This is a genomic window from Pseudomonas sp. Pseusp9 (assembly GCF_059491265.1).
The window spans coordinates 2,059,872-2,286,485 of sequence record NZ_CP168500.1 but is presented as its reverse complement, the minus strand read 5'-3'; the positions used below and the strand labels follow the sequence as shown (position 1 = coordinate 2,286,485).

Below are 226,614 nucleotides of genomic sequence, written 5' to 3'. Positions count from 1 at the left end.
GACTGAAGAGCCGGTGCGGCACTGAGTGATCTGCGGCGGTCATGAGGCCGCCTTCGCGAGCAGGCTCGCTCCCACAAGGATTCTCGTCGAACACAGATTATGTGTTCACTGAAGATCTACTGTAGGAGCGAGCCTGCTCGCGATGAGGCCATCACATCCAACACTGATGGTGCCTGACACACCGCCATCGCGAGCAGGCTCGCTCCTACAGTTTGATCTCAGCCAGGCACAAATCCTGTGTTCACTGAAGATCACTGTGGGAGCGAGCCTGCTCGCGAAGGGGCCAGCACATCCAGCATCAATTGTGGCTATAGCGCTTGCGATAAGCACCCGGCGACACGCCGAAGCGCGATTTGAAGGCTGACGAGAAGTAGCTCGAATCCGAGAAGCCCCAGGCATAACACAGCGCCGATAGCTTCAGTTCGACATCGGCGCGGCGCAGGTTTTCGGCGCAGAAGTCCAGGCGTCGGTGCTTGATGTATTGCGCCACCACCAGGCCGCGCTTGGAGAACATCCGGTACAGGCCGCGCACGGAAATCCCCACTTCACGGGCAATCAGCTCAGGGCACAGTTCTTCGTCGCTCAGGTGCGCGTCGATGAAGGCGATGATTTTGCGAAATTGCCGCTCGTGCGGGTCCGCGCCACTGTCGCGGGCGCTGATGCCCGGTAGCAACAGGCTGGCCAGGGCATCGAGCACAGCTTCGCTCTCCTGCATGTCCAGCCCTTCCTGCTGGCGGGTGCCCTGCACCAGCTTGTTGGCCATCGCGGCCAAGGGGCTGCTGGCCGCGATGCGCGTGGCGCAATTGACGGCATTGAAGTGCGAACCACGCTCGACCACCTGGCGCGGAAGAATCAACGATAGCTGGCGGCAATCGTCGTTGTAGATCATGTCGCTCGGACGGCTGGCGTCGATCAGCGCGATGTCGCCACAACCCAGTAGCGCACGGTTGTCGCCCTGCTCCAGTTGCGAGCTGCCACGCATCTGGAACACTGCGTAATAGTGGCCGTCGCTGCTGGTGCTGACGTCCTTGCTGGTGCGGTACAAATGCACGTGCGCCATGTCGACCACACTGAGGTTGATCGCACCGCTGCGAAACTCCGCCAGTTCGCCATAGAAATCGGTGTCCAGCGCCCGGGCATCGAAACGCCCACAGGCCTGGTTCACCTGGCTCAACCAGCTTTCGAACGCCTCGTTGCGCACCGTCGATGCTGTAATCATGTCCGCAAAGCCTCACGTTTTTTGTTGTTATTTTTCGACCGCTTCATCGAGCGGTTCGTCAAAACCGTTGTTTCTGTAGCCATCGCCTCCCTCGATGGCCGCCGGGCGCCCATTCAACAGGCTCCGGCGCAGGCTTTCCAGCCTTCCTGGTCTTAAAGGTCCAATACCAGACGAGCGGAAAGTGCCCGTGATACACAAGCGCAGATCTGCTTGTTGGACGCCTTTTCCTTGTTCGACAGGCAGTTGTCACGGTGCTCCGGCACGCCGTCCAGGACCTCGACGATGCAGGTGCCGCAAATGCCTTCGCGGCACTCGGTGTCGATGTCGCAACCGTGGGCCTGCAGTACGTCGACCAGGCTGGTGTTGGCCGGCACCTGCAGTACCACGCCGGAACTGGCCAGCTCCACTTCGAATGTGCCGGTCGGCGCGCTGTTGGCGGCGGGGTCGGCCGCGAAGTGCTCCAGGTGAATGGCATCATCCGGGCGACTGCGCGAAGCCACTTCCACCACTTTGTTCATGAACGGCGCCGGGCCGCAGGTGTAGACGTGGGCGGCGCTGCCGGCACGCGCCAGGCATTCACTCAACGCGCCATCCAGATCCGCCGGCTCCACGCCGTAGTGAAATTCCACATGTTCGGCGAAGTTCGTCGCCAACAGCTCGGTAAACGCAGCGTACTGCGCCGAACGGGCGAAATAATGCAGGCGATATGGCTGGCCGCTTTCAGCCAATCTGTAGGCCATGCTCAGCAGCGGCGTGACACCGATACCGGCCGCGAACAGCACGTGTTCGCCGGCGCTTTCATCGAGGCGGAACAGGTTGCGCGGGGCGCCCATCTCCAGTTCCATGCCCTCTTCAACCTGCTCGTGCAACGCCAGCGAACCACCGCGCGACTGCGCTTCTTTCTTTACCGCCACCAGATACGCACGGCGATCCTGGGGCGGGCTGCACAGCGAATACTGGCGGGTGACCCCGGTCGGCCCGGTAAGGTCGACGTGGGCACCCGGCTCATAGGTGTCGAGCGGCTGGCCGTCACTGCGCACGAGGCGAAAGGAACGGATATCCAGCGCTTCGTCGACGATCCTTTCGATCTTCACCTTCATCATTGCATCACCTGAATATTTTTTTGTTTAACGGTACGGCTTGGGCCGATCCCCTGTAGGAGCGAGCTTGCTCGCGATGAACCCGAGAACAACACGGGGTGTCAGGTTTCCCGCGTTATCGTTGACGACCATCGCGAGCGAGCTCGCTCCTACAGGGGGGGTGTTTTTCTGCTGCTCAGCGCATGAACAGGCCGCCGTTGATGTCCCAGCACGCGCCCGTTACGGAGGCGGCGTTGTCGGCAATCAACAGCAACACGCTGTCAGCGATGTACGACGGATCGCCGAGGGTGCCGGCCGGGATCATTTTCAGGATCTGTTCCAGACGCTCCGGCGCCACGGTTTCGCGCACCACCGGCAAGTCCAGCGGGCCCGGCGAGATGCTGTTGACCGTCACGCCTTGCGGCGCCAGTTCACGGGCAAAGACCTTGGTCAGGGTCGCCACGCCGCCTTTGGCCGCGGCGTAGTGTGCGCCGGTGGCGGTGCCACCGTTCTGCCCGGCCAGGGACGCGATGTTGACGATGCGCCCGAAGCCGCGCTCGGCAAAGTGCGCGCCGAATACCTGACAGGCCACGAAAGTGCCGCGCAGGTTGATCGCCATCGACTCATCGAACTCTTCCGGCGTGATGTCCATCAGCGCCGCGACCTTCGACACACCGGCGTTGTTCACCAGAATATCGGTGCCGCCCCAGTGCGCGGCGAGCAGGTCGCGGGCACGCTGGAAATCGGCCTTGCTGCGCACATCCAGCTCGATGGCGACGGCAGTAGAGCCACTGCCATCCAGCTCGGTGGCGAGCTGCCGCACGCCATCGAGGCGCACGTCGGCCAGACCGACGCGATAACCGGCCGCGTGCAGACGGCGGGCGATGCACTCGCCCAGTCCGCGCGAGGCACCCGTTACGAGGGCTACTCGACTCATGATGTTGCCCTCACAAAAGGAAGCCGAGCGCGCTCAGGCTGTCGGTGGAGTTGATCAGGCGCACCACTTTTCGCTCCAGTGACGGCACGCCGTCGGTGAAGCGGATACGGTGGTTCAGGTCGGCCACGAACGGCGTATGCACGCCGCGCTTGTAGGCGTACAGCAACTGCGCCGAGTTGACCTCAACGATGTCGCCGGCCGCTTCCACCAGACGGAAACGCGAGATCGTGCGGATGGTTTTCGCCGCGTCCACTGCCGACGGCGAGAAGCCGGCGCTCAAGCGTTCGATGCGCAAGGCACGCATGCGCGCATCGTCATAGGCGTAGTTGAGGGTGGCCTCGAAATCTTCGGTGTCCGGGTCGATCGGCACGATGTACTTGCCGCTTTCGCTCCACAGGGTCGCCCATTCGGCGTAGTTCTTGTGGTCGAGCAGTTCGGCTTCGCGCCAGATGAATTCGATGGCCTGGGCCAAGGGGCCGGTAAAACCGTTCAGGGTGTCGTGATTGCTCATTGGCTCATCATCCTTTTCCACATGTCGTAGGCACCGCGCATGCCGCCTTCGTCGGTGGCGTGGCTGACCTTGTCGCCGTTTTCAGCGGTGATTTCGCGGTTCAGGCCGCGGTTGACCAGGATTGGCGCATCGACGCCGGCATACGAGCCGCGCTGCACGCGATCCCAGGCTTCGGCGTCGTCAGGGCTGCCAAAACCGAACGGGCCCTGGAAGTGTTCGTGGATGCGCATGCGTTCGCGGTTGGCGATTTCCGGGCCGCCGTCCATGCCCAGGGCAACGTGGCGGATCTCGGTTTCGGTGACCGACACCGGACGCAGCACGCGGAAGAACGACATCGACATGGCCACGTTGGGGAACAGGTTCAGGTTGAACCCGGCGCCGTGCAGCGAACGCACGATGCGACGTACCTGATCGGCCGGCATGGTTGTCGACAGCTCTTCGGTGACGTGAGCGAAGCGCTCCTGCAACTGTTCGGTGCCGTCGTCGTGATCGAGGTCGACGTGCTCGGGCACCATCACCATCACGCTGTGGCCGTTGCCCAGCGAGTGGGTCACGGCTTGCTCGTCGGTCATGAACGAGAGCATTTCCGAGGTTTCTTCATCCACCGACGACATGAACGATTTGTGCACGATCGGAAAGTGGTAACCGTCGGTGGTGTTTTCCAGCTGGATCTTCCAGTTGCCCTTGAAGCTGAACTTGTGTTCGCCCTGGGTCTTGATCGGGTAGCCGGCGCCCTGTTTCATGAACAGGTCCATCCAGTGCTTGGCGCCGCCGAGGAAGTCTTCCAGCGGTTCGATCTCGTCGTTGTAGCTGGCGAAGACCATGCCGGCGTAGCTTTCGACGCGCAGGCTGGTCAGCGGCAATTCGGATTTCTCCAGAATGCCTTCGTAGCCATCCGGGTACGGCAGCGCCCGCAGCTTGCCGTCCAGGCCGTAGGACCAGCTGTGATACGGGCAGGTGAAACCGGTGGCGTTGCCCTTGTGCTTCTCGCACACGGTGGCGCCACGGTGCCGGCAACGGTTCTCCAGCACGTTGATGTTGTTCTTCTTGTCGCGCACGACGATCACCGGCCGACGGCCAATGGTGGCGGTCTTGAAGTCGCCGCTGTTGCGCACTTCGCTTTCGTGGGCAACCCACACCCAGGTGCGGTAGAAGATCTTTTCCAGCTCGGCTTCGAACAGCGCCGGATCGTTGTACAGCGAGACGTCGACGCGGTCGCTCTGGACCAGGTCTTCGGGGCTTTTCGACGTTGCGATCAGCCGGTATTCATGAGTGCTCATGCGGTTCTCCTCATGGCTTATTTTTATGATTTCGTTGTAGAGACCGACCCTTAACGGGCCATGCTCTGTTGCAGCTGCGCACCGAAGGCGCAGACCACCTCGTCCTGTCCTTTACGGCCGACGATTTGCAGGCCGACTTTCAGCCCGCCGCAATCGATTTCCACCGGCACCGTCAGCGCCGGATGGCCGCTCAAATTGAAGGGCCGTACCAGCGGCGTCATGCCGGCCACGGCCTTGCCTGCGCTGCGGGCTTCCACCAGCGTCGGTGGCAGGCTCGGCATCGTCGGCAACAGCAGCACTTCAAAGTGCTCCAGCGCGGCATCCACCTGTTGGCTGAAGCGTGTGCGGACCTGTTCGGCTTGCGCCAATTCGGCAGCACTGGTGCGGCTGGCGGCCAACAGGCGCAGCTCGACGTCCGCACCGATCAGGCCCTGGCCGGTGAGGTGGCCGAACGCGGCCCAGTTTTCAAAGTTGATCACCGTCAAGCCGGCGGTAAACGCCGCTTCGAACTCACTCAACTGCACGCTGCTGCGGCGCCAGCCGGCACGGTCGACGGCAGCGCCGAGGCACGCTTGCAAATGCGCATCGCAGGCAACGTCGAGAAAGCCGACCGAGGCGTTGCTCGACGGCAAGCCCCGAGTCTGGAAACCGGGGCAAATCACTTGCATCGCAGCGATCAGGTCATTCATGTCGGCCGCAAATGGCCCCACGCAATCGAGGCTGGATTCGGCCGGATGTGCACCCACTCGGCTGACGCGACCATAGGTCGGCTTCAACCCGGCAATGCCGCAGCAGGCGGCTGGCACCCGAACGGAACCACCGGTGTCAGAACCGATGGCGATGTCCGCCAGCCCCGCCGCGACGGCAGCGGCCGAACCGCTGGACGATCCGCCAGGCACCCGATCCGGCGCCTGCGGGTTGATCGGTGTGCCGGTCCAGTCGTTGATGCCGGTGACGCCAAACGCCAGCTCGTGCATGTTGGTCTTGCCGACGATTTGCCACCCCGCCGCGAGGATCGCATCGACCACCTCAGCGTTGCGCAGGGCTGGCAAAGCACGGGCAAAGGCCCGGCTGCCGGACTGGGTGGCATGGCCGGCGATGTCGATGGAATCCTTGATGGCAACGCGTTTGCCATTGCCGCCGAGGAGGAATTCGCTGATGAAGGTACTCATGCACCCAGCTCCTGCTTTGATAAATGAGAGCTGAACAAGCGTTGCGTGCGGAAATGCGCGATCAGCCACACACCGTCGACACAACGGAAATCGATGTTCAGGCGGGTGCCGAACAGTTCGTTGCGGCCATCGGCATAGGTCGAGATCTGCTGCATGATCCACTGCCCCTGCGCAGCCTTGCCGTCGACCAGGATCGACTCGCTGGTGAGGTAGTGCAGGTTCAACTTGAAGTGATCGGATGGCGGCAGGTAACCACCGACAAACGTCGCCACCGCCGCACGTCCATGATGCTGACCGAAGGTCTGCGCGGTCTGGGTGCCGAGGCCTTCCCAGATCGCATCCTCGGTGAACAACTGCGCCAACTGGCTCAGATGAATCGGCGCCCGTGGCACATCGCACAGGTCCATGTAGCACGCCATCAAGCGACGCACTGCACTTTCCCCTTCGAGCGTCGCCAGACGCTGCAGCAAGGCCTCGTCCATGGCTTACACCTTGGCTGCGTCTGGGATGGTCAACGGGCGACCGATGCGCGCTTCAACCTTGGCGTAGCGCCACAGGCTGTATTCGCCGACCGGCGTGGTGCGGAACAGATTGCAGGCGTCGATCACCGACTGGTGGCAGTCGACGTCGGCCATGATGTACACGGTCCAGGGCGAGGTAGTGGACGGGCCGACCATCAGGCGGTCGTCGTCCATGGCGCCGAGCACAGTGATGCCGGGCATCGCGCCGAGGGAGCCCATCATCTGGCTGAAGCCTTTCCAGACGCTCAGGCCTTCGCCGGTGGGCAGGTCGAAAAAGTTCTGGGTGATGCCGATGCAGAAGACGACGCGCAATGGTTCTTGAGTGGTTTGCGACATGGAGCTGGTTCCTTGAAAAGTTGAAGGGAATTCAGATGTAGCCCGGGAACGGCGGCACGCCGAGGAACACCGAGCCGGCGCCGTCGTACAGGCCTTCGCTGAGGAAGGCGTGCTGGGTCACCACCATCGAGTCGCGCAAGTAGCGTTGCAGCGGATGACGCAGGTAAATGGCGGTGGTCCCGGCCAGGCTGTAGGCGCTCTGCACCACCTCTGCTCCGGCCTGGGACACGTGAATCGCGGACAGGCGCAACAGGCTGGTCTGCTCCGGCGTGACCGGATTGCCGGCCAGGATCGAGTTCCATACCTGTTCGGTGGCGTTGTAGAAGAACCCGCGAGCGGCGGCGAGCTTGGCTTCGGCCTTGGCGATTTCGATGCGCACGTAGGCGCGGTCGGCCATTTTCGGCGCGCCGGTGATGCCACCGCCGCCAGCCATGCGGCTGACTTCATCGAGGGCGGCGCGGGCCAGACCGAGGTTGACCACGGCCAGCACTTGCGCGGCGTAGGCAATCGACGGGTAGCGGAACAGCGGCTCATTGATGGTCGCCGCCCCACCCCTGATGAACGTCCAGTTCTCATCGATGTGCTTGTCGGTGACGCGCAGGTCATGGCTGCCGGTGCCCTTGAGGCCAACCACCTCCCAGTTCTCGACGATCTCGACCTGATCCGGGCGGAATACTGCGGTGCGAGGCTTGCCACCCGCCGCGCCGATGCCGACACCGAGCAAGTCGGCGCCTTTGCAGCCGCTGGCGAATTTCCAGGTGCCGTTGACCTGCCAGCCGCCTTCGACCGCTTCGGCAGGCTGCAATGGGAACAACCCGCCAGCGAACACCAGGTCAGGGCTCTCGGCGTAGATTTCAGCCAGGGTTTGCGGCGGCAAAGCAGCGAGATAGACACCGGCGCTGCCGAAACTGGCAACCCAGCCCGCCGAGCCGTCGGCTTCGGAGATGCGCTCGATCATTTGCAGGAACAACGCCGGCGCCAGGGCGTCGCCGCCAAAGCATTTCGGCGTGGCGGCACGATAGATGCCCACCTGCTTGAAGCGCTCGATCATGTCTCGAGGCACGTGGGAGCCGGCGTCGAATTCTTCGCGGCGTTGACGAACCTCATCCAGCACCTGCTGAAATAGCTCGCTCTCGACCATTGGCACGACCGAGCCGGACACAGGGTCTTGTTGCGCGACAGCTGAACGCAGCATGGGCTAGTTCTCCGTTTTGATTATTGTTAGTGGGGCTACACCGCTACCGACCTCTGTAGGAGCGAGCTTGCTCGCGATGGTCGTCAACGATGACGCTGGAAACCTGGCACCCCGTGGCGCTCTCAGGTTCATCGCGAGCAAGCTCGCTCCTACAGGGAATCGGTGTCGTTGCCCTTGCATTGAGGTCCAGTGTAAAAACCGCGTCCGGGCACCACTATTGGGGCGTGCAGCCCCCGCGCTAAAGAAAACCCCTAGACCCACGCCGGTTACCTCTGAGCGCATCCTTCTGTGCGAGCAGGTATAAAACGCCATACTGCAATCTCTGCCGCCAAGGGCCGTGCGATGTACTTGCCAAAACCGAACGACTTCCATGCGCTGATCGAAGCCATGCCGCTGTGCATCATTCTTCATGACGCGCACACCAAGGAAATTCTCTGGGCCAACGCCGCTGCCCTGGCAGCGCTGGGCTTTACCCTGGAGGAACTGACGCCGCTCAAGGCCCCGGACATGACCCGCGATGCGCCGAAATACCGGCGTTCCGTGGGCTTGCGCTGGCTCGAAGGCGCCGCGCGCACCGGACAACGGGCCATCGAGTGGTGCTATCGCTCCAAGCAAGGGGTAGAGATACTTTCCGAGGCGGTGGCGACCCTGGTGCACCTGGACGGTCGCGATGTGTTGATGGTGCAGTTCCGCGACATTTCCAAAGAGGACAAGGTCAAGCGCGACCTCAAGCGTTTCGAGAGCCGGCTCAAGGCCTTCATGCAGGACCTGGCCGAAGGTGTGGCGGTGCTCGGCCCCGAGGGCGATATCGGTTTTATCAGCGATTCCGGCGCGCACCTGCTCGACAGCGAAGTGCAGCAACTGATGGGCCAGAACTTCCTGGCCTGGTGCGACGACGCTTCGCGTCAGCGCCTGTTGCAACGGTTCGCCCAGGAGACGCCGGAGCACGCGCCGTTCAGCGTGCACTACAAGGTGCAGCGCCGGGACGGCGAATGGCGCTGGCATGACGCAACCTGCCGCTACATCGAGATTGAAGACGATCTGGTCGGCCATCTGCTGCTGTTCCGCGACGTGACCGAGCAGGTGCAGGCCGAAGAGGCGCGGCGGGTCAGCGAGCAGAAGCTCGAATACCTGGCGCGCTACAACGCCATGGGCGAAATGGCCGTGGCCATCGCCCACGAACTGAGCCAGCCCCTGGCCGCCACCCGCAACTTCATCGAGGGCACGGTGATTCGCCTGGGCAACGCCGGCGACACCGATCAAGGCGTTGCCTGGGGTTTGCAGAACGCGGTGCGGCAAATCGAGCACGCGTCGGTGATCATCAAGAGCGTGCGCGACTACGTGGTCAAGCTGGAGCAGTCCGAAGAGCTGGTCGACCTCAATGAGCTGCTGCGCGAAACCCGCTACTTCATCAGCCTGCGGGCCGATCCGAGCCTGGTGCGCGTGGAAGTCGTCACCGCGCCCGAACCGCTGCTGGTCAGTTGCGAGAAAGTCCTGATCGGCCAGGTGATCCTCAACCTGGCCTTCAACGCGATTGAAGAAATGGCCGACCTGCCGACCGAACGCCGCTTGCTGCGCATCCATGCCAGCCGCGACAACGATATGGCATTGGTGCGCATTGAAGACTGCGGCCGTGGCATCCAGGCCCAGGCGCAGGAGAAGCTGTTCGACGGTTTCTTCTCGTCCAAGGTCAGCGGCAACGGCATCGGCCTGGCGCTGTGCAAGAACATCATCGGCCGCCACCGTGGCGATATCTGGGCGCAGAACCTCGAGCCGTGCGGCGCGGTGTTCACCTTCTCCCTTCCCCTCGCAACTTCCCCCACCTCCCTGTAGGAGCGAGCACGCTCGCGATGGTCGTTAACGATAACGCGTAAAACCGGATGTCCAGCGGCGCACCTGGTTTTTTCGCGAGCGTGCTCGCTCCTGCATAAAACGTTTTCTGACACTGGCACAGACACACAAACACTTGGCAGGCAGCGCAATTCTCCCAATCGCGGGGCACGGCAGAATCAAAGGGTAAAAATCTGCCAAAGCACCCGCGATCCGCGTTACCAACAATTCAGGAAGTTCCCCTTATGCGAACAAACAGGATCTCCGTACAGTCAGCGCTTGGCCTGAGCCTGCTTGTACTCGGTTTGAACAGCGCCCGCGCGGATTTGCCCGCCGGTACGATTGGCCAGACCGTTCTGGCGTTTCCCCCGGAAGCCCACCGGGCGTTCGTGATCGACGTCGAGTTCGACAGCTTCGTGGCAGGCCGCGTGACCGTGGTCGACCCGGACCAGAAGCGCATCCTCGGCATGGTGCCGACCGGTTTTGCCGCGCCGTCGACCCTCAGTCACGACAAGAAAACCATTTACAGTGCGGACATCTGGTATTCCCGTGGCACCCGTGGCACCCGCACCGACGTGCTCACCGCCTGGGACAGCTCGACCCTGTCGCCATCCTGGGAAGTGCTGATTCCAAACAAGCGCGCCGAGTCGCTGACCCAGCGTTACTCGCTCAAGCCGAGCGGCGACGACAAGTTCGTCTACGTCTACAACTTCACCCCGTCGACGTCGGTGACCGTGGTCGACACCCAGGCTAAAGCGGTTGCCACGGAAATCGCGATTCCCGGTTGCGTGCTCGACTACCCGATCGGCAACCGCCGCTTCGCCTCGCTGTGCGGCGACGGCAGCCTGCAGGTGGTGACCCTCAACGATCAGGGCCAGGAAACCGCGCGCAGCCGCACGCCGTTCTTTGATCCGAACGCGGAAAAACTGGTAGAGCGCGCCGTCAACGTCGGCGACACCTACTACTTCACCACCACCACCGGCACCGTACGCGGTGTGGATTTCAGCGGCGATGCGCCGAAGATCCTGCCGAGCTGGTCGCTGATCACCGACGAAGAGAAGAAGGCGGGTTGGGCGCCGGGCGGCTGGCAGCTGCTGGCGGTCGCGCCGAAGCTCAACCGCTTGTACGTGCTGATGCATGACGCCCACGAGCCGTTGAAGTGGGAAGACCCGAGCACCCTGATCTGGGCCTTCGATCTCAAGACGCAGAAGAAAGTCGCCACCCTGGAAGCCCCGGCCCCGATCTGGAGCATGCAGGCCACCGGTGACGACAAGCCGCTGCTGCTCGGCGCCGATGTGGAAGGTGGCCTGCAGATCTTCGATCTGAAGACCAACAAGCTCACCGGCAGCATGCCGAAAGTCGCGAAGACCGCGACTCAGGTCCTGAGCTACTAAGAGGTTCGGCCATGCACACAGATCCGATCTTCATCATTGCCAGCGCCATCGCCATCGCGGTGTTGCTGGCCAGCGCCGCGACCCACAAGTTGCGCGCGCCAGCCCGCTTCGCCCGGCAACTGGCGGACTATCAACTGCTGCCCCAAGCGCTGGTGCGCCCGACGGCACGGTTGGTGCCCGCGCTGGAACTGGCCATTGCGTTCGCCTTGCTGGTGCCGGTCAGCCGTGGTTATGCCGCGCTGAGCGCTGCCAGCCTGTTGGCGCTGTACGCCGCCGCCATCGGTATCAACCTGTGGCGCGGTCGTGCGGACATCGACTGCGGTTGCGCAGGCCCCGACCAGGCACAACCGCTGCGCCCGGTCCTGCTGCTGCGCAACAGTGCGCTGGTGGCACTGGCGCTGGTGGCCAGCATCGCGCCGCTGGCTCGCGACCTCAACCTGTTCGATGGCTTCGTGACCCTGGCCGCTGCCGCCGTCGCGCTGCTCATCTACGCCGCGGCCGATGGCCTGCTGGCGAACTCCCCTCTTCTGCTCAAATTGATTGGTAGGTAATCAAAATGGAAGGCTTGATAGTTTCCAACGTTCTGCTCTGGATATTGCTGGTGGCCGTGGCGTTCGTCGTCATGGGCCTGGTTCGTCAGATTGGCGTGCTGCACGGCCGTCTGGCCCCGGCTGGCGCGCTGATGGTCGACAAAGGTGTGTCCGTCAACGAAGCCGCCCCGCAAATCACCGCCGCCGACCGTAACGGTCGCCCGGTGAACTTCGGCTATGCCGGTGAGAAATCGCAACTGCTGTTCTTCCTCTCGCCGACCTGCCCGATCTGCAAATCGCTGTTGCCGGCAATCAAATCCATCGCCAAGGAACAGGCCAACACCCTCGATGTGGTGTTCGTCAGCGATGGCGACATGGACGCCCAGCAAGCGCTGATCCGTGAACACAAACTGGAAGACGCCACCTATGTGGTCGGCCCGGAAGTGGGCATGACCTACCAGATCGGCAAGCTGCCGTATGCCGCGCTGATCGACAAGGCCGGCACCCTGCGCGCCAAGGGCCTGGTCAACTCCCGCGAGCACCTGGACAGCCTGTTCGAAGTCGAGCACCTCAAGCACGCCACGCTGCAGCAGTACCTCAATGCTCAGCCCCACGATCACAACCATGACCACAGCCACGGCCATAGCCACTGATAAGGCAGGGAGACCTTCATGAAACTGCTGGATCTGTTGTTCGAGCGCTCCTCGCGCCGTGTTGCCGACACTACCTCGCGCCGCAAACTGCTGGCACGCATGGGCTCGTTGATCGTTGCCGGTGCCGCTCTGCCCGTACTGCTGCCGCTGGACCGCACCAGCAAGGCGCTGGCCGCCACTGACCCGAAAGCCGGCGACCCTGGCGATCCGAACAGCTGCGACTACTGGCGCTACTGCTCCATCGACGGTTTTCTGTGCAGCTGCTGCGGCGGTTCGGTGACCTCCTGCCCACCGGGCACCGAAGCCTCGCAAGTGACCTGGATCGGCACCTGCCGCAACCCGGCCGATGGCAAGGACTACATCATTTCGTACAACGACTGCTGCGGTAAGCAGAGTTGCGCGCAATGCGCCTGCACCCGTAACGACAGTGAAGAGCCGGCCTACCGCCCGTTCAACAACAACGATGTGAACTGGTGCCTGGCCGCCAAATCGCACATCTACCACTGCACCGTTTCGGTGATCCGCGGCGTCGCCGTATAAACGCGCACTTTCCGCCGGTTGCTCGTGCAATCGGCGGTTTTTTTTCTGTGGCTGCTGTTCTTTTTTTACTGCTTTGAATGTGTACCTGTAGGAGCGAGCTTGCTCGCGATGGACGTCAACGATAACGCGGGCTATCTGGTTTAACGCGTCGCCCTTGAGTTCTTCGCGAGCGAGCTCGCTCCTACAACAGGTGCCAAACCGGTCATCAGCGGAGGTTGGATTTATGCGTAGGTTGATATTGCTCGGTCTCGTCTGTGCCCTGAGCGCCCCGCTCGCTTTCGCCCGGGCCATTCCCGACCCGAACCAGCATCACGCGCCGGGCAATGAATCGCCGCAAACCCCGATTGCCCAGGCCGGGTATGGCGTCGGCGTGAACTATCAATTGCAATGCGCCGGTTGCCACTTGGGTGACGGAACGGGTTCCGCCGCCAACGACACGCCACGGATGAAAGGCTTTGTCGGCAACTTCCTGAAAGTCCCCGGTGGTCGCGAATTCCTCGTACGGGTGCCGGGCATGTCGCAGTCGGCATTGAACAACGCGCAACTGGCGGATTTGCTCAATTGGCTGATGCGCAAAGACGGCATGGCGGGCGACAGCCTGCCGGCCGACTATCAGCCGTATACCGCCGAGGAAGTCACGGAGTTGCGCGCCAAAACCATGCTCAACCTGCCCGGCACCCGCAGCGAGTTGATCAAGGCCATGCGTGCCCAGGGCATCGCGATCGATGACGGGATGAATTATTGACACGGGGTGTCCAGGACAAGCCTTCAACCGCCCCGACGATGGACTCACCGACGGCAAATAAGTAACGTAACCGGTATTGCTTTCAAACCAGAACACCGGACAACGCCATGCCCGCCCCCGAACCCACCCTCCTCGACAGCTGGCACCACAACGCCCAGGCCTGGATCGACGCCATCCGCACGGGCAGCATCGAAAGCCGCCTCAAGGTCACCGACCAGGCGATCCTGCTGGCGGTGCTGGGTCGCCAGCCCGAGCGTGTGCTCGACCTGGGTTGCGGCGAAGGCTGGTTGTTGCGTGCATTGACTGAACGGGGCATCGATGCGGTCGGTGTGGATGGCGATGAGACGCTGGTGGAGGCGGCGCGAGCGGCGGGCACTGCATCGGTACATGTGGCGAGTTATGAAGCGCTGGCAGAGGCGCAAGTCGACATCGGCCGCGACTACAACCTGATCTGTGCCAACTTCGCCCTGCTGCATCAGGACATCATCCCCCTGCTCGCCGCCATGAACAGCCTGCTCGCCCCTGGCGGCGCGCTGGTGATCCAGACGCTGCACCCGTGGACAGCGGCGGCGGGCGACTATCAGGATGGTTGGCGGGAAGAGACTTTCGCCGGGTTCAAGGGACAGTGGCAACCCATGCCATGGTATTACCGCACCTTGTCCAGTTGGCTGAATGCTCTGGACATGGCGGGTTTTACCCTGGCCGGCTTGCAGGAACCACAGCACCCGCAAAGCCCCGTGCCGCAGTCGTTGTTGCTGGTGGCCGAGCCTCGGCTGTAGGAGCGGGCACAGTGGCGCACACAAATGCTCGCCACACCGCCAATCAAAGGTGGGAGCGAGCCTGCTCGCGAAGGCGTCGGCACAGCCAACATTATCGGTGACTGGCCTACCGCTTTCGCGAGCAGGCTCGCTCCCACAAGGAGTAACGCGTCAGGCCCATTCTTTGCGCAATTGACGCGCCGCATTGACCATGTGCACCAGCGCCGCTTCAGTCTCCGCCCAGCCACGGGTTTTCAGGCCGCAGTCCGGGTTGACCCACAGGCGGTCGGCGGGAATGCGTTTGGCCGCCTTGCGTAGCAGGTTGGCCATTTCCGAGGAGTCCGGCACCCGTGGCGAATGGATGTCGTACACGCCCGGGCCGATTTCGTTGGGGTAGGCGAAGGCTTCGAACGCATCCAGCAGCTCCATGTCCGAGCGTGAGGTTTCGATGGTGATCACGTCGGCATCCATGGCGGCGATGGACTCGATCACATCATTGAACTCGCTGTAGCACATGTGGGTGTGGATCTGGGTTTGGTCACGCACCCCCGAGGCGCACAGGCGGAATGCTTCGGTGGCCCAGTCCAGGTAGTGCTGCCACTGCGCCTGGCGCAACGGCAGTCCCTCGCGGAACGCAGCTTCGTCGATCTGCACGATCTTGATGCCGGCGGCTTCCAGGTCCACCACTTCGTCGCGAATGGCCAGGGCCAGTTGGCGGGCCTGCACTTCGCGGCTCACGTCTTCGCGCGGGAACGACCACATGAGCATGGTCACGGGACCGGTCAGCATGCCCTTCATCACTTTGTCGGTGAGGCCTTGGGCGTAGCGGATCCACTCCACGGTCATGGCCTTCGGACGGCTCAGGTCGCCGAAGATCACCGCCGGTTTCACGCAGCGCGAACCGTAGCTCTGGACCCAGCCGAAACGGGTGAACACGTAGCCGTCGAGTTGCTCGGCGAAGTATTCGACCATGTCGTTGCGCTCGGCCTCACCGTGCACCAGCACGTCCAGGCCCAGGTGTTCCTGCACTTGCACGGCATGACGGATCTCGCTGTGCATCGCTTCGGTGTATTGGGCCTCGGTCAGCTTGCCTTGCCTGAACGACTGGCGAGCCAGGCGGATCGACGCGGTTTGCGGGAACGAACCGATGGTGGTGGTCGGGAACAGTGGCAGGTTCAGGCCGGCGCGCTGTTTCTCGATACGCCGGGAAAATGGCGAGTGCCGCTGGCTGTCACGGGCGGTGATGGCGGCAACCCGCGCCTGCACGGCGGGCTTGTGAATGCGTGGCGATGCCGCACGGCTGGCCTGCACGGCACGGCTTTGAGTCAGCGCCTCAAGCACCTTCGGCGCTTCCGGCTCGTTGATTGCCTGGGCCAGCAGCGCGACTTCTTCACACTTCTGCACGGCGAACGCCAGCCAGCTTTTCAGTTCGCTATCGAGCTGATCCTCACGCCCCAGGTCGACCGGGCTGTGCAGCAGCGAGCAGGATGGCGCGACCCACAGGCGATCACCCAGACGCTCGTTGGCGTACTGCAAGGTGGCCAAAGCGTTTTCCAGGTCGCAGCGCCAGACGTTGCGGCCGTTGACCACGCCCAGCGACAGCACTTTGTAGGCTGGCAGGCGATCGAGGATGGTCGGGAACTGCTCGGGGGCACGCACCAGATCGATGTGCAGGCCGTCCACCGGCAAGTTGGCGGCCAGGCCCAGGTTCTCTTCCAGACCGCCGAAATAAGTGGCGACCAGCTTCTTCAGCGGATCGCGCTGAATCAGGTTGTAGGCACGCTCGAAGGCGTTTTTCCACGCTTGCGGCAGGTCGAGAGCGAGGATCGGCTCGTCGATTTGCACCCATTCAACGCCTTGTGCCGCCAGGCGCTGGAAGATCTGGCCATACAGCGGCAGCAGGCGATCGAGCAGTTCGAGCTTGTCGAACTCGGCGCCCTTGGCCTTGCCCAGCCACAGGTAAGTCAGCGGGCCGAGGATGACGGGCTTGACGTTGTGACCCAGTGCGCGGGCTTCTTCGACTTCCTCGAACAGTTGCTCCCAACCGAGCTGAAACTGCTGATCGGCGCTGAATTCCGGGACGAGGTAGTGATAATTGGTGTCGAACCACTTGGTCATTTCCTCGGCGTGCGCGCCGCCACAGCAGCTGTCGCTGACGCCGCGAGCCATGCCGAACAGGGTTTGCAGGCTGGCCTTGCCGTCGTGCGGGCGGAAACGCTCCGGGATCACACCGAACATCAGCGAGTGGGTCAGGACCTGGTCGTACCAGGCGAAGTCGCCAACCGGCAATAACTCGATCCCGGCCTTTTTCTGCAAGTCCCAGTGGGTCCGGCGCAGGTCGCGGCCAACGGCACGCAGACCGGCTTCGTCCAGCTCGCCCTGCCAGAATGCCTCTTGGGCTTTCTTCAGTTCACGGTCGCGGCCAATGCGCGGAAATCCAAGGGAATGGGCCAATGCCATGACGAAAAACTCCATGTGGTTGATGGCGCTATTGTCGGCATTCGGGCCTTAGTGAGACAAACTCATTTAAATCGTGATGATCACGAGATTATTTCATGGAGGTAGGCGCAAGCCTTCGCGTCGAACGTCTCGCAAACAAGCACTACTGCTCGTAGTAGTAGAGCTTGTTGATGATCACCCAGCGACCGTCCACCTTCAGCAACGACAGGTAATCGGTAAAGCTTATCCCGGCGAAATCATCGATGACCTTGACCACGGCGGCATCGCCGGTGACATCAAGGTTGATCACCTGCCAAAACGGCTGCGTACCGGCGGGCGCGGGGATTTCGGCCTTGATGGCAACGACAAATTCATCCAGCGATGCCCATTCAAGCACCTTCTGGAAGTGACCGATGATGCGACAGTCCGGATGAAAGGCCTGTCGCAGCAACGCTTCATTGGCAAAGACCATGCCTTCCACGTAATGGCGCACCACCTGGATGATCTGTTCGGTATCTATCGATTGAGTGATCATGATTGAACCTCTGGTTTTCATGTCCGCGCACCGCAGGTGCAGGTTGACCGACAGTCCCCCAAGGCTGATCAAGCTGAAAGTCTAGGTACCGCCAGTTCAATTGCGCGGTTTTACGACCGGAGGCACTGCAAATCCGCAAAGGCGTGAGCGAACTGTGGCGTGTGCGTAAGCCGAGCGTCGATGGCATCATCACCCGCTACATAGGTTTCGATGCCGAAGGCGAGCAAGTCACCCTGTTGTTCGGGGTGCGCAAGCCGGGCATCCCCGAGCGTGACGACTGGTGTGCCCTCACTGAAACCGCCACCCCTCCGATCGACCAAGGAATAGTCCAGATGCGTATCAAAACACTGTCGGCCTGTGCCACGGCGCTCTACCCGGACACCAAAGCACAGACCGTCGAGATCAGCCAATGACGGCCATTTTCCGGCCGCGTCCGACCTTGATCTTTTTGCTGCTGTTGCTGGTGCTGGTGTTCTGGTTGTCCCTGGCCCTGGGGCCGGTCAGCCTGCCGCTGAGCGATACCTTGCTGGCCGGGATGCGCCTGCTCGGGTTGCCACTTGATGGTGGCGACACGCAGCAGGCGCAGTTGATCCTCGGGCAGATTCGCCTGCCGCGCAGCCTGCTCGGCATCGCCGTGGGTTCGGTACTGGCGTTGTCCGGCGTGGCGATGCAGGGATTGTTCCGCAACCCCCTGGCAGACCCGGGTCTGGTCGGTGTCTCCGGTGGCGCGGCGCTCGGTGCCGCCCTGGCCATCGTCGGCGGCAGCCTGCTCGGTGGCATGCCTCCGGCCATCGAACCGTATCTGCTGTCGGTCAGCGCCTTCGCCGGTGGCCTGATCGTCACGGCGGTGGTGTATCGCTTCGGCCGCCGGGACGGGCAAACCGACGTGGCCACCATGCTGTTGGCGGGTGTGGCGATGACGGCCATGGCCGGGGCCGGCGTGGGGCTGTTCACCTACCTGGCCGATGACGCCACCTTGCGCACCCTGACGTTCTGGAACCTGGGCAGCCTCAACGGTGCCAGCTACCCACGCTTGTGGCCGTTGCTGATCGTCACCGTGGGCGTTGCGTTGTGGTTGCCGCGTCGGGCGGCGGCACTCAATGCCATGCTGTTGGGCGAGTCGGAGGCCCGTCACCTGGGCTTCGACATCGAGCGGATCAAGCTTGAGCTGGTGCTGTGCACGGCGCTCGGCGTCGGCGCGGCCGTCGCGGCGGCCGGCCTGATCGGCTTCATCGGCCTGGTGGTGCCGCACCTGATGCGCCTGCTGGTCGGCCCGGATCACCGGGTGTTGCTGCCCGCGTCGTTGCTGGCCGGTGCGAGCCTGCTGTTGCTGGCCGACCTGGCCGCGCGCCTGCTGTTGGCGCCGGCTGAATTGCCCATCGGCATCGTGACGGCACTGATCGGCGCTCCGTTCTTTCTTTATCTGCTGGTACGAGGGCGTTCCTGATGCTGCGGGCAAACAACTTGCTGGTGCGCCGTGGCAACCGCACGGTACTGGCCAACATCGATATCCAATTGCGCCCCGGTGAGGTGCTTGGCGTGCTGGGCCCCAATGGCGCCGGCAAAAGCACCCTGCTCACCGCTTTATGCGGCGAACTGGCGGCCAGCGAAGGCACGGTCCACCTCGACGAGCGCCAACTCGCCGACTGGCCGGGTCAGGAACGGGCCAGACGCCTGGCCGTGCTGCCGCAAAGCTCAAGCCTGAACTTTGCGTTCTCGGTCAATGAAGTCGTCGGCATGGGTCGCCTGCCGCACGCCAGCGGCCGCGTGCGCGATGCCGAAATCGTCGCCGAGGCGCTCAAGGCGGCCGATGCGCTTCACTTGGCCGGACGCAGCTATCTGGCCTTGTCCGGCGGTGAACGCCAGCGCGTGCATCTGGCGCGGGTGCTCGCGCAACTCTGGCCGGGGGCCGAAGGGCAAACGCTGTTGCTCGATGAACCGACGTCGATGCTCGATCCGCTGCACCAGCACACCATTTTGCAAGCCGTGCGCGACTTCGCCGAGCGCGGGGCGGCGGTACTGGTGATCCTGCACGACCTCAATCTGGCCGCACGTTACTGCGATCAACTACTGTTGTTGCAACAAGGCCTGCCCCACGCCTACGGGCCCCCGGCAGACGTGTTGACTGCCGAGGCACTGGCGACGGTGTATGGGCTGGAAGTGCTGATTCACCGGCATCCGGAACGCGGCCACCCGTTGATCATCGCGCGCTGATACCGCCCCTGTCATCGAGGGGGCACCTGTCCAATAAGGAAAACCGATGCGCTTTCTGTTGCTCTGTGCATTCAGCCTGTTGGCTGCCTGCCAAACCGCCCATCCGGTCACACCGCTCCCGGCGCCCATTGCCCCGCAAGGCCGTGACCACGTTGACTTCGGGGTCATTCGCGAGCTGGCGACCGGTCGCACCTTGACGCCCGGGGAACTGGTCGAACGCCTGGCCGTTGCGCCGCGCGTCCTGGTCGGCGAACAGCACGACAACCCGGACCATCACGCCCTGCAATTGTGGCTGCTGCGTGAGCTGGCGGCGCAACGCCCGCAGGGCAGCCTGCTGATGGAAATGCTCAACCCCGCTCAACAGGCCAGGGTCGATGCCGCGCAAGCCGCGACCCGCGCCGGCCAGCCACCGACCGACGCGTTCGAGGCGCTGGGCTGGCAGGCCAATTGGGACTGGAGTGTCTATGGCGCCCTCGTCACCTACGCGCTGCGACAACCCTATCCGCTGCTGGCGGCGAACCTGGACCGCGTGCAGATCATGCAGATCTACCAACAGCGCCCGGTACTCACCGGTGAAGCGTCCACCACCCGACAGGTGCAGGCGACCCTGCTGGACGACATCCGCCAATCCCATTGCGGCCTGTTGCCCGAAGCACAGATGCCGGCCATGCTCGCCGTGCAGCAACAGCGTGACCGGCACATGGCCGAACGCCTGATGGCCGCGCCGACGCCAGCGTTGCTGCTGGCCGGTGCCTTCCACGTGCGCAAGGATCTGGGGGTGCCACTGCACCTGAAAGACCTCGGTGCCGGTGCAGGGAATGCGGTGCTGATCCTGGCCGAAGCGGGCAAGACCGTGACCGGCCAGAGCGCGGATTATGTCTGGTACACCGCCGCGCAACCGGAACAGGATCTCTGCGCGCAACTGCGGCGCTAAGCTCGCCCCATGGGGGACGCTGGTCCTGCCCCCATGCTCCGGCGCGACACTATGTCACGCCCCAGCGTCGGTCCAATGGTCGTATCCCCCCCTTCGGCACCGGCACAGTTTGTTAACATCCCCGGGATTTTTTCGTCTGTACAGTCATCACGCTGTCATTTCAGCCTGTTCAACGGGATGCTTTCCTTCATGAGTACTTTGTATACCCGCCGAACCGTCCTGCAAGGCATGGGCCTGTTGAGCCTGGGCCTGCTAGCCGGTTGCGACGACAGCAGCAAGCTGTCGTTCAAGTACGGCAAAGACCTCAGCGACAAGATCATGGGGCGTAACTTCAAGCTCAAGAACGCCGAGGGCGAAACCCGGATGCTGGGCAGCTATCGCGGCCTGATGCCGATGGTGTTCTTCGGTTTCACCCAGTGCCCGGCCGTATGCCCCACCACCCTGGCCCGTGCGGCGCAGGCCAAGAAATTGATGGGGCGCGATGGCGAGAGGCTGCAGGTGATCTTCATCACCCTGGACCCTGAGCGCGACACGCCAGAGATGCTCGACAAGTACGTCAAGGCTTTCGACCCGAGTTTCGAAGCGCTGTACGGCACCCTCGAAGAAACCGCCGCCACCGCCAAGGAATTCGGCGTGTTCTTTGAAAAAGTCCCGAGCGGCGATACCTATACCCTCTCCCATACCGCGACCAGTTACGTCTTCGACTCCCGGGGCACTCTGCGCCTGGGACTGTCCACGTCCCTGACGGCCAAAGAGTGCGCAGAGGACCTGCTCACCGTGATGGAGGTTTGCTGAAATGAATGCCCCGCAGGTAAAAAACCGATTCGCGCAACGTTGCAAGCAACTGGCGCTGGGCTTGTCCCTGGTCGGCCTGGCCTTTCAGGTGTCGGCACAAACCCGGGTCGAAGACGCCTGGGTCCGTGCCACCGTAGCCGGCCAGCCGTCGAGTGGCGCCTTCATGACCGTCACCGCGAGCGGCGACAGCAAGTTGCTGAGCGTGCAAACGCCGGTTGCCAAACTTGTGCAGATTCATGAAATGAGCATGAAAGACGACGTGATGAAAATGCAGCAGGTTCAGTCTGTCGCACTGCCGGCCGGTGAAGCGGTGAGCTTCGATCCTCACGGCTACCACATCATGCTCATGAACCTGACGGCCCAGATCAAGGAAGGCGACAAGGTGCCGCTGACCCTGACCGTTGAAAGCGCCAAGGGCGAGAAAGAGACGATTGAGGTTGAAGCCGTTGCCAAGGCGATCGGCACCATGGATCACGGCACGATGATGCATGATCACAGCAAGATGAATTGATCGCTCCATCAGCTAAAACACAGAACCTTTAGGAACGAGCCTGCTCCGGGCGGCGTTCCGACGAAAAACGCCGGGACACCGCGGGGATTCAGACAGCCGGCGTCATCGTTGACGCCCATCGCGAGCAGGCTCGCTCCTACAGGGGCGAGTCCATACATAAGGGCGAAACCCTAAGCCGTCGTTACCGAAGCAATGGATATGTACACACACCCTACAAGCCGAGACGAAACTGCTTGGGTGTAATCCCGAACTGCTTGCGAAACGCCCGAATAAAATTACTCGGCTGCCGATACCCCAACCGCTCGGCAATCCGTTCAATGGGCTGATCTCCCGCGGTCAACCAGTGCCGCGCCAGCTCCAGACTGTCACTGCGCGAGTGTTGCACCGCAGCGACCTGCCAGTGCCGCAACATGCTCTGATGCAAAAAACCATTGGCGCCCAAAAGAGGTTGGTCAAGACTGCCCGCCGAGAGAATCAGGCAAGGATGTGCACCGGTTTGCACCTCGATACCGACGCTGCGCAACCACTGCCCGGCCGCCTGTTGGGGAGTCAGGCGGACGCCGGCAAACACCTCGGCCGGCGCCTTCCCCAAACGTCGGGCAATGTTGCGCACCAAGGTCAGGGTCGCTGCATCCAGAGCAAAAAAATGCGCCTGCTGTTCAGCACTGCGCAAGTGCAGGCAGGCCCCACCCTCACCCTCCTCCAGTTGCGCCACCACATAGTTGGTCACCCGTGGCAGGAAATCAGTGAAACACTTCAGGCTCGCGCGCAAGGTGGCGGCGGAGTCCAGCAGGATGTTCAACCCCCGCAACGTGGTGGTCGCCATGCCATTGACCAGCTCGCAACCAAACGACTCCCCCGCTCCCGCACGCTCACACTCATTCCACAGGCGCTCGACCAGGTGCGCGGGCACATGCAGGTCCTGCCCTTCGATCAATGACAGGCAAATGCCGGCCCGTTGCAGCAGTTGGTCCTGACACAGGCCGGACTGCCGCGCATGGCTGAGGATAGTGCGGGTGAAAGCGCTGGAAATGAACGGTTGGCTGGTCATGGCACGCTACGGCGAGAAGACAGGCGTGTACTTATGCCAGTCTCTGTGCTATCGATCCAATGCATTAAAAGTATCCACAGAATGCAGAGCACGCATGATGGATTTACGACAACTGCGCCACCTTGTCGCCCTGGCCGATTACCGCAACTTCGGCCGCGCTGCCGAGGCGATCAACCTCAGTCAACCGGCCTTCAGTCGCAGCATCCAGACCCTGGAGCGCGACCTCGACTGTACGCTGGTGGATCGCAGCAGCCGTGAATTGCGCCTGACTGGCCAGGGTGAACTGGTGCTGCAACATGCCCGGCGCCTGCTCGCCGGCAGCCAGGCCTTGCACAACGAACTGACGCAATACAACGGCCTGACCGGCGGTGAGTTGCGCTTCGGCTGCGGCCCGTATCCGGCCCAGTTGCTGGTGCCCGAGGCGCTGGCGGAGTTCATCCAGGCTCACCCGGCGATCCGCATCAGTTTCCACCAGGGCGACTGGGAACAACTGGCAGTCTGGCTTCGTGAACAGCAGATCGAATTCCTCGTGGCCGACGCGCGGTACTTCACCGGCGACCCGCAATACCAGGTACAGCTGTTGCGACCCCGGCGCGGGCGGTTCTTTTGCCGTAGCGGTCATCCCCTGGTGCAGCAGCAGAACCCGTCCCTGCGCGCCCTGCTCGACTACGCGGTGGTCGGCACGCGAATACCGCCGATGATCCGCAAGATCCTCGCCGACGCGCAAGGCGAGGCGGACTTCAACCCGAGCGTCGAGTGCGCGCAATTCGATGCCATCCGCCGCGTGGTGATGCGCTCCGACGCGGTGGGCATCGCCACCATGGAGGCTTTGGCCGAACTGGTCGACCAGGGCCTGATCCGGCTACTGGAATTTGCCGATGTGCCCGCGGAAGATCCCGGCCTGCAATTGCACTACGGTATCGTCAGCCGCGCCGGCCACTCCCTGACCCCGGCGGCGCTGGCGATGGTCGATGCGGTGCTGACGGTCGACCGGCGCTTGCTGGCGTCGAACCAGGTGCATCTTAAACACACACGCCGCCCCCTGTAGGAGCGAGCCGGCTCGCGATGGAGTGTCATACACCACGGTGTCGACTGATACACCATCGCGAGCAGGCTCGCTCCTACAAGGTCTGGCGTTGCATTCGGATCAAGCGCGCCGGGCGAACGCCTGCAATGCCCGGGGTTCACCGAGAGCCCGCAACAGGCAATGCATTGCCTCCTCGCGGCTGCGCTCGAAGCGATAGCGGGACTCGATGTACAGCGCCAGTTTCAATTCCACGGGTTCGTCCAGGGGTAGCGGCACATGTTGCAGGCCCAGCACACTGGCGACCCGGCTTGGCAGGCTGATGCCGAATGGCTGGCGGTCGGCGATCAGCTTCGCAGCCAGGGTGCTTTGGGTGCTCATCGCCACGTTGCGCCGCAGGCCTTTCAAACCCAGCTGCAAGTCCACCGGGCTGAGCCCGTCGCGGCGACTCGACACCTGAATCTGCGGCTGCTGCAGATATTCCTGCAGGGTGCGCGGTGGTTCCTTGAGCGCAGCGCCATAGGCGAACACGTAATGGTCAGCGGGCAATGCCTGCTTGTGCAGGCCGGCAAGCCCGGCCAGAGGCTGGTCGAGGTCGATCAGGATATCCAGCTTGCCGCTGGCCAGGTCCTGCAAGGCGTCACGGCGCCGGGGCTGGAAATAGCGCACCTGCCAATCGGCGTGGGGCGATTCGAGCAAGGCCTCGAGCAGTACCGGTTGCAGGCAATCCAGACAACTGATGCGCAGCAGCGCATTGTTCTGCCGCGCGGCGGGAATCATGCGCAAGCCATCGCGCAACGACTCGAGCGCGGCACGCACGTAGTCGGCCAGGCGATGGGCGATCAGTGTCGGCGTCACCCCCAGGCGACTCTTGATGAACAGCGGATCGCCGCACAATTCGCGCAAGCGACGCAATGCATTGCTCATGGCCGGTTGCGACAGGCACATGACCTCGGCGGCACGGGTGACGCTGCGCTGCTGGTAGATCGCATCGAAGGCGAGCAACAGATTCAAATCGAGCTGGCGTAAATCAAGCATGGTCTTGCTCCGGCAAATCGCTTAACGTCGGGCAGCCTAACCAGTGTTCCGGAACAAGCTGTGAGCCCTGCATGACAAAAAGCGATCAGCCACTGCACCATCAATCAGCACCCAATGCGTTCTACGCGCCGACCCTGCTGCCGGCCATCGAAGAGTTGCTGGCCCGCGGTGTGGACCGGGACAGCATCGAAGGCCTGTTTCGTCGCAGCCTGTTCGAGTTGCGCACGCCATTCATGCGCATTCCGCTGTTCATGTCGCGGCGCTTCTGGGCGTTTGCCCTGGAACAGACCGGAGACCCGCTGATCGGCCTGACGGCCGGTCGGCGTTTCGTTTCCACCGCCACCAATGGCCTGACGTACCTGTTCGACGTGGCAGACTCACTGGACAGTGCCTGCCAGTATTTCGTGCGCTTCTTTCCGTTTTTCAACGGGCACTTCCAGGCGCAGATCGTGCGCGGTGAAAACAGCGTCGAATTGCGTCTGCTCGATCGCGGCAGCGTAAAAACCAGTGCGGCAACCACCGATTACATCCTCATCAGCCTGTGCAGCATGTTGCGGCGCAAATTTCTTGCCAGCGGCCTGGAGCGTGATCCGATTCTGGGCGTCGGGCTGACCGGTGCTTGCACGGCCCAGCCGCAGGAACATGAACAAGCCTTTCGCACATCGGTGCAATGGGAACAGGCGCAACACTCGATCCACCTCGATCCACTGCTGTTCGTCATCCCGTTGACGCCGGGCAATCATGAGCTGGAACACACGCTGGTCGAGCTGCTGGAGCAGACCCGACGCAACAGCGAACCGACCTTGCTGGAGCAAGTCTGCGACCATTTGATCACTGACATCGCCGAGGCCAGCTGGCAGCAATTCTGTAGCACCCAGCATTTGCTCGAACGCACCGCCGCCCGACGCTTGAAGGCATTGGGCTGGAGTTTTTCCGAGTTACTCGACGAATACCGCCGCTACCGGGCCGAGGATTTATTACAGGGAACAGGCCTGGAGCTGGTGGAGATTTCCGACCGTCTGGGCTACAGCGATGTGCAAAGTTTCAACCGTGCATGCCAGCGGTGGCTGGGATGTGCGCCGGGCGCCTGGCGAACCCGGCAAGGTCAATGAAAAACCACGCTCGTGCGCCACGGGTGCTTCTGGTTTTTTGCGTCCCCCCGTTTTCCAGCTACAAATGTTGTGTGGGTTGAGTATCCAGAACGCTGACAGCGGTCGTCACGGGACGGACGTCGATGGATGGCTTCGGGTTCAGGAAGGCTCAGGCGCATGGCTCAAGGCCGACTTGCTGCCCGGTGGCTTCGTTGGCGTCGACATCTTCTTTGCCATCCCGGAGTTCCTGATCACTCTTCAAAGCACTTGCGCCTACGGAAAACCTCAAGGAGGGTGAACATGCCTCGGCAAGTGATCGTCAACGCTGACGACTTCGGCCTCAGTGCCTGCGAAAACGCGGTGATCCTTGGCGCGTTCCAGGCCGGACTCATCAGCTCCGCTACCGCCATGGCCAACATGCCGGCATTCGAAGCGGCCTGCGCCATGGCCCGGCATCCGTTACTCGATGGCCGCATCGGCCTGCACTTCAACCTGACCTACGGCCGTCCGTTGAGCCAGAGCATCGTGCAATGCCCGACGTTTTGCGACGGTGCCGGCGTGTTCGTCCTCAACCTGCCCCGCACCCGCCTCTGGCTCGGGCGCCGGGATCGCCACGCCGTACTCGAAGAACTCGAAGCCCAGTGGCAGCGCTGCCTGGACAACGGCGTGCGCCCCAGTCATCTGGACTCCCATCAACACGTGCACAACATCTGGCCGATCGGCGAGATTGTCGCGCGCTTCGCCGCCCGCCAGGGGGTGCCGGTGCGTCTGGCGCGCAACCTGGGACAAAACCTCAGCCTGCCAAAGCGCGTGTTCAAGGACCTGCTCAACCGGCGCTTGAGCAACCTGGCCGGCGCCACCGCCGACTACGTGTGCACCCCGGTGGATCTACGCAACGCCGAGCCGCCACCCGACGGACTGCTGGAAATCGTCGCCCACCTGAACCAGCTCGGCGCCGACTTCGGCGATGCCTACCTGGAACCGGGAGAGTCCTTGAGCGTGTTGCTGGAGCAGCGTTTGCCGGGTGTGCCGCGAGTGGCCTATACCGCTGCGGGCGACGCCGCACCTCGCCGTGCGCAGGCCGTTCTGGAGTAATCCGCAATCCCTGTGGGAGATTCTATGTTGCAGGGGAACCCTGTTGCTTTAAATTTGGCTGGTATTCGCTCTGATTTTTCATGAGGGCTCTTGCCCCTTTCGTTCGGTGCCTCGCCAAGGCTCGGCATGCCCTCGCTCCGGTCCTGCTCCGTGGGCCTCTCGATGGGGCAAGAAGATCAAAAGCAAAAGCGAGGCGGCCTCCGGGCCGACCTGATCTAGCGTGACCGCGTCCCCCTGTAGGAGCGAGCCTGCTCGCGAAAAACGCCGGGACACCGCGGGCATTCAGGCAGCCCGCGTTATCGTTGACGTCCATCGCGAGCAAGCTCGCTCCTACAGGGGCGAGCGTTTTTTTTTGAGGCGCTTGTCAAAAAAAGTGAGTCGCCGCAAGGGCGAAAACCTAAGTGGCCGTTACCCAAAAACCGGATATGTACTCAGTCAGGCCGCCTTCGCGATCAGGCTCGCAATGCAGTTCAGGCAGACACCACTTCAACCACCGGCATTTGCCAGCGTTGATCGACCACCCGCTGCCCGGGTCCATACAGGCGCAGCACCAGGGTGAACGCCCCGCTTGCCGGCGTCGGCAACCAGTTGCTCTGCTCAGGCGGAGCCGCATTCTGCAGAACCAACGTCAGACCACCATCGGCATCTGCTTGCAAACGATCCCGGCTGCTCAGGCAGTAGCGATTGATCGGATTGGCCACCAACTGCCGGTCCGGCAAGTCATACAACGTCAGCGACCAGAACTCGCTGGCCGGCGGCAACTGGCCCGGTGCGAAACGCAGGCGATAGCTTCGCCCGCCCTGCAAGGGTTGCGCCTGATTATCCAGGCGAGTACCGGTGTAGAAGGCCTCTTCGACACTGTTGCCGTAGATGCCGACATTCGCCGCGACAGCGCGGTTGAGGTAATTGCCGTTCAGCGCTTCGCGAGTGCCGAACAAGCCGAGGGTGGTACGTACCTGACTCACCGCGGTTTGCAGTTGCGCCTGGGCGTCTTCAATCCCGGCGAGCAATGCCTGGTGCGTTGCTTGCGGCAACGTTGCCGGGTCGAAACCCTGACCGGGCACGATGCCGATCCGTGCAAAGCGTGCGCGCAAGATTTGCTCGGACGGTTGCGTCGGACACAGGCTGAGAATCTGGTTCAGCACCGCGATAAACTCCAGCCCCAATCCGGTCTTGCTGTCCCAGGGTCGCCAGTCAATCGCCGACGCAGCCACGGGCGGTGCACTGCCCGTGTATTGATGCAGCGAACGTAAACCGTATTGCTGCTGCAAGGCTCGCACCGCCGGCAGGTCCTCGGCGTTTTTCAGGCCCGTCCTCCCAAGCACCATGACGATTTCGGTTTCGCTGCGCAGCACGGCCTTGACGCCGTCCGGTGTCGGGCCTTGCCAGTCGGGCCCGGCGATCAGGTAATTCCCCGCATCGCGACCGGTGCTGAGCACGCCGACATAAGCAAAGTTGTGGGTGTACTGGTCGACCAGTTGAAGCGCGTAATAGCGGTCGTCAGGCACAGCCGGCACACTCAACACCTGTGGCTCGCTGCGCAAGTCAAGCCACGCCCAGGAGTACGGCGTGTCGTTGTTCGGCGTGACGATGTCGCGGTTGCTCGGGGTGAACAACTCGCCGTAGTGGCGAAAGCGGTTGAAGCCGCCGACGTACTCCGGCGCAGTCGGGTTGAGTACCTGCTTTTCCATGGTCTGGTAATGCATGAGCATCGGATAGGCATAGATCCATGCCTCCCGGGCAATGGCCCGGAGGTCTTCGGGCTCGACGGCCAACAACCAGCCTGGAAACAACAGACCGCCTCCCAGGATCCCCATGCTGCCCAGCACCCGGCGGCGACTGAAAATCAGGTTCATGATTCGATCCTCGCAATCGTCGGCATCGTATTGTAGACCAGGGCTGCGATTGCCCAGGGCCAGAGCGGATATCCAGCAGCGCACGGTAGATCTCCTTGGCAGATATAAAAATGTCATTCACCACCGTCCAATGGGGTGGTTTGGCGAATGCTTACTTGGCCCAGCGTCGCAGGTCCGATGGGGTGTAGTCGTCGGTCCTGGCGGCGAAGCCCACGCGCATCGGCTCGGTTTCTTCGTTGGCCAGGCCGCCGGCGTAGTAGCGTCCGGAGATCAGGTCGTACGAAGTCTCCAGCACGTTGTAGGTGAAGCCGTGGTCGTACTGTTGAATCGCGTGCAGTTCACCGCTGCGCCACAGTTCTCCGCGGCTGTCGTACTGGTCCGACTGGGCGATCTGCCAACTGTCTTCATCGACATAGAACCGGCGCTTGGCATAGATGTGCCGGGCACCCGGCTTGAGCGTCGCCTCGACCACCCACACGCGGTGCTTCTCGTAGCGGGCCAGGTCCTGATTGATGTGGTTGGGCTTGATCACAGCGTCGTACTTGAGGTCGTGGCTGCCGATCCGGTAGCTGTTGTAGGGGATGAACAGCTCTTGCTTGCCCAGCAGTTTCCAGTCGAAACGGTCCGGCGCGCCGTTGTAACCGTCGATGTTGTCGGCGGTGATCAGGCCATTGCTGTAACGGGCGCTGTTGTCGTAGGCGATCATCGGCGCACGACGCACACGACGTTGCCCCGGCAGGTATTGCCACGCCGAACGCGGCTCGGCGACCTGATCGATCGGCTCATGCACCAGCACGGCCTCGCCGGACAGGCGCGCCGGTTCCAGCACCCGGCTCTTGAACATGAACAGGATGTTCGAGCCCGGTTCCAGTCCGCTCACGGTGTCGGCAAAGTTGATCAGCGACTGGTTGCGCACATAACTGGTGGCGCCGTTTTCGCGCACCAGCGCCGAACTGCTGATGCGCTCATAGCTGCCGCCACGGTAACGGGTCATGTGGTTCCACATCACTTCCAGGCCTTCGGTGGGCAGTGGAAACGGAATGCCCCTGGCGTAGTCATGCAGACCGTTGCCGCCATCGGCCATGCTGGTTTTCGCTACGTTGTCGCGGCTCGCCGCCAGCACATCCTTGGGCAGGTTGGCGCTGCGATGGGTCGGATAGATGTTCATCTTGTAGGTGTCGGGAAAGCGTTTGAACATCGCCACTTGCCCGGGGCTGAGAAACTTCTGGTACTGCGTCAGGTTCTGCGCGGTAACAGTGAACAACGGTTTCTCGGCAGCATAGGGGTCGCTGTAGCCGCCCTTGCTGTCGACGGTGCCGGCGTTGCTCCCCAGGCCACCGGTCCAGGCCGGAATGCTGCCATCGGCATTGGCTGCCATTTCCGAGCCCATGGGGGTCAGGGTCTTGCCCAGAGCCGTGGAATCAGTACCTTTGGCCTGAGCCAGGCCGACGGTGCAGGCCAGGGCCAGCACGCACAATTGCATACGCATAACGGTTCTCCTTAGAAGTCTGCCTTGAAGCTGACGGATGCGAAATCGCGGTCGTCGAGGGTGCTGTAGTCGTTGGAACCGAAGAACGCGTTGTAGGCCAGTTCCACGCTGTAATCGTTCATGTAGACGCCCGTCAGGCTCACGCCCAGCGCTTGCTGGCCTTCCTGGAACGGCCCTTGCGGATCGTAGGAATAACCCGAGACGTCATGCCGCCAATTGACGGCCGGAATCAGGTTGATGCCGGGCAAAACATCGCTGTATTCGAGGCTGGCGCGCAGGCGATAACCCCACGACCAATCGGTGGCAAAGCCCTTGTCGGTGCAGTATTGGTTGGTCACCCCCGAAGCCACCGTGTTGCACTGCGTGCCATTGCGCGGAGCGCTGCGGCCGAACGCGGCGTTACGGCCCAGTCGTTCGTCGCCGAGATCGTCGATGTGCACCACACCGGCCTCACCGAACAGGCTCAGGCGCGTGGCGCCCAGCACGTTGTCGATGGCCTGGGTGGCCGAACCGGTGAGTTGCCACACACCCTTGCGCTCCCACGCATCGAACCGGCTGCCATCGGTGGTGTTGAAGCCGGGCGGCAACTGCACCCAGGAACTGCCCCCCGGCCCGGAAATCACGGCGATGTTGACGTCGGGTGCGTTGATCGCGATCGGCATGTTCGGCCGGTAGCTCAGCTCACCGGCCAGAGAAATCCCGGTGACAGGTTCGACGCCGTTGAGACTGATGCCGTACAGGTGAATGTTTTCCGGGAAGGCCGCCGCATAGCTCGGCGCCTGGACGCCACCGGGAAAGGTGCCGGGCAAGGCGGTGTTCCGGGCATTGAGGGTGAAATACGGCAGCCGCGAGTGATAGTTGATGTAGTAGACCGCCGCTTCGGCATCGTTGAGTGCCGGGATCATCTGGCGCAAGGCGAAACCGAACTGGCCGTTGTCGGACGGCGATTCGTTGCCCCGGGACGTGGCGAACAGACCCGCGGCCTGCATCTGTTGATCGGTCTGCACCTGGCTCAGGTACAGCGGCCCGCAACCTGGCTGGATCACATCGCTGCTGGCGAAGAAAGTGCCACAACCGTCGAGGACACTGGGGCGCCAGTTGTACTGATAGAAACCCTCGAGGTTGGTGCTGTCGGTCAGGCCGAAGCTGAAGGAGACCATCTCCACCGGCAACTGGCCTTCCTTGATCTCCACGCCGGGACGGTTGAACGCCGAGATGTCCAGCGGGTTGATCACGTTGATGCCGTTCTGGATCAGCAGCGCTTCGCCCCAGGACAACACCTGGTTACCGACCTTCACGCTCAGCGGATGCCCGGCCACCTGGAAGTCTTTCCAGACATAGGCATCGAGCACCTGGAAGCCCTTGAACTTCGACAAATCGTCCCAGCCCGAATCGTCGAAATCCTTGAAGCGGCCATTGCCGGTTTCATAGGCATGGTCGTACCAGTATTTGAAACGAATGAACGCCCCCTGGCCCTGGCCGTCGAGACTGAAATCGGTGAGGCCCTTGAAGAGCTGCGAAATGGGATCGCCCCTCTCGAAGTTCAGTCGGTTGTCGTCGGCGCTGACGCTGCTGCCATTGGCGTTCACGCCCTGTGCCTGCAAGGCGTTGGCGCGGGTCATCAGGCTTTTGTCGGGATTTTGCGTCGACCAGCTGCTGCCCAGGCTCAGGCTGGTCTTGGTCGACAGGCTCCAGTCTTCGTTGAGGTCAAATGTGGTGGCGCAGGCCGGCCCCGTGAGTGCAGCAAGAATCGCCAGTGCAAGGGGATGCGGGCGAGTGTGGCCAAACCGGTGAAGTCGTGGGCGGACTCCGGCTGTGGCCGAGCGTTTTTTTATCATTATTGGGCTCCGGTCAGATTTGCTCAGCCCGGACACGGTGCCCAACTATTGGCCACGACACGCAAGCGATGGCCGACAAAAAATAATCATCGACGGGATCTGCCCCTGACGTTCGGTACCTCGCCAAGGCTCGGCATTCCCTCGAGGGGGCAAGCAGATCAAAAGCCAAAGCGAGGCGGCCTGCTGGCCGGCCTGATCGCGATTGAACGCGTTCCTCTGTAGGAGCGAGCTTGCTCGCGAAAAACGCCGAGACACCGCGGGGATTCAGACAGCCCGCGTTATCGTTGACGACCATCGCGAGCAAGCTCGCTCCTACAGAAGAGCAGAGCAAAAGCAGATCGGCGTACACAGACGCTTTTCACCACACCACAGGCCGAGCGTTAGCTCGCCTGTCGCTCTTGATCTCGATCCACCCGCCCCCTCGGCAGGCTGAGCGGAGGTGTTCATCCGGGGGAATGGCGCGCAGCGCCGTTCGACGCAGCCGAACTCATTGCATGCAGGTCGCGTGCAGCCGACCGGAGGGCAATGCCCCCGGATGGACACCGGAGCGAAGGAACCCCGAGCCCTGGCGAGGGGCCGTACGTAAGGGCGAAACCCTAAGCCGCCGTTACCTAAGCAATGGATATGTACACAGTCAACAAAGACAGGCTGACTGTCAGGTCTTGGCGACAACCCATGTCGTTCGCCAAGACCTGTTCATGTCAGCTCAAACCAGCTTGAGCACGACGTTGATATTGTTGCGCGTGGCTTTCGAGTACGGGCAGTACTGGTGCCCGGTGTCGACGATTTTCTGCGCGGTTTCGCGATCCAGCCCTGGCAGGCTGACATTGAGCCGCGCCTGGAGCAGGTAGCCGCCTTCATTGGTGCCCAGGTCGACTTCGGCATCGACGGCCACATCCTTGGGCAGCGCCACTTTCATTTCCCTGGCCGCCACTTGCATCGCGCCGATAAAACAGGCCGACCAGCCGGCAGAGAACAGTTGCTCCGGATTGGTTCCGCCACCACCCGCGCCCGGGGACGACAGCTTCACATCGAGGATCCCGTCGGAGCTGCGGGAGGCGCCGTCACGCCCGCCGGTGGTGTGGGTTTTGGCGGTGTACAACACTTTATCGATCTGGTTCATGGTGACCTCCTGATTGAGTTGTAAGAAACCGGTTTTTACGCCCCATCCGGTCGTCGGGATGGTCAATCAATATAGACGTCACAGGCCCACAGCGTGGTCGATCCGACCGACGCCCGCCTCTGCTTTTTTATTTACGCGCCAACTTGTACCTGACGCAGTCTTCATAAAAGCTCTGCCGTACGGCCGTTGGCTTCAATCTCGACGGACTGTCATAAGTTTGTTCTGTAATGCCAAGTGCCATCATGCGCATCCATGTCTTGGCAAACTTGTAGGCCTGTATTTTCTGGCGCGCGGCATACAAGGAAACGCCTGAAAGCTTGAGCTCCTGTGCCCTTGCAGCAGTGCCCGCGCCCCAACTGCACATGTACTGATCTTTGCCAGCCAGTTCTTTTGCTTGAGCCGAATTAGCTACACCCGCAATAAATAGCGGAATTAACGCGATCCATATCTTGCGCATCTTGACCTATCTAACCATCTGATAACCAAGTAATTTTGAAGAGAACTTGGAAATTTGGGGGCCAGCATCGTGCCTTTTCTGCAAATAAATGAAAAAAGCGGGATGGGGGTCGCCAATTTCTTGCGAGTTTTCAAACCTTTGCTATAGCTAAGGTTCTCAATCGCCAACTAAGTGAGGCAACGGAATGTCAGTCGCAAAGAAAATGAGTGTGGGGCAACTGACAATGTTGACCGCCGTCAACATGTTGGGCTCAGGCATTGTGCTGCTACCGACGAAACTCGCGGAAGTCGGTGCAATTTCGATTCTCTCCTGGCTGGTGACGGCCACCGGCTCCCTCGCTCTGGCCTACGCCTTTGCGCGATGCGGGATGCTCAGCCGCAAGACCGGCGGCATGGGCGGCTATGCCGAGTACACCTTCGGTAAAGCGGGCAACTACATCACCAACTACACCTACGGCCTCTCACTGTTGATTGCCAACGTGGCGATCAGTATTACTGCGGTTGGTTATATCCAGGTTTTGTTCGGGATAAAACTTGATTCCCTGCAAGTAGGCCTGGCGACTATCGCCTTGTTATGGATCACCACCTTCGCCAACTTTGGCGGCGCCAGCATTACCGGCCGGATCGGCGCGGTGACGGTCTGGGGTGTGATCGCACCGGTGGTGCTGGTATCCACGGTTGGCTGGTTCTGGTTTGACAGCAGCGTCTACGCCGCCGGCTGGAACCCACACGACAAGAGCTGGTTCGAAGCGGCAGGCGCCTCGGTGGCGATCACCCTGTGGGCCTTCCTCGGCCTGGAATCGGCTTGCGCCAACACCGACGCCGTGGAAAACCCCGAGCGCAACGTACCGATTGCCGTGCTGGGCGGCACCCTGGGTGCGGCGGTGATCTACATCGTCTCCACCAACGTCATCTTCGGTATCGTCGGCAACGAAGAACTGGTCGCGTCCACCGCACCGTTCGGCCTGGTGTTCGCCAAGATGTTCACCCCGATAGTCGGGGATATCGTGATGGCGGCAATGGTGCTCGCCTGCATCGGTTCGCTGCTGGGTTGGCAGTTCACCATCGCCCAGGTGTACAAAAGCTCGGCAGACACCGGTTACTTCCTGTCGATCTTCGCCAAGGCCAACAAGGCGGGAACGCCAATCGTCGGCATGATGGTATTGCTCACCGCGCAGACCGCGCTGGCCCTGCTCACCATCAGTCCCGACCTGAGCAAGCAGTTCGACACCCTCGTCAACCTCGCAGTGGTCACCAACCTGGTGCCTTACATCCTGTCCATGGCCGCGCTGATGACCATGCAGAAGGTCTCCAACGTACCGGAAGGCAAGGCGCTGGCCACCAACGTCATCGCCCTGATCGCCGCAGCCTACAGCTACCTGGCGCTGTACAGCTCCGGTGAGCAGGCGCTGATGCTGGGCGGCGTGGCCACCATCTTCGGCTACACCCTGTTCGGCTTCGTCAACAACCGCCTGATCCGCCTCGAAGCACTCAACAACAGCGTACCGACGCAAACCGTCAGCGCGCAGCACCTCACTGCCGAGCCAGTGCCGGTGAACAATCTGACTAACGCCAATCTGGAGGTTCAATCATGACGGAATATAAACACTCGCTGGGAATGCTGGCACTACTGGTCAGCAGTCCGCCGGACAAGCGAACAGTGTTTGGCCGTGCCCTGGATCAACTGGTCCACGACGTAGAGGGACGTGGCGTCAGTGTCCTGGCCTCGGAAAGCCTCAGTGATGCCGCCTCGATCCTGCGTTCGGACCCTGCCGTTCAATGCGTGCTCATCCGATGGGAAATGGACGCGAGCGAAGGCCACGCCGACTGCATCAAGCTGCTGGTCAAACTGCGCGAGCGCAACACACGCGTGCCGGTGTTCCTGATCAGTGACCGCACCACCGCCTCGAGCATTCCTTTGCTGGTGATGCAGCACGCCGACGACTTCATCTGGCTGCCCGAGGACACTTCGCGCTTCCTCAGCGGGCGCATCCTGGCCGCTATCGAACGTTACCGTCAGGCCGCCCTGCCGCCGATGTTCGGCGCGCTGGTGAAGTTTGCCCGCACCTATGAATACTCCTGGCACACCCCGGGCCATGCCGGTGGTACGGCGTTTCTCAAGAGCACTGCCGGGCGTGCCTTCTACGAGTTCTTCGGCGAGAACCTGCTGCGTTCCGACCTGTCGATCTCGGTCGGCGAACTGGGTTCGCTGCTCGATCACAGCGGCCCCATCGGCCAGGGTGAACGTTATGCCGCCAAGGTCTTCGGCGCGCACCGCACGTACTACGTGACCAACGGTTCGTCGATGTCCAACCGCGTCATCCTCATGGCCAGCGTCACGCGCAACCAGATCGCCCTGTGCGACCGCAATTGCCACAAGTCCGCCGAGCATGCGATGACCCTGTCCGGGGCGATTCCGACCTACCTGGTGCCGACCCGCAACCGCTACGGCATCATCGGCCCGATCCTGCCGCAGACACTGAGCGCAGAAGGCGTGAAAGCCGCCATCGCCGACAACCCTCTGGTCAAGCAAGGCATCGACCCGACGCCGGTGCACGCCATTGTCACCAACTCCACCTACGACGGCCTGACCTACAACGTCACCCGCGTTGAAGAGCTGCTGGGTGAAAGCGTTGACCGCCTGCACTTCGACGAAGCCTGGTACGGTTATGCGCGCTTCAACCCGCTGTACAGCGGACGCCATGCCATGCACGGCGACCCGGGCGATCACGACAAGTCCAAGCCGACCGTGTTCGCCACCCAGTCGACCCACAAGTTGCTGGCCGCCCTGTCCCAGGCCTCGATGATCCACGTGCGCGACGGCCGTAACCCGATCGAACATGCGCGTTTCAACGAGTCGTACATGATGCACGCCTCGACTTCGCCCAACTACGCAATCATGGCGTCCTGCGATGTCAGCTCGGCAATGATGGAGGCACCGAGCGGGCAGATCCTCACCAGCGAATCGATCGAAGAAGCCATCAGCTTCCGCCAGGTGCTCTCGCGCATGCACAACGAGATGCTGAGCAAGGACAACTGGTTCTTCACCTGCTGGCAGCCACCTAGCATACAGGTGGGCGCAGCGACCGTGCCGTTCCATGAGGTCGACCCGGTACAGCTTAAAACCGACCCGAACTGCTGGGTCCTGCACCCGAACGCGGTATGGCACGGTTTCGGTGACATCGAAGATGGTTACTGCATGCTCGACCCGATCAAGGTCTCGGTGCTCAGCCCGGGCATGGGCGACGACGGCACCCTGCTCGACTCCGGCATCCCCGCTTGCGTGGTCACGGCGTACCTGGGCCGCCAGGGGATCGTGGTCGAGAAAACCACCGACTTCACCATCCTGTTCCTGTTCTCGATCGGCATCACCAAAGGCAAGTGGGGCACGCTGCTCAACGCCCTGCTCGACTTCAAGCGCGACTACGACGACAACGCCGAGCTCGAACTGTGCCTGCCCGACCTGTACAACGCCCACCAGCAACGTTATGCCGGCATGGGCCTGAAGGATCTGGCCAACGAAATCTTCGCCGCCATGAAGAAACACAAGACCACCGCCAACATGTCCCAGGCCTTCGGCACCCTGCCAAAAGCCGAGTTCAGCCCGGTGGAGGCCTACGAAAAACTGGTGCGCAACGAAATCGAACTGGTCACCCTCAACGAAGCGGCTGGACGCCTTGCCGCCACCGGTATCGTGCCGTATCCACCAGGCATCCCGCTGCTCATGCCAGGTGAGAACGCAGGGCCTGCGGACGGTCCGTTGCTGGCGTATCTCAAGGCACTGGAAGCGTTCGACACATCCTTCCCTGGCTTCACCCATGACACCCACGGGATCGAAGTCGAAGACGGTGTTTACCGGATGCTGGTACTGAAGTGATGTAAGCCGGTTCGCCTTGACCCTTGTGGGAGCGAGCCTGCTCGCGAAAGCGATTTTGCAGCCAACATCGATGTTGGCTGACACGACGCCTTCGCGAGCAGGCTCGCTCCCACATTGCTTTGCATGCACCTCAAAATCCCTATGGGCAAATTCGATCATGGCGCTCTATGATTGAATCACATGAACGCCTCCACTCCGATTCGCCAACCCTGCCCGCCCGGTGCCTGCGACTGCGGGCGTGACCCGTTGCTGGAAACACCGGGGGCGGACCTGCGCATTCTGTTTCTGACCCGCAACGAAGAAAAACGCCTGATCGAACGCCTGGAGAACCTGCAGAGCCTGAGCGATCTCGAGCACGTGCAACGGCGCATGTTCGAACAGTTGGGGATCCGCGTGGACATCGCCCCCGGCTTCAATGAAGTGCGCACCATGCGCGGCATCGGTATCCAGATTGGCGAACTGCCGGGGCTGTGCCGCAAGACCCGCGCCAACATCCCCGCAGCCATTCGCCGTGCCATGGAAAAGCGCCCGGAGATTGCCTACGAGCTGCTCAATGCCAACGACCTGTTGCGTGACGCCTGATGAAACCCTTTCTCGAATTCCCTTGCACCGACGAGATTCTCACCTCGTTCGCCCTGGCCATCGGTGCCGACCTGCAGGGTTACCGCAATCACATTTACCGGGTACTGAATTTCCACTGTGCCCTCAGCGGTGCCGAAAACCTGCCCCCGCAAGCCGTACAGATCGCGGCGGCGTTTCACGACCTGGGTATCTGGACCGATGACACCCTTGACTACCTGCCGCCCTCCATTGCCCTGGCCTCCGAGTACCTCGACAGCCGACAACGACCGGAACTGAAGGATGAAGTCTGTGCATTGATACTTGAGCATCACAAGGTGCGCCGGTATCACGGCGCTTGTGCCGACAGCGTCGAATTCTTCCGCCAGGCCGATCTGGTGGATGTGTCCCTGGGCCTGGTCCGCTTCGGTTTGCCCCGAAGCTTCATCAAGACCGTACAGTCGACCTTTCCCGACCATGGTTTTCACTCGATGCTGATAAAGCGTTCAGCCCGGCAATTCATCCGCTCGCCGCTGCGGCCGCTGCCCATGTTTCGCTGGTGAAACAGCCAACCGTTACTCCCCTTGAACAGGCACCTGAACAGGATCAGCGGTCGTACATGAATCGCAAGGCACTGCTATGCCTTCCATGGGAGATTCTGCCGCAAGCCAGCCAGGACGCAACTGCAAACCCAAGCGCGGCCACGGCCCCGGCGCCAGCCAGGTGCGCGCATGAAAACCGGTGCCAATCCGTAACAGGAGGTGGCCGATGTTATTCATCGTCAGTTGGACAATCAGCCCGGACAACCGTGATGCCGCAATCGCACGTTTTCTCAAGACCGGTGGTGCGCCGCCCGCAGGCGTCACCATGCACGGACGCTGGCACGCCGTAGGAAGTTCGGCCGGCTTCGGCATTGCCGAGGCGAGCGACCTGGTGCCGATTCAAAAATGGGTGCTGGAGTGGAACGACTTGATGAGCATGGACGTACACGCCGCATTGACCGATGAGCAAATCGCACCATTGCTGGCCGCCACTGCCGATCGGTAATGGCGATCGGGGTAGCGAGTTCCGCTTGCTGCCCCGATTTGGCGGGTGTCTTTGACAGAGCACTCTTTCGGTTAAATGCACCTGAATCAATGCTTTCTGACTACTCATTACTGGATATTTCTCATTTCAAACCTACGCTCAAGGTTCAATTGGACGGCAATGATCACGGGGAAAATCCGTCGAGCCGGCATGAAATCTTCTACTTTGGAGAGAGTGCCCTGGATGCGATCCGTATCGATGACTTCAAGCACCGCTTCATCGACCAGCCTGGAGGCTGGCCGGGTGTCAGGTAAACAGCCGAATCCAGGGTGGCCGGCGCAAGTCCCCGGCATTCGAAATGGACATTTGTCGAGGTAGATACGTGCCAACCAAAACACCTGCCCTGCCTGCTTGCGCGCTACTCGCCCTGTGCTGTCAACAGGCCTGGGCCGGCGGCATCATGCTGTACGAAATCGGCACCGATAACGCCGGCCTCGCCAATGCCGGCGCCGCCGCCCGCGCCCAGGGCCCCTCGACCATCGCCAGCAACCCGGCGGGCATGAGCTACCTGCCCGGCACGCAAATCACCGCCGGCTTGCAGGTCCTGTACGGCGATTTGAGTTTCGACCGCGACTCCGGCACCAACGTTTCGGGCAGCGGCAGCGGCAATGCCCTCGATCCGATTCCCGGTGGCAGCTTCTTCATCAGCCATGAACTGGACGAGCACTGGAGCGTCGGCTTCGGCCAGTACGGCGACTTCGGGCTGGCGGTCAATTACGACAACGACTGGTCAGGCCGCTATTTCGCGCAGAACTCCAGCCTGCTCGGCTTGTCGCTGGTACCGAGCGTGGCTTATCGCTTCAACGAGCAGTGGTCGGTCGGCCTGGGCATCAAGGCCATGTACGGCATGTTGAAGGCAGACACGGCTATCGACCGCTCCCCTTTCGGCTTCACCGACCGCTCTGACGGCCAATTCAAGTACCGGGACAACACCTGGGGTTATGGCGCCAACGTCGGCGTGATCTTCGCCCCGCAACCCGGCACACGCATCGGCCTGACCTATACCAGCCAGGTCGACCTGGACTTCAAGGACCGGCTGGACGTCAAGGGCGACGGCCGCCTGCTCGAGCGCGTCAACAACACCGATACCGAACTCGACATGAAGGTGCCGCAAACCGTCACCCTGAGCCTGTTCCAGCAACTGGACCGGCAATGGGCCTTGCTCGCCTCGGCCAACTGGCAGGATTGGTCCGAGTTCGGCGACATCGCCGTAGAGGTCGACACCACAGCGTTTGGAGCGCAATCGAAAACCGTCGACGCCGGCTTCAAGGACACCTGGCATCTTTCCCTTGGCGCGCAATACCAGGCCACCGAGAAGTGGTTGTGGAACTTCGGCGTGGCCTACGACAGCAGCGCGGTCTCGGACAGCAATCGCAGCGTGGTCGTGCCGATGAACGAATCCTGGCGCATTGCGACAGGAGCCACCTATGCTCTGAACAAGGACACCGATGTCAACGTCAGTTGGGCCATGGTCTGGCTCGGCGACATGCCGGTGGACCAGGTCAAATCCGTATCGGGCAATCGGGTTTCCGGTCAATTCGACAATGCCTGGATTCAAGCCTTGGCCGGGAACATGACCTGGCGATTCTGATGCACTGCAAACTAAGAACGACGATTTCATCCAAGGAGTAAACACCACTATGAATCTATCCCGAAAACTGCTGGTCGGCGCTGCGCTGGCAAGTCTGCTGCTAGGCGGTTGCACCTCGAAAGTGACTGAGAAGACGCAATACTCGGGCTTCCTGTCCAACTACAACAACCTGCAGGAAGTCCAGACGCCGAGCGGTGGAACCGCGATGCGCTGGGTCAGCCCTTCGTGGAACCCGAACGCTTATGACACCGTGGTGTTCAATAAGCTGGAACTGTACCCGGCTCCCAAACCCAATGAGCGGGTCAACCAGCAGACCCTGGCCGACATCCAGAACTACATGACCAGCAGAGCCAAGGCCACGCTGGGTCAGAAGTACCGTGTAGTGTCTGACTCCTCGGCTGCACCGGCGGGCTCCCGGTCCCTGATCATGCGTGCGGCGATCACCGGGGTGAGCGCCGAAAACGAAGGCATGAAGTGGTATGAAGTGGTCCCCATCGCGGCCGTAGTCGGGGCAACGCAGGCAGCCACCGGTCACCGCGACCAGGAAACCATCCTGTTCATCGAAGCCGAGTTCATCGACGCGAAGAGCAACCAGACCGTGGCCAAAGTGGTACGCAAGGTATTTGGCACCGCCCTGGAGAACGAGAGCCAGAAGGTTACCGCCAAGGACTTCAAGGCGGCGATCGACAAAATGGGTGCCGACTTCCAGACGTTCCTCAAGTAACAGGCTCTGCTGGCGAGGGAGCAAGTTCCCTCGCCATATGGCGTCCGCCGCGAGCTATTTTTCCTCCCCCCTCCGATGCATCTCGGCAGTGATTGCCTCTTCGCGAGCAGGCTCGCTCCCACACTGGATCTTCTGTGGGAGCGAGCCTGCTCGCGAAGCTCTGCTTATGATGGATACACCCCGTCAGGCAGTCCCCCTGGCCTGCTGCTCCAGGTGCATTTGCAACTGCGGGTCGATCTGCAACGCCGCGGCCAGTTCATCCAGATAGTTGCGCTCGGCGTCCTGCTGATCGTCCACCAGCATCACACTGGCCAGGTACATCTCCGAAGCCATGGCATGGTCGGTGGCCGACTGCGCCACTTCACTGGCGTCCAGTGGCTTGGCGACCTCATCGTCCAGCCATTGCTGCAATTGCGGATCGTCGGTATGACGCCCGATTTCAGTGCTGATCATCTGCTTCTCGGCGTCATCGATCCGACCATCGGCCTTGGCCGCGGCAATCAATGCCCGCAGGATCGCATGGCTGTGCTCCTCGGCTTCCGGGCCGGCCAGCAAGTCCACGGTCCGTGGTGCTTCCTGTGGTGCCGACGCCTGACTTTGCTGCCAGGCCTGGTACGCCTGGAACGCCATCATGCCGAGGGACGCCAGCGCCGCGTAATTGGCACCGCCAGCGGAGCGGCTTTGCGGCGCACCGCCCATCGGCGAACCGCCGCCAAGCAAGCCGCCGAGCAAACCGCCCAACCCTGCGCCACCGCTACCCGCACCGGTGCCACCGCCCATCAATCCGCCGAGCAATCCACCCAGGTCGCCGAGCCCACCCTGGGCCGAGGCGCCACCGCCGCCCTGTTGTGCCATCGAACCCTGGCCGGCGCGCAATAACTGTTCGAGCAGATCGCTGGTGTTCATGACGCTTGTCCTCTTTGCAGGGGTTTTATCCAGTCAGGCAACGATAGACCTCGCAGGCGAATGTGCCAGCACCGTTGGGCCGACATGCCCGTGCTTGCGAGGATTTGTCCGGGGTGTTTTTTTGCGGCGCAGCTAAGATTCATAGGTGGTGAACCTTATTCCTCAATACCCGGTCGATACCTGCAACCCGACCCGCTTTGCCACCGCCCCCGTTCGCGGGGTGACAACTGGCTTGCTTCATTCACTGGAGAACGCCCCCATGATCTCAACCCTGCACATCGCCAGACTCAAAGCATGGGGCGCCCATGGTTTCACTGCCACTGGCGTAGTCACCGCCTTCCTCGCCACCCTGTCGCTGCTGGATAACCAGCCGACCCATTGCCTGCTGTGGCTGGGCGTTGCCCTGATCGTCGACGGACTGGACGGTGCGCTGGCGCGCAAGGTCAATGTGCAGTCGGTGTTGCCCAGCTTCGATGGCTCGATCCTCGACCTGGTGATCGATTACCTGACGTATGTGTTCATCCCGGCACTGTTCATCTATCGCTACATCCCGTTGCCGGACTACACCTTACTGCTGAGTGTGTCGGTGATTCTGGTGTCGTCGCTGTTCTGCTTCTGCAACGTCAACATGAAGAGCAAGGACAACTACTTCCAGGGGTTCCCCGCCGCCTGGAACGTGGTTGCCCTGTGCCTGTACATCATCGCCCCGTCGCCGTGGATCACCTTCATTACAGTCATTGGCCTGGCACTGCTGACCGTGACCCGGATGAAATTCCTGCACCCGTTCCGGGTGCGCCGGTTCATGCCGATCAACATTGCGGTGACGGCCATCTGGCTGCTGTGCAGTTTGTCGCTGGTGCTCAACCATCCGGTGATCAACCCGTTGGTGATGGGCCTGTGGCTGTTGATGTCGGCGTACTTCCTGGGCATCTGCTTCTGGCGCACCGCGCTGGAGTGGCTCGACGAATCGCGGCTCAAGTAGCCATGCCGGTCCATATCGTTCAACTCGGATCACCCCGCCGTCCCGACGAAGGATTGCGCCTGGGCACGGTACGCCGCCCTCCCCGTGGCGTTCCGAAAGCCGAATTCGCCCGTCGGGATTTTTATGATGTGTGGCAGCCGCTGTTGTCGCCCAGTGCGCAGTTGGTGGCCGAGGCCAAGGTTGCGCAGGATGCCAAGGCCTGGGAGGTGTTCAGACGCAAGTTCAAGGCCGAGATGAGCGAGCCTGCCGCCAGTCAGATGCTCGACCTGCTGGCCGCGCTGTCCCACCGGACTTCACTGGCCGTGGGCTGTTATTGCGAGGATGAAGCGCATTGTCATCGGTCGGTGTTGCGCGAGTTGCTGGAGGCGCGTGGTGCCGAAGTGATCTAGATGTCATGGCCACCACACAATCCCTGTGGGAGCGAGCCTGCTCGCGAAAGCGCACTTCCAGTCAGCCATAATGCGGCTGACACACCGTTTTCGCGAGCAGGCTCGCTCCCACAAGGGGTTTTGCATTGATATCGCTTAGCGCCGCGTAATCACCACCTCCAGGTATTCACTCGGCACCACCAGCGACCTGTCACCCGCCCGGTTCATCCGGTTGATCAGCTCGGTCAGGTCCGCTTCCAGCGCCTTGGCGCCGTCCGCGGGCAGCGCGGCGAAAGCCTTGTGCATCGGCCCGTACCAGTCGCGGAAGGTGTCGATGAAATGCGCCGCCGAGCGATAGCGGAAATTGAACGTGCGGCGCGTCACCTGGAGCAGAAACTCGCGCTCGTCAAAATGCTCGTGCAACCAGGCTTCGGTGCCCCAGCGCGAGGGTGGACTCGCGCCCGACGGGGGTGGCAGGTGCTGGCCCAGGGTCTTGAACATCTGGCCGACGAAGCCTTCCGGCGTCCAGTTGGCCAGGCCGATCCGCCCACCCGGGCGACAGACTCGCGCCAGCTCCGCGGCGGCCTTGGGCTGGTCCGGCGTGAACATCACGCCAAAGGTCGACAGCACGGCGTCGTAACTCGCATCGGCAAACGGCAAGGCTTCGGCATCGGCGACCTGGAAGGCGACGTTCAGGCGTTCTGCCCGGGCCCGCTCTTCGCCGCGTTCGAGCAAGGCCGCGACATAGTCGGTGGACGTCACCTGACAGCCACGGCGCGCCGCGGCAAGGGTCGCGTTGCCATTGCCGGCGGCAACGTCGAGCACGCGCTCATCGCACAACAGGTCGCAGGCTTCGGCCAGTTGCTCGCCGACAATTTGCAGGGTGGTGCCGATCACGGCGTAGTCGCCGCTGGCCCAGGAGGCCATCTGGCGGTTTTTCAAGGCAGTCAGATCAATGGGTGTACTCATGAAGACAGTCTCTGGTTTGAAACACGAATCGGGCCTGACCGCGGCTACTCCGCCGTCGTCGGATCGATGATGTTCATGACCTGGGAAATGCGGTTGGCGGGAAAACCGCTGATTCTGGCGTGCTCCTGGATCTGCGCCTCGCTCGGCGAGATATACACGCAGTAGAGCTTGTCACCGGTGACATAACTCTGCAGCCACTGCACCTCTGGCAACTCACGCAACGCCCGACAGGACTTTTGCGAAGCGGCTTTCAAGTCCCTTTCCGACAGAGCTCCGGCGCCCTGGATCTCGCGTTCAATGACGAACTTCGGCATGGCAACCTCTCTTTTCTTGTTGTGGGTGGCAGGGCCGGTACAGACCCTGTGAACCCACTATCGTCCTGACGGGCGCTAACGTCCTGCCCGATCGTCGCCCAAGCCTGCCCGATCGTCCGGAGATTCCACGTTGCACGCCGAGGCGTTCACAATCAGAAATCCTTGCACGGGAAAGCCCAATGGACGCCCTGTCACAGACCCTGCGTGTCGTGCACCTGGTCGGCGCGATCTTCATCAACGCCCGGTTCACCGCGCCCTGGTGCTATCAGTCGCCCAGTGCCGACACGGCGGCGCCGTTTCTGGAGCCCGATGCGGAACGGGTGGTGATCTTTCACCTGATCACCGAGGGCGAGTGCTACGTGGAACTGGGTGATGACCCGCCGCTGCTGCTGAGCGCGGGCGACGTGGTGATCTTCCCCCAGGGCGATGCCCATCGCATGTGCTCCCGACCGGGATTGCCTCCGGCCATGGGTGCGCGACTGGATGCGGTGCTGGCGCGCCGGCCCCGGCAGTTGAGTTATGGCGGCGGTGGCGCAGTCACCCGCCTGGTGTGCGGTTACCTGGCGTGCGACACGCGGCTGGCGGGCATGTTGCTCAAGGGCTTGCCGGCCGTGGTGCGGGTCAATGTGCGCGGTTCGAGTGCCGGTGTCTGGCTGGAGTCCTCCGTGCGTTATGCCCTCGCCGAAGCCCGCTCACCCCGCCCCGGCGGCGAAGGGGTATTGGCCAAACTCGCCGAAGTGCTGTTCATCGAAGTGCTGCGCCTGTACATGAACGAACAGGGCGAAGGCCGCACCGGCTGGCTGGCCGGCGTACGCGACCGCATCGTCGGCGCCGCCCTCAACGCCTTGCACAAAAAACCCTGCCACGCCTGGACGCTGGACGAACTGGCGCGCACCGCCAGCACTTCAAGATCGGTGTTGGCCGAACGCTTCCAGCAACTGGTGGGAATGTCACCGATACAGTACCTGACGCAATGGCGCATGTTGCTCGCCGCCAACCTGTTACGCAGCAGCAACAGTTCATTGACGCGGATCGCCGAAGAAGTCGGCTACCAGACCGATACTGCCTTCAGCCGGGCCTTCCGTCGCGAATTTGGTGCACCGCCGGCGGCGTGGCGGCGCGGTCAGGAGAAAAAAAACATGGCCCACGAGGCAAGACCTGTGAGCCATTGATCGAGCGGATCAAGCCGCTGGCGCGCTGGCCTTGGCCTCCTCCAGCAACTGCTGAATCATTTTTTCCTGAGTGTCGTAGCTGCCTTCACCGAAGTGGGTGTAACGCACCTGCCCTTTGGCATCGATCAGGTAGTGCGCCGGCCAGTACTGGTTGTCGAAGTTGCGCCAGATCGCGTAGTTGTTGTCGATCGCCACCGGGTAGGTGATGCCGTACTCCTTCACCTTGGCCTTGACGTTGTCGATGATGCGTTCAAAGCCGTATTCGGGCGTGTGCACACCGATCACCACCAGGCCGTCCTTTTCATATTTCTTCGCCCAGTCCTTCACGTACGGCAGGGTGTGCCTGCAGTTGATGCAGTCGAAGGTCCAGAAGTCCACCAGCACCACTTTGCCTTTCAAGGCTTCGTTGGTCAGTGCGGGCGAGTTGAGCCAGTCCACTGCGCCGGACAGCGACGGCATCGCGCCCTGGCCGTTGTCCATTGTGCTGTCGGCCTTGACCTTGCTGACCAGGTAATCGACGACTTTCGGCACGGTTTCCAGCACGCCTTTCTCGACACTGCTGACACCTTCGGATGAGGTGTTGGCCAGCAGCACGTCATTGGCCCCCGTTGCGATCACCGCCGCACCGGCCAGCACCGCCACCCCGGCGCCGCGACGTAACCAGCCGGTGACCGGAATCGACGGCTTCAAGCGGTTGACCAGGCCGCGACCGGCAAAGATCAAGGTACCCAGCGACAGCGCACTGCCCGCGCCATAGGCCACCAACAACAGACTGGTGCCGGCGTTAGCGCCCTGCAGCATGGCGCTGGTCAGAATCACCCCGAGGATCGGCCCGGCGCAGGGTGCCCAGAGCAGCCCGGTGGCGACACCGATCATGATCGAAGCCAGCGGCCCGGACATCTTGCGCGCGTCCGGGTCGATGCGATTGCCCAGCAACACGAAGGGACGGGCCAGCCAGTCACCGATCCGGGCGGAGATCAGCGACAGGGCGAACAGCACCATCACTGCCAGCGCTACGTGGCGGCCGGTGTTGCTGGCCTGAATCACCCACTCACTGCTGACCACGGCCAGGCTGGAGACCAGGGCAAAGGTCAGGACCATGCCGCCGAGGGTGAGCAGGATCGAGGAGCGTGTGCGGTTGGCTCCGGCGAACAGGAAAGGCACGACCGGCAGGATGCACGGGCTGAGGACGGTCAATATGCCGCCCAGGAAAGCGATGAGTAACATGGGATCACCTGATAAACATTAGTGGGCGACACACAGTCACTGTGGGAGCGAGCCTGCTCGCGATTGCGTCGGGTCAGACGACACATCGTTGACCGAACAATTGCTTTCGCGAGCAGGCTCGCTCCCACAGTGGATCGAAGGTGTTGTCAAAACAGTGCTCGACCTCAAGCCGTCTGCTCATCCAGCAACTGCCCCTGAGGCGTGCGGCTGGCGCCGTTCTCGGCAAGCATCTGCCCTTGCGGCGTACGGCTGGAACCGTCTTGTGCGAGGAAGCCCTGGGTGCCCTTCTCTGCTACCGGCGTGAGCTGGAAGCAGGTATTGCTGGCGCAGGCGCTTTGCTCGACAGCGGCGTTGGCGTGGGCTGCCGCACCGGCGACGGTAAAGACGATGGCGGTCAGGTAGCGGGAAATGTTGTTCATGATGTCCTTCCTGTTTCAAATGGATTAAAGGGTGGTTGAGCGCAACACTCAGTTTTGCGAGTTGCAGTTGTCGGCGAATTTGCGGTAATCCAGCACCTGGGTTTTCGATTGGGAGTCGAGGTACGTCAGCCGCGCATTCACCACGCCGCAGGAAGGAGCCGTGTCCTCGGTCAACGCCACCACTTTCCTGATGTCAAGCTGGGTACCGTAGGTGTAGGTTTTGGGAGCGACATCGGCTTCGGCACGGGCCGACAAGGTGCAGATGTTCAGCGCGGCAAACAGGCAGGCGGCGTAGATGGCTTTGGTGTTCATGGCGGATTCCTCAAGGTTTCAACAGGTCTATCGTTGGTTGATCCGAGGCGCTCTGGTTTGCCTCGATGGAACCTATTAAAAGCCTGCGAGGTATCTCGTCTGTGTCGGGAATCGGCGAGAATCAATCGGTACGTATCAGAACGGTGCCTGGATACAAAGCAATACAAAACCGCCGGAAACCGGCTTTTTTTGCCTTCGTGTGTATCCGCAGGCAAGCCGGATACACTGCAATACAAAGGGCGGCAGGCGAGCCCGCCGAGGCTCGATAGACTGTGTGGCAATCCCCATTCATCAGAGGTTTGGCCCAATGGATCACGTTGATCACATCCTCATCGTTGACGATGACCGCGAAATCCGCGAGCTGGTAGGCAACTACCTGAAGAAGAACGGCCTGCGCACCACGGTCGTGGCGGATGGACGGCAGATGCGCGCCTTTCTGGAAACCACCCCGGTGGACCTGATCGTGCTGGACATCATGATGCCGGGGGACGATGGCCTGCTGCTGTGCCGCGAATTGCGCGCCGGCAAACACAAGGCCACGCCGGTGCTGATGCTCACCGCCCGCAACGATGAAACCGACCGCATCCTCGGCCTGGAAATGGGCGCCGACGACTACCTGGTCAAGCCGTTCGCGGCCCGTGAACTGCTGGCGCGGATCAACGCGGTGCTGCGGCGTACCCGCATGCTGCCGCCGAACCTGGTGGTGACCGAAGCCAGCCGCCTGCTGGCCTTCGGCCGCTGGCGCCTGGACACCTCGGCGCGTCACCTGCTCGATGCAGACGGCACCATGGTCGCCTTGAGCGGTGCCGAGTATCGATTGCTGCGGGTGTTTCTCGATCACCCGCAACGGGTGCTCAACCGCGATCAATTGCTCAACCTGACCCAGGGCCGCGATGCCGACCTGTTCGACCGCTCCATCGACCTGCTGGTCAGTCGCCTGCGCCAGCGCCTGCTGGACGACGCCCGCGAACCGGCCTACATCAAGACCGTGCGCAGTGAAGGCTATGTGTTTTCCCTGCCGGTGGAAATCCTGGGCGATCAATCATGACGCAGGCGTTGCATTGGCCGCGCACCCTGGCGTCGCGGCTGTCGCTGATTTTCCTGATCGGCCTGATCCTCGCCCAGGCGTTGTCCTTCGGTGCGCAGTATTACGAGCGCTACGAATCCTCGAAAAACACCATGCTCGGCAATCTGGAAACCGACGTTTCCACGTCCATTGCCATCCTCGACCGCTTGCCCGCCAATGAACGGGCCGGCTGGCTGCAGCAACTGGAACGACGCAATTACCGTTACCTGCTCAATGAGGGGTCGCCAGGCACGCCCATACGTACCGACATGCCCGATGCGCCCATCGCCATCGCCTCGATCAAGGACGCCATCGGTCACGATTACCCGATGACCTTTACCGACATCCCCGGGCCGGCCAAACATTTTCAAGTGCACCTGAACCTGGCCGATGGCAGCCCGCTGACCATCGACGTCCGCCCGGCGATGGTGCCGTTGTCGCCCTGGCTGCCCATCGTGCTGCTCGGGCAACTGGCGCTGATGCTTGCCTGCTCCTGGCTGGCGGTGAGAATCGCCATCCGCCCCCTCACCCGCCTCGCCGACGCTGTCGAAAACCTCGACCCCAATGCCCACCCCGTGCTCCTGGACGAAAAAGGCCCAAGCGAAGTCGCCCACGCCGCCAGGGCCTTCAACGCGATGCAGGCACGCATCGCGGCGTACCTGAAGGAACGCATGCAATTGCTCGCGGCGATTTCCCACGACCTGCAAACCCCGATCACCCGCATGAAACTGCGCGCCGAATTCATGGACGATTCCAGCGAAAAAGACAAACTCTGGAGCGACCTGGGCGAGATGGAACACCTGGTACGCGAAGGCGTGGCCTACGCCCGCAGCATCCACGGCGCCACCGAAGAAAGCCGCCGCACCGACCTCGACTCGTTCCTCGACAGCCTGGTGTTCGACTACCAGGACATGGGCAAGGACGTTCAACTAACAGGCAAGAGCGCAGCCGTCATCGACACCCGCCCCCACGCCTTGCGCCGGGTGCTGGTCAACCTGACGGACAACGCATTGAAGTTTGCCGGCGCCGCCGAATTGCAGGTGGAAAAACAGGCTGATGGCAACCTGTCGATCAAGATCCTCGACCGCGGCCCCGGGATCGCCGAGGAAGAACTCAAGCAAGTGATGGAGCCGTTCTACCGCGTGGAAAGCTCGCGCAACCGCAGCACCGGCGGCACCGGGTTGGGGCTGGCGATTGCCCAGCAATTGGCAATCGCGATTGGCGGGACGTTGACCTTGAGCAATCGTGAAGGCGGCGGGTTGTGTGCGCAGCTGAGATTGCCGGTCTAACCGTAAGGAAATGGTCGGTTGTCAGGCCGCCTTCGCGAGCAGGCTCGCCACCACAAGGGGTTGTGGTACATGCGCAACTCCCCAGGCAGCAAAGCCCCCCAATCACAACTCCCCCACCCCCTCGACGATGATGACCTCTGCCAGGGCCACGCCTTCGCGGTACCCCCTCGCCTCCTGATACAACGCCGAGTGGTAGCAAGCCACCGCCTGTTCATAGGAATCAAACTCGATCACCACACTGCGTTGCGGTGTCGATCGACCTTCCATCGCCTCGCTGCGCCCGCCCCGCGCCAGAATCCGACCGCCATACAAGGCAAACGCCTTCGGCGCCCGCTGCGTGTATTGGCTGTATTGAGCGGGATCGGTGATGTCCACATGAGCAATCCAGTACGCCTTCATAGTGACCTCTCGGTTAGTTTTGTATTATGGTATACCATAATTCATTCCAGCCAACACTGAGTGTCCATCATGGCCTTCAACAGCATCGAAGAAATCATCGAAGATTACCGCCTCGGCAAAATGGTCCTGCTGGTCGACGATGAAGACCGGGAAAACGAAGGCGACCTGTTGCTGGCCGCTGACTGCTGCACACCCGAGGCGATCAGCTTCATGGCCCGTGAAGCCCGCGGCCTGATCTGCCTGACCCTGACCGACGAACATTGCAAGCGCCTGGGCCTGGAGCAGATGGTGCCAAGCAATGGCAGTGTGTTCAGCACTGCATTCACCGTGTCCATCGAGGCCGCCGTCGGTGTGACCACCGGTATCTCCGCCGCCGATCGTGCCTGCACCATAGCCGCTGCCGTCGCCGCCAACGCCGGCCCTGCCGACATCGTGCAACCTGGCCATATCTTCCCTTTGCGCGCCCGTGAAGGCGGCGTGCTGACCCGCGCCGGGCATACCGAGGCCGGTTGCGACCTGGCCCGCCTCGCCGGCTTTACGCCGGCTTCGGTGATCGTCGAAGTGATGAACGACGACGGCACCATGGCCCGCCGCCCCGACCTGGAAGTGTTTGCGCGCAAGCACGGGATCCGGATCGGCACCATCGCCGACCTGATCCACTACCGCCTCAGCACCGAACACACCATCGTGCGCATCGGTGAACGCGATCTACCCACCGTGCACGGCACCTTTCGTCTGATCACCTTTGAAGATCGCATCGAAGGCGGTGTCCACATGGCCATGGTCATGGGCGATCTGCGTCGTGATGAGCCGACGCTGGTGCGCGTGCATGTGATCGACCCGTTGCGCGACCTGGTCGGTGCCGAATACAGCGGGCCGAGCAACTGGACCTTGTGGGCAGCCTTGCAGCGTGTCGCCAGCGAAGGCCACGGCGTGGTGGTGGTGCTGGCCAATCACGAATCCTCGCAAGCGTTGCTCGAACGCGTGCCGCAATTGACCCAATCGCCCCGGCAGTTCAGCCGTTCGCAGTCGCGGATCTACTCGGAGGTGGGCACCGGTGCACAGATCCTGCAAAACCTTGGCGTGGGCAAGCTGCGCCACCTCGGGCCGCCGCTGAAATATGCGGGCTTGACCGGGTATGACCTGGAGGTGATCGAGAGCATTCCATTCACCGAATGACTCTTGGTTTAGCGCATTTCCCTGTGGGAGCGAGCCTGCTCGCGAAGAGGCCGGTACATCCAACATCTCCGTTGACTGTTACACCGCCTTCGCGAGCAGGCTCGCTCCCACAAGGGGTTGCACCACTGGGCAATCTTCGGAACCACTGAAAAACCGTTTTGGCTGATAGCCGGTACGGCAAAATGCTTGCACAAAGTTTGGAATACCATAATATGATATTCCATAGACCGGACAGTCGAAGCTGACTTGACGGACCTACTGCTCCCGATAGGCGGGCACTCGAAAGCCCCGCTCATAAACACAACAATGAGGGCGTGAAAATGGTGTTGAACAAACGTGCGACCGCGGTTCTTTTTGCGGGACTGCTGAGTGTGACCAGCCAGGCATTGCTGGCGGCTGAAAGCGTCAACTTCGTGAGTTGGGGCGGCAGCACCCAGGATGCGCAAAAGCAGGCCTGGGCCGATCCGTTCAGCAAGGCCAGCGGCATCACCGTCGTGCAGGATGGCCCGACCGACTACGGCAAACTCAAGGCCATGGTCGAAAGTGGCAACGTGCAGTGGGACGTGGTTGACGTCGAAGCTGACTTCGCCCTGCGCGCCGCCTCCGAAGGCTTGCTCGAACCCCTCGATTTCAAAGTCATCGAACGTGACAGGATCGACCCGCGCTTTGTCTCCGATCACGGCGTCGGCTCGTTCTTCTTCTCCTTCGTCCTCGGCTACAACGAAGGCAAGCTCGGCGCCAGCAAACCTCAGAACTGGTCCGCCCTGTTCGACACCAAGACCTACCCCGGCAAACGCGCCCTGTACAAATGGCCAAGCCCTGGCGTGCTCGAACTGGCGCTGCTGGCCGATGGCGTGCCGGCCGACAAGCTCTACCCGCTGGACCTGGACCGTGCGTTCAAAAAACTCGATTCCATCAAGAAAGACATCGTCTGGTGGGGCGGCGGCGCGCAGTCGCAGCAACTGCTGGCCTCCGGTGAAGCGAGCATGGGCCAGTTCTGGAACGGCCGGATTCACGCCCTGCAGGAAGACGGCGCCCCGGTCGGCGTAAGCTGGCAGCAGAACCTGGTCATGGCCGACATTCTGGTCATTCCCAAGGGTTCGAAAAACAAGGACGCGGCGATGAAGTTCCTGGCCAACGCCAGCAGTGCCAAGGGCCAGGCGGACTTCTCCAACCTGACCGCCTACGCCCCGGTCAACGTCGACAGCGTGGCGCGCCTGGACTCGGTGCTGGCCCCTAACCTGCCGACCGCTTACGCAAAGGATCAGATCACTCTTGATTTCGCGTACTGGGCCAAGAACGGTCCGGCCATCGCGACACGGTGGAACGAATGGCTGGTCAAATGAAAATGACGGCAACCGCGCCTCATCCATCCACGGCCACCGGGAGCGCCACTGGCGCTGCCGGTTCGGCATCCGGCCAGAGCGTTGCCAGGCAACCCACGCCGTCGCTGAAACAGCGTTGGCGTGGCGCCGGTAACCTGGTCCCGGCGCTGCTGTTTCTCGGCCTGTTCTTTCTCGCGCCGCTGATCGGCCTGCTGTTGCGCGGCGTGCTGGAACCGGTGCCGGGCCTGGGCAACTACGAGCAACTGTTCGCCAACTCGGCCTATGCGCGGGTCCTGCTCAACACCTTCTCGGTGGCCGGCCTGGTGACGTTGTTCAGCCTGTTGCTGGGCTTCCCGCTGGCGTGGGCGATCACCCTGGTGCCACGCGGCTGGGGTCGCTGGATCCTGAACATCGTGCTGCTGTCGATGTGGACCAGCCTGCTTGCCCGCACCTACTCCTGGCTGGTGTTGCTGCAAGCCTCGGGGGTGATCAACAAGGCGCTGATGGCCCTGGGCATCATCGATCAACCGCTGGAGATGGTGCACAACCTCACCGGCGTGGTGATCGGCATGAGCTACATCATGATCCCGTTCATCGTGCTGCCGTTGCAGGCGACCATGCAGGCCATCGACCCGATGATCCTGCAGGCCGGTTCCATCTGCGGCGCCAGCCCCTGGACCAACTTCTTCCGGGTGTTCCTGCCGCTGTGCCGGCCGGGGCTGTTCTCCGGCGGCCTGATGGTGTTCGTGATGTCCCTCGGTTATTACGTGACCCCGGCCCTGCTGGGCGGCGCGCAGAACATGATGCTCCCCGAGTTCATCATTCAGCAGGTGCAGTCGTTCCTCAACTGGGGCCTGGCCAGCGCCGGCGCCGCGTTGCTGATCGTGATCACGCTGGTGCTGTTCTACTTCTACCTGAAGCTTCAGCCGGAATCCCCGGTTGGCGCCAGCAACGCGAGGTAAGCCGTCATGCTCCTGACTCCCAATGCCATGAGCCGGCGCATGCGCTTCGGCCTGTACGCCACCACCGGGCTGATCGGTCTGTTCCTGCTGCTGCCGATCGTGTTCATCGTGCTGCTGTCGTTCGGCTCGTCACAATGGCTGGTGTTCCCGCCACCGGGCTGGACGCTGAAATGGTACGGCCAGTTCTTCTCCAATGCCGACTGGATGAACGCGGCGATGGCCAGCCTCAAAGTCGCGGTGCTGACCACGTTCTTCGCCGTCGCCCTGGGCCTGCCAACTGCGTTCGCCCTGGTTCGCGGCCGTTTCCCCGGCCGGGAAATGCTCTACGGTCTGTTCACCCTGCCGATGATCGTGCCCCTGGTGATCATCGCCGTGGCGGTGTACGCGCTGTTCCTGAAACTCGGCTACACCGGGACAATGTTCGCCTTCGTGGTCAGCCACGTCATCGTCGCGTTGCCGTTCACCATCATCTCGATCATCAACTCGCTGAAGCTGTTCGATCAGTCGATCGAGGATGCGGCAGTGATCTGCGGCGCCTCGCGGCTGCAAGCGGTGTTCAGGGTGACCTTCCCGGCGATCCGTCCGGGCATGGTGGCCGGCGCCCTCTTCGCCTTCCTCGTCTCGTGGGATGAAGTGGTGCTGAGCGTGATGATGGCCAGCCCGACCCTGCAAACCCTTCCCGTGAAAATGTGGACCACCCTGCGCCAGGACCTGACGCCCGTGATCGCCGTCGCCTCGACGCTGCTGATCGGCCTCTCGGTCTTGGTCATGGTGATCGCCGCCGCTCTGCGCCGGCGCAACGAAATCAGCGCCTGAGCGCCCAGGAGTACGACATGAGTGCAGTGATCAAAGATTCCGCGCAGCAAAATGACAAGCCCCTGGTCAGCCTGCGTAACCTGAACAAGCACTACGGCGACTTTGCCGCCGTGGACAACATCTCGCTGGACATCAAGGACGGTGAATTCCTCACCTTCCTCGGCTCCAGCGGCTCGGGCAAAAGCACGACCTTGTCGATGCTGGCCGGCTTCGAAACCCCGAGCAGCGGCGAGATCCTGGTCAGCGGCCAGTCGCTGGTCAACGTGCCGCCGCACAAGCGCGACATTGGCATGGTGTTCCAGCGCTATTCGCTGTTCCCGCATCTGTCGGTGCGCGACAACATCGCCTTCCCGCTGGCAATCCGCAAACTCGCCGCCGCCGAACGTGACAAGCGCGTCGACGCGATGCTCAAACTGGTGCAGCTGGAGCCATTCGCCCATCGCCGCCCTTCGCAACTGTCCGGCGGCCAGCAGCAACGGGTCGCCATTGCCCGGGCGCTGGTCTATGAGCCACGCATCCTGCTGATGGACGAACCACTGGGTGCGCTGGACAAAAAACTGCGCGAAGACTTGCAGGATGAACTGCGTCAGCTGCATCGGCGTCTGGGCATCACCATCGTCTACGTGACCCACGATCAGGAAGAAGCCATGCGCCTGTCCCAGCGCATCGCGATTTTCAGCCACGGCAAGATCGTCGGTCTGGGCAGCGGCTACGACCTCTACCAGAACCCGCCGAACGCCTTTGTCGCATCGTTTCTTGGCAACTCGAACTTCCTCAAGCTCAAGGCCCAGGGAAATGCCGTGGCGACTTTTGAAGGCCAGGCGTTGTCGATCCGGCTCACTGCCGGCCTGCATACCGATCAGAACGTGCTGCTGATGGTGCGTCCGGAAAAAGCCCTGGCCCTGAGCAATGACCAGGCGATTGCCGAACCGCTGGCCGCCGGCTGGAACGAAGTCTCGGCCAAAGTCGTGGAAGTGTTGTTTCTCGGCGAAAGCCAGACCTGCAGCGTGATCACCGCTGGCGGCACCTCGATGACCGTCAAGGCACTGTCCGCTGCCGGCATGCCGCTCAAGTCCGGTGACCCGGTGCGGGTGCGCTGGGCCACGGCGGACGCCTGCGTGTACACCGAATGGGCCGAAAATGACCTGAACAAGGCCGCCGGCGCTCACTGATCCATTGGCCTGCGCGTAGGGGCCACTATAATGAGTCACCCTCGGGCCACCACAACGTCGGGTTGTGGTGGCCTTTTTTCTGTCGCCTGTAAGATAAATTGGACAACGGATTCCTAAAATCCCGGTTTAATGCTAAATAGTGCTCAGTATTTTTAACACCCGACCCTGTCGTGCCACACAGTGCAACGAGAATAACGATATGAATGTCCATTTCGAGAAAAGTGAAGTGTTTGGGACCCTCCACCTGCAAATGGCGGTGGCAGCATGATCGAAGTCACCGAAGTTTCCATTGCCGAACTGCGCGCCGCGCTCGAATCCGGCCAGACCACCTCGGTTGAGCTGGTCCAGGCTTATCTGGCGCGAATCGACGCCTATGACGGCCCTGAAACCGCCACGGCACTGAACGCCGTTGTCGTGCGCAACCCCGAGGCCCTCGCCGAAGCACAGGCTGCCGACGCCCGTCGCGCCAAGGGCCAGTTGTTGGGCCCGCTGGACGGCATCCCTTACACCGCCAAGGACAGCTATCTGGTCAAGGGCCTCACCGCGGCTTCCGGCAGCCCGGCCTTCAAGGACCTGGTCGCTTATCGCGATGCGTTCACCGTCGAGCGCCTGCGTGCCGGCGGGGCGATCTGCCTGGGCAAGACCAACATGCCGCCGATGGCCAACGGCGGGATGCAGCGCGGCGTCTACGGCCGCGCCGAGAGCCCGTACAACGCCGACTACCTCACCGCCCCGTTCGCCTCCGGCTCGTCTAACGGTGCCGGCACGGCCACCGCCGCCAGTTTCTCGGCCTTCGGCCTGGCGGAAGAAACCTGGTCGAGCGGCCGTGGACCGGCCTCGAACAATGGGTTGTGCGCCTACACCCCTTCGCGTGGGGTGATCTCGGTACGCGGCAACTGGCCGTTGACCCCGACCATGGACGTGGTCGTGCCGTTTGCCCGGACCATGGCCGACCTGCTCGAAGTGCTCGACGTGGTGGTGGCCGATGACCCGGACACCCGTGGCGACCTGTGGCGCCTGCAGCCTTGGGTGCCCATTCCGAAATCGTCCGAGGTACGCCCGCAATCCTATGCCGCGCTGGCGGCGAACAGCGAAGCGCTCAAAGGCAAGAAGTTCGGCATTCCGCGCATGTACATCAACGCCGACCCTGAAGCGGGCACCTCCGAAGCCCCGGGCATCGGCGGGCCGACCGGCCAGCGCATCAACACCCGTCCGTCGGTGATCGGGCTCTGGGAACAGGCGCGCAAGGCCCTCGAAGCCGCGGGTGCCGAAGTGCTCGAAGTGGACTTCCCGCTGGTTTCCAATTGCGAGGGTGATCGTCCTGGCGCGCCGACCGTGTTCAATCGCGGCATCGTCTCCAAGGAATTCCTGCACCACGAACTGTGGGACCTGACTGCCTGGGCCTTCGATGATTTCCTGCAAGCGAACGGCGATCCCAAACTGAATCGCCTTGTCGATGTCGACGGCCCGCAGATTTTCCCTCACGACCCGGGCACCCTGCCCAACCGCGAAGGCGACCTCGCCGCCGGCATGGACGAGTACGTGCGCATGGCCGAACGCGGCATCACCCCGTGGGACCAGATCAGCACGGTGCCGGACGGCCTGCGCGGGCTGGAAAAGACCCGCAAGATCGATCTGGAAGACTGGATGGATCGCCTGGGCCTCGACGCGGTGCTGTTCCCGACGGTCGCCGATGTGGGCCCGGCGAATGCCGATGTCGATCCGCAATCGGCGGATATCGCCTGGAGCAACGGCGTGTGGGTCGCCAACGGCAACCTCGCCATCCGTCACCTCGGCGTGCCAACGGTCACCGTGCCGATGGGTGTGATGCCAGACATCGGCATGCCGGTCGGTCTGACCTTTGCCGGTCGCGCCTATGACGACTCCAATTTGCTGCACCTAGCGTCGGCGTTCGAGTCGACCGGCAACAAACGCATGATCCCGCCGCGTACCCCGCCATTGGTCGCTGACAAGCGCTGACCCGTAAAACCATGGCGGCTCAATCGAGCCGCCATGGCTGGCGACTCAGGGATCAACCTGGGCCATCAGCTCTGGAATCGACTCCGGCCGATTGGCATAACGCTGCGCCAGCACCGCACAGACCATCAACTGAATCTGGTGGAACAACATCAACGGCAGGATCAGCACGCCAATGGTGCTGCCGGCAAACAACACCTGCGCCATCGGCACACCGGTTGCCAGGCTTTTCTTCGAGCCGCAGAACAGAATGGTGATGCGGTCTTCCTGATTGAAACCGAATGCCTTGCCCAGTACGGTCGAGGCCACCAGTACCAGCCCCAGCACCACGCAGCACGCCACCACCAGCCCGAGCAGATCCAGCAACGGAATCTGATGCCAGAGGCCCTCGATCACCGCCTCGCTGAAGGCGCCGTAGACCACCAGCAGGATCGAGCCCTGATCGACGAACTTCAACCAGCTCTTGTTGCGCGCCACCCAGCTGCCGATCCAGCGCCGCGCGATTTGCCCGACAATGAACGGCAGCAGCAACTGCACGCTGATCTTGAGGATGGCGTCGAGGGTCGAGGAGCCTTCGCCGTGCACATTCAGCAGCAGGGTCACCAGCAACGGCGTGAGAAAAATCCCGAACAGGCTGGACGCCGCCGCGCTGCAAATCGCCGCCGGGATGTTGCCCCGCGCCAGTGAAGTAAAGGCAATCGCCGACTGCACCGTGGCGGGCAGCGCACACAGGTAAAGCATGCCCATGTACAGGTCATTGCCAATCAGCGGCGACAGCAGCGGCTTGAGCGCCAGGCCGAGCAACGGAAACAGAACGAAGGTCAGGCTGAACACCAGCAAATGCAGGCGCCAGTGCCCGGCACCGGCAATGATCGACTCGCGGGACAGCTTGGCGCCATGCAGGAAAAACAACAGCGCGATGGCGATGTTGGTCAACCAGCCGAAACCGACCGCGACCTGGCCGCTGGCGGGCAACAGGCTGGCAAGCGTCACCACGCCGATCAGGGTCAGGGTGAAGTTGTCGGGTAACAAACGGGGGCGAGTCATGGGCTTGATCATCCGGGGGTTGCCAGTACGTGAAAGCGACTCTAACGTGCTTGGGAATTACCGACTAACGCCGATGAGCCAGCAGATGCCGCCTAAAGGACATGACAAAAGTATCCGGCGCAGCATTCCCGGGCTGTCCAGCCTGCCACGGCCACTCTACGGCCGTACCGAATCGCTGCCCAATCGCGCACTGACCCGGCGTCACAGCCACCCGTGGGTGCAGCTTTCCTATGCGATTCAGGGTGTGCTCGAAATACAGACCGGCGCCGGGCGTTTCGTCGCCCCGCCAGAGCGTGCGGTGTGGATTCCGGCGGGCATGCCGCACCGGGTGTTCAGTTCGCCGCGCACGGAAATGCGCAGCCTGTACATCGACTGCAGCGTCTCGACGTGGGCGCCGCCGGGCTGTCATGTGTTGGGGGTCAGCGATCTGTTGCGCGAGCTGATCCGTGCCTTCAGCCAGATTCCCGTGGAATACGATCAGAACGGTCCGCACGGTCGGTTGGCCCAGGTGATTCTGGATCAGTTGGCCGAGGCGCCGCAGATCGACTTGATGCTGCCGCTGCCTCAGGACAGCCGATTGCGCCAGATCGCTCAAAGCCTGGAGTCGCACCCCGAGCAACAGACCACACTCAGTCACTGGAGCGACAAGTTCGGTGTCACCGAGAAAACCCTCAGTCGCCTGTTCCTGCGCGACACCGGCCTGACCTTTCGCGCCTGGCGACAGCGCTTGCGCCTGCTCGGCGCCCTGACGCCACTGGAACAGGGCGAACGAGTGACCGACGTGGCACTGGCCTGTGGCTACGACTCGACGTCGGCCTTCATCGCCGCCTTCCGCCAGCAGTTCGGCGAAACACCGGGTGAGTTCTTCCGCTAAGCCCTGCACGAACAATCTGTAGGAGCGAGCTCGCTCGCGAAGAGGCCATCACATTCAACATCGCTGCTGCCTGTCCGCCATCGCGAGCAAGTTCGCTCCTACAAATGATTTGTGGTGTTTGGTTGAAGACGGTCAGACCAACCGAAGTCGAGGACCACTGGCCGGCACGGCATCGTCCCCCAACCGCCCCCGCACGAATTCCTGAGCCTTGTACGTCAACTGGTCCAGGTGCCGGTCGCGCTGTTTTTCCGCGTCGGTCATTGCCCGCTTGCCATGCTTTTGCAGCAAGTAGGTATGAATCTGCCGTACTTCCAGCGAGCTGTAGATCGCCGCCACATCCAGCAGCGCCATCAAGCCATCGGTGGCGTGGTCGCGGGTGTTCATCAACACCTGGGTCGCGCGCACGCCCACCACCTGAAAGCCCATCGCCTCGAAATACGGCACCTTGGCCACCGCGCAGGTCAGCTCGGCATGGGGATAGCGGCCGACCATTTCCCGCAGCATCCGCCGGGCCACGCCCTGGCGCCGATACTCGGCCTGCACCGCCATGTATGCCACGCCACATGCCTCGGGGTCGTCCTGCACCGGCAGGTACAGCAAAAAGCCGATCACCTTTTCCGGATCATCTTCGTCAGTGGCAACGATCAACTCCACGGCAATGCCTTTTTCACCGTTCAACGCCTGCAGATACAGGTGCACCTCATAGCCGATCGCGTACTGATAAAGGTTGTACAGCAGGTTGCTTGGCGCGATTGCGACCATGCTGATGTCGGTCAGGTTGTCGACCACCATCTGCAGGATCTGGCTATTGATGTGCTCTGGGCACGGAGTCTTGAAGTGGCTGATCAGGGGCATTGCGGTGACAGGCTCCGGGAGGCGAGGGCCGCCTATGATAGCGCGCCTGACACCTGCGCAGTGGGGGTAACGGGGGGTGAAGGCCCCCAACATTGAGGATTCCCACCCACTGCGGCGCGATAACCACCACAACCATCAATCTTTTGATACAAAACGACTTTCCTACCCCTCGGATCTCCTCGCGATTGGCGCAGCTCTTGCACGGAGCGAATTGCGAACGCCAGCCTCACCGGCGCGCCCCCCGAGGAAAACCGTATGAAGAGAATACCTGATCTCAAGTCGCTCGGCCCTTTCAGGAAACCGGGCATCGCCGCTGTGATGCTGATCAATATCAGCCTCGGCAACGCCAACGCCGTACCACTGGACGATGTCAGCCAGCCACCACCGACTGACCCCTCGGCGTATTCCAACCCGCCGGCCGACCCCACGGCCGCGCTGAATGCCATACGGGCCATGCCACCCGCCTTCCAGGGCTCCCTCGCCCTGCCCAATGGCGCCTTTGGCACCCGCAACACCACGACAGCGACCGACAACGTGCTGCCGCCAGCCCTGCAGACATCCTTCAAAATCCCCACCAATGGCAAGCCCAGCCCATTGTTCGGGGCGCAGCCGTACACCCAGCAACTGCTGCTGTTCGAAGAATTCGGCACGGAGAAACTCGACCCGACACTGCCGGCACCGCCCATGACCTTCCCGGTTCCGCTCGCCGGCCCGGCGCCCACGCAGGACCCGAACAACATCGCCCGCAGCGGCCCTTCGCCCTCGGCGCTGGAAGCCTTCATGCGCCAGCCGGGGCTGTACCCGTTTCCGTCGCAATATTCCAACGTGCTGGACCGCAACCCGTGGAAAGCGCAGGTCGAAGCCTTCCTCAACCGCCATCCGGTGGGCTCGCCGGCCGAAGGTCGGCCGCCAGGAAAAGGCTGGTCGCACCAGCGCTGGAACGAGTTCTACCCACAGGTCGCCTTCAAGACCGTGCAAGCGGGCGCCCAGCTCAACAGCGGCATGCGTGACCACCGCCAGTTGCACAACTACGCCGTCGGTGAGTTCGGGCCTGGCGGGCTCTACAACCAGACCTCGGACACCCCGGCCATATTGGGCACCACCAAGGGCATAAATACCCGGTTTCACCCCAACATGCCGGTCCAGAACCACAAGGCGCTCTGGACCTTCGACGGCACCTTTCCGCCAAAACTGCTGATGGTGCGCTACGGCCAACCGACGCTGATGCGTCACTACAACGCCCTGCCGATCGATCCGTCGGCCAACATGGGGTTTGGCCTGCACACCCTCACCACCCACGAACACAACGGCCACACCCCGGCCGAAAGCGACGGCTTTGCCAATGCGTTTTTCTTTCCGGGACAGTACTACGACTATCGCTGGCCAATACAACTGGCCGGTTATGACACCATCAACACCAACGCCCAGGATTCGCGCGCGGCGTTCCCCTGCGCCCCGGGCGAAACCCTGTATGTCAACGATGCCACTCCAGGCCTGAAGACGTGCAACAACGGCAGCATCAAGATTCGTGGCGACTGGCGTGAAACCATGAGCACCCACTGGTTCCATGACCACATGCTCGATTTCACCGCACAGAACGTCTACAAGGGCAACGCGGTGATGATGAACTACTACAGCGCCCTGGATCGCGGTAACGAAGCCTTCGAAGACGGCGTCAACCTGCGCCTGCCCAGCGGTTCGGCCCTGCCCTGGGGCAACCGTGACTATGACGTCAACCTGATGGTGGCCGACAAGGCCTGGGACGCCAATGGCCAGCTGTGGTTCAACCCGTTCAACACCGACGGTTTCCTCGGCGACCAGGTCCTGGTCAACTGGCAGTACCAGCCACGCCTGAATGTGCGCGCACGCAGCTATCGCTTCCGCATCCTCAACGGTTCGGTGTCGCGCTACTTCAGGATCGCGCTGGTGCGTGAAGTCGCCGGCAGCGGTGGCGAATACCCCGGCCCGGCAGGTTCCGGCGTGTCTTATACCCGTGTGCCGTTCCACATGATCGGCAATGACGGCAACCTCATGGAACATGCCGTGCCGTTCGACGGCAGCATGGACCTGGACGGTGACGGCGACATGCAGAACCACAACGCCATCCTGCCCACCATGGGCATCGCCGAGCGTTACGACATCATCGTCAACTTCGCGAAAAACGGGATCAGCGTCGGCGACAAGCTGTACTTCGTCAACCTGATGGAGCACCAGAACGGCAAGGGGCCGGAGGCTACACTGCTGAGCCTGGCCGATGTCCTGTCCGGGAAGTACAAAGCGGTGCTCAAGCAGGGCAGCAAAGGGCTGGAATGGGACAACGGCGATCCGGGGGTAGGCAAGTTCCTGCAGCTGGTGGTCAAGCCTTATGCCGGCCAGGACGTGAGCATGAACCCCGCCGACTACGAACCCGCCAAACCGGGCAAAGCGGCCGGCAAGACCATGCTCCCGCTGACGATCAACCGCGACGATCCGGTGGTGCAGGCCAAGCTCAAGGTGGCACGGCATCGCGAGTTCATCTTCGGCCGCTCCGACGGCACCGACGAAGCCCCCTGGACCATCAAGACCGACGGTGGTTTGGGCTTCCAGATGGACCCTCGGATCATCAGCGCCGCGCCACAACTGGCCAATGGCCCGACCGATGCCGGGTTCTCCGGCGACGGCACCATGGAAGTGTGGAAAATCAAGAGCGGTGGCAACGGCTGGAACCACCCTGTGCACGTGCACTTCGAAGAAGGCATCATCCTCCACCGTAACGGCAAGGCACCACCGGAATGGGAGAAATGGGCACGCAAGGACGTCTATCGCATTGGCGAGGGCATCGACAGTTCGGTGGATGTGGAAATGGCGATTCGCTTCCGCGAATTCGCCGGGACCTACATGGAGCACTGCCACAACACCCAGCACGAGGATACGTCCATGCTGCTGCGCTGGGATATCGAGCACCCCGGCCAGTTCCAGTTGATGCCAACGCCCCTGCCTGGCTGGGACGGCGTCAACTACGTCAACTCCGCCGCGCTGCCAACCTTCCGCACTGGCGATACCCGCAACAACGACGGCGATAACAAGAATCCGATCGCCAACCCCGACAGCGCCATCAGCAACAACGGCCAACCAGTGCCCATCAACGTCCTGGCCAACGACTCCGACCCTGACGGCAACGTGCCGCTTAAAGTGGTGGGTCTGGAACAGCCGGACTCCGGCAAGGGCACGGTCAGCACCGATGGTCTGCACGTGACCTACACACCACCGGCCACGGTCCCCGCGCCGTTCACCGCGACCTTTACCTATAAGGCCGCCGATGCCAAGGGTGCGGAGTCGGCACCGACGACGGTGTCCGTGGCGGTCTCGGCAGGGGTCGTCGAGAACCTGATCGTCACCAGCGCTACCGTCACCGCCCGCAGCAACAGCCGCTGGTACTGGGTCGTGTCCGGCACCACCTCGCGTGGCACGGGCAATGCCATCACGGCGACTGCCACGACCACCTCAGGTCCGGTGAGCCTTGGTGCCGCCACCCTGACGCCGACGGCGGCAGGCGCGCGCTGGCAGATCGCAGTGACGACCACCGGCAGCGGTCCGTCGCCTGGCGCGACAGTGACCGTGCAATCGGCCTTCGGTAAAACCGTGACGGTGCCGATCCACTAGAGGCGCACTGGAGCGTAATGATCGACGCCCGACCCATGCAATGTGGATCGGGCGTTCTTCTTTTGTATTGACTGTTACACCGCGATGACGGTGCTTCGGTAAATCAGCCCGCCGCCAGTCACCGCTGCGGCGCTACCATCCGAAAACGGATATTGATTTCGTTGGACACCACACTGTCCGCCCACTCGCCCTCGCCCATCTTGAATTCGTCACGCTTGAGCACCAGTTCGCCATCGAAGATGCCAATGGAGCTCTCCGATTTCAGCAACACCGGCACACTCACCTCCCGCGTGAGCCCGCGCAGGGACAGTTTGCCGGTGATGGTGTAGCGGTTATTACCGAGGGCCTTGATGGACGTCGATTCGAACGTCGCCACCGGATAAGCCTGCGTGTCGAACCACGCCGGCTTCTGCAACTCGGTGTTGGCGTCGCTGCTGCCGGCGTCGATGCTGTTCAGATCGATGGTCAGCATGGCGTGGGCTGCGCCAGGGTTTTCAGTGTCGAAGTCGAGATTGGCCTCGAACTTGCCGAAGGTGCCGTAGGCTCTCGAACCCATCTGCTCATAGGTGAAACTCAAGGTGCTGGCCCTGGCGTTCACCTTGTTGTACTCCACGGCTTCAGCGAACGGCACCAGGCCGAAAACAATCGTGCCGGCCAGAGCGACGCAACGCGCGGATCGAAGGTTCATGGCACTCTCCGGGAGGTCTCCCGTCCTGAGTCGGTCTGCCGCACACGGAGGCAGGCACCAGAAGGAATAAAGCAAACAACTGCCGTTTATTCCACCTCACGCGTTGATTTGCAACCACCTGTCGATGCTCGTCAGCGCTACCCGCACTCTTCGCGTTGCCACGCCCGCTGCAACAGCTCGATCACCTCGGCATCCGAGGTCTGGGAAAAATCCATGTACCAATGCCCGATCGAAGTGAACCACTCGGGCATCAGCGGGCAGACCAGCTCATCCACCTCGCTGCGCAATACCTCCACCGTGTCGATCGGCGCCACCGGCACCGCCACCACGATCCGCGATGGCGCCTGCACCCGCAGCGCCTGGATCGCTGCCCTCATCGAAGCGCCGGTGGCCAGGCCGTCGTCGATCAGGATCACCACCTGATCCTTGAGCTGCACCGGCGGCCGCGTGCCGCGGTAGACCTTCTCGCGGCGCAGCAACTCGCGGGTTTCCCGCTCTACCACGGCGTCGAACGCGGCGCGATCAATCGGGTGCACCCGCAGCGCCTGTTCATTGACAATCCGGATACCGCCGCTGGCAATCGCGCCCATGGCGTACTCCGGGTGGGACGGTACGCCGAGCTTGCGCACGAGCATCAGGTCCAGGCGAACCTTCAGCGCCGTAGCCACTTCATAGGCCACCGGTACACCGCCACGGGGCAAGGCCAGAACGATGACATCGGCCCGGTGGGCGTAAGGCAGCAGCGGCTCAATCAAACGCCGCCCGGCTGCCGGCCGGTCTTGCAGGATGGAATGGGACAAGGGGCTCATGTAAAAACCTCCCCAGGCGAACACGCCTGCGTACTTCAGCCAAACCTGCCTTTTGTAGCCACAGGTTTCGGTGCATAGCATTATCCGCCCCCTTCGTCCCGCCTACACCAACCGCTCGATCTTCTGATGCTGCCACACCAGTTTGTAATACAGCGTCTGCAACACCAGCATCCCCAGGTACGCCACCGGAAACGCCATCCACACCCCTTGCAGCCCGAACTTCGCATCCAGCAGATACGCCGCCGGCAACTGCACACCCACCACGCACACAATGGAAATCGCCACCGGCACCATCACCGTGCCGCTGGCACGCATGATGCCGCCGATGATCGCCTGAAAGCCGAACACCAACAGGCTCCAGAGCATGATGTGCAACAGATGCTGGGCCATGGTCCGCGTCGCCTCCTCAGTGAGGAACGACGCCAGCAACCAATGCGACAGCAAATACCCGAGCACCACCAGGCCACCGGTCAGGCACACATTGATCATCAACCCCGTGCGCAAGATCGGCCCGATGCGCTCGATGCGCCCGGCCCCGATCGCCTGCGCCCCGAGAATCGATGCGGTAATCGCAATCGACAGCGCCGGGAACTGCACGTAATTGACGATCTGCGTCACCGCGCCGTAGGCCGCCGTCGCCTGGGAACCGTGCTGGTTCACCAGTGCCAGAATCACCAGTTCCGACAGTGACAGCACCACCATCTGCAAGCCGGTGGGCAACCCGATGCGCAGCACCTTGCCGAGAATCGCCATGTCCAGCTTCATCGCCGCAAAGAACTCCCGGTCCGGTGCCAGCGGATGGCCCTTGCCAATCAAGCGCCACGCCAGCAACCCCATCGCCACCAGGTTACCCACCAGCCCGGCAACCGCTGCACTCTGAATCCCCATCGGCGCAAAACCCAACCACCCGCGAATCAACGCCGGCGTCAACGCCAGCCCGACAATCGTCGACACCACCAGCGCCAATAACGGTGACAAGGTATCGCTCACCCCACGCAACAATTGCGTGAACAACACAAACACCAACAGCGACGGCATGATCCACAACATCACATGGGCATACGCCACCGCATCGTCCAGTACATCCGCCGGCGTCCCCAACCCCACCAACGCCGACCGCGCAAACACACTCCCCACCACCGCCGCCACCAACCCGATCAACACCCCCAACAACAACGTCGCCCCGGCAATCGCCTTCACCAGATGCGTCTCCCGCGCACCCCACGCCTGCCCGATCAACACACCAGCGCCCGCACCGAGGCCGATGACCAGGGCAATGAAGAAAAACACGATGGGGAACATCCCCGACACTGCCGCCAGGGCCTGGGTGCCGAGCATCTGGCCGATGTAGACGCTGTTGACCGTGCCGGACATGGATTGCAGGAAGTTCGACAGGACCATCGGGGCGAGAAACAGCAGGTAGGTTTGCCAGAGGGGGAGTTGGGGGGGTGCGGTTTGCATGAGCGAAGATCCATCTCGACGGCAGGAGCGGTGATTGAGGATAGCGTGGGTGGCTGAGACCAAGGAGCAGTGAACATCTCAGGTCTGTGCTTGTATTTCCAGCGACGTGATGTGAAAGGTCTGAAGTTTCATCGTCACGGGTCCTACATAAAGCTCGGAATGCCTCACCTTCCCCTGCTGATCTCGTGCGGCTTATAGTCGGCGCCGTCGCCCTAAATGGCGATTCGGGTTTGGCGACCTGACAACAGAGAATGACCGACTGACGGCCTTGAGCCCATCTAACAGAGATCATTCAAAATGAATCGATACATGCCCCTCACCGGAATCGACCTGGTTCCGGCTTCCCTGCTCATTGATACCGAAGCGCCACTCGATGTTCTGCAAGCAATGGCGGATTACCGGATTCGGACGGTTACGCAGGTGTTGGAGAATATTGCCTTACGGGCCGAGATTGGTTGCGACACGGTGGTGCTTTCCGACTTTTCTAAACTACTGGCCATTCCGTTGAGGGATGGTTGTGATTTGATGGATGTGATTGGTCGGCGATTGCGGGCACAGGCGGCGGAGTGAATGAACGGGCGCTGAAGGCGCCCGTTTTTTTGTCTTGCGAGAAAAGCGTTTTTTCTCTGTCTCATCCTGAGTAAGGTTTACACCTGTTTCAGGACTAGACAGTTGCAAAAAATTCGTCTGCTTTCGGCCAGAAGCGGACGCTTAGAGGGGACTGCAATGCAGGTGGGTGGTGCCTTGTCCTGTGGAAGCACTGCTCGACGTTCAAAGCGGCGAGTAGAGGACAGGTAGACATGCATATGCTTGTAACCCCCTTTCGGCAGCATGGCGTGGCACTTACTCCACAGGAACGCAGGCACTATCCTGCAATCAGGGGAAATGTGATGGTGAACGCTGAGAACAGCAGCGAGCTCAGCCGCAGCGCCAATGTTGCCCGCGTCGAAGTAGGAATGCCCAAAGACCCTGACCCTCTCCCCCGGTTGCTTGACGCCACACTGGCGGGAATGGCTGTCACAGGGTTTGTGTTGAGCGGCATTGAATACGTTGACGGTTGCGCTTACGCGCAATCCTGGTGGTGTCGGCTGGCTTAGACCAAGTACAGAACGAACCTTGAAAAAAGACGATGCCAATCAATGAAGTCATTCGGCTATTATCCTTGTACTGATAATCAGGGAACGAGAACAAAAAATGCCACCAGCCTGGATCACCGCCCGCATAAACGACAAAGACAGGAAATTTAATAATAGTGATGCCGTTCGCGAATATATTAATAGTGAAATTAATAACTGGAAGTGGCTACAAGAAGTCCAAGGCAGCAACCAAAGCTATACCGCAGAAATCTACAACACCTTTGTCTTTTCCAAACTAAGACCACTGCTCGACCGATTCGAAGAGAGCCACCCAAGCTATAACGATTTTACTATAGGTAGTGAAAACGCACCATACATACAAAGCACAAGTAAAGAAGGCTTGTTAATCCAGAAAGCCCGCAATAGCTACGGCAGCATTGCAGCCGCGCTCTTGTTTTTATACATATCCGAAAACAACAGAAAATTAATCTCGTCAAGCAACAACATCCGAGCATTTACCGAAATACCAGGACTATCATACGAAAAAGCCGTAGCAATTCAAATCGCAGTTTCGAACGAGGACACATCAGGATTAATTAAAAGCTCAAAATCGCAAGCTCTAGAGAAGATTCTTGAAAAGTTCACTGAAGATGCCGATACATCCACCAACAACATAAACGAACAACAAGCTGAGATTGAAGAACACATTAAAGGCGTGAAAAACAATATCAATCACGACGCAATAAAAATTCAAAGATCATTCAAGCGAAGAAATAAAGTTTACAGAAGCTACGCAAGCAAGTTCAAAGAAGAGGCACAGCAGTCCCTTGAGGAGGCAAAGCAGCGTCTTGCGTCTGCGAAAGCCGCGTACGATGACCAGATAGACCTAGATGCTTCAGTCCAGTATTGGATTGACCGTAGAAACACTCATTCGAAATTCAAAGTGCTTTGGTTTTTTGCCATCGTCACATGCATGGCCATGACGTTTACATCGCTGCTTTCTTATTACAGTTATGGTGGTGCTGCCGGGCTTTCGAAATACATGCACACACAAGCCGAGCTCGCGCCAAATCAAACCGAAAAGCTGAATGCCGATTCAACGACAAACATAGATCAAAAAGCCACACCCAAAATCATTCTTGGCCACACTGGCTCCGAACTTTCCCTAGCAATAGCAGAACTCGCTGGTGCAGCATTACTTATTACGCTGTTCGGCGTTCTGATAAAAATTACGCTGCGTCAATTCAACACCCATTCGCACATGGCCCTTGATGCCGCCGAACGGATCACTTTCACAAAGACTTATCTGGCCTTGCTAAATGAAGGAAAGCTTAAAGCAGATGAAGATAGGCGTTTGATTTTGGAGAGCCTATTTAGATCATCCCAACCCGGGAGCTTCGCTGAAATCCCATTCTCTAGCCCTATCGAACTAGTACTAAAAACGTTAACTGACAAAAAGATCTCACCCTAAATAATTCAATGCGCGGAAGTAAAAAAACAGCCCGCTTATAGCGGGTTGTTGTTATTCATCATCTGATGGCCAATCAAACCGCAATACCTCAGGGATATGCGTGCGGGTATCACGCTTTGTGTTCTTACACCGGTCGCCACCTACACGGCAGCAATCGGTCGATTTCACTCACCTGCTGCATTGGCAGGCGAGGGAGAACATCCTTTAGATAGCCACCGGCAGCTATGGGTCGATTGCTGCCTGTCACGAGGGGCTGCAAGCGACCCAGAGCCACCCTTCGTGGAAGACAGAAAACGGCCAGAAGCAGACACTCGAGTAGGATGAAATCCTCCGACCACTACTAGGTGGCTGACTCTGTGCGCAGTAGATCAACCAGCTTTTTTTATGACTTCGGAAACAGCCATGCTGTCGCCGAAGTTAGCGTGGATTTTAACTTGCAGCCGGGAAAAAGACTCCATGAATTATCTGGCAGTACAAATACATAGGCGCAACGATCCCTGTAACTACCAGCGACCACCCCAAAGCAGTGGCTAATCCGTGTAGCTCCATAGTGCTCCAGCTCTTGGCCTGCAAAATAAAGGAGTCAAGTGCGAATAGCATTGCCCAAATCAGGACGCAACCAGCAAGTGGAAAAGTCATCAGGGAATACATCCGCGACGAGCCTTCAGCAATACCCAACACAAATGCAGCGCCAAGCATGAAAGCAAACGTAGTCATGCTCATGGAACGCCCGGCTCTGGCTGGTGAGCGCAGCAGCCTGACCCAGTTTCCGTTTGGGTTAGGGTGCAACACCAGGGCTAAGCCTGCGGGGAATAAAGAGGCAGCCAGCAGCATACCCATACTTTTAATCGCAATTCCTTCCCCATGCGTATTCACGAAAAAGTCATTTACTTTCTCGTCGCTCGAATACTGAATTGCTAGGCAAAGAGGTATAGCCCACAGGCAGAAAAATGGTACGGAAAGCCAATCCTCCATAGTCCGCTGCCAAAATGCCGTCCATCCAGTCAAGCTGAACTCAGGGCGGCTTACAGCCTTTTCTGCCCCTTCTGCTTCCACCCCTTTCCTCCTCCAAAAGCAATTCCGCTTCATCAACCCTACAAGCACTTTAATATTGCCTCTGACCGTTGTTTATTTGAAAAATATATTTTTAGTCGCACTCTTAAATATTCTTTTAGCTTCAGTTCTGGTGCGACATGCATATCCAGTGCGGTAGTAGCGACAGACTTTCCATGTAGTACATTAGCCAGCACGCATACATGCTTTACGAGTGATGGCAAGCAGGCACCAGTTTCCCGTGTACGAGATCATGGCGTAAGCGCGGCCCGCTTTTGACGTTGAACAGCAGATTGATGGTGTAGATCAGATCAGCACCAAAAATCGACTCCAAACGCTCCCGGTACCTCAGCATTTAGTGTTCTGTTAGGTTCCAGCCATTGCTATCTAGGTCATCGTTCCAGTTGCTACCTACAAGCATGTGGAACGCCTCCAGCAGCTTCTCTTCGCTATCCTCGTAGCGTTGTATATCTTCATCGCGTACCAGACCGTAAATCTCTGGCTCCTTTCCAAGGGGATGGATGACAAGAAGTAGGCCCGCAACCCCTTTAGTATCTGGGTGAGTTAGAACACCCTCTCGGTCGAGGACACCTTCGACTCCGGGTTTGCCTTCAAATTCCGGCAGCCCATGAATGAGTTGCCCCATCGTTCCGAAGCCAGTTGTCCAGAGTACCCCGGTACGAACAGACCAGTTTTCTGGATAGCCAGAAGCCACCGGCCGAAGTTCCATATTGCCTGTGAAGTGACTGCTAATAAGCATCAGATTCAGCACCATGAACGTTGGTGCTGCTGTGTACTGCCCTGCCTTGAAGTTACCAAGGGCCTTACCAATGAGGTTGGTACACATCGTGATGTTCGTCTTGTCTTGCGGTACCTCGCCGTGAGGTGAAACGCTTTGCTCACTGAAGGCAACGTTCTTGCCCTGAGATCGCTGGGCTTGCAGATCAAGCTGGGCGTTGAAGCTGTCCTCTGCCATTTGAGCCAAGTGCATCCAGCCGCCCGCGCTGACTGAGAGCGTCTTCACTTCAAATTGGGGAAGGTCGGGTGCGTCGCCCGCCATTTTCAGGTCTGCAGTCTTGCCGCTTGTTTCGGGGATGCGCTCAAGCGCGACGCCCTTTTCGTTGGCGAGCATCCAGAACTGTACCTCGCCCACAAGCTGGAAGAACGACTCAAGCTGTTGAGCGTCAAGGACCCAGTTCGGGGTGGCGAAGAGTTTGCGCAGCAGCTTTTCCGCATATGCGGCGGTCGGAGTGGCCTCGATGAACTGCATTACCTTGACGAAAGAGGTATATCCAACACTCAGGAACATGCTGGGTGATACACCTGCCACAGATTGGACTCCCTCCAACAGCAGCTCTTCGAGTTTCTTCGTCATGCCTTATCTCGCTCCGTGATGATGAGGGCGACATCTTAGTTCAGTCTTCAGATCAAGCCTATCCGGAAGACGCTCCTGATAAGCGACTGCTCGTGGCCGTTAGCTACCATTGCTATGGCTGGTCCATCCTTGTCCTCCCCCACGTGGAGGAAAACCAACCTGAGTCAGACGGGCACCGGTTCACCTTAACCATTCAAGCCTACGTCCGCTTCTGGCCGTTTTCGCCCCTCCTTGACCGTCAGCAATGGGTCGTTTTCTGCCTCTCGCGATGGGCAGAAAACGGCCAAAAGCTGACGGTCGAGCTAATCCAGATGGTGGAGGTAGTATTGTTCAAATGCTGCCAAATATATTAAGCGGTTTGTTCTATTTATCGGTGCTTTGGCTATTTGTTGAGGAGGGAGGCCAAATATTTCTCGAAATCAAAGTGTAGCTTCTTTGCTGGTTGTCAATGGTCTTCGAGGCGACATCATAGTAGTAGTGCGTGATTTCGTACCTGTCAAATGCCTCTGGCGGAAGCCTGTTTTCCGCATAAGGGTTATGATGAACTTGCAGTCCGTCAAGATGTGTCTCGAAGTGCTTTGCATTGTCTTTTATTTCAACTATAAGTCCACGTTGCTCATGATATCGACTGCATCTTACGTCTCTGAGCAATGAAGTTTGCGTGATTGCCTTCCCTATCGTGGCCGTAGTTGAGAAAATTATAGCGCTTATCTCCTTGTATTTACTGCTTGTGAATATGCCAAGATCGAGAGGTATGCTTCCGCTTTTTAACGCGGTAGGGGTTGTGACTTCAGCAAAGTTATCGTGTTTGTCAATTCCTTGCCCATATATGACTCTAATGATCGCTTCGTTGTTTTGCATGAAAAACATTGGTTGTTCAAAAGGCGCTAAAGCAATAACAAATGGTCTCCCCTTAACGTGCTCAAGTTTGGAGTAAGACTGGAGAAGTTTTTTGTGCTTGGCATCAACTGCGTTTAAGATTCTCACGCAAGAAAAATTCAAAAAGTCACTATCGCACTTTAACTCTTCGCTGACCCACTCAGGGGAAGAGTTGTGAGCATGATTTGCTGTTACAGCTTCAATGATTATGGATTCTCCACCTTGAACCTCTGCGGTAAAATCAGGGCTGGATTTAGAGAAGTCAATGGCCATATTTAAATCTTTGAAGCATTGAAATAGATAGATCTCCCAGAAGGATGAGTTGAATGTGGTCTGAAACTCGTGGTTAAATTTGTTATCTCTATCTTCGAACCCGCTTGCCCAGCGAGATATAACATCTCTAACAAGTATGTTCTCGTCTTTCAGCAAATGCTTAAAGTGAGGATGAAGAAAGCTTTCATTGCAAGTTAAAGGTTTAAAGAGGGCTAACGGCTTTGATGCCGATCTGACTTCTTGATTGATGTAATATCGCCCAAGTCGATAGTGGTGAATTATGTATTCAACGATAGAAATCCTCACCATCGCCGCGACATCATATCCGAAACCCTGGACAAGCATGTTGATTGTTTTTAATAAGAGTTGCTGAGGCCCTGAATCACCATCGACATCCGTCCAGCTTCGATCTATTGCTCCAATGTAGTCGCTATCCTTAAAGTAAAAGCTTTTAATTCTATCTCGGACAAAGTCATTCCCGTGTCGTGCTGCGTCAAGCTCTTCAAGGACAAATTGCAAAGCAACTTTTTGGCTATTGTTTTTTGATTCAATTATTCCCACTAACTTTTTTACTGTCAGGTTTATAATTTTTTGCATTGATGGTTTCCAATGAGTCGGATGGTGCCGACGGCATACGGCAAGCTTAAGATGTTGGCGACTTATCAGTGCCAGGTGAGGTGCGTGTCAACTATTTCCCAATGTTGTACATTAGCTTGCGGTGCTTCTTAATTTCACTACGAGGCAGGACATAGTGAATGAAATGCTCACACTCAGCGTCACTCCGATCCACTAGAGTCCTCATAAGTTCGAAGCAGTTGTGCTGGAATTTATTGAGGCTGCTCAATTGTGCATCGATTTCCTGATAAGAAATAATGTTGATCATTTCAAAATACTTCGCGAATAGTCCCGCCACTACGTCTGACAATTGCGTATACGTGCTTTCTTTTGAATTTACAAATTCCGCTCTTACTTCTGGCCTGTTGAGCTTGGCGAAATTGTCTATAGCGCCCTGAAGCTTTGACTCGCTGTCAAAAAAATGCACTGAATGTGGGAAGGAAGCGAGCCGACTTATATAGAAAGGCGAGAAGTCGTCAATGAGCACGCCGGAATTTGAGTTTAATGTAAAACTCATGTCGACAATATCGTGACACCTACAAAATAGGAGTCTCAACTTACAGAGCGATTCGTGGATCTCCTTATCCAGAAATGCTTCAGCCGCCAAACATTCTTCTGTCAGAACTATCAAGTCTCGAATAAGCGCAGCTTCACGCCCCAGGATATCTGGATAAGTATGCTTTTTTAGTGCTGCCAGGAATCGGCTCTTGTCATTCACAACTAGGTGGTGAAGTGCATCTTTCAACTCTGCATCAAGTCTGTGACGCTGCTCGCCGTCTATAAATGTGATACGCCGTAGCGCGTGGGCATGCTCAATGCAATCTTGGACAATATCAATAAAAGCCCAGTACTCGATGTTAAAATGCGATGTATGTATGTAAAAGTTTGTCTCTACAAGCCAGTTCAGAAAATGCCTAAGCTTTTCAGATTTCAGACACTCCCAAAAGCTGCCGCTCGCGAGAGATCCGAACTTTAGATCACTAAGGTTTGGCGAAAGCCTAAGCTTAGTCATTAATTCGCCGAAATCAAAATCAGCAGTGTTACCAATACATGCAACGCCAGCTAGCATGAAGTTGGTGGGGGCGCGGCTTTTCCGACAGGGGTCGCTATCGATGTTGTATGCATCTTCGTCATCCTTGATCCTGAATGATCGATGATTATTTGATTCGTCATAATGGAAGGTGTAATTGCGTGCTAATGAATCGAATTTCGGAAACATAGATCACAATCCCTTGTTGCTGAAGCGGAGGTTCGACCTCGATCTTCACTGAGACCGAACGATCAATCAAGGCTTGGCAGTCAGTTGAACAGCGCATTATTGAGCGTGCTGGGCTGGGGGCCTCTGATTTTGTAGGCATCATGACTGGCTGTGTGCGCGCAATTAGATACCTGGAAGAAAATTTCGCTGACTCAGGTGAAACTGCTGTTGGCCAACCGGTTGAATGTCTGCTTCGCGATCGTTGCCTTTCGCAAGTGGCTGCTTTTGGCCGAATGCTGCCTGTGATGAGCGACTATTTTGACCTCGCCAATGGCTCCAGCGCGTCCCCCCAAGCGTCAAACGCCCCAACCCACAGTCGATTAGCTAAACTTCACCAATAACCCACTTCGCGAATCCCTGAAAATTCAGGAGGCGAACCATGAGCAAACAACCGCAACCCCAAAGCCGCTCCAACCCCCAACCCAGATCCTGCCCGCTTGTGCCGAGCCTGCCGAGCCTGCCGAGCAAAACCGGCAACAAGTCCGGTCGCTTGCGCAGCAACTATCCGCCGAAGAAATCGTCATAGCTCCTGGAGTACGACAGGCTTTGCAATGGAGCCTGTCGTACTCCCCGCCAATTCAGCATTACTTGCCTCTATATCGGACATTGTTTTCCACGAGCGACGTCGCATCTGCCAAGAATGGTGGCCAATAGCTACGCTCTCCACGGCGTCTCAAATACAGCTCAATCATGCCGCCGGCAGATTCGCATCCCTGACGCTGAAAACATCTACCCCCTTAACGCACCCAAGCCTTCGCGATGTCCCGTGTTGCCATAAACCCTGCTTTTTTCTGGCTCAATTACATGGAGTAAGCGTACATGCCCTTCCCCCCTCGTTTCCTCGACCACTACCGCAAAGCCGACCGCATCATGTTGGGCCTGACCTGGCTGATGTTCGTCTTCGCGGTGGGCCTGGCGTTCTGGCACGACACCTTCAAGCAGGCGTTACTGGTGGGCGGTGGTACCAGCCTGTTGTTGACGCTGTTGTATCGCACCATCGGCGGGTCGCGGTGGATGCGCTGTTTGCTGGGCGTTGGCCTGATGGTGATGGCGGCGCTGCATATCAATCAGGCCGAGGGGGTCATTGAGTCGCACTTCGGGATTTTTGCGTTGTTGGCGGTGTTGACGTTTTATCGGGACTGGCTGCCGATTCTGGTGGCGGCGGTGACGATCGCGCTGCATCACGTGGTGTTTCATGTGCTGCAGCATCAGGATTTTCCGGTGTACGTGATGGCTCATCACGGTGGCTGGATGATGGTATTCGTTCACGCTTTTTACGTGGTGATGGAGACGGTCGCACTGCTCTATCTGGCGGTGCACAGTCAGGCCGATGCGGTGGAGAGCCAGGACATGCTGGACAAGATGCTCGCCACCACGTCTCAGTTCACCGGCGGTGTCGGCCAGGGTGACAAGGCGCGGGTGCATGTGTCGCTGGCCCAGCGCTTCGATCAGTTTTTGCTGCAGATCACTGCGTTGGTGGACGGCGTGGTGCGTGACTCTCAGGGTCTGGGTGAGTTGGGCCAGGAGTTGGCCAAGGCCAGCAACACGCTGGAGAAAGGCGCGAAGCATCAGTTGACGGAAATCGCCCAGATGACCGGGTCGATGCAGCGCATGGGCGATGCGATGGAGCACATTGTGGTGCATGTCGAGCATGCCGTTGAGCACGCGGGCCAGGCCACTGTGCAGATCACCCGCGGGCAGGAAAGCGTGAACCGTGCGCAGCAGGAAATCACTCAGCTGGCGTCGCGTCTGCAAGGCACTAATGAAACCGTGCAGGTGCTGGCCGGGCAGGCGCAGCAGATCGGTACGGTGCTGGAGGTGATCAGCAGCATTGCCGAGCAGACCAACTTGCTGGCGCTCAACGCCGCCATCGAAGCCGCGCGCGCCGGCGAGCAAGGCCGGGGCTTTGCGGTGGTGGCCGATGAAGTGCGCAGCCTGGCGCAGCGCACGGCGGTGTCCACCAAGGAAATCCGCACCATCATCGAGGCCCTGCAACACGGCAGCCGCAAGGCCGTGGAGGCCATGCAGGACAGTCGCGAAGGTGTGGAGCGTTGTGTCGAGGACAGTCAGTTGGCGGCGGCGATGTTGCAGGCCGTGGGCAGCGACATTTCGCAGATCGATGCGCTCAATGGGCGAATTGTCACGACCACCCGCGAACAATCCACGGCGAGTTTCGAGATCGTCGGGCGCTTGCAGTCGGTGCAGAGCATTGCGCAGAACACCGCGGATGACGTGCAGACGCTGGCGTCGAGCAGTCGACGCCTGCCGCCCATTGCCACGCGCCTGGATGCACTGGGGCGTACTTTTCATCAATGATGGCGCCGTGGTCTGCATGAACAATTATTCATCGTGCAGATCACGGCCTTGCGCCTGTTGATGTAGCGACCACCTCCAGACCAGCGCTAATGGTTTATTCGCAATCTGCTGACAATCCCATCACATTTCGCCCGATAGCCTTGTTGCTCCAGCCGCTTCTCCGTCGCCACGGTGAGCGCAACGTGCGAAACAATGATGAAAAACTCGTTAGTCGGTTTTGTGAAAAGTGACCGGGGTGCGCTGATCCTCTTGCTTGGCGTATCCGCGCTTCTTTTGCTGTTCGGATTGGGCGCAAGGGAGCTTTGGGGGGCGGAAACCCGCTGGGCGAATATCGCCTTGCAGATGTTGCAGACCGGCGACTATTTCGACCCTTACCTCAAGGGCATGCCCTATTACGACAAGCCGCTGCCATCCTATTGGTTGATTACGGCCACGGCCCATTTGATGGGTGGCCTCGGAAACGGGTCGCTGCGCCTGTCTTCGGTGCTGGCGGCGTGGCTGAGTGTGTGGCTGGTCTACCTGATCGGGGAACGACTGTATAGCAAAGGCACCGGCCTGATCGCCGGCTGGTTTCTGGCGACGACGTTCTTTTTCGTGTTCTGGGCGCGGGTCGCCACGGCGGACGTGCTGACGGTTTGCGGAGTGCTGGCGGCAGTCTGGTGGTATTGGCGCGGCCCGGATGACACACGGCTGAGTCGCTACTGCGTGTTTTTCCTGATGCTGGCACTGACCTCGCTGTTCAAGGGCTTGATCGGGTTCATCCTGCCGGGGCTGATGCTGTTGCCGCATCTGCTTGGCGAGGGGCGCTGGAAAAAACATCTCAACCCTCGCCTGTTACTGGCGATGCTGGCGGGCGGCGTGGTCTACATGCTGCCGTTCCTGTTGTCACACCGTTATGGCACGCCGACTTTCGGGCCGAGTGGGCTGGGCCTGGTGTTTCAGGAGAACGTGGTCCGATTCTTCAAGCCCTTCGACAACATTGGCCCGATCTATACCTATCTGCTGTATCTGCCGGTCTATACCCTGCCCTGGGCACCCTGCTGGATACTTGGCCTGTGGGTGGCAGTGCGCGGCTGGAAGCACACCGAACCCAACGTTCGCTGGCTGATCCTGGGCCTCGGCTTGCTGTTCGTGTTCTTCACCGCCAGTGGTAGCCGGCGCAGCTATTACGTGTTGCCACTGGTGCCATTTGCGCAACTGCTGGCGGCCTGGTGGGTGACCCGGCGCATGGCGGCGCATGAGGCGGCCGGTAAAGTCAGCGGCCCCGGCTGGACGAAAGGCATTGCCGGGGCAGCCGGGTTCTTGTTGTTGATCCTTGGCGTTGTCTACCCCTGGACCAATGGCGGTGGCGGCGGAGTCATGCAGTTCACCCGGGATGTGCGCGCCGAAGCGATCAAGACGGCGCCGTGGAACGAATGGCGCATGGTGCTGGTGGATGTCGACAACAAGCTGCCCATGTACCTGCAAAATCACGGCGCACCGTTCTACTACGTGCTCCCGGATTCGGACATTCCACAAACCGGCGGCAGTGCTGCGCTGATGGCGTGGCTGGAAAGGAAAAGTGGCGAGACCTGGAATCCCGAGCGCACGATCATCGTCGAGCAGTACAAGGACCTCACGCAATTGCCGCTGGGCTATCTGACGGCAGATCATCAGTTGATCACGACGAAGCCGAACAACGGCGCCCGGCTGTTTCATTCAAAGGAAAATGGCAGCGCGGCGTTTATTCCCAATGGGAAAACGGCGGTGGCTGGGCAAGCGGTAACGCAGGCTTTGGATCAATGATGAATTGAAGTGAGTTATCAATAAAAACGGGCGCCTGCGGGGCGCCCATTTTGTTTATGCGCGCGAGCCCGCTGGTCATACCGACATTGCTCTGTAGATTCAATATATCTATATTTGAATCTACAGAGCAATGTCGAGCACACGAACATGGCCGTCCCCATCCAAGCTCAATCCTTCACAAAAAACCAATGCGTCACCGGCCTGCGTGCCGCCGTGAGCATTCTGGAAAAGTGGAAGGCCACCGGCGACCAGGCCTGTCGCATCCTGCGCATTTCCCGCAGCACCTACACCCGCGCCCGCCAGCGGGACCCGGATTGGGCGGTGGCGCTGGATGCGGACCAGATGCAGCGCATCAGCTTTGTGCTGAACATTCATGCGACCTTGCGGCTGGTGTTCGACAACCCGGACAACGTGTATGGCTTTGCCTCGATGGCCAACGACAACGAGTTTTTCAACGGGCGTTCGCCGCTGGAAATCATGGCGCAGGGCGACATGATCTCGCTGTATGAAACCTTCCGCCGCATCGACATGCTGCGGGGGGCGCAATGGTGATGGCGAGTGAACTGGCGGTTTTTGCCGGCCAGTCGTTGCAGGCCTATCGCCTGGTCAATTCGAAGTTTCCGCCCATTGCATTGTTTGATGATGTGGCGGATGCGGATGAATTTGAAGTGCTGTTCGAGATTCAGGCGCTGACCAATCCGCGGTTGAAGAATGAAGTCGGTCAGCTGGAGTTGATTGCGCGCAGAGAGATTCCGTTCGGGATTGTGGGTTGCTCTTACGCCATCGCGCCGTTTACCCACGTCAATCCGGCGGGCTCGCGTTTCAGTGACGGCAGTTTTGGTGTGCTGTACCTGGCGGATTCGATGGAAGCGGCGCTGGCTGAAGTGCGGCATCACCAGGCCCTGTATTGGTCGAAGGTGCCGAGCCTGAACTATGAGCGCTTTGTGTTTCGTGGGTTGGCCTGTGCTTTTGGCGATGGCGGCATGAAGGACGCTGCGGCCCTGCCGATGAGCGATCCGGTGTATGCGCCGGACGACTACAGCCACTCCCGTGTCTTGGGGCGGGCGGTGCGGGACGCCGGTTGTCCCGGTTTGCGATATCACTCGGTGCGAATGCCGGGCAGTCTTTGCTGGGCGTTGATGACGCCGCGAGCGGTTTCGTCGATTGTGCAGACGGCGCATTACGAGATGGTCTGGAATGGGCAGATCACCAGTGTGAGCCAGATCAGCGAGGCTTGAGCCCCGTTGTCAGGCCGATGAAAACCTGTGGGAGCGGCGATCCATTGACTGCGTCGATAGTCACCATTGATTCAATGAAGTTCTCTTAAAAAATCCCCGGCGTAACATCTGCTCCATACCAACCCATCAGCACCCCGGAGCACACCATCATGAAACGCCAGACCCTTCTCGGCATCGCTTTCTCGGTTTTCGCAGTTAACGCTTTCGCCGCTACCGCCGCTCAACCTGTTGTCGCTGAAGGCGGCTCGGATCGTCTGATTGAAAGCCGTGTGGCCGAGGGTGGTTCCGATCGCCTGATCGAGAATCGTGTGGCTGAAGGTGGTTCGGATCGCCTGCTGGAAAAACGTGTTGCCGAAGGCGGCTCTGACAAACTGCTGCAGAACCGCGTAGCCGAAGGTGGCTCTGACAAACTCCTGCAGAACCGCGTCGCTGAAGGTGGCTCCGACAAGCTGCTGCAGAACCGCGTCGCTGAAGGTGGCTCCGACAAACTCCTGCAAAACCGCGTCGCCGAAGGCGGTTCGGATCGTCTGATCGAAAGCCGCGCTGTCTGAATGCAGTGCTGTACCGCAGGACTCAACGAAAAGCCCGGCCTCAACAGCCGGGCTTTTTCGTGCCGGTCATCAATTCGGCGCTTGCTCATGCACTTTCGCGTATCGCGAGAGACCGATCTTGATGCCGACCAGGATGGGCGCGGCAAAGACGAACAGCAGGGCTACAGCGAAGAATGCCGTATCGAACGCAATCACCGTCGCCTGACCTGACACCGCTTTGCCCAGCAGGCTCGTGGCTGCCCGGCCAGCGGCCACCTGATCCATGCCCTTCCCTGCCAGCATCGCGCTTGTGGTCATCAGCCGTTCGATGAGCGCGTGCCCGCCCGGGGTGACGTTGGCGCCGAGGACCACGCCATTGCTGACCACCTGATGGTCGATCAGGGTCTGTAGCCCGGCAACGCCTATCAAGCCCCCCAACTGGCGCCCTGTATTGAACAGGCCGATGCCGCTGGCCAGGTTGCGGCTGTTGAGGTGGGTGAACGCAATCAGCGTGATCGACAGAAACAGGAAGCCCAGGCCCAGGCCACGTAACAGGATGGCCACCATCATGTCGTCGCTGCCACTTTCGCTGGTGGAGCCGGACAGCATCCACATCGCCGCCATGATCAGCAGGATGCCCAGGGGCACGGTCGCCACCGGCGGTACGTGGCGTACCTTGAACAGATAGGCCGCGATGAGCAGCGAGCCGACAAAAAAACCGCCACTGGGCAACAGGAGCAAGCCGGCATCGGTCGGTGTGAAGGCGAGTACCGACAGGGCGAACGCCGGGATCAGGTAGGCGCTGCCGAACAGCGCGGCACCGGCAACGAAACTGACGCAAAAAGCAAAGGTGAAATCGCTTGATCTGAACAGGCTGAAGTCGAGCAGCCCCTGGCCGTTGGCCAACACCTGTTGGCCGAGAAAGGCCAGCAGCGCGGCGCTACCGATCACCGTCAGCACCAGGATGCGCGGTTCCTCGAACCAGTCCCAGCGACTGCCCTGGCTGAGCACGTAGGTGCAACAGAACAGGGCCGCACAGAGCAGCGAGAACCCGAGCCAGTCGAACGAACGTTGCCGGACCCGGGCGGGCACGGGGTGGTCGGCGATGAGCAAGAGGCCGGTCGCCGCCAGGGCCAGCGGCACCACGCTGAAGAAGATCCAGGTCCAGGACTGGCTGTCGATCAACCACCCTTGCAGGGCTGGCGCGAGAGTCGCCGACGCGACCACCGCCGCCATGGCGAACAGGGCTTGCAGGATCGGCTGAAGCGCACGCGGATAGGCGCGAAAGATGATCGCCTGGCCCGCCACCAGCAGCGCGCCGCCAGCGAAGCCCTGCAGGATGCGCAGTGCGATCAGCAGCTCCAGCCAGGCGGTAATGGCAGCCACACAGCACGCCAGGCCCATGGCCAGGGTGGCGCCGATGATCACGTTGCGCGCAGAAAATCGCTGCATCAGCCAAGGAGCGAACATGAACCCGATCAGTTTGAGTGCGATGTAGCCGACATCCAGCCAGGCGAACTCGTCGGGCGTGGCATGGGTGTCGCCGAGGATGTCGCTGCGGCCGAGGGCCAGCACGGTGCTGGCGATCGCTTCCGTCAATGCCGCCAGCACGATGCCCGCGATGAGCAGGATGCCGGTGGTCGGTCTGGCGCAGCTCATGACCCGGCCCCTTGCGATACCTCCACCCTCGCCGACAGACCCGGCACGATGCGCCCCGGCAGCGGGTTGTCAGCCAGGCGGATCTTTACCGGCACACGCTGCACGACACGCACAAAGTTCCCGGTGGCGTTGTCGGGCGGCAGCAGGCTGAACGCCGAGCCACTGCCCGGTGCAAAACTGTCGACCACACCATCGAGTGTTGCGTTGGGGTAGCCATCGACCGTGACCCGCACGTGCTGGCCGGGGCGAATCCGTTCGAGCTGGGTTTCCTTGAAGTTCGCCACGACCCACACATCGTTGACCGGCACGATATCGAGCAGGGATACGCCCGGTGTGACGAAGCGGCCGAGGCGAACCTGACGGTTACCGATAACGCCATCCACCGGCGCATGCACCACGGTGTGCTCGAGATCGATCCGGGCGAGATCGCGCGCGGCCTGTGCCTGGCTCACCGCCGCCACGGCCGCCTCGCGCTCGGCCACCAACACCGCGATGTTTTGCTGTTGCGCCTCGACCGTTGCCGAAGCGGCCGATACCGAGGCGGCGGCTCTGGATTGCGCCGTGCCGGTTTCATCGACCAGGGCCTGGCTGACCGCGTTGCTGACGATCAACTTGCGGCTGCGGTCGTGGGTCTTGGTCGCCAGGCTCATGTCGGCGGAGGCCGAGCGTCTTTGCGCTTCGGCCTGCCGGATCAGCGCATGCTGAAGCTGGATTTGCGCATCGACATGGGTCAGGCGCGCCTGGGCGGCGCTGACATTGGCCTCGGCTTGCGCGAGTTTGGCGCGATAGTCGCGGTCATCGATACGAAACAGCACATCGCCCACGTGTACGGTCTGGTTGTCCTCGACCTCCATTGCCGTGACATAGCCGGCGACCTTGGCGGCCAGCGAGGTGACGTCCCCGCGGACATAGGCGTTGTCGGTCGAGGTCACGCCACTTGAAAACGCCAGCGCCCCCCAAGCCGCCACGACCACCAGCGCACTGACGCACAGCAACAGGCCGATGGTCTTGCGCCGGCTACGTCGTGCCACACCGCCGGGGGTGCTGCTGGTGCTGGCGGCAATGGCCGCGTTGTCCTGGAGCGAGTTCATTTTTTCAATTCCTGTGCAATGCCTGGAACTCCGGCAGCCATAGGGCGGCAGTAATCTGCCGCCCGGCTGTCGAGCCCTCATGAGCGCGTTGATCGGCTCACTGTTTGATCGGTGTCACGAGCACCTTTTCGTCAGTGTCGAGGACGAACACCGCCAACAGGCGTGCAGGTTGGGTGTCGCTGGCGTTGGCGCTGACCAGGTGCACGGAGCCCGGTTCCTCTACGAAGTTTTCGCCGACGTTGTAGATCTTTTCCGGCTGGCCTTTGACCTGGATGCGAAACGAACCCTCCAGCACCGTTGCATAAATGAAGGCCGTTTTCGGATGGGTGTGGGCCGGCGACGCGGCACCCGGCCCGTATTCGACGACCACGCCCCTCATGCTCTTGCCGGGAATGTTGGGAATGGGGCGGTCGAACACCACCGTCACCTTGCCGGGGGGCGGCTCGGCGGCCGAGACGGCGCTGATCGAGAGCACTGCGAAGACGGCGGTCATCAGCAATCGGGTAACCATGGGATTTCTCCTGGACTCGTGGGAAATACAAGGGTGCGATCCGTTACTGCGCTGTCGACCGGGCCAGCCAATCGTCGAAGCGGATCGCCCCCAGGCGTGCGTTCTTGCCGGTGACCAGCGATTGGTCATTGAGCACGGCACCGAAGTAACGCGCATGCACGTCCGGCACGACCTTGCGGTTGTCCCGGGTCGCCCGCAGATAACGCCTGGCCAGTTCGTCGATCGGCATGGTTTCCGGGCCGCCGACTTCAACCGTGCCATTGACCGGTGCTGCCAGCACGACATCGGCCAGTGCCGCTACCACGTCGTCGGACGCTATCGGCTGGATCAGCGCCGGCGAAGCATGAATTTCTTCGCCAACGGCGAACGACTGGACAATGCCGCCGGCAAACTCGGAGAACTGCGTGGCACGCAGAATGGTGTAAGGCATGCCCGACGCCTTGATAAGGGCCTCCTGCGCGACCTTGGCCCGGAAATAGCCGGTATCGGGAAGCCGTTCGCTGCCGACAATCGACAGGGCAACATGATGACGAACCCCGGCAGCGGCTTCGGCGGCCAGCAGGTTACGGCTCGACGTTTCAAAGAAATCGAGAACGGCCTGGTCCTCCCACGATGGCGCGTTCGCCACATCGACCACCACATCAGCACCATCCATCGCTGCGGCCAGGCCTTCGCGGGTGATGCTGTTCACGCCCGTGCTGGGGCTGGCGGCGAGCGCGTCATGGCCGCGCTCGCGCAGGGTGTTCACAAGTTTCGATCCGATGAGGCCGGAGCCTCCGATGACGACGATCTTCATGGTTTTTTCTCTCCACTTGTCGAACGCAACCATTGCGTTGGTGTGTAGAGAGTGCCCGCGCGCAGGAGGGAAGTCCTTGTACCGGGCTTGGATTTGCCTTGGCGAAAGCCTTGAATTACGTCCAGGGAAGAGGCTGCTCGTCCACCCCTCTGGCGCGGACGGTGCAGAGGGTTCGGAGCTGCCGTATCATCCGACACAGTTACCAACCGCCAGCCGCCCGGGACACGGCGTTGAGGGCGCTTCGCCAGGGGATGCTCGATTTGCAATTCGCCTTTGAAGACTACGTACTCGATCAGGAGCGCCGGGAGCTGACCTTGCACGGACAGGTCGTGGCTGTCGGCCCGCAGGTCTTCGACCTGTTGCTGCTGTTCGTCAACAATCCCGACCGCGTCGTCAGCAAGGACGAATTGCTCAAGGCGGTATGGGGCGGGCGGATCGTTTCGGAGTCGACAATCACCAGCTACATCAATGCGGTGCGCAAGGCCATTGGCGATACCGGTGAGGCGCAGCGCCTGCTGCGCACCGTCGCCCGCAAGGGCTACCGCTTCGTTGGCCGGATCCAGGTCGACATGACCGGGGAAGCGCTACCGCCGGATATCGATGAACACCCTACCACCGTCCAGAAACAAAGCCCCTCCCCTACGCTCGTCCTGCCGGAAAAACCCTCGATAACAGTCCTGCCTTTCCAGAACCTGAGCGGTGATCCGGAGCAGGAATACTTCGCCGATGGCGTCGTGGAAGACATCATCGCCGCCCTGTCGCGTATCCGCTGGCTGTTCGTCATCGCGCGCAATTCGAGCTTCACCTACAAGGGCCGGGCGGTGGACGCCCAGGGTGTCGGCCAGGAGCTGGGCGTGCGCTACGTGCTCGAAGGCAGCGTGCGCAAGTGCGGGAACAAAGTGCGCATTACCGGGCAACTGATCGACGCGACCAGCGGGACGCACATCTGGGCGGAGCGCTTCGAAGGCACGCTCGACGATATCTTCGAGCTGCAGGACCAGATCGCCGAAAGCGTCGTCGGCGCGATCTCGCCACAACTGGAACGGGCGGAAATCGAACGCGCCAAGCGCAAGCCGACGGAAAGCCTGGATGCCTACGACTATTACCTGCGCGGCACGGCAAAACTGCACAGTGGCGGTCGGGAAGCCATCGAGCAGGCGCTGCCGATGTTCTACAAGGCCATCGAACTCGATGGGGAATTTGCCTCGGCCTATGGCATGGCCGCCTGGTGCCACTTCTGGCGCAAGATCAATGGCTGGATGATCGACCGGCCTGCAGAAGTCGCCGAGGGCATACGGCTGGCGCGTCTGGCGGTGGCCCTCGGCCGCGATGATGCCGTTGCACTGACGCGCGGCGGACATGCACTGAGCCATCTCGCCGGTGAAATCGACGGCGGCATTGCCCTGCTCGACAGGGCGCGCCTGCTCAATCCCAACCTCGCCCCCGCCTGGTTTCTGGGCGGTATCCTGCGGGCGCTGCACGGTGAAACAGACGCCGCCATCGAGCATTTGAACCATGCCGTGCGCTTGAGCCCGCTGGATCCGGAAATGTTCAGGATGCAGGTCGGGATGGCGCTCGCGCATTTCTTCGCCGGGCACTTCGATGTCGCTGCAGACTGGGCGGAAAAGGCACTGGGCAACCTGCCCAGCCTGCTGCCCGCGGCGACGCTGGTGGCGGCCAGTCATGCACTCGCCGGACGTATGGATAAAGCAGAGCGGGCGATGCAACGCCTGCAAGCGCTGGATCCCTCTTTGCGCCTGGCCACCCTCAAGGATTGGCTGCCCATTCAACGGCCCGAGGACTTCGCCCGTTTCGCCGATGGACTTCGGCTGGCCGGCCTACCGGAGTGAAGCCCCCTGACCTGTACCTGTACCTGTACCTGTACCTGTAGGAGCGAGCCTGCTCGCGAAAAACTCAAGAGCACCGCGATTAGCCAGTAGCCCCTCGTAATCGTTAACGACCATCGCGAGCAAGCTCGCTCCTACAGGGGGCCCGGTCGTGCCTTGGCTTTCACCTGGCAAAACTCACAATTTGCAACGGTAGGCTAAGCTTTGATCAACTCGTTGCTCATGATGCTCGGTTCTGCAGGTATTGGGTGTTTCTGGAGAGCGTCTGCAACAGCGATCTCAGACTGGCCCAAACCTTTCACGCAGGATTGACGTGATGACCGAGCCCCTCCTCAGTTTTGATGAACTCAAGCGTGCCGCGGCTGCCGGCGAAATCGATACCGTGCTGGTCTGCATGGTCGACATGCAGGGACGCCTGGTCGGCAAACGATTCCAGGTCGAGTTTTTCATCGACAGCGGCCACGAAGAAACCCACTGCTGCAACTACCTGCTGGCCGATGACATCGACATGGAGCCGGTGCCGGGTTACGCCGCAGCCAGTTGGAGCAAGGGCTATGGCGATTTCGTGCTCAAGCCCGACATGTCCACCCTGCGGCGCGTGCCCTGGCTTGAATGCACGGCGCTGGTGCTGTGCGACGTGCTCGATCATCACCATCGCCAGGACCTGCCCCACAGCCCTCGGGCGATTCTGAAAAAACAGGTCGAGCGTCTGCACGCGCGCGGCTATACCGGCATGTTTGCCTCGGAACTCGAGTTCTATCTGTTCGATGAAAGCTACGAGGCGATCCACAAGCGCAACTATCACAAACCGAAAACCGCCGGCCATTACATCGAGGACTACAACATCCTCCAGACCACCCGCGAAGAGCCGGTGCTGCGGGCGATTCGCAAGCATTTGCAGGCATCGGGCATTCCCGTGGAAAACTCCAAGGGGGAATGGGGCCCGGGCCAGGAAGAGATCAACATCCGCTACGCCGATGCCATGACCATGGCCGACCACCACGTCATCATCAAGCACGCCTGCAAGGAGATCGCGCAGTTGCAGGGCAAGGCGATCACCTTCATGGCCAAGTGGCGCTACGACGCCGCCGGTTCCAGCAGTCACATCCATAATTCGCTGTGGGACAAGAACGCCAAAAAACCGCTGTTCTTCGACGTCAAAGCCGAGTTCGGCATGTCGAAACTGATGCGTGCCTGGGTCGCCGGGCAGCTCAGGTACGCCAACGACATCACCTGCTTTCTCGCGCCCTACATCAACTCCTACAAGCGCTTTCAGGCTGGCACTTTTGCGCCGACGCGGGCGGTGTGGAGCCGCGACAATCGCACCGCCGGCTTTCGCTTGTGCGCCGAAGGCAGCAAGGCCATCCGCATCGAATGCCGCATCGGTGGCGCCGACCTCAACCCCTACCTGGCCTTCGCCGCTTTGATCGCGGCTGGCCTGGCCGGTATCGACGAGAAGCTCGACCTCGCGCCGCCGTTCGAAGGTGACGCCTATCTGGACGAGCATTTGCCGGAAGTGTCCAAGACCCTGCGCGAGGCGAGTGCCGCCCTCAAGGCCTCCAACATGTTGCGCCAGGCGTTCGGCGATGAGGTGGTCGACCATTACGTGCACACCGCCGAGTGGGAGCAGAAAGAGTACGACCGGCGAATCACCGACTGGGAATTGCAGCGCGGCTTCGAGCGCTATTGAGAACATCATGACGGCGAAGGTTCAACTGATCTCCCCGGTCGATGGCCGGGTGTACGTCGAACGCGAGGTGGCCGATGCGGCCCAAATCGAGCACGCGCTGACGGCCGCTGCCAGCGCACAGGCGTCATGGCAACGCCGCTCACTGAGCGAACGCGCGGCGTTTTGCACGGCCGCAGTGGACGCGATGCTGTCGATGCAGGCGGACATCGTGCCGGAGCTGGCCTGGCAGATGGGCCGCCCGGTGCGTTATGGCGCCGGCGAATTGCGCGGTTTTGCCGAACGCGCCCGGCACATGATCGCTATCGCGCCGCAGGTCCTGACGGCTGTGGAGCCGGAACCCGTGGCGGGATTCCGGCGCTACATCAAGCGCGAGCCGCTGGGCACGGTGCTGGTGGTCGCCCCGTGGAACTACCCCTACCTGACGGCGGTGAACACGATCATTCCGGCATTGATGGCCGGCAACAGCGTGATCCTCAAACATGCGTCGCAAACACTGCTGGTGGGCGAGCGCTTCGCCGAGGCCATGCGTCTGGCCCACCTGCCGCCAGGCCTGTTCCATAACCTGCTGCTCGATCATCGGCAGACCGCTGCGATCATTGGCTCGGGCCGGGTACAGCAGGTCAACTTCACCGGTTCGGTCGATGCCGGCAAAGCCATGGAACGCGCGGCCACGGGGCGTTTCATCGGTGTGGGCCTGGAGCTCGGCGGCAAGGATCCGGCCTACGTGCGGACTGACGCCAATCTCGACCATGCGGTGGAGAACCTGGTGGACGGCAGCTTCTTCAATTCCGGGCAGAGCTGCTGCGCCATCGAACGCATCTACGTCGACCAGGCCATTTACCCGGCCTTTGTCGAAGGCTTCGTCGCCTTGACCCGTCAATATGTGCTGGGCAATCCGCTGCACGAAGCCACCACCCTCGGGCCATTGGTTTCGCCCGGCGCAGCCGATTTCGTTCGCGAACAGATCGCCGAAGCAGTGAAGCTGGGGGCCAGGGCGCTGATCGATCCCAAGGCATTTGCCGCAGATACGCCGGGCAGCGCCTATCTTGCGCCACAGGTGCTGGTCGGTGTCAGCCACAAGATGTCGGTGATGCGCAAGGAAAGCTTTGGTCCGGTGGTCGGCATCATGCCAGTGGCCGATGACGATGAAGCCATCGCCTTGATGAACGACAGTCCGTTCGGGCTCAGCGCCTCGCTATGGACGCAAGACCTCGCAGCGGCCGAACGCCTGGGCAACGAGATCGCCACCGGCACGGTGTTCATGAACCGCTGCGATTACCTCGACCCGGCACTGGCCTGGACCGGCGTGAAGCACAGCGGGCGCGGCGTCACGCTGTCGCCACTGGGCTACGAGCACCTGACCCGCGCCAAATCCTTTCATCTGCGTCACGAGGTGTAGACCATGAACCTGACAGGAAACTGGAGCTACCCCACCAGCGTTCGATTCGGTGTCGGGCGCATCGCCGAGCTGGCCGACGTCTGTCGCAGCCAGGGTATCCAGCGGCCGTTGCTGGTGACCGACAGCGGCCTGGCGCGCGCGCCGATCACCACGGCGGCGCTGGACGCATTGCGCGCCGCCGGTCTTGGCGTGGCGCTGTTCTGTGACCTCAAGCCCAACCCGGTGGAAGCCAACCTGGCCGGCGGGCTCGACGCCTGGCGTGCCGGTAAGCACGATGGCGTGATCGCTTTTGGCGGCGGCAGTGGCCTGGACATGGGCAAGCTGATTGCCTTCATGAGCGGCCAGACCCGCCCGGTCTGGGACTTCGAAGACATCGGCGACTACTGGACCCGCGCCGACGACAGCCGCATCGCCCCGGTCATTGCGGTACCGACCACGGCGGGAACCGGTTCCGAAGTCGGTCGTGCGGCGGTGATCATCGACGAACGCACCCACACCAAGCGCATCATCTTCCACCCGAAAATGATGCCGCGCGTGGTGATCAGCGACCCGGCCCTCACCGTCGGCATGCCGGCCAAAATCACCGCCGGCACCGGCATGGATGCATTCGCCCACTGCCTGGAAGCGTACTGCGCCCCCGGCTTTCACCCCCTGGCCGATGGCATCGCCGTGGAAGGCATACGCCTGGTGGCCAATGCACTGGTGAAGGCGGTACACACGCCGTCGGACCTTGAGGCGCGCGCGCAAATGCTCGCAGCGGCGGCGATGGGCGCCACGGCATTCCAGAAAGGCCTGGGCGGGATGCATGCGCTGTCGCATCCGGTGGGCGCGCTGTACGACACCCATCACGGCATGACCAATGCCACCTTCATGCCCTATGTCCTGCAGTTCAATCGCGCGGCCATCGAGGAGCGCATCACCCGCCTGGCGGCGTACCTGCGCCTGCCCTCCCCGGGGTTCGACAGTTTCCAGGCCTTCGTCCTCAAGCTGCGCAAGGACATCGGCGTGCCCCATACCCTGGTTGAACTGGGTGTGGATGACCAACAGGCCGACCTGATCGCGGACATGGCGATTGTCGACCCCTCCGCCGGCGGCAACCCGCTGCCATTGACCCGGGACGGTGTGGCAAGGATTTTCGACGCGGCGTTTCACGGCCGTCTGTAGGAGCGAGCTTGCTCGCGATGGACTTGAGAATGACGCGGGGTGTCAGGCTCCCCGCGTCATCGTTGACGTTCATCGCGAGCAGGCTCGCTCCTACAGAAAACCAAGGTCGAGCCTACGGCGGCTCAGTTCGGCCTGTCCAAAACCTGAAGGGGCACACATCATGAACCCAGCAAGCCAGCCCGGCACCGACGCCCACGACGAGGACGTCAAGGTGCTGCACAGCATGGGCTATGCCCAGCAACTCTCGCGACGAATGGGCGTTTTCTCCAACTTTGCCATTTCCTTTTCGATCATCTGCATCCTCTCGGGTGGCATCAACTCGCTGGCCCAGGGCACCTCGGGCGCGGGGGGCATATCCATCGGCATCGGCTGGCCGATCGGCTGCCTGATCTCCGGGGTGTTCGCCATGGCCATGGCGCAGATTTCCTCGGCCTACCCCACCGCTGGCGGCCTGTATCACTGGGGCTCGATTCTCGGTAACCGCTTCACGGGCTGGCTGACCGCGTGGTTCAACCTGCTGGGGCTGGTCACGGTGCTCGGGGCGATCAACGTCGGCACCTACTACTTCTTTTTCGGTGCCTTCGGACCGGCGCTGGGCATGGAGGACACGACCACGGTCAGGGTGATTTTCCTGGCGATCCTCACCGGCCTGCAGGCCCTGTGCAACCACCTGGGCATCGGCCTGACCGCCAAGCTCACCGACTTCTCCGGCTACCTGATCTTCGCCACGGCGCTGGCGCTGACCATCGTCTGCCTGATCTCGGCGCCCAGCTATGAATTCGCCCGGTTGTGGACCTTCAGCAACTATTCCGGCGAGGTGGGCGGCAGCGTCTGGCCGCAGGTCTCGAATGGCTGGATTTTCATGCTCGGCCTGCTGCTGCCGATCTACACCATCACCGGCTATGACGCCTCTGCGCATACCTCCGAGGAAACCCGCAATGCGGCCATGTCGGTGCCCCGGGGCATGGTCATGTCGGTGGTCTGGTCGTTGCTGTTCGGCTGGCTGATGCTCAGCGCCTTCGTGCTGATGCTGCCGAGCATGGACGAGGCGGCCAAGCAAGGCTGGAATGTGTTTTTCTGGGCCATGAACACGCAAGTGAATCCGTTGCTTCGGGATGTGCTGTACGTGGCGATTTTCATCTCGCAGGTGCTTTGCGGACTGGCCACCGTGACCTCGGTTTCGCGCATGATCTTTGCGTTCTCCCGGGATGGCGGCCTGCCTTGCTCGAAAGCGCTGGCCTCGGTGTCGCCGACCTTTCGCAGCCCGGTGGCGGCGATCTGGACCGGTGCAACCCTGGCCGTGCTGTTCGACTGGGGCTCGTCGGTGATCTCGGTCGGGGCAACGCCGGTCTATACCATCGTGGTGTCCTGCACGGTGATCTTCCTGTTCTTCTCCTTCGCCATCCCCATCGTGCTCGGCCTGTTTACCTACGGGACGTCGAAGTGGCCGACCATGGGGCCATGGAACATGGGGCGCTTCTGGTACTCGGTGTTCGCCATCCTCTCGGTCCTTTCGATGATCATCATTTTCGTCATCGGCATCCAGCCACCGAACGATTGGGCGCTGTACATCACCATCGGCTTCCTGATCCTGACCGCCATCGTCTGGTTCGGGTTTGAGGCTCGACGCTTCCAGGGGCCGCCAGTGGGCGACGTGATCGTCAAGCGCCAGGCGGAAATTGCTGCGGCGGAAGCGGCGTTGAACAAACAAAGCGCAGGTTGATGGCTGCTCTGCACTGTAGGAGCGAGCTTGCTCGCGATGGTCGTTAACGATAACGCGTGTTTACTGGCCAAACGCGGCGCTCTTGAGTCCATCGCGAGCGAGCTCGCTCCTACAGGGTTCGGGCCTCATCAGCCGGGCTTTTTTGTATGGCGATGATTTATCCTGTGCCCTCCGATTTCACACCGGAGACACCAGTGCCTACCCTCACCGCCCGCGAGGTTTACCAACAGTTGCGCGATGCCGCCCAGGGCATTCGCACCTTCAAGTCTCTCGATGAACACAGTGCGTCGAATCCTGTACAGGTCGACATCGACGGCTGGCGCCTGACGCTCGACGTCGACGCCGGCCACCTGCGCCACTGCCTGCACGGCCAGAGCCCCGATGGTCGCGAGTATGCATTCGACAGCGGGCAGCGCTTCGGCACCGACCCGGTGAGTTTGCTCAGCACCTGGGAGCTGGCGCAGATCGAACGACTGCTGGCCTGAACCCTGCGCAACCTGTCGTTCCCTGGCCGCACTTGTGATACACAAGCCGCAGTGATTTTGCGTCCAAGGAGACTCTGCCCATGCCCCGTTCCCCACGCCTGCCGCACTGGCTGGCCTGTGCCCTGCTCGCTTTGTTCGCTGGCGGTGCCCAGGCCAGCACGATGCCCCCGGCGCCCGAGACCTTGCAACCCTTGCTGACAACGATGAATGAGCGGTTGAACATCAGTGAACTGGTAGCGCTGACCAAATGGGACAGCGGCAAACCGGTCCAGGACAACGCCCGGGAAGCGCAAGTCATCGCCAACGCCAGGAAGCAGGCGGCCGAGCGCGGGCTCGACCCCGACGACGTCGCCGACCTGATCGCCGCCCAGATCGAGGCCAGCAAACTGGTGCAATACGGCCGGCTCGCGCAATGGCAAGTTGCGCACAAGGCGCCGGACACATCACGGCCGGACCTCAACAACGAAATCCGGCCGAAGCTCGACAAGCTGCAAAACCTGCTGCTCAAGCAGTACGCCGATTTCCTGCCCTACCGCAAAGACCCGAACTGCCCGCAGTGGCTGGCCACCGAACGTTCCGCGCTGATCAAGGATGACCTGCGTGACCAGGCGTTGATTCGGGCGACCGGAGAGCTGTGTATCGTGGGGCGGTAAAGTCAGATGAGCCGCACAGAAACCCTCGCCAAAATCCTGCTCGGCCCGTTGCTGCTGGTGCAGGGCCTGTACACGCGGCGGGTGACGCCCAGGTTGCCGGAGGCCGAAGGTGAACGCCTGGGCGAGGCTGGCAGCGGCGACGTTCTGCGCTTGTTGATTGTGGGCGACAGTGCCGCTGCCGGTGTGGGTGCGGCGACTCAAGGTGAAGCCCTCAGCGGTCGGCTGGTGGAGCGCCTGGCCGAGGAATATCAGGTGTCGTGGAAACTCTTGGCGCGCTCCGGTCTGGACTCGCAAGGGTTGCTGGAGCTGCTGGAACAGCACGCCCCGGAGCCGTTCGATGTGGCGCTTTTGTCGATTGGCGTCAACGATGTCACCAGTTCACTCTCCCTTGATCAGTGGCTCGCGCGGCAACAGCGATTGATCGCGCTGTTATGCGACAGATTCGCGGTGAGGCAGATTGTGCTGTCGCCGCTTCCGCCCATGCACCTGTTCCCCGCCCTGCCGCAGCCGCTGCGCTGGTTTCTGGGGTTCCGGGCGCGCCGTTTCAATGCACATCTTGCGGATCTGGCCGCACGCGTGGATCAATGTACGCTGCTGAGCACTCCGCTGGCACCGGAACCGGGCTTGATGGCCAGCGATGGTTTTCATCCGGGGCCGATGCTCTACCGTCAATGGGCTGACGATGCCGCCAGGGTGATCGACCAACGTTTTCGCACCACAACAATAAAAAACAGGAGTTGAAGATGTCCGAGCTGAACCTGAACCCCAACGTCGCAGCGTCCCTGAAGCAGTGGCACGCGATGATCGACAAGCGCGACTTGAGCGCCTTGCCCGATATGCTCGATCCGCAGGCGGTGTTCCGTTCGCCGATGGCGCATACGCCGTATCCGGGAGCACCGGTGGTGTCGATGATCCTCAACACGGTGGTGAACGTGTTCGAGGATTTTGCCTATCACCGTGAGTTGGCCACGGCGGATGGCTTGAACGTGATTCTCGAATTCAGCGCCAAAGTCGGCGAGAAAGAGCTCAAGGGCATCGACATGATCCGCTTCAACGAACACGGCAAGATTGTCGAGTTTGAAGTGATGGTGCGCCCGCTCAGTGGCTTGCAGGCGCTGGGTGAGGAAATGGGGCGGCGCCTCGGTGCTTACCTGAAGGCAAGCAAGGCCTGATTTATCTGATTCACTGAATACCCTTGTGGGAGCGAGCCTGCTCGCGAAAGCGGTTTGTCAGTCGACATCCATATCGATTGGGATGCCACCTTCGCGAGCAGGCTCGCTCCCACAGGTTCGGTGGTGGGTATCTCACACCATCGGCTGGTGACTGGTCACGCAGTGAATGCCGCCTCCGCCCGCGGAGATCGCGTCGATGTCGAGCTGCACCACCTCGCGGTCCGGGTAGAGTTCAGACAGCAGGTCGAAGGCTTTGGCATCCGCTTCCTTGTCGCCGAATTGCGGTGCGATGATCGCGCCATTGATCACGAAGTAGTTGATGTAGCCGGCGGCAAAATCCGGGTTGTCCTTGCTGAACCGGCTGTTGCGCGGGTTGAGCGGCGGCGACACGGTATGCACCTGCAACTTGCGACCATCGGCATCCGTGGCGTTTTCGAGGATTTCCAGGTGGGCACGGGTGACCTTGTAGTCGTAGGACTCGGGGTCGTTGTCGAGGTTGGCGATCACCACGCCGGGTTTGACGAAGCGCGCATAGAAATCGACATGGGCGTCGGTGATGTCCTTGCCCTTGATCCCCGGCAGCCAGATGATTTTGCGCAGGCCCAGCCGTTCTTTCAGTTCCGCTTCGACCTCGGCCTTGCTCCAGTGCGGATTGCGATTGCGGTTGATCCAGCTGCTTTCGGTCATGATCCCGGTGCCGTGGCCATCCACTTCGATGCCACCGCCCTCGCCCACCAGTTCGCTGCGCAGGTAATCCGCCTTGGCGTCTCCGGCGACCCGGGCGGCCAGTTGCGCATCCTCCTCATGCTGCTGTTTGTTGCCCCAGCCGTTGAAGTTGAAGTCCACGGCGCCGAGGTCGCCGTTGCCATCGACGACAAAATTGGCGCCGATGTCACGCATCCAGATGTCGTCCAGCTCGGCGATCACGAAGGTGGTGTTGTGGCTGCCGCATTTGGCTTCGGCCAGGCGCCGTTCGCTCTGACGGCAGAACACGGTGACCGGCTCGTATTCAGCTATCGCGCGGGCAATCCGGCCAAGGGCGTCTTGCACGTGGGGCGTGAAATCCTCCCAGATCGCCGCCTGTGCGCCGAAGGCGATGAAGGCCCGCTGGTGTTTGTCCCCTTCATCGGGCATGTACCAGTTGCCTTTAACGGCCGCTCGCACCGGCAGGGAGGCAAAGCCCAATCCCATGGACGCCAGCGCGCCCAGTCCGGCGACGAGCGATACCTGCTTGATGAATGTTCGACGTGTCGGCATGTATTTTCCTGATATCTCGGGTGTGGCCGGCCCTGGGGCCGGCCGGTGATCATTTAACGGTAGCGGTTTTGAACTTGGTCCAGGTGCGCATGCGCGCCCGCATGTCGGACTGGGGGATGTCCTTGCCGGGAATCAGCCGCGCGTAGGTGGCTTCATCGAGGTAGATGTCCGGGTTGTTGCGCATCGCGGCATCGACGTCCGGCCGCGCCTTGGCGTTGGAGGTCGGATAGCCGGTGAAGTTGCTGATGGCCGCCATGTTCTGCGGGCGCATCACAAAGTTGATGAATGCGTAGGCGTACTCCGGATGCTGCGCGTCGACGGGAATGGCCATGGTGTCCATCCACACCGTGGTGCCCTCGCGGGGAATGCGGTAGTGGAAGGTGGTTTTCTTGCCGGCGCTGTCAGACGTGCGCTGCGCCTGGGTCATGTCACCGCTGTAGCCGAGGGACACGCACAGGTTGCCATTGACCAGATCGGTCACCGGTTGCGACTGGAACTTGCGAATGTACGGCCGCAGTTTCATCAGCAGCTCGCTCGCCGCCGCCAGGTCCGCCGGCTTGGCGCTGCGTGGATCGCGGCCGAGGTAGTTGAGTACCACGGCCAGTACCTCGTCCGGCGAGTCGATCATCGAGATGCCGCAGTCGGCGAACTTCGCCGCCAGTTCCGGTTTGAACAGCATGTCCAGGCTGTCGACCGGTGCGTCCGGTGCGCGCTTGGCAATCTGCTCGGCGTTGTAGGTCAGGCCGATGGTGCCCCAGGTATACGGGACCGTGGCCTTGCTCGAATGCTCGTAGTGCGAGCGCAGCTTTTGCAATCCGGGCTCGACGTCGTTCAGGGCGGTGATTTTTGATGGGTCCAGAGGCTGCAGACTGCCGGCGCGCATCAGGCGCTCGGCCACAGTGTCACCGGGGAAGATCAGGTCGTAGCCACTGCCGCCAGCGAGCATTTTCGCTTCCAGGGTTTCACTGCCATCCATGACATCGTAGATCACCTTGATCCCGGTTTCGGCGGTGAACCTGCTGAGGGTGTCCTCGGCAAAATAATCGGCCCAGTTGTACAGCCGCAGGGTTTTCTCCTCGGCGTGCAGCGCAGGCACCGCACAGGTCAGCGCCAGCCCCATGGCCAGGCACAGCTTGTTGATCGTGTTCATGTCACACCCCTTGGGTTGCCCAGCGTGAATGGATCTGACGACCGTCCTGGGTCAACAAGGCGCCGTACATTTCCGGACGGCGATCGCGGTAGATGCCCCAGGTCAGGCGGTCTTCGCGCATGGCCGCCAGGTCCAGGCTGTGGACCAGCACGCCGGTGCTGTCGCGGTCGGCTTCGGCGAGCAACTTGCCCTTGTGGTTGCAGATGAACGACGAGCCATAGAAGCTCATTTGCAGGGTCGGGTCGGTGGTCGCCGCTTCCCGGCCGACACGGTTGGCGGCCACCACCGGCAGCAGGTTGGCGGCGGCGTGGCCGCGCATGGTCATCTGCCAATGATCGCGTGAATCCAGCGTTGCGCAGCCCGGCTCGGAGCCGATGGCCGTGGGGAACAGCAGCACTTCGGCGCCCATCAGGGCCAGGCAGCGGGCGGTTTCGGGGAACCACTGGTCCCAGCAGATGCCCAGGCCGATGCGCCCGAACGCGGTGTCCCAGACCCGGAAACCGCTGTCGCCGGGGCTGAAGTATTCCTTCTCCTGATAGCCGATGGCGTTGGGGATGTGGGTCTTGCGGTACACACCCAACAGACGCCCGTCGGCGTCGGCCACGCTCAGTGAGTTGAAGTAGGCATTGCCGGCCTTCTCGTACCAGCTCAGCGGCAGCACCACTCCCAATTCCCCGGCCAGCGCGGCGAAGCGCTTGAGCACGTGGCTGTCGCGGTACTCCTCGGCCAGCGCCAGGTGTTTGTGGTGTTGCTCGATGCAGAAATACGGCGTGGCGAACAGCTCCTGCAACAGGATGACCTGCGCGCCCTTGGCCGCGGCCTCGCGGACCAGTTGCTCGGCCTGGTCGAGGTTGTGTTTGAGGTCCCAGGTGCACGGCATCTGGGTGGTGGCGATAGTCAGCAGTGTCATGGCATCAACCCCGCACCGGCCAGGCCGGCTGTTGCTGGGTGATGCAATGCACACCGCCACCGCCATGGGCCAGATGGTTGATCCGCACCGGCACCACTTCGCGCCCCGGGAACGCCTGCGCCAACACTTGGGCCGCGACGTTGTCGGCACCGATGCCATAGGCCGGCATGATGATCGCGCCGTTGGCGATGTAGAAATTGGTGTAGGAGGCGCAGAACACTTCGGCCTCGGTGTCCACCGCATCGCTGGCTTCATACAGTTCGATCAGCTCGAACTTGCGACCCTGGGCGTCGGTGGCCAACTCCAGGGCGCGGCGGTTCTCGCGGGCCACTTCAGCGTACACCGATTGCTTGTCGTGGGTGGCGTCCACCAGCAACACGCCGGGACGGGCAAAGGCGCACACGCCGTCGACGTGACCGTCGGTCATGTCGCCGGTCACGTAGTCCGGATCGCCCGGCAGCCAGATGGTTTTCTTCACGCCCAGCAGACGGCTGAAGATCTCTTCGATCTCGGCCTTGGTCACGCCCGGATTGCGATTGGGGTTGAGCAACACCGACTCGGTGGTGATCAGCGTGCCCTCGCCGTCCACATGAATCGCACCGCCCTCGTTGCTCAGCGCCGTGCCGAAACACTCCAGCCCCAGATGGTTGAGCGCGCGGCGGGCCAGGCTTTCGTCCAGATCGTGGGCCGACTTGCCGCCCCAGGCATTGAAGCGCCAGCTCACGCCGGCCAGGCCTTGCTGCGGGTGGCAGACGAAGCTCGGGCCGGAGTCACGGCACCAGCTGTCGTTGACCGCCAATTCGATCAACTCGATGTTCGGCCCGCACAAGGCTTTGGCGCTGGCGACCGCCGAAGGATCGACCACCAGTTTCACCGGCTCGAAACGGGCGATGGCGTTGGCTACGCGGGCGAAGTCCTCTTGAACCTGTGCCAGGGTCACCCGCCAGCCGGACTCCCAAAGGGTCTTGTTGTGCGGCCAGACCATCCAGGTGGCGGCGTGGGTGACCCATTCGGCTGGCATCATCCAACCGCTGTTTTGAATTGCGTTCTGCTGCATGACAAGTACCTCTGAGTTAAGTCATTGTGTTCAATGAAAACGGCCTTGGTGGTCTTGGCATGCATGCTACGACTGGTAAAACGGGCAAACAAACGATGGATTTTGCAGGCAACTGATTAGAGGAACTTATCGATATGCTCAAACACTGGCCGCCCCTGAGCACCCTGCGCGGCTTCGAAGCCGCCGCCCGGCTGGGCAGTTTCCACAAGGCCGCCGAAGAGCTGCACCTCACCCAATCGGCGATCAGCCAGCAGATCCGCAGCCTTGAGGCTTACCTTGAACAACCGCTGTTCTATCGCAGCGGGCGCAGCGTCAGCCTGACCGATGCCGGTCACGACTTGCTGAGCACCACCCAGGCGCTGCTGCAGCAACTGGCGGTGGGCATTCGCCGATTGGGGCAATACCAGAAACCCAATCAACTGGTGCTCAACACCACCCCGGCGTTTGCCCGGCACTGGTTGTTGCCGCGCCTGGGGGATTTCCGTCGGCAGCATCCGCAGGTCGACCTGTGGATTTTCAGTACCGATGAAGTGCCGGACATGGCCAGCCAGACCATCGACCTGGCGGTGCGCGACGACATCAGTTCCCAGGCCGAATGCAGCTTCAAGGTGCTGCACGCCGATCGCCTCTACCCGGCGTGTCACCCGAGCCTGCTGGCGGTGCCCGTGGAACAGCGCACCACCCTGCATGGCGAACGGGAAATGGACTGGAGCCACTGGGCGGTGGAATCGGCAATCGATGTGGGGCAGATGGATCAGGGGCTGAATTTTTCCGATCCGGGTTTACTGCTGGACGCGGCCTGCAGCGGGCTCGGCATTGCGCTGGTGAGCCAGTTGCTGAGTCGGCAGGCGCGGGCCAGCGGGCTGTTGCAGCCGATGGTGGAGCAAACCATCCGCGGCCCGAACTGGGCGCTGCTGACGCACCGTGACAGCGAGAACATCCCGATGGCGCGGGCCTTCACCGAATGGCTGGTGGACAATCTGGCGGCCGACCAGCAGGCCACGGCGTGATTATTGCGCCGGGAAGGTTTGCAGGTAGGCGAGCAGGTCTTCGATTTTTTCCGGGTCGCTGAGGCCCCAGAAAATCATGCGGGTGCCGGGGACGACCTTCTTCGGTGCTTCGAGGTAGGCGATCAGGGTTTCGCGGTCCCAGACCAGGTTGGCTGATTTCATCGCATCGGAATACACGTAGTCCGTGGTCACGGCGGAATGGCGACCGATCACGCCATTGAGCTGCGGGCCAAAGAAGGCGCGAGCCGATTCGCCGATCTGATGGCAGCCGCTGCAGAGGCGCTTGAACACTTTCTCCCCGGCCTGTACATCGCCTGCGGCAAGGGCGGGTGTGCTGAACAGGCCGGCGGTAAGCGCCGAGGCGAGGGTCAGTGCGGCGAGTTTCTTCATGGTCCGTTTCCAGTTTTCCAATACCGGCTATTGGAACATGACCGTCAGCCTTGTGCATTCCCTGTGGGAGCGAGCCTGCTCGCGAATTCGGTGTGTCAGCCAACATTGATGCTGAATATCAGTAAGCATTCGCGAGCAGGCTCGCTCCCACAAGGGTTCTGTGTACTGGATTATTTTTTTGATCGGGATGTATTGAGCTCGATTGCCGCCTGAATCAACGCCGTCAGGGCCTTTTCATCGATCAACTCACCCTCGCGGATATCGATGGCACGCCGCGTATTGCCTTCAAGGCTGGCGTTGAACAGCTTCGCCGGATCGTCCAGCGAAGCGCCCTTGGCGAAGGTCATCTTCACCACTTGTTTGTAGGTCTCGCCAGTGCAAATGATGCCAGCTCGGGACCACACCGGCACGCCCCGCCACTTCCACTCTTCAATCACTTGCGGGTCGGCCTGGCGGATGATCCTGCGGATGCGGGCCAGGGTTTCGCCGCGCCAGTCGGCCAGTTCGCGGATTCGCTCGTCGATCAGCGCCGAGGCTTCGTTTGAGTCAACCTTGTCCGTTTGCATACCCGTCTCCACCTTCTTCACGAGGGTTATGACCGATGAGGGTAGACGGTGTTCGAGGCTTGTCAGCAATCGCTGACTGACGGCGTCTGGGCCACTTGTCGGGTTTTCACCGTGACGAACATTTTGATGCGGTCGCCGATTTCCTGAAGGGTATGGCGGAACGGGTCGTGCCTTTCGCTGGTGGTCGGGTCTTCGAAACTCCAGGCGATCACTTCACCGCTGAACGGCATGCGCGAGGCCTCTTCGGAGGACTTGTCGCACAGGGTGATGACGTAGTCGAACGCCTGGCCTTCGAAATCCTCGAGGGACTTGCTGCGCAGGCCGCTGGCATCGACATTGATGTGCTCGAGGGATTCGAAGGTGCGCGGGTCGATCGCGGTAGCCTCAAGCCCGGCGCTGAAGGCCCGGAAGTCGGCAGGGTCGGTGTGGCGAAGCAAGGCTTCGGCCAGGGGTGAGCGGACATCGTTTCTAGCGCAGACGAACAGCACGCGACGTGGGTCGGTCATGGGTTTACCTCGGCTGGCAGGTTTTAGTGTTTGCTCATCAATCCATGCAGCACGCCGAACCGCAAACCCGGTTCAGACGCAATCATATGCGTGATCCCGAACACCTTGAACGCCGCCAGCATCAACACCAGACCGCCGGGCAAGATGCTCAGGCGATGGGTGGGCAGCCCCGCCAACCTGAGGTGCTTCACATGTTTGACTTCCAGCAGGCGCAACGACAGGCGCAACAGGCCGCCGTAGGTGATGCCACTTTGACCGTCATCGTTGAGGCCATTGGCCTTGAGCACCTTGGCCAGCATTCGCGCCGTGCCTGAAGACCCGATCGCCTGCTGCCAGCCCATGGCGCGGTAACGCCGGGCAATGCGCTCGAACTGCACCGTGGCCGCGCGTTCGGCCTCCAGCAGCGCTTCGGCGATGATTCGCCCGCCATGGAAGTAATGCGCCCCGAAGGTGCCGCTGCCGATGGCAATGCTCTCGGTGACCAGCAACCGGTCGCCACGGCCGATGATCAATTCCGTGGAGCCGCCGCCGATATCCACCACCAGCCGCGTGCTCTGCGCCGGCAAGGTGTGGGCCACGCCGGCGTAGACCAGTTGTGCTTCTTCGTGACCGGAAATGACGTCGATGCGAAAGCCCAGGTGGCGCTCGGCACTGGCCAGGAACAGCGGTGCGTTGTCCGCTTCGCGCACGGCACTGGTGGCCACCGCCCGCACGCGCCCGGCCTCGAAACCGCGCAACTTCTTGCCGAATCGCGCCAGCGCCTGCCAGCCACGGTCCAGCGCCAACTCATCGAGCGCCCCGCCCTGCAGGCCTTCGGCCAGACGCACCGGCTCACGCAGGGTTTTCACTTCCTGAATGACCATCTGCTGGTTCCGTCGCACCGACTGGCCAATCATCAGGCGAAACGCATTGGAGCCCAGGTCGATGGCGGCAAACAGCGGGGCGTCTTTCATAGGGGGTTCCTTGCACATTCATCTGCCGGCAGGCTGGCGGTCGCCGGGCACTCAAGACGGATTGCGAGGATTTTGCCATTGCTTCGATGACACCAAGATGACACCACCGGGCATCACCACTTCGTAACAAACTGTGACTAACGTCGGCTGTGCCACCCATGACGCGAGTGTCTCACCATGCTTTCCAATCAGGACACCTTGATCCAGCGCATCCACCGCGAGCTGCTCGATATCAGTGACGAAGAGCTGGAACTGGAATTATCGGAAGACGGACACAACCTGGACGCGCTGTTCGATGAACACATCGAGGATGGCAGCGAGAAAGAGGCGCGGCGCCGTTACTTCGCCGAACTGTTTCGCCTGCAGGGCGAACTGGTGAAATTGCAGAGCTGGGTGGTGAAAACCGGCCACAAGGTAGTGATCCTGTTCGAAGGCCGCGACGCCGCCGGCAAGGGTGGCGTGATCAAGCGCATCACCCAGCGCCTCAACCCCCGGGTTTGCCGGGTGGCCGCCCTGCCCGCGCCCAATGACCGCGAACGCACGCAGTGGTATTTCCAGCGCTATGTTTCGCACTTGCCCGCCGCCGGGGAAATCGTGCTGTTCGACCGCAGCTGGTACAACCGCGCCGGGGTCGAAAAGGTCATGGGGTTCTGCAATGACGACCAGTACGAGGAATTCTTCCGCACCGTGCCGGAATTCGAGCGCATGCTCGCCCGCTCCGGCATCCAGCTGATCAAGTACTGGTTCTCGATTTCCGACCAGGAACAGAACCTGCGCTTCCTCAGCCGCATTCACGATCCGCTCAAACAGTGGAAACTCAGCCCCATGGACCTGGAGTCACGCCGCCGCTGGGAGGCCTATACCAAGGCCAAGGAAATCATGCTCGAACGCACCCACATCGCCGAAGCGCCCTGGTGGGTGGTGCAGGCCGACGACAAGAAGAAGGCCCGACTCAACTGCATTCATCACCTGCTCAGCCAGATGCCTTATGAAGAAGTCGAGTTGCCTGTGATCGAATTGCCGCAGCGCGTTCGCCAGAAAGACTATTCACGCGGCCCTGTACCGCAGGAAATCATCGTGCCGGAGATCTACTAATCTCGACACACGACCTGTGGCGAGGGGGCTTGTCATCGAATCGTCATGTTGTGGGCGCCATACTCAGGCCATCCAATGCGTGCTTTAACTTTCTGCTGCCTCTCCCGGCGGCTTTTTTTTGCCTGAAATTGCGCTTACAGACACTCCTGCGCCGCACGCTCGAACGCGGACGGCACGAACGCCGACGCCAGCAGCTTGCGCTCGTACAGGAACACCTTGCCGCCATTGGAGGCCTTATAGGTTTCGAGCACGTTGTCTGCCGCCACTTTGCTGGATACGACGATCCGGTAGCTGCGCTGGGTCTGCGAGACAGTGGGCGCCAGCGCATCGTGCTGCAACTTCGGCACCACGCAATGGGTGTACTCCTGCGGCGACTTGGTGGTCTGCAAGGTCAGCGTCGGATTGTTCGGAGTGGCACAACCGGCCAGCAGCAACGGGGCGAATACCAGGGTCGTGGCGAAAAAAGCGCGCATGAGTCAGGTCCTGAAAAGAAATCAACGGTAGTCTGGGTTGCCCGCCGCTCAATGGACGCCGGGCTGATTAATTTGTTGTTGCGGTCAATCCGGCGGTTACCAGCGCCTTCAACGACGCATCGAACTGTTTCAATGCAGTCAGTTGCAGGTCGCGTTGCTGTTCGATTTGCGCGGCAATCTCGGGCGCGGCCTTGTCATGCACCCACACCGACGGCAATTGTTTTTCCACCGCGCCTTCGGCCTTGCCGATGTATTGCAGGCTGGCGTCGTAAAAACGCGCGGCGAAACGCGCCTCGACCCGGTCGTTACGCTGGGTCAGCAACTGGTTGTGGGTATCGAGCATCACCACCACGTCCGGGTGGGCCTGCATCAGGGCATCGAGGTTGTCGTAGACCGTCACCGACACAAAGGTGTGCTGCAGCGAACTCATCAGCCAGTCGATGGCCAGGTCCGGATCGGAGCTGTTGACGAACGCCTGGCGAATCCGCGCATCCAGTGCGTTCTTCGCGCCGTTCACCGCAACCGAGTGGTACTGCTCAAGGTATTGCAGGTTTTCCACGGTGTTTTCGCTGTAGAGCACCCCGACCGTCTGCCCGTATTGCAACCCGCCCTGGCTCCCGGTGATGGGCGGCAGATGGCAGGCAGGCGCGTCCTCGGCGTAGGCCGATGCGGTGGATGCAACACTGCCCAGCAACAGGGCAATCACAGCCAGTCGGGTCAACATTTTCATCGCGCAGGTTCCCTGAGCAGCGTATTCAATGCAGGCGATTTTCCGCCTTTGCAGAAAAAACAGAACTTGCGATTCTTGATGGTGACTATTGACTGAACCAATAGTGCGGGGTCGCTGGCGCATGCATCTGGCGCAAACTTACCGGTCAATGTCGAACAGACGGCTGTGCCAGGCAGCCAGGGTTCATTACAGTGGCGACTGCTCTCATAACCGGATCAAGGAACGAAACAATGGTGACCTGCTACCTGAAATACGTGCTCGACCCCTACCAGCTCGACGCCTTCGAGCACTACGGCAAGTTGTGGATTCCCCTGGTGGAAAAATTCGGCGGCCAGCACCACGGCTACTTTTTGCCGTCAGAAGGCGCCAACAACATCGCCTTGGCCTTGTTTACCTTCCCGAGCCTGGCGGATTACGAACATTACCGGCAACAGTCGATGAACGATCCGCAGTGCCTCGCTGCGTTCAAATACGCCGAAGAGAGGAAATTCATCCTCAGCTATGAACGTTCGTTTCTGCGTCCGGTGTTCGGATGATCCGCAACGGTCATGGGTCCGCCCTGACCAGTCAAAAAAGCCGCCCCCACGGGCGGCATTTTTGATGGCTGGCACTACGCTATAGCGAGCGCCCTTGGCGAATTGTTCGTCGCCGCTGAACCGCCATGCCGGCCGCCATTGGCCCAACCGCAATGTGAATCCGATCTCCCTGCCCCGTGGGTGAGTGAACATGAACAATGTGTGGAGTCGCTGTCGCCATCTGTCTTTGCTGATGCTGTTGTGCTGGCTGAATACGGCCCTGGCGCAAACCCTGCCCGAACTGCCAGCGGTCGAACTGACGCCAGCCGAAGAAGCCGAAGTGCAGAGCCTGGTGCTGCCGGTGCCGGAGGACTGGCTCGGCGACTTCGAAGGCATGCGTGAACGCCGCCTGATACGCATCCTGGTGCCGTACAGCAAGACTTTCTTCGAACTCGATCGCGGTCGCCAGCGTGGCCTGACCTACGAGTTGGGCAAAGGACTGGAAACCTGGCTGAACAAGACCCAGCCCTACGCCAAAAAATCGATGCAATGGCGGGTCATGTTCATCCCGACCGCCCGCAACGAGCTGATGCCCAAGTTGGCCAGGGGTGTCGGCGACATTGCCGCCGGCGGCCTGACCATCACCGACGAACGCCTGAAAACCGTGGATTTTTCCGATCCGTTTGCAGTGAACATCCCCGAAGTGCTGGTCACCGGACCTGGCAGCAAGCCCATTGCAAAAATCGAAGACCTGGCCGGGCAGGAAGTGACTGTCCGCGCATCGAGCAGTTACTACGAGCACCTACAGGCGCTGAACGCTTCATTCAAGGACAAGGGCCTGACCCCCATCGAGCTGAAGGCCGCCGATGAAAACCTGGAGTCCGAGGACCTGCTGCAAATGGTCAATGCCGGGTTGCTCAAGGCCACGGTGGTGGATCGTTACATCGCCGTCATCTGGTCGCCGCTCTACACCGACATGAAAGTCCACGACAAAGCGTTCATGCATGAAAACTCGCAATTTGCCTGGGCGATCCGCAAGGACAGTCCACAGCTCAAAAGCCAATTGGCCAGCTTCGTCAAAACCCACAAGGTCGGCACTACGTTCGGCAACAGCCTGAGAACCAAATACGTCACCAACAGCAGCAAACGGGTACTCAATGCCACATCCGAAGCGGAAATGAAGAAATTCCAGGAGATGGTGGACATCTTCACCCGCCACGCCAGCACCTACGGCTTCGACCACCTGATGCTGATGGCCCAGGGGTTCCAGGAATCGCAGCTTGACCAGACGGCACGGAGCCCCAGAGGCGCGGTCGGCGTGATGCAATTGCTGCCGAAAACCGCCAATGATCCCACGGTGGCCATCGGCGGTATCGACAAGAGCGCCGACAGGAACATCGAGGCCGGCAGCAAGTACATGCGCCTGCTCGCCGACAAGTACCTGAACGACCCGCAATTGAACCAGATGAACAAAACCCTGATGACCTTCGCCGCCTACAACGCCGGGCCGGGCAACTTGCGTAAATTCCGCGCCCTGGCGGAAAAATCCGGGCTGGATAAAAACATCTGGTTCGGCAATGTCGAGCAGGCGGCAGCGCAGGTGGTGGGCCGCGAGACGGTGGATTACGTCGGCAACATCTACAAGTACTACGTGGCGTACAAGCTGGTGGAGGAAAAAAACGCGGCAAGTAAAACCGCCGCCGCTCAGCAATGACGGCTGGGCGGCGGTCCGGCTCAGTGTTTTTTCAGGTCCAGGCAATAGGTGTAGTAACCGGGGTCGCGTACCCAGCCCAGGGACTCGTACAAACGCTGGGCGGTGAAGTTGTCGGTGGCGGTTTCCAGGGTCATGCCTTTGCCGCCGGCAAGCCTGGCAAAGTCCCGGGCGGTGTTCATCAGCAGTGTGCCGACACCTTTGCCCCGGGCAGCGGGCGTGGTGAACAGGTCACCCAGTAGCCATGTGCGGTGGGCGTCGATGGAGGAAAAGGTCGGGAACAGCTGGACGAAGCCGAGGTTTTCGCCGTCGTTGTCTTGAGCAAGAAAAATCACCGATTCGTCCCGGGCAATGCGCTCGGCGATGAAGGCGCGCGATTGCGCCAGGTTCGACGGCTGCTCGTAGAACATCCGGTAGGCGTCGAACAAAGGGGCGATCTGGTCGATATGCGATGCGTCGGCGCGCAGGGCCTGAATAGCCATGAGGGTGCTCCATTGCGGTCTCAAGGAATTACAGACTAGCAATGGCAACGGAACTGCGACGTAAAACTTTCTGAAAGCACCGTGCCCCCTGTGGGAGCGACGGTGCGGCGATCCGACCTGCTCGCGAAGGCGGCTTCACATTCAACAAAGATATTGATGGGAAGATCGCATTCGCGAGCAGGCTCGCTCCCACAGTGGATTTCCACATTAGATCGCGGGTTGCGGTCAGACCCGCACGTTACGCCCCGGCAGCGAAGTACGCTGGCTGTTCTCCCAGCCTTCGACCAGCCCCACCGGCACATCCGACGCCGGCAGCATCCGCACGCCACGCACCAGATCGGCGGCGCGCTCGGCGAGCATGATGGTCGGTGCATTGAGGTTACCGTTCGGCTCGGTCGGGAACACCGACGAATCGATGACCCGCAGACCGGCGATGCCATGCACGCGCAATTGCGAATCGACCACCGCCATGTCGTCCTCGCCCATGCGGCACGAACCACAGGGGTGGTAGGTGCTTTCCAGGTTGTCGCGCACGAAGGCGTCGAGGTCTTCGTCACTGGTGACCTGCGCGCCCGGGGCGATTTCGCCGTCGCGGAAACGGTCCATGGCTTTCTGTCCGATGATCTCGCGGGTCAGGCGGATGCAACGACGGAAGCCTTCGCGGTCCTCTTCCCGCTCCAGATAGTTGAAACGGATTTCCGGATGCTCGTAGGGGTCGGCCGAGCGCACGCGCACGTAACCGCGGCTTTTCGGTTTGTTCGGACCTGTGAGCACCATGAAGCCGTGGCCCTTGATCGGTTTGTTGCCGTCGTAGCGCATCGCTGCCGGCAGAAAGTGAAACTGGATGTCCGGCCAGCGCAGGCCCTTCTCGGAGCGGATGAAACCACCGGCCTCGAAGTGGTTGGTGGCGCCCAGGCCGTCCTTGAACAGCAGCCAGCGCAGACCGATCATCAGTTTGCTCAGCGGGTCCATCTTGCTGTTGAGGGTCACCGGTTCCTTGCAGCCGAACTGGATGTACACCTCGGCGTGATCCTGCAGGTTCTCCCCGACGCCCGGCAGGTCGTGGCGCACACCGATCCCGGCCTTGCGCAGGACTTGCGCCGGGCCGATGCCCGAGCGTTGCAGCAGGTGCGGCGAGCCGATCGGCCCGGACGAGATGAGCACTTCGCGGTTGCAATACACCTGGTGGGTCTGGCCACCGTGGTCATACATGACCCCGACCGCGCGCTTGCCTTCGAGGATGACCTGCCGCGTCATCGCATGGGTGATCACCGTCAGGTTCGGCCGGCCCATGGCCGGGCGCAGGTAGGCGTTGGCGGTGGAACAGCGCACACCGTTTTTCACGGTCATGTGCATGGCACCGAAACCTTCCTGCATGTAGCCGTTGCAGTCTTCGGTCTTGATGTAGCCCGCCTCCGCGCCGGCTTCGACCCAGGCACCGTACAGCGGGTTTTTCATGTGGTTGCCGTTGGTGGTGTGCAGCGGCCCGGTTTGCCCGCGGTAGCTGTCGCCACCCGATTCGTAGCTCTCGGCGCGCTTGAAGTACGGCAGGCAGTTGCGATAGCCCCAGCCTTCAGCACCGAGGGACTCCCACTCGTCAAAGTCCAGTGCGTGACCACGGATATACACCAGGCCGTTGATCGACGACGAGCCGCCCAGCACCTTGCCCCGAGGGCAGTGAATGCGCCGGCCGTTGAGGAAAGTCTCCGGCTCGGTCTCGTAGCGCCAGTTGTACTTCTTGGTGTTCATCGGGATCGAGAAGGCACTGGGCATCTGGATCACTACGCTCTTGTCGCTGCCGCCGAATTCCAGGACCAGCACCGAAGTGGCCGGGTCTTCGCTCAGGCGGTTGGCCAACACACAACCTGCCGAGCCTGCGCCAATGATGATGTAGTCGTATTTTTGCGTTGCCATTTTTTGCGTGGTCATGACTATCTCCCGACCGTCGATTCAGTGAATACCGGCAGTGGCTGCTGTTTGTGGGTCAGCGTGTCGCCGGTGGTGTATTGCGGGGAGCTTTTTTCGATCTGCTGGATAACGGCTTCTTCGCGCTTGAGGTCGATCGAGCGGCTCAGCCAGTAGTACGCCAGTCCCGACACGATCAGCCCGACCAGCCAGGCGATGTCGATGCTGCCCAGTGCCTTGGCGAGCGGGCCGACATACACCTCGCGCTGTTCAACGCCGTCGAAGATGTAGAAGAACGGGATCATCGAGACAAAACCGATGGCATAGGCTGCGATACCGCGCAGTCCCCAGCTGCCATAGATGTTGCCGTGGGGCATGAAGAAGTGCGGGATGGCGTAGCGGCCCTTGCGCACGAAGAAGTAGTCGGTGAGGTTGACCGAGGTCCAGGGCACCAGGAAGTACAGCATCACCACCAGGTAGATCCCCAGCACCGACAGGCCTTTGCCGGAACTCTGGATGCTCAGGGCCACGCCCAGTTGCAGCAGGATCACGAAGCCGATGGCGAGGATGCGCGCCTTGCGCGTTGGTTCGATGTGCCTGATCGAGTCGACGCAGGTCAGTGTGGTCAGCTTGGCGCTGTAGATGTTCATCGCGATCACCGGCAGGAACGCCAGGATGGTGACGACCACCACCGCCGTGCCCACCAGCGGCGACACGGTGTTGCCGACTTGCCCGAGGGCGACCAGCACATCGGTGGAGTGCAGGTGGTCGGCCAGCCAGCCGCCCACGGAGATCATCCACGCACCGGACAGCGAAGCGCCGAGGAACACCACTGCGATCAACTTGCCGCTGGACGTGTTCTTCGGCAGGTAGCGCGAATAGTCCGACACATAGGGCGCATAGGCGATGTTGTAACTGGCGGCCGCGGCAAACTGTGCGATGAAACCGGTCCAGTTGAAACCCAGCGGCGCCGGGGCCGCTTCGCCCGCCGCCAGTGCCGGCATGGCCGCGTCCGGCACCCAGCCCATCAACACCGCCACGGTCACCAGGCCATACAGCGGCAACGACAGGAACAACGCCCATTTGAAGCTGCGGTGCATCCAGTCATGTCCGAGGATCGCCAGTACCGCCGCCGGCAGGGTCACCGCCACCGCGATCACCGCCGGGTTGAACCCGAACAGCGTGTGCAGCCCCTGCATCATCAGCACCAGGTTGACGATGTTGAAGCCGGCGAACACGAACAGCGTCGCCAGCAACACCAGGATCACCCCGCGATAACCGAACTGCGCACGGGACTGGATCATCTGCGGCAGACCAAGGTGCGGGCCTTGCGAGCCGTGAAACGCCATGAACAGCGTGCCGAACATGATGCCCAGCGTGCCGGCGAGCGTGGTCCAGAGCGCGGTCAGGCCGACGCTCGGGCCAACGAAGCCGATGGTCATGGTGAAGAAGGTGAAATTGCCGAGGAACCAGAACGGGCCCTGGCTCGACAGTTTGTCGGTGCGCTCGTTCTCGGGGATGAAGTCGATCGAATGCCCCTCGACGACGGATTTTTCGTCGAGGGCGGACACGCTCGTGGCGGACTTGGCGTTAGTGTTCATGACGGACTCTTATTGTTGGAAGATCATGACGAGATAACCGCGTTCTTTCGGGTGAACGACTCCCGGGAGCTTCCTTGCCGTTCCCGAATTTCAAATTTGCCAATGGTGCAAATGACGCAAAACCTGTGGGAGCGAGCCTGCTCGCGAAAGCGGTGGGTCAGGCAACACAGATGTCGGATGTGCCGACCTCTTCGCGAGCAGGCTCGCTCCCACAAAGGGCTAGTGTCAGCTCGGCAGCGTGATCCAGACGGCCTTGGTTTCGAGCAGGTAATCGAGCTGCTCGGCGCCCAGGTCCTTGCCGAATCCGGACTGTTTGTAGCCACCGAACGGCATCGACGGATCGAGGGTGCCGTGGGCGTTGACGTAGACCGAACCGGCCTTGAGGCGCGGGATCAGGCTGTGCACTTTCCCCAGGTCGTTGGAATACAGTGCGGCAGCCAGGCCGTAAGGCGAGTCGTTGGCCAGGGCCAGCGCCTGTTCTTCATCGTCGAACGGTGCGGTGACCAGCACCGGGCCGAAGATCTCTTCCTGGACAATGCGCATGTCGTTGCGGCAGTGGGCGAAGATGGTCGGCTCGACGAAGAAGCCAGGGCCATCGACCGGTTGGCCACCGTAGACCAGCTCGGCGCCTTCGGCCTTGCCGGTTTCGATGTACTCGGTCACACGCTGTTTTTGCAGGGCCGAGACCAGCGGGCCGATGAAGCAGTCCGGGTCCAGGCCCGGGGCCATTTTCAGGGTGCGTGTGTAGGCGATCAGCTCACGCAGGAATTGGTCGTAGACGCTGCTATGAATATAGGCCCGTGTACCGGCGTCGCATACCTGCCCGGAGTTGAAAAACACGCCGTTGGCGACCGCTTGGGCGGCGGCCGGGATGTCGGCGTCGGCGCAGACGATGACCGGTGATTTGCCACCGAGTTCGAGGGTCAGGCGCTTCATGTCATCCAGCGCTGCGCGGCCGACAGTCTGGCCGACCGGAGTCGAACCGGTGAAGGTCAGTTTGTCGATGCCGGGGTGGGTGGCCATGGCCGCACCGACCACGCTGCCGCGCCCGGTGACGATGTTGATCACGCCGTCGGGGATGCCCGCTTCCTGCACCAGTTCAGCGAAACGCAGGGCCGACAGCGATGTCAGCTCGGCGGGCTTGACCACCACGGTGCAACCGGTGGCCAGCGCCGCACCGAGTTTCCAGGCCATGGTCTGCAGCGGGAAATTCCACGGCACGATGGCGCCGACGACGCCCACCGCTTCCTTGCGGGTATAGGCCAGGTAATTGCCCGGCAGCGAAGGCTCGACGGTACGCCCGTGCAGCTTGGTAGCCCAGCCGGCGAAGTAACGCAGGGTGTCCACGGTGCCCTGGATGTCCACGTCCCTGGCAAAGGCCACGGACTTGCCCATGTCGATCGATTCGATCTGCGCCAGCTCGGCGGCGTTCTGCTCGATCAGGTCGGCCAGGCGTTGCATCATCCGTTCGCGCTCGGCCGGTTTGGCCTGGCGCCAGGCGCCGCCGTCGAACTGGGCGCGGGCCGCTTGCACAGCACGGTCCAGGTCATCGACGGTACCCATGGGAATGCGGGTGAGCAGGCCTTCGGTCGAGGGTTCGATAACATCGGAGGTTTCGCCGTTGCCGGCCTCGACCCAGGCGCCGCCGATGAACATCTTCTGGACCTTGCCGAGGAAGGTCTGGGTGGCTTCGCTGACGCCGAATTTCTGCAGGTAACTTTTGACGATCGTGTCCATTTTTATTCTCTCTGCCCGGCAGTCAGATCCTGCCGGGCTTTGTGGTTTCGATATCAGGCTGGAGTGGTTTCGCTCTCGGCGGCCGCCCGCACCTTGCCCCGCTCATGGAAGATGAAGCCGATGCTGTTGAGCAGCAGTTGCGCGGCGAGAATCGACGTCATGCCGGTCGGGTCGTAGACCGGTGCCACTTCCACCAGGTCCATGCCGACGATGTTGCCCTTGCTGCGCTTGGCCAGGGCCTGGATGATTTCCAGCACTTCGTAGTAGAGGAAGCCGCCGTGGCTCGGGGTGCCGGTGCCGGGGGCGATGGACGGGTCGAAACCGTCGATGTCGATGGTGATGTAGTAGTTGATGTCCTGCGGGATCAGCGCCAGCACACCCTCGACGCCGAGGCGACGCACGTCGCGCACCGAGAGGATTTTCGAGCCGGCTTCGTGGGCTGCTTCATAGTCATCACGGTTGGATGACGACACGTTGCGAATGCCCATTTGGGTCATGCCGACAATGTGGTTCATTTCAGAAGCGCGGCGCAGCGGGTTGCCGTGACCGTAGCGCACGCCATGGCGCTCGTCGACGAAGTCCAGGTGCGCATCGAAGTGAATGATGTGGATCGGGCCACGCCCTTCGAAGGCCTTGATCACTGGCGCGTGCACCGAGTGATCGCCGCCGAGCACCACCGGCATCACGCCGGCATCGAGGATCTTGCGTACGGCGTATTCGGTGTTCCTGTTGCTGGTGGCCATGTCGGTGTGGACGATGTCGGCATCTCCGACATCGACCATGCGCACGTCCGATGCGGTGAGGTACATCACGTCATCTTCGTGATCGTAGGCGCCGGCGTGACCGAAGGAAAACAGCGTCGATGCTTCACGAATCCCGCGTGGTCCGAAGCGTGCGCCGGAGCGCCACTGGGTACCCATGTCGTTGGGCACGCCCAGCACCGCGACGTCGGCATCCAGCGCATCCCAATCGGTGCACACCGGGGATTTGCCAAAGGTGCAATGACCCACGAATGGCAGGTTCAGGCGACCGGATTCATAACCGTTGTTCGACATTTCTAGCCTCTCCACTTCTTGTTATCGGCCTGGCGGACTGCAAGGCGACCGCCGTTGGAAAGACTATGGGCGCAGGTTTCTGTGGAAAAAATGCTAAACATCAGATACTCATATCGGTATTCCCGATGCATCCACATGCCGGAGGTCCAAGGTGATCCAGCTGCACGATGTCGACCTGAAACTGCTCAGGGTGTTTGCCACGATTGTCCGCTGCGGTGGCTTCTCGGCCGCGCAGGCGGCGTTGAATGCCGGGCAGTCGACCATCAGCGAACAGATGACCCACCTGGAAACCCGGCTCGGGGTCAAACTCTGCCAGCGCGGGCGCAGCGGCTTTCGCCTGACCGAACAAGGCGTGGCGATTCATGAAGCCACCCAGCGCCTGCTGTCGGCGGTGGAGAATTTCTGCATGGACGCCGACGTGCTCAAGCAGCACATCAGCGGCAAGCTCAACCTGGGGATCATCGACACCACGATTACCGACCCCGACTCGCCGATTCCGCGCACCACCCAGCGCTTCGTCTCCCGCGGGCATGACGTGCACCTGAACGTGTACGTCGGCACCCCGGCAGAACTCGAAGAACGGGTGCTCGACGGCCGTCTGCACCTGGCCATCGGGCACTTCCCGATCCATGTGCCGGGCCTGTTGCAATCGCCGCTGTACCAGGAGGCCCTTGGCTTGTATTGCGGGCGGCGTCACCCGTTGTATGGCAGCCAGGCTGAAGGGGAGGAACTGCTCGAAGAAGTTGCTGCCGGGCGGATCGTGGTGCGCGGCTACATGCAGCAATACGACCTCGAACACCTGGGCGTCAGCAAGGCGGCCGCCACCGTGGACAACATCGAAGCCACTGCGATCCTGATCATTTCCGGCGCCTACCTGGGTTTTCTGCCTGAGCACTTCGCCGCCCAATGGGTCAAGAGCGGCGAGATGCACCAGTTGGCCCCGGGGAGTTTGCGTTTGAGATCGCCGTTCGATGTGATCACCCGACGCGGCGTGGCACCGCCGCCGATCCTCCAGGCGTTCCTCGAGGACCTGGCCGCCAGCGCCCGCAAAACCGCCTAGCCGTGATGTGACACTCGCCAAATTGAAATTTTGCCGGGCATACTGATTTTAGTTCGCCAACCTTGCAGGCCCGTCATGCGCATCCACGTCACCTTCATCGACCGCGTCGGAATCACTCAGGAAGTGCTGGCCCTGCTCGGTGGACGCAGTTTCAATCTGGACGCCGTCGAAATGGTGCCGCCGAACGTCTACATCGACGCCCCGACCCTCGGTGCCGACGTACTCGAAGAACTGCGGGAGGCACTTTTCGACGTACGCGGCGTGCAAGCGGTGACCATGGTCGACATCCTTCCGGGGCAACGCCGGCGCCTGCAACTGGACGCCTTGCTGGCCGCCAGTTCCGACCCGGTGCTGGCGGTGGATGACCGGGGTCATGTGCTGCTGGCCAACCCGGCGCTGATTGCCCTCTGCGGGCGCGAACCGGCCGGTGAATCGCTGACCGCGCTGTTCGACGATGCCGACTTGCAACGCACCTTGATCGCCCACCATTTCCGCCTGCCGATGCACGAGGTCAGTCTCGGTGGCCAGACGTTTCTCCTCGATGCCATGCCGATCACCGACGCTGGCGCCCTGCTCACCCTGTATCAACCCAATCGCATCGGCGAACGCCTGTCCGCGCTGCACCATGATCATGCCGAAGGCTTCGATGCGCTGCTCGGCGAATCACCGCCAATCCGCGCGCTCAAGGCACGTGCGCAACGGGTGGCGGCCCTCGATGCACCGCTGTTGATCCAGGGTGAAACCGGCACCGGCAAGGAGCTGGTGGCCCGCGCCTGCCACGCCATCAGCCCACGGCACGATGCGCCGTTCCTGGCCCTGAACTGCGCGGCACTGCCGGAGAGCCTGGCCGAGAGCGAGCTGTTCGGCTACGCCCCCGGCGCCTTCACCGGCGCACAACGGGGCGGCAAGCTCGGCCTGCTGGAACTGGCCGACCAGGGCACGGTGTTCCTCGATGAAGTCGGGGAAATGTCGCCCTACCTGCAAGCCAAACTGCTGCGTTTCCTGAGCGATGGCTGCTTCCGTCGGGTCGGTGGCGACAAGGAAGTCCGGGTCAATGTGCGGGTGCTCAGCGCGACCCACCGTGACCTGGAAAAAATGGTCACCGAAGGGCGTTTTCGCGAAGACCTGTTCTACCGCCTCAACGTGCTCAACCTGCAAGTCCCGCCGCTGCGCGAGCGCGGTCACGACATCCTGTTGATGGCCAATCACTTCATGCAACAGGCCTGTGCGCAGATCCAGCGACCGGTGTGTCGCCTGGCGCCGAGCACCTTCAGCGCCCTGCTCGGCAACCGCTGGCCGGGCAACGTGCGGCAACTGCAAAACGTGATCTTCCGCGCGGCGGCGATTTGCGAAAATCCGCTGGTGGACATCGACGACCTCGACATCGCCCGCACCGCCGTTGAACGGCAAAACGACGGCGAAGTCGGCAGCCTGGAAGAGGCTGTGGGCGACTTTGAAAAGAACCTGCTGGAACAGCTTTATCGCAGCTACCCGTCCAGCCGGTTGCTCGCTGCACGGTTGCAAACCTCCCATAGCGCGATTGCGATTCGCCTGCGCAAATACGGGATTCCCGGCAAACCGTAGCGTGGCATTTCCCGGTCACCGCATAACCCTGTGGGAGCGAGCCTGCTCGCGAAGAGGGAGTGCCAGTGACATAAGTGCTGCCTGGCACACCGCATTCGCGAGCAGGCTCGCTCCCACAGGGGGGGCTTGTCTTTCAATCGATCTCAGTGTCTGTAAATCGATACAGCGTCTCGATATCAATACACACCCTTCCCTACCAGCAATCACGGTGCCTGCATCCGAGGCCTTGCCTGTCTGTATTGATTTCAATACGAACGAGATGCCACGAACATCACAAAAATCGCTCAAGCCATTGATTTAAAACAACTAAACAACCTTGGCATCGCCCTTGCTATCACTCCTCCAACCCCGCTCGTCGCCCCGCCTCGAGCCTTAAAACAATAAGGAGTTGATATGAGCCAATTGCGTTTTACCGTCGATCACGAATGGTTGCGCCTTGAGAGCAATGGCCTGGTCACCGTCGGCATCACCGCGTTTGCCCAGCAGGCGCTGGGGGATGTGGTGTTCGTTCAGGTGCCTGAACTGGGCGCCTTCGCTGCAGGCGCTGAGGTGTCGGTGCTGGAATCGGTGAAGGCCGCCAGCAGTATCGGCATGCCGCTGGACGGTGAAGTGGTCGAGATCAACACGACGCTCGAGAGCACTCCGGAACTGGTCAACGAAGACCCCTTGGGCGAAGGCTGGTTCTTTCGCTTCAAACCGGTCGATGTCGAGGCGTTGAGCGACTTGCTGGATCAGGACGCCTACGAGCGCCTGACCGCAGAACACGCCGACGCCTGAAGCCCACCCTTTCCACACAAGGACCACACCATGTTCAGCAAGCACGACCAGATCCAAGGCTACGACGACGAACTGCTGGCGGCGATGAACGCCGAGGATGCGCGGCAGGAACACCATATCGAACTGATCGCCTCGGAAAACTACACCAGCCAACGGGTGATGGAAGCGCAAGGCAGCGGCCTGACCAACAAGTACGCCGAAGGTTATCCGGGCAAGCGCTACTACGGCGGCTGCGAGCACGTCGATGTGGTCGAGCAACTGGCCATCGACCGCGCCAGACAACTGTTCGGCGCCGACTACGCCAACGTCCAGCCGCACTCCGGCAGCCAGGCCAACGCGGCGGTTTATCTGGCCCTGCTGCAAGCCGGCGACACCGTGCTAGGCATGAGTCTGGCCCATGGCGGTCACCTGACCCACGGCGCCAAGGTGAGTTTTTCCGGTAAGTTGTACACCGCCGTGCAGTACGGCATCGACACCACCACGGGCCTGATCGATTACGACGAAGTCGAGCGCCTGGCTGTCGAACACAAGCCGAAGATGATCATCGCCGGGTTCTCGGCCTATTCGAAGACCCTGGACTTCCCGCGCTTCCGCCAGATTGCAGACAAGGTCGGCGCGTACTTCTTCGTCGACATGGCCCACGTCGCCGGCCTGGTGGCCACGGGTCTGTACCCCAATCCCCTGCCTTACGCCGACGTGGTCACCACCACCACGCACAAGACCCTGCGCGGTCCGCGTGGCGGGCTGATTCTGGCCAAAGCCAATCCTGAGCTGGAGAAAAAGCTCAACGCCGCGGTATTCCCCGGCGGTCAAGGTGGCCCGCTGATGCACGTGATCGCCGCCAAGGCCGTGTGCTTCAAGGAAGCCCTGGAGCCAGGCTTCAAGACCTATCAGACACAAGTGATCCGTAACGCCCAGGCCATGGCGCAGGTGTTTATCGAGCGCGGGTATGACGTGGTGTCCGGCGGCACCGACAACCATCTGTTCCTGGTCAGCCTGATCCGCCAGGGCCTGACCGGCAAGGATGCCGACGCCGCCCTCGGGCGTGCCGGCATTACCGTGAACAAGAACGCCGTGCCCAACGACCCGCAATCGCCGTTCGTGACGTCCGGCCTGCGCATCGGCACGCCGGCGATCACCAGCCGTGGCTTCAAGGAAGCGCAAAGCATTGCGCTGGCCGGGTGGATCTGCGACATCCTCGATCACCTCGGCGATGCCGACATCGAGGCCAATGTCGCCCGCCAGGCGGCCGCCCTGTGCGCAGACTTCCCGGTCTATCGCAACTGACCACACAACATAGAACCCCTGTAGGAGCGAGCCTGCTCGCGAAGAACCCAAAGGCACCGCGTTAATCCTGAATGCGCGCGTAATCGTTGGCGACCATCGCGAGCAGGCTCGCTCCTACAGGTAACGCGTCGTGTTGCATAAGGAAAAACGATGAACGCCATTGTCGAATCGACCGGCAACAGCCCGGCCAAAGTGGAGGTCGGCACCAAACTGCGCGGTGCGCAAAAGGTTGCGCGGATTCCGGTGAAAATCATTCCCACGGATGAATTCCCGCGCAAACCCGACTGGATTCGCGTGCGCATGCCGGTCTCTCCCGAGGTCGAGCGGATCAAGCAACTGTTGCGCAAACACAAGCTGCACAGCGTCTGCGAAGAAGCCTCGTGCCCGAACCTCGGTGAATGTTTCTCCGGTGGCACCGCGACGTTCATGATCATGGGCGACATCTGCACTCGTCGCTGCCCGTTCTGCGATGTCGGCCATGGCCGGCCCAGGCCGCTGGACGCCAACGAACCACTGAACCTGGCCGTGGCCATCGCCGAGCTGCGCCTGAAGTACGTGGTGATCACCTCGGTGGACCGCGACGATTTGCGCGACGGTGGTGCCCAACACTTTGTCGACTGCCTGCGCGAGATCCGCAAGCTGTCGCCCGGCGTGCAACTGGAAACCCTGGTGCCGGATTATCGTGGACGCATGGACGTGGCCCTGGCGATCACCGCCGATGAGCCGCCGGATGTGTTCAACCACAACCTGGAAACCGTACCGCGCCTGTACAAGGCCGCGCGGCCGGGCTCGGACTTCGAGTGGTCGCTGGACCTGCTGCAAAAATTCAAGCTCGCCGTGCCCCGCGTACCGACCAAATCCGGCCTGATGCTGGGCCTGGGCGAGACCGACGAGGAAGTCATCGAGGTCATGCAGCGCATGCGCGAGCACGACATCGACATGCTGACCCTCGGCCAATACCTGCAACCCTCGCGCAGTCACTTGCCGGTGCAGCGCTTCGTGCATCCGGACACCTTTGCCTGGTTCGCCGAAGAAGGCACGCGCATGGGTTTCAAGAACGTGGCGTCCGGGCCGCTGGTGCGTTCGTCCTATCACGCCGATCAACAACTTCATGGAGGTACAGGCGGTTTCAAGCCATGATGAGATGACTGGTCATGCATGGAGCCGTTCCCGATGTTTCGTTCACCCTGTCTGTCGATGTTGTGCCTGAGCCTTGCCCTGCCGTGCATGGCCGACGAGGCGAAACCCGGGCACATGGTGTATGTGCGCAGCATTGCCCCGGGCATCGAGCAGGACATCCGCTACGCCAGCGCCCACAACTTCACCGGACACCCGCTCGACGGCTACCAGGCGGCAGAATGCTTGCTGTCGACAGATGCCGCCAACGCCCTGGCCCGTGTACAAGCGGCGCTTGAAGCCGAGGGCTACGGCTTGAAGGTGTTCGATTGCTATCGACCCCAGCGTGCGGTGGCGGACATGGGCCGCTTTGCCAGCGAACCCGGCGACCCGCTCAAGACCGAGTTCTATCCACGGGTCGACAAGCAGGACTTCTGGCGCCTGGGTTATGTAGCCCGGGTGTCCAATCATTCCCGGGGCAACACCGTCGACCTGACCCTGACCGGCCCCGACGCCCTGCCCGCCGGCACCTGGACGCCTTCGGTGAAACCGATGGATTGCACGGCGCCTTATGGCGAGCGCTGGCACGACGGCGCGCTCGACATGGGCACCGGTTTCGATTGCTTCGATGAGCGTGCGCATACGGACTCGGCGCAGATCAGCGCGACGGCCAAAGCCAATCGGCAGCGGCTCAACGACGCAATGGAAAAACAGGGCTTTGTCGGTTACTCGGCCGAGTGGTGGCACTTCACGTACAGCGGGAATGCACAGAAGCCGGACGTCATGAACTTCCCCATCACGCCGCTGACCCCATGAACAAGCTGATCAACATCCTGTTGCTGCTGTTGTTTCCACTGATCGCCATGGCTCAGGGGCTCGACGACAGCGATCAACTGATCGTGGTCACCAGCAAAAGCTGGGATGACAGGCAGGCCACTGCCCAGCGCTACGAACGGCACGGCCAGACTTTTGAAAAGTTCGAAGCACCCTTTGCGGTGGTGCTCGGCAAGAACGGCATGGGCTGGGGCAAGGGCCAACTCACCCCCGGGCGACCAGAAGGGCCGGTCAAACAGGAAGGCGATGGCAAGGCCCCGGCTGGAGTGTTCAGCCTGGGCACGGCGTTTGGCTACGAACCTTCGGCCAATACCCGCCTGCTCTACCTGCCGCTGACAGCGACCATCGAATGCGTGGACGACAGCCTGTCGGCTCACTACAACGAATTGGTCGACAGCTCGGCCGTTGCAAGAGACTGGAGCAGTTCCGAGCGCATGCGCCGCAGCGATGACTTGTATCGCCAGGGCATATTCATCCGGCACAACACCCTGGCCACTCCCGCCGCCGGATCGTGCATTTTCTTCCACATCTGGCGCGGCCCCACGGCGCCGACTCGCGGCTGCACCGCCATGGCCCCGGCGGATATCGCACGGCTGTTCAACTGGCTGGACCCGGGCAAATCCCCGGTGCTGGTGCAACTGCCCGAAGCGCAGTACGAACAGTTGCGTGAGCGCTGGGAACTGCCGAAACGTTAATCAAATGCCTCCATGGGTACTACCGGCACCAACAGCCCGACGATCCAGGAAATATCCACGCCGCCCAGTTGCGCAACCATTGGCCCGGAATAGAAACGGGTATCGACAAAGGGCAACTGGATCAACACGCCGATCGCATAGACGCTGATCCCCAACACGTACCAGCGACCGTAGCGTCCTGCCGGATCGGATAACGTTCCTTGTTGATGAAGTAGTCTGTTGTCGGGGGTGAACTCAGAAGGTCTTGGTAGCACTTGCAACGACCGTGGCCGAGCACAGGTCGTCATAGCCATACCAGCCGCTGCACTCGCTTCTGGTCAGGTCGGTGTCGACATAGCTCAGGCCCCAGGTCACACCGACGAAGTCACGGGTCAACCTGGCTTCCCACTCGTAGTAAGCCTCGCGGTTGTCGCCATTGGCGGACCAGAAAGCCGGGTCTTTCACATCGTTGCGCCCCACCCGCAGCTCCAGGCCGACTTCGGCCGGCAACGTGAACTTGTAGCCGACGTAGGTGTAGAGCGTGTCCTGGTCTTCACCGAAAACGTTCGGTGTATCGTTCGAGTAATAGGCGCCGAGCTTCACACCATAGACGTCGAGAATGGCGTAGATCTCGCTCAGGTTGAATTCGGAATTTTTCGGGTAGTCGTACTTGATGTAGCCCAGGTCGAGGCTGATCGCGTCCGTCGCCTGCCAGTAGTAACCAGCGTAGTACTCAAGCTCCTGGCGGGTGTCGAAGTCGCCGCCGAAATCCACGCTGGAGGTCCAGGCGCCGATGTACAAGCCGCTGCCGTGCATCAGTGTCGCGCCGCCCTGCACAGCCGGATCGCCCAGGGATTGCGAGATGCCGCGGGAACGGTAGTCGCTGACGACGCCCAGGGTCATGTCCAGGCTGAAATCATCGTTGAGGGCCAGGGCGTGGCTGGTCAACGGAGCCAAGGCCAGCGTAGCGAGGGTCAATGCTGAAAGTGCGTTCATACAATTCTCTTGTTGTTATGGCGTACGGGGAATTTCAGGCATGGCGATGCCATCCCCCTCGCGCTGCGAGGGGCTGGCGGTTTTTACGTATGCTGGTGTGTGCGCAGGTCAGGACGCGGGGGCGTAGACCTGCTTGCCGGCAAAGAAGGTGTTCAGGACTTTGGTTTCGAACAGTTCGTCATCGCTGACCTTGAATACATCGCGGTCGAGGATGATCAGGTCAGCCTGCTTGCCCGGCGCCAGTGAACCGATCTGTTTCTCCAGGCGCAGGGTTTTCGCGGCATTGAGGGTGTAGGCGTAGAACATGGTCTGGCGGTCGATGCTCTCCTTGGCGTTGAGCACGCCCAACGGCCCCTTGCGCGTACTGGCCTGGGCGATGGCGTTGAACGGGTTCGGACTGGACACCGGCCAGTCGCTGCCACCGGCAATCGTCGCGCCGGCGTCATGCAGGGACCGAGCGGGATACTGGTAACCGTAGGCAAAGGCGCTGATGTAGGGTTTGACCAGTTCGACGGTGTAGGATTCGCCGGTGGCCCACAGCAGCTGCATGGAAGCAATCACGCCCAGCTGCTTGAAGCGTGGAAACTCCTTGGGATTGACCAGTTGCAGGTGGGCGATGCTGTGGGGTACCGGCGTCGGGCTGAGCTTGCGCGCATAAGCCACGCCGTTGAGCGACTCACGCACGGCACGGTCGCCGACGGCATGCATGTGCACGATCCAGCCACGTTTTTCCGCCGCCACCACCAGCTCACCGAAGTGTGCCGGGTCGGTCAGCAGTTGACCGTCCTTGTGGCTGTTCTTGTACGGCACGATGACCGCAGCGGTTTGCCCCGGGTACTCCAGAATGCCGTCGACAAACACCTTGATGCCGGGGAACGTCAGGTTGGGCACGCCCTCGAACTGCTTCATCACCGTCGCGATCACTTCCAGATCGGCAGGTTTGCTCTTCGGGTTGGTGACCATCAATGCGGCGACGTGGGCGCTGAGTTCACCGCTCTGCGCCAGTTCCTTGTACAACGGCAGGACGCCGACGGTCTGCGTGGTGGCATGGAAATCGAACAGTGAGTCCTCACTGCCGCCGTTCGCCGCAGCGTCCATCCACGCCGTGATGCCGTATTGGTTGTTGACCCGCACTGCCTCTTTCGCGGCTTTGAGCATGGTCTCCGGGCTTGGCGCAGGAATGCCGTTGCGCACCACGTCCCAGCGGGATTCGGCAAAGTAGCCGTTGGGCGTGAAGTCCTGTTCATGCCCGACATAACCACGCTCCTTCTCCGGCAGACTCTTGACCAGTGCCGCATCGATGTTCAGACGTTTGAGCATCGCATTGTTGGCCCAACCGGTGTGTCCGTCGATGCCACTGAAGACAATCGGCTGATCGGCCCAACGCCCCTGATTGAACACCTTGCCCAGCTCACGGCTTTTCTCCCAGTAGGCCGAGCTGACCCCGGCGACACTGATCACATCGCCGGCCCGGGCACGCCCGGCCTGGTCCTGTTCAATCAACCACTGTTCAAGTTCCGGTATCGGTTTGACTTCGTCCAGCAGGTTGGCCTTCATGCTGTCGAACGCACCCACCACCGGGTGGCTGTGGGTGTCGATCATGCCCGGCATCAGCACCTTGCCCGCCAGGTCGATGCGCTGGGTCGTGGCGTCGGCCAGGGCATTGATTTCGGCATCGCTGCCGACTTTCAGAATCTTGCCGTCTTGCACCGCAACTGCCTGCACCAGCGCCTGGCCAGGTTCGGCGGTAAAGACCTTGCCGTTGAACAACACCAGGTCGGCGGCGGCCATGGCTTGTAGCGAGGACAAGGCCAGCGCGGCGGCCAGCAGGTTTGGAATGAATCGCATCGGAACGCTCTCTGGTTTTTATTGGACGGATCGGGAACTGACGACTTGGGAAACCACCTGTGGCGCCAGCCCGAAGAACGGCGCCCTGGCCCATACGACCTTGCCGCCGACCAGCGTCAGCAGCACGTCGTTGCGCCCGAGTTCTTCGTCGGGCGTCGCGCCCAACGCCATGCAGGAAAACGCTGTTGTCGACACAATGGCGACAAACAACCTGGAAAGTCTCAAATGCCTCACCCCTGTTTTTATTGTTTTGAAGCGGCCCGAAGCGACTGCGCAAGCCCTTGATAGACAGGGCCTACCCTATAGGGCGCAGCGCGCGAATGGACCTCTGCAAATGAGGAGGGGTCAGGCAAATAATTGAAACGGCCGGGATCAGTCCCGGCGCGCGGACTCCGCCAGCGTACCCGGCGAACGCAGGACGGAGCCCAGCTCCACCTTGCTTTTCACGCCGAGCTGCAAGTAGCAGTTACGCAAATAGGTGCGCACGGTCGCGGGGCTCAGGGCGAGGATCCTGGCGATCTCTTTGTAGGAGTGACCGGCGGCGAACAGCATCGCCGCCGTGCGCTCCCGTGGCGCCAGGCCGTCCCCGCCCGAGGGTGCTTCGAGGGACAGGATGACGTGCTCGGCGTTGGGGCTCAGGGTCAGGGCGCAGCGGCCCAGGCGGATCACACAGGGTGCCTTTGCCAATTGCGCGATTACCTCGCCCGGCAACATCGAACCGCTCCAGCCCGGCAATTCGCGTTGAATGGCCGCGCACAGCCTGGCCCCGACATACAGCAGACTGCCGTCCATCCGCGCGACACCAAAGTCACTCGCGCCGTTTTCGCTGTCGAAACGAATCATGTCCTGCACCTGAAACCGCCACAGCTGGAACAGGTGATCGCAGAACGCCGAAAACAGTTCGGCTTCGTTTTCCTCGAACGCCTGTTCTTCCAGGCCACGGTAGAGACAGGCGAAAAACATCAGGCCGCTTTCGGGCAGCTCAAAGGTGATGCTCATCAAGTGATAGAGATCGTGGCGCCGGGCGAAATCGTTGACCGCCTCGCAAGGGTCGTTGAAGCCACTGTCACGCACCACCTCGCCGGGACGATTGAGCGTGGCGTGGGAGAACTGATCGTTTGCCGCCACCGGATGCCATTCGGCGGCAAAGGACTCGGGGAGATTGATGCTTCCATGCATCCAGCTTTGCGGAGGTACATTGGGACCGGGCGAAGACATTTCGCCCCACCAGGCAGACGCGAAGGGCACCAGTTGACCGAATGTCCGCAAGCCATCGGCGATGAACCGCGACGCCCCGCTTTCCCGCGCCAGCCGGCCCAGGTGCAATACACAATGATTGAACGCCCTCAGCGCGGTCAGCGAACTGTTGTCGTCGGCCTTGTTTCCCTCCTCCATCATTGCGATCCCGTTCACTGCATGGTCAGTTGCCTGGACGATGCCATAGCGCCGGGAATGGCGTCCAGCGCGCCGTGACAGGGTTGGCGGGTGTACACAGAATCTGCGGGCAACCGAAAATACTGTGGGAGCGGGCTTGCCCGCGATGGCGCCGGGTCAGCCGACATCCATGTTGAATGTGCTGGCCTCATCGCTGGCAAGCCAGCTCCCACAGTTCATGTGGTGGGACCTGGCATGTGTGTGTGTGTGTGTGCATGCGATCCCTGTGGTGAGTTCAGAAGCGAATTTCGTCCGTCGGGACCACATCGATCCGTGCCACGGAGCCGGTCAGGTGCGCCAGGTCCTTGTTGTGCTCGGCAATGATGTCTTCGGCGGTAAGGTTGCCGTTGTCGACGGTGGAATGCGCGTCTGCCGCCAGCACCACGTCATAGCCCAGTTTCAGTGCCTGACGCACGGTGGCATTGACGCAATAATCGGTTTGCAGACCGCAGATGACCAGACGTTCGAAGTCCTGTACCGGCACCAATTGCTGCAGGTTGGTCTGATAGAACGAATCGCCAGTGGTTTTGCGTACGCGATGATCTTTGGGCGATGTCTGCAGCCCTTCGGCCAGTTGCCAGCCCGGGACACCGTGCTTCAACAGACCATCCTGTTCTTCGTGCTGGATGAGTACCACCGGAACGCCGGCCTTTCCAGCCCGGTCACTGAGAGCGTTGATGGTGTCGATGACGCGCCTGATCTCGAAACACTCGTACTCACCGGAACACAAAGCCTGCTGGACATCGATGATTAACAACGCAGTAGTCATGATTTCCTTCCTTGATATGTCGAGGGATCAGGGGACGAACATAAGCCCGTCCCCCTCCAGATACAACCCTCAATAACCCAGCGACAACCCGGTATTACGCCGAGGATCGTTGGCCCCGTAGAAACGGTTCTTGCCTACCGGTTTGCCACCCAGGGATGGGGCGCCGACCAGGATCGCCGCTAGGTGGTTGGCGTCCTGGGGACCGGTAAACTTGTGCCCCCAGCTTTCGAGGATTTTTACCGTGTCCGGGCTGGTGGTGAAGGCCTCCAGATTGGTCTGCTCCGGCAGCCACTGCTGGTGAAAACGCGGCGCATCCACCGCTTCCTGGATGTTCATGCCGTAGTCGATCACGTTGAGCATGGTCAGCAAGGTCGCGGTGATGATGCGGCTACCGCCCGGAGTGCCGACCACCATCACCACTTTGCCGTCCTTGGTGACGATGGTCGGGCTCATGGACGACAGCGGCGCCTTGCCGGGTGCGATGGCATTGGCCTCGCCCTGCACCAGGCCGTACATGTTCGGTACGCCGATCTTCGAGGTGAAGTCGTCCATTTCATCGTTGAGGATGACCCCGGTCTTGCTCGCCATCACGCCGGCACCGAACCAGTCGTTGAGGGTGTAGGTCACCGACACCGCGTTGCCCCATTTGTCGACGATGGAGTAATGCGTGGTGTTGTTGCCTTCATGGGGCGCGACACCGGGCTTGAGTTCGCTGGATACCGCGGCCTTTTGCGGTTTGATCGCTTCGCGCAGCTTGGTTGCGTAGTTTTTATCCAGCAGGTGGGCAATCGGGTTCTTCACGAAATCCGGGTCGCCCAGGTAGCTGTTGCGGTCCACATAGGCGTGGCGCATCGCCTCGATCTGGTAGTGCATGCCCTGGGCCGAGTGATAGCCCAGGTCCTTCATCGGATAGCCTTCGAGGATGTTCATGATCTCGCAGATCACCACGCCACCGGAGCTCGGCGGCGGAGCCGAGACCACGTGGTAGCCACGGTAGTCGCACTCGATGGGCGCCAGCTCGCGGGTCTTGTATTTGTCGAGGTCGGCCTGGGTGATGATGCCCTTGTTGGCCTGGCTGGAGGTGACGATGGCGTCGGCCACCCAACCTTTATAGAAACCGTCGGCGCCTTTCTCGGAGATTTCCCGCAGGGTCTTGCTCAGGTCCTTTTGCACCAGTTTCTGGCCGACCTGCATCGGCTCGCCGTTGTTGAGGAAGATCGAACCGGAGTCTTTGATGTCCTTCTTGAACATGTCGGTGGCGTAGTCCAGCAAATCGACGTCGCCCTGCTCCAGCACGAAACCGTCTTCGGCCAGCTTGATGGCCGGGGCGATGATTTCCTTGCGCGGCTTGGTGCCGTACTTGGACAGCGCCAGTTCCATGCCCGATACCGTGCCCGGCACACCCACCGCCAGGTGACCACGGGTACTCAAATCGGGAACGACGTTGCCGTCCTTGTCCAGGTACATGTTGGCGGTGGCGGCCAGCGGCGCTTTTTCACGGAAGTCGAGGAAGGTCTTGCGCCCGTCGGCCAGTTGAATGGTCATGAAACCGCCGCCACCGAGGTTGCCGGCCGCGGGGTAGACCACCGCCAGCGCATACCCGACCGCGACCGCCGCATCGACGGCGTTGCCACCGTTCTTCAGCACATCCACGCCCACATGGCTGGCCAGGTGCTGGGCCGTGACCACCATGCCGTTTTCCCCGGTAGCCGGGGCCACGGAGGCGGCATGGGCGGTCAGGCAGCTGAGTGCCAATGAGGTCGCAATCAGCGATTTGGCAAAAGGTTCGTACTTCATGAGTCGGTCTCTTCTTGTTATTTCGTAGGAAAACGCTTCAAAAGCCGTAGCCAAGTATGGTCGGGATTACGTATTGCGCCTCCCCGTCGAGACAGTATCCTTAACGCCTGTTCAGCAATTTCGCACGAGCCCTGACATGACCTATACCTGCATCACCGTGGCGTCCCCGGTCGGCCAGTTGAAGCTGGTCGCGAACGGTTCACGACTGGCAGCCATCCTCTGGGAAAACGACAAACCCGGCCGGGTGCGCCTCGGTCCGATGAGCGAAGCGCCGGACAACCCGATCCTGCTGCGCACGGCTGCGCAGTTGCGTGAATATTTTGCCGGCAGCCGCGAACGCTTCGAACTGGACCTGTATTTTGCCGGCACGGAATTTCAGAAGCAGGTCTGGGTGGCGCTACTGACCATCCCGTTCGGCGAGACCCGCAGCTACAGCCAGATCGCCGAACAGATCGGCAACCCGACGGCGGTCAGGGCCGTGGGTGCGGCGAATGGCAAGAACCCGATCTCGATCGTGGCGCCGTGTCATCGGGTGATTGGCGCGTCGGGCAAACTCACCGGGTTTGCCGGTGGGCTTGAGGCCAAGGAGTTGTTGCTGACCCTGGAAGGTGGGCAATGGCCCGGCACGGCACGCCTGCCAGGCTTTTGATCATGCCTGGGCGAAGAGGTTTTTCATCGCCGCATACTGCAACAGCATGATGGTCTTGGCGTCGCAGATCTCGCCGCGGTAAAAGGCTTCGAGCGCGTCCTCGAACGCCCACTCCAGCACTTCCAGCTCTTCGGTTTCCGCCTCCAGCCCGCCGCCGTCGCTGACCTTCGACTTCGCGTCGTATTCGGCAATGAAGAAGTGCAACTTTTCCGTCACCGATCCCGGGCTCATGTACGCCTCGAATACCTTCTGCACATGGTGCACGCGATACCCCGTCTCTTCCTCTGCTTCATCGCGGATGCGGTCTTCAGGCGCCGCGCCTTCCAGCAGCCCCGCCGCCACTTCGATCAACAGCCCGTCGTGACCGTTGACGAACACCGGCAGGCGAAATTGCCGAGTCAGCACCACGGTTCGCTTTTCGCGGTTGTACAAGAGAATCGCCGCGCCATTGCCACGGTCGTAGACCTCCCGGGTCTGGCGTTGCCACTCGCCATTGTTGCGTTGGTAATCGAAGGTGATTTTCTTGAGCAGGTACCAGTCGTGGGACAACACCTGAGACTCGACGATGTTGACCCTTTCGGCTGTGTTCGACATGACAACGCGTCCTGTTACTGGTCTGAGAGGGCGCATGATAATTGAAAAGGATCAGCGCTTGTCCCCCCTCAAGCAAGCTGCGCGTTGGCATCGGTTCAACTTTCCCCGGGATGGAACAATCGCTGCATCCGGGATAGGCTGCTGCTTCAATGCCATAAGGATATAGCCATGAACCTGCGTATCGAACTGTCGCAAAACCCCACGGAAGAACAACGCCAGGCCATCCTCAAGCCATTGCGCGCGTACAACGGCTCTAAGGCCGAAGGCAACGTGCCCGGGCACATCGCCTTGCTGGTGCGCGACGACAACGACGAAATCCTCGGCGGCCTGCATGGCCGGTTGTTTTACCAGTGGTTGTACATCGACTTGCTGGTGGTGCCGGAGCAGGCCCGGGGATGGGTTCGAAACTGATGCAGATGGCCGAGGACCTGGCGCGGGAACGGCGCTGCGTCGGGCTGTGGCTCGACACCTTTGAATTCCAGGCGCCGGATTTCTACAAGAAATGTGGCTACAGCGAGATCGGGCACATTGCCGACTATCCACCGGGCCACAGGCACTTCTTCTTCCAGAAGCGCCTGAACTACTGAACCATACCGCCCCCCCTGTAGGAGCGAGCTTGCTCGCGATGGTCGTCAACGAAAACGCTGGATGCCTGACACCCCGCGGCGTTCCGATTTTTTTCGCGAGCAAGCTCGCTCCTACAGGGGGAACAGCGTCAGATCACAGACAAGTCGCCAACGCTGCCAGCCGGCGCTTGGCCACGAAATCATCCTGCTGTGCGTAGTAGCTCAACACCGTGCCCGAGGCATCGCTGGTCACGTCGACGAAGGACTCCGCCGAACGGGTGTAAACGGTCGTGCCACCTTTCTCGCCAGCTTGCAGATAGGCTGCGGCATCGACGCCGAACACGGCCTCGTCCTGCCAGGAAAACTGCACGCACTGGGCGACGTCTTTTGCCGGCTTTTCCGAGTTCAGGGTCTTGTACGGGGCCTTGGTGCGGGCATCGTTCATTGCCGAGCCAGCGCATCCCGCCAGCAAAGTCGCGGCCAGCGCCACCATCAGAATTCGCATTGCATTCACTCATCAGGAAAAAGCGGACTTTATCACCCCGGCAGCCCGTATCGTTCTGCTTTACTTCATTTATACCGCGACAGCGTGCAACGATTCGCGCACCCTGTCGCGCCAATAACGCCGCATCGCACCTATCACTGGAATCCTGATGACACCCAATGCCGAGTTTTACAAACCGACCGCTGAATACGCCGACAAGCTGATCAGCCAGATCGGCCAGACGCCTTCATGGATCGCCAAGCGAATCGGCGTCACCGACAAGCGGATTCGTTACATCCTCAATGGCGAAAGAACCGTCAAAGGCGAAACCACGCCGATCCAGATGACCTACACCGAACAGTTTGCCCTCGAATGCCTGGCAGCAGCGGCCAAGGCCAGCAAGAAGCAGTCTTCGTAACCCCCACTCAAGGAGCGACCATGGCGGCAACCGAGCAGCAACATGAGCAGGCACTGAAGCGGTTTCTTGATGCGCGCCCCGAATTGCGCGAAGAGCTCGACCACCTCAACCCGCTGTTGGCTCAGGCCAAGGGTGAAACGGCGGCACAGTATCGCGAGGAGCGGCTGCACGAAGCCTTTGAAGCTGAAGCAGAACGCCAGCAATTGTTCGCTTGGGAACTGACATTGCAGTTAACTGCCGCCACGCCCTTGGACTACGAAGCGCAACGCCTGGAAGTGCACCGGGAAGTGGCGGAAATGGCCGGCATGGACTGGCTGGAGTATTGCGAGTTGAATGGGATAAAACCCTAAGCACTGTTCAGGGATACCTTCGCCGATGCTGCCCAACACCGCCAGGACCCACGCCAGCCCCGGGCACTTGCACACGCAGAAATGGCGCGGGCGCATAGGCCTGAGCCTGGTGGCCATGCTCTCGGTACTCGCCGGCATGACCGACGCCATCGGCTTCATGGCCAGCGGCGACTTCGTTTCGTTCATGAGCGGCAATACCACCCGGATGGCGGTCGCCATCAGTGCTGGCGACCTTGAGTTGACCCTGCGCCTGGTGATCCTCGTCGCCACTTTCATCGTCGGCAACGCGCTGGGCATTATCGTCAGCCGGCTGGGTGGCCGCCGGGCCCTGCCTCTGCTGTTGTGCATCGCCACTCTGCTGTGCGCCGCCGCGGCCTGGCCCTATGACGCGCAACTGCCGGCCCTGCTGGCGGCAATCATCGCAATGGGCATGCTCAATGCCGCGGTGGAAGAAGTGAACGGCCTGCCGGTTGGCCTGACTTACGTCACCGGTGCCCTGTCGCGTTTCGGTCGCGGGCTGGGCCGCTGGATGCTCGGCGAGCGTCGTAACGGCTGGCGCGTGCAACTGATCCCCTGGACCGGCATGTTCGCCGGCGCGATACTCGGTGCCGTGCTGGAACATCACCTGGGGCTCAAGGCGTTGTTTGCCAGTGGCCTGCTGGCTGCCGGGCTCGGGGTGTTGTCGTTGAAGATCCCGCGGCGGTGGCAGTTGGGGTATATGCCGCGCTGAGTCTTGTGTTGACTGTGAGGCTGCCTTCACGAGCAGGTTCGCTCCCACAGTGGACGTGTGGTGATCGCTGATTTTGTGCCCGACACAAATCCCTTGTGGGAGCGAGCCTGCTCGCGAAGGGGCCAGAACAGACAACATCGTTTTAGCCGCCCCGCCGATAAAGCATTATCATGGCCGCAGTTTCGCTGATCGAGTCCGTCATGAAGTTCGCCATCGCCGTGTTTTCCGCCGCCCATGCGCCCTCCTCGCGCCGTGCCTTGCTGTTCGCCCAAGCGGCGCTGGCCGGCGGGCACGAGATTGTCCGGCTGTTTTTCTATCAGGACGGCGTCTACAACGCGTCCGCCAGCGTGGTCACGCCCCAGGATGAACCGGACTTGCCCAGGCAATGGCGCACCTTTGTCAGCGACCATCAACTCGATGGTGTGGTGTGCATCGCCGCCGCGCTGCGTCGTGGCGTGTTGAACGAGGAAGAAGCCAGGCGCTATCAGCGCGAGGCGGTTACCGTCGGTGCGCCGTGGGAATTGTCCGGCCTTGGCCAATTGCATGACGCGGCGCAGGATGCCGACCGTCTGATCTGTTTCGGAGGCGCATGACATGGCCAAATCCTTGTTGATCATCAGCCGTCAGTCGCCATGGTCCGGCCCGGGCGCGCGGGAAGCGCTGGATATCGTACTGGCCGGCGGCGCCTTCGATCTGCCGATTGGCCTGTTGTTTCTCGACGACGGCGTGTTTCAGCTGGCCGCAAAACAGGACGCCAAGGCCCTTCAGCAGAAAGACCTGAGCGCCAACCTGCAAGCCCTGCCAATGTTCGGTGTCGAGGAGTTGTTCGCCTGCGGCGACAGCATCAGCCAGCGCGGCCTGGACCCGGACGGACTGTCACTGGCAGAAGCCCGGGTATTGGCCGCCGACGAAATCACCGCCCTTATTGACCGTTACGACCAGGTGATCACCCTCTGATGTCGACTTTGCATGTGTTGTCTCATTCCCCGTTCGGCGACGATCGCCTGACCAGTTGCCTGCGCGTGATTGGCGCCAACGATGGCTTGCTGCTGTCCGGTGATGCGGCCTATGCGTTGCAGCCCGGCACCGCGCCGTTCACTGCGCTCAGCGCCCGTGGCCTGAAGCTGTTCGTCCTCGCCGAAGATGCCCAGGCCCGTGCGCTTGCGGTACCCGACTGGGCCCTGGCCATCGATTACCCGGCCTTCGTCGAACTGTCGATTCACTACGACAAGGTCAACAGTTGGCTATGAATGCATTGACGGTAGGCGCCCGCGCCATCGAGCTGGACAAGGACGGTTTCCTGGTCGAACTGAGTGACTGGTCCGCCGATGTGGCCGGTGCCCTGGCCGCTGCCGAAGACATCGAGTTGACGCCCGAACACTGGGAAGTCCTCGAACTGCTGCGCAGCTTCTACGCCGAGTTCCAGCTGTCACCGGCCACCCGTCCGTTGATCAAGTACACCGCCCTGAAACTCGGCCCGGAAAAAGGCAACAGCCTGCACCTGAACCGACTGTTCAAAGGCACTCCCGCCAAACTCGCCGCGAAACTGGCGGGCCTGCCCAAACCGACGAATTGTTTATGACCGACTATCCAGCACTGACACTCGAAACGCCTGCCGAGCATCCGTTCGCCCAATTCGTGCGGATCCTTGGCAAAGGCAAGCGCGGCGCCCGTGACCTGGCCCGGGTCGAGGCCCGCGAGGCCATGGGCATGGTGCTCGATGAAAAGATCGAGGAAACCCAGCTCGGCGCCTTCCTGATGCTGTTGCGGCACAAGGAAGAAAGTGCAGAAGAGATGGCGGGGTTCACCGAGGCATTGCGCGAACGCCTGAATCCTCCGGCGCTGGCGGTAGACCTGGACTGGCCGACGTACGCCGGCAAGAAGCGGCACTTGCCGTGGTACCTGTTGGCGGCCAAGTGCCTGGCACAAAACGGCGTGCGGATATTCATGCACGGCGGCGGCGCCCACACGGCCGGTCGCCTGTACACCGAGCAACTGCTGGGCGAGTTGAACATCCCGCTGTGCCGCGACTGGCAACAGGTCGGCTCAGCGCTGGATAACGGCGGCCTGGCCTTCATGCCGCTGGTGGACTGGGCACCGCAGCTGCAACGGATGATCGACCTGCGCAACACCCTGGGCCTGCGCTCGCCGATCCACTCGCTGACGCGGATTCTCAATCCGCTGGGCGCGCGTTGCGGCCTGCAGAGCATTTTCCACCCTGGGTATCAGGCGGTGCATCGCGATGCCAGCGGGCTGCTCGGCGATACCGCCATCGTGATCAAGGGCGATGGCGGCGAAATCGAGATCAACCCGGACGCCGACAGCCACCTGTACGGCACCACCGGCGGCGAGAGCTGGGATGAGGAATGGCCGCAGTTGTCCGCGCAGCGTCATGTCAAACCCGCCTCGCTTGAACCTGAACATTTGAAAGCGGTGTGGCGTGGTGACGTGGTCGACAGCTACCCGCAAATGGCCTTGATTTCGACCATGGCCCTGGCACTGCGTGGCCTCGGACAGAGCCGCGAACAGGCCTTTGAAACCGCCGAGCAATACTGGGCCGCTCGCAACAAATCGATTTAACCGATCATTCGTGCCCGATCTTTGCGCTTTTTGTTCGAACTCATCGGAATAGACTGAACCCAACGATTATTGGATTCAGGAGTCTTGGACATGGGTTTGTTAGTGGATGGCCGCTGGCAGGACAAGTGGTACGAAAGCAGCAAGGACGGCGCGTTTCAGCGTGAACAGGCGCAGCGTCGCAACTGGCTGACAGCAGACGGCAAGCCCGGACCGACCGGCGCCGGTGGTTTTGCGGCAGAACCCGGGCGCTATCACCTGTACGTGTCCCTGGCCTGTCCGTGGGCCCATCGCACGCTGATCCTGCGCAAACTCAAAGGCCTCGAAAACCTGATCGACGTTTCGGTGGTCAGTTGGTTGATGCTGGAAAACGGCTGGACCTTCGACCGGAACCTGGGGTCGACCGGCGACAAGCTCGACCACTTCAACTTCATGCACCAGCGCTACACCGCCGACACGGCCGACTACACGGGGCGCGTCACCGTACCGGTACTGTGGGACAAACAGCTCAAGCGCATCGTCAACAATGAATCATCGGAAATCATCCGCATGTTCAACGGTGCTTTCGACGATTTGACCGGTAACGACCTGGACTTCTACCCGGCGCCGTTACGCGCTGATATCGACGCATTGAACGAGCGGATCTATCCGGCGGTGAACAATGGCGTATACCGCGCCGGGTTTGCCACGTCGCAACAGGCTTATGAAGAAGCGTTCAATGAGGTATTTGCCGAGCTGGACCGGCTGGAGCTGCTGCTGGGCGCCAACCGCTATCTGGCTGGCGAGTACCTGACCGAAGCGGATATCCGCCTGTTCACCACACTGATTCGCTTCGATGCCGTGTACTACGGGCACTTCAAGTGCAACCTGCGACGGATTGCCGATTATCCGAACCTGTCGAACTGGCTGCGGGAAATCTATCAGTGGCCTGGGATTGCCGAGACGGTGGATTTCACTCACATCAAGCACCACTACTACGCCAGCCACCGCACCATCAACCCGACTGGAGTGGTGCCGAAAGGCCCGGCACAGGATTTCACCGCGCCCCATGACCGGGAGCGGTTGAGCGGGAAAGGGATTTGGCGCAAGGCCTGAGATTTGTGCAGGTCATGAGGGCCCTTTCGCGAGCAGGCTCGCTCCCACAATTGATTTGTGCCGTTCACAAATCCCCTGTGGGAGCGAGCCTGCTCGCGAAGGGGGCAATTCGGTCTAGACCTGCCCCTGAGCCCCTTCGAACCACGCCAGTTTCTCGCGCAACTGCACCACTTCGCCCACGATCACCAATGTCGGCGCATGCACTTCATGCTCCGCCACCAGCCGTGGCAAGTCCGCCAGGGTGCCGGTAAACACCCGCTGGTTGACCGTGGTGCCCTGCTGGATCAACGCTGCCGGGGTATCTTTGCTGCGACCATGCTTGATCAACTGTTCGCAGATAACCGGCAAGCCCACCAGCCCCATGTAGAACACCAGGGTTTGCGCCGGTGCGACCAGGTCCGCCCATGGCAAATCGCTGGAGCCATCCTTGAGGTGACCGGTGATGAAACGCACCGACTGTGCGTAATCGCGGTGCGTCAGCGGAATCCCGGCATAGGCCGCGCAACCGCTGGCCGCCGTGATCCCCGGCACCACCTGGAACGGAATGCCTTGCGCCGCCAGTTCTTCGATCTCCTCGCCACCGCGACCGAAGATGAACGGATCGCCGCCCTTCAGGCGCACCACACGTTTGCCCTGCTTGGCCAGATCCACCAATTGCTGGTTGATCTGATCCTGCGGCACCGCGTGATCGGCGCGGCGCTTGCCGACATAAACCCGCTCGGCGTCGCGACGGCACAGTTCGAGAATCGCCGGCGCCACCAGGCGGTCATACAGCACCACGTCGGCTTGCTGCATCAGGCGCAAGGCACGGAAGGTCAGCAGGTCGGGATCACCCGGGCCTGCGCCCACCAGATAGACTTCGCCGGTGGCAACCGGTGCTTCGCCATCGATCTTCGCTTGCAACAAACGCTCGGCTTCGGCGCCCTGCCCGGCCAGTTGCCGATCGGCAATCGGGCCCTGGAAAACATCTTCCCAGAACGCCCGACGCTGCTGCACATCCGGAAACAGGCTTTTGACCTGATGCCGAAAACGCGCCGCCAACCCGGCCAGATGACCGTAGGTGGAAGGAATCCAGGTTTCGATCTTGGCGCGGATCAGGCGTGCCAGCACTGGCGCATCGCCGCCGCTGGACACCGCGATGATCAACGGAGAACGGTCGACGATCGCCGGGAAGATCACACTGCACAGGGCCGGCGCGTCCACCACGTTGACCGGCACGCAACGCCGATGGGCATCGGCGGAGACTTGCGCGTTCAGCGCTTCGTCGTCGGTGGCAGCAATGATCAGCCCGCAACCGTCCAGATCCGTTTCGGCGTAGCCACGCAACAGGCACTCGCCACCGCTGCCGGCAACCAGTTCGCGCAGTTGTGCTTCGATTTCAGGTGCAACCACCCGCAGCAGCGCACCGGCATCGGCCAGCAGGCGGGATTTGCGCAAGGCAATCTCCCCCCCACCGACGACCAACACACGACTGCCGCGAAGGTTGTGAAACAGCGGCAGATAGTTCATTTAGCCGATGACCTCAAGGCCACCCATGTACGGCTTGAGAACTTCTGGCACACGGATCGAACCGTCGGCCTGCTGATAGTTCTCCAGCACCGCGACCAGGGTACGGCCCACCGCCAGGCCGGAGCCGTTCAGGGTGTGCACCAGTTCCGGCTTGCCGGTTTCCGGGTTACGGAAACGCGCTTGCATGCGACGGGCCTGGAAGTCGCCGCAGTTGGAGCACGACGAGATTTCGCGGTATTTGTCCTGGCTCGGGATCCACACTTCCAGGTCGTAGGTCTTGACCGCGCTGAAGCCCATGTCGCCGGTGCACAGCGCCAGGGTGCGATAAGGCAACTCCAGCAGCTGCAGGACTTTCTCGGCGTTGGCGGTCAGGCCTTCCAGCGCTTCCATCGACTTCGACGGCTCGACGATCTGCACCATTTCAACCTTGTCGAACTGGTGCTGGCGGATCATGCCGCGGGTGTCACGACCGGATGCGCCGGCTTCGCTACGGAAGCACGGGGTATGGGCAACGAACTTGATCGGCAGCAGTTTCGAATCGACGATTTCGCCAGCGACGATGTTGGTCAGCGACACTTCGGCGGTCGGGATCAGGTACAGGTCGGCCTCGCCTTCGCGGGCGATCTTGAACAGGTCTTCTTCGAACTTCGGCAACTGGCCGGTGCCTTGCAGCGCCGGCGCCTGGACCAGATAAGGCGTGTAGGCCTCTTCATAGCCGTGCTCGGTAACGTGCAGGTTGATCATGAACTGCGCCAGGGCGCGGTGCAGACGGGCAATCGGGCCGCGCAGCAGGGCGAAACGGGCGCCGGACAGTTTCGCGGCGGTTTCGAAGTCCAGCCAGCCGAACTTCTCGCCCAGGGCCACGTGGTCCTGGACCGGGAAATCGAAAGCCTTCGGCGTGCCCCAACGGCGCACTTCAACGTTGCCGTCTTCGTCATCGCCAACCGGCACCGATTCGTGCGGCAGGTTGGGAATGCCCAGCACGATCGAGTCCAGTTCGGTCTGGATCGCGTCCAGTTCGACTTTACCGGCGCTCAATTCACCCGCCATGCGCTCGACGTCCGCCATCAACGGCGCGATGTCTTCGCCGCGCTGCTTGGCCTGGCCGATGGATTTGGAACGCGCATTACGTTCAGCCTGCAGTGCTTCGGTGCGGGTCTGGACGGTCTTGCGCTGTTCTTCCAGCGCTTCGATGCGCGCAACATCCAGCACAAAGCCACGGGATGCCAGGCGGTCCGCTACGTCCTGAAGGTTGCTACGTAACAGTTTGGAATCGAGCATGTCGGTTTCTCGTTTATCAAAGTTTGGTCAAGGACAGGCCGGCCCAGGTGGCAAGCAGCCCGCCGAATACGCTGAGCGCCGCATAGCCCAGGGCCAGCGGCACCTGCCCGCTTTCCAGCAGGCGCACCGTATCCAGTGAAAAGGATGAAAAAGTCGTCAGCCCCCCGAGGAAGCCGACCATCAACCCGGCACGCACCTCGATGGGCACCTCCGGGCGTATCAAAAACAGACCGTATAGAACGCCGATCAGCAAACAGCCCACGATATTAACGGCCAGCGTCGCGGTATAGAAGTGCCGCGGCCAATTCGCGTTGATCCAGTTACCCGTGGCGAAGCGCAACAATGTACCGGCTATCCCGCCGACGGATACCGCAACGATCAAAGGAAGCACTATTTTCTCCGCTGCCGGGGGCTTAAACGGTCGAGTTTCGCCAGGTGATTGAGTTTTTCGCCGATTTTCAGTTCCAGGCCACGGGGCACAGGCTGATAGAACGCAATCGGCTCGAGCTCTTCCGGGAAGTAATCTTCCCCGGCGGCATAGGCGTCCGGCTCATCGTGGGCATAACGGTACTCATCGCCGTAGCCCAACTGCTTCATCAGCTTGGTTGGCGCATTGCGCAGGTGCAGCGGCACTTCCAGCGAGCCGTGTTCGGCGGCGGCACGCAATGCGGTCTTGAAGCCCATGTAGACCGCGTTGCTTTTCGGCGCGCAGGCCAGATAGGTGATGGCCTGGGCCACCGCCAGTTCGCCCTCTGGACTGCCAAGGCGTTCCTGCACTTCCCACGCCGCCAGGCACAGGCTCAGCGCGCGCGGATCGGCATTGCCGATGTCTTCACTGGCCATGCGCACCACGCGCCGGGCCAGGTACAGCGGATCGCAGCCACCGTCGATCATCCGCGCGAACCAGTACAGCGCGCCGTCGGGGTTGGAGCCGCGCACCGACTTGTGCAGCGCGGAAATCTGGTCGTAGAACGCTTCGCCACCCTTGTCGAAACGCCGACGGGTATCGCCGAGCAGGCTTTGCAGCAGGTCGGTGCCCATCTCGCTGTTGTCTTCGGCCAGATCCGAGGCGTTTTCCAGCAGATTCAGCAGGCGCCGGCCATCGCCATCGGCGGCGGACAGCAGCATCTGGAAACCCTCATCACTGAGGGTCAGGTTGCGCTTGCCCAGGCCACGTTCCTCGGTCAGCGCACGCTGCACCAGCTTGCGCAGCGCCGCTTCGTCGAGGCTCTTGAGCACATAGACCCGTGCCCGTGAGAGCAACGCATTGTTCAACTCAAACGAGGGATTCTCGGTGGTGGCGCCGATGAAAATCAGCGTGCCGTCTTCGACATAGGGCAGGAACGCATCCTGCTGGGACTTGTTGAAACGGTGCACTTCATCGACGAACAGAATGGTGCGCTTGCCGTATTGCCCGGCCTGCTGCTTGGCGATCTCCACCGCCTGACGGATTTCCTTCACGCCGGCGAGCACCGCCGACACCGTTTCGAAGTGCGCATCCGAGACTTCGGCGAGCAATCGCGCCAGCGTGGTCTTGCCCACGCCCGGCGGCCCCCAGAAAATCATCGAATGCAGGGCACCCTGCTCCAGCGCTTCGCGCAAGGGCTTGCCGCGAGCGAGCACGTGTTCCTGACCGACGTACTCGTCCAGATTGGTCGCGCGCAAACGGGCGGCCAATGGCTGGGCGATGGGGGCACTGCGAAACAGATCCATGACTACTTGTGAAACCTCACTGGTTCTCTATCCCCTGTAGGAGCGAGCTTGCTCGCGATGGTCGTCAACGATAACGCTGGCGACCTGACACCCAGCGGCGCGCTCAGGTTCATCGCGAGCAAGCTCGCTCCTACAGAGGTTTTGCGACTTATTCCTGGATTACATCGGCACCCTTGGGGATGTCGAACTTGAACCTGGACGCCGGGATCGGCTCGTTGGCCTTGACGCCGGTAAACAGGATGTTGGTGCGCTGGCCGACACTGTCGATCATCTGCATATCATTGACCAGGCCATTGCGGAACGACAGGCGCAGGCTGTCGAACAAGGTGTCCTTGGTTTTCGGTTTCAGGGTGAAATCGATCACACCACCGGCTTCCTTGGCACTGATGTCGAAGCTCTGGCTGATCTTCGACACGTCACCGGACAGCAGCAGCGCGGGCGTCTGGGTCAGACGCTCATCGAGTTTCTTGATGGTGGCCTGCTCCAGATCCGGGTCCCACAGGGTGACCTTCTTGCCGTCGGAAACCATGGTCTGCTCGGCTGGCGCATTGGTGTGCCAGTAGAACAACCCCGGACGCTGCAGGGACATGTCGCCAGCGGTTTCCTGCAACTGGGTGCCGGTGCCGTCGAGGGTCAACTGAGAGAAGCGTGCGGTCAGGGTCTGGGATTTTTCCAGCAATTGGGTCAGGCGTGCCACGTCCTTGTCATCGGCGTTAGCCTGGAGCGTGGTCAAAGCCAGTACCGGCAGCAACAGCATGCGGATCAGACGCATGGGAGTCCTCATAACATTCGTGGGAGTGCGAGCGGTGCCACGGGCACCACTCCTTTCATACTCGGATCAGTCGCGCACCGGGCCCGGGGCCAGGACTTCACGCGAACCGTTGGTGTTCATGGACGTCACGACCCCGGCCATTTCCATGGCTTCGATCATGCGCGCGGCGCGGTTGTAGCCGATCTTGAGCTTGCGCTGCACCGCTGAAATGGAGGCGCGACGGCTTTCCAGCACGAACTGGACCGCTTCATCGTACAGCGCGTCGGCCTCGGGATCGTCTCCGTCGCCGCCACCGCTGCTGCCTTCGAAGCCGCTACCGGCCTCTTCGACGCCATTGAGAATGTCGTCGTTGTATTCCGGCGCGCCGCGCAGCTTCCAGGCTTCCACCACGCGGTGAACCTCATCGTCGGACACGAAAGCGCCGTGAACACGAATCGGCAGACTGGTACCCGGCGGCATGTAGAGCATGTCACCGTGGCCCAGCAGTTGCTCGGCACCGCCCTGGTCGATGATGGTCCGGGAGTCGATCTTGCTCGATACCTGGAACGCCATGCGGGTCGGGATGTTGGCCTTGATCAGACCGGTGATCACATCCACCGACGGACGCTGGGTCGCGAGGATCAAGTGAATACCGGCCGCACGAGCCTTTTGCGCGATACGCGCGATCAGTTCTTCAACCTTCTTGCCGACGATCATCATCATGTCGGCGAATTCGTCGACCACCACGACGATGGTCGGCAGCTTTTGCAGCAGCGGCGCTTCGTCGTGAATGCTCTCACGCTTGTACAGCGGATCGCTCAACGGTTCGCCCGCATCCTGGGCTTCCTTGACCTTGGCGTTGAAGCCCGACAGGTTGCGCACGCCCATCTTGGCCATCAGCTTGTAGCGGCGCTCCATCTCGGCAACGCTCCAGCGCAGGGCGTTGGCGGCATCCTTCATGTCGGTGACCACCGGGCACAGCAGGTGCGGAATGCCTTCGTAGATCGACAGTTCCAGCATTTTCGGGTCGATCATGATCAGCTTGGCGTCTTCCGGGCCGGACTTGAACAGGATCGACAGGATCATCGCGTTCACGCCCACCGACTTACCGGAACCGGTGGTACCGGCCACCAGCAGGTGCGGCATCTTCGCCAGGTCGGTGATGACCGGTTTGCCGCCGATATCGTGGCCCAGGGCCAGGGTGACCGGGGATTTGAAATTGTCGTATTCGGGGGTCGACAACACCTCGGAGAAACGCACGATCTGCCGGTCTTCGTTGGGAATCTCGATACCGACCGTGGTCTTGCCCGGAATCACTTCCACCACGCGCACGCTGGTCACGGCCAGGGAACGGGCCAGGTCCTTGGCCAGGTTGGCGATGCGGCTGACCTTGACGCCGGCGGCCGGCTGAATTTCGTAACGGGTAATCACCGGCCCTGGATGAATCGAGTCGACGGTGACTTCAACGCCGAATTCCTTGAGCTTGATTTCCAGCAGGTGGCCAACCGCAGCCAGGGATTCAGGCGAGTAATTGAGCTGTTTCTTTTCCGCGGGATCGAGAATCGAGATCGGCGGCAAGGTGCCTTCCACGGCGCTGTCGACGAACAGAGGCGCCTGTTTCTCTTTTTCGACGCGCTTGCTCGGTGCGACAGGCTTTGGTGGCGCGGGCGCGATCACCGGCGGCACCTGCTTCTCGCGTTCGGACATATGCTTGCTCAGGGCTTGCTCACGCTCGATCAGGCGTTCCTTGACCTTGGCCTGCTCGCGCTTGTCGGTGACGGTCGGCGCAACCACTTCATCCATACGGTCGTCGACTTCACGCAACTGGGCGACCAGCTGTTTGCGCTCGGTACGGGCCGCCCACCAGCGATTGGCCGCGCCCTGGAACAGTTCGAACAGGTCGAGGGTGATCTTGCCGGTGACATCCATCACCTTGAACCACGACAGGTCGGTGAACACCGTCAGGCCGAACAGGAACAACGCGATGAACAACAGGGTACTGCCCTGGATATTCAGGGCGTTGCGGGCCAGGTCACCGAGGCTTTCGCCCAGCGCACCGCCCGCACCGGCCGGCAGACCGGTCGCGGCGTGGAAATGGATATGGGCCAGAGCGGCGCCCGACAGTACCAGGAACACCAGGCCGATCAGGCGCCAGGAGAACAGCCAGCCGCTCCACTGCCACGGTTCGTGACGCTGGCGGAAGATCTGGTAAGCCTTGATCGCCAGCAGCAACGGGAAGATGTAGGCGAAGTAACCCAGCACCATGAACAGGATATCGGCGCTGTAGGAGCCCGCTGGCCCGCCGAAGTTCTGCACGTCGTCGATCTTGCTGTTATGGCTCCAGCCCGGATCATCCTTGCCATAGGTCAACAAGGCCATCATCAGGAACAGGCACAAGGCACCGATGGCGATCAGCGCACCTTCCTTGAGTCGGTAGTGCAAGTGCTGGCGCCAGAGCGGAACGACGGCTGGTTTAGGTGCTGCGGTGGATTTCTTCAAAACGCTTCTTTTCCTGCGCCATGGGCGCGTCCATCTGGTGAATGTCTATAAAAACCGGCAAAAAACTGCCCAATCCAGGCAGGTAAAAAAGTTAACGCGCGTATCCGGGACTACTTTTAACACTGCGCCCCGGTTTTTATAAACACGGCGCGCACTGAATATATGTAGCACGCACGGCATTGTACGGATTTGTACGCACGACGCCATGCTTGAGACCCTTGGGTGTAGCATAGTCAACAGCACATGACATGCTGTTCAATTTGAGCATGCATTCTCTTTTGTGACAAAGGCTTATGAGGTGTTTTTATGAGCGAAGCGAAGCATTCCCGCCTGATTGTCCTGGGCTCCGGCCCTGCCGGTTACAGCGCAGCCGTTTATGCCGCCCGCGCCAACCTCAAGCCCGTTGTCATTACCGGCATACAGGCAGGTGGCCAGCTAACCACCACCGTCGAAGTCGATAACTGGCCAGGCGACGTCGAAGGCCTGACCGGGCCGGTCCTGATGGAGCGCATGCAAAAACACGCCGAACGCTTTGCCACCGAGATCGTTTACGACCACATCCATACGGCCAAGTTGCAACAACGGCCGTTCGAACTGATCGGCGATGGCGGAACCTACACTTGCGACGCACTGATCATTGCCACCGGCGCCTCTGCGCAATATCTGGGCCTGCCGTCGGAAGAAGCGTTTGCCGGCAAAGGGGTCTCGGCGTGCGCGACCTGTGATGGATTCTTCTATCGCAATCAGGTGGTTGCAGTGGTCGGCGGCGGCAACACGGCGGTCGAAGAGGCGTTGTACCTGTCGAACATTGCCAAGGAAGTGCACCTGATCCATCGGCGCGACAAACTGCGCTCGGAGAAAATCCTCCAGGACAAACTCTTCGAAAAGGCCGCCAATGGCAATATCCGCCTGCACTGGAACCAGAATCTGGACGAAGTGCTTGGCGATGCCAGTGGCGTGACCGGCGCCCGCCTGCGGGACAGCCACACCGGCGAAACCAGGGAACTGCCCCTGGCCGGGGTGTTTATCGCCATCGGCCACAAGCCCAACACCGACCTCTTCAGCGGACAGCTGGAAATGCGTAACGGGTATCTGCTGGTCAAGGGTGGCAGCGAAGGCGATGCCACTGCTACGGCGATAGCCGGCGTGTTTGCCGCCGGTGACGTGGCCGACCACGTTTATCGCCAGGCCGTTACGTCTGCCGGGGCCGGTTGCATGGCGGCACTGGACGCTGAAAAATACCTCGACGACATTCCTGCCGTTTGAAGGCAAACTTTATCGCGAGCCAATACCCACCACTGCCCTCCCCTTCTGCAAGCCCGGATGCCATGCTGACTTGGTTACAACGCAACACCTTGCATTTCCCACCGCTGGAAAAGGCCATGCGCGACCCCAACGGGCTCCTGGCTGCCGGTGGCGATCTGTCCGCCGACCGGCTGGTCTCGGCCTATCGCCACGGCTGCTTCCCATGGTTCTCCGAAGGCCAGCCAATCCTCTGGTGGTCCCCGGACCCGCGCACGGTTTTGTTTCCCGACGAACTGCATGTCTCGCGCAGCTTGAACAAACTGCTGCGCCAGCAACGCTATCAAGTGACCTTCGACGCGGATTTTGCCGCCGTCATCCGCGCCTGCGCCGCCCCCCGGGATTACGCCGACGGCACCTGGATCACCGAGGCGATGCAAGATGCCTACATCGAACTGCACAGGCGTGGTCACGCGCACTCGGTGGAAGTGTGGGACGGGGACGAACTGGTCGGCGGGCTGTATGGCCTGGCGATGGGCCGGCTGTTTTTCGGCGAGTCCATGTTCAGCCGCGTCGACAACGCCTCGAAATTCGGCTTTGCCACACTGGTGCGCCATCTGAAAGACTCGGGTTTTGTACTGATCGATTGCCAGATGCCCACCGATCATCTGCACAGTCTGGGAGCGCGAGCGATTCCCCGCCGTGACTTTGCCCATTACCTTGCGCAGTATCTGGACCAACCCAGCAGCGCCACCTGGGTTTGCTGAGCGTCTTTTGCCTGCGTGGCTTACACTTAATCCAAAGCACTACCCCGAGGGTTGATCATGACCGAGTTGGCGCGCTTGAAGTTCTATGCCACTCAGCCGCACTCTTGCAGTTATCTGCCCGATGAGCAGGCCACCACCCTGTTCCTCGACCCTAGCCAGCCCATGGATGTGCATGTCTATGCAGACCTGTCGGAGATGGGGTTTCGTCGCAGCGGCGATCATCTCTACCGGCCGCATTGCCAGAACTGCAATGCGTGCGTACCGGCGCGCATTCCCGTGGGGCAATTCAAGCCCAACCGGCAACAAAAACGCATATTCAAGCGCAACACGGATTTGCAGGTGCGTCCGGCCAAGCCCCGCTTCAACGAAGAGTATTTCGACCTTTACCAGCGCTATATCGAACAGCGTCACGCCGATGGCGACATGTACCCGCCAAGTCGCGACCAGTTTTCGACATTCCTGGTGCGGGACCTGCCGTTTTCACGTTTTTATGAGTTCCGCCTGAACGGCCGGCTGCTGGCCGTCGCCGTCACTGACTTGCTGCCGAACGGTCTTTCGGCGGTCTACACCTTCTACGAGCCTGCCGAAGAGCGTCGCAGCCTTGGGCGCTACGCGATTCTCTGGCAAATCGCCGAGGCCAGCCGGCTTGGGCTGGAAGCGGTCTACCTCGGTTACTGGATCAAAAACTGCAAAAAAATGAACTACAAGACTCAGTATCGCCCCATTGAACTGCTGATTAATCAGCGCTGGGTGGTTCTAAACTAGAGCCGGCCCTAAACCCCTTGGCTTAAACCCCACTTTTCGGGCACAATGCACGCCGCTTTTGCCTGGCGCAGTTGCACCGGGCCATTCATTGGACACCGAGGGCTTTACTGCATGTCGAAAGAAGACAGCTTCGAAATGGAAGGCACTGTCGTCGACACCCTGCCCAACACCATGTTTCGTGTGGAGTTGGAAAATGGGCACGTCGTAACCGCGCACATCTCCGGCAAGATGCGCAAGAACTACATCCGTATTCTTACCGGCGACAAAGTGCGCGTCGAGCTGACGCCCTATGACTTGAGCAAAGGGCGCATCACCTACCGCGCTCGCTAATCAGGTCAATACAAGACGCCCGGCTTATGCCGGGCGTTTTTGTTTGCCTGCGATTTGCCCCCCCTGCAACCCCAATGTGGGAGCGAGCCCGCTCGCGAAAGCGGTGGATCAGCCTGCATCAATGTTGCATGTGCTGCCGCCTTCGCGAGCAGGCTCGCTCCCACAAGGGTTTGCTGTATTTTTTTCAAGACAACAAAAAGGCGCCTCTCGGCGCCTTTCTGTTTTGCTTTTGAACGTCAGGCCATCTCGGCCGTGGTCTCGAACTCGAAGGTCAGCTCGCCATCCTTGATGTCGATGTGCACCACACCGCCATGTTCGGCCAGTTCGCCAAAGAGAATCTCCTCCGCCAGCGGACGCTTGATCTTGTCCTGGATCAGGCGCGCCATTGGGCGAGCGCCCATCGCCGCGTCGTAACCACCTTCGGCCAGCCAGCTGCGAGCCGCATCGGTGACTTCCAGCAACACTCGCTTGTCTTCCAGCTGCGCCTGAAGCTCCGTAAGGAACTTGTCCACCACGCTCTTGATGACCTCATGGCTGAGGCGACCAAACTGGATGATGGTGTCCAGACGGTTGCGGAACTCCGGCGTAAAGCTCTTCTTGATCACTTCCATCGCATCGGAAGAGTGATCCTGATAGGTGAAACCGATCGAAGCGCGAGCTGCAGTCTCGGCACCGGCGTTGGTCGTCATGATGACGATCACGTTACGGAAATCCGCCTTGCGCCCGTTGTTATCGGTCAACGTACCATGATCCATGACCTGCAACAGCAGGTTGAAGACTTCCGGATGCGCCTTCTCGATCTCATCGAGCAACAGCACGCAGTGTGGCTGCTTGGTGATGGCTTCGGTGAGCAGACCGCCCTGATCGAACCCGACATAACCCGGAGGCGCACCGATCAGACGCGATACGGTGTGGCGCTCCATATACTCGGACATGTCGAAACGAATCAACTCGACGCCCAGCGCCTTGGCCAACTGACGCGCCGCTTCGGTTTTACCGACACCGGTAGGCCCTGCGAACAGGAACGAACCGACTGGCTTGTCAGGGGACTTGAGGCCGGCACGGGACAGCTTGATCGCGGTTGCCAGCGAGTCGATCGCGGCATCCTGACCGAACACGGTCAACTTCAGGTCACGCTCGAGGTTACGCAACAACTCCTTGTCGGAACTGGTGACGTGCTTTGGCGGAATCCGCGCGATTTTCGCGACGATATCCTCGACCTGTGGCACTTCGATACGCTTGACGCGCATCTCGACCGGCTGCAGGCGCTGGTAGGCACCCGCCTCGTCGATCACATCGATCGCCTTGTCCGGCATGTGCCGGTCGTTGATATAGCGCGAAGCCAGTTCGGCGGCGGCGCGCAGGGCCTCATCGCTGTACTCGATGTTGTGATGCTGCTCGAAGCGCCCCTTCAGACCACGCAGGATACCGACGGTGTCTTCCACGGAAGGCTCCGACACATCGACCTTCTGGAAGCGCCGGGCCAAGGCACGGTCCTTCTCGAAAATGCCGCGGAATTCCTGGAAGGTGGTCGAACCGATGCAACGGATATCACCCGAGGACAGCAGCGGCTTGAGCAGGTTCGAGGCATCCATGACACCACCGGACGCGGCACCCGCACCGATGATGGTGTGGATCTCGTCGATGAACAGGATCGCCTGCGGACGTTTTTTCAGTTCATTGAGCAGCGCCTTGAAGCGCTTCTCGAAATCACCACGATACTTGGTGCCCGCGAGCAGAGCGCCCAGATCGAGGGAATAAACAACACTGTTTGCCAGCAGATCCGGCACCTGGTTGTCGACAATGCGCTTGGCCAGGCCTTCGGCAATCGCGGTTTTACCCACGCCCGCCTCGCCCACCAGCAGCGGATTGTTTTTGCGACGACGCGCCAGGATCTGCGCGACACGCTCGACCTCCAGCTCACGGCCCACCAACGGATCGATTCGACCCTGGCGCGCGAGTTCATTGAGGTTGCTGGCATAAGCATCCAGGGGATTGCCCGAGGAAGAAGACTCACCACCCTCGTCGTCCTGCATATCTTGCTCACCTTCAGAATGATCGCCATGCCCAGGCACCTTGGAAATGCCATGGGCGATGTAGTTGACGACATCTATACGGGCAACGCTCTGCTGTTTCAGCAGGAACACTGCCTGACTCTCTTGCTCACTGAAGATCGCGACCAGCACGTTGGCACCAGTCACTTCGCGTTTGCCCGAGCTCTGTACGTGAAACACAGCACGCTGCAGTACACGCTGGAAGCCCAGGGTTGGCTGGGTTTCGCGATCCTCGTCATGCACAGGGATCAATGGCGTGGTGGAGTCGATGAACTCCTGCAGGTCGTGCTTGAGTTTGTCGAGGTTTGCGCCGCACGCACGCAAAACGGTGGCGGCAGCCTCATTGTCCAATAGGGCCAGCAGGAGATGCTCGACGGTCATGAATTCATGACGCTTCGAACGGGCCTCCTTGAAGGCAAGATTGAGGGTGACTTCGAGCTCGCGGTTTAACATAGCTTCACCTCATACCCAAGTGGTCGGCGATTAACCGTCCTTCTCGATTTCACAGAGTAGCGGATGCTGGCTTTCCCTGGCGTACTGGTTGACCTGCATGGCCTTGGTCTCCGCGATGTCGCGGGTAAACACTCCACATACTGCCCGCCCTTCCGTATGGACGGCCAGCATGACCTTGGTCGCCAGCTCGCGATTCAGGTTAAAAAACACCTCGAGCACTTCGACCACGAAATCCATCGGTGTGTAGTCATCGTTGAACAAAACCACCTTGTACATCGGCGGCGCCTGCAGTGCAGGCTTTGCCTCCTGAACAGCAATGCCTGTGGAATCGTCGTCGTGTAAATCAGGGTGATCCTGATTGAATGTTAGTCGAATCTGGCTGATTGCATGCATGGAAAGAAAGGTTCGTCAGTTGTTCAAATACAGTGGTGGGGACGGCTATCAGCGTTTTCAACTCCGACTGCCTGGTCAGCTTGACTATCGGCAAAACGGTGTTACAACCAATAGAGCCCACAGTGGGTAAAAAAGGTCCGCGGAGTCAATCTTATTTACAGATTCGACTGCGGATGTACTGGATGATACTCCAGTGATGGAGTCTGTTGCAGAGGGATATGGGTATGTCAGGCGGCAAGGTCAGTGGCAAGGTCAAATGGTTCAACAATGCCAAGGGTTACGGTTTCATCAATGAGGACGGTAAGACAGAAGACCTGTTTGCCCACTACTCCGCCATCCAGATGGAAGGCTATAAAACCCTGAAAGCCGGACAAGCTGTCGTATTCGACATCATCCAGGGCCCCAAAGGCCTGCACGCGGTCAACATAGGCAATCCGGTGGATGCTTCGAAAGCGACGACATCCCCCGTGCAACAGACCGTTACGGTGTAAGGCCGCACCACCATCCCGCCATAAAAAAACCGCCTGACTCAAATACTTGAATCAGGCGGTTTTCATATTCCTGCGTCTTCCTACATGTGCGAGATCAGCGCATCACCGAAACCGGAAGACGACACCAGTTTCGCGCCTTCCATCAGACGCTCGAAGTCATAGGTCACGGTCTTGGCGGAAATCGCGCCGTTGGTGCCCTTGATGATCAGGTCGGCCGCTTCGGTCCAGCCCATGTGGCGCAGCATCATTTCAGCGGACAGGATCAGCGAACCCGGGTTGACCTGGTCCTTGCCGGCATACTTCGGTGCCGTACCGTGGGTGGCTTCGAACATGGCCACGGTGTCGGAAAGGTTGGCACCCGGTGCGATACCGATACCGCCCACTTCCGCCGCCAGGGCGTCGGAGAGGTAGTCGCCGTTCAGGTTCAGGGTAGCGATCACATCGTACTCGGCCGGGCGCAGCAGGATCTGCTGGAGCATGGCGTCGGCGATGGCATCCTTGACGACAACGTTCTTGCCGGTTTTCGGGTTCTTGAACTGCATCCACGGACCACCGTCGAGCAGGGTCGCGCCGAACTCTTCAGCCGCCACTTCGTAGGCCCATTCCTTGAAGGCACCCTCGGTGAACTTCATGATGTTGCCTTTGTGCACGATGGTCAGCGAATCGCGATCGTTGTCGACCACATATTGCAGGGCCTTGCGCGCCAGGCGCTTGGTGCCTTGCAGCGACACCGGCTTGACGCCGATACCGCAGTTCTCGTCGAAACGGATCTTGGTAACGCCCATTTCCTCCTTGAGGAACTTGATGACCTTGGTGGCTTCCGGTGTACCGGCCTTCCACTCGATGCCGGCGTAGATGTCTTCGGAGTTCTCGCGGAAGATGGTCATGTCGACGTCGCCCGGCTTCTTGACCGGGCTAGGCACGCCTTCGAACCAGCGCACCGGGCGCAGACAGACGTACAGGTCGAGCTGCTGACGCAGGGCCACGTTCAGGGAACGGATGCCGCCACCGACCGGGGTGGTCAGCGGGCCCTTGATGGAAACCACGTAATCCTTGACCGCGTCCAGGGTTTCCTGAGGCAGCCAGGTGTCCTGATCGTAAACCTGAGTCGCTTTCTCCCCGGCGTACACTTCCATCCAGGAAATCTTGCGCTCGCCACCGTAGGCCTTCTTAACAGCAGCATCGACAACCTTGATCATGACCGGACTGATGTCGACACCAATGCCGTCGCCTTCGATGAAGGGGATGATCGGGTTATTAGGAACATTGAGAGAATGGTCTGCATTGACGGTGATTTTGTCGCCGACGGCTGGAACCTGAATCTTCTTGTAACCCATGCTGAACTCCACTGATTGGATTGAACATCTGGCTTGGTTCGAGCGTAACCCAGTTGAATCGGCGCGCAAACCCTATGTTCCATCCAACCGCCTCAAAGCCTTGCAACTCGCGCGCTACAAGCCTGAAAGCAAAGGGAAAAGCGCCAAACTCAAGCACGACGAATGACCTTGTGCCCTGCTCGCCCCTGCGACCTTTAGACCAATGGACGACATTCGTTGCGTATGAACCATCGGCAGATTGCCAGCTACCTATGTATAATGCTGCCGCTGACTAAAGGGTCACGTCAGGTTGAACGGCCCGCTGCTTGGTAAAAAGCGACGAGCGTTTCCGCCGAAGGCCGGTCTGTTACCGCAGCCCGGCCACTTGACACCCTACTGATGCACCCAACATCACAGCAACGAAACCTCGATATTCGGCTCATGGATGACTTTGAACGAACGCGCTTACCCGGCGCCCTCGAGTTTCTGCGCACGCTTTAGCAAAGAAGAGAGAGTTAATCCGAATATGCCCACCCGCTCGAAGATCATCTATACCTTCACCGACGAAGCTCCTGCCCTCGCCACCTATTCACTGTTGCCTATCGTAGAGGCGTTCACCGCCTCGGCTGATATCGCCGTTGAAACCCGCGATATCTCTCTTGCAGGGCGCATCCTGGCCAGCTTCCCCGAGCAACTGGGCGACAAAGCCGTAGCCGACCACCTCGCCGAACTGGGCGCCCTGGCCGTTACGCCTGAAGCCAACATCATCAAGCTGCCGAACATCAGCGCTTCGGTTCCACAGCTGCAAGCGGCGATCAAAGAACTGCAAGCCCAGGGCTACAACCTGCCGGACTACCCGGAAACCGTGACCTGCGACGCCGACAAAGAAGCCAAGGCGCGCTACGACAAGGTCAAGGGCAGCGCCGTGAACCCGGTTCTGCGCGAAGGCAACTCCGACCGTCGCGCTCCGCTGTCGGTCAAGAACTACGCTCGCAAGCACCCGCACAAAATGGGCGCCTGGGCCAAGGACTCCAAGTCCCACGTCGCGCACATGAGCACCGGCGATTTCTACGGCAGCGAAAAAGCCGCCCTGATCGACGCCGCTGACGCCGTTAAAATCGAACTGATCGCCCAGGACGGCACCGCCACCGTCCTGAAAGAAAAGACCAGCGTACAAGCCGGTGAGATCCTCGATTGCGCGGTCATGAGCAAAAACGCCCTGCGCAGCTTCATCGCAGCCGAAATCGAAGACGCCAAGGCACAGGGCGTGCTGCTGTCGGTTCACCTGAAAGCCACCATGATGAAGGTCTCCGACCCGATCATGTTCGGCCAGATCGTTGCCGAGTTCTACAAGGACGCACTGGCCAAGCACGCTGACGTGCTGGCACAGATCGGCTTCAACCTGAACAACGGCATCGGCGACCTGTACGCTCGCATCAAGGCCTTGCCTGCCGAGCAGCAAGCTGCCATCGAAGCCGACATCCAGGCGGTCTACGCCGCTCGCCCTTCCCTGGCGATGGTCAACTCCGACAAGGGCATCACCAACCTGCACGTGCCGAGCGACGTGATCGTCGACGCCTCGATGCCGGCCATGATCCGTGACTCCGGCAAGATGTGGGGTACCGATGGCCAGCTGCACGACACCAAGGCGGTGATCCCGGATCGCTGCTACGCCACCATCTACCAGGCAGTGATCGAAGACTGCAAGGTAAACGGCGCTTTCGATCCGACCACCATGGGCAGCGTGCCGAACGTTGGCCTGATGGCGAAGAAAGCCGAAGAGTACGGTTCCCACGACAAGACTTTCCAGATCAAGGCTGACGGCGTTGTTCGCGTCACCGACAGCAAGGGCAACCTGCTGCTGGAGCAGTCGGTTGAAGCCGGCGACATCTTCCGCATGTGCCAGACCAAAGACGCGCCGATCCAGGACTGGGTCAAACTGGCCGTCAACCGTGCTCGCGCCAGCAGCACTCCGGCGATTTTCTGGCTGGACCCGCTGCGCGCCCACGACGGCGTGGTGATCGAGAAAGTTCAGGCTTACCTGAAGGATCACGACACTGCCGGCCTGGACATCCAGATCATGTCCCCGGTCGACGCCATGAAGTACACCCTGCAGCGCACCCGCGACGGCAAGGACACCATCTCGGTGACCGGCAACGTACTGCGCGACTACCTGACCGACCTGTTCCCGATCATGGAACTGGGCACCAGCGCCAAGATGCTGTCGATCGTGCCGCTGATGAACGGCGGTGGCCTGTTCGAAACCGGCGCCGGCGGTTCGGCTCCGAAGCACGTTCAGCAGTTGCTGGAAGAAAACTTCCTGCGCTGGGATTCGCTGGGTGAATTCCTGGCCCTGGCTGCGTCCCTGGAACACCTGGGCGTGACCTACAACAATCCAAAGGCGCTGGTTCTGGCCAAGACCCTGGACCAGGCCACCGGCCAGTTCCTGGACAACAACAAGTCGCCATCGCGCAAAGTCGGCAACATCGACAACCGCGGCAGCCACTTCTACCTGGCGCTGTACTGGGCTCAGGCCCTGGCTGCCCAGACCGAAGACACTGCACTGCAAGCGCAGTTCGCGACCCTGGCCAAGACCCTGACCGAGAACGAGGCGACCATCGTTGCCGAGCTCAACGCCGTCCAGGGCAAGCCAGTGGACATCGGCGGTTACTACCACGCCGACGCCGAGCTGATCAGCAAGGCCATGCGCCCAAGCGCAACCTTCAACGCGGCTGTCGCTGCGCTGGTTTAAGGTTGTAAGGGAACATCACAAACCCCGGCCAAGTGCCGGGGTTTGTGTTTTTGGCGTTAACACATGCTTATCAGCCGGAACCCGAACCATTGTGGGAGCGAGCCTGCTCGCGAATGCGGTTTATCATTCAATATCGATGTTGACTGACCCACCGCTTTCGCGAGCAGGCTCGCTCCCACAGGATCCGTGTTTCACCATTCAAAACTTGAGGACATCTCATGGACTGGCTCCCCCACATCACCGTCGCCACCATCGTCGAAGACAACGGCCGCTTCCTGATGGTCGAAGAATCCAAGCACGGACGCGTGGTGCTCAACCAGCCCGCCGGCCATCTGGATCCGAACGAAACCCTGACCGAAGCCGCTGTCCGCGAAACCCTCGAGGAAACCGGCTGGGACATCGAACCGACCGGCGTACTGGGGATTTACCTCTATACCGCCCCCAGCAACGGCGTAACCTACCAGCGGGTCTGCTTCATCGCCAAAGCAGTGAAACACCACCCCGATTACCAGCTGGACGACGGTATCGTCGGCGCCAAGTGGCTGACCCGCGAGGAATTAATCGAACAGCGTGACAACTGGCGCAGCGAGCTGATCATCCGCTGTATCGATGATTATCTGGACGGTAAACACTTCGGCCTCGAATTGATCCGTCCTTCTCTTTAGCCTTGCAGGCTGGAGCCTGTTAGAATCGCGTCCTTTTTCAAGACACTCATTGAATCCCTATGCGTGATCCAGCCCCTTCTGACACACAAAAGAAGCGCGTCATTGTCGGTATGTCCGGCGGCGTGGACTCTTCCGTTTCCGCCCTCCTGCTGATCGAGCAGGGTTATGAGGTGGAAGGCCTGTTCATGAAGAACTGGGAAGAAGACGATGGAACCGAATACTGCACCGCCATGGATGACCTGGCGGACGCCCAGGCCGTGTGCGACAAGATTGGCATCAAGCTGCACACCGCCAACTTCGCCGCCGAGTACTGGGACAACGTGTTCGAGCATTTCCTGGCCGAATACAAGGCCGGACGCACGCCGAACCCGGACATCCTGTGCAACCGCGAAATCAAGTTCAAGGCGTTCCTCGACTACGCCATGATGCTTGGCGCCGACCTGATCGCCACCGGTCACTACGTGCGTCGCCGCGATATCGACGGCCGCACCGAACTGCTCAAGGGTCTGGACCCGAACAAGGACCAGAGCTACTTCCTGCACGCCGTCGGCGGCGAGCAGATCGCCAAGACCCTGTTCCCGGTTGGCGAGCTGGAAAAACCGCAGGTGCGCGCCATTGCCGAGAAATACGAGCTGGCGACCGCGAAGAAAAAGGATTCCACCGGGATCTGCTTCATCGGCGAGCGCCGCTTCAGCGACTTCCTCAAGCAATACCTGCCGGCGCAACCGGGTGAGATCAAGACCACCGAAGGTGAAATCATCGGCCGTCACCATGGCCTGATGTATCACACCATCGGCCAGCGCCAGGGCCTGGGCATTGGCGGGCTCAAAGATGCCAGCGATGAGCCGTGGTACGTGCTGATCAAGGACCTGGAACACAACGAGCTGATCGTCGGCCAGGGCAACGATCACCCGTGGCTGTTCTCCCGCGCCCTGCTCGCCTCGGACATCTATTGGGTCAACCCGATCGATCTGAGCCAGCCGCGCAGGCTGACGGCCAAGGTCCGTTATCGCCAGGGCGACCAGCCCTGCACCCTGGAAAAGACCGCCACGGGTTATCGCGCCACCTTCGATGATCCGCAACGCGCGGTCACTCCGGGCCAGTCCGTGGTGTTCTACGACGGCGAAATCTGCCTCGGCGGCGGCGTGATTGAAGTGGCTGAGCCCTGGACCAGCAAGGACACGGCTAAAGGCGAGCAGCAATGAGCCCCATTCAGGAGCAATTGACAGCACTGGGCGGCGTGTTTCTCGCCGCCGTGCTGGTGGACAGGATTGCCAAGACCGGCCAGACCAACGAAGCCGGCCTGACCTGCATGCTCGGCAGCCTGTTGATTCGCGATCCCAAGGACACTCTGGAGGTCTACGGCGGCGATGACATCAACCTGCGTGAAGGTTATCGCGCCCTGATCGGCGCCCTCGAACGCGACCCGAGTGCCCTGCAGCGTGAACCGCTGCGCTACGCCCTGGCCATGCTCGGTCTTGAGCGTCAATTGGCAAAGCGCAACGACATGCTCGACGCGATCGGCAAACGCCTGCCGCAGATTCAATCCCAGGTCGAACACTTCGGCCCGGCGCACGAAAACGTCATCGCCGCATGCGGCGCGCTGTATCAGGACACCCTGAGCACCCTGCGCCAACGCATCCAGGTGCACGGCGACATGCGCAACCTGCAACAACCGAGCAACGCCTCGAAAATTCGCGCCCTGCTGCTGGCCGGCATTCGTTCGGCACGCCTGTGGCGGCAACTGGGCGGTCATCGCTGGCAGCTGGTGATCAGCCGCCGCAAATTGCTGAAAGAGCTTTACCCATTGATGCGTAACGAATAACCCGCATCGACAGTACCGAACCTAGCAATACGCGTAATACGCCGGTCAGTTGGCGACGGACCGGCGGATTTTTTCATGTATGATACGCGCCCCATTTCGTTGCCCGACTGTCCGAGAACACCCCATGCAGCTCTCTTCGCTCACTGCGGTTTCCCCTGTTGACGGCCGCTACGCCGGCAAAACCCAGGCCCTGCGCCCAATTTTCAGCGAGTACGGCCTGATCCGTGCCCGCGTCCTGGTTGAAGTGCGCTGGCTCCAGCGCCTGGCCGCTCACCCCGCCATCAGCGAAGTGCCGGCGTTCTCCGCCGAAGCCAACGCTGTGCTCAACACCCTGGCGGAAAACTTCTCTCTGGAGCACGCCGAGCGCGTCAAAGAGATCGAGCGCACCACCAACCACGACGTCAAAGCCATCGAATACCTGCTCAAAGAGCAAGCGGCCAAGCTGCCGGAACTGGCCAAGGTCAGTGAGTTCATCCACTTTGCCTGCACCAGCGAGGACATCAACAACCTGTCCCACGCCCTGATGCTGCGCGAAGGTCGTGATGACGTGATGCTGCCGCTGATGCGCCAGACCGCCAACGCCATCCGCGAACTGGCCATTCGTTTCGCCGACGTGCCGATGCTGTCGCGTACCCACGGTCAACCGGCCTCGCCGACCACCCTGGGCAAAGAACTGGCGAACGTGGTCTACCGCCTGGAGCGTCAGATCGCCCAGGTCGCTGCCGTTCCGCTGCTGGGCAAGATCAACGGCGCTGTCGGCAACTACAACGCACACCTGTCGGCCTACCCCGAGATCGACTGGGAAGCCAACGCCCGCGCCTTCATCGAAGACGAACTGGGCCTTGGCTTCAACCCGTACACCACGCAGATCGAACCGCACGACTACATTGCCGAGCTGTTCGACGCGATCGCACGCTTCAACACCATCCTGATCGACTTCGACCGCGACATCTGGGGCTACATCTCCCTGGGTTATTTCAAACAGCGCACCATCGCTGGCGAAATCGGTTCGTCGACCATGCCGCACAAGGTCAACCCGATCGACTTCGAAAACTCCGAAGGCAACCTGGGCATCGCCAACGCACTGTTCCAGCACCTGGCGAGCAAACTGCCAATCTCTCGCTGGCAGCGTGACCTGACCGACTCCACCGTGCTGCGCAACCTCGGTGTCGGTTTCGCCCACAGCGTGATCGCGTACGAAGCCAGCCTCAAAGGCATCAGCAAACTGGAGCTCAACGAGCAGAAGATTGCCGCTGACCTGGACGCCTGCTGGGAAGTATTGGCCGAGCCGATCCAGACCGTGATGCGCCGCTACAACATCGAAAACCCGTACGAAAAGCTGAAAGAACTGACCCGCGGCAAGGGCATCAGCCCTGAAGCGCTGCAGACTTTCATCGACGGCCTGGACATGCCAGCTGCCGCCAAGGCTGAGCTGAAACTGCTCACCCCGGCCAACTACATCGGCAACGCTGTAGCACAAGCCAAACGCATCTGATCGACCGCTAGACCCTTTTAAGACGCCCGGCCGCGCCGGGCGTTTTTATTCCCGTCTGAAAAGTGCATTTTTTCAATAGGTTACACATGAATCCTGATATTCCTCTTCAACTTCTGGGCGGCATCACGGCACGGGAATTCCTGCGCGACTACTGGCAGAAAAAGCCGCTGCTGATCCGCCAGGCGATCCCTGATTTCGAAAGCCCGATCGACGCCGACGAACTGGCCGGCCTGGCGCTGGAAGAAGAAGTCGAATCGCGCCTGATCATCGAGAATGGCGAACGCCCGTGGGAACTGCGTCGCGGCCCGTTCGCCGAAGACGAATTCAGCAAATTGCCTGAAACTGACTGGACCCTGCTGGTTCAAGCGGTGGATCAATTTGTGCCGGAAGTCAGCGAACTGCTGGAAAACTTCCGCTTTCTGCCGAGCTGGCGCATCGACGACGTGATGATCAGCTACGCCGCGCCAGGTGGCAGCGTTGGTCCGCACTTCGACAACTACGACGTGTTCCTGCTGCAAGGCCATGGCAAGCGCAACTGGAAGATCGGCCAGATGTGCAACACCGAGAGCCCGCTGCTGGCCCACGCCGACCTGCGCATCCTCTCCGAATTCGAAGCCACCGATGAATGGGTGCTGGAACCGGGCGACATGCTCTACCTGCCGCCACGCCTGGCCCATTGCGGCGTTGCCGTTGATGAATGCATGACCTACTCGGTCGGCTTCCGCGCACCGAGCGCTGCCGAAGTGCTGACCCACTTCACTGACTTCCTCAGCCAGTTCCTGTCGGACGAAGAACGCTATACCGACGCCGACGCCGTGCCGACAGCCGATCCTCACCAGATCCAGCGCGACGCACTCGACCGCTTGAAAGGCCTGCTGGCCGAGCACATGAGCGACGAGCGCCTGCTGCTGACCTGGTTCGGCCAGTTCATGACCGAGCCACGCTACCCGGAACTGGTGGTCGGCCCGGAAGACGTCGCAGAAGACGACTTCATGTCCGCCCTGGAGCAGGGCGCGATCCTGATTCGCAACCCTAGCGCGCGCCTGGCGTGGTCCGAAGTCGACGACGACCTGCTGCTGTTCGCCAGTGGCCAGAGCCGTTATCTGCCGGGCAAACTGCGCGAACTGCTGAAGATGATTTGCGCCGCCGACGCGCTGCACGCCGACAACCTCGGCGAATGGCTGAGCGATGAAGACGGTCGCGGCCTGCTGTGTGAACTGGTCAAGCAAGGAAGCCTGGGGTTTGCCGATGAATAAGATTCACGTACGTGTCGCAGACTGGCAGAAGGACAACGCCGAGATCCGGCGCATTCGTGAAACGGTGTTCGTCGCCGAGCAGTGCGTTCCACCCGAACTGGAATGGGATGCCGACGATGCAACCGCCGTGCATTTCCTCGCGTTCGAAGGCGACTTTCCGATTGGCACCGCCCGCTTGCTGCCCGATGGTCACATTGGCCGAGTGTCGGTGCTCAAGGACTGGCGCGGCCTGAAGGTCGGCGACGCGCTGATGCAAGCGGTGATTGGCGAAGCCGAAGCACGCGGCTTGAAGCAGCAGATGCTCAGCGCGCAAGTGCAAGCCACGGCGTTCTATGAGCGCCTGGGCTTCAACATGGTCAGTGAGGAGTTCCTGGAAGCCGGGATTCCGCATGTGGACATGGTGCGGCACTCGGCCTGATACCGAGGCGCCCGCGAAGAGGCCAGAAAGAACACCACAAAACGCCCCGCCATTTTCGGATGCCGGGGCGTTTTGCTGTCTACGATTCAACTTACCCCACCCCGAGCCGACAAACTTGTAGGAGCGAGCCTGCTCGCGATGGACGTGAACGATAATGCTGGAAGCCTGACACCCCGCGGCGTCCTCAAGACCATCGCGAGCAAGCTCGCTCCTACAAAACCCCGGACCGACAAACTGGCAGTATCAACACATACACCTGTAGGAGCGAGCTTGCTCGCGATGGACGTGAACGATGATGCTGGAAGCCTGACACCCCGCGGCGTCCTCAAGACCATCGCGAGCAAGCTCGCTCCTACAAAACCCCGGGCCGACAACGTGGCAATATCAAGCCTTCAGAACGCGGAGATAACGGACATGTCCCTACGCACCCTGCTCACCACCCTGCTGCTCGGCTGCAGTCTTTCGGTGATGGCAGCCACAGAAATCATCCCCCTCAAATACCGCACCAGCACCGACCTGCTGCCGGTGGCGCAGGATTTCGTCGGCAAGGAAGGCCAGGTCAGCGCCTACGGCAGCCAACTGATTGTCAACGCCGATCAGCGCAAGATCGACGAACTTAAAGCCCTTCTTTCGCAACTCGATACGGCGCCCAAGCGGCTGTTGATCACCGTCGACACCAGTGACAACAACTTCCAGGGTGACCAGGGCCAGGCGGTGAACGGCACCAAGCCAGGCCAGACCCGCATCATCAACTACAGCACCGACAGCCGCGACGGCGGCATTCAGCAGGTGCAGGCCAGCGAAGGCGCACCGGCACTGATCCAGGTCGGCCAGAGCGTGCCGATCACCAGCAGCCAGAGCGATTCGTATGGCGGCTACAACAGCCAGACCGAGTATCGCAATGTCACCCAGGGTTTCTACGTCACCGCAAACGTCACTGGCGACATCGTTCACCTGTTGATCAGCACCAACCGTGACCGCATGAGCCAGGAACGCCCCGATGTAGTGAACGTACAAAGCACCGACACAACGGTCACCGGCCACCTCGGTGAGTGGATCCTGCTGGCCGGGGTCAATGGCCAGACCCAGGCCGACAAACAGGGCCTGACCCGCAGCTATTCGACCCAGAGCCGCAACGACATGACATTGCGGGTTAAAGTCGACACCCTGGACTAAAGCACCAAAAACTGACTGCCGAGTCGTATTAGACCAAAGATGTAGTGCTCGAAAAAAAGCACTACAAAACGTTTGACGAGTCAAAAAAGCGAAGGCATGATGGCCTCGCTCCCGCTAATCAGGGGCCCTGGCAAGGGCCTTCGAGGCGATGTTCGCAACCTACCCCCCGCGAACCGCTTCGTGTCTGTACCGCCCACAAGGTGTGTTTGACGAGGTTGTCGACTGGAACGAAGTTGTCCCGAGGGACGGAAGCGTAATTAGGTAACCCGGCAGCACACTGATGTTCGTACCAAGGCCCACGACGCCCGAATGCGCCCGCAGTTCGCCTTTACCTGCTCACTTCCCCTCGAGCCGATCGTTCATCCCGTCGCCCTCCCCGCCGAATCCGACTTGACCACTAAAGCTTCTGGTCAGCGAGCGCAGGAATTTTCCACCGCAGAACAACTTTTCATAAAGACGCGACGAGGTTTATCTCCCATGGCACTGACACGCGAACAGCAAATTGCAGCCCTCGAAAAAGACTGGGCTGAAAACCCGCGCTGGAAAGGCGTGACACGCACTTACTCCGCTGCTGACGTCGTCCGCCTGCGTGGCTCGGTTCAACCTGAGCACACCTTTGCAAAAATGGGCGCCGAGAAGCTGTGGAACCTGGTTACCCAGGGTGCCAAGCCAGCCTTCCGTCCTGAGAAAGATTTCGTCAACTGCATGGGCGCCCTGACCGGCGGCCAGGCTGTGCAACAAGTCAAAGCCGGCATCCAGGCGATCTACCTGTCGGGCTGGCAAGTGGCTGCGGACAACAACTCCGCCGAATCGATGTACCCGGACCAATCGCTGTACCCGGTGGACTCGGTTCCAACCGTGGTCAAGCGCATCAACAACGCGTTCCGTCGTGCCGACCAGATCCAGTGGAAAGCCGGCAAGAACCCGGGCGACGCTGGCTACATCGACTACTTCGCGCCAATCGTGGCTGACGCCGAAGCCGGTTTCGGCGGCGTACTGAACGCTTACGAGCTGATGAAGAGCATGATCGAAGCAGGCGCCGCCGGCGTTCACTTCGAAGACCAGCTGGCTTCCGTGAAGAAATGCGGCCACATGGGTGGCAAGGTACTGGTTCCTACCCAGGAAGCCGTACAGAAGCTGACCGCTGCCCGTCTGGCGGCAGACGTTGCCGGTACTCCGACCATCATCCTGGCCCGTACCGACGCCAACGCCGCTGACCTGCTGACTTCCGACTGCGACCCGTACGACCAGCCATTCGTGACTGGCGAACGTACCCAGGAAGGTTTCTACAAGGTGCGCGCCGGTCTGGACCAGGCTATCGCTCGCGGCCTGGCCTACGCGCCGTACGCCGACCTGATCTGGTGCGAAACCGCCAAGCCGGACCTGGAAGAAGCCCGTCGCTTCGCCGAAGCGATCAAGAAGGAATACCCGGACCAACTGCTGTCGTACAACTGCTCGCCTTCCTTCAACTGGAAGAAGAACCTGGACGACGCGACCATCGCCAAGTTCCAGCGCGAACTGTCCGCCATGGGCTACAAGCACCAGTTCATCACCCTGGCCGGCATTCACAACATGTGGCACAGCATGTTCAACCTGGCGCACGACTACGCCCGCAACGACATGACTGCCTACGTAAAGCTGCAAGAGCAGGAATTCGCCGACGCCGCCAAGGGTTACACCTTCGTGGCGCACCAGCAGGAAGTGGGCACCGGCTACTTCGACGACATGACCACCGTGATCCAGGGTGGCTCGTCGTCGGTTACCGCACTGACCGGTTCGACCGAAGAAGAACAGTTCCACTGATCTGCTTCGCTTGAGACATCAGCCGCTGCGGATCGGATAAAAAGCTAACCGCAACGCTGCACATCTGACGCCCCGACTGGTTCGGGGCGTTTTTTTGCCTGCGATTCAACAAACAACGCAAGCCCCCTTGTAGGAGCGAGCCTGCTCGCGATGACCCTGAGGACGCCGCAGGGTGTCAGGCCCCCAGCGTCATCGTTGACCACCATCGCGAGCAAGCTCGCTCCTACAGGTACAGGGGATGGTGGTGACCTGGAAAAACATTGATCCAGAGCGACATCAACGTCAGAAAAATCCGCTAAAACGCACACCGCTGCTACTTGCTGTAACGCCCATATAAGACAACTTCCCGAGTATCCGAGGGACAAACAGTTTGAAAACCCACCCAAACAATACTGATTATCATTCAGTCACAACTATGTTCGTTACATTCCCTACAAAACATTATTTGCGAAAAGCCCCCTAATGCCCGCAACGCAAGGGCTACGGCGCTTTCGCCGCTCGCTATGTCCTTATTCCTATAAATAATTTCGCTATAGGAATTTTACTTGCCGGGTGTTTAGCCATAAAATCAGCGGGATCGATTGCTGCGACATATCGTCACTGCTTTGTTTCTTTTCAAGCTCAGAGACCTTTGCTCTCTGTTAAGGATTACCAGCATGCCCGAAGCGACAGGACTCATGGCCCACAACTGGGGCTTTGCCATTTTCCTTCTAGGCGTTGTCGGCCTCTGCGCCTTCATGCTGGGCGTTTCCAGCCTGCTCGGGTCAAAAGCCTGGGGCCGCAGCAAAAACGAACCGTTCGAGTCCGGCATGCTACCTACAGGTGGCGCCCGCTTGCGGCTCTCAGCCAAATTCTATCTGGTCGCGATGCTCTTCGTGATCTTCGATATCGAAGCCCTCTTTCTCTTTGCATGGTCTGTGTCCGTCCGCGAAAGCGGCTGGACCGGATTCGTCGAAGCTCTCGTTTTCATAGCAATTCTGTTGGCAGGCCTTGTCTACCTATTCCGAGTGGGCGCCCTTGACTGGGCTCCGGAAGCTCGGCGCAAGCGGCAAGCGAAGCTGAAACAATGAGGCTTTGGCAATGCAATACAATCTCACCAGGATCGACCCCGATGCTCCTAACGAGCAGTATCCGATTGGCCAACGGGAAACCGTTTCCGATCCGTTAGAAGATCAAGTCCACAAAAACATTTTCATGGGCAAGCTCGAAGACGTGCTCAACGGCACGATCAACTGGGGGCGCAAGAACTCCCTGTGGCCGTATAACTTCGGTCTTTCGTGCTGCTATGTGGAAATGACCACCGCCTTCACGGCGCCCCACGACATCGCGCGCTTTGGCGCCGAGGTTATCCGGGCATCGCCGCGCCAGGCGGATTTCATGGTTATCGCCGGTACCTGCTTCATCAAGATGGCGCCGATCATCCAGCGTCTCTACGAGCAAATGCTCGAGCCTAAATGGGTCATTTCCATGGGTTCGTGCGCCAACTCCGGTGGCATGTACGACATCTACTCAGTCGTTCAAGGGGTGGACAAGTTCCTGCCCGTGGACGTCTACGTGCCTGGCTGCCCGCCCCGCCCGGAGGCTTTCCTGCAAGGTTTGATGCTGTTGCAGGAGTCGATTGGACAGGAGCGTCGCCCGCTTTCCTGGGTCGTTGGCGATCAAGGCGTGTACCGCGCCGAGATGCCTTCCGAGAAGGAAAAGCGCCGCGAACAGCGAATCGCAGTCACCAACCTGCGCAGCCCCGACGAAGTCTGATCCAGATCTGCTTCTTTAAAAGAACGAGAAACTGGCTTCATTCTTTACGTTGACCGAAAGCGATAAAATAACCATGACTACAGGCAGTGCTCTGTACATCCCGCCTTACAAGGCAGACGACCAGGATGTGGTCGTCGAACTGAACAACCGTTTTGGCCCGGAGGCGTTCACCGCCCAGCCTACCCGCACCGGCATGCCGGTGCTTTGGGTTGCCCGCGCCAAACTCGTCGAAGTCCTGACCTTCCTGCGTAACCTGCCCAAGCCGTACGTCATGCTCTATGACCTGCACGGCGTGGACGAGCGCCTGCGCACCAAGCGCCAGGGTCTGCCGAACGGCGTCGACTTCTCCGTGTTCTACCACCTGATGTCGATCGAACGTAATAGTGACGTGATGATCAAGGTCGCCTTGTCCGAGAGCGACCTCAGCTTGCCGACCGTCACCAGCATCTGGCCGAATGCCAACTGGTACGAGCGTGAAGTCTGGGACATGTACGGTATCGACTTCAAAGGCCACCCTCACCTGTCGCGCATCATGATGCCGCCGACCTGGGAAGGTCACCCGCTGCGCAAGGACTTCCCGGCCCGCGCCACCGAGTTCGACCCGTTCACCCTGAACCTGGCCAAGCAACAGCTCGAGGAAGAGTCTGCGCGCTTCAAGCCTGAAGACTGGGGCATGAAGCGTTCCGGCCCGAACGAGGACTACATGTTCCTCAACCTCGGCCCGAACCACCCGTCCGCGCACGGTGCGTTCCGCATCATCCTGCAGCTGGACGGTGAAGAGATCGTCGATTGCGTACCGGACATCGGCTACCACCACCGTGGTGCCGAGAAAATGGCCGAGCGTCAGTCCTGGCACAGCTTCATCCCGTACACCGACCGTATCGACTACCTCGGCGGCGTGATGAACAACCTGCCGTACGTGCTCTCGGTCGAGAAGCTGGCCGGTATCAAGGTGCCGGAGAAGGTCGACGTCATCCGCATCATGATGGCCGAGTTCTTCCGGATCACCAGCCACCTGCTGTTCCTGGGTACCTACATCCAGGACGTCGGCGCCATGACCCCGGTGTTCTTCACCTTCACCGACCGTCAGCGTGCCTACACCGTGATCGAAGCCATCACCGGTTTCCGTCTGCACCCGGCCTGGTACCGCATCGGTGGCGTCGCCCACGACCTGCCGCGCGGCTGGGAAAAGCTGGTCAAGGATTTCGTCGAGTGGATGCCCAAGCGCCTGGACGAATACCAGAAGGCCGCACTGGACAACAGCATCCTGCGTGGCCGGACCATCGGCGTCGCCGACTACAACACCAAAGAGGCCCTGGAATGGGGCGTCACCGGTGCCGGCCTGCGTTCGACCGGTTGCGATTTCGACCTGCGTAAAGCGCGCCCGTACTCGGGCTACGAGAACTTCGAATTCGAAGTGCCGCTGGCGGCCAATGGCGATGCCTACGACCGCTGCATCGTGCGTGTCGAGGAGATGCGCCAGAGCATCCGGATCATCGACCAGTGCCTGCGCAACATGCCGGAAGGCCCGTACAAGGCGGATCACCCGCTGACCACGCCGCCGCCGAAAGAGCGCACCCTGCAGCACATCGAGACCTTGATCACGCACTTCCTGCAAGTTTCGTGGGGCCCGGTCATGCCGGCCAACGAATCCTTCCAGATGATCGAAGCGACCAAGGGCATCAACAGTTATTACCTGACGAGCGATGGCGGCACCATGAGCTACCGCACCCGGATTCGTACCCCAAGCTTCCCGCACTTGCAGCAGATCCCTTCGGTGATCAAAGGCAGCATGGTCGCGGACTTGATCGCGTACCTGGGTAGTATCGATTTCGTTATGGCCGACGTGGACCGCTAAGCATGAACAGCACGCTTATCCAGACAGACCGTTTCACCTTGAGTGAAACCGAGCGCTCGGCCATCGAGCACGAGCTGCATCACTACGAAGACCCGCGCGCGGCGTCCATCGAAGCCCTGAAGATCGTCCAGAAGGAACGCGGCTGGGTGCCGGACGGCGCCTTGTACGCCATCGGCGAGATCCTCGGCATTCCGGCCAGCGACGTTGAAGGCGTGGCGACGTTCTACAGCCAGATCTTCCGTCAACCGGTTGGCCGTCACATCATTCGCGTCTGCGACAGCATGGTCTGCTACATCGGCGGCCACGAGTCGGTGGTCAGCGAAATCCAGAGCAAGCTGGGCATCGGCCTGGGTCAGACCACCGCCGACGGTCGTTTCACCCTGCTGCCGGTCTGCTGCCTCGGCAACTGCGACAAGGCGCCGGCGTTGATGATCGACGACGACACTTTCGGTGATGTGCAGCCCGCTGGCGTTGCCAAATTGCTCGAGGGCTACGTATGACCCTGACTTCCTTCGGTCCTGCCAACCGCATCAAGCGTTCGGCCGAGACTCACCCGCTCACCTGGCGTCTGCGTGACGACGGCGAAGCCGTCTGGCTCGACGAGTACCAGGCCAAGAACGGTTACGCCGCCGCGCGCAAAGCCTTCGCCGACATGGCTCAGGACGATATCGTCCAGACCGTGAAAGACTCCGGCCTCAAGGGCCGCGGCGGTGCAGGCTTCCCCACTGGCGTGAAGTGGGGCCTGATGCCGAAAGACGAATCCATCAACATCCGCTACCTGCTGTGCAACGCGGATGAAATGGAGCCGAACACCTGGAAAGACCGCATGCTGATGGAGCAACTGCCCCATCTGCTGATCGAAGGCATGCTGATCAGTGCCCGCGCACTGAAAACCTACCGTGGCTACATCTTCCTGCGTGGCGAGTACACCACCGCCGCCAAGCACTTGAACCGTGCCGTGGAAGAAGCCAAGGCAGCGGGGCTGTTGGGCAAGAACATCCTGGGCAGCGGCTTTGATTTCGAGCTGTTCGTCCACACCGGCGCCGGGCGTTACATCTGCGGTGAAGAAACCGCACTGATCAACTCCCTCGAAGGCCGTCGCGCCAACCCGCGCTCCAAGCCGCCCTTCCCTGCCGCCGTGGGCGTGTGGGGCAAGCCGACATGCGTGAACAACGTTGAAACCCTGTGCAACGTCCCGGCGATCATTGCCGACGGCGTGGACTGGTACAAATCGCTGGCCCGCGAAGGCAGCGAAGACATGGGCACCAAGCTCATGGGCTTCTCCGGCAAGGTGAAAAACCCGGGCCTGTGGGAACTGCCATTCGGCGTCACCGCTCGCGAGCTGTTCGAAGACTACGCCGGTGGCATGCGCGACGGTTACAAGCTCAAGGCCTGGCAGCCAGGCGGCGCCGGTACCGGCTTCCTGTTGCCGGAGCACCTGGACGCACAAATGTACGCCGGCGGCATCGCCAAAGTGGGCACCCGTATGGGTACCGGCCTGGCCATGGCGGTGGACGACAGCGTCAACATGGTGTCGCTGCTACGCAACATGGAGCAGTTCTTCGCCCGCGAATCCTGTGGTTTCTGCACCCCGTGCCGCGATGGCTTGCCATGGAGCGTCAAGCTCCTGATGGCCATCGAGAACGGCGAAGGCCAGCCAGGCGACATCGAGACCCTGCTGGGTCTGGTCGGTTTCCTCGGCCCGGGCAAGACCTTCTGTGCTCACGCACCGGGCGCCGTGGAGCCGTTGGGCAGCGCAATCAAATACTTCCGTCCAGAGTTCGAAGCCGGTATCGCGCCTGTCAGCGCCGCCGTCCCGTCTCTGGCAAGGCCGATCGTAGTCGGCGCGTAAATGCTTAAAAAGGCGAAGGGTCCGTGCCCTTCGCTTTTCGTGTGATGACGCCGCAAGCGGCTGTGTTGATTCGCGCGAATGACAAGATTCCATTAGCCACGCCCGCTGACACCGGGCCAACGAAGAACTTTGAACCATGGCCACTATCCACGTAGACGGCAAAGCGCTCGAAGTCGATGGGGCAGACAACCTGTTACAGGCATGTCTGTCTCTGGGCCTCGATATTCCGTATTTCTGCTGGCACCCTGCCTTGGGCAGCGTTGGCGCTTGCCGCCAGTGCGCGGTCAAGCAGTACACCGACGAGAACGACACCCGTGGTCGTATCGTGATGTCCTGCATGACCCCTGCCACCGACAACACCTGGATCTCCATCGACGATGAAGAGTCCAAGGCGTTCCGCGCCAGTGTTGTCGAATGGCTGATGACCAACCACCCTCACGACTGCCCGGTCTGTGAAGAAGGCGGTCACTGCCACCTGCAAGACATGACGGTAATGACCGGCCACAACGAGCGCCGTTACCGCTTCACCAAGCGCACTCACCAGAACCAGCAACTGGGCCCGTTCATTTCCCACGAAATGAACCGCTGCATCGCTTGCTACCGTTGCGTGCGCTTCTATAAAGACTACGCCGGTGGCACCGACCTCGGTGTGTTCGGCGCCCACGACAACGTGTACTTCGGTCGCGTTGAAGATGGCGTGCTGGAAAGCGAGTTCTCCGGCAACCTCACCGAGGTCTGCCCGACCGGTGTGTTCACCGACAAGACTCACTCCGAACGCTACAACCGCAAGTGGGACATGCAGTTCTCGCCGAGCATCTGCCATGGCTGCTCCAGCGGCTGCAACATCTCCCCGGGCGAGCGTTACGGCGAACTGCGTCGCATCGAAAACCGTTACAACGGTTCGGTGAACCAATACTTCCTGTGCGACCGTGGCCGTTTCGGTTATGGCTACGTCAACCGCACCGACCGTCCGCGTCAGCCGCTGCTGGCCAACGGTGCCAAGCTGAGCCTCGACGAAGCGCTGGATAAAGCCGCCGACCTGCTGCGCGGCCGCAACATCGTCGGTATCGGTTCGCCACGCGCCAGCCTCGAAAGCAACTACGCGTTGCGCGAACTGGTCGGTGCCGAGCACTTCTACTCCGGCATCGAAGCCTCCGAACTGGAGCGCATTCGCCTGGTCCTGCAAGTGCTCAAGGACAGTCCGCTGCCTGTGCCGAACATGCGCGACATCGAGGACCACGACGCCGTGTTCGTCCTCGGTGAAGACCTGACCCAGACTGCTGCACGCATGGCCCTGGCCCTGCGTCAGTCGGTCAAAGGCAAGGCCGAAGACATGGCCGACGCCATGCGCGTCCAGCCATGGCTCGACGCCGCGGTGAAGAACATCGGCCAGCACGCACTGAACCCGCTGTTCATCGCCAGCCTGGCTGAAACCAAGCTCGACGACATCGCCGAAGAGTGTGTACATGCCGCTCCCGACGACCTGGCGCGTATCGGTTTCGCCGTGGCTCACGCCCTCGACGCCAGCGCTCCGGCCGTCGAAGGCCTGGACGCCGAAGCCCTCGAGCTGGCCAAGCGCATTGCCGACGCCCTGCTCGCGGCCAAGCGCCCACTGATCATCGCCGGTACTTCCCTGGGCTCCAAAGCGCTGATCGAGGCTGCTGCCAACATTGCCAAAGCCCTGAAGCTGCGCGAGAAGAACGGTTCCATCAGCCTGATCGTGCCGGAGGCCAACAGCCTCGGCCTGGCCATGCTCGGTGGCGAATCGGTCGACGCCGCGCTGCAAGCGGTGATCGACGGTCGTGCCGACGCCATCGTCGTGCTGGAAAACGATCTGTACACCCGTACCGACAAGGCCAAGGTTGATGCGGCCCTGACCGCCGCGAAAGTGGTGATCGTCGCCGACCATCAGAAGACCGCCACCAGCGATCGCGCGCACCTGGTCCTGCCGGCCGCCAGCTTCGCTGAAGGCGACGGTACCCTGGTCAGCCAGGAAGGCCGCGCCCAGCGCTTCTTCCAGGTCTTCGATCCAAAGTACATGGATGCGAGCATCCTGGTTCACGAAGGCTGGCGCTGGCTGCATGCCCTGCGCGCGACCCTGTTGAACCAGCCAATCGACTGGACCCAACTGGACCACGCCACCGCCGCCGTCGCTTCCAGCACATCGATCCTGAACCGCATTGTCGATGCCGCACCGTCCGCCGCGTTCCGCATCAAGGGCATGAAACTGGCCCGTGAACCGCTGCGTTACTCCGGTCGTACGGCCATGCGCGCCGACATCAGCGTGCACGAACCGCGTACCCCGCAGGACAAGGACACCGCGTTCGCCTTCTCGATGGAAGGTTACTCGGGCTCGGCCGAACCGCGTCAGCAAGTGCCATTCGCCTGGTCTCCGGGCTGGAACTCGCCGCAAGCCTGGAACAAGTTCCAGGACGAAGTCGGTGGTCACATCCGCGCTGGCGACCCGGGCACCCGCCTGATCGAAAGCAGCGGTGATTCGCTGAACTGGTTCGCCAGTGTTCCACGTGCATTCAACCCGGCCCAGGGCACCTGGCAGGTCGTGCCGTTCTTCCACCTGTTCGGCAGCGAAGAGAACTCTTCGAAAGCCGCTCCGGTTCAGGAACGCATTCCAGCTGCCTACGTCGCACTGGCCAAGTCCGAAGCCGACCGCCTGGGCGTCAACGACGGTGCCATGTTGAGCTTCAACGTGGCCGGCCAGACCCTGCGTCTGCCGCTGCGCATCAATGAAGAGCTGGGCGCTGGCCTTGTGGCACTGCCTGCGGGCATCGCCGGCATTCCACCGGCAATCTTTGGCAAATCCGTTGACGGTCTGCAGGAGGCAGCTCAATGACCTGGTTCACTCCTGAAGTGATCGACATCATCATCGCGGTCCTCAAGGCCGTGGTGATCCTGCTCGCCGTGGTGGTCTGCGGCGCCCTGCTCAGCTGGGTCGAGCGTCGTTTGCTCGCCCTCTGGCAGGACCGTTACGGCCCGAACCGCGTGGGTCCGTTCGGTGCGTTCCAGATCGCTGCCGACATGATCAAGATGTTCTTCAAGGAAGACTGGACGCCGCCGTTCGCCGACAAGGTGATCTTCACCCTGGCACCGGTCGTGGCCATGAGCGCCCTGCTGATTGCCTTCGCGATCATCCCGATCACCCCGACCTGGGGTGTGGCGGATATCAACATCGGCATCCTGTTCTTCTTCGCCATGGCCGGGCTGTCGGTCTACGCGGTGCTGTTCGCCGGCTGGTCGAGCAACAACAAGTTCGCCCTGCTGGGCAGCTTGCGGGCCTCGGCACAAACCGTGTCGTACGAAGTGTTCATGGGCCTGTCGCTGATGGGCATCGTGATCCAGGTCGGCTCGTTCAACATGCGTGACATCGTTGAATACCAGGCGCAGAACATGTGGTTCATCATTCCGCAGATCTTCGGTTTCCTGACCTTCTTCATCGCTGGCGTCGCCGTGACTCACCGTCACCCGTTCGACCAGCCGGAAGCGGAACAGGAACTGGCCGACGGTTACCACATTGAATACGCCGGCATGAAATGGGGCATGTTCTTCGTCGGTGAGTACATCGGTATCGTACTGATTTCGGCGCTGCTGGTGACCCTGTTCTTCGGTGGCTGGCACGGCCCGTTCGGCATCCTGCCGCAGATCCCGTTCATCTGGTTCGCACTGAAAACCGCGTTTTTCATCATGTTCTTCATCCTGCTGCGCGCCTCGATTCCGCGCCCACGGTATGACCAAGTGATGGATTTCAGCTGGAAGTTCTGCCTGCCGCTGACCCTCGTCAACATGCTGGTGACCGCTGCGATCGTGTTGCTCAACACGCCCGCCGTCGCGGCTCAGTGAGGATAGAGAATCATGAAGTACATATTTGACATCGTGCATGGCCTCTACACCCAGCTTCGCAGCCTGGTGATGATCTTCGGCCACGCCTTCCGCAAGCGCGACACGCTGCAGTACCCGGAAGAACCGGTCTACCTGCCGCCGCGCTACCGTGGACGTATCGTCCTGACCCGCGACCCCGACGGTGAAGAGCGCTGCGTAGCCTGCAACCTGTGTGCCGTGGCGTGCCCGGTCGGTTGCATCTCGCTGCAGAAAGCTGAAACCGAAGACGGTCGCTGGTACCCGGACTTCTTCCGCATCAACTTCTCGCGCTGCATTTTCTGCGGCCTCTGCGAGGAAGCCTGCCCGACCACCGCGATCCAGTTGACGCCGGATTTCGAAATGGCCGAGTTCAAACGTCAGGACCTGGTTTACGAGAAAGAAGATCTGCTGATCTCCGGCCCCGGCAAAAACCCTGATTACAACTTCTATCGTGTTGCAGGTATGGCGATTGCCGGTAAGCCGAAAGGCTCCGCGCAGAATGAAGCCGAACCGATCAACGTGAAGAGCTTGCTGCCTTAAGGAAGAAAGATGGAATTCGCTTTCTATTTCGCATCGGGTATCGCGGTGGTGTCCACGCTTCGCGTGATCACCAACACCAACCCCGTGCACGCCCTGCTCTACCTGATCATCTCGCTGATCGCCGTGGCGATGACGTTCTTCGCCCTCGGCGCACCGTTTGCCGGTGTCCTGGAAGTGATCGCCTACGCTGGCGCCATCATGGTGCTGTTCGTGTTCGTGGTGATGATGCTGAACCTGGGCCCGGCCTCGGTTCAGCAAGAGCGCGTCTGGCTCAAGCCCGGTATCTGGGGCGGCCCGGTCGCCCTCGCCGCCTTGCTGCTGGTGGAGCTGCTGTATGTGCTGTTCTCCCACCAGACCGGCCAGGCCGTCGGCCACACCACCGTAGACGCCAAGGCCGTGGGCATCAGCCTGTTCGGTCCTTACCTGCTGGTGGTCGAACTCGCCTCGATGCTGCTGCTTGCCGCAGCCGTCACGGCGTTCCATCTGGGCCGTAACGAAGCCAAGGAGCAATGACGATGCCTGCTATCCCTATGGAGCATGGTCTGGCGGTTGCCGGCATCCTGTTCTGCCTCGGTCTGGTCGGCCTGATGGTCCGCCGCAACATCCTCTTCGTGCTGATGAGCCTGGAGGTCATGATGAATGCCTCCGCCTTGGCGTTCATCGTTGCCGGTAGCCGCTGGGCGCAGCCGGATGGACAGATCATGTTCATCCTGGTGATCAGCCTGGCAGCCGCCGAGGCCAGTATCGGCCTGGCGATCCTGCTGCAACTGTATCGCCGCTTCCACACGCTCGATATCGACGCTGCCAGTGAGATGCGCGGATGAACCTACTCTTTCTGACTTTCGTGTTCCCTCTCATCGGTTTCCTGCTGCTGTCGTTCTCGCGCGGCCGCCTCTCGGAAAACCTGTCGGCGCTGATCGGTGTCGGCTCCGTCGGCCTGTCTGCCATCGTCGCGGCTTACGTGATCTGGCAATTCAACGTCGCGCCACCGGAAGGCGGTCACTACACCCAGGTGTTGTGGCAGTGGATGGCGGTGGAAGGCTTCACGCCGAACTTTGCGCTGTACCTGGATGGCCTGTCCCTGACCATGCTGGGTGTGGTGGTCGGCGTCGGCTTCCTGATCCACCTGTTCGCGTCCTGGTACATGCGCGGTGAAGACGGCTACTCGCGTTTCTTCGCCTACACCAACCTGTTTATCGCCAGCATGCTGTTCCTGGTGCTGGGCGATAACCTGTTGTTCCTGTACTTCGGTTGGGAAGGCGTGGGCCTGTGCTCGTACCTGTTGATCGGTTTCTACTACAGCAACCGCAACAACGGTAACGCGGCACTCAAGGCCTTCATCGTGACCCGTATCGGCGACGTGTTCATGGCCATCGGCCTGTTCATCCTGTTTGCCCAACTGGGCACGCTGAACGTTCAGGAACTGCTGGTGCTGGCACCGCAGAAGTTCCAGGCGGGCAATATCTGGATGGTCCTGGCCACCCTGATGCTGCTGGGCGGTGCTGTCGGTAAATCCGCGCAACTGCCGCTGCAAACCTGGCTGGCGGACGCGATGGCCGGTCCTACCCCGGTTTCGGCACTGATCCACGCCGCAACCATGGTGACCGCAGGTGTCTACCTGATCGCCCGTACCCACGGCCTGTTCACCCTGGCGCCGGAAATCCTGCACCTTGTAGGCATCGTCGGTGGCGTGACCCTGGTCCTGGCCGGTTTCGCCGCCCTGGTGCAGACCGACATCAAGCGTATCCTCGCCTACTCGACCATGAGCCAGATCGGCTACATGTTCCTGGCCCTGGGCGTCGGTGCCTGGGATGGCGCGATCTTCCACCTGATGACCCACGCGTTCTTCAAGGCCCTGTTGTTCCTTGCCTCCGGTGCGGTGATCGTTGCCTGCCACCACGAGCAGGACATCTTCAAGATGGGCGGTCTGTGGAAGAAACTGCCACTGGCCTACGCCAGCTTCATCGTCGGCGGCGCGGCCCTGGCGGCCCTGCCACTGGTGACCGCAGGCTTCTACTCCAAGGACGAAATCCTCTGGGAAGCGTTCGCCAGCGGCAACCACGGTCTGCTCTACGCAGGTCTGGTCGGCGCGTTCATGACCTCGCTGTACACCTTCCGCCTGATCTTCATCGCGTTCCACGGTGAAGCGAAGACCGAAGCCCACGCCGGTCACGGCATCGCCCACTGGCTGCCACTGTCGGTGCTGATCGTATTGTCCACTGCCATCGGCGCGATGATCGTTCCGCCACTGCACGGCGTACTGCCGGAAAGCGTCGGCCATGCCGGCGGCGAAGCCAAGCACAGCCTGGAAATCGCCTCGGGCGCCATCGCCCTGTCCGGTATCCTGCTGGCCGCGCTGCTGTTCCTCGGCAAGCGTCGCTTCGTCACCGCCATCGCCAACAGCGGCATCGGCCGTTTCCTGTCGGCCTGGTGGTTCGCCGCCTGGGGCTTCGACTGGATCTACGACAAACTGTTCGTCAAGCCATACCTGGCGATCAGCCACATCCTGCGCAAAGACCCGCTGGACCAGACCATCGGTCTGATCCCGCGTATGGCCAAAGGCGGTCACACCGCCCTGAGCCGTACCGAGACCGGTCAACTGCGTTGGTACGCCGCCTCGATGGCTGCTGGTGCCGTGCTGGTTATCGGCGCCGTCGTGCTGGTAGCGGTCTGATATGAACCTTGCGAACTTGCGAAAGGAATTGAGCCCGTCATGATTCTGCCTTGGCTAATCCTGATCCCCTTCATCGGCGGCCTGCTGTGCTGGATGGGTGAGCGCTTCGGCGCCACCCTCCCCCGCTGGATTGCGCTGATCACCATGTCCCTGTTGCTCTCCCTCGGCCTCTGGCTGTGGGCCAACGGCGACTATTCATTTGCACCGGCACCGGGTGCCGATCCGACCTGGGCGCTTGAGTTCAAGCACGTCTGGATCCAGCGCTTCGGCATCAACGTGCACCTGGCCCTCGACGGCCTGTCGCTGTTGATGATCATGCTGACCGGCCTGCTGGGTGTCCTCTCGGTACTCTGCTCGTGGAAAGAGATCCAGCGTCACGTTGGCTTCTTCCACCTGAACCTGATGTGGATCCTGGGCGGTGTCGTCGGCGTGTTCCTCGCCCTCGACCTGTTCATGTTCTTCTTCTTCTGGGAAATGATGCTGGTGCCGATGTACTTCCTCATCGCGCTCTGGGGTCACAGTTCTTCGGACGGCAAGAAAACCCGGATCTACGCGGCGACCAAGTTCTTCATCTTCACTCAGGCTTCCGGCCTGATCATGCTGGTGGCGATCCTGGGCCTGGTACTGGTCAACTTCAACGACACCGGCGTGATTACCTTCAACTACGCCGACCTGTTGAAGACCAAGATGTCGGCCACCACCGAGTACGTCCTGATGCTCGGCTTCTTCATCGCCTTCGCGGTGAAGTTGCCAGTCGTGCCGTTCCACTCCTGGTTGCCTGACGCTCACGCCCAGGCGCCGACCGCAGGTTCCGTCGACCTCGCCGGTATCTTGCTGAAGACTGCTGCCTACGGCCTGCTGCGTTTCGCCCTGCCGCTGTTCCCGAACGCGTCGGCCGAGTTCGCGCCGTTCGCCATGACCCTGGGTCTGATCGGGATTTTCTACGGTGCTTTCCTGGCGTTCGCGCAAACCGACATCAAGCGTCTGATCGCCTTCTCGTCCGTTTCCCACATGGGCTTCGTACTGATCGGCATCTACTCCGGCAGCCAACTGGCCCTGCAGGGTGCGGTAATGCAGATGCTGGCGCACGGTCTGTCGGCGGCGGCACTCTTTATCCTGAGTGGCCAGCTGTACGAACGCACCCACACCCGCGACATGCGCGAGATGGGTGGCCTGTGGTCGAAGATCGCTTACCTGCCGGCCCTCAGCCTGTTCTTCGCAGCCGCGTCCCTGGGCCTGCCGAGTACCGGTAACTTCGTCGGTGAGTTCCTGATCCTGATCGGCACCTTCCCGATTGCCCCGTGGGTCACCATCATCGCGACGTCCGGCCTGGTGTTCGGTTCGGTCTACTCGCTGATCATGATCCACCGCGCCTATTTCGGCCCGGCCAAATCGGACGTGGTGCTGCACGGCATGGACGGTCGCGAAATGATCATGGTGGTCGGTCTGGCAGCGCTGCTGATCTACATCGGCATCTACCCGCAACCGTTCCTCGATACCTCTGCCGCTACGATGCATGGCGTGCAGCAGTGGCTCGGCACCGCCTTCACTCAACTCGCTTCGGCCCGGTAAGAGCGCTATGGAATTCACGACTCAACACTTTATCGCGCTAGCGCCGCTGTTGATTACCAGCGCCACGATCATCGTGGTGATGCTGGCAATTGCCTGGCGCCGCAACCACTCCCAGACCTTCCTGCTGTCGGTGGCGGGTCTGAACCTGGCGTTGCTGTCGATCCTGCCAGCCTTGAAAGTCGCGCCACTGGCTGTGACCCCACTGCTGCAAATCGATAGCTTCGCTTGCCTGTACATGGCGCTGATCCTGGTCGCCACCCTCGCTTGTGTCACCCTCGCCCACGCCTACCTCGGCGATGGCGGTACGGGTTACCCGGGCAACCGTGAAGAACTGTACCTGCTGATCCTGATGGCCGCCGCCGGTGGCCTGGTGCTGGTCAGCGCACAGCACCTGGCCGGGTTGTTCGTCGGTCTGGAACTGCTGTCGGTGCCGGTCTACGGTCTGGTGGCCTATGCCTTCTTCAACAAGCGCTCGCTGGAAGCCGGTATCAAGTACATGGTGCTGTCGGCGGCCGGTTCTGCGTTCCTGTTGTTCGGTATGGCCCTGCTCTACGCTGACGCCGGCTCCCTGAGCTTCGTCGGTATCGGCCAGGCGTTGGCGGCTACCGGCCTGCCAAGCTCGCTGGCACAACTGGGCCTGGGCATGATGCTGATCGGCCTGGCGTTCAAGCTGTCGCTGGTACCCTTCCACCTCTGGACTCCAGACGTGTACGAAGGTGCCCCGGCGCCGGTTGCCGCGTTCCTGGCTACCGCTTCCAAAGTGGCTGTGTTCGCAGTGATGGTACGTCTTTTCCAGATCTCCCCTGCCGCGAGCAGCGGCGTGCTGAGCAACGTGCTGACCATCATCGCCATCGCGTCGATCCTGTTCGGTAACCTGCTGGCCCTGACCCAGAGCAACCTCAAGCGTCTGCTGGGTTACTCGTCCATCGCCCACTTCGGTTACCTGCTGATCGCCCTGGTGGCGAGCAAGGGCCTGGCCGTGGAAGCCATCGGCGTGTACCTGGTCACCTACGTGATCACCAGCCTCGGCGCCTTCGGCGTGATCACCCTGATGTCCTCGCCATACAAAGGCCGTGACGCAGACGCCCTGTACGAATACCGCGGCCTGTTCTGGCGCCGTCCGTACCTGACCGCCGTGCTGACCGTGATGATGCTGTCCCTGGCCGGTATCCCGCTCACCGCGGGCTTCATCGGCAAGTTCTACATCATCGCCACCGGCGTCGAGTCGCATCAGTGGTGGCTGGTCGCCTCCCTGGTACTGGGCAGCGCCATCGGCGTGTTCTACTACCTGCGAGTGATGGTCACCCTGTACCTGATCGAGCCAAACCTGCGCCGCGTCGACGCTCAACTGCACTGGGAACAGAAGGCAGGCGGCGTGATGCTGCTGGCCATCGCGGTACTGGCTTTCTTCCTCGGCCTGTACCCACAACCGTTGTTGAACCTGGTTCAACAGTCGGGCCTGGCGGGTTGATCGCTTAGCGATACTCGGTAGTGAACAGAAACGGCACCTTTGGGTGCCGTTTTTGCGTTTGGGGGTTCAACAAAAAATCGCAGTTGCCCTCCCCTCATTCGCAAACTTTGATCTGGGAGTATTTGCTCGGACAGAATGCCCTGGTGTCTGGGACGGCCTCTTCGCGGGCAAGCCCGCTCCCACAGGATTGGTGGTGTATGCACCTGGTGTGATTGACGCAATAACTGTGGGTGCGGGCTTGCCCGCGATAGCGGTCTAACAGGCACCAACAAAAACGGCACCTTACGGTGCCGTTCGCCTTTCACAGTCCTGCAGTTTATTTACGCGCATCCGCCCACGACTTCAGCAGTTCGTTGTAGCTCACCGTTTCGCCCTTCGGCTTTTCGTTCGCCAGTTTCGGCTTCGGTGCGCCCGGCTGATCGAACCAGTATTGCGCATCGCGCTCGGGGTTCATTTTCGGTGCGCAGGTGGCTTGCGCCTTCGAACGTTCCAGACGGGTCATGATTGCATCCTGATCCTTGGCCAGGCCGTCCAGTGCCTGTTGCGGGGTCTTGTCGCCGCTGGCGGCTTCGGCGATGTGGCTCCACCACAGTTGGGCCAGACGTGGATAATCCGGCACGTTGGTCCCGGTCGGGGTCCATTGCACACGGGCCGGGCTGCGGTAGAACTCCACCAGGCCACCGAGTTTCGGTGCCAGGTCGGTCATGGCTTGCGAGTTGATGTCCGACTCGCGGATCGGTGTCAGGCCGACGATGGTTTTCTTCAGCGATACGGTTTTCGAGGTCACGAACTGCGCGTAAAGCCAGGCCGCCAGTTTCTGCTTCTCAGGCGTGGACTTCATGAAGGTCCAGGAGCCCACGTCCTGATAGCCCAGCTTCATGCCCTCCTCCCAGTACGGCCCACGTGGCGATGGCGCCATGCGCCATTTCGGTGTGCCATCGCTGTTCACCACAGGCAGACCCGATTTGGTCATGTCCGCAGTGAACGCGGTGTACCAGAAGATCTGCTGGGCAATGTTACCCTGGGACGGCACCGGGCCGGATTCGGAGAACGTCATGCCCGCCGCCTCCGGTGGTGCATAGGCCTTGAGCCAGTCGACGTATTTGGTGGTGGCAAAGACCGCCGCCGGGCCGTTGGTATCGCCGCCACGGGTCACGCTGGAGCCGACCGGGTGGCAGTCCTCGACCCGAATACCCCACTCGTCCACCGGCAGGCCGTTGGGAATGCCCTTGTCGCCGCCACCGGCCATGGAGAACCAGGCATCGGTAAAGCGCCAGCCCAGGGACGGGTCTTTCTTGCCGTAGTCCATGTGCCCGTAGACGCGCTTGCCGTCGATTTCCTTGACGTCTTCGCTGAAGAATTTGGCGATGTCTTCATAGGCCGACCAGTTCACCGGCACACCCAACTCATAACCGTACTTTTCCTTGAACTTCGCCTTCAGCTCCGGCCGCTCGAACCAGTCGGCGCGGAACCAGTAGAGGTTGGCGAATTGCTGGTCGGGCAACTGGTAGATCTTGCCGTCCGGTGCGGTGGTGAAGGAAATGCCGATGAAGTCCTTGATGTCCAGGGTTGGCGAGGTGAAGTCCTTGCCTTCATTGGCCATCAGGTCGGTGATCGCTTCGGTTTTGCCATAACGAAAGTGCGTACCGATCAGGTCCGAGTCATTGACCCAGCCGTCATAGATGCTCTTGTCCGACTGCATCACGGTCTGCAGTTTTTCCACCACGTCGCCTTCCTGCAGCAGGTCGTGGGTGACTTTGATCCCGGTGATTTCGGTAAAGGCCTTGGCCAGTACCTTGGACTCGTACTCGTGGGTGGTCAGGGTTTCCGAGACGACCTTGATGTCCATCCCGCGAAACGGTTCGGCGGCCTTGATGAACCACTTCAATTCCGCCAGTTGCTGATCGGCCGTCAGGGTGGATGGCTTGAACTCGCCGCCAATCCATTTCTTCGCAGCGTCTTCATAGGCATCGGCCCAGGCCGCTGCGCTCAACCCACTGAGTGCCAGCATGGCTGCCAATGAAATGCTATGTCGCAGCTTATTGTTTTTGTCGAACATAGAGACCTCCTGTATGGGATTTCGGAGCAACATTGCCGAGCGACTCGACTAGCCCCAACGCATCACAGCCAACAGCCACACCAGGGACAACGCGAAAGCGACCCAGATGCTCCAGTCGGTGACGCCGATTACCAGCAAATGCAGGTAGGCGCTGCCGAGAAGACCGATAAACAACCGATCGCCACGGGTGGTGGCAATCGGCAGGAAACCTCGCCGAAGTACACTCGGCGAACGCAACTCCCAGGTGGTCATGCCCACCAGGATCAAGGCAATGACGCCGAAGAACGCCGTCGTGGGGACGGTCCAACTCATCCATTCCATCATCAGTTCCTCATACCCGGCCCAGGGCAAAGCCCTTGGCCACGTGGTTGCGAACAAACCAGATCACCAGCATGCCCGGCAGGATGGTCAACACCCCCGCCGCCGCCAGCACGCCCCAGTCGATACCGGATGCCGAGACAGTGCGGGTCATCACCGCTGCGATGGGTTTGGCGTTCACCGAAGTGAGGGTGCGCGCCAACAGCAGTTCGACCCAGGAAAACATGAAGCAGAAGAACGCCGTGACGCCGATGCCGGAGCCGATCAGCGGGATGAAGATCTTCACGAAGAACTTGGGAAAACTGTAGCCATCGATGTAGGCGGTTTCGTCGATTTCCTTGGGCACGCCGGACATGAAACCTTCGAGAATCCACACCGCCAACGGCACGTTGAACAGGCAGTGGGCCAGGGCTACGGCGATGTGGGTGTCGAACAACCCGATCGATGAATACAGCTGGAAGAACGGCAACAGGAACACCGCCGGTGGCGCCATGCGGTTGGTCAGCAGCCAGAAGAACAGGTGCTTGTCGCCGAGGAAGCGATAGCGCGAGAACGCATAGGCCGCCGGCAGTGCCACGCTCAGGGAAATGATCGTGTTCAGGCTCACGTAGTACAGCGAGTTGAGGTAGCCGGTGTACCAGCTCGGGTCGGTGAAGATCACCTTGTAGTTGTGGAAGGTGAAATCCTGCGGAAACAGCGTCAGGCCGCCGAGGATTTCGGTATTGCTCTTGAACGACATGTTCAGCAGCCAGTAGATGGGCACCAGCAGGAACAGGATGTAGAGCAGCAGTGGTATCAGCTTTCTCTTGCTCATGGCGGGCCTCAGCGGTTGGCGTCAGAGTGAGTCATGGCGGTGTAGAACAGCCACGACACCAACAGGATGATCAGGAAGTACACCAGCGAGAATGCCGCTGCCGGCCCCAGGTCGAATTGACCTACGGCCATCTGGGTCAGGGTCTGGCTGAGGAAGGTCGTGGCATTGCCGGGACCGCCGCCAGTGAGTACGAACGGCTCGGTGTAGATCATGAAACTGTCCATGAACCGCAGCATCACGGCGATCAGCAGCACGCTCTTGAGCTTGGGCAACTGGATATGCCGGAACACCGCCCAGGCCGAGGCACGGTCGATCCGCGCCGCCTGGTAATACACATCCGGAATCGCCCGCAACCCGGAGAAGCACAACAGCGCCACCAGCGAGGTCCAGTGCCAGACGTCCATCACCAGCACGGTGACCCAGGCGTCCATGGTATTGGCCGCATAGTTGTAGCTGATGCCCATGGCGTTGAGGCTCGAACCGAGCAGGCCGATATCGGCGCGGCCGAAGATCTGCCAGATGGTGCCCACAACGTTCCACGGGATCAGCAACGGGATCGCCAGCACGATCAACACCACCGAAGACCAGCGGCCCTTGGTCGGCATGGTCAGGGCGATGGCGATGCCCAAAGGGATTTCGATCAGCAGCACACAGGCGGAATAGATGAACTGACGCAGCAGCGAGTCATGCAGGCGCGGGTCGAGCAGCACCTGCCTGTACCAGTCGGCGCCGACGAAATAGCGGCTGGACTGGTCGAAAATGTCCTGCACCGAATAGTTGACCACGGTCATCATCGGGATCACCGCACTGAACGCCACCAGCAGGAACACCGGCAGCACCAGCCACCAGGCCTTGTTGTTCTGCACCTTGTTCATGGCTGTGCCTCTTTTTTGTTGGCAGACGCTTCATCAATGCTTTGGGTTTCCAGGAGGAATTCGTCGGCGTAGACCATCAGCCATTGCCCCGGAAAACTGATGAAGGCCGTGCTTTGCGGCACTGCTTTGTCTTCGGCCAGGCGCACCTTCAGCGGCACGCCGTCGAGGTTGAGCGTCATGATCTTGTAGGTGCCGAGGTCTTCGACGTGTACGACCTGTGCCCGCAGCGCGTCATCAAAGGCTTCGTCCCACACATGGACGAACTCCGGGCGAATGCCGACCTTCAGGGATTTCCATTCGGATTCGGCGATACGCTGTTGCATGGCCTCGGACAGCGGCAGGTGGGTCGAGGCGAACCCGACGCCCCCCGGCTGTGGCTGCACTTCGATCAGGTTCATCCCCGGGCTGCCAATGAAATAGCCGACAAAGGTATGGCTCGGCCGCTCGAACAACTCCCTTGGCGTACCGAATTGCACGATCTGCCCGCCGTACATCACCGCGATCTTGTCGGCGAAGGTCGAGGCCTCCAGTTGATCGTGGGTGACGTAGACCATGGTGATATTGAACTGCTCGTGGATCTGCTTGAGCTTGCGCCGCAGCTTCCACTTCAGGTGCGGGTCGATCACTGTCAGCGGCTCGTCGAAGAGGATCGCCGACACGTCATCGCGCACCAGGCCACGGCCCATGGAGACTTTCTGTTTTTCATCGGCGGTGAGGTTGCGGGCCTTTTTGCTCAGTAGATTCTGCAGGTCGAGGACTTCGGCAATTTCCTGCACTTTGGTATGAATCTTCGCCTCGGACATGCCCTGGTTGCGCAAGGGGAAGGCCAGGTTGTCGAACACCGTCATAGTGTCGTAGACCACCGGAAACTGGAAAACCTGGGCAATGTTGCGCTTCTCCGGGGTCAGGTTGTTGACTGCCTTGCCGTCGAACAACACATGGCCCTGGGACGGGCTGAGCAGCCCGGAAATGATGTTGAGCAAGGTCGACTTGCCGCAGCCCGAAGGACCGAGCAACGCGTAGGCGCCGCCCTGCTCCCAAATGTGGTCCATCTCGCGGATCGCGTAATCCTCGGGACCACCCGGTGTTTTGGTATAGCTGTGGGCGAGGTTCTGCAAACGGATTTCGGCCATCAGGCAACCCTCGCGACACGCCGGCCCGGCGCCTGTATCAGCCGCCCCTGCGTATCGAACACAAACAGTTTATGGGTCGGGATATAGATGCGGATCGGTGCATCGACGTCGTATTCGTGAACACCGGGCAAGTGCAGCACCAGCAGGAAATGCTCGTTGCGCACGTGCAGGAAGGTTTCCGAACCGCTGATCTCGGCCACCTCGACGGTCACCGCCAGTTCAAGATCGTCGTCGTTGCTCGGCACCAGCGAGATATGGCTGGGCCGCACGCCGAAGCGAAACTCGCCCTCGCCCACCGGACGCAAGTCGACGTTCAACGGAAAGTGCACGAAGTTGGCGAAACTCACTTCGTTGCCGGCAATGCGTCCCGGCATCAGGTTGATCGGCGGCTCGGAGAACAGCTCCGCCGCCAGCACCGATTGCGGCTGGTGATAGACCGAGGAAGACGGGCCGCTCTGGATCAGCCGGCCTTCGTGAAGAATGGTCGTGGTGCCGCCCAGGGCCAGGGCTTCGTTGGGTTCGGTGGTGGCATAGATCGCGATGGTATGGCGTGCCTTGAACAGCTCGCGCATTTCCTGACGCAGCTCTTCGCGCAACTTGTAGTCGAGGTTGACCAGCGGCTCGTCGAACAGGATCAGTTCGGCATCCTTGACCAGCGCCCGGGCCATGGCCGTGCGTTGTTGCTGGCCGCCGGAGAGCTCGAGGGGATGGCGCTGGAGGAACTTCTCGATACGCAGCATCTTCGCGGTTTCCAGCACCTTGCTCTGGATCAGCTCGCTGGACACACCGGCCTGGCGCAGCGGCGAGGCGATGTTCTCGAAGACGGTCATGGTCGGATAATTGATGAACTGCTGATACACCATCGACACGTTGCGCAAGCGCACCGGGCGCTGGGTGACGTCGACGCCATTCATCAGGATGCGACCGCTGTCGGGCTTGTCCAGCCCGGCCATCAAGCGCATCAGGCTGGTTTTGCCGGACAGCGTGCGCCCCAGCAGAACGTTGAAGGAACCGGGTTCAAAACTCAGGTTGGCATCGTCGATCCAGGTCTGGCCCTCGACGGTGCGGCTGACATGCTCCAGGGTTAATGACATGGCTCGGCCTTTTTTTATTTTTGGAATCAAGCGACCGCAGCTGTATAGCGACATTTGTGCCAGAAATTGCAAGCGGTTGATTCAGTTTGAAATTCCTGAAAATGACTACGGAGTCACGTTCGTTGCTGAACACAAATGAACAGCCGTGACTGAACAACTGAACACTTCAACGGTTGACAATGAACATTAGTGAACAACACTCTACAGACCGTTTTCCGGCCCTTGTAGGAGCGAGCTTGCTCGCGATGGAGGTCAACGATGACGAGGGCTGCCTGAAGGGACGAGGCGACTTCAAGTCCATCGCGAGCAAGCTCGCTCCTACAGGGGCCATGTGATTTGAAGTATCCATAACAACAATAAAAGTTTGCCCAGAGATCGACTGCCATGGCCGCACCCGCCTCGCCGCTGTCCCACGACGCCATCATCCAGGACTCCTGGTCCCGCTGTCGCGCATTCGGCCTCGACCATCAGAGCACACCGGCATTCGATCAATTGCCGGCCGCGGGCATCGCGCAACTGCTGGAGAGCCAGCATTCACTGGTACAAACCACCCATCAGGAAGTGCTGCCCTACTACGAGAACATCCTGAGCAATTCCAACTGCCTGATCATGCTTGCCGACCATCAGGGCCAGGTGCTCACGTCATGGGGGACGCAGCGCTTTATCGAACCCAAACTCGCCCGAGGCTTCAGCGCCGGCGCCAGCTGGATGGAACGTTGCACCGGGACCAACGCCATTGGCACCGCCCTGGCCTGCGAACAGGCCGTGCACATCGAGCACGACGAACATTTCCTCAAGGCCAACCGCTTCATGACCGGTTCCGCCGCGCCGATTTTCGATGCCGAGCGCAAGGTGATCGCGGTGCTGGATGTGTCCAGCGACAGCTACCTGCCGCCATCCCACACCCTGGGCATGGTCAAGATGATGAGCCAGACCGTGGAGAACCGGCTGATCCTCAACCTGTTCCGCGGCCAGCATTTCCAGCTGACCTTCAACACCGGCCTGAACAACCTCGACAGCCAATGGGCCGGCTTGCTGATCTTCGATGAAACCGGTCAGGTGCTGTCGGCCAACCGCCGTGCCGACAATCTGCTGGGGGTGCGACTGTCGCGGGTCAGTGTCGAGAGCCTGTTCAAGGTCTCGTTGCTGGAATTGTTGAATCAACCCGAAGGCCTGCCCTTCTCCCTGCAAGCCTCGGGACGCAATCGCTTCCAGTGCCTGCTGAAAAGGCCGAAGCAGGCTCCGATCCAGCCGCGGCTATTTTCTGAAAACAAGAGCGCCGAACCTGTCGTGGCAAACCCGACACCGGCGGCGATCAGCCTCAACACCCTGCACTTCGGTGACAGCCGTGTGGAAAAGGCCGTGCGCCAGGCCGAACGCCTGCTGGAAAAAGACATCCCGCTGTTGATCCACGGCGAAACCGGGGTCGGCAAGGAAGTCTTCGTCAAGGCCTTGCACCAGGCCAGCTCACGAAACAAACAGGCATTGATCGCCGTGAACTGTGCAGCGATCCCCGCCGAACTGGTGGAGTCTGAGCTGTTCGGCTACGAGAAAGGCGCGTTCACCGGGGCCAACCAGAAAGGCAGCATCGGCCTGATCCGCAAGGCCGACAAAGGCACGCTGTTCCTCGACGAAATCGGCGACATGCCGCTGCCGACCCAGGCCCGCCTGCTGCGCGTGTTGCAGGAGCGTTGCGTGCAACCGGTGGGCAGCAGCGAGTTGTTCCCGGTGGATATCCGCATCATTTCCGCGACCAACCGCTCCTTGCGCGAACAGGTGCAACTGGGGCGATTCCGCGAGGATCTGTACTACCGCATCGGCGGTTTGACCCTGGAGTTGCCACCGCTACGCGAGCGCAGCGACAAGCAGGCGCTGTTCAAACGCCTTTGGGAGCAGCACCGGGAGCCGAGCCAGTGGGCCGGTTTGAGCCGTGAAGTGCTGGAGTTGTTCGACCACCACCCCTGGCCGGGCAACCTGCGCCAGGTCAGCAGCGTGATTCAGGTGGCCTTGGCCATGGCCGAGGAACAGCCGGTACGACCGGAGCATTTGCCGGATGATTTTTTTGTCGATCTGGAGATGGAACCGGTGGAGACGCCGGAGCCACTGACGGTTGATCTAGATGATGCCGAAGAGTTGAATCTGCAGTTACAGGCGGTTGGAGGGAACATTTCCCATCTGGCGCGCAGGCTCGGAGTAAGCCGTAATACCCTTTACAAGCGACTACGCCAGACGGAATGACGAGTGATCGGCACTGGCGATGTTCGGCCTGAGACCATTGACGAGCAAGCCGAATCGTCGCACCGCTGCTCCCACATTGGATTTGCGTCGTAGCCAGGTTGGTTGCGTTTGCGCGCAACGCGCCATGCCAGGCGCACAAAAAAACAGGGGCCGAAGCCCCTGTCACGAATGACGCAAGTTCTACACACTATATTTTTGCGGAGCGCATTGAATTTTCTTGATTAGTTTGGAACCGAGGCTGATACCTTGCTGCTCAATCAACCGCTCGGTAATAACGGCAATTAAATAAGTAAAGAGAACCACCAAAACATAAGACACCAAAAACTTTAACAAAGGATTGATGTCACTCAAAAAATGGCTAAAAAACAAAGGCACAACATTCCACGCAAAGATAAAGTGGAATATATACATAGAGAATGACAGGCGGCCGATTTTTCCTATGGCGGCCTTATGACTACCTGTCCTCGACATCAATTCCATCAAAGAGGTGAAAAAAACCGCGGAGAGCCCTGGCGTAAAAGTGGATGCCGATTCAGATTCCCAAAACCAACACCCAACCAGCAGAACACCGGCCACAGCAGAAACAATAGCCAAATGCAAATTTGATATGTCACCCCTGTTATCTTTAAAATAAAAATATGCCCCCATCCCAACAAGAAAAACCGGTAGCTGATTAATTATATTGAAGTAAAGAAAGCCGTTATTTATGAACTGAATGTTAAAAATCCTGCTTAAAACCTCCATTTCCAGAATTAGATTAACCACCAAGACGGAGATAAGAAGCAGCGCTAGAAATTTTATATCCCTATCCTTAACGACTTTTTTTACAATAGGAAAAAGCGTTGGAAATATCAAATAAAACGCCATTTCCGTTCCGATCGACCAACCGCCTGGCACAATCGTATTATTCGCATCAGGCACAAACCCATGAACAAAAAAAACATTAGCCATTATATTTTTGAAGGTATAACTGCCTACACCAAAAAGCGCAGTAGCTGAATAATGACTATCCAAATACCTAACAACAAAATAAATCACTATACCCATATAGTACAAAGGCGCAATTCTGAAAAAACGGCGAATATAGAATGCAGACACGCTATTCCTCTCGCCACTTCTACGCTCGAATGACATGCAAAGTGTATAAGCAGATACCACAAAGAACAGCTGAACCCCGAACTGGCCCAGCCCTATGAGTTTTCTAGCCATCTCTCCTATACCGGGTACAAGCTGTGATGTATGTACAAATATCACCAGTAAAATTGCTACGCCTCGCGCCGCATCAATGTTGTTTTCTTTCTGACGCACAGTCTCGCCCCCTTCCCCAGAAAAATCTGTGCAAAATGTTAGCACGGGCGAAGCGGTGGCTGGCTCCTTTATCTGTTTCCCAAGCCGTAAAAAGCGACAAACATAGAACACATAAGCAATCAAACGGACTATTGCAAACACTTCAAATTTATCACCACCAAAAACGAACTCCGAAATATTTAGCGCGTGATTGTTTGTGGCTTGGCAGAAAGTGATGCAGCTCTTGTGGCATCAGCCATGAATGCTGCCGCATCACTCGGACCCGGTGCGGGTCCAGGAGCATGAGTGTGCACGGCCAACCGGCTGTTCATTTGCTGCACCAGGTCAATCCGGTGCCCCGCACCTGCAGCACGTTAACGTTCTCAGATCCTGGCCATGCAGGTGGAAGCCGTGTTTGCCGATGTCGATACCGAGAAGCGTCATCGTGTTCATGAGAGATCCTGCGGCCGAAAACGAGAAAAGCCCTGCAAGCGTAAACCTGCAGGGCTTCTCGGTCAGGCTGACCATCTCGTTAAACCCGCAAAAGGCGGGTTTGTGCTTTTGTAAAAGGCGTAGCCAACAAGGCAATCAGTCAGCCAGTCGCCAGGTCGTGCCGCCCTTGCCGTCTTCCAGCACCACGCCCATGGCGGTGAGCTGGTCGCGGATGCGGTCGGATTCGGCCCAGTCCTTGCCGGCACGTGCCGCCAGGCGCGCGGCAATCAGCGCCTCGACTTGCGCGGCATCCACCCGCCCTTCGGCACCGGCCTGCAGGAAGTCATCGGCTTCCAGCTGCAACACGCCCAGCACGCTGGCCAGTTCTTTCAAACGGGCTGCCAGACCGGCCGCTGCGTTCAGATCGCTCTCGCGCAGGCGGTTGATCTCGCGAACCATCTCGAACAGTACCGCGCAGGCTTCCGGCGTACCGAAGTCGTCGTTCATCACCTGGGTGAAGCGCTCGACGAAGGCTTCGCCGCCCGCCGGAGCCACGTTCGGCAGGCCTTTCAACGCGTGGTAGAAACGCTCCAGGGCACCCTTGGCGTCCTTGAGGTTGTCTTCCGAGTAGTTGATGGCGCTGCGGTAGTGGCTCGACACCAGCAGGTAACGCACGACTTCCGGGTGGTACTTGTCGAGCACGTCGCGAATGGTGAAGAAGTTGTTCAAGGACTTGGACATCTTCTCGCCATTGATGCGGATCATGCCGCAATGCATCCACGCGTTGGCGTAGGTCTTGCCGGTGGCCGCTTCGCTCTGGGCGATTTCGTTTTCGTGGTGCGGGAACTCGAGGTCGCTGCCGCCGCCATGAATGTCGAAGGTCTCGCCCAGGCAGCAGGTCGACATCACCGAGCACTCGATGTGCCAGCCCGGACGCCCGGCGCCCCACGGCGACTCCCAGCTCGGTTCGCCCGGCTTGGCGGCTTTCCACAGCACGAAGTCCAGCGGGTCCTGTTTCGACTCGTCGACTTCGATGCGGGCGCCGATGCGCAGGTCTTCGATCTTCTTGCGCGACAGCTTGCCGTAGCCCATGAACTTGCCGACGCGGTAGTACACGTCGCCATTGCCCGGAGCGTAGGCGTACCCCTTGTCGATCAGGGTCTGGATCATCGCGTGCATGCCCGGGATGTGATCCGTGGCACGCGGCTCCATGTCCGGCTTCTTGATGTTCAGGCGCGCTTCATCTTCGTGCATCGCCGCGATCATGCGCTCGGTCAAGGCTTCGAACGACTCGCCGTTCTCGTTGGCCCGATTGATGATCTTGTCGTCAATGTCGGTGATATTGCGCACATAAGTCAGATCGTAGCCGCTAAAGCGCAGCCAGCGCGTCACCAGGTCGAAGGCGACCATACTACGGCCGTGACCGAGGTGGCAGTAGTCGTACACGGTCATGCCGCACACGTACATGCGCACCTTGTTGCCATCGAGCGGCTTGAAGACTTCTTTGCTCTTGGTGAGCGTGTTGTAAATCGTAAGCACGTTAACTTCCTTGAATCACTGGCCCCACGAATCACGCAGGGTCACGGTACGGTTGAATACCGGCTGACCTGGTTTCGAGTCCTTGAGATCGGCGACGAAGTAACCTTCGCGCTCGAACTGGAAACGGTCTTCCGGCTGTGCGTTGCCCAGCGAAGGCTCGGCACGACAACCGGTGAGTACCTGCAGCGAGTCAGGGTTGATGTTGTCCAGGAAACTGGCGCTGTCTTCGGCCTTCTCCGGGTTCGCAGAACGGAACAGGCGATCGTACAGGCGCACTTCGCACTCGACGCTGGCAGCGGCCGGCACCCAGTGGATCACGCCTTTGACCTTACGGCCTTCCGGGTTCTTGCCCAGGGTGTCCGGGTCGTACGAGCAGCGCAGTTCGACGATGTTGCCATCGGCGTCCTTGATCGCTTCGTCGGCACGGATCACGTAGCTGCCACGCAGACGCACTTCACCGGCCGGTTCCAGGCGCTTGTAGCCCTTCGGCGGCTCTTCCATGAAGTCTTCACGGTCGATGTAGATTTCACGGGCGAATGGCAACGCGCGCACGCCCATGTCTTCTTTCGGGTGGCACGGCAGTTCGAGGTTCTCGACCTGGCCTTCCGGGTAGTTGGTGATCACGACTTTCAGCGGACGCAACACGCACATGGCACGCGGGGCGCTGTGGTCGAGGTCGTCGCGGATGCTGAATTCGAGCATGCCGAAGTCGACCACGCCGTCGGAACGGTTGGTGCCGATCATTTCGCAGAAGTTGCGGATCGATTTCGGCGTGTAGCCACGGCGGCGGAAACCCGACAGCGTGGACATGCGCGGGTCGTCCCAGCCGTTGACGTGTTTTTCATCGACCAGCTGCTTGAGCTTGCGCTTGCTGGTGATGGTGTAGTTCAGGTTCAGGCGGCTGAACTCGTATTGACGCGGGTGCGCCGGCACCGGCAGGTTGTCGAGGAACCAGTCGTACAGCGGACGGTGGCTTTCGAATTCCAGGGTGCAGATCGAATGGGTGATGCCTTCGATGGCGTCCGACTGACCGTGGGTGAAGTCGTAGTTCGGGTAGATGCACCACTTGTCGCCGGTCTGGTGGTGGTGAGCGTGGCGGATGCGATACATGATCGGGTCGCGCAGGTTCATGTTCGGCGAGGCCATGTCGATCTTCGCCCGCAGCACGCGTGCGCCGTCCTTGAACTCGCCGGCCTTCATGCGCGCGAACAGGTCCAGGTTCTCTTCCACCGAACGGTCACGGAACGGGCTGTTCTTGCCCGGTTCGGTCAGAGTGCCGCGGTATTCCTTGGCCTGTTCAGGGGTCAGGTCGTCGACGTAGGCATTGCCGGACTTGATCAGTTCGACGGCCCAGTCGTGCAGCTGGTCGAAATACTGCGAGGCGTAGCGCACTTCACCGGACCATTCGAAGCCCAGCCATTTGACGTCGCTTTCGATCGCGTCGATGTATTCCTGGTCTTCCTTGGCCGGGTTGGTGTCGTCGAAACGCAGGTGCGTGACGCCGCCGAACTCCTGGGCAAGGCCGAAGTTCACGCAGATCGACTTGGCGTGGCCGATGTGCAGGTAGCCGTTGGGTTCAGGCGGGAAACGGGTGACGATTTGCGTGTGCTTGCCCGAGTCCAGGTCTGCCTGGATGATCGGCCGCAGGAAGTTGACCGGCACGGCAGGGCCGGTCTTGGCATTCGAGGTAGGGTCGACAGTGGGCTTGCTCATAGGATCCTTGAACGTACAGGTGCATGGCCGTAATGAAGGCCGGACAAAACAAAGCCGCTATCATAGCCGATGCTGTCAAGGCCCTGACAGAGCGCGCTCTGTAAACCGTCGCATTTAATAGGCCGTAAATGAAAAAACAGCCTCGAATTTCGTGCCTGTCACGCTAAACTGCGCACCTTGGCCGAGACAGGCTGAACCGGTTGCGGGATGGCATGTCCCAAAACCACGAATTCCTTAAATGAGTAACGATCATGACCCAAGTCAAACTGACTACCAACTTTGGCGACATCGTCATCGAACTGAACGCCGAAAAAGCCCCGATCACCGTGGCCAACTTCGTCGAGTACGTCAAAGCCGGTCACTACGAAAACACTGTTTTCCACCGCGTCATCGGTAACTTCATGATCCAGGGCGGCGGTTTCGAGCCAGGCATGAAAGAAAAGAAAGACAAGCGTCCAAGCATTCAGAACGAAGCTGACAACGGTCTTTCCAACGACAAGTACACCATCGCCATGGCCCGCACCATGGAGCCGCATTCGGCTTCCGCCCAGTTCTTCATCAACGTGGCGGACAACAGCTTCCTGAACCACAGCGGCAAGAACGTTCAAGGCTGGGGCTACGCGGTATTCGGTAAAGTGACCGCCGGCACCGACGTTGTCGACAAGATCAAAGGCGTGTCCACCACTTCCAAGGCCGGCCACCAGGACGTACCGGCAGACGACGTGATCATCGAGAAAGCCGAGATCATTGAGTGATACTGCTGATTTCAGACTTGCATCTGGAAGAGGAGCGCCCGGACATTACCCGGGCGTTTCTGGATTTGCTCGCCGGACGCGCCCGCTCGGCGAGTGCGTTGTACATTCTGGGCGACTTCTTCGAGGTGTGGATTGGCGACGACGCCATGACCCCCTTCCAGCGCTCCATCTGCCAGGCCCTGCGCGACCTCAGCGACAGCGGCACGGCCATTTTCCTGATGCACGGCAATCGCGACTTCATGCTCGGCAAGGCGTTCTGCAAAGAAGCCGGCTGCACATTGTTGAAGGATCCGAGTGTCGTGCAACTCAACGGCGAGCCAGTGCTGCTGATGCACGGCGACAGCCTCTGTACCCGCGACGAAAGCTATATGAAGCTGCGTCGCTACCTGCGTAACCCGATCACCCTGTTCATCCTGCGCAATCTGCCGCTGCGCACCCGGCACAAGCTGGCGCGCAAGCTGCGCAGTGAAAGCCGTGCGCAAACACGGATGAAGGCCAATGACATCGTCGATGTCACGCCCGAAGAGATTCCGCGGATCATGCAGCAATACGGCGTGAAAACCCTGATCCACGGGCATACCCACCGTCCCGCGATTCACAAGTTGCAGCTGGGCGAGCAGGCGGCCCGGCGCATTGTGCTGGGGGATTGGGATCGTCAGGGCTGGGCGTTGCAGGTGGATGAGCAAGGGTTTGCCCTGGCGCCCTTTGATTTCGCGCCGCCACCGCAGTTGGCAGCACCTGCAAACTGACTGCCAAACACAAAACCTTGTAGGAGCGAGCCTGCTCGCGATGGACGTTAACGGTAACGCGTATTTCCTGACTAATCGCGCTGCCCTGAAGTCCATCGCGAGCAGGCTCGCTCCTACAGGGGTTGTGTGGAGTTTAGTGGCCCGCGGATGCCGCAGGCCCGGCCTTGGCGGTAAACGGCGGCTTGGCCAGCCAGACAATCAGGATCAGCCCCATGAACATCCAGCCCAGCAAGGTGAAGTAATCCACCGTGGACATGATGTACGCCTGGCTGATCACCGTCTGCTCCAGCTGCGTGTAGGCCTTGGCCCCTGCCCCGCCCAGCTGGGTCAGCGCTTCGCGCGTCGCCGGGTCGAACGGGGTGATGCTTTCGGTCAGGTAGGCATGGTGTTGATCGGCCCGGCGAATCCAGATCCAGGTGGTCAACGATGCCGCGAAACTGCCGCCCAGGGTCCGCAAGAACGTCGCCAGCCCGGAACCGTCGGCAATCTGGCTCGGTGGCAGGTCCGACAGCAGGATGGTCAGGGTCGGCATGAAGAACAGCGCCACGCCTATACCCATGAACAGTTGCACCAGCGCGATGTGCTGGAAGTCCACTTCATTGGTGAAGCCTGCGCGCATGAAACAGCTCAGGCCGATGGCCAGGAACGCCCCGCCCGCCAGCACGCGCATATCGAACTTCGGCGCGTATTTACCGACAAACGGCGCCAGCAGAACCGGCAGGATCCCCAGCGGTGCCACGGCAAAACCGGCCCAGGTCGCGGTGTAGCCCAGTCGCGTTTGTAGCCACTGCGGCAGGATCAGGTTGATCCCGAAGAACCCGGCGTACCCCAGAATCAGCACGATGGTGCCGTAACGGAAGTTGCGATGGGCGAACAGGCGCAGGTTGACCACCGGATGCTCGTCGGTCATTTCCCAGATGATGAAGAACGCCAGGGCCACCACCGAAATCACCGAGCCGATAATGATGAAGCTCGATTCGAACCAGTCGGCATCGTTGCCCTTGTCGAGCACGATCTGCAGCGCCCCGACGCCGATGATCAGTGCGATCAGGCCGACGTAATCCATCGGTTGGCGGCTGGTGACCACCGGGCGCTTTTTCATCTGCTGCGTCACCACCCAGGCAGCGAACAAGCCGATTGGCACATTGATGAAGAAAATCCACGGCCAACTGTAGCTGTCAGTGATCCAGCCGCCGAGGATCGGCCCGGCAATCGGCGCGACCACCGTGACCATCGCCAGCAATGCCAGGGCCAGCCCCCGTTTCGCCGGTGGGTACACCGCGATCAGCAGGGTCTGGGTCATTGGGTACAGCGGTCCGGCCACTACTCCTTGCAGCACCCGAAAGCCCACCAGCTCGGGCATGGACGTGGAAATCCCGCACAAAAACGAGGCCAGCACGAACAGCAGTGTCGCCCAGACAAACAGCTTCACCTCGCCAAAGCGCCGACTGAGCCAGCCGGTCAGCGGCAAGGCGATGGCGTTGCTCACCGCAAACGAGGTGATCACCCAGGTGCCCTGCTCCGAACTCACGCCCAGGTTGCCGGAGATCGTCGGCAACGCCACGTTGGCGATGGTGGTATCGAGCACTTGCATAAAAGTCGCCAGCGACAGGCCGATGGTGCTGAGCAACAGGCTGGGCGGTGTGAAAGACGCGTTATTGCTCATCGCAAATCCTTTGAAGCTCAGGTGGCGCTGCGCCCGTTACAGACGCAGCTAACCCTGTGGGAGCGAGCCTGCTCGCGAAGGCGTCGGTTCAGTCGACATTGATGTTGAATGTCAGTCCGCAATCGCGAGCAGGCTCGCTCCCACAGGGTCAATGTGATGGCATATCAGCGTTGCGCGGTCTTGCTGACCGCGGCGCTGTTGTCGTGGATCAATTGGGTGATCATCGCGTCGGCCTCGGCCAACTGACGGTCGTAGACGTTGGTGCTGAACGAAGCCTTCTGCGGTGGCTGTTGCGCCAGCACCGGCCCGCTCTGGTCGCGCAGGTTCACGTCGACCATGGTCGACAGGCCGACCCGCAACGGGTGTTTGGCCAACTCTTCGGCGTTGACGTGGATACGCACCGGCACACGCTGCACGATCTTGATCCAGTTGCCAGTGGCGTTCTGCGCCGGCAGCAGGGCAAAGGCGCTGCCGGTCCCGGCGCCAAGGCTGTCGATGGTGCCGGTGTATTTGACGTCGCTGCCATAGAGGTCGGTTTCGATCTCGACCGGCTGGCCAATGCGCATGTCACGCAGCTGGGTTTCCTTGAAGTTGGCGTCGATCCACAGCTGATTCAGCGGAATCACCGCCATCAGCGCGGTGCCCGGTTGCACGCGTTGGCCCAGTTGTACAGAACGCTTGGCCACGTAACCGGTGACCGGTGCAATCAGGACGCTGCGTGAGTTGTTCAGGTAAGCCTGGCGCAGTTGCGCAGCGGCGGCCATCACGTCCGGGTGCGATGAAACCACGGTGTCATCGACCAGCGCGCTGGTGGTCTTGAGCTTTTGCTCGGCGTTGGCCAAGGCGTTTTGCGCCGAGGCCAGGTCGTCGCGGGCGTGGGACAGTTCTTCCTGGGAAATCGCCCCGCCGGCGGCGAGGTTCTTGCGCCGGCTGAAATTGTCCTGGGCCTTTTGCACTTCGGCTTTCTGGGCGTTGACCTGGGCTTTCATGCCATCCACATCGCTGTACAGGCCACGCACCTGGCGCACCGTGCGGGCCAGATTGGCCTGGGCGTTTTGCAGGCCGATTTCGGCGTCGTTCGGGTCGAAGTTCACCAGCACCTGGCCTTCATGCACCAGATCGCCATCATCGGCGCCGATGCTGACCACGGTGCCGGTGACCAGCGGCGTGATTTCCACCACGTTGCCGTTCACATAGGCGTCGTCGGTGCTTTCGCTCCAGCGCCCGTAAAACTCGTGGTAGGCCCAGACGCCCGCGCCGCTGAGCACGACAGCGGCAGCCAGCACCAACAGCATGAACTTGCGCTTGCCCGAATTGGGGTTGCCCTGGGTGTTTTCAGGAGGTTGAGTTGTATCGGCAGTGGCCATGACAAGTACCTTGAATTAGTGGGTCAGCGTGGCTGGAGTGGCATCGGCCGAGGCCATGGCCTCAGGCTGGAAACCGCCGCCCAGCGCCTGCATCAGTTGGATCGACAGGTCAATCTGCTCGGCATTCAGGTTGGCCAGCTGACGCTGGGCCTGGAGCAATTGCTGCTCGATGCTGAGCACGTCCAGGTAGTTGCCGATGCCGGAACCGTAACGCTGGACCACGGTGTTGTAGGAGTCCTGGGCAATGTCGGTGGCGTGCTGCTGGGCAGCGATTTGCCGGCCGATATCGCGCAACTGGTTGATGCTGTCACTGACATCCCCCAGCGCCTTCACCAGGCTTTTGTTGTACTGCGCCACGGCGAGGTCGTAATCGGCGTCACGCGAATCGAGGTCGGCGCGCAAGCGGCCACCGTCGAAGATCGGCACAGAAATCGTCGGTGCAATGTTGAAGAAGCGGCTGGCCGAACCAAACATCGCATCGCCCAACAAGGATTCGGCACCGGCAGCGGCGCTGAGGTTCAAATTGGGATAGAACCGGGTCTTGCCGGCGTCGATGCTTTTGCTCGCTGCCTCGACCCGCCAGCGCGCAGCCACCAGGTCCGGGCGACGCCCGAGCAGTTCGGCCGGCAGCACCGAAGGTAGCGCTACCACGCTCGGCTGAAGAATGTTGGGTCGGGCAATTTCATTGCCGCGGTCAGGGCCTTTGCCGAGCAGTACCGCGAGGGCGATTTTCGCGCTGTTCAGGTGCTTTTGCGCGTCGATCAGGTTGGCCTGGGAGGTGGCTTCCAGGCTTTCGGTCTGCTGGAACTGGTACTGGCTGTCGATCCCGGCAGTCAGGCGCCGCTGGCTCAGTTCGAGCATTTGCCGGGTGCGCTTGAGGTCTTCGCTGGACAGGTCATAGACGATGTGCGCCTGTCCGAGATCGCTATAGGCCCGGGCGACATCGGCGACCAGCGTCAGTTGCGCAGCCTGCTGGTCCACTTCAGCGGCACGGGCCTCGCCGAGGGCGGCTTCCCAGGCGTCGCGCTGACCGCCCCACAGGTCGAAGTTGTAGTTGAAACCGGCGCTGATGTTGCGAATGGTGGCGTAAGCGTCACCCTGCCCGCGCGGGTCCTGGTCCCGGGCCAGGCGCGAGCGGCTGACACCGGCGCTGGCATCCAGGGTCGGCATCCGGGCGGCGTCGGCGGCGTAGGCTGCGGCACTGGCCTGATGGGCACGGGCGTCGGCAATTTGCATGTCCGGGCTGTCGCGCAGGGCCTCGCGGATCAGCCCGTCGAGTTGCGGGTCGCCGAGGCTTTTCCACCAGTCGCTTTTCGGCCAGGCGGCCGGCGACAGGGTCACGCCACTGAGGGATTGCCCGGCCTTGAGGCTCTTCGCGTCGAGTTTGACACCTTCGGTCTTCAGGCCGCTGTAACTGGCGCAACCGACGACGCTCATGGCCAACAGCACCAGGCTCAAGCCGGTACGCAAGGGTTTACTGCTCATTTATCACCTACACGCAGCACAGTGATCGGGTCACCGGCTGCCAGCAAAATTTTCTTCAGGATCAGCTCCAGGGTTTTCAGCTCCTCTGGAGTGATGGCACCGGCCAGTTCATTCATGGCTTCGGCGCCGATGTGCGGCAACAGCCCGGCGAGCTTCTGGCCTTCTTCCGTGAGCACAAGCTGTACCTGGCGGCGATCCGCGTCGGAGCGTTGGCGGGCAAGGAAACCTTTCTGTTCCAGACGATCGAGCATGCGCGTCATCGAGCCACTGTCGAGGGACAGGTGACGGCACAACTCGCCCGGCGAATCGACGCCGTACTGGGCCATGATGATCAACACCTTGAACTGCGCGGCGGTGATGCCGTGGGGTTCCATGCGGGTGTCGAGAATCCGGTCCTTGAGCAGCGCGGCACGTCCGAGCAACAGGCCGAGATGGCAATTGTGGAAATCGTCCGGGGAGAAATGTTTCATCTGGCCACCAATTAGCTGCCTAGGCAGTGAATACATGTCGAAATGTTACTGCCTAGGCAGCGAATGTCAACGTAATAGTTAGCTGGCTTGGTAAATAGTTGACTGGTGGTGTCGGGTTTTGTGGTCATAGACGGATGTCACCGCTTTTCTGACCTTATTGTTGATGGTGTACATATCCGTTGCTGAGGTAACGGCGACTATTGGTTCCGCTCTTACAGCGGGTTACTTGGAAGAGCCCCAAGTAACCAAGGGCTCTTGCCCCTGACGTTCGGTGCCTCGCCAAGGCTCGGCATTCCCTCGCTCCGGTCCTGCTCCGTGGGCCCGCCGCGATCGGCCATCCATGGCCGTACGCGGCTAACCCGGCATCCATGCCGGGTTGCCCACTGCGCAGAACCTGCGCTCGACCTCTCGAGGGGGCGTACACCGCAAAAGCCAAAGCGAGGCGGCCTGACAGCCGACCTGACTTTGGCTGGTGCCCCCGTTTCCCTGTAGGAGCGAGCTTGCTCGCTAAAAACGCCAGGACAACGCGGGCATTCAGACAGCCCGCGTTATCGTTGACGACCATCGCGAGCAAGCTCGCTCCTACAGGGCCGAGCGTTAGCTCGCCTGCCGCTCTTGATCTTGATCCACCCGCCCCCTCGGCAGGCTGAGCGGAGGCGTTCATCCGGGGATTGGCGCGCAGCGCCGTGCGGCGAAGCCGCACACATTGCAGGGAGGTGCAGCGAAGCAAACCGTAGGGCAATGCCCCCGGATGAATGCCGGAGCGAAGGAACCCCGAGCCCAAGCGAGGGGCCGTACGTAAGGGGCGAGACTTTTTGGTTCCTTTTGTGTCGTTTGACAAAAGGAACTCGCCGTAAGGGCGAAACCACCAGTCGCCATAACCCAAAAAACGGATATGTACTCAGTCAACAAAGCAAACGCCGGCTATCAGGCCGCCTGAGCAGGCAAACCGGATTGCCGAACCGCCGCTTGATTGAGAATTAGAAATCCCGCTTGTAGAAGATGTCCAGCGAACTGGCCACGCCGCCGGCGGCTTCGAGGTAGACCTTTTTGCTCAGCTTGTAGCGCAAGGCGATGGTGTTGGCCGGTTCGAACACGCCAACGCCATAGCGCAGGCTGAGCTTCTCGGAGATATTGCCGCTGGCCACCACACTGGTGGTGGTGCCGCTGCCCTGGGTGTCGAGCTGGAAGTCCTGGATCCCCAGGTTCTTCGCCAGATCGCCCGTCACCCCGGCACTGCCCATCAGGCCCAGACCGAGGGCCGCCTGGGCGAGCATGTTGTTGTCTTCGCCATTGCTGCTCAGCGGACGCCCGAGCACCAGATAAGACAGGGCCTGCTCCTGGCTCATGGCCGGTTCGGAGAAGATCTGCGTGGTCGGCTGCTCGGCGCTGCCACTCAAACGGATGCCGGCGATGATGTCGTCGGTCTTGCGAATGGCCTCGATGTCCAGGTACGGCTGATCGATGGGCCCGGCAAACAGCAAGCGCGCCCGGCGCACCGAAAGCCGCTGGCCGTAGGCGCGATAGCGGCCGTCGTTGAGCCACAGCTCGCCACGGGTGTCCATGTTGTCGCCGATGTGCACATGCCCTTGCACATTGGCCGTCAGGCCAAACCCGGCAAAGCTCAACTTGTCCTCGCCGACCAGCACTTCGATGTCCATCTTCATGGCTAGCGGCGGCTTGCCCTGCTCGGTTTGCTGGCCGACGATCACCGTGTCATCGGAGACCTTGACCGTCGACGGCGGCAACTCGCGAATGGTGATCTCGCCTTTGGGCACCAGCACTTTGCCGGCGATGGCCAGCTCGTCGCCCTTCATCGAGATCTTCAGGTCCGGTGCGACTTCAAGCTTGGCGTAAGGCTCGACAGTGACCGGCAACTGCGTCCCCTTGAGCGCCAGATCCACCACCAGCGCCTGGCCCCAGGCGATGTTGCCGCTCAGGCTGCCCTGCCCGGCCTTGCCGCTGTTCCAGCCGCCATTGAGCTGTACGCTTTCACCGGCAATCAGCGCTTGAACGTGCAGGTTCTGCAACTCCATCGGCAACTCGGGCCCGGCCACCACGCCGTCGCTGAGTTGCAGGCTGCCATTGACCTGCGGCGCCAACAGCCCGCCGGAAATCGTGCCACTGCCATTCAGGCGCCCGGCCAGCTTTTCGACCATGGGCACAAACGGTCGTGCCACCGACAGGTCCAGCCCGCTCAAGCGGAACGAGCCACTCAGCGGTTTGTTCTTCGGCAACGGATTGAGCTGCGCCTGCACCATCAGTTCACCGAGCTTGCCACCGACGAAATCGAGTTCGGTGTCGATGCGTTTGGGCGTGAGTTTGCTGGTGAGCTTCAAGGTCTGGTAGGGGAAGTCCAGCCACTGGTCCTTTTCCTTGATACGCAAGGTGCCGCCACCGGCATCGACGCTGATCTGGCCGTTCGGACCACTGGCCGGCAGGTCCAGTTGCAGGTCGGCATTGAGCCGGCCCTGCCAGGCGAAATCCTTCGGCAACCACTGTGCGAGGCTGTCGATCGGGAATTGCTTGAGGTGATAACGCAGCTTCGGCTCGGGCATGAGGCGCGAGTCTTCACCGCACAGGCTGGCCTGGCCGGATGCCCAGCAATGGGCGCCAAAGTTGATTTTGCCGTCCGCCAGGCGTTCGAGTTTCGCCGGCCCTTGCAGCTTCCAGTCCTGACCACCGGCCTGGATATCACCGCTGGCCAAACGTCCGCGCCAATTGCCCTTGTCCAGCGCACCGTCCAGGCCCAGGGCCAGTTTCAGCTTCGGCCCTTGCAGGTCGAGGCTCAGCTTCTGGTTTTTGATGTCGCCCTGGCCGCTGGCGGTCAGCGTTCCCAGTGCGGTGTCGCCGGTCTGGATGCCGCTGCCCTTGAGGTCGATTTTCGCCCGTTGTGCACTGTCCAGCGTGGCGTCGATGTTCAGGCTTTGCAGGCGACTGTCCTGGAAGGCCAGTTGCGAGCCTTGCAGGTCAAGCTTGCCTTGGGGCGCCTTGAGTGTGCCGGCGACATCCACGCGGCCATTGAGTTGGCCACGCAGTTGCGGCCAGAGCTGGGCCAGGCGCGGCAGCTTGAGATCGATCTGCCCGGCGAGTTTCTGTTGCAGGCTGCCTTTGCCGCTGATGCTGTTATCGCCGAGGCGAACTTGCAGGGCGGAGAGGTTCCATTGCTCGCCACGGCCATCGGCCTTGGCCTGGATCACCGCCGGTTGCCCGCGCAGTTTGCCCTTGAGGTCCAGGTCGGCATTGAGGCTGAGCGTGTCGTTCTTCATCTCGCCCTGACTGCGCAACGGTCCGGCCAGGGTGCCCGGCAGCTCCCCGACCCAGTACGCCGGGTTGATCGCCGATAAATCCAGCGCGGTATCCCAGGCGATGCCGTCGGCGAATTGCAGGTTCAGGTGCCCTTCGGCCTTGCCCTGCCCGGCCTGGAGTTGAATCTGTTGCAGGTAGATTTTCGTCAGGTCGCCCGCGAACGGACTGGCCAGGGTGAACGCGCCAGCCGGACCATCTGCCGCCGCGTCAAAATGACCGAGGTACTTGCCGTCGGTGTAGGACACCTCGCCGTTGAAGCGGCGCAACGCCACCTCCGGCTCGTCGATCAACGGATAGAGACGGTGCCACGGGAAGTCCAGCCAGTCGATCTTCGCCTCGGCGCTCAGGCCTTTGCTCCAGTCCAGCTGCCCGGTGAGCTTGAGGCTTTGCTTGTCGTTGGCGGTCAGGTCCAGCGCGGCGATCTGTGCGCCCCTGGCGTCGACCTTGCCTTGCAGCGCCAGGGCGACCGGCCCTTGCTCGGCGGGCAGCGTGGCTTTGCCGAGCAGCGCGTAGCCGTTCTTCAAGTCGCCGGCACCCGTGAGCTCAAGCTGATTGAGTTGCAGGGTGTCCGGCAGATCGGCACCGGGCTTGAAGCCATCGGCGGTGATTCGCACCCTGGCCGGCAGGTTTTCCACCAGCGGTTGCAGTTCACCGGTCAGTTGTCCGTTGAGGTAACCGCTACTGTCGGCTTTCAGGTTCAGGGTTTTCAGCAGGTCGCCGTCGATCTTCAGCGCCAGTGCCAAGGGCTCAGGCGTCGACGAAAGGGTCAGTTGGCCTTCGGCGCTGAGCGGCCAGTGACCGCTCGGTTGCAGCAGGCCGGACAGGTTCAGGCTCAGGTCTTCGCGCTGTAACGATACCGCGTCGATCTGCAAACCGGCCGCCGTCCAGTGCGCCGCCAGCTGCAAACCCTTGAGCTCTTCGCTGCCGTTGAACAGCAGGCGGCCGACCTTGACCGCTCCAAGCTCGATGGCCAACGGCAACTTGAGTTCCGGCAGCGTGATCGGGCCGCTGCCCGGTTCTTCCGCACCCGGCGGGAAGGTCAGGCTGACCTGATCGGCCTGCAACTGCTCGATGCACAAAGTCATGCGGGTCAGGCACAGCGGCGACCAGGCAAAAATCACCTGGCTCAGCTCGACCCGGTTGTTGTCCTGTTGCCACAACACCCGGTCGGCACTCCACTGCCCGCCCAGCCGGCCCTGGAAGTTATCCAGGGTCAAACCCGGCACAAAGCCCAACGCCCAGCGGCTGCCCGTCGCCGTGCCCAACACCGTGGCCAGTGTCAGGACAACCAGCATCAACAGCGCGGCCATCGCCAGCAGCGTTACTTTCAAACCACGCTTCACAGCTCAGGCCCCATGGAAAAGTGCAGTCGAATGCCGCCATCGTCGTCCAGCGCATGCGCCAGGTCGAGGCGGATCGGCCCCACCGGCGATACCCAGCGCACGCCGATACCGACCCCGGTCTTGAGATTCGGCAGTTCAAGTGTATTGAAGGAGTTGCCCTGATCGACAAAGGTCGCGACCCGCCATTTTTCGGCGATGGAATACTGATACTCCGCACTGGCGGCCACCATGTAGCGACCACCGATGCGGTCACCGTCGGAGTTCTCCGGGGACAGGCTCTGATAGTCGTAACCGCGCACACTCTGGTCGCCACCGGCGAAGAAGCGCAACGACGGCGGCACCGATTTGAAACCGTTGGTGGCACTGCCGCCGACCTGCACCCGCCCGAGGAAGCGATGGTTGTCGAACACCGTGGTCAGGCCTTTGACCAATGCCGTGCCGTAGATCAGGTTGCTGTCGGAACCCAGTCCTTCCTTGGCCACCTTGCTTTCGAATTGCAGGCGATAACCGTTGTGCGGGTCGATGCGGTTGTCGCTTTTTAGGTACGAATAGCTCACACCGGGCATCAGCAAGTTACTGAGTCCCGAGTCGTCACCCAGTTGGTAATCCTCGCGCTGCCACTTCAGCGACACCACCCGTTGCCAGCCGCTGGGCAATTTGCTGTGCCACTCGGGACCCAGGGTCAGCAGCTTGCTGTGGGTGTCGGTGCCCGCGATGTCCTCATTCTGATAGCCGCCGGCAAAACGCAGTTTGTCCGTCAGCGGTGGGTCCAGCGGAATGTCGTAGAACAGCCCGACGTTTTGCCGCGGCGCCGAGATTTCGGCCTCCCAACCGTAACTGTGCCCTTGCGCGTTGACCCAGTGCCGGGTCCAGTTGGCCTTGGCCCGTGGGCCGACGTCGGTGGAGAAACCCAGGCCCAGGCCCATGGTCCGTGGCTTGCGGGTTTCAAGCTTGACGTCCACCGGGATCGCATCGCCCTTGGACGCCGTGGGTGCTGCGTCCACGCGCACGCCCTCGAAGTAGCCGCTCGATTGCAGGTTCTGGTTGAGTTCGGCGATCAGTTCCGAGTCATAGGGCGTACCGGCCTTGAATGGCACCATGCGTTGCAGCAGCTCGTCATCGAACGGCGTATCACCCTCGAAGCTGACCTTGCCCAGGGTATAGCGCGGACCACTTTCATAGATCAATTCGATATCGGCGACGCCGGCCCGGGGATCGACCGACAGCTTTGAACGGGTGAAACGGCCGCTGAAAAAGCCATACCGCGAAGCCTGATTCTGGATCAGGCGCTTGGCGTCCTCGTAGCGGCCATGATTGAGCACGGCACCGGGCTTGAGCGCGTCGCTCTTGGGGACTCGAAAGGACTTGAGGGAGGCTGCCGGACCATCGACACGCACCGTGACATTGCGCAGACGCACCGGCTCACCGGGGTCGACCTTCAATACCAGGCGCGGCGTGTCGCCACCCTTCACCTCACTGTCGATCTGCGGCTGGTAATAACCCAAGGCCTGGGCGGCCTTGCGCGCCTGTTCTTCGGCGCCACGGCTGAAGCGCAGCAACGCCTGTTCATCGCGATCGCCGAGGCTGCCGATATAGCCTTCTATATTGGCCTTGAGCTCATCATTGGATGGTTTGACCCGTACATCCAATTCACTTTGTGCCAGCGCCGCGCAGCTGATCATCAGCATCAGCACACCGCTGGTATTTCTTCCTGGAAACTTCATAGGCGCGGATGCTATCACGAGCTTGAGAGCGTGATAGAGCCTGGCACGCAAGGAAAGTTCGCCATCTAAGCCGATGCGCTGTGCAACACCTGGGGATTGGGGTGAAAAAACACATGTTCGCGAACCGGTCCTACGGCGACCTCGCCGATTTCTTCATAGCCCTGGCGCTTGTAGAACTCCAGATAACGCGGATTGCCGGTGTCGAGAATCACGCCCTGTGAGTTTTCATCCACCGCGCACCAGTTGTGCACGGCCTGCAGCAATTGCTCGCCGAAGTGTTTGCCCTGGAACTGCGGATGTACCCCCAGCAATGGCAGGACGTGCACCGAGTCGTTCGGCACGCAAGCCTCCACGGCAGCGTGATATTCGAGGTAGCGACGAGTGCAGCGAAACCCCGTGCTGAGCACCATGCGCAGGCGCCAGGCCCAACTTTCGGTGACGCCAAGACGACGTTGCGGCGGTGCGATCAGGGCGATGCCGATCAGGCGGTCGTTGACCAGCAGGCCGATGGCCGGCAGGTCCTGGAGAAAATGCTGGGTCACCAGTTCGCGCACAGTGGCGCGAACCCGCTGTTCGTAACCGGGGCGTTCGGCTTCGAACAAATAGCCGAAAGTCGGCTCGTGTCGATAAGCCTGGTACAGCAGCGAACGCGCTTCGCGGGCGTAGCCGCTGCCGAGCATGTGAACATCGGCGATGGCGGTCGAGGTTTCGGGCATGACGGTTGATCTCCCCGGCACAGCTCGGAAGGCTGCGCTCTTGTTGTTACGAGCCGGTTGGCACCGACACAGTTCCTTACAGATCCGCAATCAGTGTAGGCAATGAAATCGCCTTCGCGAGCGGGCTCGCTCCCACAAAGGTACAAACCACATCTATTCCCTGTGGGAGCGAGCCCGCTCGCGAAGGGGCCATTACTGCCCACATAACGCTGACAGGCAAAACCGAATCCCCTCACCCCACACTGGCCCGATTCCCACATGTCAGCTAGCATCGCCCTTTTGCCAGGACTGCCGACCATGAAGATCGTCTCCTTCAACATCAACGGGCTGCGCGCCCGTCCCCATCAGCTGGCGGCGCTGATCGAAAAGCACCAGCCCGATGTGATCGGCCTGCAGGAAACCAAGGTCCACGACGACCAGTTCCCCCTCGATGAAGTCAGGGCCCTGGGCTATCACGTGTATTTCCACGGGCAAAAGGGCCACTACGGCGTCGCCCTGCTCTCGCGCCAGGAGCCGCTGGCCCTGCATAAAGGTTTCGCCACCGACGAAGAAGACGCCCAGCGACGCTTCATCTGGGGCACCTTCGCCGACGCCAACGGCGTGCCGGTGACCATCATGAACGGTTATTTCCCACAGGGCGAAAGCCGCGACCACCCGACCAAATTCCCGGCCAAGGAACGCTTCTACAACGACTTGCAGCTATTGCTGGAAAGCCAGTTCAAGAACGACCAGCCACTGGTGGTGATGGGCGATGTGAACATCTCCCCGGAAGACTGCGACATCGGCATCGGCCCGGACAACATGAAACGCTGGCTGAAAACCGGCAAATGCAGCTTCCTGCCGGAGGAGCGCGAGTGGATGGCCCGCCTGAAAAACTGGGGCCTGGTCGACAGTTTCCGTCACTTGAACCCGGACGTGACCGACACCTTCAGCTGGTTCGACTATCGCAGCCGTGGCTTCGAAGACGAGCCCAAGCGTGGCCTGCGTATCGACCTGATCCTCGCCTCCCAGGGCTTGCTGCCACGGGTGAAGGCTGCCGGGGTGGACTACGAACTGCGCGGCATGGAAAAACCTTCGGACCATGCGCCGATCTGGCTTGAGTTGAGCTGACTGTTCAAGATTCACATCAAGCTACTGTGGGAGCGAGCCTGCTCGCGAAAGCGGAGTGTCAGGCGTAGGAGATGTTGGCTGTGCCGGCCTCTTCGCGAGCAGGCTCGCTCCCACATCTGGTTAAAGCGTCACATTTCGGAAACCTTACTGACTTAATCTCCCGACACCTCCTTTGGCTATATAAGGTGCCGGCATGATGCTGCGCGTGTTGTTCCTGTTGATGCTGTGCATGGGCTTGCCGCAGGCGGGCTCGGCCGGCGACTTGCCGACACCCGAACACGGCCCGGTGCTGCGCATTCAGGGTTCCAACACCATCGGCGCGGCATTGGGGCCGGCGCTGGTCGAGGGGTTGCTGAGCGCACAGGGCCTGCGCAGGATTCACCGTGAAACCCCGGACACCGCCAACGAACTGCGCATAGTCGGCGAAACCGTTCAGGGCCGTCGGGTCGTGGTTGAAGTGGCAGCCCATGGTTCCAGCACCGGCTTCACCGCGCTGAAAACAGCCAGTGCCGATCTGGCCGCCTCGTCGCGCCCGATCAAGGACAGCGAACTGGCCAGCCTGCAGCCCCTCGGTGACCTGAAAAGCCCGAGCGCCGAACAGGTCATCGCCATCGACGGCCTGGCGATCATCCTTCACCCGGACAATCCGCTGAACCAACTCGACACCGTGCAACTGGCGCGCATTTTCAGCGGCGAGGTGAAGACCTGGGAGGACATCGGCGGTCGTGGCGGGGCGATTCATCTGTATGCGCGGGATGATCAGTCCGGGACATACGACACCTTCAAGGAACTGGTCCTCAGTGGTCGCGGGAAAACCCTCGGCAGCGCGGCGAAACGCTTCGAATCCAGCGAACAACTGTCCGATGCGGTCAGCGCAGACCCACAAGGCATCGGTTTCATCGGTTTACCCTACGTGCGCCAGGCCAAAGCCGTGGCCATTGTCGATGGTCAATCGCAAGCCATGCTGCCGCTCAACAGCCTGATTGCCACGGAAGACTATCCGCTGTCCCGCCGCTTGTTCTTCTACCTGCCACCCAACGAACAAAATCCCTGGGCCAAGGCCCTGGTGGCCTTTGCCCAAAGCACTGAGGGTCAAGCCATTGTGGCCGCCAACGGCTTTATCGCCCAAACCGTTCAGGCCATGGCCGTGGCGCCCAATGCGCTGATGCCCGAGGGTTATCAGGCGCTGAGCCGTCACGCGCAGCGACTGTCGGTGAACTTCCGTTTCGAGGAAGGCAGCGCCACCCTGGACAACAAGGCCCGACAGGACCTGTGGCGGGTGCTCGACTATATGAAACAGCACGGCAAGACCGAGGGACAGGTCACGCTGGTGGGGTTTGGCGATGCCAAGAGCGACCCGGCGCGCGCCGATCTGTTGTCGAAACTGCGGGCCATGGCGGTACGGCGGGAGCTGGTGAAGAGCGGCGTGGTGTTTCGCGAGATCCGTGGGTTCGGTGCCGAAATGCCGGTAGCGGCCAATAGCGCCGATGAAGGAAGGATCAAGAATCGGCGGGTTGAGGTTTGGGTTTATTGAGCCGGATGTTGCTGTGTTGAGCCGGCTGACGCCATCGCGAGCAGGCTCGCTCCTACATAGGTCGCACTAAACCTGTGGGAGCGAGCCTGCTCGCGATGAACGATAACGCGGTGCCTGTCAGTGCCCGCTACGCATCATTTCCTTCGGCACATACTTGCCGATCTCGAACTTGCCGATCGCCGCGCGGTGCACTTCGTCCGGGCCGTCGGCCAGGCGCAGGGTGCGCTGCATTGCGTACATGTAGGCCAGCGGGAAATCGTTGGAAACCCCTGCCCCGCCGTGGATCTGGATTGCCCGGTCGATCACGCGCAACGCAACGTTTGGCGCGACGACCTTGATCTGCGCGATCTCGCTGCGAGCCACTTTATTGCCAACCGTGTCCATCATGTACGCCGCCTTCAGTGTCAGCAGGCGTGCCATGTCGATCTCCATCCGCGAGTCGGCGATCTTGTCGACGTTACCGCCCAGCCGCGCCAGGGGTTTGCCGAATGCCGTACGGCTCACCGAGCGTTTGCACATCAGTTCCAGCGCACGCTCGGCCATGCCGATCGAACGCATGCAGTGGTGAATCCGGCCCGGGCCAAGGCGACCTTGCGCAATTTCGAAGCCGCGGCCTTCGCCCAGCAGGACGTTTTCGTACGGCACCCGGACATTTTCAAACAGCACTTCGGCATGTCCGTGGGGAGCGTCGTCGTAGCCGAACACCGGCAGTGGACGCAGGATTTTCACCCCGGGGGTGTCCACCGGCACCAGAATCATCGAGTGCTGGGCGTGACGCGGCCCGTCCGGATTGCTCAGCCCCATGAAAATCAGGATCTTGCAGCGCGGATCGCACGCACCCGAGGTCCACCATTTCTTGCCGTTGATCACCCACTCGTCGCCATCGCGCACCGCACGGGCGGCCATGTTGGTGGCGTCGGAGGATGCGACATCCGGTTCGGTCATGGCGAATGCCGAGCGGATCTCGCCGCGCAGCAAGGGTTCGAGCCAGCGTTGCTTCTGCTCTTCGTTGGCGTAACGCACCAGCACTTCCATGTTGCCGGTGTCCGGTGCCGAGCAGTTGAACGGCTCTGGCCCCAGCAGCGAGCGGCCCATGATTTCCGCCAGCGGCGCGTATTCGAGGTTGGTCAGGCCCGCACCCAGTTCAGACTCAGGCAGAAACAAATTCCACAGGCCTTCGGCCTTGGCCTTGGCCTTGAGCTCTTCCATGATCGCGGTCGGCTGCCAGCGATCGCCTTCGGCGACCTGGCGCTCGAACACCGCTTCGGCAGGATAAACGTAGGTGTCCATGAACGCTGTCACGCGCTCGCGCAGTTCCTGAACCTTGGGCGAATAAGCGAAATCCATGAGCGAGATACCTTCTTGGGGGAGGTTGTTTAGATCATGTATCGATGCTAGAACAGCGTTGATAATTTACCTAGCCTATTCTCGGCGTGTATTAACATTCATCACCGATATATGATCGGCTGTTCGCCACGGTCAGTCCGCCCACACAATAAGAGAGCCCGCGTAATGAATCTGAGCAAGGTCGATCTCAACCTTTTCATCGTCTTCGACGCGATCTACACCGAAGCCAATCTGACCCGCGCCGGGCAAATCGTCGGCATTACCCAACCGGCGGTGTCGAATGCGCTGGCGCGTCTGCGCGAGACCTTCAACGACCCGCTGTTCGTGCGCACCGCCCAGGGCATGGTGCCGACGCCCATGGCCCAGAACATCATCGGTCCGGTACGCAACGCGCTCTCGCTGCTGCGCGTGTCGGTGCAGGAAAGCCGCATTTTCAACCCGCAGCAAGCGGTCAAGACCTACCGCATCAGCATGACCGACCTCACTGAAGCGGTGATCCTGCCGCCGCTGTTCCAGCGCCTGCGCCGCCTGGCGCCGACGGTGATCATCGAAAGCTTCCTGTCCAAACGCCGCGAAACCACCAAGGAACTGGCAGCCGGGCGCCTCGACTTCGCGGTCGATGCGCCGCTCAACACCGACCCGCAGGTACGCCACGTCAAGTTGATGGAAGACCGCTACGTGTGCGCCATGCGCAAGGGGCATCCGCTGGCGGGCAAGGAGAAACTCACGCTGGACGATTACCTGGGCCTGACCCACATCCATATTTCCAGCCGCCGCAGTGGTCTCGGCCATGTCGACCTGGCACTGGGCAAGATGGGCATCCAGCGCAAGATCGCCCTGCGCTCCCAGCATTACCTGATGGCCTCGCAAGTGTTGCAGCAGACGGACATGGTCATGACCGTGCCGGAACGCTTCGCCCGCCGCAACGACCTGCACGCCTTTTATCTGCCGGTCAACGATGTGCCGCCGGTGGAAACCCACCTGTACTGGCACGAAAGCACCGACCAGGACCCGGCGAACCGCTGGATGCGCGAGCAGATGATCGAGTTGTGCCAGCAGGTGACGGCGCAGGAGAAAAAGCTCGAGAAGGCTTAAGGCTTGATACCGAGGTGCCTTTTTCGCGAGCAGGCTCGCTCCCACATTTGGAATGTGCTCCCCCTGTGGGAGCGAGCCTGCTCGCGAAGGGGCCAGCAAGAACAGCGAAATCCAATGCCCCTTGACGTAAACGTCAACCTGCCATTAGCTTAGCGCCATGACCTTTTGCGAGCGCGCCCATGAGCAGCCAGACCTACAGCATTTCCGATCTCGCCCGCGAGCTCGACATCACCACCCGCGCCATTCGCTTCTATGAAGAGCAAGGCCTGCTCAGCCCCGAGCGTCGTGGCCAGGAACGCATTTACTCGCCTCGCGACAAGGTCAGCCTGAAGCTGATCCTGCGGGGCAAACGCATCGGTTTCTCGCTGGCTGAATGCCGCGAGCTGATCGAGCTCTACGACCCCTCCAGCGGTAACACCAAGCAACTGCACAGCATGCTGGCGAAAATCAGCGAGCGCCGTGAGCAGCTTGAACAGCAGTTGCTGGACATCGAACAGATGAAACTGGAGCTGGATACTGCCGAAGAGCGCTGCGTGCAGGCGCTGGAGCAGACGCTCAAAAGCCAGGAATCAATTCAGTAAATCCACACCGCCCCCTTGTAGGAGCGAGCTTGCTCGCGATGGCCGTCAACGATAACGCGTGTCTGCTGGATAAACGCGGTGCCTGGGAGCCCATCGCGAGCAGGCTCGCTCCTACAGGGTTCTCCGAACAATCAGCACAGGTCGAAGCCCATGTCCCTCCCCTCCCACGTACGTATTGTCGAAGTCGGCCCGCGCGACGGCCTGCAGAACGAAGCCCAGCCCATCAGCGTCGCCGACAAGGTGCAACTGGTCGACGCGCTCACGGCCGCGGGCCTCGGTTATATAGAAGTCGGCAGCTTCGTTTCGCCCAAGTGGGTGCCGCAGATGGCCGGTTCCGCCGAGGTTTTCGCACAGATACAGCGCAAACCGGGTGTGGTGTATGGCGCGCTCGCTCCCAACCTGCGCGGCTTTGAAGATGCCCTCGCCGCCGGGGTCAAGGAAGTGGCCGTGTTCGCGGCAGCATCCGAAGCTTTTTCCCAGCGCAACATCAACTGTTCGATCAGCGAAAGCCTGGAGCGTTTCGGGCCGATCATGGACGCTGCCAGACAACATGGGGTGACCGTGCGCGGGTATGTGTCCTGTGTGCTGGGCTGCCCCTATGAAGGGAACGTCGCCCCGGAGCAAGTCGCCGTGGTCGCTCGCGAGCTCTATGCCATGGGCTGTTATGAGGTCTCGCTGGGGGACACCATCGGCACCGGCACCGCTGGCGCAACCCGCAAGATGTTCGAAGCGGTATCAAAGGCTGTGCCCCGGGAAAAACTCGCAGGGCACTTTCACGACACCTACGGTCAGGCTGTGGCCAACATCTACGCCAGCCTGCTGGAAGGCATCGCGGTGTTCGACAGCTCCATCGCCGGCCTGGGCGGCTGCCCCTATGCCAAGGGCGCCAGCGGTAACGTGGCGACCGAAGACGTGGTTTACCTGCTCAACGGCCTGGGCATCGACACCGGAATCGATCTGGACGCCTTGATGCTCGCCGGTCAGCAGATTTGCACCGTACTGGGTCGCCCTACCGGTTCCCGCGTGGCCAAGGCCCGCAGCGCACAGTGAGTACGCTGAGTGTGTCCGGGTGTTACCGCGCGGACACAAACGTGGGCACATACGAGTAACACGGAAACAAAATGTAGGGTTTTACCTGAGGCGAAAAACCCTACAAATCTCCAAACCATTGATTTTAAAGGCTTTTAAAAAGTTGGCACGGCTTCTGCTATATCTATCGCACAACAAGAATAAAAAAATTGCGGCAAACCTAATAAAAACAAGACGTAACGACTCTGACATAACAAAAACAACACGGCAGAGACGCAGCTAACAGATTTTTTTGGAGAAGATGTGCTTTTCAGGGTGCTTTTCGGAGTTACCCGCAACCGGGCAGAGAACAATAAAACTACCTTCAGGTAGCTCCCGAACTGGTTGGATCGCTTGGCGAAAAAGTAGATCAGCGCTCAAAAAAATACGTTTGCTCTTGATCCCGAATGGGGATCGCCAAAAACAGCGGTAAAGGGCAACGGTTGCCAAAAACAAAAACAGACCGACCCTCAATAATAAAAAAAGAGCACGCGCAACGACAAATTAAAGGGGAGCTTCGGCTCCCCTTTGTGCTGTCTGGCATTCAGGTTTTACACCGCCCTCTGTAGGAGCGAGCTTGCTCGCGAAGGTCGCCAACGATAACGCGTACATCCTGAATGAACGCGGCATCCTTGAGTTCTTCGCGAGCAAGCTCGCTCCTGCAAGAGGCCTCGTCAGGCCTTGTTGATGCGCAACTCCTCGATACTGATCTCGCGCATCCGGAATTTCTGGATCTTGCCGGTCACGGTCATTGGAAACTCCTCGACGAACTTGAAGTAGCGCGGCGTCTTGAAGTGCGCGATGCGCTCCTTGCACCAGGCTTGCAGCTCTTGCTCGGTGGCGCTGTGGCCGGGGTGGAACTTGATCCAGGCGACGATCTCTTCGCCGTAGCGCGAACAAGGAATGCCGATCACCTGAACGTCGGCAACCGCCGGATGAGTAAAGAAAAACTCTTCCAGTTCCCGCGGGTAAATATTCTCACCGCCACGGATGATCATGTCCTTGTTACGCCCGGCAATGCACACGTAACCCTCATCGTTCATGCTCGCCAGGTCGCCGGTGTGCATCCAGCCGGCCTGATCGATGGCTTCTGCGGTGCCTTCGAGGTTGTTCCAGTAGCCCACCATCACACTGTAGCCACGGGTACACAGCTCACCGATAGTGCCACGGGGCACCAGGTTGCCCGCCTCGTCAATGATCTTGCTTTCCAGTTGCGGCTGGGTGCGCCCGACCGTGGTAACGCGCAATTCCAGATCGTCCGACGGACCGGTCTGCAACGACACGGGACTGGTTTCCGTCATGCCGTAGGCAATCTGCACTTCACTCATGTGCATTTCACTGATGACCCGGCGCATCACTTCGATAGGACAGGTTGCGCCCGCCATGATCCCGGTGCGCAGGCTCGACAGGTCGAACTCCGCGCGCTGCGGCTGATCGAGCATGGCGATGAACATGGTTGGCACGCCGTACAACGCTGTGGCCTTTTCTTCGGCAACGGTGTTGAGGGTCAGCAGCGGATCGAACGCGTCATTCGGATAAATCATCGTGCTGCCATGGGTGATGCAGCCGAGGTTGCCCATGACCATGCCGAAGCAGTGATACAGCGGTACCGGAATCACCAGGCGATCGGCCGCCGTCAGGCCCAGGCTTTCGCCGACCATGTAGCCATTGTTGAGAATGTTGTAGTGACTGAGGGTCGCGCCCTTGGGGAAACCGGTGGTGCCGGAGGTGTACTGGATATTCACCGGCTGATCGAAATTCAGACTGTCCTGGCGCTCATGCAGTTGCTCGAGCGTCACGCTACCTGCCAGAGCGGCCAGTTGCGACCATGGCAGGAACCCCGATGGCGGCTGCGCATCCAGGCTGATGACACCACGCAACTCCGGCAACCGCTCGCTGTGCAACTTGCCGATGGATTGCTCGGCCAGTTCCGGCACCAGGCCTTGCAGCATCGCGTGATAGTTCGAGGTCTTGAAGGCCCCGGCACATACCAGCCATTGGCAACCGGATTGCTTGAGTACGTATTCGAGTTCGGAACTGCGATACGCAGGATTGATATTGACCAGAATCACGCCGATTTTCGCGGTGGCAATCTGGCTGATGCACCACTGCGCACAGTTCGGTGCCCAAATGCCGAGACGGTCCCCGGCTTGCAGCCCCAACGCCAGAAGCGCCCTGGCGTGCAGGTCCGCGGCCTCGGCCAATTGCCGCCAGGTGTAACGCAGCTGTTGATGGCGCACCACCAGCGCCTCCCCGTCCGGGTACTGCGCAACCGTGTTGTCGAACGCCTGGCCGATAGTCATCGCCAGCAAGGCTTTATCCTGGGAACCACGGGTGTAACTGCGTTGCGGGTTTGCACTGGGTTGATCCATGACGACCCCTATTGTCTTTATTAATGGGCTACTCGCGGTCATCTGTAGGAGCGAGCTTGCTCGCGATGGAGGTCAACGATGACGCGTACTGCCTGAAAAATGCGTCGCCTTTAAGCTCATCGCGAGCAAGCTCGCTCCTACAGGGTTGGTCCGCTTTTCTATCTTGAACTGCCCCTACTCTCGCTCAAGTTGACGTTAACGTAAAGGGTGATTGACAGCCATTCGTCACAGGTTTACGTTAACGTAAAGGTGAGAACTGAATCACGACCCTCCCCGCCCGACAAAAAAGCCAAAAGGTGCCCCATGAGCTACCCATCCCTGAACTTTGCCCTCGGTGAAACCATCGACATGCTGCGCGATCAGGTTCAGTCCTTCGTCGCCAAAGAGATCGCCCCGCGTGCCGCTCAGATCGACACCGACAACCTGTTCCCCGCCGACCTGTGGCGCAAATTCGGCGACATGGGCCTGCTGGGCATTACCGTGCCGGAAGAGTACGGCGGTGCCGGCCTGGGTTACCTGGCCCACGTGGTCGCCATGGAAGAAATCAGCCGTGGCTCGGCCTCGGTGGCCCTGTCCTACGGCGCCCACTCCAACCTCTGCGTCAACCAGATCAACCGCAACGGCAACCACGAACAGAAATCCAAATACCTGCCGAAACTGATCAGCGGCGAGCACATCGGCGCATTGGCCATGAGCGAGCCGAATGCCGGCTCCGACGTGGTCTCGATGAAACTGCGTGCCGACAAACGCGGCGACAAGTACGTGCTCAACGGCAGCAAGACCTGGATCACCAACGGTCCGGACGCCAACACCTATGTGATCTACGCCAAGACCGACCTGGAAAAGGGCCCCCACGGCATCACCGCCTTCATCGTCGAGCGCGACTGGAAAGGCTTCAGCCGCAGCAACAAGTTCGACAAGCTCGGCATGCGCGGTTCGAACACCTGCGAGCTGTTTTTCGATGACGTCGAAGTGCCGGAAGAAAACATCCTCGGCGTGCTCAACGGTGGCGTAAAGGTGCTGATGAGCGGCCTCGACTACGAGCGCGTTGTCCTGTCCGGTGGCCCGACCGGGATCATGCAGGCGTGCATGGACCTGATCGTGCCGTACATCCACGACCGCAAGCAGTTCGGCCAGAGCATCGGCGAATTCCAGCTGATCCAGGGCAAGGTCGCCGACATGTACACCCAACTCAACGCCAGCCGCGCCTATCTGTATGCCGTGGCCCAGGCTTGCGAGCGCGGCGAAACCACGCGCAAGGACGCCGCCGGGGTAATCCTCTATTCCGCCGAACGCGCCACGCAAATGGCCCTCGACGCGATCCAGATTCTCGGTGGCAACGGCTACATCAACGAATTCCCGGCGGGCCGCCTGCTACGTGACGCCAAGCTGTACGAAATCGGCGCCGGCACCAGTGAGATCCGGCGCATGCTGATCGGTCGCGAACTGTTCAACGAAACCCGCTAAACGGAGCTGCCCATGGCTATCCTGCATACCCAGCTCAACCCACGTTCTGCGGAGTTCGCCGCCAACAGCGCGGCGATGCTCAAACAGGTCGACGCCCTGCACACCCTGCTCGCCCAGGTCGCCCAAGGTGGCGGCCCGAAAGCGCAGGAGCGCCACACCTCGCGGGGTAAACTGCTGCCCCGCGAGCGCATCAACCGCTTGCTGGATCCGGGTTCTCCGTTTCTGGAAATCAGCCAATTGGCGGCCTACGAGGTGTATGGCGAAGACGTTCCCGCCGCTGGCGTGATTGCCGGGATTGGCCGCGTGGAAGGCGTCGAATGCATGATCGTCGCCAACGACGCCACGGTAAAAGGCGGCTCGTACTATCCGCTGACAGTAAAAAAACACCTGCGCGCCCAGACCATCGCCCAGCAAAACCGCCTGCCGTGCATCTATCTGGTGGACTCCGGTGGCGCCAACTTGCCGCGTCAGGATGAAGTGTTTCCGGACCGCGAGCACTTCGGGCGGATCTTCTTCAACCAGGCCAACATGAGCGCCATGGGCATTCCGCAGATTGCCGTGGTCATGGGCTCCTGCACCGCTGGCGGTGCGTATGTGCCGGCGATGGCCGACGAAGCGATCATGGTCCGCGAACAAGCGACGATCTTCCTCGCCGGCCCGCCGCTGGTGAAAGCCGCGACCGGTGAAGTGGTCAGTGCCGAAGACCTTGGTGGCGCCGATGTGCACTGCAAGATTTCCGGGGTGGCCGACCATTACGCCGAGAGCGATGAACACGCCCTGGCCATCGCCCGTCGCAGCGTCGCCAACCTCAACTGGCGCAAGCAAGGTGAGGTTCAGCAACGCACGCCGATCGCCCCGCTCTACAGCAGTGACGAGTTGTACGGTGTGGTCCCGGCCGACGCCAAGCAACCGTTCGACGTGCGTGAAGTGATTGCGCGACTGGTGGACGGATCGGTGTTCGACGAGTTCAAGGCGCTGTTCGGGACTACGCTGGTCTGCGGTTTCGCCTACCTGCACGGTTACCCGATCGCGATCCTCGCCAACAACGGCATTCTCTTCGCCGAAGCGGCGCAGAAAGGTGCGCACTTCATTGAGCTGGCCTGTCAGCGCGGCATTCCGTTGCTGTTCTTGCAGAATATCACCGGCTTCATGGTCGGCCAGAAATACGAGGCCGGCGGCATCGCCAAGCACGGCGCGAAACTGGTGACGGCGGTGGCTTGCGCCAAGGTGCCGAAGTTCACGGTGATCATCGGTGGCAGCTTCGGCGCCGGTAACTACGGCATGTGTGGCCGCGCCTACGATCCGCGTTTCCTGTGGATGTGGCCGAATGCGCGCATTGGTGTGATGGGCGCCGAACAGGCTGCCGGTGTTCTGGTGCAGGTCAAGCGCGAACAGGCCGAACGCGGTGGCCATGGTTTCAGCGCCGAGCAGGAAGCCGAGATCAAGCAACCGATCCTCGACCAGTACGAAGAGCAGGGTCACCCCTACTATTCCAGCGCGCGCCTGTGGGATGACGGTGTCATTGACCCGGCCCAGACCCGCGACGTACTGGCCCTGGCCTTGTCCGCGTCGTTGAACGCGCCAATCGAACCGAGCCGCTTCGGCGTGTTCCGGATGTGATTTTTTCTGTAGGAGCGAGCCTGCTCGCGATGGTCGTTAACGAAGACGCGGGGCATCTGGTAGCCAGCGTTGTTTGAGCGTTTATCGCGAGCTTGCTCGCTCCTACAGAAGAACAGAGTTGTGGAGACGGACAATATGAGCGACTTCAACACCCTCGAACTGCTGACCGACCCGCGTGGTTTTGCCACCCTGTGGCTCAGCCGTGAAGAAAAGAACAACGCCTTCAACGCCGAAATGATCCGCGAGCTGATCCTCGCCCTCGACAAAGTCGCGAGCGATGCCAGCCTGCGTTTTCTGATCGTGCGCGGGCGCGGCAAGCATTTCAGCGCCGGCGCCGACCTGGCCTGGATGCAGCAATCGGCCGAACTCGACTACGCCACCAACCTCGATGACGCCCGGGAACTGGCGGAGTTGATGTACAACCTGGCCAAACTGAAAATCCCGACCCTGGCCGTGGTGCAAGGCGCGGCCTTTGGCGGCGCGCTGGGCCTGATCAGTTGCTGCGACATGGCCATCGGTGCCGATGATGCGCAGTTCTGCCTGTCGGAAGTGCGCATCGGCCTGGCGCCGGCAGTGATCAGCCCGTTCGTGGTGCAAGCCATCGGCGAGCGCGCGACCCGTCGCTACGCCTTGACCGCCGAGCGCTTCGGCGGGCAACGGGCACGGGAAATCGGTCTGTTGTCGGAAAGCTATGCAAGTGCCGAGCTGGAACAGAAAGTCGAGCATTGGATCGACAATTTGCTGCTCAACAGTCCGGCTGCGATGCGCGCCAGCAAGGAGCTGTTGCGCGAAGTCGGCGACGGCTCACTGAACCCGGCACTGCGCCGCTACACCGAAAATGCCATCGCCCGTATCCGCGTCAGCCCGGAAGGCCAGGAGGGCCTGCGCGCCTTCCTGCAAAAACGTCCGCCGAGCTGGCAAGCACAAACCACCAAGGAGCCCCGTTGATGAGCGCACCTGTCCTCACCACCCTGCTGGTGGCCAACCGTGGCGAAATCGCTTGCCGGGTAATGCGTACCGCCAAGGCGCTGGGCCTGACGACCGTGGCCGTGCACAGCGCCACCGACCGTGACGCCCGACACAGCCGCGAAGCCGACATTCGCGTCGACCTGGGTGGCAGCAAAGCCGCCGACAGCTACCTGCAAATCGACAAACTGATCGCTGCCGCCAAGGCCAGCGGCGCCCAGGCGATTCACCCCGGCTATGGCTTTCTGTCGGAAAACGCCGGGTTCGCCCGCGCCATCGAAAGCGCCGGCCTGATATTCCTCGGCCCGCCTGCCTCGGCCATCGACGCCATGGGCAGCAAGTCCGCCGCCAAAGCCTTGATGGAAACCGCCGGCGTGCCGTTGGTGCCCGGTTATCACGGCGAAGCCCAGGACCTGGAAACCTTCCGCGCCGCCTGCGAGCGCATCGGCTACCCGGTGCTGCTCAAGGCTACCGCCGGTGGCGGTGGCAAAGGCATGAAAGTGGTCGAGGACGTCAGCCAACTGGCCGAAGCCCTGGCCTCGGCACAGCGTGAAGCACAATCGTCGTTCGGCGATTCGCGGATGCTGGTGGAGAAATACCTGCTCAAGCCACGCCACGTGGAAATCCAGGTGTTCGCCGACCAACACGGCAACTGCCTGTACCTCAACGAACGTGACTGCTCGATTCAGCGGCGGCACCAGAAAGTCGTCGAAGAAGCCCCGGCACCAGGCCTGAGCGCGGAACTGCGTCGCGCCATGGGTGAGGCCGCCGTGCGTTCAGCCCAGGCCATCGGTTATGTCGGCGCCGGCACCGTTGAGTTTTTGCTGGATGCGCGCGGCGAGTTCTTCTTCATGGAGATGAACACCCGTCTGCAAGTGGAACACCCGGTCACCGAAGCCATCACCGGCCTCGACCTGGTGGCCTGGCAGATTCGCGTGGCACGTGGCGAAGCGTTGCCGATGACTCAGGATCAGGTGCCGCTGGTGGGGCACGCGATCGAAGTGCGACTGTATGCCGAAGATCCGGGCAATGACTTCCTGCCGGCGACCGGTCGCCTGGAGCTGTATCGCGAGTCCGCCCCGGGGTCGGGGCGTCGAGTGGACAGCGGTGTTGAAGAAGGCGATGAAATCTCGCCGTTCTACGACCCGATGCTCGGCAAGCTGATCGCCTGGGGCGAAGACCGTGAACAGGCGCGCTTGCGCTTGCTGAGCATGCTCGACGAATTCGCCATCGGCGGCCTGAAGACCAATATCAATTTCCTGCGGCGCATCATCGGCCACCCGGCATTTGCCGCTGCCGAACTGGATACCGGCTTCATTCCGCGCTATCAGGAACAGTTGCTGCCGGCGCCGGCAGAACTCAGCGATGACTTCTGGCAAGCCGCCGCCCAGGCGTTTACCCAGAGCCAGCCACCTGCAACCCGCGCCGACGACCCGAGTTCGCCATGGGCGGCGGGTAACGGGCTGCGTGCCGGTTTGCCGAGAGAAATCACCCTTCACTTGAGTTGTGAAGGCCAGGACCGCGCGCTGACGCTGGGCGACATCGACGCCCACAGCGCTCGACTCAAGGGCGAGCAACTGTTGACCGAGCATGCTGGCGTGCGCCGTCAACACCGCGCAATACGCCGTGGCGAGTACGTGTATTTGCAGTGGGATGGCGAGCTGCGCCGCATCGAGGCCTACGACCCGATCAGCGCCGTCGAGGCCAGCCACAGCCATCAAGGCGGGCTGACCGCACCGATGAACGGCAGCATCGTGCGCGTGCTGGTGGAGGCCGGGCAAACGGTCGAAGCCGGGGCGCAATTGGTGGTGCTGGAAGCGATGAAGATGGAGCACAGCATTCGCGCACCGCACGCCGGGGTGATCAAGGCGCTGTATTGCCAGGAAGGCGAGATGGTCAGCGAAGGCAGTGCGTTGGTCGAACTGGAAGAAGCTTGAAATGAAGATCGGTCCTGCGCATTGCGAGGACCGATCTGATCAGAACTTTGTCGTTGCCTGAACCACTACGCCGATGATTCGACATTCTTCGGTGTACAAGGCTTTCGGATACGTCGGATTGAGCGGGACCAGGTAACGCTGCCCGCCCTCTTCGATCAACTTGCGAAACGTGGCTTCGGCGCTGTCCGGCCACTGGGCAATGACCAGTTTGCCTGGCACGGCTTCCACGGCCGGGTCCACCAGAATCAGCATGCCTTCCGGGATGCTGATGCCATTGGGTGCGGTCATCGCATCACCTGTCACTCTCAACCAGAACGCCGGCCCCCGGGCGTGGTAATCGGACAGTTCGAAGCGCCCCTTTGCATACACCGCGGCCTCTCCGTCGCGCACTTCGGCAGGTTCGCGCCATTCGCTGATCGGGTAGCGAAAGTACGGGTTGTACTTCTGTGTCAGGGGGATTTCGTCGTCGGTTGACGCCTGCGGTTCGCGGATCACCAGCGCCACCTCGAGAAACTCGAGGCCCAGCGCCCGCAGCACACGATTCATGTCTTCGATGCCGGGTTCACGACGTTTGTTGAGCCAGTGGCCAATGCCGCCCTGGGACATCCCGAGGCGCTCGGCGAGTATCTCTTGAGTGATTTTCAGTTCACTCATCTTGGCCTTGACCAATTCAATCCATTTATCCATGTGCGGCACGATACGTGGGTGACTCCGGCCATCAAAACACAAATTGTAGTATTTAAATCGTCGTCACAAATACAGATCGTATTAGGATCGATTCACGGATCTGAATCTGACACGGAGCTTGCCATCACCATGAACCATCCCGCCAATGACCTGCCGGACATGCAAATCGACACCACCCTCACCTCGCCTCAAGGCTCAGCGGCAGCTCAACGCGCGCTGGACTATTACTTGAAACCAGCTGTTTCGGAGGAGGTGGCCGAGCCGCGCTTTTTTGATGTGAACCGCAACATCAGCGGCGAAGAGGCGCTGGTCCATGCCTTGGACCTGCTGCGCTGTGCTGCTGCCATCGCGTACGAGTCGGCCAATCACCTGCAAGGCGCAAACCGCGACCTGGCATTTTCGACGGTGCACATGATCGACATGGCCAAGGCGATGGTCGATCGATCGCTGGAGAAGTATGAAAACGGTTGAGGTGAGGGGGTAAATCGAGAAGGCAGGAAAGAGTTTTCCTGTCGAGCAGGCAAAAACGCTTGACTCGCAAATGAGAATGATTATTATTGCATCAGCTGGTCGCGAGATCAGTCGATGGACCAGGTGACCTTAGGTCGGTCTCCTGGACTATCTCCTCATCAGGCTAATCACGGTTTTTGACCCGGCTTTTTGCCGGGTCTTTTTTTGCCAGTTTTCTGGCTTATGGCTTCAGGCTAATGAAGTCTTTGGGTGTCGCAAATTCGCTGGCGCGGATGATATCAAAGGAATGCCGCCTGCCAAGGGAAACCCGGCATCACGGGTTCAAGCCAGCGACAGATAGCACTTGAGAATCAATCTCGCAGCCTCTAAGCTGCGACAGCGTCAAGGAGGACGCCCCCACCCCTGCACCCCGCAATTTCCCTCGGTTTCACCCTACTCTTGCGTGTAAAGTAGCCGCCATAAAAATCATATTCAGGACCCGATTATGGCCGTGGCTAAATCCTCTTTCGACATCAGTGCCAACTTCGACAGCGGCAACATCCAAGTCATCGACATCAGCGATCCGCTAAAACCGCTTCTGGCCATTCGCCCGGACACCCGCAGTGCCCATTTCCAATGGTTCCACTTCAAGGCCAGCGGACTGCATGTCGGGCAGGAGCACTGGTTTCGCCTGAACAATGCCAGCCTATCCTCCTATAACAAGGCCTGGACCGGTTATCAGGCGGTGGCGTCATACGATCACGTCAACTGGTTCCGCGTACCGACCATTTTTGAAGGCGACTGCCTGCGCTTCAGCCTCGAAGCCGAGCAGCCCCACGCCTGGTTCGCCTACTTCGAACCCTACAGTCGTGGCCGCCACGACTGGCTGATCGAGCAGGCACTGAGCAAGGCAGGCACTGAGTTACTGGCCACCGGCAAAAGTGTCGAAGGTCGCGACATCCAGTTATTGCGCAAAGGCACCGGGGCTGAAGGCCGGCGCAAGGTGTGGATGATTGCCCAGCAACATCCGGGCGAACACATGGCCGAGTGGTTCATGGAAGGCGTGATCGAACGCCTGGAAAAACACGACGACCCTGTGCTGAACAAATTGCTGGCCAGCGCCGACCTGTACCTGGTGCCGAACATGAACCCGGACGGTGCTTTCCACGGCCACCTGCGCACCAACGCCATGGGCCAGGACCTCAATCGCGCCTGGCAGAGCGCCAGCCAGGAAGCCAGCCCGGAAGTCCTGTTCGTTCAGCAACAGATGGAGAAATACGGCGTCGACATGTTCCTCGACGTCCATGGTGACGAGGAAATCCCCCACGTATTCACCGCCGGTTGCGAGGGCAACCCCGGTTACACGCAGCGCATCGAAAAACTCGAGGAGCACTTCCGCACTCATCTGAAGCACACCACCAAAGACTTCCAGACCAGGCACGGTTATGTCCGCGATGAACCGGGCAAGGCCAACATGACGCTGGCGTGCAACAGTGTCGGGCAGAAGTACGACTGCCTGTCGCTGACCCTGGAAATGCCGTTCAAGGATCACGACGACCATCCGAACGCGGAAACCGGTTGGTCGGGCAAGCGTTCGAAGCAATTGGGCAAGGATGTGCTGACCACGCTGGCCGATATGGTCGATACCCTGCGTTGACCACCTGTGGCGAGGGGCTTGCCCCCTCGCCACAATGATTGATGGCAGCTTTCAACCGCGATCCTTACCCCGCAACATGCTGTCCAGCACCTCATCGCGACGCACCCAGCCGTGAAACAACGCCGCTGCCAAATGCAGCAACACGGTCAGAAACAGCAGATACGCCAGATACCCGTGCGCCTTGCGCAAAAACGCAAACACCTGCGCGTTCGCCGGCACAATCGACGGTAGTTGCAGCGAACTGCTGAGCATTACCGGCTCGCCCGACGCCGAGATCATTGCCCAGCCCAGCAACGGCAAAACCAGCATCAATGCATACAACAAGACATGCGAGGCCTTGGCTGCGAGCACTTGCACACCCGGCATGTCTGCCGGCAGCGGTGGCTGCGTGGTGGAAAAGCGCACCACCAGTCGCACGATCACCAACAGCAAGATTGCGACGCCCAAGGGTTTGTGCAGATGAATCAGCCACTCATGCCGCTCGGATACCGAGGCAACCATGCCGGCGCCGATAAACAGCATGGCGATGATCATCAGCGCCATCAGCCAGTGCAGCAGGCGCGCCAGCGGAGCGAAGTGGTTCGGTTGAGTGCTCATTGCTGGGCCTCCTGTTTGGCGGCGGGCAATTGGCTGACTTCGCTGGTGCGACGCAGGTAGGAATTGGCGTAACCGGCTGAACGAGCGGCGAGCAGCGGGTCCTCGGAGCCTTCGATCCCGGCCGGCAGCACCAGCGGATCGTAATTGATGTCACGGCATTCGCCGTTGAGTTGCGGCTGAGTTTTTTCCAGCACCAGGGTGCCCGCGTTCAACACCTTGCGCCCTTCGGGCCAGGCCTTGCTGGCGTCGTTGACCGGATCACCCGGATTGGCCAGGGTGATGTTCAACTGCCAACGCAGCGGGCCAGCGGCGATGCGCTGAACCAGGTCTTTCTCCAGGAAGTCATTGCCCTGCGGTGCCGCCGCGCCCGGTGCGTCTTGCGCCACTGGCGTCATGCTCCAGCGAACCGCCTGTTTTTGACCGGTGGCATTGACCAGGTAAAACGCATTGACGCTATTGTAGGTTTCGGTGACGTAACTGGCCGACGGTTTGGCCGTCTTGATCCAGGCCAGGAACGGCGCGGATTCGGGATGCGATCCGAAGAATGCAGGCACGGCCTTGGGATCGGGCTTGCCGGTGGCCGGGTCTGGAGACTGGGCCTGTTGAAACTGATAGAACGCCTCGGGCGTGCCCACCGGGAACACCGGCATGCTGTTCATCCCCGTACGCCACTGCTGGCCGTTGGCCTGAGTGAAGCGCAAGGCCATGCTGCGGATCGGCACGGCATTGTCCGGCGCATATGGATTGCCGGCCGGCAAGGCGAAACGCCCGACCACCGGTGTCCGCGCTTCGTTGAACACCTGGGCGGTGGAATAGCTGCGCACCTCGCCACTGCTCTCGAAATGCCCGATCACGCACACGCCTTTGGCATGGTTGCGACGGAAACCCGGATGTACGCCGTTATTGGTTTCCAGCAAGTTGATCAGTTTCTTCGGGGTCAGGCGCTGTGGGTCGAAAGTGCCGTTGACGTAGGCAAACGCCCCTGCCACTGCGGCAACGACCACGGCAATGCCAGCCAGACGCAACGTCAGGCTCGCCGCACTCAGGGGCGGCCGGGTTGGCGGTGATGATCGATCTACCATGAAAGACTCCAGGGCCATCGGCCACAAGTGAGAAGAATCAAGCAGACGAACCGCACACAGGATTATTCCCACAGGCGGTATTTATTTTTTCAGGCGTGGAATAACCTCCGGCACGGGGCGTCTTCCTAGTCCCAAGCGTAGTGACTTGTCAGAACCTGATGAACGAAATCGACGAAAAACTGAGAGAAATCATTCCCCGATTGCGCCGGTTTGCCGTGTCGTTGACGCGCAACCCGAGCAGCGCCGACGACCTGGTACAGGCGAGTCTGGAGCGGGCCCTCTCGAGCTGGGGCGGCAAGCGCGCCGAGGGCGACTTGCGCGCCTGGTTGTTTTCGATTCTCTACCGGCAGTTT

Annotated in this window: 211 protein-coding genes and 3 pseudogenes (2 of these 214 running past the window's edge); 121 read left to right on the top strand and 93 right to left on the bottom strand. The window is 60.8% G+C overall.

Annotation, left to right across the window (positions count from 1 at the left end):
- Positions 1–25, top strand: the end of a protein-coding gene (locus tag ACEN8E_RS10365) for a response regulator transcription factor (protein WP_413427132.1). Its footprint begins 605 nt before the window's first position; the window shows 25 of its 630 coding nt (coding positions 606–630); the start codon falls outside the window, past its left edge; the stop codon is at positions 23–25.
- Between the two features lie 273 nt (positions 26–298).
- Here ACEN8E_RS10365 and feaR read toward each other — a convergent pair whose 3' ends face one another.
- The 9 genes from feaR to ACEN8E_RS10320 all read right to left on the bottom strand — a co-directional run bounded on the left by feaR (position 299) and on the right by ACEN8E_RS10320 (position 8,250).
- A complete protein-coding gene (gene feaR, locus ACEN8E_RS10360; RefSeq protein WP_495592512.1) occupies positions 299–1,219 on the bottom strand; it encodes a transcriptional regulator FeaR in 921 nt (306 codons plus the stop codon).
- A 152-nt stretch (positions 1,220–1,371) separates the two neighbouring features.
- Positions 1,372–2,322, bottom strand: a complete 951-nt coding sequence (locus ACEN8E_RS10355; protein WP_495592511.1) for a PDR/VanB family oxidoreductase — start codon at positions 2,320–2,322, stop codon at positions 1,372–1,374.
- A gap of 172 nt (positions 2,323–2,494) precedes the next feature.
- The gene (locus tag ACEN8E_RS10350; protein WP_495592510.1) at positions 2,495–3,235 is read right to left on the bottom strand and encodes an SDR family NAD(P)-dependent oxidoreductase; all 741 of its coding nucleotides are present in this window, start codon (positions 3,233–3,235) and stop codon (positions 2,495–2,497) included.
- Positions 3,236–3,245: 10 nt separating this feature from the next.
- Complete coding sequence (locus ACEN8E_RS10345) at positions 3,246–3,746, bottom strand: aromatic-ring-hydroxylating dioxygenase subunit beta (protein ID WP_429371194.1); 501 nt, start codon at positions 3,744–3,746, stop codon at positions 3,246–3,248.
- Entirely contained in the window at positions 3,743–5,026 is a 1,284-nt protein-coding gene (locus ACEN8E_RS10340) for an aromatic ring-hydroxylating oxygenase subunit alpha (protein ID WP_495592509.1), read from the bottom strand. The genes ACEN8E_RS10345 and ACEN8E_RS10340 overlap by 4 nt, the downstream gene beginning before the upstream one ends.
- A 50-nt stretch (positions 5,027–5,076) precedes the next feature.
- A complete protein-coding gene (locus ACEN8E_RS10335; protein WP_495592508.1) occupies positions 5,077–6,198 on the bottom strand; it encodes an amidase in 1,122 nt (373 codons plus the stop codon).
- Positions 6,195–6,680 carry a nuclear transport factor 2 family protein gene (locus tag ACEN8E_RS10330; protein ID WP_495592507.1) on the bottom strand — a complete coding sequence of 162 codons (486 nt, stop codon included), beginning with the start codon at positions 6,678–6,680 and terminating at the stop codon, positions 6,195–6,197. Before ACEN8E_RS10330 ends, ACEN8E_RS10335 begins: the two co-directional genes overlap by 4 nt.
- A 3-nt stretch (positions 6,681–6,683) precedes the next feature.
- Entirely contained in the window at positions 6,684–7,055 is a 372-nt protein-coding gene (locus ACEN8E_RS10325; RefSeq protein ID WP_111284665.1) for a hypothetical protein, read from the bottom strand.
- A gap of 31 nt (positions 7,056–7,086) precedes the next feature.
- Positions 7,087–8,250, bottom strand: coding sequence for an acyl-CoA dehydrogenase family protein (locus ACEN8E_RS10320; protein ID WP_495592506.1), 1,164 nt, complete (start codon positions 8,248–8,250; stop codon positions 7,087–7,089).
- A 342-nt stretch (positions 8,251–8,592) separates the two neighbouring features.
- Here ACEN8E_RS10320 and ACEN8E_RS10315 point away from each other — a divergent pair, with 342 nt between their 5' ends.
- The 7 genes from ACEN8E_RS10315 to ACEN8E_RS10285 all read left to right on the top strand — a co-directional run bounded on the left by ACEN8E_RS10315 (position 8,593) and on the right by ACEN8E_RS10285 (position 14,721).
- Complete coding sequence (locus ACEN8E_RS10315) at positions 8,593–10,083, top strand: sensor histidine kinase (RefSeq protein ID WP_495592505.1); 1,491 nt, start codon at positions 8,593–8,595, stop codon at positions 10,081–10,083.
- Positions 10,084–10,325: 242 nt separating this feature from the next.
- Entirely contained in the window at positions 10,326–11,474 is a 1,149-nt protein-coding gene (locus tag ACEN8E_RS10310) for an amine dehydrogenase large subunit (RefSeq protein WP_429371181.1), read from the top strand.
- A gap of 11 nt (positions 11,475–11,485) precedes the next feature.
- On the top strand, positions 11,486–12,025 hold the full coding sequence (locus tag ACEN8E_RS10305) for a MauE/DoxX family redox-associated membrane protein (RefSeq protein ID WP_495592504.1): 540 nt from the start codon (positions 11,486–11,488) through the stop codon (positions 12,023–12,025).
- A gap of 5 nt (positions 12,026–12,030) precedes the next feature.
- Entirely contained in the window at positions 12,031–12,657 is a 627-nt protein-coding gene (gene mauD, locus ACEN8E_RS10300) for a methylamine dehydrogenase accessory protein MauD (RefSeq protein ID WP_495592503.1), read from the top strand.
- 18 nt (positions 12,658–12,675) lie between these two features.
- The gene (locus ACEN8E_RS10295) at positions 12,676–13,197 is read left to right on the top strand and encodes a methylamine dehydrogenase light chain (protein ID WP_413427615.1); all 522 of its coding nucleotides are present in this window, start codon (positions 12,676–12,678) and stop codon (positions 13,195–13,197) included.
- Positions 13,198–13,420: 223 nt separating this feature from the next.
- Positions 13,421–13,942, top strand: a complete 522-nt coding sequence (locus tag ACEN8E_RS10290) for a cytochrome C (RefSeq protein WP_429371175.1) — start codon at positions 13,421–13,423, stop codon at positions 13,940–13,942.
- Positions 13,943–14,049: 107 nt separating this feature from the next.
- Positions 14,050–14,721, top strand: a complete 672-nt coding sequence (locus ACEN8E_RS10285) for a class I SAM-dependent methyltransferase (protein WP_495592502.1) — start codon at positions 14,050–14,052, stop codon at positions 14,719–14,721.
- Positions 14,722–14,871: 150 nt separating this feature from the next.
- On the opposite strand, the gene metE is transcribed toward ACEN8E_RS10285, so the two are convergent.
- Together metE and ACEN8E_RS10275 are read right to left on the bottom strand one after the other, a co-directional pair.
- Positions 14,872–17,160 carry a 5-methyltetrahydropteroyltriglutamate--homocysteine S-methyltransferase gene (metE, locus tag ACEN8E_RS10280; RefSeq protein WP_495592501.1) on the bottom strand — a complete coding sequence of 763 codons (2,289 nt, stop codon included), beginning with the start codon at positions 17,158–17,160 and terminating at the stop codon, positions 14,872–14,874.
- A 142-nt stretch (positions 17,161–17,302) separates the two neighbouring features.
- Complete coding sequence (locus tag ACEN8E_RS10275; protein ID WP_495592500.1) at positions 17,303–17,674, bottom strand: nuclear transport factor 2 family protein; 372 nt, start codon at positions 17,672–17,674, stop codon at positions 17,303–17,305.
- Between the two features lie 140 nt (positions 17,675–17,814).
- Between ACEN8E_RS10275 and ACEN8E_RS10270 the strand changes: the two are divergent.
- From ACEN8E_RS10270 to ACEN8E_RS10245, 6 genes and pseudogenes are all read left to right on the top strand, one after another.
- A pseudogene (locus ACEN8E_RS10270) lies at positions 17,815–17,973 on the top strand (hemin-degrading factor); the annotation flags it as partial.
- A gap of 164 nt (positions 17,974–18,137) precedes the next feature.
- Positions 18,138–19,121 (top strand): FecCD family ABC transporter permease, encoded by a 984-nt coding sequence (locus ACEN8E_RS10265; protein WP_495593299.1) that lies wholly within the window; start codon positions 18,138–18,140, stop codon positions 19,119–19,121.
- Positions 19,121–19,888, top strand: coding sequence for a heme ABC transporter ATP-binding protein (locus tag ACEN8E_RS10260; protein ID WP_495592499.1), 768 nt, complete (start codon positions 19,121–19,123; stop codon positions 19,886–19,888). The genes ACEN8E_RS10265 and ACEN8E_RS10260 overlap by 1 nt, the downstream gene beginning before the upstream one ends.
- Before the next feature lie 46 nt (positions 19,889–19,934).
- Positions 19,935–20,822 (top strand): ChaN family lipoprotein, encoded by an 888-nt coding sequence (locus tag ACEN8E_RS10255; protein WP_495592498.1) that lies wholly within the window; start codon positions 19,935–19,937, stop codon positions 20,820–20,822.
- 189 nt (positions 20,823–21,011) lie between these two features.
- A complete protein-coding gene (locus ACEN8E_RS10250; protein ID WP_057398495.1) occupies positions 21,012–21,617 on the top strand; it encodes an SCO family protein in 606 nt (201 codons plus the stop codon).
- A gap of 1 nt (position 21,618) precedes the next feature.
- Positions 21,619–22,128, top strand: coding sequence for a copper chaperone PCu(A)C (locus ACEN8E_RS10245; RefSeq protein WP_495592497.1), 510 nt, complete (start codon positions 21,619–21,621; stop codon positions 22,126–22,128).
- Positions 22,129–22,339: 211 nt separating this feature from the next.
- Here ACEN8E_RS10245 and ACEN8E_RS10240 read toward each other — a convergent pair whose 3' ends face one another.
- On the bottom strand, positions 22,340–23,179 hold the full coding sequence (locus tag ACEN8E_RS10240) for an AraC family transcriptional regulator (RefSeq protein ID WP_495592496.1): 840 nt from the start codon (positions 23,177–23,179) through the stop codon (positions 22,340–22,342).
- A gap of 94 nt (positions 23,180–23,273) precedes the next feature.
- On the opposite strand from ACEN8E_RS10240, the gene ACEN8E_RS10235 reads away from it, so the two are divergent.
- The gene (locus tag ACEN8E_RS10235; protein WP_495592495.1) at positions 23,274–24,227 is read left to right on the top strand and encodes a LysR family transcriptional regulator; all 954 of its coding nucleotides are present in this window, start codon (positions 23,274–23,276) and stop codon (positions 24,225–24,227) included.
- A gap of 99 nt (positions 24,228–24,326) precedes the next feature.
- On the opposite strand, the gene ACEN8E_RS10230 is transcribed toward ACEN8E_RS10235, so the two are convergent.
- Entirely contained in the window at positions 24,327–25,241 is a 915-nt protein-coding gene (locus ACEN8E_RS10230) for a LysR family transcriptional regulator (RefSeq protein ID WP_495592494.1), read from the bottom strand.
- A gap of 71 nt (positions 25,242–25,312) precedes the next feature.
- Here ACEN8E_RS10230 and ACEN8E_RS10225 point away from each other — a divergent pair, with 71 nt between their 5' ends.
- From ACEN8E_RS10225 to ACEN8E_RS10215, 3 genes are all read left to right on the top strand, one after another.
- The gene (locus ACEN8E_RS10225) at positions 25,313–26,353 is read left to right on the top strand and encodes a helix-turn-helix domain-containing protein (RefSeq protein WP_495592493.1); all 1,041 of its coding nucleotides are present in this window, start codon (positions 25,313–25,315) and stop codon (positions 26,351–26,353) included.
- A gap of 76 nt (positions 26,354–26,429) precedes the next feature.
- On the top strand, positions 26,430–26,630 hold the full coding sequence (locus ACEN8E_RS10220) for a hypothetical protein (RefSeq protein ID WP_495592492.1): 201 nt from the start codon (positions 26,430–26,432) through the stop codon (positions 26,628–26,630).
- Between the two features lie 2 nt (positions 26,631–26,632).
- Positions 26,633–27,427 (top strand): carbohydrate deacetylase, encoded by a 795-nt coding sequence (locus tag ACEN8E_RS10215; protein WP_495592491.1) that lies wholly within the window; start codon positions 26,633–26,635, stop codon positions 27,425–27,427.
- Between the two features lie 470 nt (positions 27,428–27,897).
- On the opposite strand, the gene ACEN8E_RS10210 is transcribed toward ACEN8E_RS10215, so the two are convergent.
- From ACEN8E_RS10210 to ACEN8E_RS10190, 5 genes are all read right to left on the bottom strand, one after another.
- Positions 27,898–29,283: a DUF1254 domain-containing protein gene (locus ACEN8E_RS10210; RefSeq protein ID WP_495592490.1), complete on the bottom strand. Its 1,386-nt coding sequence runs from the start codon at positions 29,281–29,283 to the stop codon at positions 27,898–27,900.
- A 151-nt stretch (positions 29,284–29,434) separates the two neighbouring features.
- Complete coding sequence (locus ACEN8E_RS10205; RefSeq protein WP_495592489.1) at positions 29,435–30,772, bottom strand: DUF1329 domain-containing protein; 1,338 nt, start codon at positions 30,770–30,772, stop codon at positions 29,435–29,437.
- Between the two features lie 11 nt (positions 30,773–30,783).
- Entirely contained in the window at positions 30,784–32,610 is a 1,827-nt protein-coding gene (locus ACEN8E_RS10200) for a DUF1302 domain-containing protein (protein WP_495592488.1), read from the bottom strand.
- 706 nt (positions 32,611–33,316) lie between these two features.
- Positions 33,317–33,733 (bottom strand): organic hydroperoxide resistance protein, encoded by a 417-nt coding sequence (locus ACEN8E_RS10195; RefSeq protein WP_007991821.1) that lies wholly within the window; start codon positions 33,731–33,733, stop codon positions 33,317–33,319.
- A 127-nt stretch (positions 33,734–33,860) separates the two neighbouring features.
- Positions 33,861–34,190 carry a hypothetical protein gene (locus ACEN8E_RS10190; RefSeq protein ID WP_495592487.1) on the bottom strand — a complete coding sequence of 110 codons (330 nt, stop codon included), beginning with the start codon at positions 34,188–34,190 and terminating at the stop codon, positions 33,861–33,863.
- 184 nt (positions 34,191–34,374) lie between these two features.
- Here ACEN8E_RS10190 and potE point away from each other — a divergent pair, with 184 nt between their 5' ends.
- The 5 genes from potE (at position 34,375) to ACEN8E_RS10165 (ending at position 39,671) form a co-directional block, all read left to right on the top strand.
- The gene (gene potE, locus ACEN8E_RS10185) at positions 34,375–35,784 is read left to right on the top strand and encodes a putrescine-ornithine antiporter (RefSeq protein ID WP_495592486.1); all 1,410 of its coding nucleotides are present in this window, start codon (positions 34,375–34,377) and stop codon (positions 35,782–35,784) included.
- Positions 35,781–38,066, top strand: a complete 2,286-nt coding sequence (locus ACEN8E_RS10180) for an Orn/Lys/Arg family decarboxylase (RefSeq protein ID WP_495592485.1) — start codon at positions 35,781–35,783, stop codon at positions 38,064–38,066. The genes potE and ACEN8E_RS10180 overlap by 4 nt, the downstream gene beginning before the upstream one ends.
- A gap of 180 nt (positions 38,067–38,246) precedes the next feature.
- The gene (locus ACEN8E_RS10175) at positions 38,247–38,648 is read left to right on the top strand and encodes a hypothetical protein (protein WP_057398490.1); all 402 of its coding nucleotides are present in this window, start codon (positions 38,247–38,249) and stop codon (positions 38,646–38,648) included.
- Positions 38,648–39,187 carry an HD domain-containing protein gene (locus ACEN8E_RS10170; protein ID WP_495592484.1) on the top strand — a complete coding sequence of 180 codons (540 nt, stop codon included), beginning with the start codon at positions 38,648–38,650 and terminating at the stop codon, positions 39,185–39,187. Before ACEN8E_RS10175 ends, ACEN8E_RS10170 begins: the two co-directional genes overlap by 1 nt.
- Positions 39,188–39,392: 205 nt before the next feature.
- Complete coding sequence (locus ACEN8E_RS10165; protein WP_057398488.1) at positions 39,393–39,671, top strand: DUF3303 domain-containing protein; 279 nt, start codon at positions 39,393–39,395, stop codon at positions 39,669–39,671.
- A 107-nt stretch (positions 39,672–39,778) separates the two neighbouring features.
- Here the strand turns inward: ACEN8E_RS10165 and ACEN8E_RS10160 are convergent, their stop codons facing one another.
- Positions 39,779–40,039, bottom strand: coding sequence for a hypothetical protein (locus tag ACEN8E_RS10160; RefSeq protein ID WP_495592483.1), 261 nt, complete (start codon positions 40,037–40,039; stop codon positions 39,779–39,781).
- Here ACEN8E_RS10160 and ACEN8E_RS10155 point away from each other — a divergent pair.
- Positions 40,033–41,301 carry an OmpP1/FadL family transporter gene (locus ACEN8E_RS10155; RefSeq protein ID WP_495592482.1) on the top strand — a complete coding sequence of 423 codons (1,269 nt, stop codon included), beginning with the start codon at positions 40,033–40,035 and terminating at the stop codon, positions 41,299–41,301. The two genes, ACEN8E_RS10160 and ACEN8E_RS10155, sit on opposite strands and share 7 nt — an antisense overlap.
- 49 nt (positions 41,302–41,350) lie before the next feature.
- Positions 41,351–42,025, top strand: coding sequence for a DUF3313 domain-containing protein (locus ACEN8E_RS10150; protein ID WP_495592481.1), 675 nt, complete (start codon positions 41,351–41,353; stop codon positions 42,023–42,025).
- A gap of 183 nt (positions 42,026–42,208) precedes the next feature.
- Here ACEN8E_RS10150 and ACEN8E_RS10145 read toward each other — a convergent pair whose 3' ends face one another.
- The gene (locus ACEN8E_RS10145) at positions 42,209–42,931 is read right to left on the bottom strand and encodes a tellurite resistance TerB family protein (RefSeq protein WP_495592480.1); all 723 of its coding nucleotides are present in this window, start codon (positions 42,929–42,931) and stop codon (positions 42,209–42,211) included.
- 259 nt (positions 42,932–43,190) lie between these two features.
- Between ACEN8E_RS10145 and pcsA the strand changes: the two genes are divergently transcribed.
- Both pcsA and ACEN8E_RS10135 read left to right on the top strand, forming a co-directional pair.
- Positions 43,191–43,913: a phosphatidylcholine synthase gene (gene pcsA, locus ACEN8E_RS10140; RefSeq protein WP_495592479.1), complete on the top strand. Its 723-nt coding sequence runs from the start codon at positions 43,191–43,193 to the stop codon at positions 43,911–43,913.
- Positions 43,914–43,915: 2 nt separating this feature from the next.
- Positions 43,916–44,302 (top strand): DUF488 domain-containing protein, encoded by a 387-nt coding sequence (locus tag ACEN8E_RS10135; RefSeq protein WP_495592478.1) that lies wholly within the window; start codon positions 43,916–43,918, stop codon positions 44,300–44,302.
- Between the two features lie 135 nt (positions 44,303–44,437).
- On the opposite strand, the gene ACEN8E_RS10130 is transcribed toward ACEN8E_RS10135, so the two are convergent.
- Positions 44,438–45,250 carry a class I SAM-dependent methyltransferase gene (locus ACEN8E_RS10130; protein ID WP_495592477.1) on the bottom strand — a complete coding sequence of 271 codons (813 nt, stop codon included), beginning with the start codon at positions 45,248–45,250 and terminating at the stop codon, positions 44,438–44,440.
- A gap of 44 nt (positions 45,251–45,294) precedes the next feature.
- A complete protein-coding gene (locus ACEN8E_RS10125) occupies positions 45,295–45,564 on the bottom strand; it encodes a DUF4242 domain-containing protein (protein WP_007995963.1) in 270 nt (89 codons plus the stop codon).
- Between the two features lie 179 nt (positions 45,565–45,743).
- Between ACEN8E_RS10125 and ACEN8E_RS10120 the strand changes: the two genes are divergently transcribed.
- Positions 45,744–46,736 (top strand): AraC family transcriptional regulator, encoded by a 993-nt coding sequence (locus tag ACEN8E_RS10120; protein ID WP_495592476.1) that lies wholly within the window; start codon positions 45,744–45,746, stop codon positions 46,734–46,736.
- 9 nt (positions 46,737–46,745) lie between these two features.
- Here ACEN8E_RS10120 and ACEN8E_RS10115 read toward each other — a convergent pair whose 3' ends face one another.
- From ACEN8E_RS10115 to ACEN8E_RS10105, 3 genes are all read right to left on the bottom strand, one after another.
- Positions 46,746–47,963 carry a cytochrome c biogenesis protein DipZ gene (locus ACEN8E_RS10115; protein ID WP_495592475.1) on the bottom strand — a complete coding sequence of 406 codons (1,218 nt, stop codon included), beginning with the start codon at positions 47,961–47,963 and terminating at the stop codon, positions 46,746–46,748.
- A 164-nt stretch (positions 47,964–48,127) separates the two neighbouring features.
- The gene (locus ACEN8E_RS10110) at positions 48,128–48,382 is read right to left on the bottom strand and encodes a hypothetical protein (protein WP_495592474.1); all 255 of its coding nucleotides are present in this window, start codon (positions 48,380–48,382) and stop codon (positions 48,128–48,130) included.
- A 48-nt stretch (positions 48,383–48,430) separates the two neighbouring features.
- Positions 48,431–48,694, bottom strand: coding sequence for a DUF2790 domain-containing protein (locus ACEN8E_RS10105; protein ID WP_495592473.1), 264 nt, complete (start codon positions 48,692–48,694; stop codon positions 48,431–48,433).
- Positions 48,695–49,001: 307 nt separating this feature from the next.
- Between ACEN8E_RS10105 and ACEN8E_RS10100 the strand changes: the two genes are divergently transcribed.
- Together ACEN8E_RS10100 and ACEN8E_RS10095 are read left to right on the top strand one after the other, a co-directional pair.
- Complete coding sequence (locus ACEN8E_RS10100; protein ID WP_008023822.1) at positions 49,002–49,742, top strand: response regulator; 741 nt, start codon at positions 49,002–49,004, stop codon at positions 49,740–49,742.
- A complete protein-coding gene (locus ACEN8E_RS10095) occupies positions 49,739–51,049 on the top strand; it encodes an ATP-binding protein (protein ID WP_495592472.1) in 1,311 nt (436 codons plus the stop codon). Before ACEN8E_RS10100 ends, ACEN8E_RS10095 begins: the two co-directional genes overlap by 4 nt.
- A gap of 102 nt (positions 51,050–51,151) precedes the next feature.
- Here ACEN8E_RS10095 and ACEN8E_RS10090 read toward each other — a convergent pair whose 3' ends face one another.
- Positions 51,152–51,448, bottom strand: a complete 297-nt coding sequence (locus ACEN8E_RS10090) for a DUF1330 domain-containing protein (protein ID WP_495592471.1) — start codon at positions 51,446–51,448, stop codon at positions 51,152–51,154.
- Positions 51,449–51,517: 69 nt separating this feature from the next.
- Here ACEN8E_RS10090 and ribBA point away from each other — a divergent pair, with 69 nt between their 5' ends.
- From ribBA to ACEN8E_RS10060, 6 genes are all read left to right on the top strand, one after another.
- Positions 51,518–52,627 (top strand): bifunctional 3,4-dihydroxy-2-butanone-4-phosphate synthase/GTP cyclohydrolase II, encoded by a 1,110-nt coding sequence (ribBA, locus tag ACEN8E_RS10085; protein WP_495592470.1) that lies wholly within the window; start codon positions 51,518–51,520, stop codon positions 52,625–52,627.
- 320 nt (positions 52,628–52,947) lie between these two features.
- Positions 52,948–53,973, top strand: coding sequence for an ABC transporter substrate-binding protein (locus tag ACEN8E_RS10080; protein WP_495592469.1), 1,026 nt, complete (start codon positions 52,948–52,950; stop codon positions 53,971–53,973).
- Positions 53,970–54,914 carry an ABC transporter permease gene (locus tag ACEN8E_RS10075; RefSeq protein WP_495592468.1) on the top strand — a complete coding sequence of 315 codons (945 nt, stop codon included), beginning with the start codon at positions 53,970–53,972 and terminating at the stop codon, positions 54,912–54,914. Before ACEN8E_RS10080 ends, ACEN8E_RS10075 begins: the two co-directional genes overlap by 4 nt.
- A gap of 6 nt (positions 54,915–54,920) precedes the next feature.
- Positions 54,921–55,730, top strand: a complete 810-nt coding sequence (locus tag ACEN8E_RS10070) for an ABC transporter permease (protein WP_495592467.1) — start codon at positions 54,921–54,923, stop codon at positions 55,728–55,730.
- Between the two features lie 17 nt (positions 55,731–55,747).
- Positions 55,748–56,902, top strand: a complete 1,155-nt coding sequence (locus ACEN8E_RS10065) for an ABC transporter ATP-binding protein (RefSeq protein WP_495592466.1) — start codon at positions 55,748–55,750, stop codon at positions 56,900–56,902.
- Between the two features lie 264 nt (positions 56,903–57,166).
- Positions 57,167–58,882: an amidase gene (locus ACEN8E_RS10060; protein ID WP_495592465.1), complete on the top strand. Its 1,716-nt coding sequence runs from the start codon at positions 57,167–57,169 to the stop codon at positions 58,880–58,882.
- A 45-nt stretch (positions 58,883–58,927) separates the two neighbouring features.
- Here ACEN8E_RS10060 and ACEN8E_RS10055 read toward each other — a convergent pair whose 3' ends face one another.
- Entirely contained in the window at positions 58,928–59,926 is a 999-nt protein-coding gene (locus ACEN8E_RS10055; protein WP_495592464.1) for a bile acid:sodium symporter family protein, read from the bottom strand.
- Between the two features lie 85 nt (positions 59,927–60,011).
- Here ACEN8E_RS10055 and ACEN8E_RS10050 point away from each other — a divergent pair, with 85 nt between their 5' ends.
- Positions 60,012–60,800 carry an AraC family transcriptional regulator gene (locus ACEN8E_RS10050; protein ID WP_057395995.1) on the top strand — a complete coding sequence of 263 codons (789 nt, stop codon included), beginning with the start codon at positions 60,012–60,014 and terminating at the stop codon, positions 60,798–60,800.
- A 132-nt stretch (positions 60,801–60,932) separates the two neighbouring features.
- Here ACEN8E_RS10050 and ACEN8E_RS10045 read toward each other — a convergent pair whose 3' ends face one another.
- Complete coding sequence (locus ACEN8E_RS10045; protein WP_495592463.1) at positions 60,933–61,655, bottom strand: GNAT family N-acetyltransferase; 723 nt, start codon at positions 61,653–61,655, stop codon at positions 60,933–60,935.
- A gap of 255 nt (positions 61,656–61,910) precedes the next feature.
- Between ACEN8E_RS10045 and ACEN8E_RS10040 the strand changes: the two genes are divergently transcribed.
- Positions 61,911–65,297 carry an Ig-like domain-containing protein gene (locus ACEN8E_RS10040; RefSeq protein WP_495592462.1) on the top strand — a complete coding sequence of 1,129 codons (3,387 nt, stop codon included), beginning with the start codon at positions 61,911–61,913 and terminating at the stop codon, positions 65,295–65,297.
- A 118-nt stretch (positions 65,298–65,415) separates the two neighbouring features.
- Here the strand turns inward: ACEN8E_RS10040 and ACEN8E_RS10035 are convergent, their stop codons facing one another.
- The 3 genes from ACEN8E_RS10035 to ACEN8E_RS10025 form a co-directional block, all read right to left on the bottom strand.
- Positions 65,416–65,985 (bottom strand): YceI family protein, encoded by a 570-nt coding sequence (locus tag ACEN8E_RS10035; protein WP_495592461.1) that lies wholly within the window; start codon positions 65,983–65,985, stop codon positions 65,416–65,418.
- Between the two features lie 137 nt (positions 65,986–66,122).
- Complete coding sequence (locus tag ACEN8E_RS10030) at positions 66,123–66,794, bottom strand: phosphoribosyltransferase (protein ID WP_495592460.1); 672 nt, start codon at positions 66,792–66,794, stop codon at positions 66,123–66,125.
- Positions 66,795–66,896: 102 nt separating this feature from the next.
- Positions 66,897–68,255 (bottom strand): MATE family efflux transporter, encoded by a 1,359-nt coding sequence (locus tag ACEN8E_RS10025; protein WP_495592459.1) that lies wholly within the window; start codon positions 68,253–68,255, stop codon positions 66,897–66,899.
- Between the two features lie 297 nt (positions 68,256–68,552).
- Between ACEN8E_RS10025 and ACEN8E_RS10020 the strand changes: the two genes are divergently transcribed.
- The 3 genes from ACEN8E_RS10020 to ACEN8E_RS10010 all read left to right on the top strand — a co-directional run bounded on the left by ACEN8E_RS10020 (position 68,553) and on the right by ACEN8E_RS10010 (position 70,802).
- The gene (locus ACEN8E_RS10020) at positions 68,553–68,825 is read left to right on the top strand and encodes a hypothetical protein (RefSeq protein ID WP_495592458.1); all 273 of its coding nucleotides are present in this window, start codon (positions 68,553–68,555) and stop codon (positions 68,823–68,825) included.
- Positions 68,826–69,055: 230 nt separating this feature from the next.
- Positions 69,056–69,352, top strand: a complete 297-nt coding sequence (locus tag ACEN8E_RS10015) for a hypothetical protein (RefSeq protein WP_495592457.1) — start codon at positions 69,056–69,058, stop codon at positions 69,350–69,352.
- A gap of 97 nt (positions 69,353–69,449) precedes the next feature.
- On the top strand, positions 69,450–70,802 hold the full coding sequence (locus ACEN8E_RS10010; protein WP_495592456.1) for a DUF6161 domain-containing protein: 1,353 nt from the start codon (positions 69,450–69,452) through the stop codon (positions 70,800–70,802).
- Positions 70,803–71,231: 429 nt separating this feature from the next.
- On the opposite strand, the gene ACEN8E_RS10005 is transcribed toward ACEN8E_RS10010, so the two are convergent.
- From ACEN8E_RS10005 to ACEN8E_RS09990, 4 genes are all read right to left on the bottom strand, one after another.
- Positions 71,232–71,858: a hypothetical protein gene (locus tag ACEN8E_RS10005; RefSeq protein WP_495592455.1), complete on the bottom strand. Its 627-nt coding sequence runs from the start codon at positions 71,856–71,858 to the stop codon at positions 71,232–71,234.
- Between the two features lie 352 nt (positions 71,859–72,210).
- Complete coding sequence (locus ACEN8E_RS10000) at positions 72,211–73,230, bottom strand: hypothetical protein (protein WP_495592454.1); 1,020 nt, start codon at positions 73,228–73,230, stop codon at positions 72,211–72,213.
- Positions 73,231–73,593: 363 nt separating this feature from the next.
- Positions 73,594–74,979, bottom strand: coding sequence for a hypothetical protein (locus tag ACEN8E_RS09995; protein ID WP_495592453.1), 1,386 nt, complete (start codon positions 74,977–74,979; stop codon positions 73,594–73,596).
- Between the two features lie 91 nt (positions 74,980–75,070).
- Positions 75,071–76,216 (bottom strand): hypothetical protein, encoded by a 1,146-nt coding sequence (locus tag ACEN8E_RS09990; protein WP_495592452.1) that lies wholly within the window; start codon positions 76,214–76,216, stop codon positions 75,071–75,073.
- A gap of 418 nt (positions 76,217–76,634) precedes the next feature.
- On the opposite strand from ACEN8E_RS09990, the gene ACEN8E_RS09985 reads away from it, so the two are divergent.
- From ACEN8E_RS09985 to ACEN8E_RS09960, 6 genes are all read left to right on the top strand, one after another.
- A complete protein-coding gene (locus ACEN8E_RS09985; RefSeq protein WP_495592451.1) occupies positions 76,635–76,781 on the top strand; it encodes a hypothetical protein in 147 nt (48 codons plus the stop codon).
- A gap of 293 nt (positions 76,782–77,074) precedes the next feature.
- A complete protein-coding gene (locus ACEN8E_RS09980; protein ID WP_495592450.1) occupies positions 77,075–78,571 on the top strand; it encodes a methyl-accepting chemotaxis protein in 1,497 nt (498 codons plus the stop codon).
- 195 nt (positions 78,572–78,766) lie between these two features.
- Complete coding sequence (locus ACEN8E_RS09975) at positions 78,767–80,356, top strand: ArnT family glycosyltransferase (RefSeq protein WP_495592449.1); 1,590 nt, start codon at positions 78,767–78,769, stop codon at positions 80,354–80,356.
- A gap of 147 nt (positions 80,357–80,503) precedes the next feature.
- Entirely contained in the window at positions 80,504–80,908 is a 405-nt protein-coding gene (locus tag ACEN8E_RS09970; protein WP_057399936.1) for an antitoxin Xre-like helix-turn-helix domain-containing protein, read from the top strand.
- Complete coding sequence (locus ACEN8E_RS09965; RefSeq protein WP_495592448.1) at positions 80,902–81,594, top strand: RES family NAD+ phosphorylase; 693 nt, start codon at positions 80,902–80,904, stop codon at positions 81,592–81,594. The genes ACEN8E_RS09970 and ACEN8E_RS09965 overlap by 7 nt, the downstream gene beginning before the upstream one ends.
- Before the next feature lie 149 nt (positions 81,595–81,743).
- Entirely contained in the window at positions 81,744–82,145 is a 402-nt protein-coding gene (locus ACEN8E_RS09960) for a hypothetical protein (RefSeq protein ID WP_495592447.1), read from the top strand.
- Positions 82,146–82,214: 69 nt separating this feature from the next.
- Here ACEN8E_RS09960 and ACEN8E_RS09955 read toward each other — a convergent pair whose 3' ends face one another.
- The 4 genes from ACEN8E_RS09955 to ACEN8E_RS09940 form a co-directional block, all read right to left on the bottom strand.
- On the bottom strand, positions 82,215–83,783 hold the full coding sequence (locus ACEN8E_RS09955) for a DHA2 family efflux MFS transporter permease subunit (RefSeq protein WP_495592446.1): 1,569 nt from the start codon (positions 83,781–83,783) through the stop codon (positions 82,215–82,217).
- The gene (locus ACEN8E_RS09950) at positions 83,780–84,874 is read right to left on the bottom strand and encodes an HlyD family secretion protein (protein ID WP_495592445.1); all 1,095 of its coding nucleotides are present in this window, start codon (positions 84,872–84,874) and stop codon (positions 83,780–83,782) included. The genes ACEN8E_RS09955 and ACEN8E_RS09950 overlap by 4 nt, the downstream gene beginning before the upstream one ends.
- A 97-nt stretch (positions 84,875–84,971) precedes the next feature.
- Positions 84,972–85,385 carry a cupin domain-containing protein gene (locus ACEN8E_RS09945; RefSeq protein WP_495592444.1) on the bottom strand — a complete coding sequence of 138 codons (414 nt, stop codon included), beginning with the start codon at positions 85,383–85,385 and terminating at the stop codon, positions 84,972–84,974.
- A gap of 43 nt (positions 85,386–85,428) precedes the next feature.
- Positions 85,429–86,181: an SDR family oxidoreductase gene (locus ACEN8E_RS09940; RefSeq protein WP_495592443.1), complete on the bottom strand. Its 753-nt coding sequence runs from the start codon at positions 86,179–86,181 to the stop codon at positions 85,429–85,431.
- 260 nt (positions 86,182–86,441) lie between these two features.
- Between ACEN8E_RS09940 and ACEN8E_RS09935 the strand changes: the two genes are divergently transcribed.
- The 9 genes from ACEN8E_RS09935 to ACEN8E_RS09895 all read left to right on the top strand — a co-directional run bounded on the left by ACEN8E_RS09935 (position 86,442) and on the right by ACEN8E_RS09895 (position 96,314).
- Positions 86,442–88,031: a winged helix-turn-helix domain-containing tetratricopeptide repeat protein gene (locus tag ACEN8E_RS09935; RefSeq protein WP_495593298.1), complete on the top strand. Its 1,590-nt coding sequence runs from the start codon at positions 86,442–86,444 to the stop codon at positions 88,029–88,031.
- A 313-nt stretch (positions 88,032–88,344) separates the two neighbouring features.
- Entirely contained in the window at positions 88,345–89,718 is a 1,374-nt protein-coding gene (locus tag ACEN8E_RS09930; RefSeq protein WP_495592442.1) for a glutamine synthetase family protein, read from the top strand.
- Positions 89,719–89,725: 7 nt separating this feature from the next.
- On the top strand, positions 89,726–91,117 hold the full coding sequence (locus ACEN8E_RS09925) for an aldehyde dehydrogenase family protein (protein WP_495592441.1): 1,392 nt from the start codon (positions 89,726–89,728) through the stop codon (positions 91,115–91,117).
- 3 nt (positions 91,118–91,120) lie between these two features.
- Positions 91,121–92,281: an iron-containing alcohol dehydrogenase gene (locus tag ACEN8E_RS09920; RefSeq protein WP_495592440.1), complete on the top strand. Its 1,161-nt coding sequence runs from the start codon at positions 91,121–91,123 to the stop codon at positions 92,279–92,281.
- Between the two features lie 160 nt (positions 92,282–92,441).
- The gene (locus tag ACEN8E_RS09915) at positions 92,442–94,004 is read left to right on the top strand and encodes an amino acid permease (protein ID WP_495592439.1); all 1,563 of its coding nucleotides are present in this window, start codon (positions 92,442–92,444) and stop codon (positions 94,002–94,004) included.
- Between the two features lie 194 nt (positions 94,005–94,198).
- Positions 94,199–94,489 (top strand): DUF7693 family protein, encoded by a 291-nt coding sequence (locus tag ACEN8E_RS09910; protein ID WP_495592438.1) that lies wholly within the window; start codon positions 94,199–94,201, stop codon positions 94,487–94,489.
- 80 nt (positions 94,490–94,569) lie between these two features.
- Positions 94,570–95,142, top strand: a complete 573-nt coding sequence (locus ACEN8E_RS09905) for a chorismate mutase (RefSeq protein WP_495592437.1) — start codon at positions 94,570–94,572, stop codon at positions 95,140–95,142.
- Positions 95,143–95,148: 6 nt separating this feature from the next.
- Positions 95,149–95,883, top strand: coding sequence for an SGNH/GDSL hydrolase family protein (locus ACEN8E_RS09900; RefSeq protein WP_495592436.1), 735 nt, complete (start codon positions 95,149–95,151; stop codon positions 95,881–95,883).
- Positions 95,884–95,885: 2 nt separating this feature from the next.
- A complete protein-coding gene (locus ACEN8E_RS09895) occupies positions 95,886–96,314 on the top strand; it encodes a nuclear transport factor 2 family protein (RefSeq protein ID WP_495592435.1) in 429 nt (142 codons plus the stop codon).
- Between the two features lie 132 nt (positions 96,315–96,446).
- Here ACEN8E_RS09895 and ACEN8E_RS09890 read toward each other — a convergent pair whose 3' ends face one another.
- The 4 genes from ACEN8E_RS09890 to ACEN8E_RS09875 are packed head-to-tail and all read right to left on the bottom strand — an operon-like array spanning position 96,447 to position 100,688.
- Complete coding sequence (locus tag ACEN8E_RS09890; protein WP_495592434.1) at positions 96,447–97,571, bottom strand: agmatine deiminase family protein; 1,125 nt, start codon at positions 97,569–97,571, stop codon at positions 96,447–96,449.
- Between the two features lie 49 nt (positions 97,572–97,620).
- Positions 97,621–98,721 (bottom strand): extracellular solute-binding protein, encoded by a 1,101-nt coding sequence (locus ACEN8E_RS09885; protein WP_495592433.1) that lies wholly within the window; start codon positions 98,719–98,721, stop codon positions 97,621–97,623.
- A gap of 1 nt (position 98,722) precedes the next feature.
- On the bottom strand, positions 98,723–99,631 hold the full coding sequence (aguB, locus tag ACEN8E_RS09880; RefSeq protein ID WP_495592432.1) for an N-carbamoylputrescine amidase: 909 nt from the start codon (positions 99,629–99,631) through the stop codon (positions 98,723–98,725).
- 4 nt (positions 99,632–99,635) lie between these two features.
- Entirely contained in the window at positions 99,636–100,688 is a 1,053-nt protein-coding gene (locus ACEN8E_RS09875) for an agmatine deiminase family protein (RefSeq protein ID WP_495592431.1), read from the bottom strand.
- Positions 100,689–100,822: 134 nt separating this feature from the next.
- Between ACEN8E_RS09875 and ACEN8E_RS09870 the strand changes: the two genes are divergently transcribed.
- The gene (locus ACEN8E_RS09870) at positions 100,823–101,698 is read left to right on the top strand and encodes a LysR substrate-binding domain-containing protein (RefSeq protein ID WP_495592430.1); all 876 of its coding nucleotides are present in this window, start codon (positions 100,823–100,825) and stop codon (positions 101,696–101,698) included.
- Here ACEN8E_RS09870 and ACEN8E_RS09865 read toward each other — a convergent pair whose 3' ends face one another.
- The 4 genes from ACEN8E_RS09865 to ACEN8E_RS09850 form a co-directional block, all read right to left on the bottom strand.
- The gene (locus tag ACEN8E_RS09865) at positions 101,699–102,088 is read right to left on the bottom strand and encodes a c-type cytochrome (RefSeq protein WP_495592429.1); all 390 of its coding nucleotides are present in this window, start codon (positions 102,086–102,088) and stop codon (positions 101,699–101,701) included.
- Positions 102,089–102,258: 170 nt separating this feature from the next.
- A complete protein-coding gene (locus ACEN8E_RS09860) occupies positions 102,259–102,654 on the bottom strand; it encodes a DUF1801 domain-containing protein (RefSeq protein WP_495592428.1) in 396 nt (131 codons plus the stop codon).
- A 62-nt stretch (positions 102,655–102,716) separates the two neighbouring features.
- Positions 102,717–103,160, bottom strand: a complete 444-nt coding sequence (locus tag ACEN8E_RS09855; protein WP_495592427.1) for an arsenate reductase ArsC — start codon at positions 103,158–103,160, stop codon at positions 102,717–102,719.
- Between the two features lie 23 nt (positions 103,161–103,183).
- Positions 103,184–104,113 carry a Ppx/GppA phosphatase family protein gene (locus tag ACEN8E_RS09850; protein WP_495592426.1) on the bottom strand — a complete coding sequence of 310 codons (930 nt, stop codon included), beginning with the start codon at positions 104,111–104,113 and terminating at the stop codon, positions 103,184–103,186.
- Positions 104,114–104,290: 177 nt separating this feature from the next.
- On the opposite strand from ACEN8E_RS09850, the gene ppk2 reads away from it, so the two are divergent.
- A complete protein-coding gene (gene ppk2, locus ACEN8E_RS09845) occupies positions 104,291–105,208 on the top strand; it encodes a polyphosphate kinase 2 (RefSeq protein ID WP_495592425.1) in 918 nt (305 codons plus the stop codon).
- A 134-nt stretch (positions 105,209–105,342) separates the two neighbouring features.
- On the opposite strand, the gene ACEN8E_RS09840 is transcribed toward ppk2, so the two are convergent.
- Both ACEN8E_RS09840 and ACEN8E_RS09835 read right to left on the bottom strand, forming a co-directional pair.
- Positions 105,343–105,681, bottom strand: coding sequence for a hypothetical protein (locus ACEN8E_RS09840; protein ID WP_495592424.1), 339 nt, complete (start codon positions 105,679–105,681; stop codon positions 105,343–105,345).
- A 67-nt stretch (positions 105,682–105,748) separates the two neighbouring features.
- A complete protein-coding gene (locus ACEN8E_RS09835; RefSeq protein WP_495592423.1) occupies positions 105,749–106,411 on the bottom strand; it encodes an ATPase in 663 nt (220 codons plus the stop codon).
- Positions 106,412–106,641: 230 nt separating this feature from the next.
- On the opposite strand from ACEN8E_RS09835, the gene ACEN8E_RS09830 reads away from it, so the two are divergent.
- Positions 106,642–106,947 carry an NIPSNAP family protein gene (locus tag ACEN8E_RS09830; protein ID WP_495592422.1) on the top strand — a complete coding sequence of 102 codons (306 nt, stop codon included), beginning with the start codon at positions 106,642–106,644 and terminating at the stop codon, positions 106,945–106,947.
- A 190-nt stretch (positions 106,948–107,137) separates the two neighbouring features.
- A complete protein-coding gene (locus ACEN8E_RS09825; RefSeq protein ID WP_495592421.1) occupies positions 107,138–108,640 on the top strand; it encodes an MltF family protein in 1,503 nt (500 codons plus the stop codon).
- Between the two features lie 20 nt (positions 108,641–108,660).
- Here ACEN8E_RS09825 and ACEN8E_RS09820 read toward each other — a convergent pair whose 3' ends face one another.
- The 5 genes from ACEN8E_RS09820 to speB form a co-directional block, all read right to left on the bottom strand.
- Entirely contained in the window at positions 108,661–109,119 is a 459-nt protein-coding gene (locus ACEN8E_RS09820; RefSeq protein WP_429368979.1) for a GNAT family N-acetyltransferase, read from the bottom strand.
- A gap of 225 nt (positions 109,120–109,344) precedes the next feature.
- Positions 109,345–111,033, bottom strand: coding sequence for a choline dehydrogenase (betA, locus tag ACEN8E_RS09815; protein WP_495593297.1), 1,689 nt, complete (start codon positions 111,031–111,033; stop codon positions 109,345–109,347).
- A 17-nt stretch (positions 111,034–111,050) separates the two neighbouring features.
- On the bottom strand, positions 111,051–112,625 hold the full coding sequence (locus ACEN8E_RS09810; protein ID WP_495592420.1) for a purine-cytosine permease family protein: 1,575 nt from the start codon (positions 112,623–112,625) through the stop codon (positions 111,051–111,053).
- A 225-nt stretch (positions 112,626–112,850) separates the two neighbouring features.
- Positions 112,851–114,362 (bottom strand): aldehyde dehydrogenase family protein, encoded by a 1,512-nt coding sequence (locus ACEN8E_RS09805; protein ID WP_495592419.1) that lies wholly within the window; start codon positions 114,360–114,362, stop codon positions 112,851–112,853.
- 53 nt (positions 114,363–114,415) lie between these two features.
- The gene (gene speB, locus ACEN8E_RS09800) at positions 114,416–115,417 is read right to left on the bottom strand and encodes an agmatinase (protein WP_495592418.1); all 1,002 of its coding nucleotides are present in this window, start codon (positions 115,415–115,417) and stop codon (positions 114,416–114,418) included.
- Positions 115,418–115,568: 151 nt separating this feature from the next.
- On the opposite strand from speB, the gene ACEN8E_RS09795 reads away from it, so the two are divergent.
- From ACEN8E_RS09795 to ACEN8E_RS09765, 7 genes are all read left to right on the top strand, one after another.
- Positions 115,569–116,477, top strand: a complete 909-nt coding sequence (locus ACEN8E_RS09795; RefSeq protein WP_495592417.1) for a LysR family transcriptional regulator — start codon at positions 115,569–115,571, stop codon at positions 116,475–116,477.
- 75 nt (positions 116,478–116,552) lie between these two features.
- A complete protein-coding gene (gene gcsR / locus ACEN8E_RS09790; protein WP_495592416.1) occupies positions 116,553–118,061 on the top strand; it encodes a transcriptional regulator GcsR in 1,509 nt (502 codons plus the stop codon).
- Positions 118,062–118,454: 393 nt separating this feature from the next.
- Positions 118,455–118,838 (top strand): glycine cleavage system protein GcvH, encoded by a 384-nt coding sequence (gcvH, locus tag ACEN8E_RS09785; RefSeq protein WP_495592415.1) that lies wholly within the window; start codon positions 118,455–118,457, stop codon positions 118,836–118,838.
- A gap of 30 nt (positions 118,839–118,868) precedes the next feature.
- Positions 118,869–120,125 carry a serine hydroxymethyltransferase gene (gene glyA, locus ACEN8E_RS09780; protein WP_495592414.1) on the top strand — a complete coding sequence of 419 codons (1,257 nt, stop codon included), beginning with the start codon at positions 118,869–118,871 and terminating at the stop codon, positions 120,123–120,125.
- 150 nt (positions 120,126–120,275) lie between these two features.
- Positions 120,276–121,265: a lipoyl synthase gene (lipA, locus tag ACEN8E_RS09775; RefSeq protein ID WP_495592413.1), complete on the top strand. Its 990-nt coding sequence runs from the start codon at positions 120,276–120,278 to the stop codon at positions 121,263–121,265.
- Positions 121,266–121,298: 33 nt separating this feature from the next.
- Positions 121,299–122,057, top strand: coding sequence for a M15 family metallopeptidase (locus ACEN8E_RS09770; protein WP_495592412.1), 759 nt, complete (start codon positions 121,299–121,301; stop codon positions 122,055–122,057).
- Positions 122,054–122,770 carry a L,D-transpeptidase family protein gene (locus tag ACEN8E_RS09765; RefSeq protein WP_495592411.1) on the top strand — a complete coding sequence of 239 codons (717 nt, stop codon included), beginning with the start codon at positions 122,054–122,056 and terminating at the stop codon, positions 122,768–122,770. Before ACEN8E_RS09770 ends, ACEN8E_RS09765 begins: the two co-directional genes overlap by 4 nt.
- On the opposite strand, the pseudogene ACEN8E_RS09760 reads toward ACEN8E_RS09765, so the two are convergent.
- The 7 genes and pseudogenes from ACEN8E_RS09760 to ggt form a co-directional block, all read right to left on the bottom strand.
- A pseudogene (locus ACEN8E_RS09760) lies at positions 122,767–122,964 on the bottom strand (cytosine permease); the annotation flags it as partial. The gene ACEN8E_RS09765 and the pseudogene ACEN8E_RS09760 overlap by 4 nt on opposite strands.
- A 40-nt stretch (positions 122,965–123,004) precedes the next feature.
- The gene (locus tag ACEN8E_RS09755) at positions 123,005–123,745 is read right to left on the bottom strand and encodes a TorF family putative porin (protein WP_495592410.1); all 741 of its coding nucleotides are present in this window, start codon (positions 123,743–123,745) and stop codon (positions 123,005–123,007) included.
- 108 nt (positions 123,746–123,853) lie between these two features.
- Positions 123,854–125,593 (bottom strand): amidohydrolase, encoded by a 1,740-nt coding sequence (locus ACEN8E_RS09750; RefSeq protein ID WP_495592409.1) that lies wholly within the window; start codon positions 125,591–125,593, stop codon positions 123,854–123,856.
- Positions 125,594–125,611: 18 nt separating this feature from the next.
- Positions 125,612–125,818 (bottom strand): hypothetical protein, encoded by a 207-nt coding sequence (locus ACEN8E_RS09745; RefSeq protein WP_495593416.1) that lies wholly within the window; start codon positions 125,816–125,818, stop codon positions 125,612–125,614.
- A gap of 147 nt (positions 125,819–125,965) precedes the next feature.
- Positions 125,966–126,988: a helix-turn-helix transcriptional regulator gene (locus ACEN8E_RS09740; RefSeq protein WP_495593296.1), complete on the bottom strand. Its 1,023-nt coding sequence runs from the start codon at positions 126,986–126,988 to the stop codon at positions 125,966–125,968.
- A 274-nt stretch (positions 126,989–127,262) separates the two neighbouring features.
- The gene (locus ACEN8E_RS09735) at positions 127,263–127,796 is read right to left on the bottom strand and encodes a cysteine hydrolase family protein (RefSeq protein WP_495592408.1); all 534 of its coding nucleotides are present in this window, start codon (positions 127,794–127,796) and stop codon (positions 127,263–127,265) included.
- 69 nt (positions 127,797–127,865) lie between these two features.
- Positions 127,866–129,593: a gamma-glutamyltransferase gene (gene ggt, locus ACEN8E_RS09730; RefSeq protein ID WP_495592407.1), complete on the bottom strand. Its 1,728-nt coding sequence runs from the start codon at positions 129,591–129,593 to the stop codon at positions 127,866–127,868.
- A gap of 136 nt (positions 129,594–129,729) precedes the next feature.
- On the opposite strand from ggt, the gene ACEN8E_RS09725 reads away from it, so the two are divergent.
- Entirely contained in the window at positions 129,730–130,242 is a 513-nt protein-coding gene (locus tag ACEN8E_RS09725; protein WP_495592406.1) for a methylated-DNA--[protein]-cysteine S-methyltransferase, read from the top strand.
- On the opposite strand, the gene ACEN8E_RS09720 is transcribed toward ACEN8E_RS09725, so the two are convergent.
- Positions 130,243–130,836, bottom strand: coding sequence for an NUDIX domain-containing protein (locus tag ACEN8E_RS09720; RefSeq protein WP_495592405.1), 594 nt, complete (start codon positions 130,834–130,836; stop codon positions 130,243–130,245).
- A gap of 168 nt (positions 130,837–131,004) precedes the next feature.
- Here ACEN8E_RS09720 and ACEN8E_RS09715 point away from each other — a divergent pair.
- Positions 131,005–131,423, top strand: a pseudogene (locus ACEN8E_RS09715) (GNAT family N-acetyltransferase).
- A gap of 133 nt (positions 131,424–131,556) precedes the next feature.
- Here ACEN8E_RS09715 and ACEN8E_RS09710 read toward each other — a convergent pair.
- Positions 131,557–131,907, bottom strand: coding sequence for a hypothetical protein (locus tag ACEN8E_RS09710; protein ID WP_495592404.1), 351 nt, complete (start codon positions 131,905–131,907; stop codon positions 131,557–131,559).
- Positions 131,908–132,055: 148 nt separating this feature from the next.
- On the opposite strand from ACEN8E_RS09710, the gene ACEN8E_RS09705 reads away from it, so the two are divergent.
- The 9 genes from ACEN8E_RS09705 to ACEN8E_RS09665 all read left to right on the top strand — a co-directional run bounded on the left by ACEN8E_RS09705 (position 132,056) and on the right by ACEN8E_RS09665 (position 137,056).
- The gene (locus tag ACEN8E_RS09705) at positions 132,056–132,304 is read left to right on the top strand and encodes a hypothetical protein (protein WP_008000820.1); all 249 of its coding nucleotides are present in this window, start codon (positions 132,056–132,058) and stop codon (positions 132,302–132,304) included.
- A gap of 20 nt (positions 132,305–132,324) precedes the next feature.
- Positions 132,325–132,654 (top strand): DUF6388 family protein, encoded by a 330-nt coding sequence (locus ACEN8E_RS09700; RefSeq protein WP_495592403.1) that lies wholly within the window; start codon positions 132,325–132,327, stop codon positions 132,652–132,654.
- Between the two features lie 25 nt (positions 132,655–132,679).
- Positions 132,680–133,384 (top strand): YoaK family protein, encoded by a 705-nt coding sequence (locus tag ACEN8E_RS09695; RefSeq protein ID WP_495592402.1) that lies wholly within the window; start codon positions 132,680–132,682, stop codon positions 133,382–133,384.
- Positions 133,385–133,584: 200 nt separating this feature from the next.
- Entirely contained in the window at positions 133,585–133,977 is a 393-nt protein-coding gene (gene tusD, locus ACEN8E_RS09690) for a sulfurtransferase complex subunit TusD (RefSeq protein WP_495593295.1), read from the top strand.
- Between the two features lies 1 nt (position 133,978).
- Complete coding sequence (tusC, locus tag ACEN8E_RS09685) at positions 133,979–134,341, top strand: sulfurtransferase complex subunit TusC (RefSeq protein WP_495592401.1); 363 nt, start codon at positions 133,979–133,981, stop codon at positions 134,339–134,341.
- Positions 134,341–134,634, top strand: a complete 294-nt coding sequence (tusB, locus tag ACEN8E_RS09680) for a sulfurtransferase complex subunit TusB (protein WP_495592400.1) — start codon at positions 134,341–134,343, stop codon at positions 134,632–134,634. Before tusC ends, tusB begins: the two co-directional genes overlap by 1 nt.
- Positions 134,631–134,966, top strand: a complete 336-nt coding sequence (locus ACEN8E_RS09675) for a TusE/DsrC/DsvC family sulfur relay protein (RefSeq protein WP_495592399.1) — start codon at positions 134,631–134,633, stop codon at positions 134,964–134,966. The genes tusB and ACEN8E_RS09675 overlap by 4 nt, the downstream gene beginning before the upstream one ends.
- Positions 134,963–135,964, top strand: coding sequence for a glycosyl transferase family protein (locus ACEN8E_RS09670; protein ID WP_495592398.1), 1,002 nt, complete (start codon positions 134,963–134,965; stop codon positions 135,962–135,964). Before ACEN8E_RS09675 ends, ACEN8E_RS09670 begins: the two co-directional genes overlap by 4 nt.
- Before the next feature lie 90 nt (positions 135,965–136,054).
- Positions 136,055–137,056, top strand: coding sequence for a glutathione S-transferase family protein (locus ACEN8E_RS09665; protein WP_495592397.1), 1,002 nt, complete (start codon positions 136,055–136,057; stop codon positions 137,054–137,056).
- 114 nt (positions 137,057–137,170) lie between these two features.
- Here ACEN8E_RS09665 and cysG read toward each other — a convergent pair whose 3' ends face one another.
- The 6 genes from cysG to ACEN8E_RS09635 form a co-directional block, all read right to left on the bottom strand.
- Positions 137,171–138,565 (bottom strand): siroheme synthase CysG, encoded by a 1,395-nt coding sequence (gene cysG / locus ACEN8E_RS09660; protein WP_495592396.1) that lies wholly within the window; start codon positions 138,563–138,565, stop codon positions 137,171–137,173.
- On the bottom strand, positions 138,566–139,846 hold the full coding sequence (gene serS, locus ACEN8E_RS09655) for a serine--tRNA ligase (RefSeq protein ID WP_429369049.1): 1,281 nt from the start codon (positions 139,844–139,846) through the stop codon (positions 138,566–138,568).
- A gap of 16 nt (positions 139,847–139,862) precedes the next feature.
- On the bottom strand, positions 139,863–140,237 hold the full coding sequence (gene crcB, locus ACEN8E_RS09650) for a fluoride efflux transporter CrcB (protein ID WP_057399849.1): 375 nt from the start codon (positions 140,235–140,237) through the stop codon (positions 139,863–139,865).
- Positions 140,237–141,559, bottom strand: coding sequence for a replication-associated recombination protein A (locus ACEN8E_RS09645; RefSeq protein WP_495592395.1), 1,323 nt, complete (start codon positions 141,557–141,559; stop codon positions 140,237–140,239). The genes crcB and ACEN8E_RS09645 overlap by 1 nt, the downstream gene beginning before the upstream one ends.
- 148 nt (positions 141,560–141,707) lie before the next feature.
- The gene (gene lolA, locus ACEN8E_RS09640) at positions 141,708–142,331 is read right to left on the bottom strand and encodes an outer membrane lipoprotein periplasmic chaperone LolA (protein ID WP_429369053.1); all 624 of its coding nucleotides are present in this window, start codon (positions 142,329–142,331) and stop codon (positions 141,708–141,710) included.
- A 66-nt stretch (positions 142,332–142,397) separates the two neighbouring features.
- Positions 142,398–144,809 (bottom strand): DNA translocase FtsK, encoded by a 2,412-nt coding sequence (locus tag ACEN8E_RS09635; RefSeq protein ID WP_495592394.1) that lies wholly within the window; start codon positions 144,807–144,809, stop codon positions 142,398–142,400.
- Positions 144,810–145,115: 306 nt separating this feature from the next.
- Between ACEN8E_RS09635 and trxB the strand changes: the two genes are divergently transcribed.
- The 4 genes from trxB (at position 145,116) to infA (ending at position 147,913) form a co-directional block, all read left to right on the top strand.
- On the top strand, positions 145,116–146,075 hold the full coding sequence (gene trxB / locus ACEN8E_RS09630) for a thioredoxin-disulfide reductase (protein WP_495592393.1): 960 nt from the start codon (positions 145,116–145,118) through the stop codon (positions 146,073–146,075).
- A gap of 62 nt (positions 146,076–146,137) precedes the next feature.
- Positions 146,138–146,818, top strand: coding sequence for a leucyl/phenylalanyl-tRNA--protein transferase (gene aat, locus ACEN8E_RS09625; protein ID WP_495592392.1), 681 nt, complete (start codon positions 146,138–146,140; stop codon positions 146,816–146,818).
- A gap of 57 nt (positions 146,819–146,875) precedes the next feature.
- Positions 146,876–147,583: an arginyltransferase gene (locus ACEN8E_RS09620; RefSeq protein WP_495592391.1), complete on the top strand. Its 708-nt coding sequence runs from the start codon at positions 146,876–146,878 to the stop codon at positions 147,581–147,583.
- 111 nt (positions 147,584–147,694) lie between these two features.
- Complete coding sequence (gene infA / locus ACEN8E_RS09615; RefSeq protein ID WP_002553999.1) at positions 147,695–147,913, top strand: translation initiation factor IF-1; 219 nt, start codon at positions 147,695–147,697, stop codon at positions 147,911–147,913.
- Positions 147,914–148,149: 236 nt separating this feature from the next.
- On the opposite strand, the gene clpA is transcribed toward infA, so the two are convergent.
- Positions 148,150–150,420: an ATP-dependent Clp protease ATP-binding subunit ClpA gene (gene clpA / locus ACEN8E_RS09610; RefSeq protein WP_495592390.1), complete on the bottom strand. Its 2,271-nt coding sequence runs from the start codon at positions 150,418–150,420 to the stop codon at positions 148,150–148,152.
- A gap of 30 nt (positions 150,421–150,450) precedes the next feature.
- Positions 150,451–150,813, bottom strand: a complete 363-nt coding sequence (gene clpS, locus ACEN8E_RS09605; protein ID WP_033052565.1) for an ATP-dependent Clp protease adapter ClpS — start codon at positions 150,811–150,813, stop codon at positions 150,451–150,453.
- A 224-nt stretch (positions 150,814–151,037) separates the two neighbouring features.
- Here clpS and cspD point away from each other — a divergent pair, with 224 nt between their 5' ends.
- A complete protein-coding gene (gene cspD, locus ACEN8E_RS09600) occupies positions 151,038–151,304 on the top strand; it encodes a cold shock domain-containing protein CspD (RefSeq protein ID WP_495592389.1) in 267 nt (88 codons plus the stop codon).
- 80 nt (positions 151,305–151,384) lie between these two features.
- Here cspD and icd read toward each other — a convergent pair whose 3' ends face one another.
- Positions 151,385–152,641 carry an NADP-dependent isocitrate dehydrogenase gene (icd, locus tag ACEN8E_RS09595; protein ID WP_057399856.1) on the bottom strand — a complete coding sequence of 419 codons (1,257 nt, stop codon included), beginning with the start codon at positions 152,639–152,641 and terminating at the stop codon, positions 151,385–151,387.
- Here icd and ACEN8E_RS09590 point away from each other — a divergent pair.
- The 23 genes from ACEN8E_RS09590 (at position 152,640) to nuoN (ending at position 179,605) form a co-directional block, all read left to right on the top strand.
- Positions 152,640–152,807: a hypothetical protein gene (locus ACEN8E_RS09590; protein ID WP_495592388.1), complete on the top strand. Its 168-nt coding sequence runs from the start codon at positions 152,640–152,642 to the stop codon at positions 152,805–152,807. The two genes, icd and ACEN8E_RS09590, sit on opposite strands and share 2 nt — an antisense overlap.
- Positions 152,808–153,146: 339 nt before the next feature.
- Positions 153,147–155,372 (top strand): NADP-dependent isocitrate dehydrogenase, encoded by a 2,226-nt coding sequence (locus ACEN8E_RS09585; protein WP_495592387.1) that lies wholly within the window; start codon positions 153,147–153,149, stop codon positions 155,370–155,372.
- A 218-nt stretch (positions 155,373–155,590) separates the two neighbouring features.
- Positions 155,591–156,037: an NUDIX hydrolase gene (locus ACEN8E_RS09580; protein ID WP_495592386.1), complete on the top strand. Its 447-nt coding sequence runs from the start codon at positions 155,591–155,593 to the stop codon at positions 156,035–156,037.
- A 59-nt stretch (positions 156,038–156,096) separates the two neighbouring features.
- A complete protein-coding gene (gene mnmA, locus ACEN8E_RS09575) occupies positions 156,097–157,242 on the top strand; it encodes a tRNA 2-thiouridine(34) synthase MnmA (protein ID WP_495592385.1) in 1,146 nt (381 codons plus the stop codon).
- Positions 157,239–157,862, top strand: a complete 624-nt coding sequence (gene hflD / locus ACEN8E_RS09570) for a high frequency lysogenization protein HflD (protein WP_495592384.1) — start codon at positions 157,239–157,241, stop codon at positions 157,860–157,862. Before mnmA ends, hflD begins: the two co-directional genes overlap by 4 nt.
- 124 nt (positions 157,863–157,986) lie before the next feature.
- A complete protein-coding gene (gene purB / locus ACEN8E_RS09565) occupies positions 157,987–159,357 on the top strand; it encodes an adenylosuccinate lyase (protein WP_007940861.1) in 1,371 nt (456 codons plus the stop codon).
- A gap of 86 nt (positions 159,358–159,443) precedes the next feature.
- Positions 159,444–160,613 carry a ribosomal protein uL16 3-hydroxylase gene (locus ACEN8E_RS09560; RefSeq protein WP_495592383.1) on the top strand — a complete coding sequence of 390 codons (1,170 nt, stop codon included), beginning with the start codon at positions 159,444–159,446 and terminating at the stop codon, positions 160,611–160,613.
- Positions 160,606–161,031, top strand: a complete 426-nt coding sequence (locus ACEN8E_RS09555; RefSeq protein WP_495592382.1) for a GNAT family N-acetyltransferase — start codon at positions 160,606–160,608, stop codon at positions 161,029–161,031. Before ACEN8E_RS09560 ends, ACEN8E_RS09555 begins: the two co-directional genes overlap by 8 nt.
- 414 nt (positions 161,032–161,445) lie before the next feature.
- The gene (locus tag ACEN8E_RS09550; RefSeq protein ID WP_495592381.1) at positions 161,446–162,207 is read left to right on the top strand and encodes a secretin N-terminal domain-containing protein; all 762 of its coding nucleotides are present in this window, start codon (positions 161,446–161,448) and stop codon (positions 162,205–162,207) included.
- Positions 162,208–162,684: 477 nt separating this feature from the next.
- Positions 162,685–164,010 carry an isocitrate lyase gene (gene aceA, locus ACEN8E_RS09545; protein WP_096510123.1) on the top strand — a complete coding sequence of 442 codons (1,326 nt, stop codon included), beginning with the start codon at positions 162,685–162,687 and terminating at the stop codon, positions 164,008–164,010.
- A 656-nt stretch (positions 164,011–164,666) separates the two neighbouring features.
- Positions 164,667–165,080 carry an NADH-quinone oxidoreductase subunit A gene (locus tag ACEN8E_RS09540; protein ID WP_003223812.1) on the top strand — a complete coding sequence of 138 codons (414 nt, stop codon included), beginning with the start codon at positions 164,667–164,669 and terminating at the stop codon, positions 165,078–165,080.
- A gap of 10 nt (positions 165,081–165,090) precedes the next feature.
- Positions 165,091–165,765, top strand: coding sequence for a NuoB/complex I 20 kDa subunit family protein (locus ACEN8E_RS09535; protein WP_046037844.1), 675 nt, complete (start codon positions 165,091–165,093; stop codon positions 165,763–165,765).
- 73 nt (positions 165,766–165,838) lie between these two features.
- The gene (nuoC, locus tag ACEN8E_RS09530; RefSeq protein WP_008020717.1) at positions 165,839–167,623 is read left to right on the top strand and encodes an NADH-quinone oxidoreductase subunit C/D; all 1,785 of its coding nucleotides are present in this window, start codon (positions 165,839–165,841) and stop codon (positions 167,621–167,623) included.
- 2 nt (positions 167,624–167,625) lie between these two features.
- Positions 167,626–168,123: an NADH-quinone oxidoreductase subunit NuoE gene (gene nuoE / locus ACEN8E_RS09525; RefSeq protein ID WP_008020715.1), complete on the top strand. Its 498-nt coding sequence runs from the start codon at positions 167,626–167,628 to the stop codon at positions 168,121–168,123.
- Positions 168,120–169,475 carry an NADH-quinone oxidoreductase subunit NuoF gene (gene nuoF / locus ACEN8E_RS09520; RefSeq protein WP_495592380.1) on the top strand — a complete coding sequence of 452 codons (1,356 nt, stop codon included), beginning with the start codon at positions 168,120–168,122 and terminating at the stop codon, positions 169,473–169,475. Before nuoE ends, nuoF begins: the two co-directional genes overlap by 4 nt.
- A gap of 136 nt (positions 169,476–169,611) precedes the next feature.
- Positions 169,612–172,326 (top strand): NADH-quinone oxidoreductase subunit NuoG, encoded by a 2,715-nt coding sequence (gene nuoG, locus ACEN8E_RS09515; RefSeq protein WP_495592379.1) that lies wholly within the window; start codon positions 169,612–169,614, stop codon positions 172,324–172,326.
- Entirely contained in the window at positions 172,323–173,330 is a 1,008-nt protein-coding gene (gene nuoH / locus ACEN8E_RS09510) for an NADH-quinone oxidoreductase subunit NuoH (RefSeq protein ID WP_429369092.1), read from the top strand. The genes nuoG and nuoH overlap by 4 nt, the downstream gene beginning before the upstream one ends.
- Before the next feature lie 12 nt (positions 173,331–173,342).
- A complete protein-coding gene (gene nuoI / locus ACEN8E_RS09505; protein WP_178132024.1) occupies positions 173,343–173,888 on the top strand; it encodes an NADH-quinone oxidoreductase subunit NuoI in 546 nt (181 codons plus the stop codon).
- A 9-nt stretch (positions 173,889–173,897) separates the two neighbouring features.
- A complete protein-coding gene (gene nuoJ / locus ACEN8E_RS09500) occupies positions 173,898–174,401 on the top strand; it encodes an NADH-quinone oxidoreductase subunit J (RefSeq protein WP_096510117.1) in 504 nt (167 codons plus the stop codon).
- A gap of 2 nt (positions 174,402–174,403) precedes the next feature.
- Positions 174,404–174,712, top strand: a complete 309-nt coding sequence (nuoK, locus tag ACEN8E_RS09495) for an NADH-quinone oxidoreductase subunit NuoK (RefSeq protein ID WP_007946416.1) — start codon at positions 174,404–174,406, stop codon at positions 174,710–174,712.
- Positions 174,709–176,562 carry an NADH-quinone oxidoreductase subunit L gene (gene nuoL, locus ACEN8E_RS09490; RefSeq protein ID WP_495592378.1) on the top strand — a complete coding sequence of 618 codons (1,854 nt, stop codon included), beginning with the start codon at positions 174,709–174,711 and terminating at the stop codon, positions 176,560–176,562. Before nuoK ends, nuoL begins: the two co-directional genes overlap by 4 nt.
- Before the next feature lie 39 nt (positions 176,563–176,601).
- Positions 176,602–178,134 (top strand): NADH-quinone oxidoreductase subunit M, encoded by a 1,533-nt coding sequence (gene nuoM, locus ACEN8E_RS09485; protein ID WP_495592377.1) that lies wholly within the window; start codon positions 176,602–176,604, stop codon positions 178,132–178,134.
- 7 nt (positions 178,135–178,141) lie between these two features.
- Positions 178,142–179,605, top strand: coding sequence for an NADH-quinone oxidoreductase subunit NuoN (gene nuoN / locus ACEN8E_RS09480; protein WP_429369099.1), 1,464 nt, complete (start codon positions 178,142–178,144; stop codon positions 179,603–179,605).
- Positions 179,606–179,921: 316 nt separating this feature from the next.
- On the opposite strand, the gene ACEN8E_RS09475 is transcribed toward nuoN, so the two are convergent.
- The 6 genes from ACEN8E_RS09475 to ACEN8E_RS09450 are packed head-to-tail and all read right to left on the bottom strand — an operon-like array spanning position 179,922 to position 185,898.
- On the bottom strand, positions 179,922–181,664 hold the full coding sequence (locus tag ACEN8E_RS09475) for an ABC transporter substrate-binding protein (RefSeq protein WP_495592376.1): 1,743 nt from the start codon (positions 181,662–181,664) through the stop codon (positions 179,922–179,924).
- A 48-nt stretch (positions 181,665–181,712) separates the two neighbouring features.
- Entirely contained in the window at positions 181,713–181,985 is a 273-nt protein-coding gene (locus ACEN8E_RS09470; RefSeq protein ID WP_057399940.1) for a DUF2160 domain-containing protein, read from the bottom strand.
- A gap of 10 nt (positions 181,986–181,995) precedes the next feature.
- A complete protein-coding gene (locus ACEN8E_RS09465) occupies positions 181,996–182,796 on the bottom strand; it encodes a carbohydrate ABC transporter permease (protein WP_008020693.1) in 801 nt (266 codons plus the stop codon).
- Positions 182,797–182,804: 8 nt separating this feature from the next.
- Positions 182,805–183,671, bottom strand: a complete 867-nt coding sequence (locus tag ACEN8E_RS09460) for a carbohydrate ABC transporter permease (protein ID WP_196586120.1) — start codon at positions 183,669–183,671, stop codon at positions 182,805–182,807.
- Entirely contained in the window at positions 183,668–184,804 is a 1,137-nt protein-coding gene (locus ACEN8E_RS09455; RefSeq protein ID WP_495592375.1) for an ABC transporter ATP-binding protein, read from the bottom strand. Before ACEN8E_RS09455 ends, ACEN8E_RS09460 begins: the two co-directional genes overlap by 4 nt.
- The gene (locus tag ACEN8E_RS09450) at positions 184,804–185,898 is read right to left on the bottom strand and encodes an ABC transporter ATP-binding protein (RefSeq protein WP_495592374.1); all 1,095 of its coding nucleotides are present in this window, start codon (positions 185,896–185,898) and stop codon (positions 184,804–184,806) included. Before ACEN8E_RS09450 ends, ACEN8E_RS09455 begins: the two co-directional genes overlap by 1 nt.
- A 384-nt stretch (positions 185,899–186,282) precedes the next feature.
- On the opposite strand from ACEN8E_RS09450, the gene ACEN8E_RS09445 reads away from it, so the two are divergent.
- Positions 186,283–188,136, top strand: a complete 1,854-nt coding sequence (locus ACEN8E_RS09445; protein ID WP_495592373.1) for a sigma-54-dependent Fis family transcriptional regulator — start codon at positions 186,283–186,285, stop codon at positions 188,134–188,136.
- Positions 188,137–188,316: 180 nt separating this feature from the next.
- Here the strand turns inward: ACEN8E_RS09445 and ACEN8E_RS09440 are convergent, their stop codons facing one another.
- The 3 genes from ACEN8E_RS09440 to ACEN8E_RS09430 form a co-directional block, all read right to left on the bottom strand.
- Positions 188,317–189,585, bottom strand: coding sequence for an acyltransferase family protein (locus ACEN8E_RS09440; protein WP_495592372.1), 1,269 nt, complete (start codon positions 189,583–189,585; stop codon positions 188,317–188,319).
- A 426-nt stretch (positions 189,586–190,011) separates the two neighbouring features.
- Positions 190,012–191,394, bottom strand: coding sequence for a cysteine--tRNA ligase (gene cysS, locus ACEN8E_RS09435; RefSeq protein ID WP_322616746.1), 1,383 nt, complete (start codon positions 191,392–191,394; stop codon positions 190,012–190,014).
- Positions 191,395–191,409: 15 nt separating this feature from the next.
- A complete protein-coding gene (locus ACEN8E_RS09430; RefSeq protein WP_495592371.1) occupies positions 191,410–193,107 on the bottom strand; it encodes a glutamine--tRNA ligase/YqeY domain fusion protein in 1,698 nt (565 codons plus the stop codon).
- A gap of 251 nt (positions 193,108–193,358) precedes the next feature.
- On the opposite strand from ACEN8E_RS09430, the gene ACEN8E_RS09425 reads away from it, so the two are divergent.
- Positions 193,359–193,862, top strand: a complete 504-nt coding sequence (locus ACEN8E_RS09425) for a peptidylprolyl isomerase (protein ID WP_495592370.1) — start codon at positions 193,359–193,361, stop codon at positions 193,860–193,862.
- Positions 193,859–194,611: a UDP-2,3-diacylglucosamine diphosphatase gene (lpxH, locus tag ACEN8E_RS09420; protein WP_495592369.1), complete on the top strand. Its 753-nt coding sequence runs from the start codon at positions 193,859–193,861 to the stop codon at positions 194,609–194,611. The genes ACEN8E_RS09425 and lpxH overlap by 4 nt, the downstream gene beginning before the upstream one ends.
- Positions 194,612–194,744: 133 nt before the next feature.
- Here the strand turns inward: lpxH and ACEN8E_RS09415 are convergent, their stop codons facing one another.
- The 7 genes from ACEN8E_RS09415 to ACEN8E_RS09385 form a co-directional block, all read right to left on the bottom strand.
- The gene (locus ACEN8E_RS09415; RefSeq protein WP_495592368.1) at positions 194,745–196,277 is read right to left on the bottom strand and encodes a DHA2 family efflux MFS transporter permease subunit; all 1,533 of its coding nucleotides are present in this window, start codon (positions 196,275–196,277) and stop codon (positions 194,745–194,747) included.
- Between the two features lie 164 nt (positions 196,278–196,441).
- Complete coding sequence (locus ACEN8E_RS09410; protein ID WP_495592367.1) at positions 196,442–197,644, bottom strand: HlyD family secretion protein; 1,203 nt, start codon at positions 197,642–197,644, stop codon at positions 196,442–196,444.
- A 15-nt stretch (positions 197,645–197,659) separates the two neighbouring features.
- The gene (locus tag ACEN8E_RS09405) at positions 197,660–199,129 is read right to left on the bottom strand and encodes an efflux transporter outer membrane subunit (RefSeq protein ID WP_495592366.1); all 1,470 of its coding nucleotides are present in this window, start codon (positions 199,127–199,129) and stop codon (positions 197,660–197,662) included.
- The gene (locus tag ACEN8E_RS09400; protein ID WP_495592365.1) at positions 199,126–199,599 is read right to left on the bottom strand and encodes a MarR family winged helix-turn-helix transcriptional regulator; all 474 of its coding nucleotides are present in this window, start codon (positions 199,597–199,599) and stop codon (positions 199,126–199,128) included. The genes ACEN8E_RS09405 and ACEN8E_RS09400 overlap by 4 nt, the downstream gene beginning before the upstream one ends.
- Positions 199,600–200,579: 980 nt before the next feature.
- Complete coding sequence (locus tag ACEN8E_RS09395; protein WP_495592364.1) at positions 200,580–204,251, bottom strand: translocation/assembly module TamB domain-containing protein; 3,672 nt, start codon at positions 204,249–204,251, stop codon at positions 200,580–200,582.
- Complete coding sequence (locus ACEN8E_RS09390) at positions 204,248–205,975, bottom strand: autotransporter assembly complex protein TamA (RefSeq protein WP_495592363.1); 1,728 nt, start codon at positions 205,973–205,975, stop codon at positions 204,248–204,250. The genes ACEN8E_RS09395 and ACEN8E_RS09390 overlap by 4 nt, the downstream gene beginning before the upstream one ends.
- A gap of 65 nt (positions 205,976–206,040) precedes the next feature.
- Entirely contained in the window at positions 206,041–206,691 is a 651-nt protein-coding gene (locus tag ACEN8E_RS09385; RefSeq protein ID WP_495592362.1) for a GNAT family N-acetyltransferase, read from the bottom strand.
- A gap of 297 nt (positions 206,692–206,988) precedes the next feature.
- Here ACEN8E_RS09385 and xthA point away from each other — a divergent pair, with 297 nt between their 5' ends.
- On the top strand, positions 206,989–207,801 hold the full coding sequence (gene xthA / locus ACEN8E_RS09380; protein WP_495592361.1) for an exodeoxyribonuclease III: 813 nt from the start codon (positions 206,989–206,991) through the stop codon (positions 207,799–207,801).
- Positions 207,802–207,994: 193 nt separating this feature from the next.
- Positions 207,995–209,335, top strand: a complete 1,341-nt coding sequence (locus ACEN8E_RS09375) for a substrate-binding domain-containing protein (RefSeq protein ID WP_495592360.1) — start codon at positions 207,995–207,997, stop codon at positions 209,333–209,335.
- A 117-nt stretch (positions 209,336–209,452) separates the two neighbouring features.
- On the opposite strand, the gene ACEN8E_RS09370 is transcribed toward ACEN8E_RS09375, so the two are convergent.
- The gene (locus ACEN8E_RS09370) at positions 209,453–210,682 is read right to left on the bottom strand and encodes an acyl-CoA dehydrogenase (protein ID WP_413427502.1); all 1,230 of its coding nucleotides are present in this window, start codon (positions 210,680–210,682) and stop codon (positions 209,453–209,455) included.
- A 165-nt stretch (positions 210,683–210,847) separates the two neighbouring features.
- Between ACEN8E_RS09370 and ACEN8E_RS09365 the strand changes: the two genes are divergently transcribed.
- The 3 genes from ACEN8E_RS09365 (at position 210,848) to ACEN8E_RS09355 (ending at position 213,408) form a co-directional block, all read left to right on the top strand.
- On the top strand, positions 210,848–211,777 hold the full coding sequence (locus ACEN8E_RS09365; RefSeq protein WP_495592359.1) for a LysR family transcriptional regulator: 930 nt from the start codon (positions 210,848–210,850) through the stop codon (positions 211,775–211,777).
- Between the two features lie 179 nt (positions 211,778–211,956).
- Positions 211,957–212,358, top strand: coding sequence for a MerR family transcriptional regulator (locus tag ACEN8E_RS09360; RefSeq protein ID WP_007980992.1), 402 nt, complete (start codon positions 211,957–211,959; stop codon positions 212,356–212,358).
- A gap of 150 nt (positions 212,359–212,508) precedes the next feature.
- The gene (locus tag ACEN8E_RS09355) at positions 212,509–213,408 is read left to right on the top strand and encodes a hydroxymethylglutaryl-CoA lyase (protein WP_495592358.1); all 900 of its coding nucleotides are present in this window, start codon (positions 212,509–212,511) and stop codon (positions 213,406–213,408) included.
- A 692-nt stretch (positions 213,409–214,100) separates the two neighbouring features.
- On the opposite strand, the gene ACEN8E_RS09350 is transcribed toward ACEN8E_RS09355, so the two are convergent.
- Complete coding sequence (locus tag ACEN8E_RS09350) at positions 214,101–215,798, bottom strand: AMP-binding protein (RefSeq protein WP_495592357.1); 1,698 nt, start codon at positions 215,796–215,798, stop codon at positions 214,101–214,103.
- A gap of 303 nt (positions 215,799–216,101) precedes the next feature.
- Between ACEN8E_RS09350 and ACEN8E_RS09345 the strand changes: the two genes are divergently transcribed.
- The 4 genes from ACEN8E_RS09345 to ACEN8E_RS09330 all read left to right on the top strand — a co-directional run bounded on the left by ACEN8E_RS09345 (position 216,102) and on the right by ACEN8E_RS09330 (position 221,788).
- Positions 216,102–217,265, top strand: coding sequence for an isovaleryl-CoA dehydrogenase (locus ACEN8E_RS09345; RefSeq protein ID WP_413427499.1), 1,164 nt, complete (start codon positions 216,102–216,104; stop codon positions 217,263–217,265).
- A gap of 12 nt (positions 217,266–217,277) precedes the next feature.
- Positions 217,278–218,885, top strand: a complete 1,608-nt coding sequence (locus tag ACEN8E_RS09340) for a carboxyl transferase domain-containing protein (RefSeq protein WP_495592356.1) — start codon at positions 217,278–217,280, stop codon at positions 218,883–218,885.
- 135 nt (positions 218,886–219,020) lie between these two features.
- Positions 219,021–219,833, top strand: coding sequence for a gamma-carboxygeranoyl-CoA hydratase (locus ACEN8E_RS09335; protein ID WP_495592355.1), 813 nt, complete (start codon positions 219,021–219,023; stop codon positions 219,831–219,833).
- Complete coding sequence (locus ACEN8E_RS09330) at positions 219,833–221,788, top strand: acetyl/propionyl/methylcrotonyl-CoA carboxylase subunit alpha (RefSeq protein WP_495592354.1); 1,956 nt, start codon at positions 219,833–219,835, stop codon at positions 221,786–221,788. The genes ACEN8E_RS09335 and ACEN8E_RS09330 overlap by 1 nt, the downstream gene beginning before the upstream one ends.
- 39 nt (positions 221,789–221,827) lie before the next feature.
- On the opposite strand, the gene ACEN8E_RS09325 is transcribed toward ACEN8E_RS09330, so the two are convergent.
- Positions 221,828–222,475 (bottom strand): LexA family protein, encoded by a 648-nt coding sequence (locus ACEN8E_RS09325; protein ID WP_495592353.1) that lies wholly within the window; start codon positions 222,473–222,475, stop codon positions 221,828–221,830.
- Positions 222,476–222,604: 129 nt separating this feature from the next.
- Between ACEN8E_RS09325 and ACEN8E_RS09320 the strand changes: the two genes are divergently transcribed.
- Together ACEN8E_RS09320 and ACEN8E_RS09315 are read left to right on the top strand one after the other, a co-directional pair.
- Positions 222,605–222,946, top strand: coding sequence for a DUF6124 family protein (locus ACEN8E_RS09320; RefSeq protein ID WP_495592352.1), 342 nt, complete (start codon positions 222,605–222,607; stop codon positions 222,944–222,946).
- A gap of 484 nt (positions 222,947–223,430) precedes the next feature.
- The gene (locus ACEN8E_RS09315; protein ID WP_495592351.1) at positions 223,431–224,582 is read left to right on the top strand and encodes a M14 family metallopeptidase; all 1,152 of its coding nucleotides are present in this window, start codon (positions 223,431–223,433) and stop codon (positions 224,580–224,582) included.
- Positions 224,583–224,633: 51 nt separating this feature from the next.
- On the opposite strand, the gene ACEN8E_RS09310 is transcribed toward ACEN8E_RS09315, so the two are convergent.
- Together ACEN8E_RS09310 and ACEN8E_RS09305 are read right to left on the bottom strand one after the other, a co-directional pair.
- The gene (locus tag ACEN8E_RS09310; protein WP_150753014.1) at positions 224,634–225,179 is read right to left on the bottom strand and encodes a cytochrome b; all 546 of its coding nucleotides are present in this window, start codon (positions 225,177–225,179) and stop codon (positions 224,634–224,636) included.
- A complete protein-coding gene (locus ACEN8E_RS09305) occupies positions 225,176–226,261 on the bottom strand; it encodes a catalase family peroxidase (RefSeq protein ID WP_495592350.1) in 1,086 nt (361 codons plus the stop codon). The genes ACEN8E_RS09310 and ACEN8E_RS09305 overlap by 4 nt, the downstream gene beginning before the upstream one ends.
- A 158-nt stretch (positions 226,262–226,419) precedes the next feature.
- On the opposite strand from ACEN8E_RS09305, the gene ACEN8E_RS09300 reads away from it, so the two are divergent.
- Positions 226,420–226,614: the beginning of a sigma-70 family RNA polymerase sigma factor gene (locus ACEN8E_RS09300; protein ID WP_495592349.1), read on the top strand. 312 nt of this gene lie beyond the right edge of the window; 195 of the gene's 507 nt are visible here — the first part of the coding sequence; the start codon lies at positions 226,420–226,422; its stop codon lies off the right edge, out of view.

What these genes read in the sequence shown, in the direction of transcription:
- feaR (WP_495592512.1), bottom strand. Translation starts at nt 1,219, where the DNA reads ATGATTACAGCATCGACGGTGCGCAACGAGGCGTTCGAAAGCTGGTTG.
- ACEN8E_RS10355 (WP_495592511.1), bottom strand. Translation starts at nt 2,322, where the DNA reads ATGATGAAGGTGAAGATCGAAAGGATCGTCGACGAAGCGCTGGATATC.
- ACEN8E_RS10350 (WP_495592510.1), bottom strand. Translation starts at nt 3,235, where the DNA reads ATGAGTCGAGTAGCCCTCGTAACGGGTGCCTCGCGCGGACTGGGCGAG.
- ACEN8E_RS10345 (WP_429371194.1), bottom strand. Translation starts at nt 3,746, where the DNA reads ATGAGCAATCACGACACCCTGAACGGTTTTACCGGCCCCTTGGCCCAG.
- ACEN8E_RS10340 (WP_495592509.1), bottom strand. Translation starts at nt 5,026, where the DNA reads ATGAGCACTCATGAATACCGGCTGATCGCAACGTCGAAAAGCCCCGAA.
- ACEN8E_RS10335 (WP_495592508.1), bottom strand. Translation starts at nt 6,198, where the DNA reads ATGAGTACCTTCATCAGCGAATTCCTCCTCGGCGGCAATGGCAAACGC.
- ACEN8E_RS10330 (WP_495592507.1), bottom strand. Translation starts at nt 6,680, where the DNA reads ATGGACGAGGCCTTGCTGCAGCGTCTGGCGACGCTCGAAGGGGAAAGT.
- ACEN8E_RS10325 (WP_111284665.1), bottom strand. Translation starts at nt 7,055, where the DNA reads ATGTCGCAAACCACTCAAGAACCATTGCGCGTCGTCTTCTGCATCGGC.
- ACEN8E_RS10320 (WP_495592506.1), bottom strand. Translation starts at nt 8,250, where the DNA reads ATGCTGCGTTCAGCTGTCGCGCAACAAGACCCTGTGTCCGGCTCGGTC.
- ACEN8E_RS10315 (WP_495592505.1), top strand. Translation starts at nt 8,593, where the DNA reads ATGTACTTGCCAAAACCGAACGACTTCCATGCGCTGATCGAAGCCATG.
- ACEN8E_RS10310 (WP_429371181.1), top strand. Translation starts at nt 10,326, where the DNA reads ATGCGAACAAACAGGATCTCCGTACAGTCAGCGCTTGGCCTGAGCCTG.
- ACEN8E_RS10305 (WP_495592504.1), top strand. Translation starts at nt 11,486, where the DNA reads ATGCACACAGATCCGATCTTCATCATTGCCAGCGCCATCGCCATCGCG.
- mauD (WP_495592503.1), top strand. Translation starts at nt 12,031, where the DNA reads ATGGAAGGCTTGATAGTTTCCAACGTTCTGCTCTGGATATTGCTGGTG.
- ACEN8E_RS10295 (WP_413427615.1), top strand. Translation starts at nt 12,676, where the DNA reads ATGAAACTGCTGGATCTGTTGTTCGAGCGCTCCTCGCGCCGTGTTGCC.
- ACEN8E_RS10290 (WP_429371175.1), top strand. Translation starts at nt 13,421, where the DNA reads ATGCGTAGGTTGATATTGCTCGGTCTCGTCTGTGCCCTGAGCGCCCCG.
- ACEN8E_RS10285 (WP_495592502.1), top strand. Translation starts at nt 14,050, where the DNA reads ATGCCCGCCCCCGAACCCACCCTCCTCGACAGCTGGCACCACAACGCC.
- metE (WP_495592501.1), bottom strand. Translation starts at nt 17,160, where the DNA reads ATGGCATTGGCCCATTCCCTTGGATTTCCGCGCATTGGCCGCGACCGT.
- ACEN8E_RS10275 (WP_495592500.1), bottom strand. Translation starts at nt 17,674, where the DNA reads ATGATCACTCAATCGATAGATACCGAACAGATCATCCAGGTGGTGCGC.
- ACEN8E_RS10260 (WP_495592499.1), top strand. Translation starts at nt 19,121, where the DNA reads ATGCTGCGGGCAAACAACTTGCTGGTGCGCCGTGGCAACCGCACGGTA.
- ACEN8E_RS10255 (WP_495592498.1), top strand. Translation starts at nt 19,935, where the DNA reads ATGCGCTTTCTGTTGCTCTGTGCATTCAGCCTGTTGGCTGCCTGCCAA.
- ACEN8E_RS10250 (WP_057398495.1), top strand. Translation starts at nt 21,012, where the DNA reads ATGAGTACTTTGTATACCCGCCGAACCGTCCTGCAAGGCATGGGCCTG.
- ACEN8E_RS10245 (WP_495592497.1), top strand. Translation starts at nt 21,619, where the DNA reads ATGAATGCCCCGCAGGTAAAAAACCGATTCGCGCAACGTTGCAAGCAA.
- ACEN8E_RS10240 (WP_495592496.1), bottom strand. Translation starts at nt 23,179, where the DNA reads ATGACCAGCCAACCGTTCATTTCCAGCGCTTTCACCCGCACTATCCTC.
- ACEN8E_RS10235 (WP_495592495.1), top strand. Translation starts at nt 23,274, where the DNA reads ATGATGGATTTACGACAACTGCGCCACCTTGTCGCCCTGGCCGATTAC.
- ACEN8E_RS10230 (WP_495592494.1), bottom strand. Translation starts at nt 25,241, where the DNA reads ATGCTTGATTTACGCCAGCTCGATTTGAATCTGTTGCTCGCCTTCGAT.
- ACEN8E_RS10225 (WP_495592493.1), top strand. Translation starts at nt 25,313, where the DNA reads ATGACAAAAAGCGATCAGCCACTGCACCATCAATCAGCACCCAATGCG.
- ACEN8E_RS10215 (WP_495592491.1), top strand. Translation starts at nt 26,633, where the DNA reads ATGCCTCGGCAAGTGATCGTCAACGCTGACGACTTCGGCCTCAGTGCC.
- ACEN8E_RS10210 (WP_495592490.1), bottom strand. Translation starts at nt 29,283, where the DNA reads ATGAACCTGATTTTCAGTCGCCGCCGGGTGCTGGGCAGCATGGGGATC.
- ACEN8E_RS10205 (WP_495592489.1), bottom strand. Translation starts at nt 30,772, where the DNA reads ATGCGTATGCAATTGTGCGTGCTGGCCCTGGCCTGCACCGTCGGCCTG.
- ACEN8E_RS10200 (WP_495592488.1), bottom strand. Translation starts at nt 32,610, where the DNA reads ATGATAAAAAAACGCTCGGCCACAGCCGGAGTCCGCCCACGACTTCAC.
- ACEN8E_RS10195 (WP_007991821.1), bottom strand. Translation starts at nt 33,733, where the DNA reads ATGAACCAGATCGATAAAGTGTTGTACACCGCCAAAACCCACACCACC.
- ACEN8E_RS10190 (WP_495592487.1), bottom strand. Translation starts at nt 34,190, where the DNA reads ATGCGCAAGATATGGATCGCGTTAATTCCGCTATTTATTGCGGGTGTA.
- potE (WP_495592486.1), top strand. Translation starts at nt 34,375, where the DNA reads ATGTCAGTCGCAAAGAAAATGAGTGTGGGGCAACTGACAATGTTGACC.
- ACEN8E_RS10180 (WP_495592485.1), top strand. Translation starts at nt 35,781, where the DNA reads ATGACGGAATATAAACACTCGCTGGGAATGCTGGCACTACTGGTCAGC.
- ACEN8E_RS10175 (WP_057398490.1), top strand. Translation starts at nt 38,247, where the DNA reads ATGAACGCCTCCACTCCGATTCGCCAACCCTGCCCGCCCGGTGCCTGC.
- ACEN8E_RS10170 (WP_495592484.1), top strand. Translation starts at nt 38,648, where the DNA reads ATGAAACCCTTTCTCGAATTCCCTTGCACCGACGAGATTCTCACCTCG.
- ACEN8E_RS10165 (WP_057398488.1), top strand. Translation starts at nt 39,393, where the DNA reads ATGTTATTCATCGTCAGTTGGACAATCAGCCCGGACAACCGTGATGCC.
- ACEN8E_RS10150 (WP_495592481.1), top strand. Translation starts at nt 41,351, where the DNA reads ATGAATCTATCCCGAAAACTGCTGGTCGGCGCTGCGCTGGCAAGTCTG.
- ACEN8E_RS10145 (WP_495592480.1), bottom strand. Translation starts at nt 42,931, where the DNA reads ATGAACACCAGCGATCTGCTCGAACAGTTATTGCGCGCCGGCCAGGGT.
- pcsA (WP_495592479.1), top strand. Translation starts at nt 43,191, where the DNA reads ATGATCTCAACCCTGCACATCGCCAGACTCAAAGCATGGGGCGCCCAT.
- ACEN8E_RS10135 (WP_495592478.1), top strand. Translation starts at nt 43,916, where the DNA reads ATGCCGGTCCATATCGTTCAACTCGGATCACCCCGCCGTCCCGACGAA.
- ACEN8E_RS10130 (WP_495592477.1), bottom strand. Translation starts at nt 45,250, where the DNA reads ATGAGTACACCCATTGATCTGACTGCCTTGAAAAACCGCCAGATGGCC.
- ACEN8E_RS10125 (WP_007995963.1), bottom strand. Translation starts at nt 45,564, where the DNA reads ATGCCGAAGTTCGTCATTGAACGCGAGATCCAGGGCGCCGGAGCTCTG.
- ACEN8E_RS10120 (WP_495592476.1), top strand. Translation starts at nt 45,744, where the DNA reads ATGGACGCCCTGTCACAGACCCTGCGTGTCGTGCACCTGGTCGGCGCG.
- ACEN8E_RS10115 (WP_495592475.1), bottom strand. Translation starts at nt 47,963, where the DNA reads ATGTTACTCATCGCTTTCCTGGGCGGCATATTGACCGTCCTCAGCCCG.
- ACEN8E_RS10110 (WP_495592474.1), bottom strand. Translation starts at nt 48,382, where the DNA reads ATGAACAACATTTCCCGCTACCTGACCGCCATCGTCTTTACCGTCGCC.
- ACEN8E_RS10105 (WP_495592473.1), bottom strand. Translation starts at nt 48,694, where the DNA reads ATGAACACCAAAGCCATCTACGCCGCCTGCCTGTTTGCCGCGCTGAAC.
- ACEN8E_RS10100 (WP_008023822.1), top strand. Translation starts at nt 49,002, where the DNA reads ATGGATCACGTTGATCACATCCTCATCGTTGACGATGACCGCGAAATC.
- ACEN8E_RS10095 (WP_495592472.1), top strand. Translation starts at nt 49,739, where the DNA reads ATGACGCAGGCGTTGCATTGGCCGCGCACCCTGGCGTCGCGGCTGTCG.
- ACEN8E_RS10090 (WP_495592471.1), bottom strand. Translation starts at nt 51,448, where the DNA reads ATGAAGGCGTACTGGATTGCTCATGTGGACATCACCGATCCCGCTCAA.
- ribBA (WP_495592470.1), top strand. Translation starts at nt 51,518, where the DNA reads ATGGCCTTCAACAGCATCGAAGAAATCATCGAAGATTACCGCCTCGGC.
- ACEN8E_RS10080 (WP_495592469.1), top strand. Translation starts at nt 52,948, where the DNA reads ATGGTGTTGAACAAACGTGCGACCGCGGTTCTTTTTGCGGGACTGCTG.
- ACEN8E_RS10075 (WP_495592468.1), top strand. Translation starts at nt 53,970, where the DNA reads ATGAAAATGACGGCAACCGCGCCTCATCCATCCACGGCCACCGGGAGC.
- ACEN8E_RS10070 (WP_495592467.1), top strand. Translation starts at nt 54,921, where the DNA reads ATGCTCCTGACTCCCAATGCCATGAGCCGGCGCATGCGCTTCGGCCTG.
- ACEN8E_RS10065 (WP_495592466.1), top strand. Translation starts at nt 55,748, where the DNA reads ATGAGTGCAGTGATCAAAGATTCCGCGCAGCAAAATGACAAGCCCCTG.
- ACEN8E_RS10060 (WP_495592465.1), top strand. Translation starts at nt 57,167, where the DNA reads ATGATCGAAGTCACCGAAGTTTCCATTGCCGAACTGCGCGCCGCGCTC.
- ACEN8E_RS10055 (WP_495592464.1), bottom strand. Translation starts at nt 59,926, where the DNA reads ATGACTCGCCCCCGTTTGTTACCCGACAACTTCACCCTGACCCTGATC.
- ACEN8E_RS10050 (WP_057395995.1), top strand. Translation starts at nt 60,012, where the DNA reads ATGCCGCCTAAAGGACATGACAAAAGTATCCGGCGCAGCATTCCCGGG.
- ACEN8E_RS10045 (WP_495592463.1), bottom strand. Translation starts at nt 61,655, where the DNA reads ATGCCCCTGATCAGCCACTTCAAGACTCCGTGCCCAGAGCACATCAAT.
- ACEN8E_RS10040 (WP_495592462.1), top strand. Translation starts at nt 61,911, where the DNA reads ATGAAGAGAATACCTGATCTCAAGTCGCTCGGCCCTTTCAGGAAACCG.
- ACEN8E_RS10035 (WP_495592461.1), bottom strand. Translation starts at nt 65,985, where the DNA reads ATGAACCTTCGATCCGCGCGTTGCGTCGCTCTGGCCGGCACGATTGTT.
- ACEN8E_RS10030 (WP_495592460.1), bottom strand. Translation starts at nt 66,794, where the DNA reads ATGAGCCCCTTGTCCCATTCCATCCTGCAAGACCGGCCGGCAGCCGGG.
- ACEN8E_RS10025 (WP_495592459.1), bottom strand. Translation starts at nt 68,255, where the DNA reads ATGCAAACCGCACCCCCCCAACTCCCCCTCTGGCAAACCTACCTGCTG.
- ACEN8E_RS10020 (WP_495592458.1), top strand. Translation starts at nt 68,553, where the DNA reads ATGAATCGATACATGCCCCTCACCGGAATCGACCTGGTTCCGGCTTCC.
- ACEN8E_RS10015 (WP_495592457.1), top strand. Translation starts at nt 69,056, where the DNA reads ATGCATATGCTTGTAACCCCCTTTCGGCAGCATGGCGTGGCACTTACT.
- ACEN8E_RS10010 (WP_495592456.1), top strand. Translation starts at nt 69,450, where the DNA reads ATGCCACCAGCCTGGATCACCGCCCGCATAAACGACAAAGACAGGAAA.
- ACEN8E_RS10000 (WP_495592454.1), bottom strand. Translation starts at nt 73,230, where the DNA reads ATGACGAAGAAACTCGAAGAGCTGCTGTTGGAGGGAGTCCAATCTGTG.
- ACEN8E_RS09995 (WP_495592453.1), bottom strand. Translation starts at nt 74,979, where the DNA reads ATGCAAAAAATTATAAACCTGACAGTAAAAAAGTTAGTGGGAATAATT.
- ACEN8E_RS09990 (WP_495592452.1), bottom strand. Translation starts at nt 76,216, where the DNA reads ATGTTTCCGAAATTCGATTCATTAGCACGCAATTACACCTTCCATTAT.
- ACEN8E_RS09985 (WP_495592451.1), top strand. Translation starts at nt 76,635, where the DNA reads ATGAGCAAACAACCGCAACCCCAAAGCCGCTCCAACCCCCAACCCAGA.
- ACEN8E_RS09980 (WP_495592450.1), top strand. Translation starts at nt 77,075, where the DNA reads ATGCCCTTCCCCCCTCGTTTCCTCGACCACTACCGCAAAGCCGACCGC.
- ACEN8E_RS09975 (WP_495592449.1), top strand. Translation starts at nt 78,767, where the DNA reads ATGAAAAACTCGTTAGTCGGTTTTGTGAAAAGTGACCGGGGTGCGCTG.
- ACEN8E_RS09970 (WP_057399936.1), top strand. Translation starts at nt 80,504, where the DNA reads ATGGCCGTCCCCATCCAAGCTCAATCCTTCACAAAAAACCAATGCGTC.
- ACEN8E_RS09965 (WP_495592448.1), top strand. Translation starts at nt 80,902, where the DNA reads ATGGTGATGGCGAGTGAACTGGCGGTTTTTGCCGGCCAGTCGTTGCAG.
- ACEN8E_RS09960 (WP_495592447.1), top strand. Translation starts at nt 81,744, where the DNA reads ATGAAACGCCAGACCCTTCTCGGCATCGCTTTCTCGGTTTTCGCAGTT.
- ACEN8E_RS09955 (WP_495592446.1), bottom strand. Translation starts at nt 83,783, where the DNA reads ATGAGCTGCGCCAGACCGACCACCGGCATCCTGCTCATCGCGGGCATC.
- ACEN8E_RS09950 (WP_495592445.1), bottom strand. Translation starts at nt 84,874, where the DNA reads ATGAACTCGCTCCAGGACAACGCGGCCATTGCCGCCAGCACCAGCAGC.
- ACEN8E_RS09945 (WP_495592444.1), bottom strand. Translation starts at nt 85,385, where the DNA reads ATGGTTACCCGATTGCTGATGACCGCCGTCTTCGCAGTGCTCTCGATC.
- ACEN8E_RS09940 (WP_495592443.1), bottom strand. Translation starts at nt 86,181, where the DNA reads ATGAAGATCGTCGTCATCGGAGGCTCCGGCCTCATCGGATCGAAACTT.
- ACEN8E_RS09930 (WP_495592442.1), top strand. Translation starts at nt 88,345, where the DNA reads ATGACCGAGCCCCTCCTCAGTTTTGATGAACTCAAGCGTGCCGCGGCT.
- ACEN8E_RS09925 (WP_495592441.1), top strand. Translation starts at nt 89,726, where the DNA reads ATGACGGCGAAGGTTCAACTGATCTCCCCGGTCGATGGCCGGGTGTAC.
- ACEN8E_RS09920 (WP_495592440.1), top strand. Translation starts at nt 91,121, where the DNA reads ATGAACCTGACAGGAAACTGGAGCTACCCCACCAGCGTTCGATTCGGT.
- ACEN8E_RS09915 (WP_495592439.1), top strand. Translation starts at nt 92,442, where the DNA reads ATGAACCCAGCAAGCCAGCCCGGCACCGACGCCCACGACGAGGACGTC.
- ACEN8E_RS09905 (WP_495592437.1), top strand. Translation starts at nt 94,570, where the DNA reads ATGCCCCGTTCCCCACGCCTGCCGCACTGGCTGGCCTGTGCCCTGCTC.
- ACEN8E_RS09900 (WP_495592436.1), top strand. Translation starts at nt 95,149, where the DNA reads ATGAGCCGCACAGAAACCCTCGCCAAAATCCTGCTCGGCCCGTTGCTG.
- ACEN8E_RS09895 (WP_495592435.1), top strand. Translation starts at nt 95,886, where the DNA reads ATGTCCGAGCTGAACCTGAACCCCAACGTCGCAGCGTCCCTGAAGCAG.
- ACEN8E_RS09890 (WP_495592434.1), bottom strand. Translation starts at nt 97,571, where the DNA reads ATGCCGACACGTCGAACATTCATCAAGCAGGTATCGCTCGTCGCCGGA.
- ACEN8E_RS09885 (WP_495592433.1), bottom strand. Translation starts at nt 98,721, where the DNA reads ATGAACACGATCAACAAGCTGTGCCTGGCCATGGGGCTGGCGCTGACC.
- aguB (WP_495592432.1), bottom strand. Translation starts at nt 99,631, where the DNA reads ATGACACTGCTGACTATCGCCACCACCCAGATGCCGTGCACCTGGGAC.
- ACEN8E_RS09875 (WP_495592431.1), bottom strand. Translation starts at nt 100,688, where the DNA reads ATGCAGCAGAACGCAATTCAAAACAGCGGTTGGATGATGCCAGCCGAA.
- ACEN8E_RS09870 (WP_495592430.1), top strand. Translation starts at nt 100,823, where the DNA reads ATGCTCAAACACTGGCCGCCCCTGAGCACCCTGCGCGGCTTCGAAGCC.
- ACEN8E_RS09865 (WP_495592429.1), bottom strand. Translation starts at nt 102,088, where the DNA reads ATGAAGAAACTCGCCGCACTGACCCTCGCCTCGGCGCTTACCGCCGGC.
- ACEN8E_RS09860 (WP_495592428.1), bottom strand. Translation starts at nt 102,654, where the DNA reads ATGCAAACGGACAAGGTTGACTCAAACGAAGCCTCGGCGCTGATCGAC.
- ACEN8E_RS09855 (WP_495592427.1), bottom strand. Translation starts at nt 103,160, where the DNA reads ATGACCGACCCACGTCGCGTGCTGTTCGTCTGCGCTAGAAACGATGTC.
- ACEN8E_RS09850 (WP_495592426.1), bottom strand. Translation starts at nt 104,113, where the DNA reads ATGAAAGACGCCCCGCTGTTTGCCGCCATCGACCTGGGCTCCAATGCG.
- ppk2 (WP_495592425.1), top strand. Translation starts at nt 104,291, where the DNA reads ATGCTTTCCAATCAGGACACCTTGATCCAGCGCATCCACCGCGAGCTG.
- ACEN8E_RS09840 (WP_495592424.1), bottom strand. Translation starts at nt 105,681, where the DNA reads ATGCGCGCTTTTTTCGCCACGACCCTGGTATTCGCCCCGTTGCTGCTG.
- ACEN8E_RS09835 (WP_495592423.1), bottom strand. Translation starts at nt 106,411, where the DNA reads ATGAAAATGTTGACCCGACTGGCTGTGATTGCCCTGTTGCTGGGCAGT.
- ACEN8E_RS09830 (WP_495592422.1), top strand. Translation starts at nt 106,642, where the DNA reads ATGGTGACCTGCTACCTGAAATACGTGCTCGACCCCTACCAGCTCGAC.
- ACEN8E_RS09825 (WP_495592421.1), top strand. Translation starts at nt 107,138, where the DNA reads ATGAACAATGTGTGGAGTCGCTGTCGCCATCTGTCTTTGCTGATGCTG.
- ACEN8E_RS09820 (WP_429368979.1), bottom strand. Translation starts at nt 109,119, where the DNA reads ATGGCTATTCAGGCCCTGCGCGCCGACGCATCGCATATCGACCAGATC.
- betA (WP_495593297.1), bottom strand. Translation starts at nt 111,033, where the DNA reads ATGGCAACGCAAAAATACGACTACATCATCATTGGCGCAGGCTCGGCA.
- ACEN8E_RS09810 (WP_495592420.1), bottom strand. Translation starts at nt 112,625, where the DNA reads ATGAACACTAACGCCAAGTCCGCCACGAGCGTGTCCGCCCTCGACGAA.
- ACEN8E_RS09805 (WP_495592419.1), bottom strand. Translation starts at nt 114,362, where the DNA reads ATGGACACGATCGTCAAAAGTTACCTGCAGAAATTCGGCGTCAGCGAA.
- speB (WP_495592418.1), bottom strand. Translation starts at nt 115,417, where the DNA reads ATGTCGAACAACGGTTATGAATCCGGTCGCCTGAACCTGCCATTCGTG.
- gcsR (WP_495592416.1), top strand. Translation starts at nt 116,553, where the DNA reads ATGCGCATCCACGTCACCTTCATCGACCGCGTCGGAATCACTCAGGAA.
- gcvH (WP_495592415.1), top strand. Translation starts at nt 118,455, where the DNA reads ATGAGCCAATTGCGTTTTACCGTCGATCACGAATGGTTGCGCCTTGAG.
- glyA (WP_495592414.1), top strand. Translation starts at nt 118,869, where the DNA reads ATGTTCAGCAAGCACGACCAGATCCAAGGCTACGACGACGAACTGCTG.
- lipA (WP_495592413.1), top strand. Translation starts at nt 120,276, where the DNA reads ATGAACGCCATTGTCGAATCGACCGGCAACAGCCCGGCCAAAGTGGAG.
- ACEN8E_RS09770 (WP_495592412.1), top strand. Translation starts at nt 121,299, where the DNA reads ATGTTTCGTTCACCCTGTCTGTCGATGTTGTGCCTGAGCCTTGCCCTG.
- ACEN8E_RS09765 (WP_495592411.1), top strand. Translation starts at nt 122,054, where the DNA reads ATGAACAAGCTGATCAACATCCTGTTGCTGCTGTTGTTTCCACTGATC.
- ACEN8E_RS09755 (WP_495592410.1), bottom strand. Translation starts at nt 123,745, where the DNA reads ATGAACGCACTTTCAGCATTGACCCTCGCTACGCTGGCCTTGGCTCCG.
- ACEN8E_RS09750 (WP_495592409.1), bottom strand. Translation starts at nt 125,593, where the DNA reads ATGCGATTCATTCCAAACCTGCTGGCCGCCGCGCTGGCCTTGTCCTCG.
- ACEN8E_RS09740 (WP_495593296.1), bottom strand. Translation starts at nt 126,988, where the DNA reads ATGGAGGAGGGAAACAAGGCCGACGACAACAGTTCGCTGACCGCGCTG.
- ACEN8E_RS09735 (WP_495592408.1), bottom strand. Translation starts at nt 127,796, where the DNA reads ATGACTACTGCGTTGTTAATCATCGATGTCCAGCAGGCTTTGTGTTCC.
- ggt (WP_495592407.1), bottom strand. Translation starts at nt 129,593, where the DNA reads ATGAAGTACGAACCTTTTGCCAAATCGCTGATTGCGACCTCATTGGCA.
- ACEN8E_RS09725 (WP_495592406.1), top strand. Translation starts at nt 129,730, where the DNA reads ATGACCTATACCTGCATCACCGTGGCGTCCCCGGTCGGCCAGTTGAAG.
- ACEN8E_RS09720 (WP_495592405.1), bottom strand. Translation starts at nt 130,836, where the DNA reads ATGTCGAACACAGCCGAAAGGGTCAACATCGTCGAGTCTCAGGTGTTG.
- ACEN8E_RS09710 (WP_495592404.1), bottom strand. Translation starts at nt 131,907, where the DNA reads ATGCGAATTCTGATGGTGGCGCTGGCCGCGACTTTGCTGGCGGGATGC.
- ACEN8E_RS09705 (WP_008000820.1), top strand. Translation starts at nt 132,056, where the DNA reads ATGACACCCAATGCCGAGTTTTACAAACCGACCGCTGAATACGCCGAC.
- ACEN8E_RS09700 (WP_495592403.1), top strand. Translation starts at nt 132,325, where the DNA reads ATGGCGGCAACCGAGCAGCAACATGAGCAGGCACTGAAGCGGTTTCTT.
- ACEN8E_RS09695 (WP_495592402.1), top strand. Translation starts at nt 132,680, where the DNA reads ATGCTGCCCAACACCGCCAGGACCCACGCCAGCCCCGGGCACTTGCAC.
- tusD (WP_495593295.1), top strand. Translation starts at nt 133,585, where the DNA reads ATGAAGTTCGCCATCGCCGTGTTTTCCGCCGCCCATGCGCCCTCCTCG.
- tusC (WP_495592401.1), top strand. Translation starts at nt 133,979, where the DNA reads ATGGCCAAATCCTTGTTGATCATCAGCCGTCAGTCGCCATGGTCCGGC.
- tusB (WP_495592400.1), top strand. Translation starts at nt 134,341, where the DNA reads ATGTCGACTTTGCATGTGTTGTCTCATTCCCCGTTCGGCGACGATCGC.
- ACEN8E_RS09675 (WP_495592399.1), top strand. Translation starts at nt 134,631, where the DNA reads ATGAATGCATTGACGGTAGGCGCCCGCGCCATCGAGCTGGACAAGGAC.
- ACEN8E_RS09670 (WP_495592398.1), top strand. Translation starts at nt 134,963, where the DNA reads ATGACCGACTATCCAGCACTGACACTCGAAACGCCTGCCGAGCATCCG.
- ACEN8E_RS09665 (WP_495592397.1), top strand. Translation starts at nt 136,055, where the DNA reads ATGGGTTTGTTAGTGGATGGCCGCTGGCAGGACAAGTGGTACGAAAGC.
- cysG (WP_495592396.1), bottom strand. Translation starts at nt 138,565, where the DNA reads ATGAACTATCTGCCGCTGTTTCACAACCTTCGCGGCAGTCGTGTGTTG.
- serS (WP_429369049.1), bottom strand. Translation starts at nt 139,846, where the DNA reads ATGCTCGATTCCAAACTGTTACGTAGCAACCTTCAGGACGTAGCGGAC.
- ACEN8E_RS09645 (WP_495592395.1), bottom strand. Translation starts at nt 141,559, where the DNA reads ATGGATCTGTTTCGCAGTGCCCCCATCGCCCAGCCATTGGCCGCCCGT.
- lolA (WP_429369053.1), bottom strand. Translation starts at nt 142,331, where the DNA reads ATGCGTCTGATCCGCATGCTGTTGCTGCCGGTACTGGCTTTGACCACG.
- trxB (WP_495592393.1), top strand. Translation starts at nt 145,116, where the DNA reads ATGAGCGAAGCGAAGCATTCCCGCCTGATTGTCCTGGGCTCCGGCCCT.
- aat (WP_495592392.1), top strand. Translation starts at nt 146,138, where the DNA reads ATGCTGACTTGGTTACAACGCAACACCTTGCATTTCCCACCGCTGGAA.
- ACEN8E_RS09620 (WP_495592391.1), top strand. Translation starts at nt 146,876, where the DNA reads ATGACCGAGTTGGCGCGCTTGAAGTTCTATGCCACTCAGCCGCACTCT.
- infA (WP_002553999.1), top strand. Translation starts at nt 147,695, where the DNA reads ATGTCGAAAGAAGACAGCTTCGAAATGGAAGGCACTGTCGTCGACACC.
- clpA (WP_495592390.1), bottom strand. Translation starts at nt 150,420, where the DNA reads ATGTTAAACCGCGAGCTCGAAGTCACCCTCAATCTTGCCTTCAAGGAG.
- clpS (WP_033052565.1), bottom strand. Translation starts at nt 150,813, where the DNA reads ATGCATGCAATCAGCCAGATTCGACTAACATTCAATCAGGATCACCCT.
- cspD (WP_495592389.1), top strand. Translation starts at nt 151,038, where the DNA reads ATGTCAGGCGGCAAGGTCAGTGGCAAGGTCAAATGGTTCAACAATGCC.
- ACEN8E_RS09590 (WP_495592388.1), top strand. Translation starts at nt 152,640, where the DNA reads ATGCTGAACTCCACTGATTGGATTGAACATCTGGCTTGGTTCGAGCGT.
- icd (WP_057399856.1), bottom strand. Translation starts at nt 152,641, where the DNA reads ATGGGTTACAAGAAGATTCAGGTTCCAGCCGTCGGCGACAAAATCACC.
- ACEN8E_RS09585 (WP_495592387.1), top strand. Translation starts at nt 153,147, where the DNA reads ATGCCCACCCGCTCGAAGATCATCTATACCTTCACCGACGAAGCTCCT.
- ACEN8E_RS09580 (WP_495592386.1), top strand. Translation starts at nt 155,591, where the DNA reads ATGGACTGGCTCCCCCACATCACCGTCGCCACCATCGTCGAAGACAAC.
- mnmA (WP_495592385.1), top strand. Translation starts at nt 156,097, where the DNA reads ATGCGTGATCCAGCCCCTTCTGACACACAAAAGAAGCGCGTCATTGTC.
- hflD (WP_495592384.1), top strand. Translation starts at nt 157,239, where the DNA reads ATGAGCCCCATTCAGGAGCAATTGACAGCACTGGGCGGCGTGTTTCTC.
- purB (WP_007940861.1), top strand. Translation starts at nt 157,987, where the DNA reads ATGCAGCTCTCTTCGCTCACTGCGGTTTCCCCTGTTGACGGCCGCTAC.
- ACEN8E_RS09560 (WP_495592383.1), top strand. Translation starts at nt 159,444, where the DNA reads ATGAATCCTGATATTCCTCTTCAACTTCTGGGCGGCATCACGGCACGG.
- ACEN8E_RS09555 (WP_495592382.1), top strand. Translation starts at nt 160,606, where the DNA reads ATGAATAAGATTCACGTACGTGTCGCAGACTGGCAGAAGGACAACGCC.
- ACEN8E_RS09550 (WP_495592381.1), top strand. Translation starts at nt 161,446, where the DNA reads ATGTCCCTACGCACCCTGCTCACCACCCTGCTGCTCGGCTGCAGTCTT.
- aceA (WP_096510123.1), top strand. Translation starts at nt 162,685, where the DNA reads ATGGCACTGACACGCGAACAGCAAATTGCAGCCCTCGAAAAAGACTGG.
- ACEN8E_RS09540 (WP_003223812.1), top strand. Translation starts at nt 164,667, where the DNA reads ATGCCCGAAGCGACAGGACTCATGGCCCACAACTGGGGCTTTGCCATT.
- ACEN8E_RS09535 (WP_046037844.1), top strand. Translation starts at nt 165,091, where the DNA reads ATGCAATACAATCTCACCAGGATCGACCCCGATGCTCCTAACGAGCAG.
- nuoC (WP_008020717.1), top strand. Translation starts at nt 165,839, where the DNA reads ATGACTACAGGCAGTGCTCTGTACATCCCGCCTTACAAGGCAGACGAC.
- nuoE (WP_008020715.1), top strand. Translation starts at nt 167,626, where the DNA reads ATGAACAGCACGCTTATCCAGACAGACCGTTTCACCTTGAGTGAAACC.
- nuoF (WP_495592380.1), top strand. Translation starts at nt 168,120, where the DNA reads ATGACCCTGACTTCCTTCGGTCCTGCCAACCGCATCAAGCGTTCGGCC.
- nuoG (WP_495592379.1), top strand. Translation starts at nt 169,612, where the DNA reads ATGGCCACTATCCACGTAGACGGCAAAGCGCTCGAAGTCGATGGGGCA.
- nuoH (WP_429369092.1), top strand. Translation starts at nt 172,323, where the DNA reads ATGACCTGGTTCACTCCTGAAGTGATCGACATCATCATCGCGGTCCTC.
- nuoI (WP_178132024.1), top strand. Translation starts at nt 173,343, where the DNA reads ATGAAGTACATATTTGACATCGTGCATGGCCTCTACACCCAGCTTCGC.
- nuoJ (WP_096510117.1), top strand. Translation starts at nt 173,898, where the DNA reads ATGGAATTCGCTTTCTATTTCGCATCGGGTATCGCGGTGGTGTCCACG.
- nuoK (WP_007946416.1), top strand. Translation starts at nt 174,404, where the DNA reads ATGCCTGCTATCCCTATGGAGCATGGTCTGGCGGTTGCCGGCATCCTG.
- nuoL (WP_495592378.1), top strand. Translation starts at nt 174,709, where the DNA reads ATGAACCTACTCTTTCTGACTTTCGTGTTCCCTCTCATCGGTTTCCTG.
- nuoM (WP_495592377.1), top strand. Translation starts at nt 176,602, where the DNA reads ATGATTCTGCCTTGGCTAATCCTGATCCCCTTCATCGGCGGCCTGCTG.
- nuoN (WP_429369099.1), top strand. Translation starts at nt 178,142, where the DNA reads ATGGAATTCACGACTCAACACTTTATCGCGCTAGCGCCGCTGTTGATT.
- ACEN8E_RS09475 (WP_495592376.1), bottom strand. Translation starts at nt 181,664, where the DNA reads ATGTTCGACAAAAACAATAAGCTGCGACATAGCATTTCATTGGCAGCC.
- ACEN8E_RS09470 (WP_057399940.1), bottom strand. Translation starts at nt 181,985, where the DNA reads ATGGAATGGATGAGTTGGACCGTCCCCACGACGGCGTTCTTCGGCGTC.
- ACEN8E_RS09465 (WP_008020693.1), bottom strand. Translation starts at nt 182,796, where the DNA reads ATGAGCAAGAGAAAGCTGATACCACTGCTGCTCTACATCCTGTTCCTG.
- ACEN8E_RS09460 (WP_196586120.1), bottom strand. Translation starts at nt 183,671, where the DNA reads ATGAACAAGGTGCAGAACAACAAGGCCTGGTGGCTGGTGCTGCCGGTG.
- ACEN8E_RS09455 (WP_495592375.1), bottom strand. Translation starts at nt 184,804, where the DNA reads ATGGCCGAAATCCGTTTGCAGAACCTCGCCCACAGCTATACCAAAACA.
- ACEN8E_RS09450 (WP_495592374.1), bottom strand. Translation starts at nt 185,898, where the DNA reads ATGTCATTAACCCTGGAGCATGTCAGCCGCACCGTCGAGGGCCAGACC.
- ACEN8E_RS09445 (WP_495592373.1), top strand. Translation starts at nt 186,283, where the DNA reads ATGGCCGCACCCGCCTCGCCGCTGTCCCACGACGCCATCATCCAGGAC.
- ACEN8E_RS09430 (WP_495592371.1), bottom strand. Translation starts at nt 193,107, where the DNA reads ATGAGCAAGCCCACTGTCGACCCTACCTCGAATGCCAAGACCGGCCCT.
- ACEN8E_RS09425 (WP_495592370.1), top strand. Translation starts at nt 193,359, where the DNA reads ATGACCCAAGTCAAACTGACTACCAACTTTGGCGACATCGTCATCGAA.
- ACEN8E_RS09415 (WP_495592368.1), bottom strand. Translation starts at nt 196,277, where the DNA reads ATGAGCAATAACGCGTCTTTCACACCGCCCAGCCTGTTGCTCAGCACC.
- ACEN8E_RS09410 (WP_495592367.1), bottom strand. Translation starts at nt 197,644, where the DNA reads ATGGCCACTGCCGATACAACTCAACCTCCTGAAAACACCCAGGGCAAC.
- ACEN8E_RS09405 (WP_495592366.1), bottom strand. Translation starts at nt 199,129, where the DNA reads ATGAGCAGTAAACCCTTGCGTACCGGCTTGAGCCTGGTGCTGTTGGCC.
- ACEN8E_RS09400 (WP_495592365.1), bottom strand. Translation starts at nt 199,599, where the DNA reads ATGAAACATTTCTCCCCGGACGATTTCCACAATTGCCATCTCGGCCTG.
- ACEN8E_RS09390 (WP_495592363.1), bottom strand. Translation starts at nt 205,975, where the DNA reads ATGAAGTTTCCAGGAAGAAATACCAGCGGTGTGCTGATGCTGATGATC.
- ACEN8E_RS09385 (WP_495592362.1), bottom strand. Translation starts at nt 206,691, where the DNA reads ATGCCCGAAACCTCGACCGCCATCGCCGATGTTCACATGCTCGGCAGC.
- xthA (WP_495592361.1), top strand. Translation starts at nt 206,989, where the DNA reads ATGAAGATCGTCTCCTTCAACATCAACGGGCTGCGCGCCCGTCCCCAT.
- ACEN8E_RS09375 (WP_495592360.1), top strand. Translation starts at nt 207,995, where the DNA reads ATGATGCTGCGCGTGTTGTTCCTGTTGATGCTGTGCATGGGCTTGCCG.
- ACEN8E_RS09370 (WP_413427502.1), bottom strand. Translation starts at nt 210,682, where the DNA reads ATGGATTTCGCTTATTCGCCCAAGGTTCAGGAACTGCGCGAGCGCGTG.
- ACEN8E_RS09365 (WP_495592359.1), top strand. Translation starts at nt 210,848, where the DNA reads ATGAATCTGAGCAAGGTCGATCTCAACCTTTTCATCGTCTTCGACGCG.
- ACEN8E_RS09360 (WP_007980992.1), top strand. Translation starts at nt 211,957, where the DNA reads ATGAGCAGCCAGACCTACAGCATTTCCGATCTCGCCCGCGAGCTCGAC.
- ACEN8E_RS09355 (WP_495592358.1), top strand. Translation starts at nt 212,509, where the DNA reads ATGTCCCTCCCCTCCCACGTACGTATTGTCGAAGTCGGCCCGCGCGAC.
- ACEN8E_RS09350 (WP_495592357.1), bottom strand. Translation starts at nt 215,798, where the DNA reads ATGGATCAACCCAGTGCAAACCCGCAACGCAGTTACACCCGTGGTTCC.
- ACEN8E_RS09345 (WP_413427499.1), top strand. Translation starts at nt 216,102, where the DNA reads ATGAGCTACCCATCCCTGAACTTTGCCCTCGGTGAAACCATCGACATG.
- ACEN8E_RS09340 (WP_495592356.1), top strand. Translation starts at nt 217,278, where the DNA reads ATGGCTATCCTGCATACCCAGCTCAACCCACGTTCTGCGGAGTTCGCC.
- ACEN8E_RS09335 (WP_495592355.1), top strand. Translation starts at nt 219,021, where the DNA reads ATGAGCGACTTCAACACCCTCGAACTGCTGACCGACCCGCGTGGTTTT.
- ACEN8E_RS09330 (WP_495592354.1), top strand. Translation starts at nt 219,833, where the DNA reads ATGAGCGCACCTGTCCTCACCACCCTGCTGGTGGCCAACCGTGGCGAA.
- ACEN8E_RS09325 (WP_495592353.1), bottom strand. Translation starts at nt 222,475, where the DNA reads ATGGATAAATGGATTGAATTGGTCAAGGCCAAGATGAGTGAACTGAAA.
- ACEN8E_RS09320 (WP_495592352.1), top strand. Translation starts at nt 222,605, where the DNA reads ATGAACCATCCCGCCAATGACCTGCCGGACATGCAAATCGACACCACC.
- ACEN8E_RS09315 (WP_495592351.1), top strand. Translation starts at nt 223,431, where the DNA reads ATGGCCGTGGCTAAATCCTCTTTCGACATCAGTGCCAACTTCGACAGC.
- ACEN8E_RS09310 (WP_150753014.1), bottom strand. Translation starts at nt 225,179, where the DNA reads ATGAGCACTCAACCGAACCACTTCGCTCCGCTGGCGCGCCTGCTGCAC.
- ACEN8E_RS09305 (WP_495592350.1), bottom strand. Translation starts at nt 226,261, where the DNA reads ATGGTAGATCGATCATCACCGCCAACCCGGCCGCCCCTGAGTGCGGCG.